A 228684-nucleotide genomic window follows, 5' to 3' on the forward strand; every position below is an offset into this window, starting at 1 on the left:
TGAACAGCGCCCTGCTGTGGCTGACCGGCAGCTTATGGGGCCGTGACTGGAGCTTTGTGAAAATAGCCGCCCCACTGCTGATTTTGTTTCTGCCGCTGAGTCTGCGTTTTTGCCGCGATCTCGACCTCCTGGCATTGGGCGATGCGCGCGCCACCACGCTCGGTGTGTCGGTGCCGCGTATTCGGCTCCAGGCTTTACTGCTGGCCGTCGCCATGACATCGACCGGCGTGGCCGTCTGCGGCCCAATTAGCTTTATTGGTCTTGTGGTACCGCATATGGTGCGCAGCATTACCGGTGGACGCCACCGCTGGCTGCTGCCCGTTTCAGCCATGACAGGTGCGTTGCTGCTGGTGGTTGCCGACCTGCTGGCGCGAATTATTCATCCTCCTCTGGAACTTCCGGCTGGCGTGCTGACCGCCATTATCGGTGCACCATGGTTTGTCTGGCTGCTTGTGAGAATGCGATAAATGACATTACGAACTGAAAATCTGACGGTCTGTTACGGTACAAACAAGGTGCTTGATGGCGTTTCACTCACCCTACCAGCGGGGAAGACAACCGCCCTGCTCGGCCCTAACGGCTGCGGGAAGTCAACGTTGTTAAACTGTTTTTCACGACTGTTAACACCGCAGTCCGGCGGCGTATTTCTCGGCGATAGTGCCATCAATACGCTCTCATCACGCCAGCTAGCCCGCAGGCTGGCGCTGCTGCCCCAGCACCATCTAACTCCCGAGGGGATCACCGTCCAGGAGCTTGTTTCGTACGGTCGCAACCCGTGGTTGTCACTCTGGGGGCGTCTCTCCGTTGAAGACAATACGCGGGTCCATGATGCTATGAGCCAGACGCAGATCCAACATCTTGCTGACCGACGGTTAACCGATCTTTCTGGCGGTCAGCGACAGCGCGCATTTCTGGCGATGGTCCTGGCGCAGGATACGCCCGTTGTACTACTCGATGAGCCAACCACCTATCTCGATATCAATCACCAGGTGGAACTGATGCGGCTGATGGGCGAACTCCGGGCTCAGGGGAAAACGGTGGTCGCCGTGCTGCACGACCTTAATCAAGCCAGCCGGTACTGCGACCATCTGGTGGTAATGGCGAACGGACATATTATGGCGCAAGGCACACCAGAAGAGGTGATGAACCCTGGATTGCTGAGAACCGTATTCAGCGTGGATACGGAGATACACCCCGAACCAGTATCTGGCAGGCCGATGTGTGTAGTGAGGTAGATGACACAGTCTGTAATGGTACCATGGCCTCAACAGGTCGCCTGTCATATCACTCACGCTGCGATGACTTCACTCTGCCCAGGTAACATTTCAACGGTTCTGAGCTGGATCATATTGCAGCGTTCTGTCATCAACCATCATGCGTTTAGGACCAGTCAAAACCATATTAATCATCGGTTCATAAACCGCAGACAACGGTGTTCAGGGATTACTCTCTGCACCATAGCAACCCGTGAAATGCAGTTTACCGAGTGATAACACGTCGCTGTATGCACAGCAACAAAGGCAGGATTAAGTAAAATGCGAAGAGGATGACGAAACGGGGGAGACACGTTAATTCATCTTTCCGCTTAATATTAACGGGCGCTGGGTTGCTTCATACCGACGTCCGCAGTGTGCCAAGAGCGGAAGAACTAAAGGTAGCATCCATTAATAACTAGGGAGAAGGTCAGCCGATTTTCAGTTTCGGCTTGTAAACTAATTCGTATTGTGAGTTCAATTGATGGTGATACCAATATTAATTGGTCTAGTTATACGAGATACATACAGTAACTTTGTGGCAAGTACAGCCTGGGAATTTGCTAATCAGTAGGGTGTAGGTCAAGACTACAGATAGTGTATTAGTACAATTTTTTGTGGGCTTCCAGAAGTTTTGATTTCAACATTGTGGAATGTTTATGAGAAATATAAGATACTAGGCAGAGGCATTTGAATGGTAACCTATATTGATAACTCAAGACCATTATTTAACTGTAACGCTGAAGAGCCTTATAAAATAAATATTACCTTAAGGAATAAATCACATAATGAAAGCAAAAAAAACAAATAAATATATTAAAAAAGATGATTACTTCCACAATGGGAAGCCAATTCATCGGAGATCCTATTGTGCCTTTTTGGATGTTCTTGGATTTTCAGCGAGAACAAGTGCCAGTTATACAAATGGCACCGAAGATATTTTACTAGCTGAATTTCACCAAATCCTCACCGAAAGTCTTTCCTTGCTTGAGGAAGATACCGAGGAGTCAATGCTTTACTTTAAATCATTTACAGACAATGTGGTTCTTGCGCATCCTGATTTTAGCAGTGAAATGGAATCAGAATTTGGACTCATTCTCTATCCGATCCGAGAATATCAGTTCAAAATGGCGCTTAAAGGGTTCTTTATTCGTGGTGGACTTGCCGTAGGACAACTGTTCATGGATAAAAATAGTGTCTATGGTGCTGCATTGCTGGAGTCATATCGCCTAGAAAGTAATGTGGCTGTTAACCCTATTGTAGTGTTGTGCGATAACACCATGAAGATGGTAGACGAACATCTCAAATACTATGCTAAAGGTGCAGCTCCACAACTGAGAGATGTGTTGAAAGGACCAGATGGTCGTTATTTTATAAATTATCTCATGGAGTGTATTATTGATGGTGAGTATGAGCAACATCTAGATACGAATTCTTTAATCCTTCACAAGCAGCAGATTGAGAAAGCATTAAAAGATTATGCTTCTATTCCAACCGTTTTTTCTAAATTTGCCTGGCTCGCCTCATATCATAATTATTTTTGTGACATGATTTCCGCACATCCAGAATATGACAATGCCATGAAGATACCTTCAAAACTTTCTAAGTTTCAATTTCAAACTATTTAATGATACCCCCGAGAAATAGTGAAAAAACATCAAGTGGTGGATTGTCGCTTGGTATGAAACTATATATGTTGATGCGGTTATATCAGCCAATTATTCAATAGAAAATTAATTTATTAGTATGGGCGTCTATCTTAAAAGCACGCCCTCAATCATAAAGAGGCATAGTAGATGGATCTACTCCGCATGGATCGACACACGGCAATGCTTGAAATATTCGTTGGAGATTGGATTGCGAACTTCCGCTCCTCGCTCAAAGCTGCCCCTCAGCTCCACGCCAGATGCGGAATAAACGCATCCGTGTAAGTGCACAATTTTCATGCGCTACTTAAGCAGCGTGCTCCCATCGACATTCAGTCAGCTTTATACGCCTGCCACTCGCGCCAGACATTCTCAGGATCAATATCGCGGTAGCCGCGCTCTCTGATTATATCCTCGGCTGCTTCGGTCGGCAGGCGGATGGCTGTAGCGCCATCGCGGATGGACTCAACCTCATCGCGGGTCAATTCCCGTCCCATGTCCTGTTCTTTATCAATCAGGACGACGATCAGCGCAGGGATAAAAACAATCTTCATACTGATAAGCCTCTGAAATATTCGCATACCACTGTATCACTGACAGTTTTGATATAGTTCAGTAATCGTTAATTTATTACCAGGACAGGAATCATTCATGACATTACAAATCCGTGAAGCCACACCTGCCGACGCGATGTTGCTTAATGCGCTGGGCTACCGCATCTACCGCGCACACTTTGAACATCTGTGGGAGTCAAAGTCTGAACTGGAAGCTTTTTTAGCAAGCGAATATTCTCTGGACGAGCTGGAACAGAGCCTGAAAGAGCAAGCGGTCTGTTGGTATGTAGCAGAGACCGATAGGCCAATTGGTTTTGCGAAAGTGACCTATGAAAGCAGAATCCCTGATACGAATATGTCAGGGATGCTGCTTAACAAACTCTATCTTGATCCTGCAGACACCCGTAAAGGTTACGGCCAGGTCATGTTTGACACCGTCAAAGAGCTAGCCCGGGCCAGGGGGAAAGACTTTGTATGGCTGGAGGTTCTTGAACAGAACGAACGCGCCTGTAATTTCTACCGCAAACAGGGCATGACCTTAATTAAAAGAGACTATTTCAAAACAGCTTCACAGCAGAGCGTCATCAGGATCATGGGGATTGCTGTCTAGCGGGTGACCGGCCGCTTCGTGCCAAAAGCGGACATTGAACAAGATTTGATGTAGGGTATTGCGCGATTCGTATAGCCGCAACGCTAATGAGAGCCAGACTTATGAACTACTTTATTCGACCAGCTACGCCTGACGATATCAATAAAATCATCGAATTCACCACTCAGGAAGCACAAGAATCTGAAGGTTCAGTGATTAACCTTGTTGCTGTGGAGCGTGGCGTTTCGTCGGCGTTTTGTGAAAACCCACGTTCAAAATATTGGGTCATGGAAGATTCTTCAGCAACAGTGATCGCCAATACCTCTGTCGTAAAAGAATGGAGTGATTTTCATGGAAATGACTACGGGTGGATCCAAAGCTTTTATATCGCCCCGGAGCATCGTGGGATGGGATTAGCTGATGAGCTCATCAAACATCTTACAAAAGAAGCTAAATCAGAAAAGGCACTGGAGCTTCGCTTATATGTCCACGGAGATAACGGGCGTGCGATTCGTGCTTATGAGCGATGTGGTTTCACCTAATCTCCGTATACCATTATGAAAGTGGGTTTATAACTTCCCCAAATACAGCGCTCCTAATGCTCCACCTGAAATCAGAACACTCCTGACAGGCCACGATTCCACCAGGTTCAGATTTCTCATTCATCTTATTTTTCATGTTGCCCTCAGATGAGGGAGATAATCGTTTTCACTTCCCGTCTGTCGCGGTAATCTCATAACGGTCGTTAATATTGCGACTGCAATGTGTGTAACCCAACTCAAATACTAATAACTAAAAAACAGTACAGACAGGATAACTATGGATTCCTCCCTCACCTCCACGGGTCCCCAACAGGACGCCTCTTCACTTAACCGCGCCCGACGCGCTGCGCTTGGTAGCTTCGCGGGTGCCGTGGTCGACTGGTATGATTTTCTGCTTTACGGCATCACTGCCGCACTGGTCTTTAACCGCGAGTTCTTCCCGCAAGTCAGCCCGGCAATGGGAACACTTGCCGCATTTGCTACCTTTGGCGTCGGATTTTTGTTCCGCCCGTTAGGCGGGGTGATCTTCGGCCACTTCGGCGATCGCCTGGGGCGTAAACGTATGCTGATGCTCACAGTCTGGATGATGGGGATCGCCACTGCACTGATAGGGATTATTCCTTCCTTTGACACCATTGGTTGGTGGGCTCCCGTTCTGCTGGTGATGCTGCGTGCTATTCAGGGATTCGCCGTTGGCGGTGAATGGGGCGGCGCGGCGTTGCTCTCCGTCGAAAGCGCGCCGAAAAATAAAAAAGCCTTCTACAGCAGCGGTGTTCAAGTCGGTTATGGCGTCGGGCTACTGCTTTCTACCGGTCTGGTCTCGCTGATTAGCTCGCAAACCACCGATGAGCAGTTCCTGAGTTGGGGCTGGCGTATTCCATTCCTGTTCAGCATCGTGCTGGTATTGGGCGCGTTGTGGATGCGTAACCGAATGGATGAATCAGCCGAATTCGAACAGCAGCAGCAGGCAGCGCAACCAGAGAAAAAGAGACTACCGGTAGTCGAGGCGTTAATCCGTCATCCAGGTGCCTTTTTGAAAATTATCGCTCTGCGCCTGTGTGAACTGCTGACGATGTATATCGTCACCGCGTTTGCCCTAAATTACTCCACGCAGAATCTGGGCTTACCTCGCGAACTGTTTCTGAATATCGGCTTATTGGTAGGTGGACTGAGCTGTCTGACCATTCCCTGCTTTGCCTGGCTCGCCGACCGCTTTGGTCGCCGGCGCGTTTACATTACCGGCGCACTGGTGGGGACGCTCAGCGCATTCCCGTTCTTTATGGCGTTAGAAGCGCAATCCATTTTCTGGATCGTGTTTTTCGCAATTATGTTAGCCAACATTGCACACGATATGGTGGTCTGCGTGCAGCAACCAATGTTTACCGGTTTGTTTGGCGCAAGCTACCGCTACAGCGGCGCTGGCGTTGGTTATCAGGTAGCAAGTGTGGTTGGCGGCGGTTTTACCCCCTTCATTGCTGCTGCGCTGGTAACATTCTCCGGCGGAGACTGGCACAGTGTGGCCATTTATCTGATGGCGGGTTGTCTTATTTCCGCCACTACAGCATTGCTGATGCGGGATAAGCAGCACGGTTAAGCCCGGGTGCGGAGGCCGTCCGGTCTTCGCACAATCTTCCTCAACGTCTGACTTTTGTTTCACATTCCTGTGACATACTATCGGGAGAGCAGTACATCTGTGGAACAAGGAGACAGACATGAACAATAAGGGCTCCAGCCTGACCCCGGCTCAGGCACTGGATAAACTGGACGCGCTGTACGAGCAGTCGGTTAAAGCACTGCGTAGCGCCATTGGTAAGTATATTGAAACAGGGACGCTCCCTGACGTAATCGCCCGCCATAACGGTCTTTTTGTTTACCCATCACTGTGTGTCACCTGGGATGGCAGCGCCACCAATCCCCCGAAAACCCGCGCCTATGGTCGTTTTACCCATGCGGGCTGCTACACCACTACGATTACCCGTCCGTCGCTTTTTCGTCCGTATCTTGAAGAACAACTCACGCTGCTGTATCAGGATTATGATGCGCATATCTCCGTTGAGCCGTCGCAGCATGAAATTCCCTATCCGTATGTCATTGACGGTTCTGAACTGACACTCGACCGCTCGATGAGCGCCGGCCTAACGCGCCATTTCCCCACTACCGAGCTATCACAGATTGGCGATGAAACAGCCGACGGTATCTATCATCCGGCGGAATTCTCCCCGTTGTCGCACTTCGACGCCCGACGAGTAGATTTTTCGCTGGCGCGACTGCGCCACTACACGGGAACACCGGTTGAACATTTTCAGCCGTTTGTGCTGTTCACCAACTACACCCGCTACGTCGATGAGTTTGTGCGTTGGGGTTGCAGCCAGATCCTCGACCCGGACAGCCCGTATATCGCGCTTTCTTGTGCGGGCGGGATCTGGATCACCGCTGAAACTGAAGCGCCTGAAGAAGCCATCTCCGATCTCGCCTGGAAGAAACACCAGATGCCCGCCTGGCATTTAATCACCGCCGACGGTCAGGGGATCACGCTGGTCAATATCGGCGTTGGCCCGTCCAACGCCAAAACCATTTGCGATCATCTGGCCGTACTGCGTCCTGACGTCTGGCTGATGATTGGGCACTGTGGCGGGCTGCGTGAAAGCCAGGCGATTGGCGACTATGTTCTGGCCCACGCTTATCTGCGTGATGACCACGTACTGGATGCCGTTCTCCCACCGGATATCCCGATTCCGAGCATCGCGGAAGTGCAGCGCGCACTGTATGACGCCACCAAAGAAGTCAGCGGTATGCCCGGCGAAGAGGTTAAACAGCGCCTGCGTACCGGTACCGTCGTCACCACTGACGATCGCAACTGGGAGCTACGCTATTCCGCTTCTGCGCTACGCTTTAACCTCAGCCGCGCGGTGGCTATCGATATGGAAAGCGCCACCATCGCCGCCCAGGGATACCGTTTCCGCGTTCCGTACGGCACGCTGCTGTGCGTTTCCGACAAGCCGCTGCACGGTGAGATCAAACTGCCTGGGCAGGCCAACCGTTTTTATGAAGGTGCCATTTCTGAGCATCTGCAAATAGGTATCCGGGCTATCGATCGTTTGCGTGCTGAAGGCGACCGACTGCACTCCCGTAAATTACGTACATTCAACGAACCGCCGTTCCGTTAAGACCTGAAGGTAACTATGCACAACTCAACTCCTCTTTCCGCCCTGCGCAACCTGCTGATAGCGCAGGGGCTGGATGGCATGATTGTTCCGCGCGCCGATGCTCATCAAAGCGAAGATTGTACGCCGCATGACAATAAACTGGCCTGGCTGACCGGTTTTAGCGGCTCTGCTGGCCTCGCGTTGGTCCTTCGGGATCGCGCGTTAATGTTTGTCGATGGACGCTATCAGGTCCAGGTACGTAATGAAGTCTCGCTGGATGATTTTGAGATTCATCATTTACACGATGAGCCGCTGGCCGACTATTTGCAGTCTCATGTTGCAGCAGGCACACGTATCGGCTTTGAACCAATGCTGATGGTCAATAGTCAGTTTGAAGCACTGTCGGCAACCCACTGCGAGCTGGTGCCTCTTGAGCAAGATCCTTTTGACCAGGTATGGCTAGACCGACCGGCAGCCCCCTGCGGCATCATTCGTGAAATGCCCATTGAAATCAGCGGGGAAAGCAGCACGCAAAAGCGTGCCCGCATCGTGGAACAACTCGCTCAACACCAGGCTGACGTGCTGGCAATTACCCTGCCGGATAACATTGCCTGGTTATTGAATGTGCGTGGTTCGGATCTGGCCATGGTGCCAGTGCCGTTTTCGTTTGCCCTGCTCCATCGCAGCGGTGAGCTGGAATGGTTTGTGGATAGCAATAAAACGCAACAGCTCCCCGCATCACTGCTGAATACGCTTACTCTGGCCCCGCAAGAGAATTTTCTGACTCGCTGCCAGCAGTTAGCTAATGGGAAGTGTTTCCTGGTCGATAAAGACTACGCCCCCGTCGCATTGCGCTTTGCCATTGAAGAACACGGCGGCAACGTTCTTTGGGCGCCCGATCCCATCACTCTGATGAAATCCCACAAAAATGACGTTGAACTGGCAGGCTATCGTGAATGCCATGAACAAGATGGCGCAGCCTGGGTAAACTTCCTTGCCTGGCTGACCCATGAAGTTCCTTTGCGCGAAGCGGCAGGCAATCCGGTCACCGAGCTGGAAGCGCAGGCCAAGCAACTGGAATTTCGCCAGCAGCAGCCGGGATTTATCGAGCAAAGTTTCAGCACGATTTCGGCATCTGCCAGCAATGCCGCAATGTGTCATTACCACTCCAGTGAAAAGACCAATACGCCAATTACCTCGCAGGCCATGTATCTGAATGATTCCGGTGGCCAGTACCACAATGGTACGACGGATACGACGCGTACCCTCGCATTTGGCCCACAGGATCCGCAACGCCGCCTGCATTACACCGCTGTGTTGAAAGGCTTTTTGTCGCTTATTTCGCTGCAGTTTCCCAGCGGGACTCAGGGCCATCAACTGGATGCTTTTAGCCGCCGGGCGTTGTGGGAGCTGGGACTGGATTTTGATCATGGCACGGGACACGGCGTGGGTCACCAGTTGCTTATTCATGAGCAGCCACATCGCATTGCCAAAAAAGTAAACCCGTGGCCACTGGTCGCAGGCAACATCATCACCATCGAGCCAGGTTATTATCTGGCTGGACAATATGGGATCCGCATTGAAAATCAAGTGGAGATTATCAACAGTCGTCCTGGTTTCTGTCGTTTCTCAACGCTGACGCTGGTACCGATTGATTTGAATCTGGTCGAACTGCATCTGCTGAGTGATGCTGAGAAACAGTGGATTGATGATTACCACCAGCAGGTCAGAGAGACGCTATCCCCGCGCGTGAACGCAGAGGCTCGTCCCTGGCTGTTCGCTGCCACCGCACCGATTCGCGTTCAGGCTAATTAATGCAATAAAAAAGGCAGCCCACAGGCTGCCTTAGTTCTCCCCAACTTCTTACTGCTTAGCTGTTACGGATGTACTCATCCATTTCAGTTTTCAGGTTATCGGACTTAGTCCCGAAGATAGCCTGAACACCGGAACCAGCTACCACAACGCCTGCCGCACCCAGTTTCTTCAGGCCAGCCTGATCCACTTTAGCAACGTCAGCCACGCTGACACGCAGACGAGTGATGCACGCATCGAGGTTAGTGATGTTTTCTTTACCGCCGAATGCCGCAACCAGAGCCGGAGCCATTTCACCGGTCGCACCTGCTTTGCTGTCTTCGGTAGCATCTTCACGACCTGGCGTTTTCAGGTCCAGCGCTTTGATCAGCACACGGAAGATGGTGTAGTAAACAATCGCATAACCGATACCGACAATCGGGAACAGCCACAGCTTGCTGCTGTTACCGGACAGAACGATAAAGTCGATCAGACCGTGGGAGAACGACGTACCGTCGCGCATACCCAGCAGGATACAGATCGGGAATGCCAGACCAGCCAGAATCGCGTGGATGATGTACAGGATCGGCGCCACGAACATGAAGGAGAACTCGATCGGCTCGGTAATACCGGTCAGGAACGAGGTCAGCGCCGCGGAGATCATGATACCGCCCACTTTCGCGCGGTTTTCTGGTTTAGCAGAGTGCCAGATAGCGATAGCAGCAGCCGGCAGACCGTACATTTTGAACAGGAAGCCACCGGACAGTTTGCCCGCAGTCGGGTCACCCGCCATATAGCGAGGAATATCACCGTGGAACACCTGGCCCGCAGCGTTGGTGTATTCACCGATCTGCATCTGGAATGGAACGTTCCAGATATGGTGCAGACCAAACGGTACCAGGCAGCGCTCAATGAAGCCATAGATACCGAACGCCACGACCGGGTTCTGGTATGCAGCCCACTGAGAGAACGTCTGAATAGCAGTACCAATCGGCGGCCAAATGAAGGACAGAACCACACCTGTGAAGATGGCAGCCAGACCAGAAATGATAGGAACGAAGCGCTTACCCGCAAAGAAGCCAAGATACTCAGGCAATTTGATACGGTAGAAACGGTTGAACATATACGCTGCAATCGCACCGGAGATAATCCCCCCGAGAACACCCGTATCAGCAAGGTGTTTAGCGGCGATCTCTTCAGCAGGTAAATGCAGAACCAGCGGCGCAACAACAGCCATGGTCTTAACCATGATGCCGTAAGCAACAACGGATGCCAGTGCAGATACACCGTCATTATTAGTGAAGCCTAACGCAACACCGATAGCAAAAATCAGCGGCATGTTCGCAAAAACAGAACCGCCTGCTTCTGCCATTACGTGCGATACAACGGCTGGCAGCCAGCTGAAGTTAGCGGAACCGACGCCCAGCAGGATACCTGCAATCGGGAGTACGGATACCGGCAGCATCAGCGATTTACCGACCTTTTGCAGGTTAGCAAATGCATTCTTAAACATAATTAGGAGTGCTCCTGAGTATTTGTGCTTATACACTTCATCCTTCAAACCGCCTCAGCGCGGGCTGCGCTCGTTCATCCCAGACACTTACTCTAGTAAGCTCCTGCAATTCACTCACTTGCCGCCTTGATGCAGCTTGATTGACTTTGTGTATTCTACGTTCTCACGCATTGGCGAGGGGGGAGAACCTCGCCGTGTACAGGGCATCTAAGTACCCTTTATTTATTACACAGAGTAAAATAATTCAGTTTGTTTTTGTTTGACGGCTATCACAGTTCAGTCGTGAATGGCCGCAAAATCCGCACATTCCGATAAAATGAGTTTCTGAATGTGTCAAACTGATTATTCACCGCCCATTTTGTGGCGGTGAACTTTACTCGCATTAGTGATTAATTACGAGCTTTAAAAAAAGTCAGTTAACGAACAGATTGCAGGCGAGAAGCGTCGATGTGAAACAGGCGGGCAAAGTTATCAGTGGTTGCCTGCGCCAGTTCTTCAACGGCAACACCTTTCACTACGGCCAAGTACTCTGCAACGTCACGAGTCATGGCGGGCTGGTTCTCTTTTCCACGATGCGGTACAGGCGCAAGGTAGGGAGAATCCGTCTCGACCAATAACCGGTCCAGAGGAACATAGCGGGCGGCATCACGGAGCTGCTCTGCATTTCGGAACGTGACGATGCCGGAAAACGAGATATAGAATCCAAGGTCCAGTAATTTGCCCGCCGTTTCTCTGTCCTCTGTAAAACAGTGTAGTACGCCGCCACAATCCGTCACTTTTTCTTCGCGCAGAATAGACAGCGTATCGGCTCGCGCATCGCGGGTATGCACGATAACCGGCTTCTGTAACTCACGGCCGATCTGAATATGGTGGATAAAAGATTCCTGCTGGCGCACCTTTGTTTCCGGCGTGTAAAAATAGTCCAGCCCGGTTTCTCCCATCGCCACAACCCCCTCTTCAGCGGCAAAACGACGCAGGTCCTCAACATCATAGGTTTCATCCTGATTTAACGGATGCACGCCGCAGGAGAAAACCACATTGTCACGCTCACCGACCAGTTCGCGCATACTGCGATATCCTGGCAGGGTGGTCGCGACGGCAAGACAGAACTTCACATCACGTGCGGCCGCTTTCGCCAGCACGTCATCCACGTCCTTATGCAGAGATTGATAATCCAGGCCATCAAGATGGCAGTGTGAGTCGACTAAAAACATAATGTCTCTCTCAAAGATGGGGAACAGGCAGTACGGTGCCTGGTTGCAGGTAATGCTCAATACGAAGAATAAGATCGGTTAACACCAGCTCACGGTTTACGCCTGTTACGTTCAGCAGTTGCTGACGACAATGACAAACGTCACCGAGTATCGCCTGTATCTGGGCAACGGATAACCGTTCTGCGATAAAAGATATCAGGTCCAGCGCATCAGGATTCGTTAAATGGGAAACCCCATACGGACGTTTCAACGCATCCGTCAACAACGTTGCCAGCCAGTGTAAACGGGCGGCAGCCTGATCGTGGTTTAACGCCGCGAGCAAGATATACCAGTCGCCTGCATTTAATGTGTTCCCCAGTGCCGCACAAAAATCTGTGCGGTGCGCCCAGCTTTCAGCCTGTAACAACGTAAGTGCCGCGCCAGGCGAACCTGCGCTCAGGCGCAACGCGCTAAGCAGCGCTTCTGACGACGCAGTCACCTCACGAGCAAGCCAGGAGATCGCATACGACTCAGCCGGTGGCGCAAGATGATGTAACCGGCAACGACTGCGTAATGTCGCCAGCAAGCGAGCTGGCTCTGTGCTGGCGAGGAAAAACCAGGTTTGTGCCGGGGGTTCTTCCAGCGTTTTCAGCAAGGCGTTGGCGGCGGCATCGGTTAACTGGGCAGCATCCGGGATCCACACGACCTTCGCACCGCCGAGACGCGAATGCTCGTACAGCTTTTCACTGACTTCGCGTACCGCATCAACCCCCAGCGTGCTTTTGCCTTTTTCCGGCAGCAACGAATAGTAGTCAGGGTGCGTCCCCGCCTGCATTAGCTGACAGCCGCGGCACTGTCCGCAGCTTTTATGCCCTTCCGGCTGCTGGCACATTAAATAGCGGCTGAGGGCGTAAATCAGCGCGTCGTCGCCCATTCCGGGTAACGCCTGAATCAGTAACGCATGGTGACCACGACCCGTCTGGTAGCTGGCTACCAGTTTTTCAAAATCCGGTCGTAACCATGGGTACCATTTCATGCGCCCTGCTCCTTCACCCATTGGGTGATGGTATGACGGATATCAGCCATCACAGCCTCCAACGGCTGCGTAGCGTCTATAGTACGAATGCTGGCGTCTTTGGCAGCCAGCTCAAGATAGCGCGCGCGAGTACGATTAAAGAAGTCGAAAGATTCCTGCTCAATACGATCCAGCTCGCCGCGGGCACGGGCACGCTTCAACCCGACTTCTGGCGTCACATCCAGATAAATCGTCAGGTCCGGGCGAAAATCACCAAGCACCGCATCGCGCAGGGTTGCCAGCATATTTTGATCGATACCGCGTCCGCCGCCCTGATACGCCTGGGTCGACAGATCGTGACGATCGCCAATTACCCACGCGCCTTTCGCCAGTGCAGGTTTAATAACGGTTTCGACCAACTGTACACGCGCCGCGTAAAACATCAGAACTTCGGCTTTGTCGGTAATGACCTCGTCACCGACCGATTTAATATCCAGCACCAGACTTCTTAGTTTCTCAGCCAGCTGCGTTCCACCAGGTTCGCGGGTGAAAACCATGTCACGAATACCGAGTTGCTCAAGTGTCTCCACCACCACGTTACGCGCGGTGGTTTTTCCGGCGCCTTCCAGGCCTTCAATGACGATATAGTTACTGCCCATTTTTTTCCTTAAGCACTTTCAGGTAATCCTGCACGGACCGGTTATGGCTGGCAAGATTGGTGTTAAACGTGTGGCCGCCTTTACCGTCAGCCACAAAATAGAGATACGGCGTTTTTGCCGGATGCGCCGCGGCCTGCAATGAAGCCTCTCCCGGCATGGCAATCGGGCCAGGCGGCAGTCCCGTAATGGTATAGGTGTTATAGGCGGTCGGGGTGTCTAAATCCACACGCGACAATTTGCCATTATACCGTGTACCCATCCCGTAAATCACGGTCGGATCGGTTTGTAAACGCATACCGATACGTAAGCGGTTAATAAAGACCGAAGCCACCTGGTCGCGCTCGCTGGCAACCGCAGTTTCTTTTTCAATAATAGAAGCCATGGTTACCAGCTGATTTTTGTCCTGATAAGGCAGGCCATTAGCGCGCCCCTCCCAGACAGTATCCACCGCTTTAACCATTTTCTGATGCGCGCGTTTTAGCAACGCTACGTCAGTAGTATTGGCGGTATACATCCAGGTATCTGGCCAGAACCAGCCTTCTACCCGTTGCGGGTTTTCCAGCTTAAGTGCCTCGGCCACGGTCTCATAGCTATCGTCGCTTAACGTATGTTTGATATACGGGGCATCACGCAGCTGTTTGAGGTAATCGCTCAGGCGCATCCCTTCAACCAGACGTAACGGGAACTGCGCCTCTTTGCCGCTTTCCAGCAGTTGCAGCATGTCCCGCACCGTCATGTCAGGCGTGAAGCGATATGTTCCGGCCTTAAAATGCGACAGCTCGGGCTCCACACGCAGCAGCCACTGGAACACGCGCGGACGATTGATAACTTTGTCTGCATACAGCTGTTCGCCGAGAGCCAGACGGCCCGTCCCCGCTTTCAGCGTAAAAATCGTTTCTTCTTTAATCAATAATTTGCTGTCCGCCAGATGGCGAACTTTCCACATTCCCACTCCAGCGGCAATGCCCAGCACAACCAGCAATAACAGGACAACAAGTAACAGTTTTTTCATGGCTAATTCGGGTGCTCACAAAGTGGGGCTAAATAATCGAATAACAAACGTGAAGACAACAACGTGTCGCCACAGGCACGCACGGGAATAATGGGCATTAACGCGTTACAGACGACGATTTCATCAGCCTGCATTATCTCCTCCAACCCGGCATACACTTCGACAATACTGAATGGCGATTGTGCCAGCATCCGGATACAGAATTGTCGCATAATACCGTTCACTCCGGCCTGGTCCAGCCGGGGCGTGTAAACCACATCGCCTTTACGCCAGAACAAATTAGCCGCACAGCATTCCGTAACCCATCCCTCGCTGTCAAGAACCAGCGCTTCATCGGCGTCCGTCTGTTCAAGATGAGAGCGAATCAACACCTGCTCCAGTCGATTCAGGTGTTTAAGCCCGGCAAGCAGTGGATTACGTCCCAGCCGCACTGGGCTTAGCGCCAGCGTAATGCCTTCTTGCCGCCAACGATCGTAATGATCGGGCCAGGCTGAAACGGAGAGGATGCGTGTGGCACTATGACAATTTTTGCCACTGTAACCCCGGCCTCCACTGCCACGGCTGATAATCACCTTCAACACACCGCGTACGTGCCCTTTCGCCAGCATTTTCATTTCATTTTGCAGCTCGGACCAATCTTCAAAAGAGATCAGCAGTTTTTGGCAAGCGTCTTGTAAACGCTCAAGATGCGCTGCAAAGAGAGGGATTTCACCGTCGATAATACAGGCAGTGGTAAAACAGCCATCACCAAACTGGGTCGCTCGATCGCTTGCGGCCAGCATATCTTGCTCGCAGCCATTAATTAAGAACATGGTGGCTCCTTATTTCTGGTCCGCTAGTTTGGCAGGATGAGTAACACAGGACAAGGGCGGAAAACCGAATAAAAAAAGGCCCGACAAGCGGACCTTTTCAATTTGCTATCGATGCTAGCGCATCACCTGACGGACTTAAATCTTTTTAAAGATCAAAGAGCCGTTGGTACCACCGAAGCCAAAGGAGTTACACAGCGCATACTCCAGACCACTAACCTGACGCGCTTCGTGAGGTACGAAGTCCAGGTCACAACCTTCATCCGGGTTATCCAGGTTGATGGTTGGCGGAATAGCCTGATCGCGCAACGCCAGGATAGAGAAAATTGACTCTACCGCGCCCGCCGCACCCAACAGGTGTCCGGTCATGGATTTAGTGGAGCTTACCATTACACGGCTTGCCGCATCGCCAAAGACAGATTTCACTGCCTGGGTTTCCGCTTTATCGCCCGCTGGGGTGGACGTACCATGTGCGTTGACATAGCCAATCTGACCCGCTTCGATAGCCGCATCGCGCAGTGCGTTGACCATTGCCAGCGCAGCGCCTGCACCGTTTTCCGGTGGCGACGTCATGTGGTAAGCATCGCTGCTCATACCGAAACCAACGACTTCAGCATAGATTTTTGCACCGCGCGCTTTCGCATGCTCGTACTCTTCCAGTACCACCATGCCAGCACCGTCGCCCAGCACAAAGCCGTCACGCTCTTTGTCCCATGGGCGGCTTGCCGCTTGCGGATTATCATTACGCGTAGACAGTGCACGTGCCGCGCCAAAGCCACCCACACCCAACGGCGTACTGGCTTTTTCAGCACCACCCGCAACCATCGCGTCTGCGTCGCCGTATGCAATGATACGTGCGGCATGACCGATGTTATGCACGCCTGAAGTACAGGCTGTCGCGATGGAGATGCTTGGCCCTTGCAGGCCGTACATGATGGTCAGGTGACCAGCCACCATGTTAACAATCGTCGACGGAACGAAGAACGGGCTGATCTTACGCGGTCCACCGTTTACCAGTGAGGTATGGTTTTCTTCGATAAGACCGAGACCGCCAATACCAGAGCCGATAGCGGCGCCAATACGATGAGCGTTCTCTTCCGTAATTTCGAGGCCAGAATCCTGCATGGCCTGAACGCCAGCGACAATTCCATATTGAATGAAGGCATCCATCTTGCGCTGTTCTTTGCGCGAGATAATGTCTTCACAGTTAAAATCCTTTACTAAGCCAGCAAATTTCGTTGCATAGGCGCTAGTATCGAAATGGTCGATCAGGCTGATGCCACTCTGACCGGCAAGGAGAGCTTTCCAGGTAGACTCTACGGTATTGCCGACAGGAGACAACATGCCCAGTCCGGTCACAACTACACGACGCTTAGACACGGTTGTCCTCCAGGGAGGGAAAATAATTCAAGTGGGATAAAAAGATAAAACTCAGGCGGTCGAATGACCGCCTGGAGATGTTCACTTACGCCTGGTGGCCGTTGATGTAATCAATGGCAGCCTGAACGGTAGTGATTTTCTCAGCTTCTTCGTCCGGAATCTCAGTATCAAACTCTTCTTCCAGAGCCATTACCAGCTCAACGGTGTCAAGAGAATCTGCGCCCAGGTCTTCAACGAAGGAAGCATTGTTGGTTACTTCTTCCTGCTTAACGCCCAGCTGTTCGCCGATAATTTTCTTAACGCGTTCTTCGATAGTGCTCATACTCTTAAATTTCCTATCAAAACTCGCTTTCGCGATGGTTTTCGTAGTGTATAAAATGTTGAAAAATTTGCAACTAAATCCCGGCAGGTCTTACCACGATTTTACGTTATTTTGAGGCCAAGACCTACAATAACGCAAATATTTTTCATCGTGGTTAAACCATGTACATCCCGCCGTTGACGTGCAAAGTCTCACCTGTGATGTAACTTGCTTCGTCAGAAGCTAAAAATGCAACCGCACTGGCGATTTCCTGAGCGCCACCGAGGCGACCCGCAGGAACCTGCGCCAGAATACCCGCACGCTGATCATCAGACAGCGCACGCGTCATGTCCGTTTCAATAAAGCCCGGAGCAACAACGTTTACAGTAATGCCACGAGACGCAACTTCGCGCGCCAGTGATTTACTGAAGCCGATCAGACCCGCTTTCGCCGCAGCGTAGTTAGCCTGACCCGCATTTCCCATGGTACCAACCACAGAACCGATAGTGATAATACGCCCATGACGCTTTTTCATCATAGCTCGCATTACCGCTTTTGACAGACGGAAAACAGATGACAGGTTGGTTTCGATGATATCGTTCCACTCGTCATCTTTCATGCGCATTAACAGGTTATCACGAGTAATCCCGGCATTATTGACCAGGATATCGACTTCACCAAATTCTGCGCGAATATTTTCCAGAACAGATTCGATAGATGCCGGATCGGTCACATTCAACATCAGACCTTTACCATTTGCACCTAAGTAATCGCTAATGGCCTGCGCGCCGCTTTCGCTGGTAGCAGTACCGATAACTTTCGCGCCACGGGCAACAAGTGTCTCAGCAATTGCGCGGCCAATGCCACGGCTTGCACCGGTAACCAGCGCGATTTTTCCTTCAAAACTCATGGTCTTCCTCTTTTATTGCTCTAGCGCCGCAGACAATGCCGCCGGCTCATTCAGTGCCGAAGCAGTCAGGGTGTCAACAATACGTTTCGTCAGGCCGGTCAGAACTTTACCCGGACCGACTTCATACAGGTGCTCTACGCCCTGGGATGCCATAAATTCAACGGTTTTAGTCCACTGAACCGGGCTATACAGCTGACGAACCAGCGCATCGCGAATTGCGTCTGCCGTGGTCTCGCACTTCACGTCGACGTTGTTCACAACCGGAACAGTCGGCGCGTTAAAGGTGATTTTCTGCAGCTCAACGGCCAGTTTCTCAGCGGCAGGCTTCATCAGCGCGCAGTGAGAAGGAACGCTGACCGGCAGCGGCAGCGCACGCTTAGCGCCCGCGGCTTTACAGGCAGCACCAGCACGTTCTACGGCTTCTTTATGCCCGGCAATAACCACCTGACCCGGTGAGTTAAAGTTTACCGGTGAAACCACCTGGCCTTCGGCAGACTCTTCGCACGCTTTAGCGATAGCGGCATCGTCCAGACCGATAATAGCAGACATGCCGCCAGTGCCTTCCGGAACCGCTTCCTGCATGTATTTGCCACGCAGTTCAACCAGACGTACGGCATCGGCAAAACTGATAACACCCGCACATACCAGCGCAGAATATTCGCCCAGGCTGTGACCCGCCATCAGCGCAGGTGTTTTACCCCCCTGCTGCTGCCATACGCGATAAAGCGCAACGGATGCGGTCAACAGCGCGGGCTGCGTCTGCCAGGTTTTATTCAGTTCTTCAGCCGGACCTTGCTGAGTCAACGCCCACAGATCATAGCCCAGTGCAGCTGATGCTTCAGCAAATGTTTCTTCAACAATTGGGTAGTTTGCTGCCATTTCAGACAACATCCCAACGGTCTGGGAACCCTGCCCCGGAAACACAAATGCAAATTGCGTCATGTTTAAATCCTTATACTAGAAACGAACCAGCGCGGAGCCCCAGGTGAATCCACCCCCGAAGGCTTCAAGCAATATCAACTGCCCAGCTTTAATACGCCCGTCGCGGACGGCTTCGTCCAGCGCGCACGGTACGGAGGCAGCAGAGGTATTACCATGTCTGTCGAGCGTCACGACAACATTATCCATCGACATACCCAGCTTTTTAGCTGTCGCGCTGATAATGCGCAGGTTAGCCTGATGCGGCACCAGCCAGTCCAGCGCAGAACGGTCAAGATTATTGGCTTCCAGCGTTTCATCAACGATGTGCGCAAGCTCGGTCACCGCGACTTTAAATACTTCGTTACCCGCCATCGTCAGGTGGATCGGGTTTTCCGGGTTCACGCGATCGGCGTTAGGCAGCGTCAACAGTTCGCCGTAGCGACCGTCAGCGTGCAGATGCGTGGAGAGAATGCCTGGCTCTTCTGATGCGCTCAGTACAACCGCACCAGCCCCATCACCGAAAATAATGATCGTTCCGCGATCGGTTGGATCGCAGGTACGGGCCAGGACATCGGAGCCAACGACCAGAGCATGCTTAACTGCGCCAGATTTAACGTACTGGTCGGCAACGCTCAGGGCGTAAGTGAAGCCAGCACAAGCGGCTGCAACGTCAAACGCTGGACAGCCTTTGATCCCCAGCATACTTTGGATCTGGCACGCCGCGCTTGGAAATGCGTGAGTGGATGATGTGGTAGCAACCACAATCAGACCAATTTGTTCTTTGTCGATGCCCGCCATTTCAATCGCACGGTTTGCGGCGGCAAAGCCCATCGTCGCAACTGTTTCATTTGGCGCTGCAATATGGCGTTCACGGATACCTGTACGAGTGACGATCCACTCATCAGACGTCTCAACCATTTTTTCCAAATCGGCGTTAGTACGCACTTGTTCAGGCAGATAGCTGCCAGTACCAATAATCTTCGTATACATGTACGCTCAGTCACTTTTTGGTTATATACCGCTACGAGCAAATCGCTGATACGTTGGCCACATTCACAAACGCACCGTTATCTGTGTGCTCGTGATTTTGCGCTTTCGCCACCGTCCAGCAGTTCGAATCCAGCTGGGTATACAGATTCCAGGCGAGCGGCAATTCGCTGAGGAACTTGTCGCTGCACCGCCTGCACTGCCTGTTCAATCGCGACTTCAAATGCTCGCTGATTGGCCGCACCATGACTCTTAATCACCGTGCCGCGCAATCCTAACAGACAGGCGCCATTATACTGGTCGGGGTTGAGGTGACTAAATCGCCTTGTCAGGCTTTTTTGTAACCAACGTTTTAATAACAGAAGCCACCACGACCGTTTTTTGCCCTCACCCTGAGATTTCAGCAGTGAAAGGAACATTCTGACAACACCTTCCATCGTCTTTAATGTGACATTACCTGTAAAACCGTCACAGACCAACACATCGGTTTTGCCAGTCAGTAACTCATTGGCTTCAAGATAGCCGATATAATTAATGGAAGGGATTGTTTTTAGCACAGCTGAAGCATCTCGAATACTGTCGAGACCTTTCGTTTCTTCTTCGCCGATGTTGAGTAACGCTACGCGAGGATTGGCAATGCCAACAACCTCTTCTGCCAGCACGGAACCCATGACGGCAAATTGCACCAACATCGTGCTATCACAATCTACGTTGGCGCCCAAATCCAGCACCACCGTTTTGCCCTTTTGCTGATGGGGTAACACCGTCACCAACGCAGGACGCTCAATCCCCTCAAGAGGTTTGAGCAATAACTTCGCAAGTCCCATGAGTGCGCCCGTATTACCGGCGCTGACACAAGCTTGTGCCTGACCTTCTTTCACGAGCTCCAGGGCAACACGCATTGAGCTTCCACGACTGGCGCGAATAGCTTGCGAGGGCCGGGCATCACTGGCAATAACTGACTGAGCAGGGATAATCTGCAGACGCGAACGTTGTTCGAAGTCAGCTTTGGCAAGTAATGGCGTGATTGTATCGGGATCCCCGACTAAAAGAAGTGTGAGTTGCGAATTAGAATTCAGTGCCTGCAATGCTGCAGGCACTGTCACGGTAGGGCCAAAATCTCCCCCCATGACATCTAACGCCAGGGTTAGACGTGTCAAGGTATCGTCGCTGCCCGGTTAGGTGTTTCCCCAGTTACCCGGGGAAAGCCTCACTAAGCTTCATCACGCGTTCACTCTTTGTCTTTCTCACCAGAAGTGGGAAAGCCATTGAGTCATGCGTGATTACTTAGCGATTACCTTACGGCCACGGTAGAAACCGTCGGCAGTGATGTGGTGACGCAGGTGTTGTTCACCAGAAGTTTTGTCTACAGACAGGCTGGTGACTGCGGTCAGAGCGTCATGAGAACGACGCATGCCACGTTTGGAACGGGTTGGTTTATTCTGTTGTACGGCCATGGACCTTACTCCTCAATTACTTACGCTTTAAGCTGGCTAATACGGCAAATGGGTTTGGTTTTTGCGCTTCATCAGGCAATTCGCCAAAGACCATGTCCGCCTCGGACACTTCACAGTGTTCAGAATCATGCACCGGAACTACCGGCAAGGAGAGGATAATCTCATCTTCAACCATTGCAAGCAGATCGATTTCACCGAATTCGTTAACCTCAATCGGCTCATACGCTTCCGGGAGTGCTTCAGCCTGCTCGTCAGAACGGACAGGACTAAAACAATATGTTGTGTGAACATGAAGTGGGAACGGTTTCCCGCAACGCTGACATTCGAGCGTAACCGATACCTTCGCATCACCGGTTATAACGGCGAGACGCTGGTTATCGATAGCGAACGACATGGAGCATTCCACATCACTGTCCACACTGACTACAGAATCGGCGACGCGCTCAACCAGATCAGAAGTATAGATACCTTCATAATCGAGGCGTTTTTGAGCCGTACGAACCGGATCAAGAGTCAGGGGTAATTTTACCTTTTGCATAGGGCGCGCATATTAACTTTGTAACGTCATATAGTCAAAGAAAAAGGCAGCCTGTGGTTGCCTTTTGCCAATAATTCGCACACATTGCGGGTCATCGACTTAAAATCACTCAAGACAAGCCACTACAGCCAGCTTGTAGGTCGAAGTCCATAGTTTAAAATGGCTCTCATCAATACGCTATATGCGAGGGAAAAAATATGCCTCAACTTATTCTTGCTTCTACCTCCCCCTGGCGTCGCGCTTTACTCGAAAAACTGGCAATCCCGTTTGAATGCGCTGCGCCAGAGGTTGATGAAACGCCGTTGCCCGGCGAAGCACCACGCCATTTAGTCTTGCGACTGGCGCAGAAAAAAGCGCAATCTATCGCCCACCGTTACCCATCGCATCTGATTATTGGCTCCGATCAAATTTGTGTTCTTGATGGTGAAATAACCGGCAAACCATTAACTGAAGAAAATGCGCGCCAACAATTACTCAAAGCCCGTGGCAATATTGTGACGTTTTACACCGGACTGGCTCTGTATAATTCTGCGACCGGACATTTACAAACCGAAGTAGAACCTTTTGACGTGCATTTCCGTCATTTAAGCGAGGCGGAAATTGATGATTATCTGCGCAAAGAGCGCCCGCTCCATTGTGCAGGTAGCTTCAAAAGTGAAGGGTTAGGTATTGCACTCTTTGAACGCCTGGAGGGTCGTGACCCAAATACCCTGATCGGTTTGCCGCTTATCGCGTTGTGTCAAATGCTGCGGCGGGAAGAGATGAACCCGTTGAATGCCTGATTGATCTGCCTGATGGCGACGCGATGCGTCTTATCAGGCCTACGATGCATCACACGATTGTAGGCCTGATAAGCAACGCGCATCAGGCTTTACTGCGTAAAACCTCGAGGCAGCGCTTCAATTGCTTATCCATCGGCGCCTCAATACGCATCACTTCACCCGTTCCCGGATGGGTAAATTTCAACGCTGCGGCGTGCAGGAAAAGTCGATTCAACCCCGTATCCGCCAGTTGCTTATCGAACTCACGGTCACCGTAGCGATCGTCAAAAGCAATTGGATGACCGGCATACTGGGTATGCACACGAATCTGGTGCGTACGTCCGGTCACCGGGCTACAGCGCACAAGCGTGGCAAACGCATAGCGCTCTTCCACTTTAAAACGTGTTTCTGACGGTTTGCCTTCCTGGTTCACCCGCACGATACGCTCGCCACTTTGCAGAATGTTCTTTAACAGCGGCGCCTGCACGGTTTTGACATGCGACTGCCATTGGCCTCGAACCAGCGCGAGATAGTCTTTCTGCATGCCTTTTTCACGCAGTTGTTCATGCAATGAACGCAAGGCTGAGCGTTTTTTGGCAACCAACAGCACGCCGGAGGTATCCCGGTCGAGGCGATGCACCAGTTCAAGGAAACGCGCTTCCGGGCGCAGTGCTCGTAATCCTTCAATGACGCCAAAGCTTAACCCGCTTCCGCCATGTACGGCCGTACCTGAAGGTTTGTTAAGCACCAGAATGTGGTCATCTTCATATAAAATGACGTCGGTCAGCGCCGCGACCTTTTGCAGGTTCGGTGAAATGGCCTCTTCTTCACGTTCAGCGACACGCACAGGTGGAATACGCACAATATCCCCGTCTTCGAGTTTGTACTCGGGTTTAATGCGTTTTTTATTCACCCGCACTTCGCCTTTACGCAAAATGCGATAAATCATACTTTTCGGCACGCCCTTAAGCTGGGTGCGCAAAAAGTTATCGATGCGTTGCCCTGCTTCGTCGGCAGTAATGGCAACTGTTTTTACGGCTGGAGTCTCTGTTTTCATGGGGGCCGATTTTAAATAGCCATCAAGATTCGCGCCACACATTTTTCTATGCTTATATTAACTGCTATACCCTATTACTTAAGTTTGACATAGCCGATTTGGTGGTTATTAAAGCAATCACTACGCGGAAGTGAAAAAACTGTGAGTAACCGGGTGATAAATGGCAAAAGTCATCTTGCTATAACAAGGTTAGCAGTGGAATAATGAGGTTGTTTCCGTGTTGAATCTTGTTAAAACAAGAACTTTTCCGGAATGACCCAATTTTGCCCGACCGATCATCAACGCAGCAATGGCGTAAGACGTATTGATCTTTCAGGCAGTTAGCGGGCTGCGGGTTGCAGTCCTTACCGGTAATATGGAAGCTTTTCTGGAGAGTAACACCCAGACTGTTCCCCTGATAATTGCGCTGTGTTTCCGTATGAAATGCAGGCAACCGACACTCTGCGCCTCTTTGAGCTGACGATAACCGTGAGGTTGGCGACGCGAATAGACACGAGGCCATCGGTTCACACCCGGAAAGGCATTACTCTGCCCGCAGCTTAGTCGTCAATGTAAGAATAATGAGTAAGTTACGATGAAAAGAATGTTAATTAACGCAACTCAGCAGGAAGAGTTGCGTGTCGCCCTTGTAGATGGGCAACGTCTGTACGATCTGGATATCGAAAGTCCTGGACACGAACAGAAAAAAGCCAACATCTATAAAGGCAAAATTACCCGTATTGAACCGAGTCTGGAAGCTGCTTTTGTTGATTACGGCGCTGAACGTCACGGTTTCCTCCCGTTAAAAGAAATTGCCCGCGAATACTTCCCCGCTAACTACAACTCCCATGGTCGTCCCAACATTAAAGACGTGTTGCGCGAAGGTCAGGAAGTCATCGTTCAGATCGATAAAGAAGAACGCGGCAATAAAGGCGCTGCGCTGACTACCTTTATCAGCCTGGCGGGTAGTTATCTGGTTCTGATGCCGAACAACCCGCGCGCGGGCGGTATCTCCCGTCGCATTGAAGGCGACGACCGTACCGAATTAAAAGAAGCGCTGGCAAGCCTGGAACTGCCTGATGGCATGGGCCTTATCGTGCGTACCGCAGGGGTCGGCAAATCCGCCGAAGCGCTGCAGTGGGACCTGAGCTTCCGCCTGAAGCACTGGGAAGCGATTCAAAAAGCCGCTGACAGCCGCCCTGCTCCGTTCCTGATCCACCAGGAAAGCAACGTCATCGTTCGCGCTTTCCGTGACTACTTACGTCAGGACATCGGCGAAATCCTTATCGATAATCCGAAAGTGATGGAGATGGCACGTCAGCACATCGCCGCATTGGGTCGTCCGGATTTCAGCAGCAAAATCAAACTGTACACCGGCGAAATCCCGCTGTTCAGCCACTATCAGATCGAGTCTCAGATTGAATCCGCGTTCCAGCGCGAAGTGCGCCTGCCGTCCGGCGGCTCAATCGTTATTGACAGCACAGAGGCCCTGACCGCTATCGATATCAACTCCGCGCGTGCAACTCGCGGCGGCGACATCGAAGAAACTGCGTTCAACACTAACCTTGAAGCAGCCGATGAAATTGCCCGTCAGCTACGTCTGCGCGACCTCGGCGGTCTGATTGTAATCGACTTCATTGATATGACGCCGGTTCGCCACCAGCGCGCGGTTGAAAACCGTCTGCGCGAGGCCGTACGCCAGGACAGAGCGCGTATTCAGATCAGCCATATTTCTCGCTTCGGTCTGCTGGAGATGTCTCGTCAGCGTCTGAGCCCGTCTCTGGGTGAATCCAGCCATCACGTGTGCCCGCGCTGTTCCGGCACCGGTACCGTACGTGATAACGAATCACTGTCGCTGTCTATTCTGCGTCTGATCGAAGAAGAAGCACTGAAAGAAAATACGCAAGAAGTTCATGCTATTGTTCCTGTGCCAATCGCCTCTTACCTGCTTAACGAAAAACGTACCGCGGTTAATGCTATCGAAACGCGTCAGAATGGCGTGCGCTGTGTGATCGTGCCAAACGATCAGATGGAAACCCCGCACTATTCTGTGCTGCGCGTACGTAAAGGGGAAGAAACACCGACCCTAAGCTACCTGCTGCCGAAACTGCATGAAGAGGCAATGGCATTGCCGACGGAAGAAGAGTACGTCGAGCGTAAACAGCCTGAGCAACCGGCGCTGGCCACCTTCGCCATGCCAGACGTTCCGCCAGCCCCTGCTCTGCAGGAACCTGCCGCGAAAGCCACCGCGCCTAAAGCTGCAGCAGCAACCGCAGCCGTTGCCGCACAACCCGGTTTGATTAGCCGTTTCTTTGGCGCACTGAAGTCCATCTTCGGTGGTAGCGAAGAAGTGAAACCGGTTGAACAACCTGCGCCGAAAGCTGAAGAGAAAACCGAACGCCAGCAGGATCGTCGTAAACCGCGTCAGAACAATCGTCGCGACCGTAACGATCGTCGTGATAACCGTGATAATCGCGGTGACCGCGACAACCGTAGCGAACGTTCAGAAAACGGCGAAAACCGTGAAGATAACCGCCGTAACCGTCGTCAGTCCCAGCAGCAAAATGCGGAAGCTCGCGATAACCGCCAGCAAGCCACTGATGTTGCAGACAAAGCGAAATCCGTTGATGAACAGCAGGTGCCGCGTCGCGAACGCAACCGCCGTCGTAACGATGACAAGCGTCAGGCTCAGCAGGAAGTTAAAGAGCTGAACCAGGCTGAACAACCTGTGCAGGATACTGAGCAGGAAGAGCGCGTACGTCAGCCTCAAACCCGCCGCAAACAGCGTCAGTTGACTCAGAAAGTTCGTTTCACAGACAGCCCGGCGGTTGAAGCCGAAGTGGCTACTGTTGCTGCAATCGCTGAAACTGCTGTTGCTCAACCAACAGAACAGCCGGTACCGGCACAGCGCACCGAACTGGCGAAAGTTGATCTGCCAGCCGTCGTTGCGACTGAGCAGGAAGACAACAGCGAAGCTCGTGACTCCAACGGTATGCCGCGTCGTTCTCGCCGCTCTCCTCGCCATCTGCGCGTCAGTGGACAGCGTCGTCGTCGTTACCGTGACGAGCGTTATCCGGTTCAGTCTCCGATGCCGTTAACGGTCGCCTGCGCATCTCCTGAATTAGCGTCCGGTAAGGTTTGGATCCGCTACCCTGTTGCACGTCCTCAGGATCAGCAGTTTGAAGAACAGCGCGAACAGGAAATGGTCCAGCAGCAAGCTGCACCTGTCGCCGTAGAGCCTCAGGTTGCTGCCGCTGCCGTTGAACACATTGTGGATACCCCTGCGCCGGTTGAAGCCGTGCAACCAGAGGTTGTCGTAGCTGAGCCTCAGGCCGCCGTTGTTGAAACCACACAGGTTGAAACCGCGCATCCGGAAGTGATTGCGACCCCTGTCGAGGAACAACCGCAAATTATCGCTGCATCTGATGCGCCCGTAGCAGAAGAAATCGCCGCTGAAGCCGAACCTGTGGCTGACGTTGTGACTGCACCGGTTGCCGAAGAGCCTGCAGAGGTGGTTATTCCCCAGCCAGAAGTGGTTGAAGAGATTGCTGAAGTTGTGGAAACAGCGCCAGTTGTTGAAGAGGTTGCAGCGCCGAAAGTCGTTGTTGCCGCGCCTGTCGTCGAAACTGAAGTCGTTAAGGCTGAAGTTGTCGCAGCAAGCGCTGATGCTGAACACCTGCACAGCCATGCAACCGCGCCAATGACCCGCGCTCCGGCACCGGAATATGTGCCAGAAGCGCCGCGTCATAGCGACTGGCAGCGTCCGGCATTCGCCTTTGAAGGCAAAGGTGCCGCAGGTGGACATAGCGCAACGCATCAAGCGACTGCGCCAGCAACACGTCCACAGCCTGTTGAGTAAGCCATAATCAATATCAAAGCCGGCCTTCGGGTCGGCTTTTTTATATCTGATCTACGCCTTTCATCCCCGTCAGCTGCGGCATAACATCCTTCATTAGGGCCAGAAACTTGCGTAAGCGGGTCGGATAGTAACGCGCCCACGGATAAACCAAATGTACAGGCAACGGCGCCGCATGCCACTCAGGTAGCAACGCAACCAGACGTCCGTCGGCAATGTCCTCAGCCACCATCCAGCTTGAAACAATAGTCACTCCCAACCCTGCCAGCGCGGCATTTCTTGCGACATAAATACTGTCTGTGCTTAATCTGGGTGAAATATTCAGCGTGACTGGCTCATTACGCAATTGGTGCAACAACGAAACGCTATGCTGATAAAACGTGTTCACTGCAATCCAGGGCAGCGCTGGTAACTGCTCAGGATGAGAAAGCTCGCCATATTGCTCCAGCAGTCCTGGACTCACCACCATACTACGGGGAACTTCAGCCAGTAAGACGGAAACCGTGGCCGGATCGACTTCCGCGCCAACCCGAATAGCGCAATCAATATTATCGCTCAGAAAATCAACGGTTTTATCGTTGAGCATCCACTCTACTGCCAACTGGGGATAGCGTGAAAGAAACTGCAAAAGCGGCTCAAGTAGTTGTTGTTGCCCGAAGGCATGCGGTGCGCGGACTCGCAACGTCCCCACCGGTTCATCTTCTGTGACATTAAGTCCATCTTCCAGCGCCAGCCAGGCATCAATAATCTTCTTAGCATGCTGATAGCCTCTTTCGCCGTCGTCGGTCAATTTCATCGCATGCGTGGTACGCATAAGCAGTTTCACACCCAGCAGCGTCTCCAGCGATTGCAGCCGTCGGCTTACGGTCGCTTGCGTCGTCCCTATCTGTTTTGCCGCTGCCGAAAGCGATCCTGCTTCTACGATACGCACAAACGTGCGCATCAGCTCCACCCTATCTATACGTTCAGTTTTTATCATTATCAGTTTCTTCATACGTCTGGCGTATAACTGTTTTACCACTGCGCTCGCTACCGCACCACCCGCAGAAGGATAAAAATAGCCGCACATCCTGTGATTGAGGAATCATTTGTGAACACACATACCGCACTTTCCCGTTGGGTCATTTTTGTTCTGGCAATGGGCGCCGGATTCAGCGTGGCCGCTATCTACTACGCCCAGCCTCTTCTGCCTTTAATGGGTCAGGATCTGGCCTTAAGTCTCACCGGTATGGGGTTGGTCCCGACGCTGACCCAGGCGGGATATGCGTTAGGTATATTGTTTTTATTGCCATTAGGCGATCGTTATGACCGCCGGACATTAATCCTGCTGAAAAGCATCTCTCTTGCCGCGCTGCTGCTGGCCTGTAGCTTTACCGGTCAGTTGCATTCGCTATTACTGGTGAGTCTGCTGATGGGAATGGCGGCAACCATGGCACAAGATATCGTTCCCGCGGCGGCTATTCTGGCGCCGGAAGGCAAACAGGGAAAAACGGTGGGCACTGTGATGACAGGCCTTCTGCTGGGGATTTTACTCTCACGTACCGTCAGTGGAGTGGTGGGCGAAGCGTTTGGCTGGCGCGAGATGTATCAACTCGCTGCCGTCAGCATTGCCATAATTACCGCGATTATGTGGAAAGTACTGCCTCGCTTTACGGTCCATTCCACGTTGAGCTATCCATCATTAATGTTCTCAATGGCGCAACTTTGGCAACGATATTCCACCTTGCGCCGCGCAGCACTGGCACAAGGCTTTCTGTCCATTGCTTTTAGCGCCTTCTGGTCTACGCTGGCGGTAATGTTATCTGAGCATTACCACATGGGTAGCGCTATAGCGGGTGCTTTTGGTATCGCGGGAGCAGCCGGAGCGCTTGCCGCACCGTTGGCGGGTCATCTTGCCGATAAAGTGGGTGCGGCAAAAGTAACGCAATTGGGTGCTTTGCTGGTAACGGCATCTTTCGCTCTGATGTTTTTGTTACCCGCCCTGCCCGTTCAGGGGCAGTGGCTGCTCATCGCCCTTTCGGCGGTAGGTTTTGATCTCGGATTGCAATCCAGCCTGGTTGCCCACCAGAATCTGGTCTATAGCCTGGAGCCTCTGGCACGAGGACGATTGAACGCTCTGCTGTTTACGATGGTGTTTATCGGTATGGCGCTGGGTTCGGTTCTCGGAAGTCAGGTCTACGCCCTGGCCAATTGGGAAGGTGTCGTTGCGTTGGCTACCTTCAGCAGTGCAATTGCATTGGTCATAAGACTGACGGGGAACCCGTCGCTTAGTAAGACGTCGGTTGCCTAAAAAAATGCCCGCTCCGGGGTGTTAAAGGAGCGGGCAGACAAACATACCCAGTTTCAAGATATGTTCAAAAAGAGTTATTACCGATTAAGCTGGAACAACGACATTCCCTGCATATCGGTAAATGCTTTATAGGATGCCTGTAGCGCAGCCTGCTGCATGACATAAGACGAGATCGCGGCGTTCCAGTCAACATCCACCAGATTACTCATCTGCTGAGTTTGGCCTAATGCACGATCGGCGCCCAGTGAATCCAGCGAGCTTAATTCACTCAGTTGCGTACCTAATTCTGCACGGACGCTCAAAACATTATTGAGTGAATTCTTTAAACCACGGTTGGTTTTATCAATGGCAGCAGCGGCGGTAGCTTTTGCAACGTCATTACCCTCAATAGGGGTTTTGAGCGCATCAATAGCGGTATCCAGCATTTTAAACAGGTTCTTTTCCTGAGTACCGCCACCAGGTTCCGGTACCGCGTTGCTTGTCAGGTTGGCGAATACTTTATCGCCAGTATGACCAATCACCATGGTTCGGGAGGCATCGACTTGTTGGGTAACGTTTGTTGTACCGCCGCTGTAAGCGCCATCTGCCTGGGCAAACGGTGCGGATTCTGTTTTATATCCACCGAAAATATAGCGACCATTACCGTCGGTACTGTTTGCCAGGTTCATCAGCTGATCGCGGATCCCCTGTAGGTCGGTGGCCAGCGATGCACGGTCGTCATCACTTAACGTTCCGTTCCCGGCATAAACGATTTTTTCCTGTGCAGCCTGAATTGCCGTCGTCACCTGGCTCAGAACATTCTCTTCCAGCGACACCTTTTGCGTCGCGAATGAGCGTGCCAGCGTATATTGGCTGTTCTGCGCCTGAGCCTGAGAAAGTACCACGGCCTGCGAGGCGGCAATCGGATCGTCTGATGGGTTGATCACGCGTTTGCCCGTTGACATCTGCTCGCCGAACTTCATCCATTCAGCCTGAGAGTTAGTGATGCCACGCATATTCTGCTGGTACATCATCTGGGTGCTGATACGCATTGTGTCCCTCTCCCTTAGCGGATATTAATCAGTGCATCAAACAACGCATTCGCGGTCTGCAGCACTTGCGCGTTAGCCAGGTAATACTGCTGAAAACGCTGTAAATTACCGTACTCTTCGTCGAGGTTAACGCCGGAAATAGACTGTTGCTGCCGGTAAAGCTGTGTCACCACGTTGTTCTGGGTGGTGGCACTGGTTTTCAGCGTAGCGGTTTTGTTCCCGACATCGCTTACCAGCGTGGCATATGCATCGTTGAAGGTCTTATTGCCGACAGTCGCTTTGGTTTGCAGATCTAACAGTTTCTGACCGTTACGGTTGTCGCTCTTGCCTTTATCGATCGTGGGGTCCGTATCATTTTTAGACACTTGAGCCATGGCGATTTTCGACTCATCGGTCACCATAACTTTCATATCAACGATAGCGTTACTCACGGGTTTTACAGTAAAACTGTCATTAGCTTTCGCGCCAGCATTAACGGTGATTTCCATCCCGTCAAAGGACATTTTTCCACCGGTAACGGTGGCTTTGAAGCTGGTATTATCCGCCAGGCGAGTAACCTGCCAGTCCTTCCCATCAAAAACGATTTTATAATCTGTCGCCTGTACAGCGGAGCTGTCAGTGATCTTAGCGCTTAACGATCCTGTACCCGTATTTTTCGCGTTGTTGAAGACTTCTGGGCTACCGATAGCAAAGAAATCCTTACCCTGATCGCCGTTGGCATCAAAACCTTCTTTATGCTGGGCGTTAAATGCGCTGGCAAATGCAAGCGCCAGTTGGCCGAGGGTATTACGCGTCTGATCCAGCTCCTGAGAACGGAAGGTGAGCAGCCCACCCAGTGAACCGGTATTCAGCAGTTTCTCCGGAATTTCAACAGCTCCGGCAACGCCATCAACGTAGGCCACGGTTGTACGATTAGGATCATCGCTGGAAGGCACTGCCGCCAGTTGACGTGCATTGCTGCCCTGCACCAGCGAATAGCCGTTGGCCATGGTCAGGTTGTAAGTGCCTCCATCCTGAATGCTGACTTCAACACCGACAATCTGATTCAATTCACTGACCAGCTGATCGCGCTGGTCAAGCAGGTCGTTAGGAGACGCACCTGCGCCGACGCCTGTCATACGAGAAATCTGGTCGTTGAGGCTGGCAATTTGTTTCGAATAGTTGTTGATCTGATCAACGCTGGCTTTAATCGCGGTATTGACCTGCTTATCCTGATCGCGCAGATACTGGTCGGTCGTTTTAAACTGATTTACCAATCCATCAGCTTTACCGATTAGCGCCTGGCGTGCCGCCGGATCTTCGGCGTTGCTGACCAGCGTTTGCAGGCTGGTAAAAAAGTCCTGCATGGAGGTCGAAATAGAACTGGTTTTGCTGGAGAGCAGATTGTCGATTTTTGACATTTGCTCATAACGTGTCGTCAGACCGCTGCTCTGGTTCTGCGCTGCTCGCAACTGGTTAGTGATAAAGGAGTCATATTCTCGTTGTACACCAGAAACATAGACACCATTGCCTACCCAGCCCCCCGCACCCAGCGTGCTGTTCGCTTGCGCCATAATTGTCGTCTGTCGGGTATATCCGGCAACGTTATAGCTGGAGATGTTGTTACTGGCAGTATTCAACGCGGCCTGCGCTGCGCTGAGTCCACTCATCGCGTTATTAATCAAGCTGGACATGGAGGTTCCTTGTAATCCTTCAATACTCGTTATTATCGGCAGCAGGTCGGTAGACTTGAGCTATTTAAAAGAGATTATCGATGTTCGTGCTGTAGGTTTTGCTCACTTTTTCACTCATCGATTTCAACTGCTGGATCATGCTGGTTAATTTTCGCGCATAGTTAGGGTCCGTGGCGTAACCCGCATTTTGCAATGCCTGCGCCCCTTGCTCGGCTGTCGCGGCAGCGCTCACTGCCGCATAGCGCGGGTTACGCGATATCAGACCGACATAATCCGACAACGCCTCAAGGTAAGAGCTATAGACGCGGAATCTGGCTTTCACCTTTTTCGCCTCACCGTTCTCATATTCAGTCGTGGTGATTTCAGTGGTTGGACCTTTCCAGCTTCCCGAAGCCTTCACGCCAAAAATGTTGAAGCTCGGTTCACCGTTCTCACGGCGAATTTGTCGCTGCCCCCATCCGGATTCCAGCGCCGCCTGTGCCAGAATCAGATGATGCGGGACCCCGCTTTGCTGGCTGGCCAGCTTAGCTGGCAGCGATAGCTGGGCGAGGAAGTCTTTACTGTCACCTGACAGCGGCTCATCATTGCTTTCTGTCGCCCGGGGGATGGCTTTGCGGACCAGTTGCGTCAGTGCCTGATTTTGATAGCTGGTCACCGTTTCCAGTGAAAACTTCATCGGCACCTGCGGCGCGTCATCCGCAGGTTGCGCTTGCCCTTCAGTCATCTGCTTGACCATCATTTCAGCCAGCCCCAGACCTTTGCCTGCGGTCATTTGCTGCGCAATTTGTTGGTCATACATACTGGTATACAAGCGCGTTGAATCGCTGCTAAACACGCCATCTTTCGGCAACGCTTCACGCATGCTTTTCAGCATCATCTGCACGAACATCCCTTCAACCTGACGGGCGACCGGACGTATATTCGCCGCCGGGTCCTGACCCGCTTTCGCTTTCAGTTCGTTCAGTGATTGCGCATCCCAGGCAGCGCTGGTCAGCAGTTTGCTGTCACCAATCATTAGATGATTTCCAGTTTGGCGCGTAAGCAACCCGCGCTCTGCATCGATTGCAGAATGGACATCAGATCCATCGGCGTTGCCCCCAGCGCATTCAGCGCACGTACCACATTGTTCAGGTTGGCGCTGGAACGCACGCTTTGCAACGAACCACCGCTCTGGCGCAGGTCAATCTGGGTTTGAGGCGTCACCACGGTTTGTCCACCGCCAAATGGTGTGTCCGGCTGGCTGACGTTCGTCTGGCGGTTTACCGTAATCGACAAGTTGCCTTGTGCCACGGCACAGCTATCCAGCGTCACTTCGCGGTTCATGACGACAGATCCGGTGCGCGAGTTGATAATCACTTTCGCATCCTGCGGCGTGACATTCACCTCAATATTCTGGATATCAGCGAGGAAACGCACCTGCGAGCTGTTACCGCTTGGCACGCGCACCTGAATGGTTCGGGCATCCAATGCTGTTGCGCTACCAAAGCCACGCGCGCGGTTGATGGTGTCGGTAATCTGCTGCGCCATCGTGAAATCTTCATTATTAAGCTGCAGATTAATGGTGTTACCACCGCCGAACTGGCTGGGTAATTCACGTTCGATAATCGCGCCATTGGTAATGCGTCCACCATTGAGCTGGTTAACCTGTACGCTACTGCCACCTGCAGCCGCGCCCGCACCGCCCACCAAAATATTCCCCTGAGCCAAGGCATACACCTGACTATCGACCCCTTTTAACGGGGTCATCAGCAGCGTACCGCCGCGCAGGCTTTTGGCATTCCCCATAGAGGAGACCACTACGTCGATGGTTTGTCCCTGACGACCGAATGCAGGAAACGACGCGGTAACCATCACCGCCGCCACGTTTTTCAGCTGCATATTGGTGCCAGTTGGCACGGTTATCCCCAACTGCGAAAGCATGTTATTGAGCGTTTGCGTCGTAAACGGCGTCTGTGTGGTCTGGTCACCCGTTCCATCCAGACCCACCACCAGCCCGTAACCTATCAACGAGTTTTCCCGCACGCCCTGCACGCTTGTCAGGTCACGAATACGGTCAGCATGCGCAAAGGTGGTTATCAGCACCAGTACCATTCCAACAAAAGATTTAAACACTGGGTACCTCGCTTACATCGGCGACAAGTTAAGGAAGAAACGCTGCAACCAGCCCATATTCTGCGCTTCATTGATGTAGCCGTTACCGACGTACTCAATACGCGCGTCCGCAACCTGGGTTGACGGTACGGAGTTGCTGCCACTGATGGTGCGCGGGTTAACAACCCCGGAGAAGCGGATGAATTCAGTGCCCTGATTTATAGCGATCTGTTTTTCACCCACGACATGTAAGTTGCCATTCACCAGTACCTGGTCGACCGTTACGGTCAGCGTACCGCTAAAGGTATTTCTGGCGTTCGCGCCGCCTTTACCGTTAAAGGAGTTACCGCCGGAGGCTTCTACGTCGGCACGTTCGTTACCGAACAATCCTTCCAAATAGCGCGGTACGGTATCAAAGCCAAAGTTTGTCTTGCCGTCGCGGCTGGCGTTCGCCGAAGAGCTTTTGCTCGCGCTGACGTTTTCTTGCAATACGATGGTCAGCGTATCGCCAATATTGCGTGGACGACGATCTTCAAAGAGTGGCTGATAACCATAGTTAATCGGTTGTGCCGACTGGAAGATTGAGCCATTCGCCACCGGCGTTGGACCTGGAACAGGCTGGGCAGACGTTGCGCCCTGCACGAGCGGCGTGGCCGGGATCCAGGCACATCCTGTTAGTGAAACCACCAGCAGGGCTAAAATTGGGTATGGGTGAAGCGCGTATTTTCGCATTGCGGTCATCTTCAAAATCAGTGTGCCGGTGAGGTTTTCACCCCACCGGACTCCACTTTAGAGTTGCGTCAGTTTTTGCAGCATCTGATCGGTGGTCGATACCGCTTTACTGTTGATTTCGTAAGCGCGCTGAACCTGGATCATGTTTACCAGCTCTTCCGCCACGTTGACGTTAGAGGTTTCAACATAGCCCTGATACAGCAGACCCGCGCCGTTCAGCCCTGGCGTGCTCTCATTCGGCGCACCGGATGACTGCGTTTCGGTGTACAGATTCTCACCAATGCTTTCCAGACCGGTATCGTTCATGAAGGTTGTCAGGTTAAGCTGCCCTACCTGAACAGGCGCCGCCTGCCCCTGTTGGGTCACGCTGACAATACCGTCGCGTCCAATGGTGATACTGAGCGAGTTAGCCGGAATGGTGATGGCTGGCTGAACCTGAAAACCACCCGCCGTCACCAACTGACCGTTCTGATCCACCTGGAAAGAACCGTCGCGGGTATAAGCGGACGTACCATCGGGCAACATGACCTGGAAAAAGCCCTGGCCTTTAATCGCCACATCTTTACTGTTGTTAGTCTGCGACAGGTTACCCTGACTGTGTAAACGCTCGGTCGCAACCGGACGTACGCCGGTACCAATCTGCAAACCAGACGGCAGTGTGGTCTGTTCAGAAGACTGTGCGCCAGGCTGACGAATCGTCTGGTACAACAGATCTTCAAATACGGCACGTTGGCGCTTAAATCCGTTGGTGCTGACGTTTGCCAGGTTGTTGGCAATCACATCCATGTTTGTTTGCTGCGCATCCAGGCCGGTTTTGGCGATCCATAATGAACTGATCATAAAATGTCCTGTATTAACTCATCGACAGCAGTTGGTTGGCGCGGCCCGCGTTATCATCCACGCTACTGATAATTTTCATCTGCATTTCAAAGCGGCGGGCGTTGGCGATCATGTCGCTCATCGCAGCAACCGGTTTAACGTTACTGCCTTCCAGCACGCCAGACATCACACGGATGCTGGGGTCAGCCTGTAACGTCGCACCACGGGTTGCCTGTGCGGCCTGGGTCAGACGGAACATACCGTCATCGCCACGTTGCACTTCAAGCCCTGTAGCCTTCACCAGCTTCAACCGCCCCACTGGCGCGACCGTATTAGCCGGATCGCCAGGGTTAAGTGCAGAAATGGTCCCGTCCGCCGCAATGGTGACTTCCGAGCCTTCTGGTACGGCGATCGGTCCGGCTTCGCCAATTACCGGGTGTCCCTGAATAGTCAGTTCACCCGTTGGGCTCACCTGAATAGCACCGTTACGGGTATATCCTTCGCTACCGTCCGCGGTCTGCACAGCCAACCAGCCATCCTGTTGCAGCGCCACATCCAGCGGGCGGGAGGTATAGTCCATCTGACCGGGCGTCATATCGGCCCCCGGCGTGGAGGCCACCACCAGCGTACGCGTCGGTAAAGACAATCCTTCTACAGGAACCGCGCGCAGTGCATTGAGCTGCGCACGAAATCCTGGCGTGGAGGCGTTTGCCAGGTTGCTGGCCGTCACCGCCTGTTGATTCAGCGTCTGACTGGCCGCGCCCATGGCGGTATAAATTGCGTGATCCATTAAGCCATCCCGTCAGGCGCTTAGCGCAGGTTGACCAGCGTATTGAGGATCTGATCCTGGGTTTTGATGGTCTGCGCGTTCGACTGATAGTTACGCTGGGCGACAATCATATTCACCAGTTCTTTACTCAAATCCACGTTTGACGCTTCCAGCGCACCGTTGGTCAGCTTGCCGAAGTTGCCTTCGCCTGCGGTACCCAGCAGCGCCACGCCGGAAGACTGAGTCGCCGCCCAAACGTTATCGCCCTGAGACGCCAGACCTTCGTTGTTGGCAAAGTTTGCCAGCACGATCTGCCCCAGAACCTGTTGCTGTTCATTGGAGTAGTTACCGACCACCGTACCGTCATTGTTAATCTGGTAGCTCACCAGATCGCCCGGCTTGTAGCCGTTCTGATTCGTGGCAACGATGTTGTTGGCACCGGTGTTCTGCTGCATGGAGTTCAGGAAGCTCAGGGAGAAGTTCGCCGGAACTGCGCCATTGATCGGACCGGTTGTAATTTTGATATCCTTTGGCCAGACGGCTGGAGCCGTCGGTGGTACTTCTGCTGCCGTGGCGCTAATACCTAAAAACAAACCATTATTATCAAAACGCATAAACCCGGCTGATTTCTCAGCATCCCCAGTAGAAGCATCTTGAGTGAAGACTTCCCAGGTGTTGCTCTGCGCGTTTTTGACATAAAAAATGTTCATGTCATGAGCGTTACCCTGGCTATCGAAAACGGTAACACTGCCTTTTTTGTTGTAGGAGTCCGCATCGCTTGGGTTAAACGGGGTCTTGGTAGGAACCTTGTCAGTGGAGTTCAGGTTGACCTGCATTGACGCAGTGGTGGTGGATTTAGCCGCCATCAGCGTATTCGGGATAGTGATCGGTGCCGGGTTCGCACCCTGCTGAACCGTCGGTGGTGTACCGGTAGCCGGATAGCCCGTCAGCTGCAGCCCCTGCATGTTAACGATATTGCGGTTTTCATCGAGCTTGAACTGACCGTTACGGCTATAGAAAACGGAACCGTTGCTGTCTACCATACGGAAAAAACCGTTCTGGCTGATAGCAACATCCAGCCCACGTCCGGTGTTTGTGGTAGTACCGTCGGTAAAGTCCTGAGTAATACCCGCAACTTTAACGCCCAAACCGACTTTCGAACCGGCAAACATATCGGCAAAAGATGCCGTGCCAGATTTAAAACCGTAGGTGGCGGAGTTGGCGATGTTGTTACCAATGACATCGAGGTTGGTCGCTGCAGCGTTCAGACCGCTGACCGCTTGAGAAAAGGCCATGACTTACTCCTGATAAGTGTGAAGGCTTAAATTATCTGCCGTACTTCGTCGAGGGTGGTGGTTCCATAAGTGCCCAGATCCAGCGTATTACCGCCGTTACTGCGAATAACGCCCTGCACCAGCGCAAACTGAAGCGGCTGTGCCACCAGTTGCGTTCCGCCATTACTGGCAGCAATTGACACGTTGTAAGAACCGCTTGGTGCATCCGTGCCATCGGTCATGGTGCCGTCCCAGGTAAAGGTATGAACGCCCGCTTTCAATCCACCAATGTCAATGGTGCGTACCACTTTGCCGTCTTTATCGGTAATGGTTGCGGTAACCTTATCTGCCGGTTGCTGCAGCTCAACGCCAAATGGTGTTGTCGTAGTTTTGGCACCTTCTTCTGTCCCTTTACCGGTCAGAATGGTCGTACCCGGGATCATGACACCGTGGCCAATCAGCGTACTGGCCTGCAGCGACTGACTGTTGTCGATCTGCCCAGAGATCGATCCCAGCGTAGTGTTCAGTTTCTCAATCCCGCTCACGGTACTGATTTGCGCCAACTGGGTAGTCAGTTCGTTGTTTTGCAACGGGTTGGTAGGGTCCTGGTTTTTCAGTTGTGCAACCAGCAGCGTAAGAAAGCTGCTTTGCAGGTCAGCGGCGTTGCTGCCCGTCAGGGAGCTGTTCCCCGTAGCGGCATTAACCCCCGTCGTGCTCGGGTCATTCATTTTTACAGCAATAGACATGTGCGCCTCCTTTACTGGCCTAGCGTCAGCGTTTTAAGCATCAAGCTTTTCACGGTGTTGAGCACTTCGACGTTTGCCTGGTAGCTACGTGAGGCAGACATGGTGTTGACCATCTCGCCAACAACGTCCACATTCGGCATTTTTACGTAGCCGTTCGCATCGGCCAGCGGGTTACCGGGTTCATAAACCAGCTTATCCGGCGCCTGACTTTCAATGACGTCAGCAACTTTTACGCCACCGGTTGCCGCACCTGGCGCAGCATCTACCTGAAAAACAACCTGCTTCGCGCGATACGGCTGACCGTCGGGTCCGCTGACGCTATCCGCATTCGCCATGTTGCTGGCCGCGACGTTCAGGCGTTTAGACTGAGCCGTCAGCGCAGAACCTGCGATATCAAAAATATTTAACAGCGCCACGAATTAGTTCCCTCCTTGCAGCACGTTCATCATGCCTTTGATTTGTCCACCCAGCGCCGTCAGCCCCATTTGATATTTGAGGCTGTTGTCTGCAAATTGCGTGCGCTCCCGGTCCATATCTACCGTGTTGCCATCAAGAGACGGCTGGTCAGGAATACGGTAGAGCAGCTCCGTAGACGGCGCAGAAACGGCCTGGGCTGGGATGTGTTGTGCAGAGGTCAGCGTCAACGAAACGCCGCCGGTTTCTTCCCGTCCTCGCACCATGACTTTTTTTAATTCACTGGCGAAATCCAGATCGCGCGCCTGGTACCCCGGCGTGTCGGCATTGGCAATGTTGGCCGCCAATATTTCCTGGCGTTGGGCGCGCAAATTCAGCGCTTCCTGTTGAAAACGTAAGGCGGCGTCGAGCTTATCGAGCATATCTCCTCCGCAAATGACAAAATTCAGCCGACAGCTTAAATCCCATTACGCGCGCGTTATCGCCGGAATAAACGCAAAATGCGTCGCTATTTGTTGCGTTGATGACTGCGTCACACAGGTAAAATCCTGCCACTACCTGAAAAAGCGCGAGGTTTTGATGCAAACGTTTAAACGTGGAATAGTCGTGGCAGCACTGCTGTTCAGCCCTATGACGCTGGCGCAAGACCTGAATTCGCAGCTAACGGCATGGTTTTCCCAGCGCCTGGCCGGATTTAGCGATGAGGTGGTGGTCACTATCCGAACGTCACCAAACTTATTGCCCAACTGCGAACAACCAGCATTAAGCGTGTCAGGTAGCGCGAAACTGTGGGGCAATGTGAATGTGCTGGCCCGCTGTGCCAACGAAAAACGTTATCTGCAGGTGAACGTGCAGGCGACGGGAAACTACGTTGTTGCCGCTGCATCCGTAGCGCGAGGTAGCACCTTGACCCCAGCCAGCGTAACGCTGAAACGTGGTCGACTGGACCAACTACCGCCGCGCGCGGTGCTGGATATGAGTCAGGTGCAGGATGCAGTGAGCCTGCGCGATCTGGTGCCGGGCCAACCGATACAGCTTTCGATGTTGCGCCAGGCATGGCGGATCAAGGCCGGTCAGCGCGTGCTGGTAATTGCTAACGGAGATGGCTTTCGGGTCAATGCCGAAGGTAAAGCGCTGAACAACGCCGCTGTCGCACAGAATGCGCGAGTGCGGATGATTTCAGGCCAGGTGGTGAGCGGCGTCGTCGATTCTGATGGGAATATTCTTATTAACCTATAATAGGTTAAAGATTTTTTAGCGTGTGCCGATAGATAAACAACCAATGATTACAGCGGGCCGCTATAGCGTAACCCCTCGATGAGGAAAAATAAAATGAGCATTGATCGTACCTCACCATTGAAGCCAGTAAGCACCGTTCAGCCGCGTGAAACCAGCGATGCGCCGGTACAAAAAGCGCTGAAAGAAAAAACCACCGCGACCACCAGCACCAGCGTCATGCTGAGCGACGCCCAGGCCAAACTGATGCAGCCCGGCAGCAATGACATCAATATGGAACGCGTGGAAGCACTGAAAACCGCAATCCGTAACGGTGAATTGAAAATGGATACCGGAAAAATTGCCGACTCGCTGATTCGCGAGGCGCAGAGCTACCTACAGAGTAAATAAAGTATGACTCGTTTGTCAGAAATACTTGACCAGATGACGACCGTCCTCAATGACCTGAAAACGGTAATGGATGCTGAACAGCAGCAGCTTTCCGCAGGGCATATCAACGGCAGCCAGCTACAGCGTATTACAGAAGAAAAAAGCTCCTTGCTGGCAACCCTTGATTATCTTGAGCAGCAGCGCCGCCTGGAGCATGACGCCACGCGCAGCGCCAATGATGAGATTGCTGAACGCTGGCAAACTATCACCAAGAAAACACAGCATTTACGCGACCTCAACCAGCACAACGGTTGGCTGCTGGAAGGGCAGATCGAGCGTAATCAACAAGCAATACAAGTGCTGAAACCGCACCAGGAACCGGCGTTGTATGGCGCAAACGGTCAAACCTCTGCTGCGCACCGCAGCGGGAAAAAATTCTCTATTTGATGTCAGCCTGATAACATTTTGCTTATCAGGCCTACGCCTTTTGTAGGCCGGATACGGCGTTATGCCGCCATCCGGCATTGATCCATTACGCCGTCCGGCGCACAAACTCTTTTACTTTAAAGCCCAGTACGGCGAGTGCTGCGAAGTAAGCGGCAATGCCTGCCACCACGACCGCCATCAGACGCAGCAGACGCCACAACATCGTTCCCTGCGACCAATCCGGCATGATGTAGAGCATCCCAACCAGCACCGCAGACATCACCAGCACGGAAATCACCAGACGCGCCAGGAACCAGCTCCAGCCCGGTTGTGGGGTAAAGATTTTCTGTTTCCGCAGTTGCCAGTAAAGCAGTGAAGCGTTCAGACATGCCGCCAGACCAATCGACAGCGACAATCCGGCATGCTTTAACGGCCCGATAAACGCAAGGTTCATCACCTGGGTCATAATCAGCGTCACAATGGCAATCTTCACTGGCGTTTTAATATCCTGGCGCGAGTAAAAGCCCGGAGCCAACACTTTCACCACGATCAAGCCAATCAAACCTACCGAGTACGCCACCAGCGCACGCTGGGTCATCGCGGCATCAAAGGCGGTAAATTTACCGTACTGGAACAGAGACACCGTCAGCGGTTTGGCCAGAATACCCAACGCTACGGCACTCGGTAATGCCAACAGGAAACACAAGCGCAGGCCCCAGTCCATCAGACGACAATATTCATCATGATTACCGCTGGAAAAGCTTTTGGACAGCGATGGCAGCAGGATAGTCCCCAGCGCCACGCCCAGAACACCGGACGGAAACTCCATCAGACGGTCGGCATAATACATCCATGAAACTGAGCCAGAGGCCAGAAACGAGGCGAAAATCGTATTGATGATCAGTGAAATCTGGCTGACAGATACCCCAAGGATCGCTGGCCCCATTTGCTTGACGACACGCATCGCCCCTGCATCACGGAAGTTCACGCGCGGCAGTACCAGCATGCCAATTTTCTTCAAGTGCGGAAGCTGATAAATCAGCTGTAGCACGCCGCCAACCGTAACGGCCCACGCCAGAGCCAGCACCGGCGGGTTAAAATAGGGCGCCGCAAATAGCGCGAAGCCGATCATGCTGATATTCAGAAAGGTCGGGGCAAACGCAGGAATGGAAAAGCGGTTCCAGGTATTAAGGATCGCACCAACCAGTGAGGCCAATGAAATCAGTAGAATATAGGGAAAAGTGATCCGCAGCAGTTGAGTGGTCAGCGCAAATTTATCCGCTGTGTCGGCAAATCCCGGCGCGGTGACTAATATCACCCATGGCGCAGCCAACATCCCGGCTACCGTCACCACGGCCAGCGCCAGCGTCAACAGTCCGGAAACGTAGGCAACAAACACGCGGGTAGCATCTTCCCCCTGCTTGCTTTTGTACTCAGCAAGAATCGGCACAAATGCCTGCGAAAATGCGCCTTCGGCAAAAATTCGGCGCAACAGGTTAGGAAGTTTGAATGCCACAAAAAAGGCATCTGTCGCCATCCCTGCACCAAAGATTCTGGCGACAATCGCATCACGCGCAAAACCCAGCACACGTGAAAACATCGTCATCGAGCTGACGGCTGCCAGCGACTTTAATAAATTCATCTATGTTGTATTCCAGACTCTGAGGCAAAACCCCGACAAACCTGCCCGTAGGTCGGATAAGGCATTCTCGCCGCCATCCGACACTTTTGCTGTGCCTGATGGCGACACCCTGGCACCTTATCAGGCCGACAAACCAGCCTATGGTTGAAAAGAGGTGTTATTTTGAGTGGGTATATAGTACCTGGATTACAATGAATTACTACCGCCAGATGTTACAGGGGGTTATTCAGCCATCGCCTCCCGCCACAGCTTTTCAACAACACGCTGGGCCAGTAGCGCCTGCTCGCCTGCCGTCTGGGGAACCGTCTGATTTTGCACGCACTCAATGAAATGACGAGCACATCCGGCAAAACCACGCTGTTCTAAGGTCGTTTGCCAGCCCGCTATCGGCTTATGAACAACACCTTGCCCACGCTCTTCCCGCCATTCCCGCATATCAGTTACGTCAATCAGGCCGCCGTCCGTCACCGCCTGCACGCTCTCGCGCTGGCTACCGGCACGGCGATGCATACTGGTCGTTATCTGCATTTGACCGACAGAAAAATGATGCTCGGCGTAGAGCATCGCACCAGATTCATTGGTCAGCAGCGTGCCGTTATTTAACTGCGCCTGCCCTCCCGCCAGCCACAAAGCGGTATCGACCACGTGCAGATAGTCGTCCAGCAGAGTGAAGCGCAGATCGTGCGGCCCAACGCTATCCGTACGGTGCTTATCCATACGTACAGACGCTGCGGTGCCCAACTGGGTTTTGAGATCCTGGTACAGCGGTGCAAATCGACGGTTAAACCCGACCATCAGCGTGAGTTTTTTCCGCGCGGCCAGCTCGACCAGTTGCTCAGCCTCGTGCAGGTTTTCCGCCAGCGGTTTATCCACACACACGTGAACTCCGGCATTCAGCAATTCACTAACTACCGCATAGTGCGTCGCGGTACTGGAATGGACGAAAACCGCGTCGCAGGTTTGCGCCAGATTCTTCAATGAATCCACGTAGGGTATTCGCCAGGTGTCACAGATACGCTGTGCTTTATCGCGTGAAGGTGAAAATGCGCCTTGCAGCGTCCAGTCCGCGGAGGTGCCTAGCACGGGTAGCCAGGCCTTTTGTGCAATACCGCCCAGGCCGACTACGCCGATACGTAATTTTTTCACGTTAGTCTCCCAGGTGCGCCAGCAAGGAATCAAGTCGCTGCTTAAGCTCTGCGACTTCCGTTTCCAGCGCTTCCACGCGCGCCTGCAGATCACCGGAGGCTACAGGGGGTTCATCTGCCGCGGCAATGGCTTCATCAACCTCACCACAAAACAGGTGCATATAGCGACTTTCACGTTTGCCCGGCTCACGCGCCAGGCGGATCACATAAGGCCCATCTTCCCGGTTCGCCAGATTTTCCAGCGTCGACTCCACTTCGGCCATATCGCTGAATTCGTACATACGGGATGCGCGGCTACGCAGTTCACCAGGCGTCTGAGCGCCCCGCAGCAGCAGCGTGGTGATTATGGCCACCTCTGCGGCACTAAGCTTCAGATTGCCAAATTCAGAGTTGCAGAAACGCTGCTCATATTTCGTGACGCGATTGCCAAAACCGCTCACCGTGCGCAGAAAATGTCGCTTAACCAGGTTATCCAACTGCTCCTGCACGTCCGATTCCGACAGGTTCATCACCGGTTCACGATTCGTTTTTTGATTGCAGGCTGTTACGACTCCATTAACGGAGAGTGGGTACTGTTCCGGCGTGGTCACTTGTTTTTCTAATAAACAGCCAATCACTCGTGCTTCGGTGGCGGTTAATTCGTATTTCATCGTCTTCTCCATTAATCATGGCTGCATCTGAAACTTAGCGGCCGGGGGTCCATTCTGATGTGGTCAACGCCGTCAGCACGTGATCGCGCCACTGCCCGTCAATCAGCAGGTAGTCTTTGGCATACCCTTCTTTTTCAAAACCCAGTCGCGCCAGCAGGTCACCGCTGCGCTTATTATGTGGCATGTAGTTAGCCATAATGCGGTGAATATGCTGCGTGCGCTGCATATAACGGATGGCCGAGGTTAAGGCTTCATACATTAGCCCCTGCCCCTGCCATTTCTGCGCAATGGAGTAGCCGAGATAACAGGCATGGAAGGATCCCCGCACCACGTTTGAGAAGTTCGCAACGCCGATAATCTCTTTTTCGTCCGGATCGAGCAGCGCAAAATAATAGGCGGTGCCCTGTTTATGAAACTCAGAGATCATGCTCAGACGCGCCTGCCAGCCGGACGGATAGCAGTGGCTTTCATCGCGAATAGGTTCCCAGGGTTTTAAGAAATGACGATTTTCTGCGTAATAATCTGCCAGACGCCAGGCATCACGCTCATGCACTAAACGCACGACCAGGCGGTCGGTGGTTAAGCGCACTTTTGGCACGTTACTGCGATAGCCAAACATTCTATACCTACTCCTTCCCGTAACGTCTTCATCAATACGCTATTCGCATTACTATACCTGTGCGAATACGCCCTGTGAAAAGAGCAAAATGCCATTTTTTGAATTATTCACACATTTTGATGAAAACTCTCTATCAAGACGGACTTTTGATAAAAAAATATTGTCCCGCGAAGGGTGGGAAAAGCGATGACGACACCGCAGAATAGGAGGTGCTTATCTTTTAAACTCTATCCAGAGTGACGAGTTTTTCCCTGGAGGGGAAATGTCGCAAGTCTCGCAGGCAAGGAACCTGGGTAAATACTTCCTTCTCATCGATAATATGCTGATCGTGCTGGGTTTCTTCGTCGTTTTCCCGCTGATCTCAATTCGTTTCGTCGACCAAATGGGCTGGGCCGCCGTGATGGTCGGTATTGCACTAGGATTACGTCAATTTATCCAGCAGGGGTTGGGTATTTTCGGCGGTGCTATTGCGGACCGTTTCGGTGCAAAACCGATGATCGTCACCGGCATGCTGATGCGCGCTGCCGGGTTCGCCACCATGGGCATTGCCCATGAGCCGTGGCTGCTGTGGTTTTCCTGCTTTCTCTCCGGACTGGGCGGTACACTATTCGACCCACCCCGCTCGGCGCTGGTGGTTAAACTGATCCGCCCGGAAAAGCGCGGGCGCTTTTTCTCTATTCTGATGATGCAGGATAGCGCCGGGGCCGTGGTTGGCGCGTTGCTTGGCAGTTGGTTATTGCAATACGATTTTCGTCTCGTCTGTGCCACCGGCGCAATTTTGTTCGTTCTGTGCGCGGCGTTTAACGCCTGGCTGCTCCCGGCATGGAAGCTGTCGACGGTGAAAATTCCAGTGCGCGAAGGGATGAGCCACGTGATGCATGACAAGCGCTTTGTCACCTATGTGCTGACGCTGGCGGGCTATTACATGCTGGCGGTACAGGTGATGCTGATGCTGCCAATCATGGTGAACGACATCGCAGGTTCACCGGCCGCTGTGAAATGGATGTATGCCATCGAGGCGTGCCTCTCATTGACGCTGCTCTACCCAATTGCCCGCTGGAGTGAAAAACGTTTTCGCCTTGAACATCGTCTGATGGCCGGTCTGCTGGTGATGTCTCTGAGCATGATGCCGATCGGTCTGGTGGGGAATTTGCAGCAGTTGTTCACCCTGATCTGTACGTTCTATATTGGCTCGATCATCGCCGAACCAGCGCGTGAAACCCTTAGCGCCTCACTGGCGAATGCACGTGCCCGAGGAAGCTATATGGGCTTCAGTCGACTGGGGCTCGCTATCGGTGGCGCAATTGGATATATCGGCGGCGGCTGGCTGTTTGACATGGGCAAGGCCCTGGCACAGCCTGAGTTGCCCTGGATGATGCTCGGTATTATCGGCCTCATCACCTTCCTGGCGCTGGGCTGGCAATTCAGTCTCAAACGCCCAACGAGAGGCATGCTGGAGCCAGACGCCTGATAGCCGAACCTGCTTCCGGGCGCTTTTCAGTTTTTTCTGCTGGCGCCCGGGGCGCTGGTACTCGATGATGCTTTGTGTCACGATTACGCCACATGCATCATGTTGAGGAACCCCATGAAAAAGTTTTTTTTTGCCGCTGCGCTGATTGTCAGCGGCCTGTTGGTTGGTTGTAATCAACTCACGCAATACACGGTTAGCGAGCAAGAAATTAATCAGGCCCTGGCAAAGCATAATAACTTTTCTAAAGATATCGGCTTGCCCGGCGTTGCTGAAGCACACATCGTACTAAATAATCTCGCCAGTCAGATTGGCCGTGAAGAACCCAATAAAGTGACCCTGACCGGTGACGCCAACCTGGACATGAATTCCCTGTTTGGCAGCCAGAAAGCGACCATGAAGCTGAAGTTAAAAGCCTTACCGGTATTTAACAAAGAGAAAGGCGCAATTTATCTGCAAGAGATGGAAGTCGTGGATGCGACCGTGACACCAGAAAAAATGCAGTCGGTACTGCAAACGCTGATGCCTTATTTAAACCAGTCGCTGCGTAACTATTTCAACCAGCAGCCAGCCTACATTCTGCAGGATGACAGTAGCCAGGGTGAAGCTCTGGCGAAAAAACTGGCGAAGGGAATTGAGGTGAAACCGGGGGAAATCATCATCCCGTTCACCGACTAATAAAACTGAGGGCGCCGATGCGCCCTTTTTTTTCGTGCAAACGAAAACGTTTCCGCTTATCCTTTGTTTCCGGCAAAAAGACTATCCTCAGCCGGAGCATATTGATGACTGCACCATCCCAGGTTTTAAAGATCCGCCGCCCAGACGACTGGCATCTTCACTTTCGCGATGGCGACATGTTAAAAACTGTCGTGCCCTACACCAGTGAAATTTATGGTCGCGCCATTGTCATGCCGAACCTGGCACCGCCCGTCACCACGGTTGACGCGGCTATTGCTTATCGCCAGCGCATTCTTGACGCGGTACCTGCCGGACACGACTTCACACCATTAATGACCTGCTACTTAACGGATACGCTGGATCCCAACGAGCTGGAACGTGGATTTAACGAAGGCGTATTCACCGCAGCAAAACTCTATCCGGCCAATGCCACCACCAACTCGACGCATGGCGTAACCTCTATTGACGCCATCATGCCGGTGCTGGAGAGGATGGAAAAATTGGGTATGCCGCTGCTGGTGCACGGCGAAGTGACGCATGCAGATATCGATATTTTCGATCGCGAAGCGCGCTTTATTGAAACGGTGATGGAACCGCTGCGCCAGCGTTTGACCTCGCTGAAAGTAGTGTTCGAGCATATCACAACCAAAGATGCTGCCGAATACGTGCGCGACGGTAACGAGCTTCTGGCAGCGACTATTACGCCACAGCACCTGATGTTTAACCGCAACCACATGCTGGTTGGCGGGATTCGTCCTCACCTGTACTGCCTGCCGATCCTCAAACGTAACGTCCACCAACAGGCGCTGCGTGAACTGGTTGCCAGCGGGTTTACGCGCGCCTTCCTCGGTACCGACTCAGCGCCGCACGCACGTCATCGCAAAGAGTCAAGCTGTGGCTGTGCTGGATGCTTTAATGCACCGACCGCACTAGGCAGCTATGCCACCGTGTTTGAAGAGATGAATGCGCGGGACCATTTCGAAGCCTTCTGCTCACTCAACGGCCCACAGTTCTATGGTTTGCCGGTAAATGAGACCTTTATTGAGCTGGAACGCATGGAGCACCTTGTTCCTGAGAGCATAGCGTTGGAAGACGATACGCTGGTGCCTTTCCTGGGTGGCGAAACGGTACGCTGGTCAGTAAAAAGCTAAAAAAAGTGTAGCCAACTGATTCGAATAACTGTATAAATAAACAGTATATTCAACAGGGGGCTACTATGCGTATTGAAGTCACTATTGCCAAAACTTCACCTTTACCTGCCGGTGCAATTGACGCACTGGCAGGTGAACTCTCCCGCCGTATTCAGCACCATTTTCCGGATAACGAAGGTAACGTTACCGTCCGTTATGCCGGCGCAAACAATCTGTCGGTTATTGGCGCGACCAAAGAGGACAAAGAACGCATCAGCGAGATCCTACAGGAAACCTGGGAAAGCGCGGATGACTGGTTCATCAACGAATAAATAACGATATGCAGTGATGTTTGTTTGCCGGGTCGCCCCGGCTTTTTTATACACGCTATCTTGTAATCAATCGCGTATTTCTTCTGACGAGCATTTAATTTAATATTAACCCACCGATTATCTTTTAACCAAAACAACAAAATAATTGTGCAACATACTAAAAAAAAATGAATAACATGTCGGTTTCTTAGTCAGATAACGCTGAAAACAAAAATTTTATGCCCTTCCCTCTTTAAATTTTCAATGAATACCCTTATTTATTGATATACTGAAGTTGCTTCAGAAAAAAACGCATTGAACCTCGAAAACCGTTGTCTAGTAACACGAATTAGGGGGCATGATGGAAAAGAATAATGAAGTCATTCAGACTCATCCGCTTGTAGGGTGGGACATCAGCACTGTTGATAGCTACGATGCGCTGATGCTGCGTTTGCACTACCAAACCCCGAACCGCCCTGACCCGGATGGGACTGAAGTTGGTCAAACGCTCTGGTTAACCACTGATGTTGCCAGGCAATTTATTTCGATATTAGAAGCAGGAATCGCCAAAATTGAATCTGGCGATTACCAGGTAAATGAGTATCAGCGACATTAAACCTGATACATCCAACCATCAAAGGCACCTTAGCGGTGCCTTTCTTATTTCCAGGTTGAATATTCCAGGTCAGTTATTTACCCTTCTACTATCGCGATTGCAGAGAGAAGCGGATGAAATACGACTTAATCATTATTGGCAGCGGTTCGGTAGGCGCCGCAGCTGGATACTATGCCACTCGTGCCGGTCTGAAGGTTCTGATGATCGATGCGCATATGCCACCACATCAACAGGGCAGCCACCACGGCGATACTCGATTAATTCGTCATGCTTATGGCGAAGGCGAAAAATACGTTCCGCTGGTGCTACGTGCGCAAACATTGTGGGATGAACTGTCCACCCATAATGAAGAACCGATTTTTGTTCGCTCCGGAGTTATCAACCTCGGTCCGGCAAAGTCAACCTTCATAGCAACTGCAGCGCAAAGCGCAAAACAGTGGCAACTTAACGTTGAACAATTAGATGCAGCGGCCATCATGGCTCGCTGGCCGGAAATTCGCGTTCCTGACAACTATATCGGTCTGTTTGAAGCGGAGTCCGGTTTTTTACGCAGTGAGTTAGCAATTAAAACCTGGATCCGTCTGGCGGAAGAAGCAGGCTGTGCGCAACTGTTTAAATGCCCGGTCAGCGCAATTCATCACGGTGATGATGGCATCACGGTAGAAACGGCTGACGGTGACTACCATGCGAAAAAAGCAGTGATCAGCGCCGGTACCTGGGTGCAGGCTTTAGTCCCTGAACTACCGATACAACCGGTGCGCAAAGTGTTCGCCTGGTATCAGGCCGATGGGCGCTACAGCGTTAAGAATAACTTCCCGGCTTTCACCGGCGAGCTGCCAAATGGCGATCAATACTACGGTTTCCCGGCTGAAAACGACGAGCTGAAAATTGGTAAGCACAATGGCGGACAGGTAATCCATTCTGCAGAAGAGCGTAAGCCATTTGCCGCTGTAGCCAGCGACGGTTCTGAAGCCTTCCCATTCCTGCGCACAATTCTGCCTGGCGTTGGCTGTTGCCTGCACGGCGCATCCTGCACTTACGATAATTCACCAGATGAAGACTTTATAATTGATACTCTGCCGGAACATGACAACACGCTGATCATTACCGGACTGAGCGGACATGGCTTTAAGTTTGCCTCTGTACTGGGAGAGATTGCGGCAGACTTCGCTCAGGACAAACCGTCTGACTTTGACCTGCCCCCCTTCAGGCTAAGCCGTTTTAAGTGATAATAAATGAATGGCCTCGTTGGTGAGGCCATTTTTAATGACAGGAATAACGTCAATGCGCCGTATCTTTCACTATCTGGTTAATAATATTCGCGAGCATCTTATGCTCTACATTATTTTATGGTCACTGCTGGCCATTATGGATGTAATATATATTATGTTTTTCTGATTCCTGCACGCTGACAATAATTGACAAAAATTGAGATTAGCTTAATTTCATTGCAATAAACTGAACAATAACAAAAACCATAACATCCCATAGACTAAGCTCCGCCACATATTTTCGCACTAATCCCTTGATGATTACCTCAACAATCAGTCAACTTTATTGAACAAAAAATAAATATCATCACTATTGTTATTTATTAGTTGCATTAATGTCTTTTACACGCCATTTTCATTCACTTCTGAAATATCAATCGGTGTGCTTATGCAATTCAATAATACTCCACAGCGCTATGGCGTAGTGTCAGCCACATTACATTGGCTGATTGCGATTGCTGTATATGGCATGTTTGCGTTGGGGTTATGGATGGTCACGCTCAGCTATTACGACGGCTGGTATCACCAGGCCCCCGAACTGCATAAAAGCATCGGCATCCTACTCATGATGGGACTGGTTATCCGCGTTGTCTGGCGGTTGTTCTCCCCTCCGCCTGCTGCGTTGGCAAGCTACTCCCGTTTGACCCGTATCGCAGCGGCACTGGGTCACCTCGCACTTTATTTGCTGCTCTTTTCGATTGTCATCAGTGGATATCTGATTTCCACCGCAGATGGCAAAGCGATAAGCGTCTTTGGCTGGTTTGACATTCCTGCCACCCTGGCCAATGCGGGTACCCAGGCCGACCTCGCCGGTAGCTTGCACCTGTGGCTTGCGTGGACCGTGGTGATTTTATCCCTACTACACGGACTGATGGCCCTGAAACATCACTTTATTGATAACGACGATACCCTCAATCGCATGTTGGGAAAATCGTCATCTGACTATGGAGCTTAAAATGAAAAAAAACCTGCTGGGACTTACACTCGCTTCTCTGTTATTCACCACCGGGTCGGCCGTGGCGGCAGATTACAAAATTGACAAGGAAGGACAGCATGCCTTTGTTAATTTCCGTATTCAGCATCTGGGTTACAGCTGGCTGTACGGCACTTTCAAAGATTTCGACGGTACGTTTACCTTTGATGAGAAAAATCCCGCAGCCGATAAGGTTAACGTAACCATCAACACCAACAGCGTTGACACTAATCACGCCGAACGCGACAAGCATCTGCGCAGTGCAGATTTCCTTAACGTGGCAAAATTCCCGCAGGCGACCTTCAGCTCCACCAGCGTGAAAAAAGAGGGGAATGACCTGGATATCACCGGTAATTTGACCCTGAACGGCGTTACCAAACCGGTTACGCTTGACGCGAAGCTCATCGGTCTGGGTGGTGATCCCTGGGGCGGTACGCGCGCTGGTTTTGAAGCACAAGGTAAGATTAAGCTTAAGGATTTCAACATCACCACCGATCTCGGCCCTGCATCGCAGGAAGTCGATTTGATCATCTCAGTGGAAGGTGTTCAGCAGAAGTAACGCATGAATTACCGGATGAGGTTCTGCCCCTCATCCGGCATCATGTTATTGCGCAGGGTCTGGAATACCCAGTTTGGTATTCAGTTGACCGCGTGATTTATTGAAGATTTTATTGCCATTTTCACGCCCCGCACGACGACGCCGTTGTTCCTCTTCCGGCAACTCACTCTCTTCGCTACACAGCTCGCTACAGCAGCCTTTATATTTCTGCGCACAAGCCGGGCACTGAATAAACAACAGATGGCAGCCATCATTTTTGCAATTAGTATGGCTATCGCACGCCGTGCCGCACTGATGGCAATGTGCGATAACATCTTCAGAGATCCTTTCGCCCATACGCTCATCAAAGACAAAGTTTTTACCGACAAAACGTACCGGAAGCCCCTGTTCACGCGCCTTGCGGGCATATTCAATAATACCGCCCTCAATGTGCCAGACTTTGCTAAATCCATTGTGTTTCATCCAGGCGCTGGCTTTCTCACAGCGGATCCCACCCGTGCAGTACATCACGATTTTTTTATCTTTATGCGCCTGCATCATTTCAACCGCTTTCGGCAACTGGTCGCGGAACGTGTCTGCCGGTATCTCCAGCGCATTCTCGAAATGACCCACCTCATATTCATAGTGGTTGCGCATATCAATGAATACCGCGTCAGGATCGTCCAACATGGCGTTCACTTCAGCCGCCTTCAGGTAGTCACCCACGTTGCTGGCGTCAAAGTCTGGATCGTCAATACCATCCGCCACGATACGTTCGCGGACTTTCATACGCAGTACCCAGAACGATTTACCGTCATCATCCAGCGCTATATTCAGACGTAAATCCTTCAATGCAGCATCAAACGCATAGAGCTGCTGGCGAAATGCCTCGACGTTGCTTTGCGGTACGCTGATTTGCGCGTTAATTCCTTCATGGGCAAGATATACTCGCCCAAAGACGTTCAATGCGGTGAACATCTGGTACAGCGCATCACGCGTGTGCTGAGGATTGGCAATGGTGAAATATTTATAGAATGAGATCGTCGTGCGCGGCTCGGTCTCGGCCAGCATTTTGGCTTTGAGGGCGTCGTTCGAAATGCGGTTGTGTAACACTGGCATGGTGTACGTATCCTGCAAATAAGGAATAAATGAAAATCGGCGGCATAATAAAGCAAACATCGCCAATTTACATCCACACATTTTACGCTACATTTCATACTTCACGATAAAATCGCAACAACAATTGCGGAATTAATCACCGTTCTCCCGTCACAAATTTTTGATACGCGCGAAAAAATGCGACAATACAGGGAATTGGTCGTTTGAAGACAGGATAGACATGACGAATTTACCCAAGTTTTCGGCTGCGTTACTGCATCCACGTTATTGGTTAACCTGGCTGGGTATTGGCATCCTTTGGTTAATCGTGCAGTTACCGTACCCCATCCTCTTTAAGTTGGGCTGTGCGTTAGGTCGACTGGCGCTACGTTTGATGAAACGTCGGGCAAAAATTGTTTCCCGAAATCTGGAACTGTGCTTCCCGCAGATGAGTGAGCAGGAACGCCAGCAGATGGTCGTCAAGAACTTCGAATCCGTAGGCATGGGCGTAATGGAAACCGGGATGGCCTGGTTTTGGTCCGATAAGCGTATTTCGCGCTGGACGGAAGTGATCGGAATGGAACATATCCGTGACGTTCAGGCGCAAAAACGCGGGATTCTGTTAGTGGGTCTGCACTTTCTGACTCTGGAACTGGGTGCGCGCCAGTTTGGCTTGCAGGAGCCGGGTATTGGTGTGTATCGCCCTAACGACAATCCGCTGCTGGACTGGCTACAAACCTGGGGCCGCATGCGCTCGAATAAATCAATGCTTGATCGTAAGGACTTGAAAGGAATGATTAAAGCGTTGAAAAAAGGCGAAGTGGTCTGGTACGCGCCGGATCATGACTACGGTCCTCGCGCCAGCGTGTTTGTACCACTTTTTGCAGTTAAACAAGCCGCAACAACCTCAGGGACCTGGATGCTTTCGCGCATGTCCAATGCCTGCCTGGTACCGTTTGTTCCCCGCCGCAAACCTGACGGTAAAGGGTATCAATTGATTATGTTGCCTCCAGAATGTTCACCACCGTTGGACGACGCAGAAACCACTGCCGCGTGGATGAACAAAATTGTTGAGCAATGCATCATGATGGCGCCAGAGCAGTATATGTGGTTGCATCGTCGCTTCAAGACGCGTCCTGAAGGCTCCCCTTCTCTGTACTGACGCAGAGTTGCAGCCCAGCGGGCTGCAACCCGCTCCCTACCCGTTTTAGGTTTAACTGCTATCCGCATTGCAGCAACTATCAACCAGGCGCATAATTAGCCTGCTTACTTATATTCAATCGATAGCGCAAACAGCGCATCACACTGCGGATCGCTATGTCACCCTCAGATGCCCCCATAAACTGGAAACGCAACCTCACCGTTGCCTGGTTAGGTTGTTTTTTAACCGGAGCAGCATTTAGCCTGGTCATGCCCTTTTTGCCTCTTTACGTCGAGAGTCTCGGCGTCACGGGTCATAGCGCCCTGAATATGTGGTCAGGCCTGGTCTTCAGCATCACCTTTCTCTTTTCAGCCATTGCCTCTCCTTTCTGGGGTGGCCTTGCCGATCGCAAAGGACGAAAAATCATGCTGCTGCGTTCCGCGTTGGGCATGGCAATTGTGATGCTGCTGATGGGACTGGCGCAAAATATCTGGCAGTTCTTAATCCTGCGCGCCTTGTTAGGGCTGCTTGGTGGATTCATCCCCAATGCGAATGCACTGATCGCCACCCAGGTTCCACGCAATAAAAGCGGCTGGGCACTGGGAACGCTTTCAACCGGTGGCGTAAGTGGCGCACTGCTCGGGCCGCTAACTGGCGGCCTCCTCGCGGATCAGTACGGATTACGCCCTGTATTTTTCATCACCGCCAGCGTGCTGCTGGTCTGCTTCATCCTGACGCTATTTTTTATCCGCGAGCGTTTCCAGCCAGTGAGCAAGAAAGAGATGCTGCACATTCGTGAAGTCGTGGCCTCTTTAAAGAACCCCAAACTGGTGCTGAGCCTGTTTATCACAACTTTGATCATTCAGGTAGCCACCGGTTCTATCGCACCAATACTGACCCTGTACGTTCGAGAGTTGGCTGGCAACGTCAGCAATATTGCATTTATCAGTGGGATGATAGCCTCTGTCCCCGGCGTTGCGGCATTAATCAGCGCCCCGAAACTTGGCAAATTAGGCGATCGAATTGGCCCGGAGAAGATCCTGATCGTCGCGCTGATCGTTTCTGTGTTACTGCTTATTCCAATGTCATTTGTACATACGCCCTGGCAGCTTGGTGTTCTGCGCTTTTTATTGGGTGCGGCCGACGGCGCTCTGCTCCCGGCGGTACAAACGCTGCTGGTTTACAACTCGACCAATCAAATAGCTGGACGTATTTTCAGTTATAACCAGTCATTTCGCGATATCGGTAACGTAACAGGACCTCTAATGGGGGCAGCGATATCCGCCAACTACGGTTTTCGTGCCGTTTTCTGTGTGACCGCGGGCGTCGTACTGTTTAACGCCCTGTACTCGTGGAATAGCCTGCGCCGTCGTCGGAGTACAGAGGTCGTGGGATGATTTGTGTATTTGTATTCGCCGGTTCGGAATAATAAACTTATCTTACACGGCGTATATTTCAACCTTAATGATAATAGTAACACACCTTATTTCTGCCAGAATTTTTGGCTTCATACAATGCGGCATCGGCGTATGAAACAACTTTATCCGCTGATTCATCATCAATTTTGCTGCAATATACACCGATACTTATCGTCATTTTTTCTTTTAACTCATATGAATTTGGTATTGTCGTACCATTCTCTACATTTCGCCTAATTCGCTCTGCAACAACAATTGCCTCATCTTTATCGTTACACTTAAGAAGGATCGCAAATTCTTCACCGCCTACTCTGGCAAAAATATCCGTATCTCTGATTGATTTATTGACAATATCGACAATGCTGATTATCACTCTGTCACCTTCCTGATGACCGTAAGTATCATTAATCCGTTTGAATTTATCAATATCCAGAACCATTACACATACTGTGCCTTTTGCTAATGATGATTTTAATGACTTATAGAATAGTTTACGATTATATATTTTAGTCATTGCGTCTTTAATAGCTGAATCCGTTTCTTTTTTTAAGATGATGAAGGTGTTGTACATCAGTATTGAGATTATACACAGGGCACTTATCACCTCAATCCCCCGGCTTACATACCAAATATACATGCTATATTCATCCAGGCTCAGAAGTAGTACATTGGTCAATATTGCTGAGCAACACAGTAGCCCTATACTTTTCCACAAGATGTTATGCGTTCTGGTTTTAATGATTAAATACAACAGGACCAGTCCCCAGGATACAATAAGCGAATAAATGTACCCAATATGCCAGTGCACGGTGACATTATCAGGCTTCAGGCTTGTGATCTCGAGTGTAAAATTAGGGTTGTAACTTGCCAGAGCGTGCGCCACCACCGCGATAACAAGCATGATTAAAAAAGACAGAACGATATAGCAAGGTTCTCTTTCTTTGGTTTCAATAACTGTCGAGGATACTTTATAAGATTTTAATGAAACAAATAGCAGAGCAATGAAACTAATCTGCCGAAAGTAATAGAATATGGCTATATCGTTAGTTCTTTTTTCGATTGAGGCATAATCATTAATCAAGTCCTGAACGATGTAGATAGTCTCGATGAAAAATATGTTATTCCCAAGAAACGCCATACCTAATATCATAAGGCAGGTGAGATCTTTTCTACAAAGATACTGGAATAACATAAACAGGAAAATTATCCCATATAAAAAGAACAACCCTACAATTATAATCAGATATACTGTTTGCGGGACACTTTGTATCGTTGATTTAAATTGTGTAAGACACACTCCACCAAGAACATAGCTAGCCAAACAGATTATATAGAAAGCCATTAACCTTCTATTATTTGAATTGCCGTTATCCATAACAACCTTAAGGGCTTTCTTAATTTTGCATTTTATATAATAAAGCATAAGATTTTGCAAACTATTATATCTGCACAGATTCAATGACACTAATTCATTTCTTATTTAATGGTTTCTTATAGATTTATAACCTTTGTCATTAATAATATTTAATTATGTATACTTTTTAAGTATCATTCACACCATTCACAGCCCCCATACACAAAAGATACTTTATCACTACCAGAGACACCACTAAGTTTAGCCACTTTCATTGATTACCCCTGCAACACTTCCGTATTGGGCATTAATTTTCTTCTTTATTTTTATTAAGTTATGAAATATTACGTCATAAGCGATCGGATTCCCCCTCTAAAATATATAAAAAATAACGTTTAACACTGAAGATTTCCTTATATATCGTCATCTTTTAATTTTTCGATTTTCATTACTACATTGAGAACCACATACATTACTATTTTTTCTTGAATTTTTTTCCTGATATTACGTCGGCTTCAGTATCTGCCAATGTAAATTTTTCATACACAACCGAAGTTACTTTCCCCAGTCTCGTAGGCATTGCAGGCAGTCATCATCTGATTGAGTGAGCCATGCAGCTAACGGGTTTGACGCTCTGCGGATCGCCGTCTATAGATTGAATCTATCCCCCTTTATTGTTCGCCTTAGGAGAAGAAATATGGCAAAGAATGACATGAATTTTTATGCCACGTTGGAAGAGGCTATTGATGCAGCTCGTGAAGTGTTTCTGGCTGATAACCCTGACCTTGAGTCAGACGACGCCAGCGTTCAACAGCTAAGCATCCAAAAATACGTGCTACAGGATGGCGACATTATGTGGCAGGCGGAATTCTTTGCTGACGAGGATGATGTAGATGGTGAATGTCTTCCAATCCTGAGCGGAGAAGCGGCCCAGAGCGTTTTTGATGGCGACTATGATGAAATTGAAATCCGCCAGGAGTGGCAGGAAGAAAATACGCTTCACGAATGGGATGAAGGTGAATTCCAGTTGGAACCTCCCCTTGATACTGAAGAGGGGCAGACCGCAGCCGATGAATGGGACGAGCGATAATTACTCGTAAGGTCCATGATGTATGTCGAGCGGCAGCAGCAACGTATCAAACACCAGCGAAAATGGCAGATCGAGGATAGTGACGTAGCGCCATGCGGAGTCCCTAACATCCCATTGCACGCCAGGATAGTATTGGTTTCCGTGTCCTTGCCCTGGGATGGTACGACTAATAATGCTGCCGCATCCGCTCAGGAAGAAGATCATTATTCCTACAGCCAATATTCGCACCTGCTACCTCACGACTCATTCTATTCAATATAAAAAAATACCGGCACCAGGCCGGTATTTTCACGTTACAGAACGCTTATTTTTTCCTGAGCGCCAGCGGGTTCAGTGTCAGTCCCTGATAGTAGTTCACCCACGAAGAATACTTATCAGGTGAATTCCAGACACGGTAATGTAAACGCGCCATGGTCACCGGATCGCTCAACAACACCAGGCGGCGATCGCGATTCAGTTTCTCCGGCGTTTCGTTCAGTGCCTGTTCCACATGACGATCGCGTGCAATCTCCAGCACGTTGCTGGCGCGGTGGCGTGCAGTCGCCATGGCCGTGGCCAGTGCGTTAAACGACGGATTAAACACCGCATGCATAAAGCCATCGTCCAGCGTACGTTTACGGTTCATCACCAGATAGGTATCGGTATCCACCAGCACCTGCGGCGGAGAATACTCTTCCGGGATCAGGAACAGCTTCCAGCGCTTGGTACGTAACCCCACCGTGGAACGGCTGGAAATCACGGAAACAAACGGTGACAGGATCAGCGAGAAGACAATCGGTGCCAGCCAGAACAGGAAACGCAGATCCAGCCAGGCCATACCCACAGCCCACACCAGCCCCAGCAGTAACTGAGAACCGTGACGCATAAACGCTTCACCCCACGGGGTCGAATCGTCATCACGCTGCGGTGAATTCCACACAACTTCCCAACCGAGGAAAGCGCTTACAACGAAGACGGTGTGGAACAGCATACGCACCGGCGCCAGCAGCACGGAGAACAGAACCTCCAGCAGCAGCGACAGCGTAACGCGGATAAACCCGCCGTACTCTTTCGTCCCTTTACACCAGATGAGCAAGATACTCAGCAGCTTCGGCAGGAACAGCAGCACCATCGTTGAAGCAAACAGCGCGATCGCCAGTTCAGGTCGCCATTGCGGCCATACCGGGAACAGCTGACGCGGTTGCAGGAAGTACTGCGGCTCCGTCAACGCATGCACCACCTGCAATGCGGTAGAGAGCGCGAGGAACATAAACCAAAGCGGCGCAGACAGATAGGACATTACACCGGTCAGGAATACCGCACGGTGAACCGGGTGCATCCCTTTCACCAGGAACAAACGGAAGTTCATCAGGTTGCCGTGGCACCAGCGGCGGTCACGCTTGAGTTCATCCAGCAGGTTCGGCGGCAGCTCTTCATAAGAGCCCGGCAGATCGTAGGCAATCCACACGCCCCAGCCAGCACGACGCATCAATGCCGCTTCCACGAAGTCATGGGAGAGGATCGATCCCGCAAACGAGCCTTCGCCCGGTAACGGCGCGAGCGCACAGTGCTCGATAAATGGCTTCACGCGGATAATTGCGTTGTGGCCCCAGTAGTGTGATTCCCCTAACTGCCAGAAGTGAAGCCCGGCGGTAAACAGCGGTCCATAAACACGGGTCGCAAACTGCTGGCAGCGCGCATACAGCGTATCCATACCGGAAGCCTTCGGTGAAGACTGGATAATCCCGGCATTCGGATTCGCTTCCATCAGACGCACCAGGCCGCTCAGACAGTCACCACTCATCACTGAGTCAGCGTCCAGCACCACCATGTAGCTGTACTGATTTCCCCAGCGGCGACAGAAGTCATCAATGTTGCCGCTTTTACGCTTCACGCGACGACGACGACGGCGGTAGAAAATCTGCCCTTCGCCCTGCACTTCGGCAATCAGCTCCATCCACGCTTTTTGTTCTGCTACGCAGATATCAGGGTTGTAGCTGTCGCTCAGGATATAAACATCGAAATGTTCGGCGTTGCCCGTTGCTTTGACCGATTCCCACGTAGCGCGCAGTCCCGCAAATACGCGATCAACGTCTTCGTTACAAATAGGCATAATCAGCGCGGTACGGTGTTCAGGATTCAGCGGTTCGTCCCCAACCGTTGAGGCCGAGATACTGTACTTATCTCGTCCAATCAACAGTTGCAAGAAGCCCATCAGCGCAGTCCAGAATCCCGCAGACACCCAACAGAAAAGCACAGCAAACAAAATAAGAATGCCGGTCTGGAGCATGTAGGGCAGCAATTGCATAAAGGAGACCCATAAATCCTGCCCCATCATGTCTACCGGATTAATAAATGCCCACCCCTGATACGGGAGGATCGTCTTCATATACCAGGTTGCTACGACCGTTTGCGCCAGCGTTAGAATCAACAGCGTATAGCGGCGGATGGTGCCTACGGTACGCCATTTTTGCTCGCTCTCCTGTTCTTCTTTCGTCAAACGCGAAAGATAACGCGGCGTCACATCGCGCCCACGCAAGCGATCCCAAAAACGACCAACCGGGTTGGTACGCCAGGGATCGGGGAACATAGAGGTACGCGTTGCTTTTGGCATCGCCTGCAGCTGATCGCGGCCCTCATCGTCCTTAACCAACTGCTCTTTAGCCAAAGAATCCGGCCATGCTTGCTCAAGGCGAGCTTTCACAGAACCCTGCGGTGAATCATCTTCGCGCGAGTAAGTACGATGCTCGGCATCCAACGCCTGATGAACGGCGCGGATGTCAGTTTTCGGCAGTGCCGCTTTCTCGATATCCGAAAGCGGCATTGCGTCAATATACTCAGTTGTCTTATTCATTGGCAGGTAACTGGTAGCTCCAGGTTTCACTCAGCGTCTGATCGGCATTGACCAAGGCAGCACGCATTTCAGTGGTTTTCTTCACGTCTTTCACTTTCACGCGCAGCATCAAACGCCAACCCTTAGATACCGGGTTATAGCGCACAGTGCTTTCAACGATTTCACCGTTGTCGCCAATACTGGTTTGTGCGGTAACCGGGGTATCCTGCGGCAGCTTTTTCATATCTGTGCCGGTAAAGTCCACCACAAACGCGATGGTACCGTCAGGCTGACGAATCAGGTTGGACTGTTTTACATCACCGGTAGAACGACGAGTCTGCTGTACCCAGGCGCTTTCCGGCGCATGAAGCTTGTCCTCATCACGCGTGAACGTCAAAGTGTACTTGAAGTTCATCTCTTTGCCCGCTTCAGGCAGTTGATCCGGCGTCCAGTACGCAACGATGTTATCGTTCGTTTCATCGTTAGTTGGGATTTCAACTAACTCAATCTTACCTTTACCCCAGTCACCTTTTGGCGTGATCCAGGCGCTTGGGCGCAGATCGTAACGATCGTCGATATCTTCAAAACGCGAGAACTGACGGCCACGCTGCAACAGTCCGAATCCTTGCGGGTTTTCCATAGCGAAGCTGCTCACCGCGAGATGTTTCGGGTTATTCAGCGGACGCCAAATCCACTCCCCATTGCCCGCGTGGATAGACAAACCGTTAGAATCATGCAGTTCCGGACGATAGTTTGTCGCCGGAGACGGCTGGTTCGGTCCAAACAGGAACATACTGGTTAACGGTGCCACACCCAGTTTGCCCACTTTGTCGCGCAGGTAAACTTTGGACTGAACATCCACGACCGTGTCACGGCCTGGAATAATGACAAAACGATACGCTCCGGTTGCACGCGGAGAATCCAACAAAGCATAAATGGTTAAACGTTTATCAGTCGGTTTCGGACGCTCGATCCAAAACTCACGGAAGCGGGGAAATTCTTCACCAGAAGGCAGAGCGGTATCAATCGCGAGGCCACGCGCTGACAGGCCGTAGACCTGACCTGCACCCAGAACGCGAAAATAGCTGGCACCGAGCATGCTGACGATTTCATCGTTTTTATCTTTGCTGTTGATCGGATACAGCACTTTGAACCCGGCGAAGCCGAGATCTTTTACCGTGTCTTTATCATGCTGAACATCGCCAAAATTAAAATAATCCGGGCTGTATTTGATTCTTTTCACCGCCGTGGCGGTAACTTCGTTGATTTTGACCGGCGTGTCGAAGTACATACCCTGGTGGTAGAACTCGAGCTTAAATGGGGTCTTGAGATTGCTCCAGTACGCTTTATCGCGATTGAACTGGATCTGTTGATAGTCCGCATATTTCATGTCGCGGAAAACGGAGGGCAAGTTACTTTTTGGCGCCTCATAGCCTTTCCCGGCTAAGGATTGAGCTTGTTTTGCAACATCATCAATACTGAACGCCCAGCTCGATGATGTATACAGCGTTAACATTACTGCTGCACCCAACCAACGCATTTTCATCATTTGTAGTTTATGTTTCATAATTAGTAAGCACTTCCCCCTTTGTGTGCTTATATTGATCCGATCCATTTTAATGGATAATCGAGTACTCCGACAACTGAATCCCTGTATTGTTCGCGCGCTGGCTCATGGTTTAAGCAGGTTCATCTGCCTGTTTTCACTTTGCGTGCTTATCCTGGAGACAGGTTGTTGGACTTCGTGTAGGGTTGCCCTCGAATGTAACCATTATTCGTCTTAGGGATAAGACGAAAAGTCTGAGAATACGTAACTGTCTATGAGCTCTGTATCACCACCACGTGAATATTTTCTTGACTCCATCCGTGCCTGGCTAATGTTGTTAGGGATCCCATTCCATATTTCATTGATCTACTCCACCCACACCTGGCACGTGAACAGCGCAGAACCGTCATGGTGGTTAACCCTTTTTAACGACTTTATCCATGCATTTCGCATGCAGGTCTTCTTTGTCATTTCAGGTTATTTTTCCTACATGCTTTTTTTGCGCTATCCGTTAAAACGCTGGTGGAAGGTGCGTGTAGAACGCGTGGGGATCCCTATGCTGACCGCGATTCCGCTGCTTACGCTGCCGCAATTTATCATGCTGCAATACGTGAAAGGGAAAGCAGACAGCTGGCATACCCTCAGCGGCTATGACAAATACAATGCGCTGGCCTGGGAGCTGATTTCCCATCTGTGGTTTTTACTGGTTCTGGTGGTGTTAACGACCCTGAGCATGTGGGTGTTTACCCAGATGAAAAACAGACTATCGCGTGGAGACGGTACCCCTGCATCGGGGGTGTCAATGACCAAATTAACGCTGATTTTTATATTGTTGGGTGTCGGCTATGCCGCCGTCAGAAGAACGATTTTCATCCTCTACCCTTCGATTCTCAGCGATGGCATGTTTAATTTTATCGTTATGCAAACGCTGTTCTATGTGCCTTTCTTTATGCTCGGTGCGCTGGCGTTTATCAATCCGAATCTGAAAGCACTGTTTACCACGCCATCGCGCGGCTGCACGCTAGGCGCCGCATTCGCATTTGTCGCATACCTGCTCAATCAACGTTACGGCAACGGCGATGCCTGGATGTATGAAACCGAATATGTCATTACCATGGTCATGGGGCTATGGATGGTGAACGTTGTCTTCTCGCTTGGCCACCGTTTACTGAATTTCCAGTCGGCTCGCGTGACCTATTTTGTCAACGCGTCGCTGTTCATCTATTTGGTGCACCACCCGCTAACGCTGTTTTTTGGCGCGTATATCACACCGCACATCAAGTCGAACCTGCTGGGTTTTCTCTGCGGTCTGCTTTTTGTGGTTGGAATTGCGGTCATACTGTACGAAATCCATTTACGGATCCCGGTGCTGAAGTTTCTCTTTTCGGGTAAACCGCCCATTAAGCAGGATAAAAACAAGGCGGTTGCCGGTTAGTTTTCTTGTATTGAATGGTTCAGAGCAGCCATTCAATGGGCAGCACAGATGCAAGCCTCACCAGAACCCGCTTCCAGAATCCTGTAGCGGGTTCTTTTTTCAGTACCTGTTCGCTGCCAGAAAGCCGATCAACCCAGTTGATTCTGCCCCAACGGTCAAGACGTAGTTGCCAGGCCATATCACGCTGACTTTGCATAAAACGTTTATGAATCAACTCAGCCAGTACGTCACTCTCAATCACAAACCCCATTTCCGTATTGAGCAGCGTTGAACGGGGATCAAAATTAAGCGAACCGATAAACACTTTACGACCGTCAATACTGAAGGTTTTCGCATGCAGGCTGGAGCCTGAATTACCGGTTAATCCCCGGTCGTGTACTGCTGAAACGCTATCGCGGGTTGGTTTGAGCTCGTATAACTCCACGCCGTAGCGCAGGAGTTTTTTTCGCCAACGCGCATAGCCCGCGTGAACAACCGCGACATCATTCGCCGCCAGAGAATTAGTTAAAATTGCGATCTTAACGCCTTTTCTCACCAGTCTCAGGAGCTGCGCCACACCGGCGCGAGTTGGTACAAAGTAGGCGGAAATAATATCAATACGCTCGGTCGGAGATCCCATCACGTCAAACAAACGCTGCGGTAATAGTGAGTGGCGCGGCGCTTTCCCCTCTCCTTTTGCAGGATCATCACTCAGCAAGCGCGTTTTCGCCCAAATTAGCGGCAGCGACCTCTGATCGAGATGGGTCATAAACTGGCTGGTTTCCAGCTTATGTAGATAGCGACGCGTGATGTCATCATTATACCAGGATTCAGGAAGTTCGATTTTTTGCGTAGAAGCTGGTTCAGCCACCTCAAGTACGTTTTGCAATGTTGAAACCGAGCGGCAGTGCCAGTAACGCTCAAAGTCGTCTGCAACATCCTTGACAACCGGTCCAATAGCCATAACGTCCAGATCGGAAAACAGTGGTTGTTCGCCTGCGCCAAAATAGGCATCGCCTATATTTCGCCCCCCCACAAGAGTTACGACGCCATCAGCGGTATAACTTTTGTTGTGCATACGTCGATTCAACCGCGCAAAATCGGTTAAATAGCCCAGGGCACGCAGGATGCGAAAGGAGAAGGGATTAAACAGGCGAACTTCAATATTAGGGTGATTGTCCAGCAAACGCAGCGTGTCATCCAGACCTGGTGTGTTGTTATCATCCAGCAACAAACGCACCCGGACGCCCCGCTTCGCTGCGGCCAGCAAAACGGAAAATAACAATAGCCCGGACATGTCGCTTTCCCAGATGTAATACTGAACATCCAGGGTACGTTCCGCCATTTCCGTCAACCGATAGCGAGCAGCAAACGCATCCAGGCTGTCATCCAACGTCAGAATGCCGCATTCTCCCGGGTGGTTTACGCATAGCGGCGTGATGGCACGCTCAAGTCGCGTCATATCAGTCCGTGCGTTCATCGCCTTGTTGGGTAAGTAATCTCTTGTATAGTCGAGCGTTTTCTTCATCAAAGCACACGAAGTATATTTGATCGGGTAGCGTACGTCGGGTGATAAATTTCAACACCGTTTTCACCGCGATCTCTGCCGCTGCAGCACGTGGATAACCATAAACTCCGGTGCTTATAGCTGGAAAAGCAATGGATTGATAACCATTGGCTAAGGCCAGTTGCAATGTATTTAGATAGGCCTCTTCAAGTCGTTCAGCCTCGTGGTGATCACCGCCTTGCCAGACAGGTCCTACGGTGTGAATAACTGCTTTTGCCGGAAGCGCTCCAGCCAACGTGATAACGGCATGCCCGGTCGGGCATTCTCCCTGTTGTTGTATAACCTGTTTGCAGGCCTCCAACAACGCAGGCCCGGCAGCACGATGAATCGCGCCATCGACTCCACCTCCTCCCAGTAACGAGGAGTTGGCCGCATTGACGATCACATCTACCGCGATCGTCGTAATGTCGCCCTGTAACACATGAACACGCGATTGCATAAGTTCCCCCTGACAAAACACTCTGCGTTAAGTGTACAGCAGGGTTTTCCTTGAAATCTCACTTTTTAGCCATAAGCGTGCATACCTACGCCAGAATGATTCATTTATATTCAATATTCAGAATAGCCATGCTTTTCTGTTCATTGAGGTAATGCATTTTCACCGTGGCAATTTGTTGCACACTCTGAGGCACTGTCGTGACCTGTTGCAGGTCGTAGAGACTATTACTCATCGTGCCATCACGCATACATGACAATTCAATCTGTTGTTGTCGAGTGTTAACGTCGCAAGGTGCTTCAACTATTGCACCACGAAAATGAATAACCCCGCCGGGTAAGATTTGCGTCGCCATTGCGGGGAGGGTGAAAAGAGAAAAAGCCCACAAACCGGTATTTAAAATACGCTTTAATAATGTACACATAAGGGTTCCTCAATGATTAATCATCCTTGAGGGATCGCAATGATCCTTCACCGCTGCGAGTTACGATCAAATAAAACGTTTGTTCGTTTCTATATTCATAGAACAGCACTGCACTCCCAGCCACACCCTTAATGCAAATCCGGCAAAAAATTATGGGTGACTGTTTGAGTCAGGCCATTGTTGCGACAGATGCAGAGACTGCCCGTCAGAAACGGTAACGATAATTTTGACCGAATCCTCCGGTGAAATATTAAAGCTCATTTTTGTTAATTCAATTGGCCGATTAGCAGGGACCGAAAGGCTTGTTTTCTGCTGTGACTGACTTTGTCCGCCCTTTCCTTTACGTACGGCAAGGACTTGCACTTCACATACGCACGGTTGAGCTAATGTCACCTGAGGAATAATGGTGTACATGTCACCTTGCTGAGTTGTATTGAATGTTATTTGATTTGCCAACGCGGCAATGAGTAATAGCGTGTGCATAATATTCTCCCGAAAAAAAACAGGGCTTTCGCCCTGTTTATTATCAGTCAGAAAACTGAATTAGTGCTGGTTAGCTGTAGCATTGTTGCCATAACCAACCTGCTGAATCAGCACATTGGAGTCAGACGCTGTCTGATTAACCACAGCACCGTTACGACCACCGAACTGAGTTACGCTGATATCAGCATTTTTTGCATTCCACTGATTGATATCAGCACTGTTCTGGAAGCCGGTCTGTTTCAGGCTAATGGTACTGTCATCAGCACCTTGGCCGACGGTCGCACCGTTACCATGTCCGTGTTGTGTGATAGTCACGTCTGATTTACGTGCATCACTTTGCAACGCATTCGCAACGTTACTAGAGCCAAATTGGTAAATACTCATTGAAGAGTCTGGGCCATAGTTGCTACCGCCACCATGATGATTACCGCCCCATTGCGGAACAACACCTGCCAGAGCACTGCCAGAAACTACGATTGCTGCGAATGCTGCCACTTTTAAAAGTTTCATGGTAAACCCCCATCGGATTGATTTAAACGTCGTTTATGGATTAGCGTTGAGTAACGCGAATTGCCATTTGCGACTGTCTCTGCACCACAACTGCTGTTTTTTGTGTACCGTACTGGGTAATATTGGCTTTATTACCAGAGCCTTTCTGGATAATCATCGCCGTATTACCGTAAGAGCTTTGTTTAATACTCGCATCATTAGAGCTACCCGTTTGATCAATATATGCAAAGTTATTTGATCCCGTCTGATCTGTTTTCGCCCGGTTACCTGAACCTTCTTGCGAAATGACCGACAATAACTTGGTGCCCTCCTGGCGAGTATTTGCACTATTAGCAGTACCAACCTGACCAATAATGGCTGCCTGATTAAATGAAGACTTACTTAATTCATTTACCGCAAAGTTATATTCTGAATTAGCTAAATCATAACTGGTTGCGGATGCAATCCCAGGCACACCCAGTATTGTAAACATCATAAATAACAACTTGTTTTTCATGTTGTCACCCTGGACCTGGTCGTACATGAAGTTAAATTAATTACCACTCAAATTGTTGTTAACATGACTTACATTTGTTAACGCCACGTTACGATGAAGAGTATGTCTGTGGAAACATTTTAAATAACTCACCCGCGAGTGGTATTTTTATATCCGGATTCACACCAAAGTACTAATTAACAGTGAATAACACCGCTTCAGGTCTGGCTTTTATTTTTATTTTGCTATCAGTAATGAATTTCTATGCAGTCACTGAGAAAGTGCATTTTGCACGATATCAGGGCCTCTCAGTACAACGTCGAGATAGACATCGGTACAAGTCGTGACAAAAGTCATTTTTTTCCATCTAAAATTGACCAACGTAAATTGAGACAAGGATTTTAGAATTCATTAGAAATCTAAAACTCAACAACCATTAATTAACTAATTTAAAATCAATGCGTTAGTATAATTTGTATGATTTTTTAAATCTATGCAGCAAAGGTAAAATGTACAACTTTCCTATCAAATCTAAACTCTAATAAAACCATAAAATCACATTTTAATATATAATTTTACAAGTTGTTACATGTTTAACACTTGCTTTAAGATTTGTAATAGCTAGATTGAAATCAGTTGAAGTCCATTTGTTTTAATATTTTCACCCCTTTGGGTCGATATTTTATATCTACACAGCAGTGCAACATCTGTCAGTACTTCTGGTGCCTCTATTTTAGTAGAGACAGCTGTCAGGTGTGCGACTAAAAAGTGGAGTTTCATCATGTTTAATGAAGTCCATAGTATTCATGGTCATACATTATTGTTGATCACAAAACCTTCTTTGCAGGCAACTGCATTATTACAGCATTTAAAACAATCACTGGCACTCACCGGAAAACTACATAATATTCAACGTTCTCTGGATGATATATCCTCCAGCTGCATTGTTTTACTGGATATGATGGAGGCAGATAAAAAACTGATCCATTACTGGCAAGATAATTTGAGTAGAAAAAACAACAATATAAAGACGTTATTGTTGAATACTCCTGATGATTACCCTTATCGGGATATCGAAAACTGGCCGCATATCAATGGTGTTTTTTACGCAACTGAAGACGAGCAGCGTGTCGTAAGCGGCTTGCAGGGTATCTTGCGCGGTGAATGTTACTTCACGCAAAAACTTGCCAGTTATCTGATCACGCACTCTGGAAATTATCGTTATAACAGCACGGAGTCGGCACTGCTGACGCACCGTGAAAAAGAGATCCTTAATAAATTGCGTATCGGCGCCTCAAATATTGAAATCGCTCGCTCACTGTTTATCAGTGAAAATACGGTAAAAACACATCTTTATAATCTTTTCAAAAAGATAGCTGTCAAAAACCGTACGCAGGCGGTCTCATGGGCCAATGATAACCTCAGGCGATAAAGCCATGAAACGGTATTTGACCTGGATTGTGGCAGCAAATTTATTCTTTGCTGCCGGGAGTCTGCACGCAGCGACAACCGTAGAGGTGGAGGTTCCCGGGCTGTTAACTGACCACACTGTCTCTTCAATCGGGCATGATTTTTATCGGGCCTTTAGTGATAAGTGGGAAAGCGAGTACACAGGAAACTTAACCATTAATGAAAGACCCAGTGCGCGTTGGGGAAGTTGGATCACCATAACGGTCAATCAGGACGTTATCTTCCAGACTTTTTTATTTCCGACGAAAAAAGACTTCGACAAAATTGTAGTCTTCGCATTGGCACAAACTGAGGAAGCATTAAATCGCCGGCAAATAGATCAAACACTATTAAGCACTAGCGATTTAGCGCGTGATGAATTCTAAAACATGATTTTGTCCGGAGGCTTTCATGCGTGTTAAACATGCAGTGGTTTTGCTCATGCTAATTTCACCATTAAGTTGGGCCGGAAACATGACGTTCCAGTTTCGCAACCCAAACTTTGGTGGCAACCCGAATAATGGTGCTTTTCTGTTGAACAGCGCCCAGGCCCAGAACTCATATAAAGATCCAAGCTATGACGATTACGGTATTGAAACCCCGTCAGCTCTGGATAACTTTACTCAGGCGATTCAGTCACAAATTCTCGGTGGCCTACTCACCAACATTAATACCGGTAAACCAGGAAGAATGGTGACCAATGATTTTATCATTGATATCGCCAACCGGGACGGACAACTGCAATTGAATGTCACCGACAGGAAATCGGGGAAAACTTCGACAATTGAAGTGTCGGGTTTACAAACACAGTCGACCGACTTCTAAGTTATAGCCACGAAAGGAAATAATCATGCAGCGTTTACTTATCATGGTGGCAGTAATTTTACTCAGCGGATGTTTAACAGCTCCGCCTCAAGAAGCCGCTAAGCCGACATTAATGCCCCGAGCCCAAAGCTATAAAGACTTGACGCATCTGCCTATGCCTACAGGTAAGATCTTTGTGTCGGTATACAACATTCAGGATGAGACTGGCCAATTTAAACCTTACCCGGCAAGTAACTTCTCAACCGCCGTCCCGCAAAGCGCCACGGCTATGCTTGTCACCGCATTGAAAGATTCTCGTTGGTTCATCCCACTGGAACGTCAGGGGTTACAGAACTTGCTTAACGAACGCAAAATCATTCGTGCAGCTCAGGAAAACGGTACGGTTGCGATTAATAACCGGATCCCGCTACAGTCCCTGACCGCGGCAAACGTCATGGTGGAAGGATCAATTATCGGTTATGAAAGCAACGTTAAATCGGGTGGTGTCGGTGCACGTTATTTTGGTATTGGCGCCGATACGCAATACCAGCTCGACCAGATAGCGGTAAACCTGCGCGTAGTTAACGTCAGCACCGGTGAGATCCTGTCGTCAGTGAATACCAGTAAAACCATTCTGTCTTATGAAGTACAGGCTGGGGTGTTCCGCTTTATTGACTACCAGCGTCTGTTGGAAGGTGAAATTGGCTACACCTCTAACGAACCGGTTATGCTTTGTCTGATGTCAGCGATTGAAACGGGCGTTATCTTCCTGATTAATGACGGCATCGATCGCGGATTGTGGGATTTGCAGGATAAGAAACAAGTTGATAATGACATCCTGGTTAAATACCGTCATATGTCGGTACCGCCAGAATCCTGATGGGTCTATACAGCATAAAAAGCGTGAGGAAAACCCTCACGCTTTTTTATTTACTGGTCAGCGTCGACGATATTCTATTTTCACGGCGAGATGCCAGCCACAGACCACTGTTTTTCATTGCATAGCCGAATACGAGGCCCAGTGCCAGTGACGGTACAACCAGTCGCCAGTCGCCCTGCCCTGCAAATGTTGCACATGCGCCAATGAACGTGCCCGGTACAAATGAAAGCAGCCATTGCTTTGCCTGGATACACATCAGAAACGCGACAATTCCTGTCATGACATAACCAATAATGTCCATATGCGGAGCAAGCGCACTACCGTTAATAATCACCAACGCCCACACCACACCGCTTAGCAGCGTACACGCCGAGATCCACAGTCCTTTTAACCCACCTTGCGGGCAGGCGAAATAAGCCGTGCAACCCAGAAAGCCAGCCCAACTGAGTAAACCAAGAGAAACGGCCACCCATCCCCAGATCCCGGAGAGAATGCCCGTTGTGATTGCAATTGAGAGAAGTATGTTCATGCCGCGCATCTTAGCAGAAAAACGGCATGGTAATGAGATCGCGCACACAATTTATGCAAGCTTATAAATTGAGTTGCACTTTTAAGTGACGTAGGTCACATTTATTCGTCTGTATCTTCCTGCAATTCGTCCCACATCGCACCAATGGCATCACGCGTCAGCGGTGCTATCGTACGCCAGAAAGGCGTGTTCGCGTGCGCTTCAACTTTACCAAGGAACGTACCGCACCAGGGCAGCAAGTAGTCTACAAACAAGGTTTCAAGCGCCTCACTTTCATCTTCCGCAGACTGGTCTTCAAGCCATGAAGCCGCCAGCAACAGCGTACCAATGTGATCTGCCGGTGTATCAGCAAGCGGCATGCCCCGGGCTGAAAGAAATGCACGAACATCGGATTCTTTCGCCCCTTCTACCCAGGCACTACGATAAGGCGGCACTGCACACTCGTCACCGACAAACAGCGCGTTGTAATCTGCAGCCAACTGGGGCATATCGCAGCTCTTCTGTAAACGGGTGAGCAGTTCGTCCTGTTCCAGCGGCCAGTTGGCGGACAGTTTACCTTCACTAATCAGGGTAAACAGGGGAACCAGTAAAGGGTCCTGCGGTTGGCGGTAAAACAGCGAGCCCAGTACACGACACAGGATAGAAAACTCGTTCATTGATATATTCCAGTTAGTAACAATTACAGTTCAGCAAATTCCGCGATCGGCTCCATGCCTCGCGATTCCAGAAACGCCAATAGACGTTTAGGTGTGACGTTTAAAATTCTGTCTTCAGGGAAATTAACATCATCCAGGATTTTACGGCATTCGCCAAATTCTCCCAGCGTGAAAGCAGTATGTGAATCCGACCCTAACGCCACCCAGCCACCAGCATCACGCACAGCCGCAGCAACCGCACGACAATTATCCTCACTGCCCTTACGCGAATGCAAAAACGAAGAATTATTGATTTCCAGTGCAACCTGGTACTTTGCCGCTGCCTGCGCAATTACTTTAATATCAACGGGATACTTTGGATTTCCCGGATGACTGATGATGTGCACATTACCGCTGGCCATCGTAGCTATCATTGCCTGGGTATTGGTGTCTTTATCGTGAGGTGCAAAAACCGGCTCATGGAAGCCCGCAATAATGAGGTCCAGGGAGGTAAACATCGGACCTGAACAGTCAATTTCACCTTCAATATTCTTAATATTGGCTTCTATTCCACGCAGGATCCCCACGCCATCCACGACACGCGGCCAAATACGCATATTGATAAAGTGCCAGTGGTGAGGTGCATCCGCCATGTCCGGTCCATGATCGGTAATGGCAAATAGCTTGATGCCTTTGCGACGAGCTTCCGCGATGTAATCACTTAAGGTGCTGTAGGCGTGGGTGCTGGCGACGGTATGCATATGCAGGTCAACGGGATACATAACTCTCTCCTGTAGTCATTTTTCGTCAAGGATAGCAGGTATCTCCGCCATTAATACCCTAAAAATTCGAGTCGCAGGCAGGTGGCAAGGGAGTGATACCCGAATCACTCCCTTAAGTATGTGATTCGGGTGAGCAACCGTAGCCAACGCACATGCATCTTGAAGTATGACGGGTATTTTAGCTGAAACCCGGCACTTGCCGGGTTACCATCAATATCCCCGAACGCGATTGACCTGACCTGTTACGACTTGCCCGCTCTCCAGGTTCATAATCGTGCGGGAGATATAGTCCACCGCTTCTGCCGGACGGGTAACTGCGGCAATATGTGGCGTCATCGCCACACGCGGATGTTTCCATAATGGGCTGTTTTCTGGCAGCGGTTCACGGCTATAAACATCCAGCATGGCCCCCTTCACCTTGCCGCTTTCCAGCGATGCCAGAAGATCGTCTTCATTAAGATGAACACCGCGTGCAAGGTTCAGCACGTAGGCGCCATCCTGCAATTGGCTAAGTAAATCAGCGTTAATAATGCCTACGGTTTCTGCCGTATTAGGCAGAAGGTTGATCAGCACGCGAGTTTGACTCAAAAATGCGCCCAGTTCCTCAGTACCGGCGAAGCTTTCCACGCCAGACCAGGATTTACGCGTACGACTCCAGCTGCGCAGTGGGAATCCCCATGCTTGCAGGCTTTCGGCTACTTTTGCGCCCAATACCCCAGCCCCCATGATCCCGACGGTAAACTCCTCGCGAGTATATTCTGACAACGGCTGCCATTTCGCCTGATTTTTCAATGCCTGATAATCATCAAAGCGACGAAACCAGTGCAGCACCTGACTGACAGCATATTCCTGCATTTGCAGGCCCATACCCGTATCTTCCAGACGGAAAAGCGGGATCGACGCATCCAACATTTCCGGATGAGCATTGAGTTTACTGAGAATAGAATCGACGCCCGCGCCCAGCGCAAATACGGCTTTTAATTTTCGTCCTGCGAGCATTTCAACCGGCGGATGCCAGACCAGCGCATAGTCAGCATGTGCATTATCACCCGCTTTCCACTCACGTACGTTCGCACCAGGTATTGCCTTTGCCAACGCATTAATCCACCAGGTCGTATCGAATGTTGGGTGATAGAAAATTATATCCATATTGTCTCCTGAACATTGTTGTGCGGAACTTTCTCGCACTTATTATCATCATTTTTCGAGGGAACATCAGAGTAGCAAATTTTAGGGTGCTGGCAAAAAAAACAATTCCCGCTTATTTATGCTCCATGTTGCTTGAAGTTTGTGTAAATGCACATTTTTTTCAAAAAGTTGATTGACGGCGGGGCGGTGTTTCCCCTACATTAGCGCCCGTTCCGGTAGCACAGGAACAACAATATGGTGAGGTGTCCGAGTGGCTGAAGGAGCACGCCTGGAAAGTGTGTATACGGCAACGTATCGGGGGTTCGAATCCCCCCCTCACCGCCATATTTTAAGAAGAGCTCGTACGAAAGTACGGGCTTTTTTTTCGCATGTTGCACATCTACGGGGGGATGAGAAGCCCCGACCGGGGTTCGACTACTGGCGCAGCCAGTTGGACAGACCGGGAGCGCAGCGAACGGGCTGCCCCGCAGGGGCGAGCAAAGCGAGTCAATCCCCCCCTCACCGCCATATTTTAAGAAGAGCTCGTACGCAAGTACGGGCTTTTTTTTCGCATGTTGCACATCTGCGGGGAGATGAGAAGCCCCGACCGGGGTTCGACTGCTGGCGCAGCCAGCTGGACAGACCGCGAACGGAGTGAGTGGGCTGCCCGAAGGGCGAGCGAAGCGAGTCAATCCCCCCCTCACCGCCATATTTTAAGAAGAGCTCGTACGAAAGTACGGGCTTTTTTTTCGCATGTTGCACATCTACGGGGGGATGAGAAGCCCCGACCGGGGTTCGACTGCTGGCGCAGCCAGCTGGACAGACCGCGAACGGAGTGAGTGGGCTGCCCGAAGGGCGAGCGAAGCGAGTCAATCCCCCCCTCACCCCCATATTTTAAGAAGAGCTCGTACGAAAGTACGGGCTTTTTTTCGCATGTTGCACATCTACGGGGGGGATGAGAAGCCCCGACCGGTCATGTACTGGCGTCAAACAACAAAGCCCGGTTTCCCGGGCCTTGAAGACGGAGTACTTATCAGTTGTAAGCGTTGAGCGTCCGCTGACAGAGCGCAGAGCGGACGCAATCGTCTTTATTGAAACGAACAATCCCAACCATCTCATCTTCTTCGAAACGGGCCAGCGCATCGCTAAGCCCTGAGCGAACGTGGGCTGGTAGATCGCACTGGGTCACATCCCCATTCACAATCACCGTCACATTCTCCCCGAGGCGGGTCAAAAACATCTTCATTTGCGCAGCAGTGACGTTCTGAGCCTCGTCAAGAATGACCACTGCATTTTCAAAGGTACGTCCACGCATATAGGCGAACGGCGCGATTTCCACCTTACCAATCTCAGGTCGCAGGCAATATTGCATGAAGGAGGCTCCCAGCCGTTTGACAAGCACGTCATACACGGGGCGAAAATAGGGAGCAAACTTCTCGGAAACATCTCCAGGTAAGAAGCCGAGGTCTTCATCAGCTTGCAGAACTGGACGGGTTACAATGATCCTGTCCACATCTTTATGGATCAGGGCCTCTGCTGCTTTTGCCGCGCTGATCCAGGTTTTACCACACCCGGCTTCACCGGTGGCGAAGATCAGCTGTTTACTCTCGATAGCATTCAGGTAGTGCGCCTGAGCTTCATTCCGCGCCGTGATTGGCGAGGCGTCGCGACTATCACGCGCCATACCAATCGTTTCTACGCCGCCCATCTGTACAAGCGAGGTGACCGATTCATCTTCACGTTGCTTATGGCTACGCGAATCCCGCCTCAGCACACGTTTTGCTTCACGACGAGCTTTGATCACTGCTTTTTGTCTTCCCATGGATAGCACCTTGAGTTGTAGGTATACATCACACGCGCCGTTGGCGGCACGATTATGCGCACGAACATCTGAGGGTTGGCTTCCTTGTAAGCCATTGCTTGCTTTCGGATAAGACGCCACGCACAGCTACGCGCACCGTACAGGGCGTCAGTTGCGAAGATAAGAAGTGAATGAGAGAGAGATTTAGCGGTGACGAGGAGGCTACCGGAAGAGAAACGTCCGCGTAAGGTACTGCTGTTACTGTGAAAAACGTGTCCAATACAGGACTTTTCCATTCGCGATCTCCATAGTGAATGACAATCACCGCCGGGAACTACCGCTATTACTTATAAGTACATCATAACCTTTCGCTAATGCAACAATATTTTTACTTGTTGTTAACTTAAATTCTATCTTATCACCAGAGACAGTCTCTTGCAGAAAGATGACAGAATTATTTCAGTCGCATACCGATCATAAAAAATAGTTTGTTCCTTCATCAAGATGTCAGGAAAAACCCCGCTGTACTGCGGGGCATAATCATCAGGCTTCAAGCAGAGACTGTCCCAGATAATTATCTGCAGTTTTAACACCCGGCAAAGCAAAGAAATATCCCCCACCAATCGGTTTGACATATTCTTCCAGCGCTTCACCGTTCAGACGTTTCTGCACTGTCAAAAAACCTTTTTCCAGATCGTGTTGATAGCAGACAAACAACAGCCCCATATCCAGTTGACCGGAATTAGTCACACCGAGCGAATAACTGTAGCCACGACGCATCATCAGGCTGGAGTCGGTCTCTTTCGTACGCGGATTTGCGAGACGGATATGGCTGTCGAGCGCAATCACCTCGCCTTCAGGATCCCTGGCATAGTCAGGCACATCATGCTCATGCTGCATACCCAGCGGTGCGCCGGTGTGTTTATCGCGACCAAAAATCGTTTGCTGCTCTTTCAGCGGCGTACGATCCCAGAACTCAACGCGAAACTGAATGAGCCTGACGGCCTGATAGCTTCCGCCTTGTGCCCAGGCAGGCTCGCCCTGCCCGTCCGTAACCCACACCACGTCTTGCATCAACTTCGCATCCGTAGCGTCCGGATTCGCGGTGCCGTCTTTAAAGCCAAGCAAATTGACCGGGGTCTCTTTGCCTTTACTGCGTGCGGCGTGGTCGGAAATAAAACCTTCACGTTTCCAGCGCACGCTAAGGAGATCGGGCGTATGTTTAATGATATCGCGCAACGCGTGGATGACGGTGTCCTGGGTGTTGGCACAAATCTGCAGCAGCACATCGCCATGGCACAGCGCCGCATCCAGCGAATCATTCGGGAAACGGGTCATTTTTTGCAGCTTTTTCGGCATCTGCGATTTCAGTCCATAGCGTTCATCAAACAGCGAGGAGCCGACTGACAACGTCATCGTCAGGTTGTCTGGCGCAATGTATGCGCCGAGGATACCTGAATCCATAGGGGGGAGACGCGGATTCGGCGTATCCGGCGCCGGTCCACCGGTGGTCAGAAACGCAAATCGGCTGGTCAGCAACCGGAATAAACGCTCAAGATCGGCCTTATCGCTGGCGAGAACATCGAACGCCACCAGCATCATTGATGCCTGCTGCGGCGTCAGGATCCCCGCCTGATGCTGACCATAAAACGGCTGCGCTTCACTACGTGCATCCGGAGACAACGTGCCCGGCGCGCTTTGTGGTTTTTGCGCGTGGGCAACCGGACACCCACCCGCCAGCGCCAGCGCCCCACCCAGGGCGCCCATCCCTTTCAGTAAACGTCGGCGTGACGGTTCGCTCACGCCGTTTTCATTATCTTGCTGCATAGTGCTTAATCCAGACCCAGAACACCGCGTAATTGCGACAAATCTTCTGCCAGCGTCGTGATTGGCCCTTTCAGTGCATTACGATCGGCGTCAGTCAGTTTGTCATAGGTTTCAAAGCCGTCTTTGGTACGGTACTTGCTCAGAATGGTATCGACCTTTTTGAAGTTCGCATCCACCTTCGCAAGCAGTTCAGCATTGGATTTTTGCAACTGAGGACGCAAGAGATCGACAATTTTCTGCGCACCATCGACGTTGGCCTGGAAATCCCACAGATCGGTATGGCTATAGCGATCTTCTTCCCCACTGATTTTGCTGGCAGCAACTTCTTCAATCAGTCCTGCTGCCCCGCCAACAACTTTAGACGGTGGGAAAGCCAGCTCGCTAATACGCGTTTGCAGGTCAAGAACATCGCTGTTTAATTGGTCGGCGTACTTATCCATACCTTTGGTGGAATTGTCACCAAACAGCGCCTTTTCCAGACGATGGAAGCCGGTAAATTTCGGATCGGCGGCTTTTTGTTCGTAATCATCTTCCCGCGCATCAATGCTGCCGTCGAGATCGGAGAACAGTTCAGCAATCGGTTCAATACGCTCGTAGTGCTGACGCGTTGGCGCATACAGGGATTTTGCTTTTTCCAGATCGCCTGCTTTAATCGCATCGGTAAAGGCTTTAGTGCCCGCAACCAACTGCGCGGTTTCGGCTGTCACATAGGTTTTGTATTCGGTAATCGCGCTGCTCAGACTCAGCAGAGCATCGCTTTGCGCGGCATCCGCCGTTGCGCTACCTTTTACGATCAGTTTGCCTTTCGGGTTAGTCAACAGACCGCAGGTCATATCATATTCGCCAGGCTGGAGGTTAGCGGTCATTTTCTGGCTAAAGCCTGGTGCAATGTTTTCGCGCTCTTCAACCACCATAACGCCTTTGAGGATCTCCCACTCCAGCGCTTTCTGGCTATGGTTCTGGATGATGAACTGCGTTTTCCCGGCATTAACCGTGATAGTCATCGGTTCACATTGTTTGTCGTTAACCGTGACTTTCACCTGCGGAATATCGGCAGCTTGTGCATTAAAAGCGGAGGCAAACAGCGCGGCGATACCTAGCTGCAGCGCACTACGGCGAAAATTAAACGTCATAACCTATCCCTATAAATAAGTATGTTGTAACTAAAAAGTATTCTGCATCGCGTTTTTATCAAGGTGCGGTACGCGATGCCGTAGTGCCTGAACGCGGCGGTAACGCAAACATAACCAACGCCGGAATCAGGTAGATAAACCAGACAGCGACTTCACTAACGCTTGGCGCTTCCTGATAGCCGAAAATGCCTTCCATCAATGTGCCAAACAGTGAATGCGTCGACAGCACACTGCTCAGGTCAAACGCCACATCCTGAAAATGATTCCACAACCCGGCTTCGTGGAAAGCGCGGATTGCCCCAGCGGCAAGACCGGCAGCCACCAGCAAAATGAACAGGCTGGTCCATTTAAAGAATGCCCCGAGGTTGAGGCGAATGCCGCCGAGGTAAATCAGGTAACCCAGTACCACCGCGGTAGCCAGTCCCAGCATCGCGCCTAACGGCGGCCAGATACCTACATCCTGCTGGAATGCTGCCAGCAGGAAGAACACCGACTCCAGCCCTTCACGGGCAACAGCAAAAAAGACCATCATCACCAGCGCCCAGCCGTGATGGTTGCCGCGTTGCAACGCGTTATCGACAGCCTGTTCAAGCTGGACTTTGACGTTGCGCGAAACTTTACGCATCCAGAACACCATCCAGGTGAGGATCACCACGGCAATGACCGCCACGATGCCTTCAAACAGCTCCTGTTCTTTTTGCGGAAATTCACCGGTGGTTTCGTTGATGAAAATCCCTAACGCCAGGCATAACGCCGCCGCCAGCAGAACACCAATCCACATCACACCAATCCATCGACCACGCTGAGTCCGTTTCAGGTAGCTGGCAATCAGGCTGACAATCAGCGCGGCCTCTAACCCTTCGCGCAACATAATTAGAAATGGAACAAACATGCGAAGAACCCTTAAACGTTATTCTCAGTCAATTGATGAAAAGAAAAGTAAATTACAGTGATAGTGATTATCATTACAGCAAAGAAAAACTCAAGCAGAATGTTTTGAGAATGATGAATGAATGTAAAAGGCTAAGCGGGTAATGGTTAAAGCAGGTTTACAACGGAAGCAATAAAAAAGCCCGCTCGCGGCGGGCTTGAAGACAGAGGCAGATTATTCTGCCTGTAAACGCGATGGCGGAGCTGAGTGATAATGCGCATCAGCCTCGGCAAAACGTTGCTGCATAGCAGTTGAAGGCGCTTTACCCAACAGGCTGAAGACCACAATACCGATGCTGCCGAAAACAAAGCCCGGGATGATTTCATACAGACCCAGCCAGGCAAACTGCTTCCAGACGATCACCGTCACCGCACCAATGATCATCCCTGCCAGCGCACCGTTGCGGGTCATACGCGACCACATTACGGAGAACAGGACTACCGGACCAAACGCAGCGCCGAAGCCCGCCCAGGCGTAGCTTACCAGACCAAGTACACGGTTCTCCGGGTTCGCCGCCAGCGCGATAGACACCAGCGCCACGACCAACACCATGATTCGGCCAATCCACACCAGCTCTTTCTGGCTGGCATTTTTACGCAGGAACGCTTTGTACAAATCTTCGGTGATTGCGCTGGAGCACACCAGCAGCTGGCAGCTCAGGGTCGACATAACCGCAGCGAGGATCGCAGACAGCAGGATACCGGCAATCCACGGGTTGAACAGGATTTGCGCCAGTTCAATAAACACGCGCTCGGCGTTCTGGTTAACGGCGCCGGCAAGCTGTGGGTTATTGTTAAAGTAAGCAATACCAAAGAAGCCCACGGCCACAGCACCTGCCAGACACAGAATCATCCAGGCCATGCTAATGCGGCGAGCATGAACGATGCTATGGTGGGAATCTGCAGCCATAAAGCGCGCCAGAATATGCGGCTGACCAAAGTAGCCCAGACCCCAGCCCATCAGGGAAATGATGGCAACAAAATTCAGCCCTTTGAACATGTCCACGTTCTCAATGCTCTTTTGTTTAATCACTTCCAGCGAATCGTCGAATCCACCCACGCCAATGACTACCATCACCGGCGTCAGGATCAGAGCAAAGATCATCAGGCTGGCCTGGACGGTATCGGTCCAGCTAACCGCCAGGAAACCACCAATAAAGGTATAAATGATCGTCGCGGCCGCGCCCGCCCACAGTGCTGTTTCGTAGCTCATGCCAAAGGTGCTTTCAAACAGACGTGCCCCTGCCACAATACCGGAAGCACAATAGATGGTGAAAAACAGCAGAATAACCAGCGCGGAGATAATACGCAGAATTCGGCTTTTATCTTCAAAGCGACCGGTAAAGTAATCCGGTAACGTCAGCGCATTGTTATTGTATTCAGTGTGTACGCGTAAACGTCCGGCCACCAGTTTCCAGTTGATCCAGGCGCCCAAAATAAGGCCGATGGCGATCCAGCTTTCTGAAATCCCCGACAGGAAAATCGCGCCAGGCAGACCCATCAGCAACCAGCCGCTCATGTCAGATGCCCCGGCGGATAACGCGGTCACGAATGGACCCAGACTGCGTCCCCCCAGAATGTAATCGTCAAAGTTTTTGGTTGAACGCCATGCAATAAACCCTATCAATATCATGCCGAAAATATAGACACAGAATGTCACTAACATCGGTGTGCTAATAGCCATCAAAACTCTCCAAAATTATGTATCAGCAATGCCGTGGCTTGCCGTTTTATTACCCTGCCGGAACGTGGCAAAGATATCTATGTTGACCAGGGCGACCGTATCCTGCCGGAAGCGATGGTTATTCACAATCGATTTAACACACCATTTACATCAAATTTGATCCAGAGTAGATAGCATTTTTCTGTAGGTTGCACTCTCTCACATTTTTTTCGGTTGCACCTTTTAAAAGTGTTAACTACCGCAGAGAAAAAGATTCTGTAATTTTTACAGCTCACATCATAAGACTCATATTTATTAACATCTCATTCATTTCCAAGCTTGCAAACCAAGTCACATTTAACACGGTTGCACAAAGTTGCAACATAGTGGATATTTCTCGGTAACTATCAGACCCGTATTTCAGTACAACAGGAGTAAACGGCATGGGAACCACCACGATGGGGGTTAAACTGGATGACGCCACTCGCGAGCGTATTAAAACAGCAGCATCACGAATCGATCGCACGCCACATTGGCTGATCAAGCAAGCCATCTTTAATTATCTCGAAAGACTGGAAAATGACGACGCGCTTCCTGAACTGCCGGCCCTGCTGGCGGGTGCCGCGAATGAGGGTGAGGAGTCAACCACGCCGCAGAATGAAGCGCATCAACCTTTCCTGGAATTTGCCGAACAAATCCTGCCGCAGTCAGTTTCCCGCGCAGCAATCACCGCCGCGTACCGCCGAGCCGAAACCGATGCTGTGCCGATGCTGATGGAGCAGGCTCGTCTGCCGCAACCCATCGCGGAGCAAGCGCACAAGCTGGCGTACGATCTGGCTGACAAACTGCGTAACCAAAAGACCGCCAGCGGCCGCGCCGGGATGGTACAGGGTTTATTGCAGGAATTCTCACTTTCTTCGCAGGAAGGGGTCGCGCTGATGTGCCTGGCCGAAGCCCTGCTGCGTATTCCAGATAAGGCAACCCGCGATGCGTTGATCCGCGACAAAATCAGCAACGGCAACTGGCAGTCACACATTGGACGCAGCCCGTCCCTGTTCGTCAACGCGGCGACCTGGGGGTTGTTGTTTACCGGTCGTCTGGTTTCTACGCATAATGAAGCCAGCCTCTCACGCTCACTCAACCGTATTATCGGCAAGAGCGGTGAACCACTGGTGCGTAAAGGCGTCGACATGGCGATGCGCCTGATGGGCGAACAGTTCGTCACCGGAGAGACTATCGCCGAAGCGCTGGCTAACGCCCGTAAACTGGAAGAAAAAGGTTTCCGCTACTCTTACGACATGCTGGGCGAAGCAGCTCTGACTGCCGCCGATGCCCAGGCTTACATGGTTTCGTACCAACAGGCAATCCACGCCATTGGTAAAGCCTCAAATGGTCGCGGCATCTATGAAGGGCCGGGCATTTCTATCAAGCTGTCGGCGCTGCATCCGCGTTATAGCCGCGCGCAGTATGACCGCGTGATGGATGAACTCTATCCGCGTCTGAAGTCGCTTACTCTGCTGGCCCGCCAGTACGACATCGGTATCAATATCGATGCTGAAGAGGCCGACCGACTGGAGATCTCCCTCGATCTGCTGGAAAAACTGTGCTTCGAACCCGAACTGGCGGGCTGGAACGGTATCGGCTTTGTTATCCAGGCCTACCAGAAGCGCTGCCCATTTGTTATCGACTATCTGATCGATCTCGCTACCCGCAGTCGCCGCCGCCTGATGATCCGTCTGGTTAAAGGCGCATACTGGGATAGCGAAATCAAACGTGCGCAAATGGACGGTCTGGAAGGCTATCCGGTTTATACCCGTAAGGTGTATACCGACGTTTCCTATCTGGCCTGTGCGAAAAAACTACTGGCCGTACCGAATCTGATCTACCCGCAGTTCGCCACCCATAACGCCCACACGCTGGCGGCGATTTATCAGTTAGCGGGGCAAAACTATTATCCAGGCCAGTACGAGTTCCAGTGCCTGCACGGTATGGGCGAACCGCTGTATGAACAGGTCACCGGCAAAGTAGCGGATGGTAAGCTGAACCGTCCATGCCGTATTTATGCGCCAGTCGGCACGCATGAAACGCTGCTTGCGTATCTGGTGCGTCGTCTGCTGGAAAACGGCGCCAACACTTCGTTCGTCAACCGCATTGCAGACACTACCCTGCCGCTGGATGAACTGGTAGCCGATCCGGTCGAAGCCGTTGAAAAACTGGCGCAGCAGGAAGGCCAGGCTGGTCTGCCACATCCGAAGATTGCCCTGCCGCGTGACCTGTACGGTAAAGGCCGCGAAAACTCAGGCGGACTGGATTTAGCGAACGAACATCGTCTGGCCTCACTGTCCTCCGCCCTGCTCAACAGCGCGCTGCAAAAATGGCACGCTAAACCGATGCTCGAACATCCGGTTGCTGACGGTGAAATGACCCCAGTCGTCAACCCGGCCGAACCGAAAGACATTGTCGGTTACGTGCGTGAAGCAACCCACAGCGAAGTGGAACAGGCACTGCAGAACGCGGTAAATAACGCGCCGATCTGGTTCGCCACACCGCCACAAGAGCGCGCCGCTATTTTGCATCGCGCCGCCGTTGTGATGGAAGGTCAGATGCAGCAGTTAATTGGCATTCTGGTGCGCGAAGCGGGCAAAACCTTCAGCAACGCCATTGCGGAAGTGCGCGAAGCGGTAGACTTCCTGCACTATTATGCCGGTCAGGTCCGCGATGACTTCGATAATGAAACCCATCGTCCGTTAGGGCCGGTGGTCTGTATCAGCCCCTGGAACTTCCCGCTGGCCATTTTCACCGGGCAGATTGCCGCTGCGCTGGCGGCGGGCAACAGCGTGTTGGCAAAACCCGCGGAACAAACTCCGCTGATTGCCGCCCAGGGTATTGCCATTTTACTCGAAGCAGGTGTGCCGCCAGGCGTGGTGCAACTGTTGCCTGGTCAAGGTGAAACGGTCGGGGCACAGCTCACTTCCGATGAGCGCGTACGCGGCGTCATGTTTACCGGCTCAACGGAAGTCGCCACGCTGTTGCAACGTAATATCGCGACCCGCCTGGATGCTCAGGGGCGTCCAATCCCGCTTATCGCCGAAACCGGCGGGATGAACGCCATGATCGTCGACTCTTCTGCGTTAACGGAACAGGTCGTGGTCGACGTTCTGGCTTCTGCCTTTGACAGCGCCGGACAGCGCTGCTCCGCGCTTCGCGTCCTGTGTCTGCAGGACGATGTCGCCGACCATACGCTGAAAATGCTGCGTGGCGCGATGGCGGAATGCCGCATGGGTAACCCGGGCCGCCTGACCACCGATATTGGACCGGTAATCGATGAAGAAGCCAAAGCCAATATTGAGCGCCATATTCAGGCCATGCGCGCCAAAGGGCGTCCGGTGTTCCAGGCCGTGCGCGAAAACAGCGACGATGCGCGTGAATGGCAAACCGGTACCTTTATCGCGCCGACGCTTATCGAGCTGGAAAGCTTCGACGAATTGCAAAAAGAGGTGTTCGGTCCGGTACTGCACGTTGTGCGTTACACCCGCAACAATCTGGGCAGTCTGATTGAGCAAATTAATGCCTCCGGCTATGGCCTGACGCTGGGCGTGCACACCCGTATCGATGAAACCATCGCCCAGGTCACGGGTTCGGCACATGTGGGGAACCTGTATGTTAACCGCAATATGGTCGGCGCCGTCGTCGGAGTGCAGCCATTCGGTGGTGAAGGCTTGTCAGGAACCGGGCCAAAAGCGGGTGGACCGCTGTATCTGTACCGCCTGCTGGCAAACCGTCCGGAAAATGCGTTAGGCATTACGCTTGCCCGTCAGGATGCCGAATACCCTGTCGATGCACAGCTTAAAACGGCGCTCGTTCAGCCGCTGCAAGCGCTTAGCGAATGGGCAACCGATCGTCCAGCACTGCGTGCGCTCTGCCAGCAGTTTGGTGAACTGGCGCAGGCCGGAACGCAACGCCTGCTGCCAGGACCCACCGGCGAGCGCAATACCTGGACGCTGTTGCCGCGCGAACGCGTGCTGTGTATCGCCGATGATGAACAGGATGCGCTGGTACAGGTTGCCGCTGTAACTTCCGTTGGTAGCTTAATCCTGTGGCCAGATGATACATTCCATCGCGACCTGGCAAAACGCCTGCCAGCAGTAGTTTCCGGGCGCATCCAGTTTGCCAAAGCGGACAACATCACTACACAGCCGTTTGATGCGGTTATATTCCACGGTGATTCCGATCAGCTTCGCGCACTGTGTGAAGCGGTGGCGGCCCGCGAAGGGGCGATTGTGTCGGTCCAGGGCTTTGCCCGCGGCGAAAGCAATATCCTGCTGGAAAGGTTGTATATTGAGCGCTCCCTGAGCGTCAATACCGCCGCAGCTGGGGGGAACGCCAGCCTGATGACAATCGGCTAAGGTTGTGGTTAATTAAGGCTCCGGTAACGGGGCCTTTTTTTATGAAGCCAGAGGGAAGCATGAAACGAATCGTACTGACATGTGCAGCGCTGCTGCTGAGCGGCCAGGCGCTGGCGGATGACTGCGCCAACGCGAACACGCAGATTGAGATGAACACCTGTGCGGCAGAGCAGTATAAAGCGGCCGACGCCAAACTTAATGAAACTTATCAGAATGCGCTGAAGCGCGCCGCCCCAACCCAGCGCGATTTACTGAAAAAAGCGCAAGTATCCTGGATAACTTTGCGCGATGCGGACTGTGCGTTAATCAGTTCTGGCACTGAAGGCGGTAGCGTTCAGGCGATGATTTCCAGCCAGTGCCTGACGGATAAGACCAACGAGCGCGAAGCGTTTCTCGCCTCACTTTTGCAGTGTGAAGAAGGCGATTTAAGCTGCCCGTTACCGCCGGCCAGTTAACGCACGCGGATCCCTTCAATAATCATCCGCTGTACGCTCTCCACCGTTTGGTTAAAAAAGGCTTCATCACGCAGCGTTGCGCCCGTCACCGCCTCTACCTGTGGGGCAAAATCGGCGTAGTGCTGAGTTGAAGCCCAAATCATAAAAATCAGATGATGCGGATCGACCGGAGCCAGTTTTCCACTTTTGATCCAACCGGCAATCAGCGCGGATTTCTCATCAATTAGCGTTTTGAGATCCCCCTCCAGTTCTGCCATCAATAAAGGAGCTCCGGCCAGCATCTCCATACAAAACAGCCGTGAGGCCTGAGGGTAATCGCGCGACACTTCCAGCTTAAGGCGAATGTATTCTTTAATGGCCACCAGCGGCGCAAAGTCTTCGCGAAAAGCTTTCAATGGAGCCAGCCAGATGTCGAGGATCTGCCGTAAAACGGCGATATAAAGCACCTCTTTTGACGGGTAGTAATAAAGTAGATTGGTTTTTGACACGCCCGCCTGCTCTGCCACCTGCTCCAGGCGCGTGCCGTGGATCCCATATTGGGAGAAGATATTTAATGCCGCGGTTAAGATGGCCTGGCGTTTTGCACTGACGGCCTGCGAGCGCTTACCTGTTTTTTTCTCTGCGCGTTGGACCATGCGCCCTCTCCTTCTTGTGAGGGCGTCAGCATACCAAATCACGCGGTGAATGGTTAAATTAAAGCGATTCCGGCGGCGCCTCTTGTCCAAGCGATTTTTTCTTTTTGAACTTCAGCTCGCTGACCAGTACGCCAACAATAATGAATGCCGCACCAAGCAATGCAAGTAGCGGTAAGCGTTCACCCGCCAGACGGCCAAAGATCCCCGCCCACACCGGTTCACCGGTATAAATAACCGTCGCGCGCGTCGGCGAAACGCTGCGCTGCGCCCAGTTCATGGTGACCTGAATAATCGCGCTAAAAATCCCCAGCCCCAGCGCCACCACCAGCAATCCGGTAGACATTGGTGGTACGGTCTCTCCGGCCGGTCCCATCGCCATAAAGGCCACTATCGAAGCGGTTGCCAGTTGCACTACCGTTACCCGACGTACATCCACTTTTCCCGCCCACGCGCTAATCAGGATAATTTCTGCCGCAATCGCCACCGCACCGGCGAGCGTGATCCACTCGCCTTCGCCTAAAGCCAGTAAATTGCCTCCCGGTCCGGCAAGAAAAATCAATCCGATAAAGGCCAGCACAATGCCGACGCACGGCATCAGACCTGGTATGCGTCCCAGACACAACCATTGTAAAAGCGGCACCAACGGTACGTACATCGCGGTAATAAACGCCGATTTACTGCTGGGAATAAACTGTAACCCCCAGGTTTGCAGACTATAGCCCAGTGCAATTGCGATACCGATTGCAACCCCTGCTTTAACTTCCAGCCACGTCAGCTTATGCAGTGTGTGTAACGACAAAAGCGCGACCGCCAGAGCGGCAGTGGCAAAACGCACACCGACAAAGAAAAAAGGGCCGCTCAGGGTAACGGCATATTGCACCGCCAAAAACGTGCCACCCCAGAACATGGTGATCACAATGAGGATCGCTTCCTGAGGTTTAACAGAGAAGGAATAACGAGAAAGTAATGACATGAGACACCCGATTAACTGAATGTCATTAGTCTGCGTTGCGTTTTGTTACAGTTCAACCTTGCAGACAAAAAAAACCGCCGGAAAGACCCGGCGGCGGTGGCTACGTAACGTCTGTCTCTGACTCTCAGTCGTCACGACATATCTGACAGATAGCCCGACAATTACGATTTGTTGTTGCCGTGACTATTTTTGCCCCCTTTTTTACCTGCCTCTGAAGCGCGTTGCGGGTCATTCTTGAAGTTGCCCCCGCTGTGCTGGCCACCTTTTCGACCTGCTTCTGATGCTCTTTCGCGGTCTTCCGCAAAGTTGCCGGAACCGCCCCGATGGTTTGCCATTACTGACCTCCGTCATTGATTAGACATCATATTGCATAGGTACTGAGGAGTGATACCTCACGCAGCGTTACGGGCGAGGCCCTGAAATAACTGCGTGGGAATAAGCATAGTGAAGTGTGGCCTGGGCAGACGCTAACTGTAATATCCTGCAACAGGATCAGGAGTGACAAAGAAATAATCACCATAAGAAATCAATAAGTCTTTCTTATGACTACCGAATTCTACCTGGTTAAATATGTATCATTTTGCTACAAAGCAGGTTGTTATAAAAATTGTTATAAATCAAAGAAGTGATTGTGAAATTTGCACTCCTGACAGTACGTCATATCTTTAAAGGTAGGTAGCGAATCGCTACGGACACGGTTAACTCGAGGAGTAGTGTAAAATGGCAAAAGTTCTGGTGCTTTATTATTCTATGTACGGACACATTGAAACTATGGCCCACGCAGTCGCAGAAGGCGCAAATAAGGTAGATGGCGCGGAAGTGATTATTAAGCGTGTACCAGAGACCATGCAGCCCGAGATTTTCCTTAAGGCTGGCGGCAAAACACAAAACGCACCAGTCGCAACCCCGCAAGAACTGGCTGATTACGACGCCATCATTTTTGGTACCCCCACGCGCTTTGGTAATATGTCCGGTCAGATGCGTACCTTCCTCGACCAGACTGGCGGGCTGTGGGCCTCTGGCGGCCTGTACGGCAAACTTGCCAGCGTATTCAGCTCAACGGGAACCGGCGGCGGTCAGGAACAAACCATTACATCAACCTGGACTACGCTTGCCCACCATGGGATGGTGATTGTACCTATCGGTTACGCGGCGCAAGAGCTGTTTGATGTCTCTCAAGTTCGCGGCGGTACCCCTTACGGTGCAACCACCATTGCCGGAGGCGACGGCTCCCGCCAGCCAAGTCAGGAAGAATTATCTATCGCCCGCTATCAGGGTGAATATGTCGCAGGTCTGGCAGTAAAACTCAACGGCTAATCTTCAACAGGAGGATTCGAATGCCAACTCAAGAAGCGAAAGCCCATCGCGTCGGCGAATGGGCAAGTCTGCGCAATACATCGCCGGAAATAGCCGAAGCCATTTTTGAAGTCGCACATTATGACGAGAAACTGGCGGAAAAAATTTGGGAAGAAGGTAGCGATGAGGTACTCATCAAAGCCTTTGAAAAAACAGACAAAGATTCGCTCTTTTGGGGTGAACAGACTATCGAACGCAAAAACGTCTAGCGCGCTGACTCCCCCGCGAACACGGGGGAGTTTTCTTTTACTTAGCCGCCTCATTCAGCACGCTATCAAACTTATCTATCGGGCAAAAACCATCTGCATCTATCGGACATCCTTTCAGCTCCAGCGTTACGCGCTGCGCCGGAGATTTCAGCGTCAGAACGTCTGCATTACGCAACTGCTGCGAGCTCTGATACACATACTCGATTTTCATCAGATCACGATTTGCATTGCTGTCATGCCAGCGCTGGAAGACAATCTTCCCGCCAATCGGCGTACGCTCGTTCTGATCGTGAAGCTGGTACGGTTTAAAATCCAGCGCGGTGAGCAGCGAAGCGATATTTGAATCATGCCCCACCAGCACGGTTATTTTCGGTGCTTTCGCGCGTTCAGTAACCAGCGCATTATCAATATATTTCACCAGTGGTTTGGCGACGTTCTGCGCCACTTCCGGGGAGGTGAACAGGCTATCCTGATAGCCGTTTTTCAGCTTCGACAGAACCTTCCACTGCTGATCCGATTTAATCTCGTCCCAGGCAACCTTGTCCATCGGGAAGCCTTCGTAAAATTGCAGCGTGAAGGCATCAACCAACGAATTTCCCACCTTCAGCGGCCCCGAAACGCCTGGCTCCTGCTGGTACTTCGCGCTAAACGTATCTTTGGCATCGGTCAGGGAACACTGCTGTTTTTCTTTGCAGGACGGAGAGTCTTTGTAGTCGGTCATTTGCTCAAGCAACTGATAGCTATCGTTGAGCTGCATTTTGCTGCGCTCTTTCTCCATGGCCTGAACGGCCTGCTGGCTGAAGGCGGCGGAATCATCGGTGATCACCGGGTTAAAGGTGGGATCCATGGTGCCCATTTTTTCCTGATGATGGACCGGAACATCGCAACCAGGGAAAGCACCGGTAACAAAGAACTGCGCCGTGGCGACCGTACGCTGCAGGCTGTTAGCATAGGTATAGACCGTGTTCGGTGCCGGGCATTCGCCCGATTTCACCATCCCCTGCTCTGCCAGCCACTCTCGCATGTAGTGGCCCATATAGATTTCCAGCACACCGCCCTTGGTAGTGAGTTGCCCACCGGGGACATCCCATTCTGGCCATTGTTTGGGGGTGGACTGTTCAAGAACGCTGCCATTATTGGCTAAAGGTGCGCGTAAGTTATGCCGACTCATCATCAATACTTGCTGAAGCTGATAGCCTTCCGGCGCGGTCTGCGCCTGCGCGGCGGTTGACAATAAGACAGCCCCTGCCACGGCTGTGGCGATTAACGATTTATTCATCCCTACGACCTCTTGTTGTTATCAATCACAACAGAGTGTGACAGAAATATGACATATTTCCGGGAACGCTTTCGCAAAACAGACCATCTAGCCTGTCGTTTTAACACCAAACTCGGTTTCGAGTTTACGAATGCCAAGAGGTGTGAAGATGACATGGCGGCTGCCCTGTTCGGTTTTTATCCATCGCTGTTCACTGAACCAGCGCAGCAGCGTTGCGCCAAGCACCCCACCAGGATGATAACGTCGTTCGCTCCAGTCCAGACAACCGCAGGTTAACTTCCGCCGGGATGAGCCCGCCGCCAGGACAATCCCCATCTGTGCCAGCTTTTCCAGGCCAAGAGGAGTCAGCGTTTCACCATCCGGCGTTAACCACTGACGGAAAACCAGCGTATCGAACAACCTCACCGCAACCTCTCCGGCGAGATGGTCGTAGCAGGTGCGGGCATGCCGCAAATCTGGCGGTGTAGTGATTCTGCGGGGCGTTGATGTCGCCCACGCAACGCCCATCAGGCGTTCCAGCAGTTCAGCGATATCGGAACCTGCAAGGCGAAAATAACGATGTCTGCCCTGCGCCAACGCGACAACAAAACGTTGTTCGCACAGACGCGCCAGATGCGCGCTGGCGGTCGACGCGGATATATCCGCCACCGCGCTGAGCTCAGTTGCAGTCCAGGCGCAGCCATCCATTAGGGCGCACAACATACGTGAGCGCGATTTATCGGCCATCACTGCCGCAGTGAGTGCCATTTTCGACTCCAGATCGCCCTCTTCTTCATGTAACATCACGGATGCCATAACGACCTCATTGGCCCTGAATCTCTGAATTAACGATGCCATGAAAGTCGCGCAAAGTCACCGCACCGGTCACACAGCACGCAGCATCATCTCTGTACCCAACCCGACCAGACAAAACAGAAAACAGCGTTTAAACACGAGCGGAGAAATAACCCTTCGCACACGGGTACCTATCCATTGGCCAATCAGCGCAGGAACAATGGCCAAAGCCGACAAACTTAACGATTGTATGGGCAGCGCGTTGTGCCACCACAGACCCAGCGCCAATGCCAGAGTCGAAAAGGTAAAAGAGATCCCGAGCGCCTGCACCAGTTCATCTTTCTCAAAGCCGAGGGACTGGATCCAGGGCACGGCGGGCATCACAAACACCCCGGTTCCGCCGGTCAATAAGCCGGTCACAAATCCAATAACGAGGGAGTACGGTTTTTCACGCTGCGGGGCCACCGCGATTTTCTTTCCCGCCAGCGTCCAGATAGCGTAGGCCACCAGCGCTACGCCGAGTGCAAACTGAGTTCGGGTGGTGTCACCACCGGTAATCCAGGCGCTGGCAAGCAGTGTCGCCACCACTACTGTCAGCAGCATTGGCCACAGTCGTTTGAGTAATTGGCGTGTATTTCCACCGCCGCCAAACTGGAACAAATTGCTTATCAGCGAAGGCAATAACAGCATGGCCGCCGCGGCAACTGGCGAAATAAGCGATCCGAGGATCCCCATTGCCACGGTGGGTAATCCCATACCCGTAACGCCTTTCACCATCCCGGCGAGGACAAATGTGGCGGCAATCATCACCACCAGGGCGGGTCCAAACGCTAAAGAACTCGTCATGTTGCACTTTCCTGGAAAAGAGAAGATGACTGATTCTGGACGTTAATCACCGTGTTTGCTTCGTCAGGCAACGAAATATGCCTTCCTGGGGAGGGCGACGCCATAAAAAATGCCGGGTTTCCCCGGCACATTTATCAGAACGTTTTCGCCCACCACAACCGAAGTTTCATGCCCCAGTAGCTGGTCCAGCCGCTGGTGGTTGATACTACCCGACCTTGTGACATCACCACCAGCGTTGGCGTGACGCTGATTGCCCAACTGCGGGAAATGGCCCCGTTCGCATCATTGATGACCGGAAAGTCCACGCCTTTACGCGACAGCCAGCGAGATACCTCAGCTTCATTTCCGGAACGTAACGCAATGGTCATCACATTTTCCCCTTCTGAACGCAGCCTGGCGACTTCCGGCGTCGTGAAGCGGCATACGCCGCACCAGCTCGCCCAGAAATAAAGCAACACCGGCTCGTCTTTGCTGAGCGCCGCCAGCGTGACGGTTTCACCATCCAGTGTTTGTAAAGGCGTGCTGTCAAAGGAGGCAGGGAGCTGCGGCGCGCGCCAGGCATCCATCAGCAGCATTGCCCCCGCCAACAGCGCCAGTAAGATCAGCCCTTCGCGCAACCAGCGGCGCAGTTTACTGAGCATTGGCCGCCGCCAGTTTTTCTTTTACCACTTCCTCAAGGGTTTCCCACGGTACCGCGCCGGGAATAAGTTCATCACCAATAATCGTTGCGGGGGTTCCCTGCACCCCCACCAGTCGCGCCAGTTGCAGGTTAGTGCTCAGCGTTTCAGCACTTTGGGCGTCCAACGTCACCGGACTGGCCCCCGCTTTTTCCTGCGCCTGTTTGATACTGACGTCGGTATGATAGCCCTTCTTCTGCATCAATTTTTCATGTAATGCCAGGGACTGTTGCGGATGCTCATGCCATGTCGTCAGCACGGTCCGCGCCGCCAGTTCCGAACTTTCACCTTTAAACGGCAGCGGTTTAATCACTACCGCCACGTCAGGGTATTTCTGCACAATTTTTTCCAGCATTGGATCCAACTGCTTGCAGTATGGGCAGTTGTAATCGGTGAAGTTTATCAGGGTCAGTTTCGCCTGCTTCGCGCCAATCCGCGGGCTGTTGGGATCGTTAAACAAGGCTTCCTGAATTAATGCTTCAATTTGCTTTTCCTGTTCCGGGGTAAACGGCGCAGGCTCTTTCGCGATACTGACGGCAGAAAACAGGGTTAACAACAGAACAATCATCATTTTCATGGGGTTACTCCTTTGGCATCATTCAACGTTTGCAGTACCGCATCGCGGGTTAACAACGTGGGTAACGCCTGGCCATCCGGCAGACCGGGGCCATAAATTTGGTTATACGGCACAGCAACCTGGCCGCGTTTTTTTAGAAATTCGGTAATAGCTTCAGAAGGGAGTGTCCAGTCGCCGCGCAGCGCCACCACATCCGGCTGTTGCAATGCGGCCTGTACGTCTTCTTTATGCAACACGTTGTATTTGTTTACCTTACAGGTGATGCACCAGTCGGCTGTGACGTCAATGAACACGCGCTTATGTTGCGCCAGCGCATCCTCAATCGCCTGCTCGCTTAGCGGTTGCCAGTTCACGCTTTCTTTAGCGCTACTTTGTCCGCTAAACCCTAAGTGTGGGAGCAGCAACGTCGCAAGCCAGATAGCCGAACCCAGCATCATCACGCCAAGCAGACGCCGCAAAATATTCATCCACCGCCCTGGCCGCGGCAAACGCAGCGCCAGACCGGGACGCAGGGCCACCAGCAGCCACGGTAAGCTCATCCCCAGCCCAAGTGCGATAAACAATCCCCACAACGTCGGCAGCGAAGCGGTCAATGCTACCGCCACCGCCGTTCCCAGAAACGGGGCACTGCACGGCGTGGCAAGCAGTGTCGCAAATGCACCTTGCCAGAAATGTCCCGACAGTCCGTTGCCGCCGTGAGTCGCCAGCGTGGTGGTCATCGCAGAAGGGAGTCGGAATTCAAACCACCCGAACAGGCTGGCGCTGAACGTCAGCATCACTAGCACCATGACGCCAATGAACCACGGATTCTGAAACTGGATCCCCCAGCCAAGGGCCTGATTGGTTAAACGCAGCACCGTCATCAATAGCGCCAGTGCCATAAACGAGACCAGTATTCCGGCTACCGATGCGAGGAACTGACGACGGATCTGGCGACGACTTTTTTCCTCGACCAGCAAAATAGAGCCCAGCTTCATGCCCAGAACCGGTAACACACAGGGCATCAGATTGAGGATCAAACCACCCAGCAGTGCCATGAGCACCACTTGCCACAGTGGGAGTGAGGCGTTCTCAACAACCGGGGCTTCGCCAATCGCAAGACGACTCTCCTGGGCAACACCGTTATCTGCCAGCACCAGCGTGACTGACTTACCACGCAGATCCGGCGCGCCTTCTCCCCAACCGTCATGTACAGGTACCGTAGCGCGTAACGTCTCCCCCTCAACATGAATTTGCGGCATGCCAAAATCCGCATCATCAACAGCATCCAGATACAGCCCTGGTTCAGTCCAGCCTCCCGCACGGCGAGCCTCGACGACTAACTCTCCCGCCCGTGCGCCAGCGCTCAGAGCATCGGTCAGGCCGCTGGCAAGTGGGATCTGTCCCATCGCCTGAGCATAGTCATGTGCAAAAGTCGGGTCCTGGGCTGTGGGCATCACGGAAAAAGGAAAATCCGTCAACAGGCAAACGTTGCTACAGGTGGATAGCGTCAAAACGCCGCTAAGCGTGGCGGGCGATCTGCCGCGCACCACCATCGGGAACGTCACCTTATCGTGATACCCTTGGGTAGTGATATTGGCGACCTCAAAACGAGCAGGGGTTGGCCAGAACCAGTCGACCGCGGGCATTTCCCCTTTCCAGGCGATAGCAGGCGCAACGCCCCCCTCGCCCGGAGAACGCCAGTAGGTTTTCCAGCCGTCCTCCAGTTTGACATCCAGCAGCAGACGGGTTTCACCGCCAGCGGACGTATCAGCGCGTAACCGCACGCTGGCGTGATCGTTATCGGGTGAACGCAGCCAGCCGGGTTCAGCCGCCCAGGATACGGGCAGCCATAGCAATAACAGACAGAGCAGTGCCTGCCTGAAAACAGTCATCATAGTTTTTCTCCGTGAATAATTATCTAACAGTCAGCAACGGCTGTTCTGTCATTCACGGAAGACGCAAAATCGGAGATGCACCCGGAGAGTGGGCGGCGAGATGGCTCGCGGTGGGAAAAAAGGTAGACGAAACGCCCGCACTGGCGCCAGCAACGACAGCAGCAGGCACAGCACCAGAATAGCACCTTCAAACAGTACTGGTGGCGCAGCCAGTAATGATTTCGCACTCAGTTCACAAGGGGTAACGGGTGAGGCCTCATCGGTCTGCACTTGTGCGCTGGCGACAACGCTTGTAACGGCGGTGTCCATCTGCAACGCGTGCAGGCCCGCCATGCGTTGTGCGGTGCAAACCATCACCACAACACATGCCAGACAGAGGAACCACCATCCCATCCGTTGACGTTTCGCCATTATACCCTCACTCATTGATGCGAGTTATCTTAACCACTCGCCAGGTTTTGGCAACCTTTACGCTGTAAAGTTATGTCCTGCCATCTGCTGGATATACCGCGATTTCAATCAGATTGAGATCGGGATCCCTGACATACACCGAGCGAATAGGTCCTGTCGCTCCGGTACGTGCAACGGGCCCTTCAATAATCTCGACCCCGTGGGTTTGAAACGTCTCCATCACCTCTTCCAGCGTACGCGTGGTGATAAAACATAAATCCAGCGCCCCCGGCGTTGGCGCGTAGGCTTTGGGTTCAAACTCTTTTCCCCGAATGTGGAGATTGATTTTCTGATTGCCAAAGACGAAGGCTTTCCGACCTTGCGCGAAGGTTTCCAGCCTCATGCCTAAAAGCTCGACATAGAAACGAACGCAAGCCTCTTCATGATTGGTGGTTAGTACCAGGTGATCCAGGTGGTCGATCATAGCGATATCCATTTGGGTTGCTCATCTCTGACACTTACCCTATTCATTCACGCGCGACAAGAAAAAGAAAATCTACGGAGTTATTTGCAGAACTTAACGCAACAACCTGTAATTCACGCTTTAAAAACGAAATGATAATTAATCATATTCCCGCCTTTATTTATTACACTATAACATTGCTAAAAACACCCCTGAAAATATCACGCAAGTTATCATTCACTATTTACGAAGAATGCCAAAAGATATTTCCATGACAGCACACAGATAATGCCCACCACGTACTGATGCGTAAATGAAAGTAAGGGTCAGCGCATTTCCAGAGAATTTCCTTATTATATTCAGACGCAATGAATAACGTATTCATTAGCAGATAATTTGTTTATTAAATGTTATTTAGAGTATATGGAAATGAAAAAATATTTATTACCCCTGATTGGGTTACTTTTTACAGTTAGCGCTCAGGCAGCATCATTTACCGACGGCAAAGAGTATATCTCACTGGAAAAACCTGTCGCTTCCGCTCCAGCCGCACTGAAGTTTTTCTCATTCTATTGCCCTTCCTGTTATCAGTACGATGAAGTTTTTGAAATCACTGATAACGTGAAAAAAGTATTGCCTGCAGATGTCAAACTCACCGAATACCACGTCGACTTTTTAGGTCCGCTGGGGCAAGACATGACCCACGCCTGGTCCGTCGCCATGCTGTTGAACGTACAAGATAAAGTTAAGCCGTTGCTTTTTGATGCCGTTCAGAAAAAACAAACCGTTAAAACAGCGGAGGATATTCGTAACGTATTTATCAGCGCGGGCGTCAGCGCCAGTGATTATGATGCGGCATGGAATAGCTTTGCCGTGAAATCACTGACCGCTAAGCAGCAAGAAATGGCGAAGGCAGTTGATTTAACCGGTGTGCCCGCCATTTTTATCAACGGAAAATATATGATCAATCCAAAAGGACTGAAGTCAGATGACCTTAATGCATTCGTGCAAAACTATGCTGATACGGTCCGCTTCCTGATAAGCAAATCCTGATGTTTAGCTAATCTCATTTTTCGCACCACACAACAGATGACGTAACCTCAACTGCGCTGTTGGTGGTGCAATGCCTGCATCGTTTATCGCAATATCCTCCCTTCCCGGTTGGCATACGCCGTTATCAGGATTACCCTAAAAGTAGCGGTGATACCTGTTGTCAGGTTTCACCTTCTGCAAGTGTTGATTTACACGAGAGAACGCTATGGAATTAAAGGATTATTACGCCATTATGGGCGTGAAACCGACAGACGATCTCAAGACAATCAAGACCGCCTATCGTCGACTCGCCCGTAAATATCATCCAGATGTCAGCAAAGAGACTGATGCGGAGGCCCGGTTTAAAGAGGTTGCAGAAGCCTGGGAAGTATTGAGTGATGAGCAGCGACGCGCCGAGTACGACCAGCTGTGGCAGCACCGCAACGACCCACAGTTCAGCCGTCAATTCCAGCAAGGAGAGAATCAAAGCTACAGCGCCGAAGATTTCGACGATATCTTCTCCTCCATTTTTGGCCAGCGTGCGCACCAGTCGCGCCAGCGCCCTGCCAGCCGCGGGCACGACATTGAAATTGAAGTTGCCGTATTCCTCGAAGAAACGCTTACTGAGCATAGCCGCACTATCAGTTACAACCTGCCAGTCTATAATGCGTTTGGCATGGTAGAACGAGAAATTCCTAAAACGCTGAATGTGAAAATTCCGGCTGGCGTCGGTAACGGTCAGCGTATCCGTCTGAAAGGCCAGGGTACCCCCGGCGAAAACGGTGGACCGAACGGTGATTTGTGGCTGGTGATTCATATTGCGCCGCATCCGCTGTTCGATATTGTTAATCAGGATCTGGAAGTTGTCGTTCCCCTCGCGCCGTGGGAAGCTGCGCTGGGTGCGAAAGTAACCGTTCCGACGCTGAAAGAGAGCATCCTGCTGACCATTCCTGCAGGCAGTCAGGCCGGCCAGCGACTCCGCATTAAGGGCAAGGGTCTGGTAAGTAAAAAACATACCGGCGATTTGTATGCGGTGATCAAGATCGTCATGCCACCGAAACCTGACGACGCCAGTGCCGCCCTGTGGCAACAACTGGCGGATGCACAAAAGACCTTTGATCCGCGCAAAGAGTGGGGGAAAGCATAATGGCTAACGTTACCGTCACTTTTACCATTACCGAATTTTGTCTGTACACCGGTGTATCAGAAGAAGAACTGCATGAGATTGTCGGCTTAGGGGTGATAGAACCCCATGAAGACGAGACGTTTGATGATCATGCGCTGACAGTAATGCGTCGCGCGGTGCGTCTGCGTCAGGAGCTGGAACTTGACTGGCCAGGGATTGCCGTTGCGCTGACGTTGCTGGAGGAGAACGCTCAGTTACGCCAGGAAAACCGCCTGCTGCGCCAGCGCCTGTCTCGCTTTATCAGCCATCCGTAGTGTGTCAGGACCAGCATAGTGCTGGTCCTTTTATTATCCGCCCCGCGCTCTTAATGACATTGCCCAGCAGATGGCATACAGTCTGAGATAAGAATTATCTTAAACAATAAGACGTTGAGTCATGCAGCTTAAACCCCTCACGAAAGGTCGTTTTCACAACATCTGGCAGCAGGATGATGCCTTGATTGAGAAGATATTTCAGGAACTGCTCTCTGAAACGCAGATTATCCAGGAAGATGAGTATCTATACCGCCAGGGACAGGTTGTCGATCGACTGATCATGGTGCAATCCGGAAGAATTTCGCTGCGTTACAGCGCGGAGAATGGCCGCCGATTCCAGTTGGGCGCCATGGAATGCGACGAGCAGCTTTTTGGTGAAATGGAGTTTTTTACCGGGTATCACTGCCAGCTAGATATCGTCGCGGAAGAACCATTGACCGTAGCGGTGTGCAGCTGTGACCGTCTGGAAGAAGCGCTGAATCAGCACCCCAGACTGGCGATATTTTTTGCCAGTGCAATGGCGATTGATTATCAGGATATGCTGGAAATCTTCCTGCACCGGATGCTCTACCCTATCGTACATAACGTGGCGTATGACCTGTATCGCCAGCATCAGAACAAGCAGCCGATGGATGGTTTCCATAAAAAATACCAGGAAGCTGAGCGATTCGGCACAACCGACCGGGTCTATCGGCGGGCGGTTAAAGCGCTGACGGATGCCGGGCTGGTAACGCGAACGAAGCAAGGACTGGAAATTAAGGATCTGGATGGGCTGCGTAAATTTCTCGGCAATGACATCATTGACTGACACACCAACTCTCGTTAACAGAATATTGGTGTGTCATTTCGGCGCAATCAGAACTTATAGGTGAGGCTGAAATAGTGACCGAGCCCGGTGGTACGCCCTGCTCCGCCGTGGTTTTCCATCAATGCCATGTTACGGAAATACTTCAGGCCATAACCGACTGCATAATGCTCTGAATGCCAGTAGATACCGTTATACCATTCAATTGCGTTATTGCTGTATAACGGTTGATTAGCAATCTTATTCGCGGCGAACTGGTAGTCAAAGTACCCCTGATAGTTCAGATAACTGCCGTTGGCAAAGGTATAGAATGGCGTCGACCAGTTAGTCGAGAACATATAGCCATCCCACTTTCCTTCGTTATCCGCACCGTAGTTTTCACGAACATAGTGCGCATAGATGTTCATTCCCACCAGACCAAACCACGGGACCTTCACATCTGTACCCAGGCCAACGTAATGTTCAAATAATTCCCGGTCGCCAATGTTATTTACCGTTGCAATATAGAATTCGTTAAACGGCCCAACGGATAAATCTTTATTAAAAATAGCGTCCAGGGAAAAACGCGGAGATATCTTGGCAAAGAAGTTATCCCCCCCATGACGATCGTCCTGCTCGCGATCCAAAATATCAAAGAAATCCACATAACCGTACAGATCGATAATGCCAGAGCGTGCACCAAACTCCAGTTCCAGATAGGTGTCATTGCGAATACCATATGGCACTTTCGCGTCCACACTTTGCATTAAGTTCATCTGCATCCAGTTAAAATCATTTTTACGGATGTTGCCATCAGTATAGTCAGCTGCGAATGCTTGCATACAGCTCATTGTCACTACTGCACCCAGGATTGTTTTTTTAATCATTAACTTATTGTTCTTCAGCATTTTTCAATTCCTTTGAGTAAGGTTGAGTATCGCCCCACCATATAAATAGTGTGGCGACTGGCTATTTAATTAAAGAGGTAAGTGTTATTAGTGCTTTTAATTACGCTTGAGTTTTAATGTCACCATCAACATGACAAAGATAATTAAATACAACACCGGTATTGCGTACATAATTTTCTGCAATCCCATTGTTTTTTCCATGAGCGCGCTAATCGCCGGACTAAACATGGCCCCGGCACTGCCGCTAATTAAAATATAAGAAACGTTCTGACTGCTCGCGCGCTTCACGAAAGAAACACCGTAGGCAATAAATGAGTTATACAGTGCAGCACAGACAAACCCGTAACTGTAGGCCAGATAATCAAGCCCGGAGATATTATCCTTCGTGACGATAATTGTGGTAATAATGCTAGCCAGCAAAATAATACTTAGCAGAAAATAATGTATCTTCACCCGAGAAACAATGACGGTTGATACTAATGCCCCGACCAGTGCAGCGCCCCAGTATTGCGTAATAATATTTCCTGCTTCTTCAAAGGGAATGCCAAATTTGTTCTTCACAAATAATGGTGCCCAGGTCAGGAAGGTGTACAGCGCCAGCATACCTAAGAACAGGCCAATGCCTCCGCTGATGATCCCTGGATTCCACTCCGATTTTACCTTGTCTGTCCGATCTGCCGTGGGAGCCGCCTCGCAGGCAGTAAAGCGGGTGAGTGCTACAACGCCCAGCGTGAGTAAGGCCACCATACCTACGCTCAGATAGCTGTAACTCCACGACATATTGTGCGTCAGGGCGAAGGTCGTGATCAGCGGAAAAACCACGCCCGCAACGTTGAAAGTGGCGTCCTGCACCACCAGCATCGTACTTTGAATACGATCCTGCCAGACCGATACCACAATCGTTCCCGCCACGCACAGACCGATCCCACCGCAAAAACCCACCAGGGTCATGGCGACCATCACAGGCCATAAACCAGGGCTTAAATGCATTGCCAGAGCGCAAAGGAACACTATCGAATAGATAATGAGCGTCATACGCTTCACACCGATTTTCTCAATCAGGAAAAAGGCGGCGATGGTGCCGGCTAATGCTCCACCATTGAGCAACGAAAATATCGAAGCAACGGTATTCACATCGGCACCGTAGCGTACTGCAATCGGTTCGATTAGCATACCGAACTGACTGGCAAACCCTGCCATAATAAAATTTGCCAGAAAACTAATCAGCGTAAGTGCTATTTTATTCTTCATATAATGCCATCTCTGATTGGTTCAATTAAAAGCCGGAACTAAGCGGTAACAGCCGTATTTAGTGCCAGCTCAATCATGTTGTTAAAGGTCAATTGTCGTTCTTCTGCGGTTGTTTCTTCACCGGTCAGGCAATGATCGGAGACAGTTAAAATAGCCAGCGCTTCAATATTAAACTGATGCGCTAAAGCGTATAAGCCTGCTACTTCCATATCTACACCCAGCACACCGAACTTTTCCAATGCCGGTATTAAATTTTCGTCAGGATCGTAATAAAGATCGCCGCTGAACACATTGCCGACTTTAATATCGATACCGGCCTTCTGTGCCAGCGTCCACGCCTGCTGCAATAATGGGAAATAGGCGGATGTTGCCATCGCATAGCCTGCGCTACGTTTTAAATTTGTGACTGAATCCGTTCCGGCGGCGACGGCCAGGATAATATCGCGCATTTTGACATGATGTTGTGTTGCCCCTAAACTGCCGACGCGAATAATTCTTTGCACACCAAAATCATGTACCAGTTCATGGGCATAAAGCGTCATTGAAGGAATGCCCATTCCATGTCCCATCACCGAAACAGGTTGCCCAAAATATAAACCGGTATAACCCAGCATATTACGTACATTGGTGACTTCGCGGTAATCCATTAGATAATTTTCGGCAATAAATTTAGCGCGGAGCGGATCGCCCGGCATAATAACGGTTGGCGCGAAATCACCTGGCCTGGCATTAATATGTGCAGTCATAACAATTCCTGAATTATGGGTATTGAAGATATGCAGGGATTGTAACCAGACGTTTGTGAGGTGATTGAGGACAAAAGTCCTGCTCAGAGGATCGGCCTCTCATTTTTGAGAGTTAGTGTTGTAGTGCCCCCGCAATACAGGCTGGGGACACGTCAGAGATTGTCAGGGCTTGTCGACCTTTCCGAACAGTAACGCGGTGTAATGGGTGTTTATTTTACCGCTGCGCTTACCGTCGGTGCCGAAATAGCGGTCATCCCGACACAAACGTTCGTTGGTGTCACAAAACAGGCCACCGCGGAATGTAAAAGCCGAGGTATCGAACTGTCCGGCAGCTGCCAGTTTTTCGCCCTGCTGCTTGCCAAGATATTTCGTGGTCAACGCCACCGACAAACCGTGTTCATCGGCACAGATGGTTTTATCGCACAATACGCCCGGCGCTGGACTGTTTAGCCCAGTCGTTGCTGCGTACGCCGACAATGACAGAATGCTTAGCGCCAGCAAGGTGCCAACTTTTATCATCATAATCTCCTTATATCAGCTGACTTGCGCCAAAAGTATAAAGCAAAAAGCGGGGGCTTTCGGCAACCTATTCTTACAGATGACGTGGCTGTGGCATTCACAGCCCCTTAATCATCTGCTTACTGCGCTGACTGGCGTCAACATGTCGATCTGGTTTTACATCAATGTTAAACTCCCTTTCTTCCTGTTAAGCGTTTTTAATCATGATAAAACTACTTTCTCGCTACATTTCCGTCGGAATCGTAAACACGGCATTGCATTGGGCCGTGTTCGGCATCATGGTGTACATCATGAAAAATGACCAAGCTGTGAGCAATGTAGTGGCATTCTTATGCGCAGTAACATTTTCATTTTTTGCTAATGCAAAATTCACCTTCAATGCAAAAGCCACCAGCAGAGGATACATACTGTTTGTTGGTTTTATGGGGTTGTTGAGTTTCATCTCCGGTCAGATTTCCGATCGCTTTAATATTTCCCCACTCATAACGCTGATTGAGTTCTCCTCAATCAGCTTAGTATGTGGGTTTGTATACTCTAAATTTGTTGTTTTTAGGGATCCGAAATGAAAATTTCTCTGATAGTGCCAGTCTTCAATGAAGAAGATACAATACCTATTTTCTACAAGACGGTGCGAGGATACGAAGAACTAAAAAAGTACGATGTTGAAATTGTGTTTATCAACGACGGTAGCAAAGATGCTACAGAATCAATTATTAATGCCCTTGCCTTATCTGATTCGCTCGTTGTTCCCGTTTCATTCACACGTAATTTTGGAAAAGAAGCCGCCATATTTGCAGGCCTGGAATGTTCCACTGGAGAAGCCGTTATCCCAATCGATGTCGACCTACAGGATCCAATTGAAACAATTCCTTTGATGATAAATAAATGGTTATCGGGTGCAGATATTGTACTGGCAAAGCGTGCGGACCGTTCTACAGATGGCAAACTTAAGCGAAAAACCGCTGAATGGTTCTATAAATTGCACAATAAAATAAGCGACCCGAAGATCGAAGAGAACGTTGGTGACTTCAGACTCATGTCCCGCGATGTCGTAGAAAATATCAAACTCATGCCGGAACGTAATCTCTTTATGAAGGGTGTTCTTAGCTGGGTGGGAGGTCGTACTGACGTAGTGGAGTACACTCGAGCAGGCCGCATAGCCGGTAAATCAAAGTTTAATGGCTGGAAATTGTGGAATCTCGCACTCGAAGGTATTACCAGTTTTTCAACGTTCCCACTCCGAATTTGGACTTACATTGGTTTTTTTGTCGCCACTTTATCCTTCTTATTCGGCGCATGGATGATTATAGACAAAATATTTTGGGGCAATCCGGTAGCGGGATATCCATCTATTATTGTTTCAATTCTTTTCCTGGGCGGTATTCAGTTAATTGGAATCGGTGTACTCGGGGAGTACATAGGTAGAATATATATTGAAACCAAACAAAGACCGCGCTACATAGTTAAAAAACAAGATGGGATTTAACATGTTTTCTAAATTCGATAAAAAATTATTTTTTATTTATTCAGGACTGGCTCTCCTATTTATTTACCCTCTAATTCAAGCTGGAATATATTATAGAGATGATTTAGACAGATCGATCACTGGAAACTACGGCTGGCGAGGTTTAGGTCGACCTTTTGCGGATGTTATAGCAAGAATTTTTTCTGCAAGTGGCCACTACAATCTAGATTTATTTCCTTATACCATGATCTCGTCCTGCATTCTCTTAGGAGCATCTTCACTTGCACTTAGTAAACATTTGATTAAATCAGATGTACCTAACGCTAAAATAGTTGCCGCACTTTTAATATTCAACCCATTTATCCTGCAAAATATCGCTTATAGATACGATAGCCTGGGAATGTCTATTTCCTTTTTCGTGGCTGTAGTGGCATATACATACCAAAATAAAAACTTGACGCTAGAGATAGCAATAAAGTTGATAGCGGGTGTATTATCCTTAACATTGTATCAACCGTGTGCAAATATTTTCATCGGTTTGCTGGCTGTTGACGTAATAATTATCGCAATAAAAAAACAGACACATATCAAAGAATCGGTAATATTTTTATTTAAAAAAACAATTTTATTTATCTCATTTTATCTTATCTACATGATTTTCTTCTCTCCAAAACACAACTCGCGCTCAGAGTTAATATCTTTGGATAAGGGAGGATTTGAGCACCTAATCGGAACATTAACCTCTTTAAAAGCAATAACCCTTTCATATTTTTACCACCCTGTTTACATTTACTTTGCTATTCCGATACTAATTAGCCTGGTGTTTATGCTCATTTCTTATCGCACAAACATAGGGAGTATAGTATCCTTTATTTTGTATAGTGGATTGTCTTTTTTAATATTCATTATATCTCTTATGGGGCCAACTATATTACTTCAGGATGCACCGGTACTCCCCCGTACCTTAGTATCATTTTCAGTCATATTGGTTATAATTGCTATACCCATTATGCATTTTGCTCCACGCTTTAAATATGCAGCATTGATACCGGTTATTGCTTCACTTGCTTTTAGTGCTCAACTAAGCAACACAATGAAATCACAACAAGAATACGAAGATTTTGTTTTTAACATGATTGCGCAAGATATTGCCAATCATAAAAACATCGTATCTATTGGTACTGTAGGTCAATTAAATATAAATGAAAGAGCAAAGCTAATAGTAGAGAGCAAACCGCTCATAGGTTACTTCGTTTTCCCAGCCACTGAATTCTTAGCGTCCTTTCAATTGATCAATAAAGGATTAACACAAACACGACATGGTTATACTGATGTGAATGAAAGCAAAAATCAATTTGCAGATATGATTAACAAAGGAATTAAACCTGTATCATCTAATGAATATTATTCATTATTCATCTCAGATAACACCGCTATCGTCTACTTAGGTAAATTTAACAATTAACGATTACAAGCCCTCACACCTAAATGTGGAGGGCTTTGTTTTTGAAGAAGTTTCTACACCAGTCATTTCAAGTGATATCAGGGATTACCATAGCTCACTCAGGCTGCGTTGGAGTATATGATAGCTGCTTACGTTATTCAGTTTACTTGCCAAATATAGAGCATGTAATGCGCTTCAGCACCACCGACATTCACGACACCCTGTTTTAAATCTTTCTCAAAAGCAAAAAGGGGTTACCTTTCGGTAACCCCTTTTCATGTTTGGCGGAAGCGTAGAGATTCGAACTCTAGAACCCTTTCGGGTCGCCGGTTTTCAAGACCGGTGCCTTCAACCGCTCGGCCACGCTTCCAATGAGGCGCACTATAAACATCCCGAACGGACCTGTAAAGCACCAATGTGTTCGTTTGCCTGAAAAATAGCCAAAATGTTGTTAATCGACTGAAATAACAACAGATTGACCATTTATTCAGCACGAATACCAGCTATAGCACTTAATGTTTTTTGATGTACATATCTTTGGTGTAGTAATTTCCCCGGTTATCCGGCGCAAATCCCCCCACCCACGGCTTCACCAGATGCGTGCGGACATAGTGGTAAACCGGAATCGCGGGCACATCCTCACCTAAAAGGTCTTCAGCCTGCTGATAGTATTTGCCGCGTTCTTCCAGTGAACTTGATTTCGCCGCATTACGCATCGCTTCATCAAAGGCGGGGTTACTGTACTTGGTGGTGTTCTCGCTATCACCGGTCCGGAAGATATTGAGGAAACTTGAGGCATCATCATAGTCGGCTATCCACGCATAGCGCACGACGTCAAAATTACCGGTGTGCATAGTGTCCAGCATGGTTTTCCATTCCTGATTTTGCAGCTTCGCCTCGACGCCAAGGTTTTTCTTCCACATCGACGATGCGGCAATCGCAATACGCTGGTGCGTTTCGAAGGTGTTGTAGAGCAGATTTAAGCTAAGCGGATGCTCAGGACCAAAACCGGCTTCAGCCAGCAGTTTTTTGGCTTCAGCAATACGTTTTTCGAGCGGCCATGACGCATACTCCGGCGCATGCAGTTTCACCCCACCTATTTCCGGCTGGCTGATAACCCACGCTGCTCGCTGCCCCTGCCCCATCACCTTTTGCGCAATGATGTCTTTATCCAACGCCATATTCAGCGCCCGGCGCACGCGCGGATCATTAAACGGCGCGCGGGTTGTATTGAACTGATAGTAATACGTTGAAAGCTGAGGCGAGACATGCAGTTCATCCCCCATTGTTTCTTTCAGTTGCGCGAACTGGTTAACCGGTACGCTATACACAATGTCGATTTCACCGGCCTTATAGCGATTTACGTCAGCCGACTCTGAGCTAATAGGCAAATAAGTAACTTTATTAATAACCGTATGCCGATCGTCCCAGTAATGTGGGTTACGCTCGGCAACGATGCGCTCATTAACCACCCACTGCGATAATTTGTACGGCCCGCTGCTGACAAAATGCTCTGGCCGGGTCCACTTATCGCCAAAACGACCTATCAACACTTTATCCAGCGGGACCAGAGATGGATGCGCCAGCATCGCCAGAAACGCCGCCGTCGGTTGCGTCAGGGTAATTTCCAGCGTGGTATCATCCAGGGCTTTGACTCCCAGCGTGGCGGGATCTTTTTTCCCCTGGGCAATATCAACCGCGTTCGCAACGTGCATGTTGCCCAGATACGAAGCATAAGGTGAAGCCGTTTGCGGCGAGACCAGACGCTGCCAGCTCCAGACGACATCCTGTGCGGTAATAGCAGATCCATCTGACCAGGTTATGCCCGGGCGTAAATGGAAGGTCCAGACAGTGTTGCCTTTATTCTCCCAGGACGCGGCTAGACGGGGTTCGATAGACCCATCCTGCTTGACAGCAACCAGACCGTCGAACATATCGCTGATTAAATTAAACTCAACGTTGCTTTCAACTTTATGCGGATCCAGAGATGCCGGCTCACTGCCGTTGTTTCTGACCAGTTCCTGTTTTTCTGCCAGTAGTGTTCCTGCGGGAACATTTGCCGCCTTCGCCGCGCCGTTTATAGACATCAAACAGACAGCCAACAGCGTAAACGTCAATATCTTCGATTTATGTTGAATCATTCCCTTTACCTTATTGCTCTGTTTTATGTAGACACCGCTGTCACTGTCAAAGAGATTCAGGAATAACGCAATATTTTTCAGTTACCTGGTAGATAGCGATCTGACATTTTTGCACATACAGTGCTAACATCTAATTCGGGAACTTTTGTTGAAATAATATGCTTAAGTCTGGCGGGCTAAAATGCGTAAAGATGGGTAAAACCGCTGTGTCATTCCCCTTGATTTCATTATCCTCCATCATTAATTACATCTGTCATAAGAGAGTGACTCATGGATCGTATTATTAGTTCTTCGCGCGAGCGTACATCGCTACTCAGCACGCATAAGGTGCTGCGCAATACCTATTTCCTGCTCAGCCTGACGCTGGCGTTTTCAGCGATCACTGCGACCGCCAGTACCGTACTGATGTTACCTTCTCCGGGACTTATCCTGACGCTGGTGGGTATGTATGGCCTGATGTTCCTGACTTACAAAACGGCAGATAAACCGGTTGGTATTTTGTCAGCGTTCGCTTTCACTGGCTTCCTGGGCTACATCTTGGGACCGATGCTGAATACATACCTGTCCGCAGGCATGGGTGATGTTATCGCCATGGCGCTGGGCGGTACGGCGCTGGTCTTCTTCAGCTGCTCGGCCTATGTGCTGACCACGCGTAAAGATATGTCCTTCCTCGGCGGTATGCTGATGGCGGGTGTTGTAGTGGTGTTGATTGGTATGGTTGCCAATATCTTCCTGCAACTGCCAGCATTACATCTGGCAATCAGCGCGGTGTTCATTCTGATTTCTTCAGGCGCAATCCTGTTTGAAACCAGCAATATCATCCGCGGCGGTGAAACCAACTATATTCGTGCCACCGTTAGCCTGTATGTTTCGCTGTACAACATCTTCGTCAGCCTGCTGAGTATTCTGGGCTTCGCCAGCCGCGATTAAGATGTCCACACGCATTATCCAGCCCCGCTTATGCGGGGCTTTCTTTTTTGGTAAACTGCCGCCAGTTTGACTAACGCAGTGACGAATTATGTTGATCTTTGAAGGTAAAGAAATCAGTACCGATAGCGAAGGCTATCTGAAAGATACCACGCTGTGGAGCGAGGCGCTGGCGGAGAGAATCGCCGAAAACGAAGGCATTACGCTCTCCGCGGAACACTGGGAAGTGGTGCGTTTTGTCCGCGAGTTTTATCTGGAGTTTAATACCTCCCCCGCTATCCGCATGCTGGTAAAAGCGATGGCCAACAAGTTTGGCGAAGAGAAAGGCAACAGCCGTTATCTCTACCGCCTGTTCCCGAAAGGTCCGGCCAAGCAGGCAACTAAAATTGCCGGCCTGCCGAAACCGGTGAAATGTATTTAATAGCGGATACTAAATCCCTTTAGCTCGTCGCCAGGACGATGTGGTTCACTAAGAACCCGGTCAACCCTGGCGCTGCTCGGCCCCCCGGCTTTCAACCACTTCATCAGTTGTTCAACCTGGTCGCTTTCACCGCAGGCGACAACCTCTACGCTGCCGTCATCCATATTCTTCGCGTAGCCGGTTAACCCCAGCCGTTGTGCTTCATGCTGGGTGGTGTAGCGAAATCCTACCCCCTGAACCCGGCCATAGACCCAGGCGATTATGCAGACTTTCGACATTGCGGTTCTCCTTATTAACGTAAATGAAGGAACAGGTACCGAGGCCTCATCGCACCTGTTTCGGCAGACATCCGTAATGCTGGCGAAATCTTGCAGTAAATCGTGAACCTGACAGATAGCCACAGCGTAACGCAATTTCGCCAATCGGCAGCGTGGTCGACTGTAGTTGAGAGAGCGCACAGGACATTCGCACCTCCTCGACTATCTGCCGGTAACTCTGCGATTCCATCTGTAATCGTCTGCGTAACGTCGAGGTACCGATAGACAGGCGACCAGCAATCTCCTGAGCTGTCCATAGCTTAGCAGGGGATAACATAATTAGTTGTCGCACCTGTTCAGTAAGATTAAACCGTCGCTCGATAAGCAGAGGCCCTGCCACGCCATCATGCAGTAGCGCCAGCAATAATCCCATCGCCTGATGCTCCTGCAATTTTGCAGGTAAGTCCTGGCGTACTGCATCCAGCAGGCTTTCCCACATAAAAGCCAGTCCGTTGCTCATTGGCGTACATAGCGACGTCAATTTTGCCGGAGGGAAATCCTCGACCCAGTTATTTTTAAACGCGGTAATGATGCTCGTCGATAGCAACAACAAATCCGAGCGAAATGCTCCCTGTTCCGGCTGATTAATAATCTCCAGAGGCGTATTCGCCGGGATGATAATCAGCTCACCCAGTCCTGCAACCAGACGATTTTCATCCTGAATAATGACCTTACTTCCCTGCGTAATATGGCAAATAGCAGCAGAAAACAGTTTAACCCGATGCAAGTGGTGCAGATGGCCGGAACGCACCTCAGCGGTGGTAAGGTTGTTATGGCGAAAATGTACATCCTGCACCAGAGTATCCTCTTTATTTTCTTGCGTAAGTGGCGGTTAATTCAGCTTTAGCAATCACGTGGCTGTTCAGCATAAAACCGACTAGGGCACCGCTGGCGTTACTGTCAATTGGCAACTCGTCTGTATTTAACGCCCACACGGTAAACTGATAGCGATGAGGTTTATCGCCCGGCGGTGGACAGGCGCCACCGAATCCAGCATAACCGAAATCATTGCGTCCCTGAACTGCTCCAGCGGGTAACTTATCCATGCTGGCCCCGCCAGGAAGAATGTGGATCTGAGCAGGAATATTTACGACGGTCCAGTGCCACCAGCCGCTTCCCGTTGGCGCATCAGGATCAAACAGCGTAATGGCAAAACTTTTGGCATCAACTGGCGGATTTTGCCAGCTCAGTTGCGGGGAGATATTGTCGCCACTGCAGCCAAATCCCTTAAACACCTGTTTTTGCGTTAACTTCAGGTTAGCGGGTATGTCGGTGCTGTTGAGGCGAAACGTCGAGGCGGCAGAGGTATTAAAACTCAACGCAACAATGGCGGCGGTAGCCAGAAAGTAGACAGCTTTCATTGCATTTCCTTTTTCTGATTAAGAAATAGCAATGTAAACGGTGGGCATAAAAGAAACTGTGCCTCTGTGATTGAGTTTTGTGCCGAAACGCTCAACGCCATACCCTGATGATTGACCTCACCATCTGTGCTACTCTACGCGCCATTTTATTTTAATGGTTTCAGGTTGGTACTTTACTCCAGCCCGCGTCACTGTTTGTGAGAGGTTGCTCCGCATGACTGAATCTACAATTCCACATTATCCTCGTTTAGTGTTAGCCAAAGGGCGCGAAAAATCATTACTGCGCCGCCATCCGTGGGTATTTTCCGGTGCTGTCGCACGTATGGAAGGTAAAGCCAACCTCGGTGAGACCATCGATATTGTTGACCATCAGGGTAAATGGTTAGCACGCGGCGCGTACTCACCCGCGTCGCAGATCCGTGCACGCGTCTGGACATTCGACAAGTCTGAGTCCATCGATATTGATTTCTTCACCCGTCGTCTACAACAAGCGCAAACATGGCGTGACTGGCTGGCGAAAAAAGACGGTCTGGACAGTTACCGTCTGATCGCCGGAGAATCCGATGGCCTGCCGGGCATCACCATTGACCGCTTCGGCAACTTCCTGGTGTTGCAGTTGCTCAGTGCGGGGGCTGAATACCAACGCGCCGCGCTGATTAGCGCTCTGCAAATTGTTTTCCCGGGCTGCGCCATTTATGACCGTAGCGATGTGGCCGTACGTAAAAAAGAAGGTATGGAGCTGACTCAAGGGCCAGTAACGGGTGAGCTTCCGCCAGCCCTGCTGCCGATTGAAGAGCACGGAATGAAGCTGCTGGTTGATATTCAGCATGGTCACAAAACCGGCTATTACCTCGATCAACGCGACAGCCGCCTGGCCACGCGTCGTTATGTGGAAAATCAGCGTGTGCTGAACTGTTTCTCTTATACCGGCGGCTTTGCGGTCTCAGCATTAATGGGCGGATGCCGTCAGGTCGTCAGCGTTGACACTTCTCAGGAAGCGCTCGATATTGCCCGCCAGAACGTGGAACTGAACAAGCTGGATCCGAGCAAAGCTGAGTTCGTGCGTGATGATGTGTTCAAACTTCTGCGTGCTTATCGCGATCGTGGTGAGAAATTCGACGTCATCGTGATGGATCCGCCGAAATTTGTCGAAAACAAAAGCCAGTTGATGGGAGCCTGCCGCGGCTATAAGGACATCAATATGCTGGCTATTCAGTTGCTCAATCCGGGCGGTGTGCTGCTGACTTTCTCCTGCTCTGGGCTAATGACCACCGATTTATTTCAGAAAATCATCGCTGATGCCGCAATAGATGCTGGTCGTGATGTACAATTTATAGAGCAGTTCCGTCAGGCCGCCGATCACCCGGTGATCGCTACCTACCCGGAAGGGCTGTATCTGAAAGGGTTTGCCTGTCGCATCATGTAACTTGAAAAGTGGAATATTACCCTTACATAAAGGGTATCTATTTCCCGGGAGGTGACTATGATTGCCAGCAAATTCGGTATCGGCCAGCAGGTCCGCCATTCCCTGTTAGGTTACCTCGGAGTGGTCGTGGATATCGACCCGGAATATTCGCTTGATCAACCGTCAGCCGATGAGTTGGCGGTTAACGACGAACTTCGCGCCGCTCCCTGGTATCACGTGGTGATGGAAGACGATAATGGTCTGCCAGTGCATACGTATCTGGCCGAAGCACAGCTGAGTAGTGAGCTACAGGAAGAACATCCGGAACAACCGTCGATGGATGAACTGGCGCGAACAATTCGAAAACAGCTTCAGGCCCCGCGCCTGCGCAATTGATGCTAACACAGGCCCGATGGCGATTCGCTAATCGGGCCTGTGCGTTTTGTTCGGCTACAGATCAGCCTTACTTCGCCAGTCCCAACCGCGGGATCTCAATCGCCGGGCAGCGATCCATCACCACCGTCATCCCTGCATCGCGAGCCAGCACGGCTGCATGCTCGTTAATCACGCCGAGCTGCATCCATAGCGTCTTCGCTCCGATGGCAATTGCCTCCTGAGCAACACCCCACGCCGCTTCAGAATTACGGAAGACATCTACCATATCCACTTTCTCTGGTACATCTGCCAGCGTCGCATAACCCTGCTGCCCCAGCAGCGTTTTTCCGGCAACCTTCGGTGAAACAGGAATAACGTGATAGCCCTGATCGAGTAAATATTTCATCACCCGATAGCTTGGACGATCGGGTTTATCGCTTGCCCCCACCAGCGCAATCGTACGGGTCGTTGTCAAAATGCCAGCAATATCGGTCTCTTTCATCGTTTTCCTCCAGGCTGTTTAGCAAAGTGTACGACAAACCTGACTTTGCAACCATTCATCCCATACTGGCGCATGAGAGCTAAACTCAAAAATATGTCTATATGTTAGTAAACATGATTATCGAAAAATTTAGATACATCTTATAGAGATATTTTCTGGACAGGAGAAACCTATGAAAGCCGGCATTGTGACAGCCTTGATTGCCCTATGTTTGCCGGCAACCGTTTTTGCTACCTCTTTACGTCTGTCCAATGATATTGACCTTCTGGTACTGGACGGAAAAAAAGTCTCCAGCTCATTACTGCGTGGTGCCGACAGTATTGAGCTGGAAAATGGTCGGCACCAGCTCGTGTTTCGCGTAGAAAAAACCATTCGCCTGTCCAGCCACGAAGAACGTCTGTATATTTCGCCTCCGTTGGTCATCAGCTTTGATACCCAACTCGTCAGTCAGGTTAATTTCCACCTCCCACGCCTGAGCAACGAGCGGGATGCAACGCATTTTGATGATGCCCCGCGCGTAGAACTGCTGGATGGGGACTCCATGCCTATACCGGTTAAGCTGGATATTCTGTCAATCACGTCCACCGCAAAAATCGTAGATTATGAAATGGAAACAGAGCGCTATAACAAAGCGGCTAAGCATGCTTCTTTACCACAATTTGCCACGATGATGGCCGATGACAGTTCGCTGCTTTCCGGAGTGTCTGAACTGGATCGCGTGCCGCCTCAGTCGCAAACACTGACCGAGCAGCGCTTAAAATATTGGTTTCAACAGGCTGACGCACAAACGCGAAGTAACTTCTTACAATGGGCGGAGAAACAACCCCCATCGTGACATTTATGTTCGTATACGCATTTTTTTTGTCTTTCTCTTGCAGCGTCAAGTGCTTCCAGTACTCTGTAACAAGGTTAACTTGGGAGCTGTACTATGGAATTAACGACTCGCACATTGCCAGCGCAGAAACATATTGCGTTGGTCGCACACGATCACTGCAAAAAGATGTTGATGAGCTGGGTTGAACGCCACCAGCCATTACTGGAAAAACACGTTCTGTATGCAACAGGAACAACAGGAAACTTAATTCAACGCGCGACAGGAATGGACGTCAACGCCATGCTGAGCGGCCCAATGGGGGGTGACCAGCAGGTGGGTGCGCTGATTTCAGAAGGGAAAATTGATGTGCTGATTTTCTTCTGGGATCCGCTCAACGCCGTTCCCCACGATCCTGATGTCAAAGCCCTGCTACGCCTGGCCACGGTCTGGAACATTCCAGTCGCCACCAACGTGTCAACGGCTGATTTTATTATCCAGTCGCCAAACTTCAACGACGCAACAGATATCCTGATCCCGGATTACGCCCGTTATCTTGCAGAACGCCTCAAATAAACGCTAAGCAGGCGGCAACTGCCGCCTGCTTTTCAGGGTTTCCGGGTCACCGGAACGTCTAATTGCTTAAGCTCATCAACAAAGCATGATGGCGCGTCTTTGCTAAACAGTAGCCATACCCGATGCCGCGCACGCGTTAGCGCCACATACAGCAACCGTCTCTCTTCTGCATCAGGAAAATCTTCAACAGCCGGGAGTAACGCCTCCTCCATAATCGACTCGCGGGCCGGAGCCGGGAAACCGTCATTCCCTTCATGAAGCCCCATAACAATGACGTAATCCGCCTGCTGCCCTTTGCTGGCATGAATAGTCATAAAATCCAACTGCAGCTTGGGCCAGCGGGTGGCCGCTTTGTCCAGGCTGGCAGGTTTGAGATGATGGTATCGCGCCAGCACCAGAATTCTCTCTTCGGCTTTTACAAAACCCGACAGCTTATCCAGCAACAGATCTAACTGGCTTTCGTCGAGCAACGTGACGGCTTTTTTATCACCGGTCGCCAGACTGTTCAGCGGTTTTGTGAGCTGGTGTGGGTTTTGTTGGATAAACTGGTTTGCGACTTCGCCAATACGGCTATTAAAACGGTAAGTCGTATCCAGATTACAGCTATCGCCCTCACCAAAATTTTGCTGGAATGCGGTTGTCAGAGAAAGCTGTGCTCCGCTGAACCGGTAAATGGCCTGCCAGTCATCTCCCACGGCAAACAGCGTGGTCTGCGAGTTTTGCTTACGCAAGGCGGCTAACAGGGCGGCGCGCTGAGGGGAAATATCCTGAAATTCATCGACCAGAATATGTTTCCACGGACTGATAAACCGCCCCTTCTCCAGAATGACAATAGCCTGATGGATCAACCCGGAGAAATCGACGGCATTCTCATCCTTCAGGGCACTCTTCCAGGCCTTGAGCAGCGGCGCCATTAGCTTTATGCGTTTACTGAACAGATCACGGATCTCCTCCGGAGCATTAGCAATCATCTCCGCCTGTGCTCCGCCATGCATACGCATCAAACTAACCCAGCGATCCAACCGGGAAGCCAGACGGCGCTGTAATTTTTCGTCATCCCAGAAGTTACCTTCGGGTACAGACCACTGCATTTCTTCTTCTAACCATTGTCGCCAACCTTTAGCCTGAGCCTTTTTCTCACTGCACTGCTGACGCCAGGTTGTTATAAAGAGTTTGTTGCGCGCGATAGCATCATTTTCAAGCTTGCTCACCGTTGGAACTTTTTTGCTACCTTGCGAAATAATGTGCAACGCGAGTGAATGGAACGTCCGTGCGGTGACCTCATCCGTATGCAGACGCTCACGGATGCGGTCATCCATCTCCTGGGCTGCTTTGCGTCCAAACGCCAGCAACAGGATTTGTTCTGGTGCAGCTTCTCCTCGTGCAAGCAACCAACCAGCCCGAGCAACCAACACAGATGTTTTACCGCTTCCAGCACCTGCAAGTACCAACAATGATTGCTCACCATTCACCACCGCGCGCGCCTGAGCAGGGTTCAACGGCGAAGATTCAATATGCTGGAAAAACTCGGCATACTCTTCCAGCATTGCATCGGTGTACGCCTGATTGTGCTGTAAGCGGCAGGCTTCAATGTCTTTCAACCATGCCTGGCATTGACGTAACGCCCCCCGGCAATTTTCAAATTCCTCCAGCCGATTAACCGGGAGCGGTAACGCGGCATAGGCACGGCGAATCTGCTGCTGCAGCCCTGACGTTTGTTCGCGCGTCAGCCATTTACTTTCACTAGTACGCGCTTCTATCGCATCCAATTGCTGCTGTAAAACCCCCGCAGCAACGTCACTCATTTCCTGGCTCCACTGTTGCCAGAGCGCATTCAAATGATGATGGAAGCGCTGGGTTTCCGCCCACTCTGTACCGTGAAGACGAACCACCTTCTCATCCGGGAGTACAAACTCCAGCTCGCCCCATACCAGGCCGCGTTTGCAATGAATAGCCAGTAACTGATTGAAGGGAATAAGATACTCGTGACGATCGCCGGAAACTTTAATCCCGGCATTGAGAATAACGGCCCGATCGTAAGGGTGTTGTGCCAGACGTTTTCCAAGAGAAGTTGCTTTCAGTTCCATAAGACTCAAGCGGATCCACACGAAGAGGTTTGCTTATCAGTGTAACCGCCAGAGAAAACGTGCTCCAGCCCAAAAAAACGTTACAATTGCCGAATTCACAGAAAACCAGAGTTAACCGAGGGTTTATGCGTACTGTTCTGAATATTTTAAATTTTGTGCTTGGGGGGTTCGCCACCACCCTGGCCTGGTTACTGGCAACGCTGGTCAGTGTCGTGCTTATTTTTACTTTACCCTTGACCCGTTCATGCTGGGAGATAACCCGACTTTCGCTGTTTCCCTATGGTAACGAAGCGATTCATGTCGATGAACTGAATCCGGCCGGTAAAAGCGTCCTGTTAAATACCGGCGGCACCGTGCTCAATATTTTCTGGCTGATTTTCTTCGGCTGGTGGTTGTGCCTGATGCACATTATCTCTGGTATTGCCCAGTGCATAACGATTATTGGTATTCCGGTTGGCATTGCGAACTTTAAAATCGCTGCCATTGCGCTCTGGCCGGTGGGTCGCCGGGTGGTTTCAGTAGAAGTTGCCCGTGCAGCGCGGGAAGCCAATGCACGTCGTCGTTTTGAATAATCAGGACCGATGGCCTTTATGTTAAGTCCTCTGCTCAAACGCTATACCTGGAACAGCACATGGCTGTACTACGTGCGGATTTTTATCGCGCTATGCGGCACAACGGCGCTACCCTGGTGGCTGGGTGACGTCAAGCTGACTATCCCACTCACGCTAGGTATGGTCGCTGCCGCACTTACCGATCTGGACGATCGTCTCGCAGGCCGATTGCGCAATTTAATCATCACACTGGTGTGCTTTTTTATTGCCTCAGCCTCCGTTGAACTGCTCTTCCCATGGCCATGGCTGTTTGCTATTGGTTTAACGCTTTCCACCAGCGGCTTTATTCTGCTGGGGGGATTAGGTCAGCGCTATGCAACTATTGCTTTTGGTGCATTGCTGATCGCCATTTACACGATGCTGGGCACCTCGCTTTACGATCAGTGGTATCAACAACCCATCCTGCTGCTCGCTGGCGCTATCTGGTATAACCTGCTGACGCTCACCGGACATCTTCTGTTCCCCATCCGCCCCTTACAGGACAATCTGGCACGCAGCTACGAACAGTTAGCGCACTACCTGGAACTGAAATCGCGTCTTTTTGACCCCGACATAGAAGATGAAAGCCAGGCACCGTTGTATGATTTAGCTCTCGCGAATGGCCAACTGATGGCAACGCTGAATCAGACTAAAGTATCGCTGCTGACCCGCCTGCGCGGTGACCGTGGACAACGGGGAACACGTCGCACGCTACATTACTATTTTGTGGCGCAGGATATTCATGAACGCGCAAGCTCTTCACACATTCAGTATCAAACGCTACGCGATCATTTCCGTCACAGCGATGTGATGTTCCGTTTCCAGCGGTTGATGTCGATGCAAGGGCAAGCCTGTTCACAATTATCTCGCTGTATTTTATTGCGCACGCCTTACCAGCACGATCCGCACTTTGAGCGCGCCTTCACCCATATAGATGCCGCACTTGAGCGCATGCGTGCCAGTGGTGAACCTGCCGACCTGCTCAATACGCTGGGTTTTTTACTGTCAAACCTACGGGCAATCGACGCGCAGCTTGCTACCATAGAGTCTGAACAGGCTCAGGTACTCTCGCGCAATGAGTCTGAAAATCAGCTTGCCGATGACAGTCCCCATGGATTCAGTGATATCTGGTTACGTCTGAGCCGTAATTTCACCCCTGAGTCTGCTCTATTTCGCCATGCCGTTCGCATGTCGTTAGTGCTCTGTGTTGGTTATGCCATTATCCAGATAACCGGCATGAATCACGGATACTGGATCTTGCTGACCAGCCTGTTTGTCTGTCAGCCAAACTACAACGCCACCCGACATCGCCTGGCGCTCAGGATTATCGGCACGTTGGTTGGGATTGCCATTGGTTTACCGATCCTGTGGTTTGTGCCCTCTCTCGAAGGGCAGCTGATACTCCTGGTGATCACTGGTGTACTGTTTTTTGCCTTTCGCAACGTCCAGTATGCACACGCCACCATGTTTATCACGCTGCTGGTGTTACTGTGCTTTAACCTGCTCGGCGAAGGTTTTGAGGTTGCGCTGCCGCGTGTCATCGATACGCTAATTGGCTGTGCTATCGCCTGGGCTGCTGTCAGTTTCATCTGGCCAGACTGGCGTTTTCGTAACCTACCACGGGTAATTGAACGGGCGACTGACGCTAACTGCCGCTACCTTGATGCAATTCTCGAACAATATCATCAGGGTCGTGATAATCGTCTGGCCTACCGTATCGCTCGCCGTGACGCGCATAACCGTGATGCTGAACTCGCCTCCGTGGTGTCAAACATGTCGAGCGAGCCTGATGTCACGGCCCAAACCCGCGAAACGGCGTTCCGTTTACTGTGTCTCAACCATACGTTTACCAGCTATATTTCTGCGCTGGGCGCACATCGCGAACAGTTGACCAATCCAGACGTTTTGGCATTGCTGGATGACGCTGTTTGCTATGTTGATGATGCCCTTCACCATCAACCCGCTGACGAGCAACGCGTATACCAGGCGTTAGAAGGGCTGAAGCAGCGAATTCAGCACCTGGAACCACGCCCGGACAGTAAAGAGCCTCTGGTCGTTCAGCAAGTTGGGTTATTGATTGCTCTGCTCCCGGAAATCCGGCGATTACAGCAGCAAATTGACGTGCTGCCGTCTAATACCCCGGTTCCGGCGTAAGAGAACTTACCCACTCAACCAGCTCCTGGCGACGCGTCGCCGGGAGCGCGGCTTCATGTATCCCCCCTACCGCGCCTTCAAGGGCATAGAGTACTTTTACCGTCAGAGCCGGATTATTTTGCCTAAGTTTCAGCCAGCACATTTGTGCTCCTAACGACCGCATAGTCCCCTCATCTTTAATTCCAGCTTCATTCAACAGAGTCTCCAGATGAAACGTCATATTCGGCAATTCCCGCAGACGATGCTGGGCAAAGCGACTCTGTTTTTCCTTAACCGCTGCATCCAATGAATATCGCGATAACGACACCAGCTGCTGCTGGTTTTGCCACAGGGCATCGTTCACCTGGTAATAATTAAGTACAAGAGGACGTCCGCGCTTAATAAATGTCAGCCAGACAGGAGAATTTTGTACACAATACTGGGCGCTCTGCTCACAGGCGCGAAGATACAGCTCACCATTGGCGACCATGGCAAAGACCGTATCGCCAACCGTCAGACTGTAGCCACCAAACAGTGAGCGATAGTGAATTGTCCCCAGAGAAGCCAGATATTCCTGCGATTTATAGATCCTTGCATAAGAAAGCTCTTTCATAAAAATCCTTTTTAAATCATAACGTAAGCAAATGATTTTTCAGTAGCGGATCCGTTAATGACGAAAATAGGCAACTTATGCGTATGGGGCAAGATGAATTTTATTTTTCCCATGACGACGACTAAAAATTGCGAACCTGTTTCCGAAAATAAGGTTGATCTTTGTTGAAGGCAGAGTTACTGTATATTCATACAGTAACTCACAGGGCTGGATTGATTATGTACACTTCAGGCTATGCAAATCGTTCTTCGTCGTTCTCTTCCACATCAAGCAACATTGCGCGCGTTTCATCAGAGAACGCAACCGCTGGGCTTATCAGTGAAGTGGTCTATCGCGAGGACCAGCCCATGATGACACAACTGCTGCTGCTTCCCCTGCTGCAACAGTTGGGGCAACAATCTCGCTGGCAGCTGTGGCTGACGCCTCAGCAAAAATTAAGCCGGGAGTGGGTGCAGTCAGCTGGACTTCCATTGACGAAAGTCATGCAAATTAGTCAGCTCTCCCCCTGCAATACGCTGGAATCGATGATTCGTGCGCTGCGCACGGGTAATTACAGCGTCGTTATTGGCTGGCTGGCGGAAGAATTAACGGAAGATGAACATGCCGAACTTGTCAAAGCGGCTGATGAAGGTAATGCGATGGGATTTATCATGCGTCCGGTTCGCGCTCAGACACTTGCGGGGAGACAGCATTCTGGGCTAAAAATTCACTCGAATTTGTATCATTGAGTAAAATTAGGATTTATCCTGGAATTTTTTTTCATCTCTCAATTTGCCTTTGAGCAGTAATGTGTTTTTCGTCTGAACGCCTGTCAGAAGCGGTTTTCAGGATATCCTCAGTACATTTATTCAGCTATAAATGTTAAATATTGTGTATACAAGCCTTTTTTTTTCATATGCCTGACGGACTTCACACTTGTAAGTTTTCAACTACGTTGTAGACTTTACATCGCCAGGGGTGCTCGGCGTAAGCCGCAGATATCGGTAGAGTAACTATTGAACTGGTCCCCGGGTGAAGGATTTAACCGTGTTATCTCTCTTCGGAGATATTCATGGCGAATTTTGGATGATAACGAGGCGCAAAAAATGAAAAAGACAGCTATCGCAATTGCAGTGGCACTGGCTGGTTTCGCTACCGTGGCGCAGGCCGCTCCGAAAGATAACACCTGGTACGCTGGTGCTAAAATGGGCTGGTCTCAGTACCATGATATTGGCAACAACCAGATCAACAACGCCGGTCCTACCCACGAAAGCCAACTGGGTGCCGGTGCGTTCGGTGGTTATCAGGTTAACCCGTACGTTGGTTTTGAAATGGGTTACGACTGGTTGGGCCGTATGCCGTACAAAGGCTACAACGACTCGACTCACAACAACGGCGCTTTCAAAGCTCAGGGCGTTCAGCTGACCGCTAAACTGGGTTACCCAATCACTGACGATCTGGACGTTTATACCCGTCTGGGTGGTATGGTTTGGCGTGCAGACGCTAAAAACAACACTAACTTCAAAGACCACGACACTGGTGTATCCCCAGTATTCGCTGGTGGCGTAGAGTATGCAATTACTCCTGAAATCGCTACCCGTCTGGAATACCAGTGGACCAACAACATCGGTGACGCGAACACCGTTGGCGGTCGTCCGGATAACGGTCTGTTGAGCGTTGGTGTTTCTTACCGTTTCGGCCAGCAGGAAGAAGCAGCTCCAGTAGTTGTTGCTCCGGCTCCGGCTCCAGAAGTACAGACCAAGCACTTCACTCTGAAGTCTGACGTTCTGTTCAACTTCAACAAAGCAACTCTGAAACCAGAAGGCCAGCAGGCTCTGGATCAGATGTACAGCCAGCTGAGCAACCTGGATCCGAAAGACGGTTCCGTAGTAGTTCTGGGCTTCACTGACCGTATCGGTTCTGACGCTTACAACCAGGGTCTGTCCGAGAAACGTGCTCAGTCCGTTGTTGATTACCTGATCTCTAAAGGTATTCCTTCTGACAAAATCTCTGCACGTGGCATGGGTGAATCCAACCCAGTTACTGGCAACACCTGTGACAACGTGAAAGCTCGCGCTGCACTGATCGACTGCCTGGCTCCGGATCGTCGTGTTGAGATCGAAGTTAAAGGCATCAAAGACGTTGTAACTCAGCCTCAGGCTTAAGTTATCGTCTTATAAAAAACCCCGCTATGCGGGGTTTTTTTTCATCTGTTTTCATCCAAAGTAAGCCACGCATTAAACCAGCCGACCGCTACTCTTTCCCCAGCAACGCCTGTAAATCCTGTTTCAATGTCGACATTTTGTTCGCGTACTTCTCTTTATGCTCTGCGTCTTCAATTAGCTGCACAATAGTTTCAGAAAGCGTTTTTCCGCGCCGCTGCGCAAGACCAGCCAGACGCTGCCAGACCATAAATTCCAGATCGATGGATTTCTTCCGGGTATGCTGATGCTCAGCATTAAAGTGCCGCTTGCGCCTGGCACGTATGGTTTGTTTCATACGATTAAGCAGCGCCGGATTCATGTGTTCTTCAATCCAGCTATTGACCCGCACCGGTTCATTTTCGAGGGTTAGCAATAAATCAACGGCTTCTTTGGCAGCGCTGGCCTCGACGTAACGGGTGATTAATTCCCCCTCACGATGCTTCTTCACCAGATACTTCCATTTCCAGCCGCTTTCAAGGTTTTCAAGTTGTTGATATTTCATTGCGATCTCAATGTTACCGTGTAACTCTTATCAGAATATCAGCTTTTTCGGCATCTGAAGAAAAGAATATCCAGCCTGTGAACTGTCGCGTGTCATCACAACCGTTTCACGGTGCTTTCCAGGTGTTTAGTGGTGAGGGTTACGGTATAATCTCGTTTTTTACAACAGACTAAAAAACATCAACTTTGACCATTACGAAACTTGCATGGCGTGATCTGGTTCCTGATACCGACAGTTATCAGGAAGTATTTGCACAGCCGCACGTCACTGACGACACCGACACCTTACTTAGTGATACTCAGCCACGTTTACAATTCGCGCTAGAGCAGCTTCTTCAGCACTGGACAACATCCTCGTTCATGTTGGTAAAAGCACCGGAAGAGCTTGAGTATCTCAACCTTATTGCAAAGGCTGCACGTCCCTTGCACACGGATGCAGGAAGCCTGACTGGCGGTCATTACGACATCTCCGGTCACACTATTCGTTATCGTACAGCTGAGAAAGCGGAAGACAATTTTGCGACGTTGACGCAGGTGGTCAGCGCTGACTGGGCCGAAGCCGAACAACTGTTTGGCTGTCTGCGTCAGTTCAATGGCGAAATTACGCTGCAGCCAGGTCTGGTACATCTGGCCAATGGGGGTGTGCTGGTTATCTCATTGCGCACGCTGTTGGCCCAACCCCTGTTGTGGATGCGCCTGAAAGCCATTGTCAGCCACGAGCGTTTTGACTGGGTAGCTTTTGATGAGTCTCGCCCGCTGCCTGTCTCCGTTCCGCCTATGCCGCTTAAACTGAAAGTGATTTTAGTGGGTGAGCGTGAATCGCTGGCGGATTTCCAGGACATGGAACCAGAGCTGGCTGAGCAGGCCATTTACAGCGAGTTTGAAGATAATCTGCAGATAGTGGATGCTGAAGCCATGACGCAGTGGTGTCAATGGGTCACGCATACTGCCATGCGCAATAATTTGCCTTACCCCGCTCCCGATGCCTGGCAGGTTCTGATCCGTGAAGCCGTTCGCTATACCGGTGAACAGGATACATTGCCGCTTAACCCGCTGTGGATCACCCGACAGTTCAAAGAGGTGGCTCCGTTATGCGAGGGCGAAACCTGTAATGCTGAACAGTTCAGCCTGATGCTCGCTCAGCGCGAATGGCGTGAGGGATTCCTGGCTGAACGCATGCAGGATGAAATTCTGCAAGAGCAGATCCTTATCGAGACAGAAGGCGAGCGTATTGGCCAGATCAACGCCTTGTCGGTGATTGAGTTTCCAGGCCACCCACGCGCATTTGGCGAGCCTTCTCGTATCAGTTGCGTCGTGCATATTGGCGACGGCGAGTTTACGGATATTGAGCGCAAAGCCGAGCTTGGCGGAAATATTCATGCCAAGGGTATGATGATTATGCAGGCGTTCCTGATGTCGGAACTCCAGTTGGAGCAACAAATCCCCTTCTCTGCCTCGCTGACCTTTGAGCAATCTTACAGTGAAGTGGACGGTGACAGCGCGTCTATGGCAGAACTGTGCGCATTGATTAGCGCCCTCGCCGACGTTCCTGTTAATCAAAGTATCGCCATTACAGGTTCTGTCGATCAGTTTGGTCGGGCACAACCTGTCGGTGGTCTGAATGAGAAAATTGAAGGTTTCTTCGCCATCTGCCAGCAGCGCGAGCTGACAGGCACACAGGGCGTCATCATTCCTTCGGCTAACGTCAGACACCTCAGCCTGCAGCCTGCGCTGCTACAGGCCATAGAAGAAGAAAAATTCACTATCTGGGCGGTGGACGACGTGACCGATGCGCTGCCACTGTTGTTAAATCTGGTGTGGGATGGCGAAGGCCAGACAACGCTGATGCAAACCATTCAGGAACGTATTGCCACGGCAACGCAACAGGAAGGTCGTCACCGTTTCCCATGGCCGCTACGTTGGCTGAACTGGATTATTCCGAACTGATCGGACTTGTTCAGCGTACACGTGTTAGCTATCCTGCGTGCTTCAATAAAATAAGGCTTACAGAGAACATGGTAGATAAACGCGAATCCTATACGAAAGAAGACCTTCTTGCCTCTGGTCGCGGTGAGCTGTTTGGCGCTAAAGGGCCACAACTGCCAGCACCAAGCATGCTGATGATGGACCGTGTCATCAAGATGACCGAAAACGGCGGCAACTTTGATAAAGGTTATGTTGAAGCTGAACTGGATATCAACCCGGACCTGTGGTTCTTCGGTTGTCACTTTATCGGCGATCCGGTGATGCCGGGCTGCCTGGGTCTCGACGCCATGTGGCAACTGGTTGGATTCTATCTCGGCTGGCTGGGCGGCGAAGGTAAAGGCCGTGCGCTGGGCGTAGGCGAAGTTAAATTCACCGGCCAGGTTCTGCCGACCGCGAAGAAAGTCACTTACCGCATTCACTTCAAACGTATCGTTAACCGCCGCCTGATCATGGGCCTGGCTGATGGTGAAGTGCTGGTTGATGGTCGTCTGATCTACACTGCAAACGATCTGAAAGTGGGTCTGTTCCAGGACACTTCCGCGTTCTAATCCAGGACTGCGTAGCAGCCAGACATAAACGTTCCTACGTCTTATCTGGCATGCAAAAAGGCGAAACCTCCGCTCTGCGGAGGTTTCTTTTATCTAAAGAGACAGAATCAGGCCATTAAAACCCTATCCCCCATGGCTTCTCGCCAGCCTCCCAGCCAGTATGACCTCTGATTCAGCGTCTGATAGGGACACATTTCTTTTGAGCGTCCGGCAATGCCGGCCTGATATCCACGTTGATGTGCCCGTTCCAGGCGATCTCGTTTTTGTCTCTTCATGCCTCGTTTCCCTCATTTTTGGGTCTGGTGGAAAAGAAAACAGTGATTACTAAGTGTGCAATCACACTAAACGAATACCCCTAAACATCAGGCTCGTCAATGCGCAAAATTCACGCCAGTGTCATATTTGTGAGCTACTCGCTAAATCATTTGTACAAAAATAGTCAGTCAGAACAGCTATCTCCACGGCTAAAAAAATAAAAAAAACCGCCCCGGGCAATGAACCAGGGGCGGCATAATTTACAATTATTTAAGCTTAAGGGATGCGTTTCAGCTCTTGAGCAATGGCCGTTGCTTCCTGACTCCAGGCGTTGGCAAGAACCTTCACCATCTCATCGTAGCCGTCTTTCGTCTGCACAACTTCGATGTGGAACGGGCGTTTGATCAATTGTCCCTGATGATTCAGCAACCATTCACCGCTCACAATAACCTTACCATCGTACCGACCGTGGAAGCCGGTTACGGTCACGTTCAGCGTATCCTGAGTGCTTCCCAGCGGCTGTGAAGCGACAACCCAGCCAGGCAACTGCATACTGAGGTTCGCAACCAGAGTATTACGCAATTGCTGATCTAATGGGCTGGCCCAGAGATTATTATTGGCTATCACATATTGCACATCGCTGGTCTGGTAAACCACCCCATTACCGGCCAGATAATCAGGTACCGCAATCTGTTCAACCCACAGCAGACGGTTTCCCTGATTGGCGGAGCTCTGCACTCCGCCTTGTGCGATAGGGAGCTGATAATAGCTTTTATTTTCTCCGCTGGAGCTGCATGACGTCAGCCAGACCGCCATCATCACCACTAGCCACTTTTTCATTGTTTCGCCCTCTTCGGCTCTGGATCTTTTTTGTCCTTCGCTTCAAATACCAGCGCATTACTCTTATCGTTCAACGTTTTCAGTACCGGTTGCAGTTCACGCAGTACCTGATCAAGACGCTGCATATCCGCCACCATCTTGTTGTAGGCCGCGGAACCAGGCTGGAAGCCCTGCATACTACGATTCAGTTCACGTAGCGTGTTCTGCATATCCGCCGGCAGATCCTGCATCGACTGGCTGGACGTGATCTTGTTCATGTTATCTAGCGTGGTTTGCAGATGTTTCATCGTGCGTTGGCTTTCCGACAGCGTATTGGTTGCCTGCTCAATCATCGGGTTCAGCGGCAGATTGTTAATCTTATCCAACGCTTCCATCAGACGCTGTTGGATCTGCGCCAGACCACCGCTCACGGTCGGAATAATTTGATAACCATTGAATTCGCGTACACCGGTAATCGGCGGCTCTTTCGGGTAGAAGTCGAGATCGACATACAGCGCGCCGGTCACCAGGTTCCCGGTTTTGAGCGATCCTCGTAATCCGCGTTTAAGCAGTTGCTCCAAATGAGCGCCAACATCGGTATCTTCTCCCAGCTGTGCCTTCAGACGTTCTGGTTCAATACGCACCAGCACCGGAATACGGTAATCATTGTTAAATACCTGACGCATATTCGGTGAGAAGAAAGGTACTTTACTCACCGTACCCAAGCGGATGCCACGGAATTCCAGCGGTGCACCAGGCTGTAGGCCACGAATCGAATCTTTAAAGAACATCAGGTAATCAATATGATCGGTATACAGGGAATCCTGAATACTTTTTTGATCGTCATAGAGGTTAAATGAGGCCTGCTGCTCAACCGGTTGACCTTGTTCCAGTCCTTCGGGCACATCAAAACTTACACCACCGCCAAACAGCGTGGAGAGCGATCCCATTTCTACGCGCATACCTGCTGAGGTAAGATCTACGGCGATCCCGCTGTCTTTCCAGAAACGTACATTGCTGGTCACCAGACGATCGTTAGGCGCATTGATGAAAAGCTGATAGCTGATCGTACGCTTTTGCGCATCAAACGTGCTGGTTTCAACCGAGCCCACACGATAGCCGCGGAAAAGCACCGGATCGCCTGGGCTCAACTGACCGGCTTTTTTACTGTCCAGAATCACACGGATCCCTTTTGCATCTGGCGGAGCCAGCGGCGGTGAATCCAGCAGTTGGTAATTTTCCAGCTTACTGCCTTTATTGCCGGGCTGCAGTTCAATATAAGCCCCGGACAATAACGTGCCGAGCCCACTGATACCTTCACGTCCAACCTGCGGCTTCACCACCCAAAAGACAGAATCTTTATGCAGCAGCTTTTCCATTCCGGAGTTAAGACGCGCTTTAATCTCCACATGGGTCAAATCATCAGTCAGGGTTGCGCTCTCGACGATACCGACATCCACGCTGCGGCTCTTAATCGTCGTTTTGCCCCCTTCAATACCTTCGGCATTGGTGGTAATCAGCGTGACCTGTGGCCCCTGATGACTGTAGTGATAAAACAGTACCCACGCGCCAATGAGTGCAGTGACGATAGGGAATATCCACACGGGCGACCAGTTTTTTACCTTTTGCACTTTGGCTTCCCCACTTTTAGATTCCATGCTGTCAGGACTCCTCATGGCCTGGTTCTGGTTCACGGTCCCACGACAGACGCGGATCAAATGTCATCGCAGAAAACATTGTCATAATGACGACTAAAGCAAACATCAAAGCACCCATTGCAGGATAAATGTTCATTAACCCTCCCATGCGTACCAGCGCAGAGAGTACCGCAATCACAAAGACGTCGATCATTGACCAGCGACCGACAAATTCCACAACTTCATAAATCAGGTGCATACGTTCGCTGTCGCGTTTGCCGTGCCCTTTGGCATCCCAACATAGCCAGGCAATGGCGATCATTTTCAACGTCGGCACCATAATACTGGCGATAAAAATAACCGCAGCCACCGGATAAGAGCCTTCGCTCCAGATTAAAACCACCCCCTCAAGTATCGTTGATGGCAGCTTTGACCCGAGCAGATCGGTAATCATAATCGGCAAAATATTGGCAGGAAGATAAAGCATGATCGACGTGAACAGTAATGCCAACGTCCATTGCAGACTGTTTTTACGCCGCACATAGCCTTTCGTCTGGCAGCGCGGACACACCCGTTCATCAGCGGGAAGAATCGCGGTGCAGCAAGAGCAGGAACGCAGTCCCTGTCGAATGCCGGGCACGCCAGGTTTTAACTCCTGCTTAATCACTGGCATTGGCGCAATATCATCCCACAGCCAGCGACGGTCAACGCACTGGAATGCGCGCAGTTGCAAAACGCAAAAGAAGCACCACGGAATAAAGCTGCTGCCCACGCCGATATCGCCGTAAGCCATAAGCTTAACGAAGCTGACCAGCACGCCGGCAAGGAAGATTTCCGCCATCCCCCAGCTTTTTAACTGGAACAGGACGCGTGCAAGACCCGCCTTAAGTCTGGCGGGCATCTGCACCCGATTCACCAGTAGCAGGATAGTCAGCAGGCAAAACGCGGGAACCAACTGCACGAATAATAAAAAGAAGGTGCCGAGACTGGCGTAGTCTTCAGAAAAGAGAACGCTGGGGATCTCCAGCAACGTCACTTCGCTGCTCACCCCTGCAACGTTCATATTCACAAAGGGGAAGAGATTTGACAGAAGCAGCATGAACAATGCTGCTAAAACATAGGCGGTAGGACGCTGCCGCGGCGCGTCCCACTCAACCGTTAACGTAGTGCCACATCGTGGACATGCCGCTTTCTGACCATGCTCAAGGCGAGGTAACGCCACCAGCATGTCACACTGCGAGCACAAAATATGCTTCGCGGCATGGTGATGTTCGCACATATGTGCTCCTTTAAATTATGCGCCGTTCTTCAAAGACTCAAGATACTCCCAGCGCTCAAAGGCTTGCTCAAGTTCTTGTTCCGCTTCGTTCAGATTAGCTAATACCTGCTGTGTTTGCTCATGTGGCTGACTGAAAAAAGCGGCGTCAGCAACCTGAGCTTGTAGTCTTTCCAGTTTAGCTTCCAGTTCTTCAAGCTGAGCGGGGAGCTGCTCCAGTTCGCGCTGCAGTTTATAGCTTAGTTTGCTCGTGACACGTTTGACAATTTCTGCTTTAGGAGCAACAGCTTCCTCTGTTTTTTTCGCGACCGGTTGTTTAAACGCCACATACTGAGATTGCTGGCTGCGCGCGTCATGATAACCACCGACATAACGACCAATTTTACCGCCGCCTTCGAAGATCCAGCATTCAGTTACAGTATTATCCACAAACTGACGGTCGTGGCTTACCAGCAGTACAGTCCCCTGATAGCTATCAATTAGTTCTTCAAGCAGTTCCAGCGTTTCGACGTCAAGATCGTTCGTTGGTTCATCGAGAATCAAAAGATTGCTGGGTTTCAGAAAAAGACGCGCCAACAGCAGGCGATTTCGTTCCCCACCAGAGAGCGCTCGCACTGGCGTCATCGCGCGTTTCGGATGGAACAGGAAGTCCTGCAGATAACCCAGCACATGGCGAGGTTTACCGTTAACCATCACCTCTTGCTTACCTTCAGCCAGGTTGTCCATCACGGTTTTATCTGGATCCAGTTCGGCGCGGTGCTGATCGAAATAGGCCACTTCCAGCTTGGTGCCGACGTGAATGCGTCCACTGTCAGCCTGAAGCTGGCCTAACATCAGCTTCAGCAGCGTTGTTTTGCCGCAGCCGTTCGGTCCGATTAGCGCAATTTTGTCGCTACGTTGTACCTGTGCGGAGAAATCTTTTACCAGCTGCTTTCCATCAACCTGGTAATCCACGTTCTCCATTTCGAAAACAATCTTGCCTGAACGGCTCGCCTCTTCGACCTGCATCTTCGCCGTGCCCATCACTTCGCGGCGTTCGCCACGCTCGCGACGCATGGCTTTCAGTGCGCGCACGCGGCCTTCATTACGGGTACGACGCGCTTTGATCCCCTGACGGATCCAGACCTCTTCCTGCGCCAGCTTGCGGTCAAACTCTGCATTTTGTAACTCTTCTACGCGCAGCGCTTCTTCTTTTTCCAGCAGATACTGATCGTAATTCCCCGGATAAGTCACCAGCTTGCCACGATCGAGGTCGACGATACGCGTCGCCATATTGCGTATAAATGAACGGTCGTGGGAAATGAAGATGATTGTCCCATTGAAAGATTTCAGGAACCCTTCCAGCCAGTCGATAGTTTCAATATCCAGGTGGTTCGTTGGCTCATCCAGCAGCAATACACGCGGATTGCTCACTAACGCGCGGCCCAGCGCCGCTTTACGCAGCCAACCGCCAGAAAGCGAAGAAAGTGCGGCGTTTGGATCCAGCCCCAACTGCTCCAGCACTTCATTAATACGGCTTTCGAGCTGCCACAGATTGTGATGATCGAGCATTTCCTGAACCCGCGCCATCTCATTCAGATTTCTGTCGCTCGGATCAGTCATCACCAGACGCGAAATATCGTGATAACGCTTCAGATACTCGGCCTGCTCTTCGATACCCTCGGCAACGAAATCATACACGCTGCCCTCAACATTACGCGGCGGATCCTGTTGCAGACGCGCCACAACCAGATCCTGCTCATAAATGATACGCCCGTCGTCAAGCCCCTGCTCACGGTTCAGGATCTTCATCAGCGTCGATTTACCTGCGCCATTACGGCCAACCAGACAGACGCGTTCGTTATCTTCGATATGCAGTTCTGCATTATCAAGAAGCGGCGCATCGCTGAACGACAGCCATGCACCATGCATACTGATCAATGACATTTATTTATCCTTTCAGGCTGTGGTAATCAGCCAGCAATTGTGGATCTGACGGTTACGGGCAAAATCCTGGGAAAGCGTTTTTTGGGTAATTTCTTGTGCTTTCAATCCCAGTTCAGCCAAACCGTCGAGATCCATACGGAACCCACGTTTGTTGTTGGAGAACATGATCGTGCCGTCTTTACGCAGCAGACGTTTCAGATCTTTCATCAGCGCCAGATGATCGCGCTGCACATCAAACGAATCTTCCATACGTTTTGAGTTAGAGAACGTCGGCGGATCGATGAAAATCAGATCAAACTGTTCATTCGCATCACGCAGCCAGCCCAGGCAATCGGCCTGAATTAAACGGTGAGCGCGACCGCTCAGGCCATTCAGGCGCAGGTTACGTTCCGCCCATTCCAGATAGGTACGCGACATATCGACCGTCGTGGTGCTACGCGCACCGCCCAATCCTGCATGTACGCTGGCGCTACCGGTGTAGGAAAACAGGTTGAGGAAGTCCTTACCTTTACTCATCTGCCCCAACATACGGCGCGCAATACGGTGATCGAGGAATAAACCCGTATCAAGGTAGTCAGTCAGGTTAACCCACAGGCGCGCGTTGTACTCGCTTACCTCAATGAATTCCCCCTTCTCATTCATCTTCTGATACTGATTCTTGCCTTTCTGACGCTCACGGGTTTTCAGCACCAGTTTGTTTGGCGCGATTTCCAATACTGACAGCGTGGCGGCAATGATGTCGAACAAGCGTTGACGTGCTTTTTGCGCATCGACCGTCTTCGGCGGTGCGTATTCCTGAACCACGACCCAATCACCGTAACGATCTACTGCAACGTTGTATTCCGGCAGGTCAGCGTCATACAGGCGATAGCATTCAATGCCTTCCTGACGCGCCCATTTTTCCAGCTTCTTAATATTCTTGCGCAGGCGGTTGGCATAATCTTCCGCTACCGTGGCAGGCTTGCTGTCCGCAGTGGTCTCTGCAACGTGATAATTCTTCTGCACACAATCCAGCGGGCCGTTTTTCGCTTTGAACTGCTTGTCGGCACGTAATTGCAGGCTGCTGAGCAGATCCGGCGAGGCGCTGAACAGCGACAAATTCCAGCCGCCAAACTGGTTTTTCATCGTACGGCCCAGCAGGCTGTGCAGGGCAATCAGCGCCGGTTCGCTATCCAGACGTTCGCCGTAAGGCGGGTTACTGATAACTGTCCCATACGGTCCTTTCGGCAGCGGATTGCTCAGTTTGGCGACATCTTTCACGTCAAACGTCATCAGATCGGCGATACCGGCGCGGCGAGCATTACTACGCGCTTTTTCAATCACGCGCGCATCGCTATCGGATCCATAAAAATGCGAGGTATAGTCAGCCAGTCCCTTACGAGCACGCACCTGCGCTTCGGCTTTAACTTCTTGCCAGACGGCTTCGTCGTGTTGCGCCCAACCGCTGAAGCCCCAGTATCCACGGTGCAGACCCGGCGCGCGATCGGTCGCCCACATTGCCGCTTCAATCAGCAGCGTGCCGGAACCACACATCGGATCGAGTAACGGGGTTCCCGGCTGCCAGCCAGAACGCATAACAATAGCGGCGGCCAGCGTCTCTTTAATCGGTGCCTGACCCGTGCGATCGCGATAACCACGCTGATGCAAACCGTCACCGCTCAGATCGAGCGCAATGCTGGCAGTATCTTTGTTCAACCAGACGTTGATGCGCAGATCCGGGGATTCACGATCCACATTCGGACGCGGCATATTTTTGCGGGTAAAGGCATCGACAATCGCATCCTTGACCTTCAGCGCGCCGTACTGGCTGTTACGAATGGTCTCGTTCAGTCCGCTAAAATGGACGGCAAACGTAGCACCAGGGTTAAATATCTCTGTCCAGTCGATTGCCTGAACGCCGAGGTACAGATCAAGATCGCTGTAGACCTTGCACTCTCCCATCGGCAGGATAATGCGCGAGGCCAGGCGGCTCCACATCAGGCTCTGGTAAACAAGCCGCGTGTCGCCCTTAAAATGGACCCCACCCTGAACGACCTGACACTCCAGCGCGCCGAGGTTTTCCAGTTCAGTTTTTAACAGCTCTTCCAGCCCGCGGGCCGTACTGGCAAACAGAGAATTCATAATGTCACTTTTACTCCAAGAAAATTGCTGCGCATTATAGCTAATATGGGCTGTATGTCATAAAGTTGAAGGCTTATTTTCATTCGAGGGGCTGTACAGTGGTCACGTTAACCCGACTTTTTATTCATCCGGTTAAATCAATGCGCGGCATTGGGCTTACGCATGCCCTGGCAGATATTAGCGGTCTCGCCTTTGATCGCATATTTATGATCACTGAACCTGACGGAACATTCATAACCGCCCGCCAGTTCCCACAAATGGTCCGTTTTACGCCTTCCCCATTCCACGATGGACTGCATCTTACAGCTCCAGATGGCAGCAGCGCGCTCGTGCGATTTGCCGACTTCGCTCCCCAGGATGCGCCAACAGAAGTATGGGGAAACCATTTTACCGCGCGTATTGCGCCAGCGGCTATCAACCAGTGGCTTAGCGGCTTTTTCTCCCGTGACGTGCAGTTACGCTGGGTCGGCCCGCAGCTGACGCGCCGTGTAAAACGCCATGTTGATGTTCCTTTATCCTTCGCTGATGGTTATCCTTATCTGCTGGCCAACGAAGCATCCCTGCGCGATGTGCAACAGCGCTGTCCGGCAAGCGTCAAAATGGAACAGTTTCGCCCCAATATAGTGGTTTCGGGAGCTGGTGCCTGGGAAGAAGATACCTGGAAAGTGATTCGCATTGGCGAGGTTATTTTTGATGTAGCAAAACCCTGTAGCCGCTGTATTTTCACGACAGTTAGCCCGGAAAAAGGCCAGAAACATCCATCCGGTGAACCGCTTGCCACATTGCAAACCTTCCGTACTGCGATAGATAACGGCGATGTCGATTTCGGTCAGAATCTTATCGCGCGTAACAGTGGCGTTATTCGCGTCGGCGATGAGGTAGAAATTTTGGCAACCGGCCCCGCCAGAGCGTACGGCGCGGCTGAATCAGACGAAACTACACCCGAACAACAACCTGATGCCACGGTGCTTATTGACTGGCAGGGACAGACCTTTCGCGGAAATAATCAACAGGTATTGCTTGAGCAGTTGGAAAACCAGGGTATCCGGGTTCCCTATTCATGCCGGGCAGGCATTTGCGGATGCTGTCGAATTCGACTGGTAGAAGGCGAAGTTAGCCCGTTGAAGAAATCAGCGATGGGGGACGACGGAACAATTCTTTGCTGCAGCTGTGTTCCCAAAACGGCAATCAGGCTGGAGAGCTAAACCGCCTGCTCAAGGCTGAAACTGTCAACAACGGCCTGCGGTTTCAGTCTGTCATTCATTATTTTAATCGCATCGCCAAGCTGCATCGTACGCCCGGCGATAACCACGCCAGGTTGCGCAAGCAGGCAAAGCGCGGCGTTTTCACCCGGCTCAACCACTAACAGGTTTACCTGTTCATCGGTATCGCTTAAATCAACACAGGCTGCGTCACCCACGACCGGCGACCAGTTAATACCATGTGCGACAAAGTGCCAGCTTTTTGGCATTTGCGGTTTGAGATAACGAATCGCCACCAGCGCATTAAGCACCAGTTCCGCTTTTTGTTCTTTGGCTAAATCCAAGTAGCGACATTTTTCTTCAAAGGAAAAATAAAGCGCGGCGTCATCAACACAAAAACCTGACGGAGAAAATGCATCAGGAGTGAGCATTTTACGAGCAAAACGCGAACGGAATAACATGCCATTGGCTAAATCGAGCATCATACGATCGTGCTCTTCATCATAATACCAGCGCCAGTTATCGTCGGGTTTAATTCGCATCAGTTTCTCTCCTTTCCTTAATCATCACCGTTACGACAGTATCCTTTTGCCGCTTCGTTTATTGCCCTAATAATAAAAGCTCAGAATGTTTAAATAAGCAACAGTAAAGGAATATAAAACAACCAGGGCTAGAAATAAAGCCCTGGTTTGTGATTAAGGTAGCATTCAGATATTGCTGACGATTTCTTTTATCAACGGCGGACCTTTAAAAATAAAGCCCGAATAAATCTGTACGAGGGTTGCACCAGCAGCTATTTTCTCACGTGCAGCAATCACCGAGTCGATACCACCAACACCAATAATCGGCAGCTGACCTTTTAATTCCTGAGACAACTGGCGAATAATTTCTGTACTTTTTAATTGCAACGGTCGACCGCTCAGACCACCCATTTGATCGCAATTTTTCATTCCCTGAACAAGAGAACGATCGAGGGTGGTGTTAGTCGCAATTACGCCATCAATATTATGACGAACTAAACTATCGGCGACCTGGATCAGTTCTTCCACAGAAAGATCCGGCGCGATCTTTACCGCCACCGGAACATATTTATGGTGGATCGCCTGCAGATCGTTTTGCTTATTTTTAATTGCCGTCAGGAGATCGTCCAGCGCCTCGCCGTATTGTAGCGTACGTAATCCCGGCGTATTCGGCGAAGAGATATTAATCGCGATATAACCAGCATAAGCATAGACTTTTTCCATACAAATCAGATAGTCATCTTTGCCGTTCTCTACTGGGGTATCTTTGTTCTTACCAATATTAATCCCCAGAATACCGTCGAAATGCGATTTTTTAACGTTCTCAACCAGGTTATCAACCCCGTGGTTATTAAACCCCATGCGGTTGATCAAACCTTCTGCATCGACCAGACGGAATAGACGCGGTTTATCGTTACCCGGCTGAGGGCGTGGCGTCACGGTACCAATCTCAATGGAACCAAATCCCATCGCGCCGAGCGCATCAATGCACTCCCCGTCTTTATCCAGTCCGGCAGCAAGCCCGAGCGGATTTTTAAACGTCAACCCCATACAGGTAACCGGTTTTGCCGGTACTTTCTGGCGTACAAGCGCTTCAAGCGGTGTGCCGGTAATGCGACGTAATTGCTGGAATGTCAATTCATGAGCGCGCTCTGGATCGAGCTGAAAAAGGGCTTTACGAACGAAGGGGTAGTACATGAACTCTCCTGGATTCCCGGTGTGCAAACCGGGGGCGTATTATGTGCGATCGCGAGCAAAAAGGGAATTGACCTGCGGCAATAAATAGCAATCGTTTTCCTCGCCTCTGCCTTTTTATTCAATTTCCAACTTTTCTATCCCGTATAAATCATTTCGATAAACAAAATCTCTCTGCCAGACTGCTCAAATTGTTATCAATGTTAACCAAAAGCAAACAATTAGTTATAAGGGGAGAATGAAATTATGCGCGTCATCACTCTGGCGGGGAGCCCTCGCTTTCCCTCTCGATCCAGTGCGTTACTGGAATATGCCCGAGAAAAACTTCACGGTCAGGATGTCGAAATCTTTCACTGGAACCTGCACAATTTTGCCCCGGAAGACCTAATCTATGCTCGTTTCGACAGTCCGGCGTTGAACACATTTATCGAACAATTGCAGGATGCAGACGGGCTGATTGTCGCAACCCCAGTCTATAAAGCCGCTTACTCTGGCGCCCTGAAAACCCTGCTCGACCTACTCCCCGAGCGGGCGCTGGAAGGGAAAGTGGTTTTGCCGTTGGCGACCGGCGGCAGCGTGGCGCATTTACTTGCCGTCGATTACGCGCTGAAACCGGTACTGAGCGCATTAAAGGCCCAGGAGATCCTGCACGGTGTGTTTGCCGATGATTCACAGGTGATTGATTATCAGCATAAACCTCAGTTTACGCCCAACCTTCAGCAGCGTCTGGACAGTGCGCTCGATACCTTCTGGCTGGCGTTGCATCGTCGCGATGTCCAACTTCCTCAACTGAACACCCTGCGAGGTGCCGCTCATGCTTGATTTTCTCAGGCGTCACACGTCATGGCTGGCACTAACCGGGTTGTTGTCGCTGTCAACGCTGGGGCATGCCGCAGAATCGGCCCCCGATGCTCTGCGTATTGGTTACCAGAAAGGAAGCGTCAGTATGGTGCTGGCCAAAAGCCATCAGCTACTCGAGAAACGCTATCCGCAGACTAAAATCTCGTGGGTCGAATTCCCGGCTGGACCGCAAATGCTGGAAGCACTCAATATCGGCAGTATCGATCTCGGCAGTACCGGTGACATTCCGCCGATTTTCGCCCAGGCAGCCGGGGCCGATCTGGTTTACGTGGGCGTCGAGCCGCCCAAACCGAAAGCCGAAGTGATTCTGGTGCCAAAAAATAGCCCGATCCAGAGCGTCGCGCAGCTTAAAGGACATAAAGTCGCCTTCCAGAAAGGCTCCAGCGCCCACAATTTACTGCTCCGGGCGCTGCAACAGGCCGGACTGAAATTTACCGATATTCAACCAACGTATCTGACTCCCGCCGATGCGCGAGCGGCCTTTCAGCAAGGAAACGTGGATGCGTGGGCTATCTGGGATCCCTATTATTCCGCCGCGTTACTGCAAGGTGATGTACGCGTACTGAAGGACGGCTCAGACCTCAAGCAAACCGGTTCGTTTTATCTCGCCGCCCGTCCTTATGCCGAGAAAAACGGCGCTTTTGTACTTGGCGTACTGGATACCTTTAGCCAGGCCGATGCGTTAACGCTCAACCAGCGCCAGCAAAGCATTACCCTGCTGGCCAAAACCATGGGGCTGCCTGAACCGGTGATTGCGTCTTATCTGGATCACCGTCCGCCAACCACCATTGTGCCAGTCAACGCCTCTGTTGCTGCCCTGCAACAACAAACCGCCGATCTGTTTTATGACAACCGTTTGGTGCCGAAAAAAATCGATATTCGCCAGCGTATCTGGCAACCCACTCAGCAGGCAGGAGAAAAATTATGAGTCTGAATATGTTCTGGTTTTTACCCACCCACGGTGACGGTCATTATCTTGGAACGGAAGAAGGTTCGCGCCCGGTCGATCACAGTTATCTGCAACAAATCGCGCAAACGGCCGATCGTCTTGGATTTACCGGCGTCCTGATCCCAACCGGTCGCTCTTGCGAAGATGCCTGGCTGGTCGCCGCTTCGATGATCCCGGTCACCCAGAGATTAAAGTTTCTGGTCGCGCTGCGCCCAAGCGTCACCTCGCCCACGGTTGCGGCACGTCAGGCTGCGACGCTCGACAGACTCTCAAATGGCCGGGCGTTATTTAACCTGGTGACCGGCAGCGATCCGCAGGAGCTGGCAGGTGACGGCGTGTTCCTCGATCACACAGAACGATATGAAGCCTCTGCTGAATTTACTCAGGTCTGGCGGCGCTTGCTGCAAGGTGAAACGGTGGATTTCAACGGCAAACATATTCATGTCCGCGGCGCGAAGCTTCTTTTCCCTCCCGTTCAACAACCCCGGCCACCACTTTATTTCGGCGGCTCGTCTGATGTCGCACAAGACCTTGCTGCCGAGCAGGTTGATCTCTATCTGACCTGGGGCGAGCCGCCGGAACAGGTGAAAGCTAAGATTGAACAGGTGCGGGCCAAAGCAGCGGCGCTCGGGCGCAAGATCCGCTTTGGTATTCGTCTGCATGTGATCGTACGGGAGACAACCCACGAGGCGTGGCAGGCAGCGGATCGTCTGATAGCCCACCTTGATGACGACACCATTGCCAAAGCCCAGGCCGCCTTCTCAAGAACGGATTCGGTTGGTCAGCAGCGAATGGCTGCACTGCACAATGGTAAACGCGACAAACTGGAAATTAGTCCGAACCTGTGGGCAGGCGTTGGACTGGTACGCGGTGGTGCGGGTACCGCGCTGGTCGGAGATGGTCCGACTGTCGCGGCGCGTATCAATGAGTATGCCGCGCTGGGAATCGACAGCTTTGTGTTGTCCGGATACCCACATCTGGAAGAGGCATACAAGGTTGGCGAGCTGCTGTTCCCGCATCTGGATGTTGCTATACCGGAAATTCCGCAGCCGCAATACCTGCAACAACAAGGTGAAGCGGTGGCAAACGAATTTATCCCGCGCAAAGTCGCGCAAAGTTAAGGAGCGGCTAATGGCAACGCCGAAAAACAGATGGTTATTACGCCTCGCGCCCTGGTTTTTACCGGTAGGTTTGGTGGCGCTCTGGCAGCTCGCATCTTCAATGGGCTGGCTGTCCACTCGCATTCTGCCCTCTCCGGAAGGTGTTATCGAAGCTTTCTGGACGCTTTCCGCCAGTGGCGAGCTTTGGCAGCATCTGGCCATCAGTTCCTGGCGCGCGCTGATCGGATTCTCCATCGGTGGATCGATTGGCCTGACACTGGGACTTATCAGCGGTCTTTCGCGTTGGGGAGAACGCCTGCTGGATACCTCGGTGCAGATGCTGCGTAACGTACCGCATCTGGCGCTGATCCCGCTGGTGATTTTGTGGTTCGGCATTGATGAATCCGCCAAGATCTTTCTCGTGGCGTTGGGCACGCTGTTCCCAATTTACATCAACACCTGGCATGGGATCCGTAGTATCGATCGTGGGCTGGTAGAAATGGCGCGCAGCTATGGATTATCCGGCCTTTCACTGTTTGTTCATGTGATCCTCCCCGGCGCCCTGCCCTCGATTATGGTCGGCGTGCGTTTTGCTCTCGGGCTGATGTGGCTGACGCTGATTGTGGCGGAAACCATTTCTGCCAATGCAGGTATTGGTTACCTGGCGATGAACGCCCGCGAATTTCTGCAAACCGATGTGGTCGTGGTGGCCATTATTCTCTACGCCCTGCTCGGCAAACTTGCCGACGTCAGCGCCCAACTGCTGGAGCGAGTCTGGCTACGCTGGCATCCGGCTTACCATGTAAAGGAGGCTACCGTATGAATACCGCTCGCCTGAACCAGGGTACACCGCTGTTGCTGAGCGCCGTGACAAAACAATACGCCGCCAATACAGTGCTCAATCAATTAGATTTGCATATTCCGGCCGGACAGTTTGTTGCCGTGGTTGGCCGCAGCGGCGGTGGTAAAAGTACATTGCTGCGTCTGCTGGCAGGGCTGGAATCGCCCACCTCAGGCGCATTACTTGCCGGAACCACCCCACTGGCGGAAATTCAGGATGATACACGTATGATGTTCCAGGATGCGCGTCTGCTGCCATGGAAGACGGTTATCGATAATGTGGGCCTGGGTCTGAAAGGTCAGTGGCGCGATGCGGCCCGAGATGCGTTGGCCGCCGTTGGGCTGGAGAGTCGTGCTCACGAATGGCCGGCTGCGCTGTCCGGTGGACAAAAACAGCGTGTAGCCCTGGCACGGGCATTAATTCATCGCCCTGGTTTGCTGCTGCTGGATGAACCCCTCGGCGCTCTGGATGCCCTAACCCGCCTTGAAATGCAGGATCTGATCGTCTCTTTATGGCAAGAGCACGGCTTTACCGTACTGCTGGTCACTCATGACGTCAGTGAAGCGGTGGCTATGGCCGATCGCGTGTTGCTGATTGAGGACGGAAAAATCGGACTGGATCTTACGGTGGATATTCAGCGCCCCCGCCGTTTGGGATCGGTACGGTTAGCCGATCTGGAAGCGGAAGTGTTGAACCGGGTTATGAAACGCGGCGAGACGGAACAACCGATCCTTCGACATGGATAACCGCTCAGAAAACCAGGCCCGGTAGCGCTTACCGGGCCTTTTGCCGGATGGCGGCGTTACCGCCTTATCCGGCCTACTAAACTACAGGTCAACGTTTCAGGCTAACGCTTTGTCAATCTTCTCGAACAGATCGCCTGAGAGATTCTCCAGACCTTTCAGCTGTTCCAGGGCCGCACGCATTTTCGCCTGACGTTTTGCATCATAACGTTTTAAGCGAATTAGCGGCTCAATCAGACGTGACGCCACCTGCGGGTTACGACTATTAAGCTCAGTCAACATGTCGACCAGGAACTGATATCCACTACCATCTTCCGCATGGAATGCCGCCGGGTTGCTACCCGCAAAGGCACCGATCAGCGAACGAATTCGGTTCGGGTTACTCATACTGAAAGAGCGATGCTTCAGCAGGCCGCGTACCGTTTCCAGCACGTTTTTCGCCGGGCTGGTGGATTGCAGGATAAACCATTTGTCCATCACCAGACCGTCATGGTGCCACTTATCGTCATACTCCTGCATTAGCGCGTCGCGACAAGGCAGCTGCGCCGCCACTGCCGCGGATAGCGCCGCCAGCGCATCGGTCATATTGTTCGCTTCACGATACTGCTTGCTTACCAGCGTGTCAGCCAGATGGGTTTCGCCAAAGGCCAGGAAACGCAGGCAGGCGTTACGCAGCGTACGCTTGCCAATATCGGCATGCTCAACGCGGTACTCATCAAGATGATTAGCGTTATAGATGGCGAGGAATTCATCTGCCAGCTCGGCCGCCAGCGTGCGGGTTAACGCTTCGCGTACTTCGGTTATCGCCACCGGATCGATGATGTCGAACAGTTCGGCTATTTCATTTACTGAAGGCAGCGTCAGGATCTCTGCCGCCAGCGCCGGATCGATTTTCTCATCCAGTAAAATTGCGCGGAATGCATCAGCCACGTGTACCGGCAGCGACAGCGGTTGTCCCTGCTGATGACGGGCAACGTTAAGCTTAATATAGGTCGCCAGCAGGCTTTGCGCCGCGTCCCAACGAGAGAAATCGTTACGCGCATGACGCATCAGGAAGGTCAGCTGCTGATCGCTCCATTTGTATTCCAGTTTTACCGGCGCGGAGAATTCGCACAGCAGCGCCGGAACCGGCTGGAAGTAGACGTTATCAAAGACAAACGTCTGCTCTGCCTGGGTGACGTTGAGTACAGAATTCACCGGGTGCCCGCCTTTTTGTAGCGGGATCACTTTCCCTTCGTTGTCATACAACTCGAGGGCGAAAGGAATATGCAGCGGCTGTTTTTCGGCCTGATCCGGCGTGGCCGGCGTGCGCTGGCTGATCGTCAGCGTGTACTGCTCAGTTGACGGATTGTAGTCATCACGCACGGTCAGAATCGGCGTACCGGACTGACTGTACCAGCGGCGGAAATGGGAGAGATCAACGTTAGAAGCATCTTCCATCGCCTGCACGAAATCATCACAAGTTGCAGCACTTCCGTCATGACGCTCAAAGTACAGTTGCATCCCTTTCTGGAAGTTAGCCTCACCGAGCAGGGTGTGGATCATACGAATGACTTCAGCGCCCTTTTCGTACACGGTCAGGGTATAGAAGTTGTTCATTTCAATGACCATATCCGGACGGATAGGATGCGCCATCGGGCTGGCATCTTCAGCAAACTGCAGACCACGCATGGTGCGCACATTGCTGATGCGGTTTACCGCGCGTGAGCCGAGATCGGAACTGAACTCTTGATCGCGGAACACAGTTAAGCCTTCTTTCAGGCTCAACTGGAACCAGTCACGGCAGGTCACACGGTTGCCGGTCCAGTTGTGAAAATACTCATGACCGATAACGCGCTCAATATCGAGGTAGTCTTTGTCGGTGGCGGTATCGGTACGTGCCAGCACATATTTGGAGTTAAAGACGTTCAGACCTTTATTCTCCATCGCGCCCATGTTGAAGAAATCCACGGCGACAATCATATAGATGTCGAGGTCATACTCGAGGCCAAAGCGCTCTTCATCCCATTTCATGGAGTTTTTCAGCGAGGTCATCGCCCACGGCGCGCGGTCAAGGTTGCCGCGATCGACGTACAGTTCCAGCGCCACCTCACGCCCGGAACGGGTGGTAAAGGTATCGCGCAGAACGTCGAAATCACCGGCTACCAACGCAAACAGATAGCACGGTTTCGGGAACGGGTCCTGCCACTGTACCCAGTGACGACCATTTTCCAGTTCGCCCTGCGCCACACGGTTACCGTTGGAGAGCAGGAACGGATATTGGGTTTTATCGGCGATAATTTTGGTGGTAAAACGCGCCAGAACATCGGGTCTGTCGAGATACCAGGTAATATGGCGGAACCCTTCTGCTTCACACTGGGTGCACAGCGCTTCGCCAGACTGGTACAGCCCTTCCAGCGCAGTATTGGCCGCCGGGCTAATTTCATTCACGATACGCAGCGTAAAACGCTCCGGCAACTGACTAATGACCAGAGTGCCCTCTTCTTCTTTATACTCTGTCCACGGCTCGTCGTTCACGTGGATCGACACCAGGGTCAGATCTTCGCCATTCAGGCGCAGGGGCACATCAGACGCGCCATGACGGACAGCCTGGCTCACTGCGGTGACCACGGTTTTTTCAGCATCCAGGTCAAAGGTCAAGTCAATATCAGTAATCTGGTAATCCGGCGCACGATAGTCGTGACGGTATTTGGCTTGTGGCTGTTGTGTCATAAAAAAACCTTTAGCATCTTTAATAGAGTCTCGGCTTCAGTCTATTCCTGTTGCGTAAATCGCGCTACGCAGAATGTTCATCTTTTCAGGCACAAACACCCTTTTTGCTACATTTTCATAATATGAACTCATAATTTTTAATATCGATAAAGATCGTCCAGGAGCGCATGAAACAAGGGATGAGCGAGATCGAGATAAAGCTTGATTAACGAACTTTAACGAACTTCATAGACCACTTTTGCCCCATCCATGCCCCACACATAATTTTAGTCAACGCCAGCCCCCATCAGCCCTGCAGGGCAAATCGATAACAAACACGCCAGCAGTATGTTCCCCAAAATTTAAAAACAAGTGGTTCATGCCTTGACAGACAAAACCGCCAAAGCAAAAATACTGTATATCCAAACAGTAATTAGTGGAGCACGTATGTTCGTAGAACTGGTTTATGACAAGCGAAATGTAGAGGGACTTGAAGGGGCCAGAGAGATCATTCTGGCTGAGCTGACGAAGCGAGTGCATCAGATCTTCCCTGATGCCGAAGTGAGGGTGAAGCCGATGCAGGCGAACGGCTTGAATAGCGATGCCAGCAAAAACGATCGGGAAAAGCTGAACCGCATGCTGGAGGATATGTTTGAAGAGGCCGATATGTGGTTGGTGAACGAATGATGAGCATGGATAACATTATCATTTCTGGTGCCCGGATTTACTTTCCTCCGGATAACCAATTACCCTCGCCATCTTCAGATATGCTTACGTTCGCCGTAGTGCGTGACGCCGATACGATTAAAGAATATCTGTTATTAATTCACCGCAATGGACGGTGGGAGCTAGCTTCATCTGCATTTTATAAAGAACCTGGGCATGCTATAGCGGCAGCAACGAAAATTGTTCGTAACGTTGTGTAATAGTTTATTGTCGTCTGGCTTTAGACTGGTACAATCCGCCGCGACTGGCAATCATTCAATACTCGCACTATCGAGTGTTAGCCAGTCGGCCGCCGCCCGTTCTTGCATACGACGACGCGGTGGCACCTTTTCAACATCTCGCAGGAAATTTTCGGTAGAGTGTTGAAACTCCTACATCGTAAATTATTGCCACACGTTGGCGCGTTTCACCTGCCGCGATCAGTCTCCCTGCCTGCGCCCACTGCTCATCCGTTAGTTTTGGTCTACGCCCACCAATGCGACCTTCCGCGCGTGCAGCTTCTAAACCTGCCCGGGTGCGTTCGACAATAAGCTCCCTTTCCATTTCGGCCAGCGCGCCCATTACATGAAAGAAGAAGCGCCCCATAGGCGTACTCGTATCGATGCTATCCGTCAGGCTCCGGAAGTTAACACCTTTCTCCCGCAGTTCCTCCACTAACCCAACAAGATGTCGCATGCTTCGCCCGAGCCGATCCAGTTTCCACACCACCAGCGTATCGCCTTCAGATAGCGTCCGGAGCACCTTTTTTAATCCTGGTCTGTCGGACACCTTACCGCTGATCTTGTCTTCGAAAATCAGTTCACATCCTGCACACTCGAGAGCATTTCGTTGTAGTGCCGTGTTCTGGTCATTTGTTGACACCCTCACGTAGCCAATAAGCATGAATTTCCTACCTCCAAAAGGCCGGAATCATGCCACCTGAGCGATAAATGATCATTATTAAAAACGTTCAATTGGGAGAAGCAGCCAAAAGGGATGTAGGGACAGGGGCTGGCCAAATTCCAGACATGAGCGCATGGAGTTTACCAAATGGAGGTGTAGGCATGCCTAACGGAATCAATTTCCGTTATGGTTATGTATCTTCTACTGGAGATAAAACGTTTTCTACACCATTTCCAAATCAGTGTTTTGGTATTGTATTTGGTCAAACTTACGTTGGAAACTTCTGGCTTTTTGGACCAATGTTTCGAGAAAACAGCCTGACAAAAAATGGTTTTGCTTTCATAGATCAGTCATGGTCTGGAAATACTGGGGATTACTTATTCAACGCCACCGAAAAAGTGTTTTATATAGCGATAGGTAACTAATAATGTCTTATGTTTATAGCGCAAAAAATAATGCTTTTTTCTATAAAACAGAACTCAATTTATATGAAAATGCGGGATGGGATTTATCAGACGTTATTGATGTATCTTATGATTTGTTTTTAGAGTTCACTCGAGATCGCAACGAAGAAGGGTTTATGCGAGTTGCTGGAGATGATGGGTTGCCTTCATGGGAAAAACTACCACCTCCAACGCATGAAGAACAGATTGCCGCCGCTGAATTGCAAAAGCAGCGATTGACTAATCAGGCCAACGAATACATGAACAGCAAGCAATGGCCTGGTAAGGCGGCGATGGGGCGGCTGAAGGATGCAGAAAAAGCTCAGTACAACATGTGGCTTGATTATCTTGACGCGCTGGAGGCGGTGGAGACCTCCAGCGCGCCAGATATCAAATGGCCTACTCCTCCGGGGGAGAAGGCCAGTTAACATTCTCTGGGTCGGCTGTCACATCAGTCGACTTAACCTCATTTTTATAGGCCAGCCACGCCGACAATTTAGCTTTGTTGGCGTCGCTGATTTCACCCAACATCAATTCTGTACGCCAGTCGAACATTACATCATCGGCGTATTTTAGTAGTCGCTGACGCTCATTCTCTGCCTGCGTAATAGCCGACTCATGCTGCGCTTCTGCATCTGTTACCCACTTCCCACCGTCCCATATATCAAACGGTGTTGATGGTGACATAGTTGTAAAATCTGGCTTAATTTCGCCGATATAATCGACGATTGCAGCACGACCATCATTCGTTGACCATACGGATTCTCCACGATGGTCTTCCTCCAGCTTCCATACCCCATCTGTAAATACGGCAACTTTGCCAGCTATCTCATCACCTGGATCAATATCGGTAGTATTACCTGGCATACTTACGCCAGTATGAATAAATTCATCCGACCAGCCCGAATACTCCATAGTTATGGCATCATAATAAAAACAGCGGATTAGACCTGCCTCAGTTGCCAGTCCACTCTCATCAAAAACAGGTTTCATTATTTTGCCCTTACCAGAAAGTTAAATGCTATGTTGCGCGGTCTGTTTTCTGACGCTGTTGGAACAACAGAGCCTGCTTCAAACTTATGGTCGATATACGTATAACCATTCGCACCACCGGAATCGTATAAACCAGTTATGACCCCTCGTGACTGAACCGAAAATGGCCCCGTGTCTCCATCTGATATACTGTCAGTTTTATAAGAACCACCTCGTAGAACGCCGGTTATATTTCTGATCGCATCCCCCTGAGCAGACAATAGTGTTCTTCCAGAATCCACACCTCTTCCATCATCCCAGATTCTTGGGAATTCTCCGCGCGCTTCTGTCAATCTCAATCCTGGAATGACTTTTGCCAGTTTAGGGTATTCAGTTGCGCTAAATGATGCACCATTCCATTTAAGAAAAACCTGCCCTGAAAACTCCGGGAATATTTCCGCGGGAGAGATTGAAGATGGCCAGAAAAATGGCATTCCAATCGGAAAAATACCACTTGAAATGCCCAAATTATCCTGCGCCCCCGAAGCGGTAGTCGAACCCGTACCGCCACAATCCACACCCAGTGGAATATTTTTTGCTGATTCATCATCGTAAACGCCCCACGCGGCATTGTTAATCCATAGATAAAGTTTACCGTTTGGCGAATTAATCCTTGTTGCGTTTGATAGCTGAACAAATCTTTCCAAACGAAGGTATGTGAGAATGTCAGCAATAGTGCTTTTCCCGATAATGTCACGACCAACAGAAGTTAAATCAGTCTGCGCTGCTGTATCCTTCCCAGTGAAATACGGGAGTTTATCTGCACCGGTTGCGAGCCCAGCCAATGCCGTCAGAGTGGCATCAAGCGCCTGGAAATCCTTCCCAAAAGCGGTCCCCATTTTGGAGACAAACCCGTTCAGGTCACCATCATCAAGCACGTCCAGCCCGCTTTTGTTAGCGGTGTACTGCGCCAGCGCTGCCGCTATAAAGCTGGCCTGTCGAATGGCTTTGTTTACCTGCGCACTGGATGCCTTTCCTGCCATAAAGCCAGAGAGTAGAGCAGGAAGCGTTTCCCAGTCAGCCTGGGCCGTCACGTTAGCATTTGCTGCTGTCGCGAACGGTTTAAAGTTGTTTATTGCCATTAGAGTATTGTCCCCCATGCTCCAACATCGAACCCGCCGATGTATTCGTTATCCATATCAAACCCAAAGAATTTAGAACCCTCGGATGGTGCTTCTACCGAAGGCGTTTCAACATCACCGGCCCATACGCCAGCAGCTTTAACGGTGAGATAGCCCTGTTTGATAGCAGCTATCAGTTCGAGTGACACATCAGAAATATCAGTCTCGGGGAATACCCAGACTGATATCGTCATGTCCTGGTTGTCGACGATCTGCATCTTCAGTCCAGAGCCTGCGGTAGCAGCGTCAAGGATGGGAGGCAGTGAATCATTGCGGCCATCCCAGTTGTTGATAGCGATTTTCGCTTTCAGAATGATGCGGTACGTCTCATCACTCAGCGTCGTATAGCCAGAATCAGGATCATATGGCCCTTGCCAGATGCCCTGGTCATATCCAAGCCCGTCAGTGTCCCAACTGAAATAAACGCCGCTAATTGGCTGGCTGACTATACGACTACGACCGATCCACAGACCGAGGATATCGAGCTGTATACCGACGGCCGTATCGATATCAAAAGCGCTCACCAGTCCCCTGGTGGCCGCAGTGATATCAATCAATGGACGTGTGCTCAGGTCTACGTGATCAAAGAACCTGGGCTTAGTGGCGTGATAGTTGGTGATTAAGTCCGTGTACTTGCTCATGACGTCACCGTTAGAACAATATTTTCAGGCTTACAGGATGCTGACTCGTTGTATGCAATGTTGATATTTGCCGCCGCTACAGTTCCGGCTGATTTGCCAATTAGCAGTTCCTGAATGTCGTAATAACGAGCACTGCCACCACTGACCACGCCCAGATTTGCCGGGGAGTAAATGCGACTCAGCAGAACTGAATCACCGATCGTCAGCCCGTTGATGTAATCCGCGACGGCCTGCTGAATCTGTACGCCAATTTGCGACGTGTAGCCCGTAAAGGCTTTCAGGGTGATATGCCCGAAAATCGGGACATCAGTCGAGCGCGAAAAACTGATCACGTGCGGATTGCCGTAAGTGTCAGGTACCGTGACAGAGGTCGTCCCATAGGTCGCCGTTCCCTGCCCCTTGTTGCCCCGGATTGTCTGAGCAATGTCCGTTACGTCGCCACCGTCAACGATGGCAGAGATAGAATGTGGCGGAAGCCCATTACTGTCGGTAGCGCCCGTGTCATTCTCGTAGAGCTTGTGACGTGTCACACCAGCAACGTTAGCGATCGCACCGTCGACACCTTCAAACGGTGTTACAGAGGGTAGCGCGACACTCTGCCCCTGCCGGATGCGCAGCTCTGCGTCGGTTTCTGCCGGCGCTCCGACGGTGGCCGCCGCTGGATTGGTCACAGATGTCCAGCCTCGGGTCGGGGTGTTGATAGTGGTGATAGTTCCGGCCAGCGCGGCAACTGCCCCGCTGTTGGAACAGGTGGCCGTTACCATCACCGTACCGTCGACACCAATCACCACCGAGGCAGGAAGACGCCAGATCACGTTATTGGTGTCTTTTACGGTACCGTTCGTGATAGTTGTCCCTGCAGTGCCGGTCAGCACCAGATCCACAGTAGAGTTCGTCGCCCCTTTACGCGCGATGCCATTAATTTTCACGTTACTGGTCAGCGCTGCGCCGTACCCGGTAGCAGGTGAAAAGCAGTTATAGACGGAAATGGCCGTGTTATTGGCATCGTGAATAGCCAGCGCCACCAGCGCCACCATCTGACCGTCTTTGCTGTCCGGCTCCAGATAAGCGTCACTGCCATAAATTTGCTGGAAATAGCTCGTCAGGGTATCGAGTATCGTCTGGTAATCAGGCGCACTGATCCCCTCAGCGGTTACCGTTGCCGATAAGCCGAGTGTGTCCAAATTGAGGGCCATTTATGCCTCGCTGGTTACTGTCGTTGTTCCGTAGAGAGTGTCGATTTCAGCGAAGAACTGGACGCGGCGCGTCGTCGTGTTCACTGTCGTATTGAAAGAGAGGATTGATTTAACGCCCCGCGTTTCGAGGATGCGCTTACGGATCGCCAGGTTGTAGGTTTCGGGTTTCTGTTTACCTAGCACAGACTGAATCCACGGCGTCCCCTCTGTGGTATCGAGAAACCATTGCCCATACCACAATTCGAATCGCGTTTTCACAGCCTGCGCCACGGCCTCAGGTGAGTTAATCAGCCAGGTATCATCGCCACTACCAAAGGTGTAATCACCATCGGCATCTTCGCGTCGGTATCGCATCAGTTCACCTCATCCGTATCATCGTTGCCGTGCTGTACACCACCGTGAGTGTGTTTATCGTCGATAGATTTACCGTTTGCTTTGACGGTACCGATAAACTCGACCGCGCCAGTAATTTTGGATGCGACGCCTGAGACAACAGAGCCCACCATGCCGCCCATCCATGACAGGAGCCCGTGAATAGTGACTTTCTCCGAGAAGTCAGCCAGCGGGGTAACCACCTCCAGACCGCCAGGCGCCACAATCTTAATTTTCTGCGTATCCGGATTAAGGTCTATGTACGTACTGCCATCAACACTTCGAAGTTGCGCCGACGTGGTGCTGACATTCTTAATTTTGTTGGGTTGAGATATTTGGCCCACTGAGCAAGTGGCATCGGACAAGTCATGTATGCGGTCATCGACAGGTTCCTGCACTCCGCCGTTTTGCCAGAAGAAATCAATACAGCGGTCCTGAAACTTAAGTTCGCACTCATCGCCGGCTTTTACTGGCAGCGTTAAAGTGACACCACCAGCTGTAGGGAAAACCACAGGAACATCCACCAGCAACGGATAAGGTCTGGTAACCCTGTTTCCGTCGTTATCAATTTCAACGTAACGGATAGCAGGCTGCACAACCGCCGTCACCGCGTCAGGGTCGAATGACTGAATAATGCCAGGCAAAGCAACTCGGATCTGGTTCTTTGTGGTTTCCCGCTCAGATTTGAATGTTTCGGCAAGATCGCCGCTGCGGGTCTGGTCAGATACTGCCATTTGATTGGCTCCAGAAAGCAAAAAACCCGCCGGGTGGCGGGTTTGATTTATGAGGAATTGCAGCTTATGCGATTAACGAATCGCCGCCGACCTTCAAAAGTTGATTAACGATTGTATCTACTTCTTCTGCGTCCTGAATCGCGCTTATCGCTGTAATTCGATTAACCTTTCGTTCAAGCTTGTAATCAGAATTAACACGTTGCGCATGCGTCATTTTCAGTTTGACACCGATTTTTTTTACTGCGTTAACATCAACGTCGTTCAGTGCTGCTGCCTCACCGCTACAAAAGACGGTATAGACTCGCATGTGAACTCCACCTTTTAATTTTTCACCATCTTCTGTAGCAGTCGGTACAAGATTATTGGTGATCCTTAAGGCGGAATGGTACATGCCATAATATGCTCGGCTAATAGCGTTTCTTGTCCACATTTCACCGTTTAGAGTCAGGGAATGCTTCGCCAGTTCAAGGAAACAAGTATGCTCAACCGACATTAAAGTTCCCCCGCCTCAAAACATCCGACACATTCAGAATCCGCAAGACCAGCCATGATAATCTCATCAGCAAGGTCATTGTTCATCTGCGATAGGAGCGCTGGATCGTCTGTTTTGACTTCAACAAACAATGTATCAAGCTCAGACATTACATAAAAAGCATGGGCGCCAGCCAAGCGAACACGATACTTATCAGATACGTTCAGCATAAGCTGCCCTATTTTTTTAAGATCCTGAGCATGCTCCTGATGGGTATGCAGGTAATCAAGTGTGTCATACCACTTTGTCATATCTTCAGGGCGAGGCACTTCCATAGCAGTCAGCATCGGCATCACCTTTTCAAGCAAATCGATATCAGCCCAATATGCAGAAATTGTAGCAACTTCAGCCAATATCGTTGGGTTAAGTGAGTTGGCCGCATTCTGAATCATCGCGTACTGACGAGCGTGCAAACCCAAGTTACGCAGCGCTATCGTATAGTTACAGAAAGAAACTGGATCGTTAGGCACAATTCTCAAACCCTGCTCACAGAGTGAACATCCCTCTTCTATTTCACCAAGAACAAGCTTAGCTAAGCCCTCAATTGATAGCCCCTGATAACGTTCAGGGATTTTCTTCGCTTCACGAATGATTCGATGGACTTCAAACTCACTCAGAAGGTTTTCACCCTTAGTTAATGAAGGAGTCAGAAGATCTAACAGTTCTCCTGATTTTGGCTGCGCTAAGCTCATGTTTTAGTTATTCCTGGCTTTTATGGGGGAGCATATCGATGGCAATTCACCATCAAAAAGTTAGAGCAGTGTAATCGCTAGTCTCAAAAAACGACAGTTTTTAGAGCACGTTTTGTTGTTTTTCAGATGAGACAGCGTTCAGGTTCTCTTCACCCAGCGACTTTTTTACACGGGAAAGAACCGATGATTTTCGGCGCGTCCATACTGTTCTGCAGCAGCTGGACGTTCAGGAAGCGCGTTTCGGTACCCGGTCGGCGAATATATTCAAAGCCGTAGTTGTTACCGTCTTTGGCAGGCATAAGCCCCATGTCTGCCTTCATACCGTTTCCATTACCGAGAGTTTTGATTTTCTGGGAGGTAACAGTCTCACCATTAATCCTGAACAATGAGTCAGGAACCAACTCCAATTTGTAACCACCACATTGCAATGTGATGCCGCCGGGATTTGCAGCAAAAGCTAACCCAGGCAGGAAACAGAGTCCGATAACAATCAACTTTTTCATTCTTATCCTTCCCGCTGTAAAGACGACGACGAACGGAGGTCCGCCGCGCCACGCGCTTCGCACATCATATCCATGTACCACGCCTGGCCCCTTGTATCGCCAGTGTACATAATCCCGCGCACAATATAAACGCCATCCGTTGCGATACTGGCAGGCTGCGCCGTGGTGCCGCTGAGCGTGATATTTCCGTCCGTGTTCTGATCGGTGATCTGCCCACCAGCCATAGCGATATCATTGTTCGACAGCGCGGTGCGGTACACGGAAGCCTGATCCAGCTGAATAAGCCCGTTAACCCGTATGTTCGGATTAATCAGCGCACGGACGTTTACACCGTTGCCGATAGTCTGCTGCGGCATGCCGATAAGCCCGGTGGCGCTGTTGAGCACAATCGCGTCGTGAACATATTCGTTATTCGCCACCATCTGGCGCTGACCGTCCACGAACTGCCATGTTGCGCCACATTGTCCGGCCACGTTATCCATAAGATGCCGTGTCATGCCGAACAGCACCCGGCCCCGGGGGAATACGGTAGCTGGCATTTCAGGCGTCAGGCCTTCGGTCGCGCCTTTTGCCTCGAAGTCTTTCATCAGCGCGCGGTTCACGTCTGCGACCGTGTAACCGGCAGCCAGCGTCTGCGATGTTATGCTGGTGGCAAAAGCCAGATCCGTATCGGCTGCCTGAATCAGTACGTAGGAATCAATAGGACTGTCTTTACCGGTGACCGAGTAGCGAATTTCACCGCTGAAAATCAGTCCGTAGTTCCGGCCATCACTCTGGCCCACGTCCGCCGCGTCGACTTCCCACACGGTACCGACGTCGCTGGCCGATACCTCCGGCGCGATACCGTCGTAACCGGCAATCAGCCGCACTTTCGAAAACTCCTGCCCGGTGATGCGGTTCACTGTATCTGCCGAGAGGTTGTAGATTTTGAACGTTCCCACGCGTGACGCGCTGCTGATGTTGAACCAGTCGATAGTAAAGGTCACTTTAAAATCGCTGAGCTCAATCCCCTGCCCGTTCTCGTCCACGAGCTGCAGCTCGAAATGTCTCATCCAGTTCTGTGACATATTTACTCCGTTGATACCAGTAAATGACTGCGGCCGCCCAGGTCGGTTTTCGTCGGATAATCCTGTGTGCTGTCATCGCAGACCACCACCAGCTTAAAGCCTAGCCCCATATAGCCGTACTGCGCCAGCAGGTCAGCACCCGTGACGAGAGGAATACCGGAGATTACCGGCTCCCCTCTGTCGTTCTTCAGGTCCATAATCCAGTACAGATCGCGCCATATGATGCTAATCCGCCAGGTGACACCGCCCAGGACGATGCTGAACTGCTGGTTGTCCGCTGTAAGTGGTATTTCCTGAATTGCCATTAGCCGAGCCCTAGTAATGCCGCACCACTTTGCAATAAAGAGGTATTTGGCGGCTTTGTGGTTTTGTTGCCGGTATTCAGCACCGCCGACGTGCTGGCCCCGTCTTTCATGTTGGTTTTATCCGCAACGGTGATTTGCTGAGTCTGCGAGATAATGACTTCCCTCAGAGTGAGGACAGCAGACAGAACATTTTCCGTCGTCTTGTCTGTCGTCACTTCCAGCGCGCGGATCAGCATGTTGCTATACAGCCGTTTGCCGGTCACCACATCGAAAGGAATACGGCTAGCCTGCAGGTCGAGTATCTCCTGATACGTCTGCTGGGGACTCAGCCCGAGCAGGCTGGTAGCCGTCAGATTACTGGCAAAATCCAGCAACGCTCCGCCACCAGCGAAACCGACCTCCATCACCACTTCAGACGGTTTTTTGTAGGCATGGTCAGCGATGGCGGCCCCGACCTCGACAGGGTGCTCTGTTATCTCCAGCGTGTCGGTATGCTTCTCAGAAACAACCACACTGGGGACAATCATCCCTATTTTCCGACTCTGCTGCTGAAAGAGCGTAGAGAGAATATCCATTAGCCCACCTTCGTTTGATTGCCGCGCATAACCTGGGCATTTGCCGACTGCTGCCGACGCTCGACCTCAGTACCAACAGAACGCGGATCACCACCACCGTAGATGTGATAAGTGTTCTTCTGGCTAACCTGAGCACCGCCAATTCCTGCGACGGCAGCCTTCCCGATTAATTCCCTCGAATAGATGTTTCGCCCATTTTCATGATGAATAATGCTGCTCATTAATGCAGACATAGTTTGTGGATCTTTCATATTCAGGGCAACGCGAGGATCTACCCCCAGCCGCTGAGAAACCGCCTGAATATAGGCAGCGGTATTGTTGTTATCTGATGCGGGAGCCCATGTAGATATAATTTTCTCCACACTGTTAATCCCTCTCCCGGCATACAGCATCAGCTGGCGCGAAAGCGCGCGCAAACCATCAAAGGCGGTTTCGAATCGGGCAAACCTGCCACCGGGGCGCTCAAGTTCAGCCCCTGCCTGACCTGCAAAATTCAGGTTTCCGGGGTTATTATTGCGCTCGCCCCGCTTTGCAGCCTGTCCTATCTGATCTGGTTCATTATCTCCAAACCAGCCGCGCACCGTTCGGCCCACGCTGCGAGGATCGAATCCCCAGTGCTCTTTAATCCAGTCGGCGGTACCGTTGGCGCTGTCGGTCACCATTGGCATTGCTGACGCCTTATCACTTCCCTGATTAAGCAACTGTTTGCCGATGCTGGCGGCATCAGCCCAGCGACCATCTTTGATGGCGTTAAGCAGGTCGGCGATCATATTCAGCATTTTGCTGAACTCGCCCATCTGGTCGATGAAGTTACTGAAATCCCACTTCAGGGACCATGATTTGGGGTCAATATTGAGCAACTTCGCCAGTGCTTTCGCCAGGTCGTTAACGGTCGCTTTCAGGTCACGAACCATCTTCAGCGCGGCGTCAACTTCAGGTTTCCATTTCCCCCAGTCAATCAGGCTCTGACCGCCTTCCTTCCAGGTCTTGTAATCCTCCCACAGGAGAGCAATACCCGCCGCCAGCGCGGTAATCAGGCCAATCGGCGACATCCAGAACGTACTGTTCAGAATACGCAGCGCTATCGTCAACGCGCCAAACAACGAGATCAGCTTACGCGTCTGCTTGTCCAACGATTGCCACCAGGTGATAAGGTCTGATGCACCTTCGATAAGTCGGAAGAACAGCCGCCCGATAATATCCCCGAGCGCCAGAATGCCTTTTATGGCTTTCGTCAGCGTTTGCTCAATACGCGGGAAGTTATCCAGTATGTGACGGCGCAGGGTATCCAGCGAACCCGCCAGACCACCAGCAAGGTTAGAGCCGATTTTGTCGCGGGCCATGCCAGCCATCGCGCCGAACTCGCGCAGGGAGGTCATGAATTTGTTGGAGCTTCTGGCCGCCTCATCAGCATTGAAACCGATAGCCTTCGCCATCGCGCTGTATTGTCCGGAGAAACCGCCCACACCACGGCGCATCGCCATGAGGGTATTTTCATCAATACCCAGCATCTGCGCATACTGGTTAGCCCGGTAATACGGCATGCTGCTGAGCTTCTGACCGACACCCGTAAAAATGGCGGCCATATCGCGCATGTTCCCGCTGGCGTCTCTCGTCTGTACGCCAAGACGGTTCAGAAAACCTTCCGCACCGGGATTGTTACGTACAAATCGGGAGAGGCTTTCCAGTGAGCCGCGTGCTGCGTCCACGCTGCCGCCCATCTGAGAAACAGCGTAACCAATCGACTGAATACCCTGAACGGTCGCACCAGTACGTTGTGACGCCCAGTAGAGGTTATCCAGACCGGAGGCAATTTTCGCCGTGTAGGCCACCACAGAAAGCGCGGCCCCCTCGACGGCCAGCCCCATTTTGATGGCATTTGCGGTCGTACCTGCAAGGACTGAATCAAATTTAGCCGCGCCTGCCTCGTCGATATCGAAGCCGAGCGATACGAGGAAATCTTTAATAGTCTCAGCGTTCATTATCCTCTCTCCATTTCTCAATACGGCGCTGGTTGTCAGCCTTAACGGCCAGATGGTCATTCATCAGCGCGATATCGCACAGATCGACTGATCCATCCTTCAGCGCGTAATAAGGGATTAACCCGGCATCAACCGGGTCAAGGAGATAGGACAACCCGTCAGGCAGACTGTTGAGGGTTAGCCCTGAGGCTGGTCCGGCGTCGCGCTGGTAGGGTTCACGGGCAAAAAATTTCCCAGCGAATCGGCGACCACCCGCGCCACCAGCTGGAGCATGGTCAACAGGTCGATATCGTCGAACATCAACTGCCCGCTGTTAAATACTGGCGTCCATCCGTCCATGTGCTTACGTGACACAACAGCAAGGCAAGGATGAATAATCGCGTTGGTGTCTTCTTCAGTCAGGGAAGACAGTTCCTCAGCGATACGCGGAAGCATGGTTTCAAACACCGGTTTCAACTGATCGAATTTTACGGTGTCGATTTTGCCGTCGGCAGGCAGCAGGGAGCGAATGCTCCCGAAATCTGACATCATGCCCGCCAGCACAGGCAGCAACTTACGGGTCACTTTCAGCTGGTCAAAAACGCTGAGTTTTGCCACGCGGTAATCGTGGCCTTTGATTGAGCATTCCATCTGTTAAAACTCTCCGAGTACCTGGTCGATTTTGCCGCAGTCAAACACCCAGGGCATCGTATTTCCGGCCTTAGCGTTGGCGTTATCCGGCTGTTTCTGGAACGCCACGCTGCGCGCCGTGATGATGTCTCCGCTCACCTTGTTTCGGATCACAATGACGTTGTTTCCCCAGGTTCCTGAGGACTGACTCTGCGCGTTGTACGCCAGCGACAGTTTTTTGTTTGTCGGCGAGGTCTTAAGAAGGTTGACGGTTACCGTGCCGCTTTTATCTGCGTGCAGGCTGTGCATCACTTCGCCGTCAGCACCGATGGTCATGGTGTTTTTGGGTCCGCCCATTGCAACGGTGATCCCCTCCTCTGAACTGGCGGAACCGTAGCCCAGATCAATCTCGCCGGTCGGGCCGGAGAGGGACGCCGTGACGTCCATAAAAGAATAAGTAGCCATTCATGTTCTCCTTAGCGAACGACGTTGATCTGCACATCAGCGAAATGAACCGCCCCCGCCAGCTTACAGGCCACCTGAATAACCGGTGCCTTACGTGCTTCACGGTCTGCCTGCGCCTGCTCGGAAATCGGCTGCGCGTAGACGTAATACCCTTTTGTCAGCGTATCGCCGGAATCCAGCTGCCCAATCGGGCCACCGTTCCATACGCCAGCAGCCACCAGCCCGTTCTTGACAGACTGATCCATTGATTTCTCAACGTTAGAAAGGAGGCGCGTAACACCCGCATCAGTCTGTGGGACTTTGGTTGCGCTGGTGTAGAGCAGGTTATACAGGTTGGTCTGAACGTAGTTCTGCAACCAGTCGAGCCCGTGGCGCTCATCGAAGAAATCACCGCTGGACATTACGCCCTGCTGCAGGATGGCCGTATCGTTCTGGTAGTACACAAATACGTTGCAGTTTTTGGCATCCAGCGCCGCCGCCTGATTGGTGGTCAGGGTTTCATAGGTGATCCCCGGCTCCTGCTTGAATTTCAGGGTAATGGTGGTGTTGCTGCCATTGAAATTCACCGTGAACGCGCGACCAAATGCAGACAGTGCGGCGTACTTGCTGCTGGTGGAATACTGCACAAACGTGCGAGCGTATTTTGCCGCCTTCAGCTTATAAGCCAGGTCGGTAGTGGAGGTCGCGTTTACCGTCTCAGGATCTGCCGTTGTAATTGCCAGAATTCGGCTGAGACTGGAGGCCTCGATCGCGGCGGCCACGCTCAGCCAGTCGGCATCGTCGATATCTTCATCGTCAGCCACGGCCAGACCGTACCAGTTCGTGTAATTCAGAACGGCGTTCACCGCCTGCAGCAACGTTTCCGCCGAACCACTTTCAGCTGATACCAGCGTTTTAGCCCAGCGACCGACATACACTTGCTGAGGTTTCGGTGATTGCGAGAAATACACCGTAGCGGCTTCATATTCCGGGCTATCAACGCCGAAATCAGTGCCGATGTCTTCCGGGGATGAGTAGAGGCGAATACGCTCAGAAACCGGGATAACCGTTGAACTCCCGAGAATGAGCAGTGAACCAAAGTTTCGACCAGTAGCCGCACGCGGCCCAATGATCACGTCGACATTAACGACGTTAGATACAGGTAATCCCTGCGGCATAATTTAGTCTCCGAAAAATGAGACGGGCGCATCTTGCAGCGTCCGGACGTTGTAGGTACGAATGTTTTTGCGGGACAACGTGATGGTGAGGTCGTAGCGCCTCACCCACTGGTTATTAATGAGCTCTGGCAGGTTGTAGATAGTCCCGGCCTCCACCAGCGAAAGTCCCGAGCGATTCAGTTCGGCGTTGTTTTGCTCGACGAATATCCCCGCGCGGAAAGTTGATGCAGTGTTGGCCCCCAGAGGGCCATAGAAGCAGCAAATCACCGTTACCTGTTCCCATGTCCATTGCTCGGACTGTTCTTCTGAAACCTGAACATCAGACTGGCTTAACGGCTGGGGAACGGTAGTGATACCGAAGGCGCACCACGTCACCCCGTTGTTTGGGATCTGCGGCTGCGGGTCAGTCCATCGGGGGAAAACCAGAGAGGCCTGCAGGCCAGAAACACCACGAATCCACCGGCTAATTTCTCGCTCCAGCGCCTCGTCATACTGTGGGCTATCCCCGACAGGCGTCAGATACCCGCGCACGGTGCTGTCGTTACTCAACTGGCGTCCCTCCGTTAAAATCCACCAACTCACAATGTGCCTGGACGAATCCGGCGCCGTAACTGGTGTACGGGTCGACGAACGTCACGCGATAGTCGCGTCCGTTATAGGTCACGATATCGGCATCAAGTCGCGGGGTGCTGTCTGTACCGGGCTGGCCCTGAGTTAACCTGAACTGCGTCACGATGAGGATCGCACCGCTGATGTTCTGGCCTGCCTCCATTCGCCTGGCTTCCAGAGAACGATCAACCGTTACCACGCCAGAGAATGGGATATCCTGAGCTGTGTTTTTCGTGAAATTGTCCTCATCCACCGTCTGAATTTGCCGGTGACACACCAGACTGGTGTCCATGAAGTCGGGATCGAGGAGAACATCGCTCACATCGAGAAGAGGCATTATTTTTTCCTCACGACGTAGTTAATTGAGCGCAACAGGTATCCGTGGGCATACAGCGGCTTTTCGCCGGGAATGCCCTCGGCCCTTCTGCGTTCGAGGGTTTTCTCAGAAAGTGGGTGCAACCGGTCACCAGCACCGATAACGGCTTTTGCAGCGTCACGAGCAATCTGTCCGGCGCTCTCCAGCTCACGCACTGCTGCTTCAGTCTGCCCCTCCAGCGCGGCGGTTGCCGCTGCTTTGAGGTGCGCAGTTGTTCGAGGTTTTGAATCCTCGATCCCCATATCCAGAAAAGGACGCGGGGGAAGCGTGACCGTTGTACCGTCGATTTCCACCGTTGCGCCCGTCGAGTGGAGGTAGCCCAGTTCCGCGTTATTAATCGGAGAGCCATCCTCACGCCCTGCCTTGTCCTCAGGTATTCCCACCAGCACATCCATTCCGGATAACTGGCGGAGGGATTCCAGAACAGCCACGGCGTTATCAGCACGAACCGTTAACCCGCTTTTCATAGCAGTTGCCTGCCACCAGCGCCGAACATCGACCACCACCAGTAGAACTCGCGCCCGTAGGCGGTGCTGTTCCAGAAACCAGCATCCGGATTGATTACCCCGGACACGTCATAACCCACTGAAACCTTATCCACGGACTTAGAGGACACGACACCTGCTGCGCCGTTGCTGTTCACACCACCAGCGGCAGCGGCGGCCAGCGTGCGGCCGCGCAGCTCCGTATAGTGAGCCGTGAATAGTTCAGCAAGGTAGACGAACTGATCGCCCTGCACGTCCTGATTCAGGAGTGAATCAGCCTGCCCCAGATAGAAATTCACTGAGGGGTCAGGGTAGCGGGTTTTATCGGCGAACTCGGGAAAGTCTGTGCGGAACTGATCGTTAGTCGGAAGCCTGCTGTTTTTTGGCATTTTTCGCGTCCCCGCCGGTGTTATCGGTTTTGTCCGTGCTGTCGGCAGGTTTACCGCCTGCTGGTGCCTGAGCGGCTGCCAGTTGCCCTTTCAGGTCTGTGTTTTCATTCCCCAGCGCGGTGATGGTTTTTTCATGTTCAGCCAGCTGCGCTTTCAGGGTATTATTTTCTTCTGCCAGGAGAACAAGGCTCGCGGAAAGGTCTTCATTGCTCTGCTCGTTCGCCAGGTCGGCTTCGTCAATCGGGCGCGCATAGGCTTTAAAGGCCCAGTGGTCCTTAACTTCTTTCGGGAAAGAGGAACTGTCGTGAATGCCCGGAGACAGCTCAAATTTAGAACCGTCGGAAAAGCTGAGAGTCGCGCCACCGGAAACAACGTATTTCATGTTTTTGCTCCATAAAAAAAGGCGGGTTTCCCCGCCTGTTTCAGGTTAAGACGCCGGAACGTCCAGGTAAGAGATCGTATTGGAATACGGGGTTTCCACCTGGCCCAGCTTGCCGTAGTAAGTAGTCAACTGCTGCAGGCCGCGATACTCCAGCGGAGTGTTCAGCAGAGGAACCATTGGGAAGCGAACATATTTTTCGTCCTGGGTGTAAGCAACGATACGATGCGCGCCACCAGCGCCACGCTTGGAGGCCCACTTCATGGAGACGATCTCCAGTGGTGTACCGTTTTCCTGGAACGCGATGGTGTTAATCTTCACGTATTCCAGCACAGAGATATTCCCTGCAGAGGAAACCTTTTTGCTCGCCAGCAGGCCGAACAGCTCCGGCGCCAGACCGATTTTCGCCGGGCAGACCGCATAACCAGAACGAACCCAGCCATCAGACAGTACCAGGTTGATATCCTGAACAATCACATCCGGATCGGTGGTTGCGGTCCACGCTGCAGCTGCAGCAACAGGAGTAACATCCGGCAGGTTCAGCAGGCCAGCAACGCCGAGCTCGTTATCACCGATATAAACCTGTTCGTCGGTGTCCATGTTCCACTTCAGTTTCATGCCTTCGTATTTCTGGACATCAACCGGACGGCCCAGTTTCTGGGCAGAAGCCAGTTCCGGCACCGTCCAGCTGATTTCCTGCCCCCACAAGGTGAGGTTGTTACGGGTAGGCTGAATATCGAGTTCGATACCAGGAATGGCAGTAGCTTTTTTGCCGATCCAGTTTTTACCGTTAGGGTTTGGACCACCAACACCCACGAAATCGGTATTAGTGAAGGATGACACTTCATCAGCGATAGAAATGTCGCTGCGCAGCGGCATGTCGCGTGACCATTTGTAGGACACTAAAGGCATGTTCAGCGTCTGATCCATGCGCTCCAGTTCGCCGACGAGAAACGCGCCGGTGGAGTCGATGGTCGCTCTGTCAATTGTAAACATTAATTATTCCCTCAGATGTTATAAGCGATTTCAATACGGCCGTCGGCTTCACCTGGCCCCATGACCTCTGCATTTGGCAGCTGAGGTGTATTTGATGCGGTAGAGTCTGGAGACAGCACAAAGGAGCCAACCGGGCTTTGAGTGGTGCCACCAGCCACGCGAACGTAAACCGGATCGCCTTTTTTCGCGGTCGCCGCGTTGCCTGCGGTAGCAGTTACGCAGATGTAACCACGTTTCAGGTTGTCACCAACCTGATTAGCCGTCACACCGATGTAAGCAAGGTCCAGAGCAGAGGTAATCGGGAACGGTCGAACCAGAATCCCTTTCACTTTGCTGATGGTGTCGCCAGATTCCAGCGGAACGAATTTATCGTTCACGTATTTACCAACCAGCCCGTAGGACGCGAACTGCTTCGTGTGGTCCAGGCTAACCGGCTCGATGGTGAGATCACGAGGACGGGTAACGCCCCCGGCAATGCCCAGGGGCATGCGCGTTAAATATGCAGTACCTGCCATGATGATTTACCTTATTTGTTTTTTGCCCAGAATTCGGCGTTGACCTTGTTCAGTTCTGCCGGGGAAAGGTGCTTAGTGCTGATTCCGCTGTCCGTGGTGCGGGTAATGTTGTTCAGCGGGGTCAGCTGATTTTTCGCCTTATGCAGCGCCACAGCGGCAGTAAACACCGCGTCGACCGTGGCCTTTGGCGCTTTGTAGAAATCATCCACGCCGAACGATTTCAGGCTGTCGCCGGTGCGCATTGCGTGATTCAGCACCTGACGTTTAAGGCTCTTATCGCTGGCAGGCTGGAAGCCAGGACAGATAATTTCCGCATCGGCGATCAGGTTTCGCTTAAAGGCTGCATCACCCGTCACTTTGCGGTTTTCTTCTTCGTCTTCGTCGGTGGTCATGTTGCCCAGGTCCGGATCGCCATCGGTGGTTTTACCCTCCAGCTTTTCCAGACGAACCAGCAACGCTTTCGCCCAGTCAGGAATTTCTTCATCACCAGTTTTCTCTTTATTCGGATCGCCTTCGTCCGTAGTGGAGCGATTCGCCTCAGGGAGCGCGGTAGACTGCGCTGGAGCATTCATGTTGATAGTTACACCGGGGATTGAAGCCATGCCATCAGACGGCATATCCGGCGCTTCATCGATGAGTTTTGCCAGTGCATCCTCATCTTTCGTCTTAATGGCCTGAGCCAGTTTTTTAAGCCATGACATTACAGGCTTCTCCTTTGTTGTTGATGGGATGGAATCCCCGATTGCACAGCGGCCACCAGCACGCCCCCGGTCAATACCGACAGCGAGGTGGTTACCTGTGATTTGGTATTGCTTGCCCTTGCCGGGTGCCAGTTGCTTGTACTGCGCGTCATAGCCGCAACTGACATCGGTCAGGCCAGAATTCACCGCGTCGATTGCTTCCTGCCGTTTAATCAGCACGTCAGCAATGAGCAGATCCGATTTATCGCCGGTGCCGCGTCGGACGTTCTGAATATGTCCGTGCGCCAGCTCAGCAAAGTTAGATGGGTTAACGAATACGATGTTGCCCAGACTATCCTCTGGATGCCCCAGCGTGACGGCCACGCCCTCAAAGCTCGCCATCGTTTCCGGGGAAAACACTTCATCTTCCGTTCGCCAGACCGTCACTGTGCCGCTGGCGTCAGGCTCGAGGTCGATTTCTTCGGGTAAGTAGACCTGCGTTCCTGTACGTGCGATCGGTACGTCTTTACACAGCAGTGAGCCATCCGCCTGCAGATAACGCGTTTCGCCCAGGCGTGTAGTGAAGAAATATTTCATGGGTTACCTGCTCGATTACGGGCAACAAAAAGGCCGCTCAGTGGCGACCTTGTGAGATGGGAAAAATGTTCAAAATAACGGGCTATTTAACATAAGGGTTCTTACCCGCACCGACGAAAATGGACTCGATTAAAATGTCCCCTTAAAGCCGTAAAAGTAGCGATTAACTGGGCTGAAAATCGGTCTTTTCGAATACAACATTTTCATAACATTTCGCGGGTATTGCAGTTCGCATGAAATGAATGCTCAAAGCCGTATTTTTCATTTTCTCGGTGCAGGAATCTGTACTTCAGGCCAGCATTTGCAGTTCGGCAAACATCCGGCGTGTCCGGTCATACCGTCCAGCGTCGGCGGGTTATCCCAGCGCACAAATTTATCTTTCATCTTGCGGTGAGAATTGCGCGTTCCGGCCCCCTCGATACGCCACCAGTAGCCCTCTGATCCAACCGAAAGGGCTCTGGCCTGTGTCAGCGCGCCGGTAGCTCGTCCAATCTCTGTACGGGCAATCAGCTGCGCCCTGCTGGCGGCCACGTCACCGGAGGCCATGATCATCTCGTAGAGCTCGTCCGGACGTTCACCAGTGATAACCGCCTGCATCGCGCGCTGTTGTATGTCCATCACGCGATCGGCTGCTTCCAGCGGCAGGGACTTCATCAGCTGAATCTGGCGGTACACGATATCCTGCGCCACCTGCCCGACGGGGGTATTACCCACCACATCGCGCAGGCCAGCGCCGATTTCCTCTGATACCGATTTCCACTGATTCCATTCCTCCTGCTCGACCTGGGCAAACATCCTTCGCCCGACCTGCTCTGCCCAGTCGCTGATTACCTCGGAATAGTCCACCAGCGTTTTCGAAATGCTGTCAGCGCTGGCCTGTGAACCATCGTAGGTACCATCGACGATCTGCCCTATCTGGTTTGCTATCGCCAACAGGCTTTTTCGATACTGGATCTCCGAACGGCGGCGGAGGGATGGTTTCAGGTTCATCCTCCTCCCACTGGGCCTTCGCATCTTCTATGTCCTCGTCAGTGATAGAACCACCGATGCCAATCACATCAGAAATGTTCCTGAGGTCGTTAAGCGCTGCTGCAGGTGGCATCCCAAGGTCACGAACGGCGGTACCGAGTGCAGTAACCACATTGTTCGCCATCGTTGCGCGGTCCACGTCTGACATCTCCCAGAGCTTGTTAAACTCAAAAGTAAAATCGTCAGGTAGTGGTTCACCGAACAGAGAACGCCAGGAGATATCGAGCAGCCAACGGATATGGCGGCGTAAGCGTCTCTCCTGCAGCGAGTTAACCCGGCTGTAGTAGTTTTCCAGATCGCCGTCGCCGGTGTTGAACCCTGCAGGGGACTGCCCGAACAGACGGACGAGAGGAATTCCCGTCGCGCCGGAAACCTGCTCAGCAAAGCGCAGAAGGACATCAGCGATACCCGCAAACGTATAGCTGTGGGTTTCGAACTTATCCTTACCATCCATGATGGTCATGCCTTCGATGGTCTGGAACTGACGTATCATGTCCAGGTGCTTCATCAGCGCCTTTTCAAGGTCGCCTCCGGTAGCAAGAATCTTGCGCAGGTCTTCAATGCTATAGGTCCGCAGGTGCGCTTTGTGGATCAGCTGTGTGGTGCCGACCGTCGCAGTATCAAACGCCTCGATACGCTCGAAAATACGCTCCACAACAGACATCCCCCAGCCGTTTTCCGTCTGGGCCTGCTGGAAAGGAAGCGTATCGCCCTCCATGCGGATAACGCGGCTATGGTGGATCTTCCAGGGGGGAATCCCCTGCTGGTTAGTGATTACCTTGTAATATTTCGGTTTCCCAAAATCGGGACCGTAATCGGTAACGAGATCGTAATAACTCGGGTTAACCATCCAGCGGTCAAGGCTCATCACGCCCTTAAACTGCCCCTCTTTGATACGATCCAGTTTTAGCGGGGAGGACATATCCTGCCCTTCAAGCAGAACCACCAGCACCGCGCCACCGTACAATCGTGACCATTTGAGGTTATCGTTAAGCCCATCCCATATAGCGAGCTCATCCCAGAAGGTTTCGAGCTTGCCCTTTTGGCCGGGTTTCAGCTTTGAGCTGATGTTAATGCCCTTGCGGGTCATATCATCGGCCATAGCATCCACACCGGACCCCACGAGGAACGATGAACGATACGCAAACTCCAGCATCACCCTGTTACGGCTGATGTACCCGGGCATGTACATTCCGCCCGTCTGTATGTTTCTGGTGTCGCTACCAAGTTTGGCCGTGAAATTGTTGTACCCGTCAGCTGTCGCAACGGGCTTTTGTGCGCCGTTCTGGCGTTTCTTACGGGACATGTCACGCTCCGGCCAGTTTGGCCCAATTATCAAGAGAGGAATCCATCGGCGCGTAGTTAATCATCACGGCGTCGGCGAGGTTCGGAGATTTTGTACCTTCCGGCTGTTTATCCACGATGATTTTACCCACGGCGTTTTTCGACCACGTAGGCTGTGAAAGCTCCATCAGCAGGCGGTCAATATTTTCTATCTCGCTGCTTATCGAAATGATTTCGTCGGGGTTGTATTCCATCCCGTTCAGCGCACGGAAGGTGTTACGAAACAGCTTGCGAAGATGCCACCAGCTCTGTGCTTTCGCGTTCGCGAAGAAGTCTTTATTCAGGCGTGCCGCTTTACCGTTATCGCCTGGAACGGCTTCATCTTCCGGATCGAATACGCTACCGCTACCACGGAATGGCGTAGCTGTGATTGTTCCCCGGCCTTCAGCCTGCCTGAGCTCGTTTATCACGCGAGCATCTCCACGCGCACCGGCGCCCAGACCGTCCTCATCGAAACGGAACTCATCCAGACCGTAATCGTCACAGTACCCAAACGATTTAACGACAGAAGCGTAGATGTCGCTGCCAATGCCAGACCATTCGTGAACGTTCTGCAGAAGGAAGCCATAGCGGCAAGAAAAGCCGTTTTTGTCTTTCCCTTCGTCTGCAATATCCATTGCGCCGAGGCGCTGGCCGCTGGGCTGAATACCCAGTTTGATATGCGCGTCGACGGCAGCCTGTACCCATTCAGAAGGAATTAGAATCCCCTCTGTGGATGCGCTGTAGTTCAGGTCCAGTTCCTGAGCAACGATAATCGGATCATCAATTTTCAGACATTCGTTGCGGTACCACTCATCATCCTTGCGCGGGTCGCTGCGCCAGTGGAACGTAAACACCGGGATATTTCCGCTGTGCCGCTTACGGGCAAACGGGTTATTCATGCCGTTGACGGATGAGAGGTCTATACGGCAGCGGGTCGTCTGAGAGAGCGCAGCATCGATGAGTAATGGCCGTTTGAGGAATGCCGACTCATCCACGAAATAAAGCGTGGTACGGTCACCACGGCCAATGTTATCGCCAGCCTCGCCCTTAATGACCGCTCCCGTTTCCGGGAACTCCACGCGCATGTAAGGCGCATGTTTTTTGTCACTCCATGAACCGCGAAACTCTACCGGCAGCAGCTCGACAAACTTACGCGCTTTCCAGAACAGTGCTTTCGGGTCGCCGGTACTGTCGACATATTCCTCTTTACGGGAACCGAACCCGATCACCATTTCTTTGTTGAACAGGCAAAGCGAACAGGCCAGACCGATAGAGGTCCAGCTCAGCCCCATTTCGCGGCTTTTTTCTGTCAGTCCATGCTCAAGACTGGCGCGCCTGTCCATGATCCAGTTAATCCATTCCTCCTGGCGGGGGAACAGCAAAAACGGGATGGTGGCAGGCAGGCCATAATCGAGGTTACGCGGGTCCGTCGTCATGCCCCAGTCGATGATGAACTGGGCTGGGTTAGTGCGATAAAACTCACGGAGTGCCGGAAGCATTTCAGGCGCTTTCCTGATCCGCTCCAGCCTCTCCATTCTCCACTCAAACACGGCGGTATAGTCCGGTTTGCGGAAGTCAAAGGGGAACGGGATCGGCACAGAAAAATTCCTCAAAAACGCCCCGATTTAACATAATGGTCGTTACCCGCACTGGCGCAACAGCACCCATCACGCAAACGGCGTGAAGCCTCTGTTTTGAACAGAAAAGTGGTCAAATTGGGATGAATAAAACGTGCATAAAACGGGTCAAAAAGTGCATAGCGTTTTTTTAGTTCGAAACGCCTGTTTTTGCATTTTTCAGCCCATGTATTTTTTGTAGATATCTGCCGCTTCCTGCGGGGTCAGGTTCGCCGCTTCGGCTTTGGCAGCCTCGTCCATATTGGTGAACGATTCGAAAATTTTCGGTGCTCCCAGCTCCATAAGCAGAGTAGGCGGAACCTTAATCCCCTCAGCCTCAAGTAGCTGCGCCGCCTCCAGCGCGGAGTATTTCCCGGCCACCTTGTGTTTCATCACCTCGCGAAGCACATCACGCTGACGTTCTTCCTCGCTATAGACGCTGGTACCAAGACCGAGCACTTTTGAAAAAACAGCAATATCGTTGTGCGTGGGCAGCACATCTTCAATCGTGGTTTTCACACCATCCGGCGATGTGGTGACAACCTTCCGTTTACGAACGTCCAGGCTCTTACCGGCGACGCGGTTTATTTTCTCTCTGAGAGCTTCGCGAGCCTCAGTGAAAGCGCGCTCAAACTCGATATTCTCTTTACGCCAGCGACGGATCGTCGTCTCGTCCACACCTAAGCGCTGAGCAACCATCCGATTGCTGATTTTGCTACGGGCTAATGCCATGTCCATAACGATACCGACGTAGGCTTTTCTGAAGCTTTTTTTAGGAGCCATACTTCCGCCTAAGTCAATGTGATTATTTTTTGTTCAAAATCCAATTTTGCCGATCCGGGTGCGGCGTATCACGCGGCAAATTCTGGCTTGCAGACCGCGTCCTCTCTGGTGCCAAGTGCGGCATATCAGAGGGGGTAAAAATGCGGCATATCCTTTTTTTCGGGAAAACTGCGATTTGATGCCCGGAGGCCGCGCAGAATGGGGAGATAGTGGATCGCCCTAATATTTCCACTATGTGGATAACTCAGTCCAAATCCATCTCCACCACTTCACCGAAAAGGTGACCGTAAACGTCCATTGTGGTTTTGATGTTCGAATGCCCAATAAGTCGGGAAACCTTCAGAATATCGACGCCTTTGTTTGCCAGGCGAGATACAGCAAAGTGGCGAAGATGATGGAATCGCTTAATGCCATAGTCGTTCAGGGTTCTGACGAGAACTCCCTGAGTGCCGTAGCTGGTAGCGAGGCATGCGCCGGTAAACTGATTGCAGATAAGAGGCTCAGAGGAACCAAGCTTATTTTTATCCAGCAACGCGAAAAGCTCACGCGGCATCCGTACCCGGCGCTCCACGCCTCTTTTCAGCCCCTCATGTATAACGCCGTCAACAACATGCCCTCGGATGTCGATCCAGTCGGCTGACACGTCGTTATAAGTAACCGCTAGAGCCTCACCGATGCGCAGGCCACAAATCCCGAGCCAGCACGCGATACGCTCACGAACTGGCGCGTTATTCAGTAGCTCCCTGACCGATGATGATGGCGGTATGGTGATGGGTCGACGCTTCCGGCGCGCGGGACGGTCAACAGGGTTAAAAGTGATGAGCCGTTTTTCCACCAGCAGGAAGAACGCCGAACGAATCCAGCGATGGCAGCCGGTGCGAACCGAATCAACGATATCGCGATGGCTGATATGGAGTATATTTTTTTCCAGTATGGGCCCGTCTACAGCGAGAAGATCGTGACGGCATTTTGTATATGACGACAGCCGTATGATATTTTTTTCCAGCTTGCCGGCCTGATACCCCAGATAAAACAGAATTAACTTTCGGAAAGTCCAGGAATGGTCTATTCCTGTCCAGCTGGCAGTTCGACAATCCAGCTCGATATTCTGTTTTTGCCAGAAAAGATGTGCGGCATCATCAATATTCTTAAAGATACGGCGGCGTCCATGACCGGATTTTTCATCCTTCCAGTGGACGTAATATTTTGATTGTCCATTGGCATCAGTGGATTCTTTTATCGAAGCCATATTGAACAATCCTCACTCAAAAAACATTATCGAAGCCCCTCATTGAAGGGCTTCTGTAATGTCAGTCCCGGACGAACGTAACCTTTGTGGTTATCATTCGCCGTACAAGGCGCGTCGCTTCGCGTTGCATTTCATCAATTACTTTTGGCGTCAGCGGCTGACGCGCATATTTGCGCTCAATCTCTGCAAAAATCCCGTTCAGCGCCTCGCCGTCTGGTGGGATAACTTCAACGTTTAATCGTGCCATCGGTTTGTCCTGCCCTGTTGTTCTCGAAAGTCCTGATATCAGCCTTATCCCTGTTGCACTGCGCCAGCGCTGACATCAACGCGACATTCAGGTTAAGACTTGCTCCCCACGTAAACGGGTCGGGTAAATCTGGCTGGGGTGTTTCAGCCGTCAGGCTGGCTGGTAACGGAACTACCGGAACCGGTACGTAGACCGTTCGCGTATTCGTGCATCCGCTTAACTGCGCCAGCAGGCACAACACGAACAGCACAATCATCATCCGCAACAGCAGCTTTGATATCGTTCTCGGCTCTCTGTGACTCCAGTGCGATCTGCTGCTTGGCATGTTGGTTTGTCTCCAGAATGATGTTCGTTATTGCTACGGTGCGCAGGACATTCGCGGTGATGGTCTCAGAGGAATCAGCACGCTGTTCTGCATCGTCAGCGCGACGCTGTTCCTCCAGAAATTTTCCATGGTAGTGATCCGCTGACCAGACAAGACCGCCTGCAATACAGGCGATAAACGTCACTATGAGCACCCAATAACTCATTTTCATACCAGCAGCGCCGCCCGCGCTTTGTTGTAGCGGATCTTGCGGTCATCAATGCCATTCAGGCCGCCGTTGATGATGCGCGTAACGCGAGTAATATCGGCACCGTAGGCCATGCACCCTTTGGATGTGTAGAACCAGGCGGCAGATCGTGCTGCCTGAAGTTCCTGTTCGAGCTGTTCAGGTGAAGTAACGAGGTCTAACTTCAGCGCTGCCCCGCAGGTGCGATAATTGTCGAGGCCAGTGATTTGAATTAACCCTCTGCCGCGATATTTCCAGCCGTCACCGGGCGCTTTGTTACCCAGGCGGTTGCTATACACCAGATTGGCGATAGCATCCTGACGGGCTACGTGTTCGGTTGTTCTGCCAAGCGCATCAGCTTGCTGCTGTGTGATCCTCTTTCCGAAGGTCGCCACCAGCGCAGATGGTGTGTAGTTTAAATTTTCAACTACAGCGCTAAAGCCACCTGACTCATGACCTACCTGAGCGATGAACATGGCCTGATCCGCAGGTGCTGTAATGCCAAATTCTTTCATCGCCGCATCTACTGGCTGAAACCAGCGCGCAGCCACCCCGGCGCTGATACCAGCCGCCATTTGAAATTGAGATTGATTCATTTATTTTCCTCAGTGCTGCCGACTCCGGCGCGTCTGGCAACGATAGCGAGCGCCATGTCACGCAGTCTGTCCGCTCCAACAAACCCAACGAGCGCACCAACGAATGCCCCTGAATTAGCAGGCAGCCCCAGGTATTCCAGCAATGCGGAAACAGCCAGCGCGAATATGCCGCAGATTAGCGCGCCAGTGGCGGTGTAGAGTTTCGGCTTCCCTGCGCGTATGTCGATAAGCGCGGAGATGCCCAGAGCGCATAACCCGGCGTAAACTGACGGCAGATATAGCGCGATCCATTTCATTGTTTGTTCAAAAATCCCGTGAGAGCTATTCATAGGTTCACCTCGCCTGTTTGCGGGTGCTGTGTGCGAAACTGGAATAAACCCAAATGCAATGGGCTAAGAGGGGACTAAACACGACGGAAAGCGTACGAAGCGACGCCTTTACGCCCTAACTGACATTCGATTGTGTTTTGCTCTGCGCAGGTGAAGCCCTGCTCTGCAAACCAGCGCCTGATACCTTCATCAGTGAAATACCAGATGTGCTCGTTCTTTCTGAAATGATGGGAGCGGAGAATGTCTCCGGCATCAGTGAAAATTGGGATCGACACGAACACGTATTCACTGGCCTGCTGTACCGCCAGCTCCGGCTCGTCGATGTGCTCCAGCACATCCCACATCGTCAGCGCTCGCCACTTATTGGCGTAGAGGTCAGCGAATGCGCCCCGCTCGTTCAGCCAGGCAATACCAGCCTGATTAACGTCATAGCCAAGCGTTCCCGGTCGAGTAGAGACGAACTGACCAGCACCGATACCAACGTCAAGAACAGGGCCGTGAAAATTGCGCTCCACCAGCTCAATACGGGATTGCGTTAAAGCTCTGCCCGTTTCGGTGTCAGCCAGTTGCTGATACTTCGCGAAATACTGCTCGTCATACGGGCGTGATGCCGGAACGGGGTAACGTCCGATCCCCAGCTCCGGTAAAAATACCAGCCCGCTTTCCAGTTCCTGATAAAACGACTTCATGGAGCCAGGCCTCGAATTTATCGGAGAAATTTGAAATCCGCTTGTCGCAGTGGTGATCCCATGCTTCACAGCGGCAGTAATTGTCGGGAATTGCCCAGCCAACACGAGAAAGGTCCATCGCCGGATCGGTTACGATTTCCGGGGCGTTGTGACCACCTCGCCCACCAGCGACAACGTACACCGGCGTTTTATAGGCAATAGCAGCAGGAAGCGCCCAGCCCACTGGCGTAACCACTACGGCGGCATGCTCAATCAGGCGCATCAGCGATTTGAAGTTGAGCTGACCGGAGTGCATGCGCAGATCCGCTTCGGGAAGTTCTCCAACGGCCCACTCCTCCCCCTCCTGCAGGTCCGCCACACTGATTACGCAAAAATGCTTTCTCAGTAACCTGGAAGCCTGCAGCAGGTAATCCGGATCAGGATTACGGGAATCACTGCGCCATTCACTGCGAACAGTTGCCGGGCGAATTACCGCGATCGGCTTTTCAGACGTAAATTCAGCGGGTCCGTAAGACGGCAAATCAAGTTCCGACGGCTCAGTGCCAAATTGCTGGCGCATCGCGTCAAAAATTGAACCGCGACGAAGATGATCCGGGCCGTAGAAAATCCGCTTTGTCTGGCGCATATCTGGCGGCAGGTGAAAAGCGGCCTGCGTCCGGAACTCGTTTTTGCGCTGCGTCCGAAGCGTTGTAAAGCTGCGTACGGGCAGAACAGGCAAATCTTCATACAGTTCAGGCCAGGCGGTCTTGATATAACTACCAGCAGGTAACTGTTTAACGAAAGCACGCTGGTAGATGTTGTCACCCATGCCCAGCATGCCATCAATGAACAGAGGAACGTTTAGCATGCTACCTCGCGTAAAGCCTCATTGAGGCTAAGACGCCGGAAGCAATTAAGCGCTGTCTGGCGGCTACTGTTGATGATATTGACCTTTCCGGTCAGTGCTCTGGCGGTATTGGCAAACTCCCCACGCCATCGGGTAACGCTCTCTGCTGTGGGGTTATCAAGACCGATATGATCGCCATGCCAGTGACTGCCCCCAGTAATGGAGCAGTCAAAACCTAAAAGAATGATGTTTTTCGCACCCTGGCTGGCCGCAAACAGAATAGAGCGCTGCCCGGAGTTGAAGGCCCACCGGGTATCTGTATCAAACAAATTTAGCCCATAGCGTTTATGAGCCCGGTAATTACAGGTCCAGCGAGAGGCTGAGGACGGCAGAACATCGATGTTTGCATCCCACCAGCGCAGATCACCCGCGTAAATGTATTCACAATCAGGCACGGATCGCCAGGTGGAGTTAACAGCAATAACCGGTAGCCCCGATCCGGAGATCAGTTCGCAATCTGATTTATCGAGAGACGGGCCGGATGCACAAATGATGAATGTATTCATTCGCGGCGACCAAATTTAGGCATAAAAAAACCCGCTCGGAGGCGGGTTTGATTTCGTGTAGGCGCAATAACCTACGATTTGAAGCATACACGACAAGTTCGGACAAAATCAAGCTTAATGTGGCTAATATGCTAAATTTTGTTCACATCATCACGAAAGCTCGTTGCGTCCTGAAACGCCGAGTCTGCTTTTTGTTCTTCTCTGTAGCAGACGTCGACAAGCCCCTCCAGAAACGGTTTCCAGTTACGGGTCCACGTTCTGACGTGCAGATCCGGGACTCGCTTCAGTATCGCTTTATAGGCTGCAGTAGACGGCACCCCAGAAAATCCGTTTCCGCTGCAGCGCTCGCAGGTTTTAAACACTGGCGCGCCGCGCTCGCTTGTGGCTTTGCGGTCGAGCACCTCACCTTTGCCGCCGCAACGGCATCGGGCCAACAACTCACCTTTACCGTTACATGCCGCGCATATACGCTTGACCAGTTCGTGCTTGATTTTCGGCGGTACGATTTCCATTCCGTCAGAGTTGAAGACTCCAGGATGTTTGATCACATCCTCATACTGAGAGGTTAATCCGCTGCCGCTGCAGCTGTGGCACGCCACGCTGGTTTCCGCTGAACGGGAGTATTCGGCAAAGGCGAATTGTGCGAGCACCAGCATACACCAGCCAAACTCGCCTACAGCTGCTTTACGTACATTCCTGGGCGCCGACTCCATCGCATGACGCGCCAGCGCCTGAACTGCGAGCTGCTCATCGCTTTTGCTGATCCCGGTCTTACCAAAGAAGGCAGCCAGACCAAACCGCGCGCGGCTGCTGGTGGTACCAATGGCCGCCATAACATCAGTGCCGGTGATGCGATCCGGAGAGGTTCCTTTCACGTCGTCGCTGATATGCATTCCCTGAGGGCTGAAGTGTTTTAGCGATGCCTCAAGCTTCATTGTTCACACTCCCCAACCAGATTAAGAATGACCGCAGCGCCGTTGTCTTCCATGTATTCGTCCTTTCCACTTGCCAGAAACCAGCTGCAAACCTCTACAGCTTCAGCACGTGTCACAGGTTTGATGGTCGCCAGCAATTTTTCCAGGTATCGCTCACGGTCGTACACAGATTCATGGTGCTCGGAATAACCAAATTCGTAACCGAGTTCCTGACCTGAAGTGTGGCGAACGCTGTAGAGCCAGTCCCAGTAAACAAACTCACGAACAACATCTGACAGTGTATGAGGCTCTGGCAGAACGTCACGATAGCCATCAACATATGCGCGACGCTGATCATCAATTTCATTCATACGACTGCCGTCAATGCTTCCATCTCTCTTTTCGTCTACTGTCCATCCCCACTGGTAATCATCAGTAAATTTTGGGGAAGACCTGATCACTCGCTCGGCCTCTACGTCCTCCATCGCTGCTTCATAGCTGCCGAACGTAGCGCGCACATCAGCAGCTTTCTTGATGTTTTCCCGTGCATTCTGAATAGCACGCACCGGGTTATCCATGCCGATGGTACCGAAAGCTACCTGGAAAGGATCGCCGCCATTCGCCAGAAGATAACGGGAATACCGTTCCTCGGCCTCTTTTGGAGAGATTTTAATTTTCTCCAGCGCGGCTTCTGCTGCGTCCAGATGTGCCGGTTCATTCAGGCGGATAACCTCCAGTACCCACAGATAGGCATCAGTCTGTTTATGCCCGGTGATTCTCCGTTGCTCAGGTAGAGGTTTGATGTTTGCCAGGGCTGAGCTGTGCGCTGCCGTCGGGATGGTGAATAGTGCTTTATGTTCGTTGTTATCTGTACGCATTACGCAGCCGCCTTTTTCTTGTGGAAAACCAGCTCACGAACCTGATCGCCGTTCATGAGCATATTGTTGAAATCATCGTGATCGGGCCAGTACACGCTCACTCGCTGTAGGTCATTCTTTGCCAGCAGATTGGCATGAGCGCATTCATAGGCCGCAGCCAACCCGGTAGCGCTGTTCTCGTCACGGTCAGCAAAAATAATGAGGTGCTTAACGCCAGCCGGAACGCGGAATTTCTTCATGAAGTTGGCCGTCATGGTTGCCCAGGTATTTACGTTATAAATCTGGTGCGCAGACAGAGCCGTTTCGATGCCTTCGGCGATACCAAGTGTGCTGGCCACCGGGAACATCCTGATCGCCACTGAACGGGCGTGATCAAGATAGTTATCTTCCTGCAGGGATTTTTGTCGCTTTGCACTGGTGCCGATATCTGCCTTTTTTGCGCCATCGAGTAATGTCTGGTGCAGATAGCACAGTTCTCCTTTATCGTCGGTGGCGAGGGAATAAAGCGACTGATACACCCTCCCTGCATGGCGCTGCTTATCGTTGAAGCGGATCGCTTCAAGCGGCAGACTGAAAATGCCGCGCGCGTTGAGATACGCAGCACCAGAAGTGCCACGCAACGGCTGCAGCTTCGCGAACTTATTCAGAACCTTTGTACGCAGGCTGGTAGCACTGCTGCTGACCGGGATTTTTACACGCTGAAAATCATTACCGATCAGGTGGTCTATTTCCCTGCAAACCTCATTAAATGGCTTCCCCTGTGTCAGTGTGACAAGCTTCATACCGTCACCGCTGCCGCAGGTACAAATCCACGTCCCCCGACCGTCGCGGTCGTCAATACGTAGCTTGCCGCGCGCTCCACATACCGGACATTCGCCTTTAAAGTGGTTTTTACCAGTGATCGGCGGAAGGCCGAAGTGCTCAAAGATGGTAGGCCAATGCCCAATTGCTGCTTCTGCCGTCTTCATGCTCGTTTTCCTAACTGCTGTTTGATATCGCTAATCACTTTCTGTGCTTGCCGAATGGAGGATGGCGCAGGTGCACCAGATGCCGCCTGCATACGTTTGGCCTTCTCCTGACCTTTCGCATAAGCGATCAATTTGTGCCGGATGAAATTCGAAACGGTCGGTGTGATCTCCATCGGGAAATCGCTCAGCCCGTTAGGCCACTCGTCAAAACGATCGCGAAAAGTGTTTGCGCACCAGCCATCACTAACGGGCTTTTTCCCCTGCGATACTCGCTGGCGCTGATAGAATTTGATCTGACTCCACCAGGCCTGTTTCTCTGCCTTCGTGGGCAGATGCTGGTCTTTACCCAGCTTTTTGAGTTTGCGGCCGGTATCAGTATCGACGTCCTCACCGCCCAGCGGCTTATGTCCGCATTTCGGGCATACGTACACACCAGCGGGTTTCATGTAGTGGCATTGAGAACATTCATGGGGGAGTTTTTCGGCCCGTTCCTCAGCTGCACGGCGCGCGCTTTCATCCATGCCGTCAGACTTACCGGGGAGATCGTCATATTCAATAGAATCCGGATAACCGAGGCGGTGCACGGTGCCACTGTGATCAAAGATGAGGCAAGATTCTTTACCCGGTGCGGTGCGCAGGCCACGCCCGAGTGCCTGCAGCCAGCGAATTTCGCTTTTTGTTGGCCTGGCGTAGATGATGCAGCGAACATCACTATCGAAGCCGGCCACCAGAACGCCCACACTAACGATGATTTTCGTTGCGCCGGTTTCAAAGCGGTGAATGATGGTCTGGCGCTCATCCACTGGAGTGTCGGCGGTCATGACCTCAGCGTTAACATCCGCTTGGTTAAACTGGATTGTCAGGAAATTGGCGTGGGCTACATTGACGCAGAAAGCGATAGTAGGCAGATCCCGCCCATTCTCCAGCCAGTTCTGTACGATATCGCCCACCAGCGTAGAGCCACACATGATTTCAGCCAACTGCGTTTCGTTGTAATCGCTGCCGTACTCAAGCGAGGACTTGGTTTTTACGCCTTTCAGATCCGGCTTTGTTGGCGCGTAAAATTCGTATTTACTCAGATCGCCACGCTGGATTAACTCGCCGATGGTGGTCGGCTTAATCAGTCGGTCATAGTATTTGCCCAAGAATGGGGAAAAAGGCGTACCCGACAGACCAATCACCTTTACGCCTTTGCCGCGCAGCCGTTCGATATCCTTCAGGATGCGTTTTTTACGCAGGTGTGCTTCGTCGATAATCAGCAGATCGATATTTTCAGGAAAAACACGACGAATAAGCGTGTCGGCGCTGGCAATCTGAATTTTACGGGCTGGATCGTAGTTCGGGTGATCCGCCCAGATATAACCGATTTCATCCCCCGGTAACCCGTACTCCACAAAGCGATTGGCCGTTTGACCAATCAGGATGGTGTACGGTGCACAAAACAGAACGCGCATACCACGGCTGACGAACCCGGCAACGATGAAAGCGGCAAGACCAGTTTTACCGCTACCAGTTGGTGAGTACACCATGAAGGTGTCGTTTTCCTTCCAGTCACGGCGCAACATGTTTAGCGCTCGTTCCTGTGCAAAATTCGGCGTGATCGTCAGCTCCATTGTGCTGCCCCCGTGCTGATGAGATAATAATTTTGTGATGTGGTTTTCATGGATTCCCCCTCACATGGCTGGTGGACTCCCCAAAGGCTGCCAGCCTCCCTTCTGATTCAGCTCCTCTGAAAAATCACTCTTCCAGGAAGAACCCTTTTCGTTTCTCAGCGCCTGAACGCCTTGTACTATCTTGCTGATACGGGCGTTTTTTTAATTGCGCCCTTAAGACAGGGATCTACTTAACCAATGGATCTCTCCTGTTGGAAAAGACCCTATTCCTCCCCCTGCACCCAATCCCCCCCTTACCCCCCTTTCCCTCTTCCCCATAAAAACGTACCACTTCACTAGTACGTATGAGGAGTTGGGTCAGTTGGTTGCCAACCTGAACAGGCACCTTTAAGCCTGCTTTTGTTCGGGTACCTTTAAACCCGAAACAATCAGGAGCGCTGTCGCGTTCCAGCCAGGGGAGGTTCGGCGGTATACCCCTGTAAAGCTCTGCCCTGATTTCTCACAAACAGGCGAAGCCTTGTGTTTGCTTCATGCCTTGCCCGGTTCTCCTTGCGGTACGAAACGGGTTCGGCCTCGAACGTCTCTTGATACACAGCTGCATAACGCTGGAGCGCTTTTTGTCGTGCAGTGGGTGTCAGGCTGAATAACTGCTGCTTAATCCACTCGGCATCCGCTTGTGAGTAGGTTTCCGGCAGTATTGAGTTATCGAAGCTGCTCTCCGGTATGTTCATCGGAAAAAACCTCATCCAGACTGGTTTCATATCCGAGCTGCTTAAAAGCGCTCACGATTCGTTTACCCACCTCAATGTCAGGGATTCGACGACCAGTTTCGTAATGGCTAACTGCCCCCTGAGAACTGGCAATCAATGCGGCCAATTCTCCCTGCGTAACCTTTGCTTTCAGCCTTAGGCTCTTGATTCCGCTCATTCGGATAGTTCCTATCTAAATAATACATAACGTACTATACACACTTCAAACAATAATACAAAATGGAACTTGTTCAAAAAATACGGATTGTAATAATCATGAACATGAAACAGAGATGGCAGGACCTGGCTAAATCCAGGATGAAAGAAGTCGGAATGACTCAAGAACAACTAGCAGAAGCTCTAGGAATAACCCAGGGTGGGCTAGGTCATTGGTTGAACGGTAGACGCGAACCCAACCTGGAGGTCATAGCAAAGATTTTTAACATACTTAAAATGCCAGGTTTCGTGGTGAATGCTGATGGAACGGTCAGTGACTCCAGAGCCGATCACAATGTGACATTCATCGGAATTAACGAGTCGAAAGGAAGCTACCCTGTAATTAGCTGGGTAAGTGCAGGGGATTGGATGGAAGCTGTAGAGCCATATCATAAGCGGGCTATAGACCGTTGGTACGATACAACTGTGGAATGTTCAGAGGATTCATTTTGGTTGGACGTGCGAGGTGATTCAATGACATCACCAGTCGGCCTAAGCATTCCGGAAGGTATGGTTATACTGGTCGATCCTCAAGTGGAGCCTATCAACGGGAAATTAGTTGTAGCAAAGCTTGATGGAGACAACGAAGCCACTTTCAAAAAACTGGTTATCGATGCTGGCCAACGATTCCTCAAGCCGTTGAACCCTCAATATCCGATCATTCCCATAAACGGTAATTGCCGTATTATCGGCGTCGTGGTCGATGCAAAAATAACCAACCTGCCATAGTGCACAAGCCGCGAAAGCGGCTTTTTTATTCCCTCCGTCACGAATCAAACAAAAAAAACCTTAACAAACATAGAGATAAAAATTAATACATCAGATTAATCCGTTTTGTATTGACGATAGTTAATACGTTATGTATTGTTTAATCATCAACAAGCAAACGGAGCAAGAAGATGAGCACTCAACAATTGGTGTCTGAAAATGGTCCCATCCACAAGCTAGCTATGGATATTGATCGCGTGGTAAACGTGCTTGAATATGCCGAATCTGATCCAGATACTGGCTATAAGCCAGCAGCCCTCATTCAAATTTGCATTAACCAATTAAAGAAAAATCTTTCAGTTATAAATCGCGAAATCGGGCATGACTGGCCGGAGAACAAACAATGATGACTGATACTGTAGTTCTCAATAAAGATGAAACAAGTTCGATGCTCATGAGTTGGGCTCACGATATAACTTGTTGTTCATCTTCATTATGGCTACTTCTTGAAAGAATGACCTCTGAGGAAGAAATAAGAGAACACGCGTTAATTACTTTGGTTGTAAAAACACTAGAAGAAGTAAACGAACAAATAAATAACTTCGAAATTAAACAACTATAAACACCAATAATTAATAAAACACCTTAAATGGTGTGACCAAACTCACCTTGAGGAAATGAAATGCAAACTTCACTTTCTTTTAATAAGCCAACTAAAACGCCTCAAATGTTATTTGGCTCTGACAATATTAATGATTTTGGAAACAGAGTTAAGAGCTGCAGGATGGAAGGTGACTCAATGCAGCCGACTATCGAACCCTGTGAGGTAGTGGCTTTTGTTGATTGTGGAGGCCGCGTTCTTACACCCGGTATATATGTTTTTACGGGCGATGTTTTCGGCCGTAGCTGCCTGTTCATTAAGCGAATAGAGCCATTGCCGAACGGCGCATTAAAGATTATTTCTGACAATCTCCATTACCAAACTTTCACGCTTAATGCTGGTGATCAAAAAGACATGCGTATCCACGGAAGGGTTGTCGATTCTTTGGCTGTGAGGCACTTCATATGACTTTCATTATAGATAAATCGGCATATAGAACAGCATGCCTTTATGCGTCCTGCGGTTACGAGGTAATCGCGCGGCTTTACCTAAAAAAAGCATATGGGAGATAGAAAATGTGGAACCCAAAGACGGCTGGGATAGATGAAATTCATTTGGAGGCAGAGAACCTCAACACCATTCTGGAAATAGTAATAAGCAATAATGAGTTAAACACAAATCAAAAAAATTCTTTGCTAGGTATGGCTCTTAATGCTTCGGCGAATTTATTGTACTGGTGTGAAGCAGAGGAAAAGCGACGTGAATAATTTAATCAATACGTATCGCCACAGAATTCTTAAATCTGCGCTATTACGCCATCAGCGAAAAACAGGAAGCACCTGCCTCATCATTAATATGCCTAAGGGTGGAATTAACACTATCGAATTAACAGAAATACTAATTGACGGCCTGTTGAGGCGATTCGAAAAAATGATCCTCAGTGAGTACGGAAATATTGAAGGTGTAAAAGCCATCCGAGGAATTTACAGCAACGCCGTAGATGTGAATGGCAGCGGTGAGTTCCTGACAGAAAGCGGAAAGGCATTAATCGACGAGCTCATTTCTGAGCTGGTTGAGTTTGCCAAGAAAAAATCAGTCACAGCGGAGACAAGCCATGAGTGATCAGACACCAATTATCACGCACGAACCAGTAAATATCGTGCTGACGATCGAGAACGGAAAGGTTATCCACGCGCGCCCAGTTCAGAACGGCGAGGTTACAGCATCGCTGGAGACTTTTTTGTGGATGGCTGAACGCGCCGGTTACTCGGTAACCCCACCAGCAGGAGGCAATGACAATGGCCCTGACAGCGATACGAATTCCTGAGTGGGTACACCTGCAGGCGGTACATGTACTCCGCCAGTTCAGAGCCAGGCGGATTCATCCATGCCGTATGCACGGCTCCGGGAACCTGAGCCTGCGGGTTAATCGCCGCTGGCGGCTGCTGTCCCGAGACGGCGGCCATAACTGGGAGGTTATGAGCCATGAACGATACAGCAAACGGAAGGACAGAAAATGAAAATCCAATACCAGGACTATGGCGCCGTAGCGAACATCGTTATCACCAGTACGGTGTTTGAGTTCCGTAAACATAACCGGGTAGTCGATGCCACGCTGATCTGCACACCAGACATCATTGCAACCCGTACTGGGATGTTCTTCATGAAGACGGCTTTATCAGGTAAATCTCGCGACATGCTGCGTGCGTACAAAACTGTTCAGCGGGAGGCGACACGATGAAATCTTTCCTCCTGTCTATGCTGTTTGGCCTGTTATTAGTGGCCGCTATTTTCGGGGCGTTGATTGAGTACAAATTTTTGACGAATTTCGGAGGTTAACAGTGGAAAAATCGCATATCAATACTGAAAACCTAAACACAATTCACGACTGTCTATCCCAGCTTGTGATCGTTGAAGAAACTCAGCTCAGCATTGAAGATCAGTTGGCTAAATCAAATAGCAGCAGTGAGTGGAGTGTTTGGCGTAAAAAAGCAGAATACGCACTAAAGATCGTAAAAGGTAAGCGTCGTATCATCACAGCTCGACTGGCAGTTCTTCGCCAACTTGAAAAAGACCGCAATATGCAACTGCACCAGCAGCACAACGATTTCCTCATTAATGAGCTTAGGACAGTAGTACCCTCTTCCACCTTTGATCGATGCGTTCGCCAGGCTAACGATAAAATGGAGAAAATCCATGCAGACCAGTGCTGATGTCGTTCTTCTGGTGCCGAATGACTGGGTTAGCGAGAGAGTTTTGATTGCAGTTACCGGACTTAAACCCGGGACCATCACCCGTGCCAGAAAAGAATCCTGGATGCTGGGTCGCGAATACCTGCACGTCTCACCAGACGGTAATCCCAAACCTTCGAGCGAATGTATGTACAACAGGAAAGCGATCGACATTTGGATCGAGGCACAGAAAAAAAATCAACCAGGTGCGCAGAAAGCATGAAAAGCAGTACACTCATCCATGCTCCTGGACGTCAGGAGGGATTAATGGCTAATGCATCATACCCGACAGGCGTCGAAAACCACGGCGGTTCACTCCGCATCTGGTTTCTGTACAAAGGCAAACGTGTCAGGGAAAACCTCGGTGTCCCTGACACAGCCAAAAATCGCAAGATAGCCGGTGAGCTTCGTTCATCGGTTTGTTTTGCAATAAGGATGGGGAATTTTAACTATGCGGAAAAATTCCCAAACTCGCCGAACCTTGCCCGGTTCGGCCAGGATAGAAAGGAAATTACTGTGCTGGAACTTACCGAAAAATGGTCTGATCTGAAACGAATGGAGATCAGCACTAACACCATGAGTCGGTATGAGTCCATCATAAAAAACATGCTTCCGCGCATTGGCGAAAACAAGTTGGTTTCTGCTGTGACCACTGAGGATTTGCTGTATGTAAGGAAGGAGTTGCTGACAGGTTTTCACGTAATGAAGAAGGACCACCGGACGCAGGTAAAAGGCCGGAAGTCCTCCACCGTGAACAATTACATGATGTTAATGGCCGAAATCTTCCAGTTTGGAGCAGATAACGGTTATGCAAAGGAAAACCCGTTTAGCGGAATTAACCGCCTCAAGAAAGCGAAGGGTGAGCCCGATCCACTCACGACAGATGAGTTCATCAGGTTTATCCAGGCATGCGGCCATCAGCAGATGCGAAATCTCTGGTCGCTTGCAGTCTATACAGGAATGAGGCATGGGGAGTTGTGCGGTTTGGCCTGGGAAGATATCGATCTGCATGCCGGGACCATTACTGTGAAGCGCAACCTTACCCAGACGGATGAGTTCACCCTGCCAAAAACAGACGCAGGCACTGACAGGGTGATTTATCTCATTCAACCAGCTATTGATGCCCTGAGGAATCAGGCCCAGCTTACGCGCCTTGGCCGGCAGTATGAGGTTGAAGTGAAATTGCGGGAATATGGCCAGTCAGTCATACATCCATGCACTTTCGTTTTCAGCCCTCAATGCGTAAAACGTGGGCCACGAAGAGGATATCACTACGCGGTTAATTCGATTAATAAAATTTGGGCTCCGATAATCAAGCGCGCCGGTATTCGTTACCGCAACGCGTACCAGTCACGGCATACCTATGCGTGCTGGTCATTGTCAGCGGGTGCGAACCCAAACTTTATAGCAACTCAAATGGGACATGCAGATGCACAGATGGTTTACAAGGTGTATGGAAAGTGGATGTCAGAGAAGAGCGCCGAACAGGTTTCTCTGCTCAACCAAGCGCTTTCACACTTTGCCCCATCACTGCCCCAAAGCATGGTTTCAGCATAGTAAAAATCTTTATATACAAATAGTTAGTAGCAATAACGCTACATTTTCATAACACGTGGCACGAATTGCCCTCGACCAGAAAGAGAGCTTATGGTGTGATCGGGGTTCAATAAATCGCTAAACAGGGTATACTCCAGCGGTTTTCTTAGTTGTTTATTGTACTAAACGCTCCCGTGAGAGGATGCTACTGCGCACCTATGACACAATTCGCTTCTCCTGTTCTGCACTCGCTGCTGGATACAGACGCTTATAAGTTGCATATGCAGCAAGCCGTTTTTCACCACTACTATGATGTACAAGTAGCGGCTGAATTTCGTTGCCGTGGCGATGACCTGCTCGGTATTTATGCCGATTCTATTCGTGAGCAGGTGAATGCTATGCAGCACCTGCGACTGCAGGAGGATGAGTACCAGTGGCTCTCCGGCCTGCCATTCTTTAAAGCTGATTACCTCACCTGGCTACGTGATTTCCGCTATAACCCGGAACAGGTTCACGTCACTAATGATAACGGCAAGCTGAACATCCGCTTAACCGGGCCGTGGCGTGAAGTGATCATGTGGGAAGTTCCGCTGTTGGCGGTTATCAGTGAACTGGTGCACCGTTACCGTTCGCCCGAATCAGGCGTCCCGCAGGCACTCGATGAGCTGGAAAGCAAACTAGTAGAATTCTCTGCTTTAACGAAAGATGTCGATATGTCCCGCTTCCATTTGATGGATTTCGGTACGCGTCGTCGTTTTTCGCGCGAAGTACAGCAGGCTATCGTTAAACGCCTGCAGCAAGAGCCCTGGTTTGTCGGCACCAGTAACTACGATCTGGCCCGCCGCCTGTCATTAACCCCAATGGGTACGCAGGCGCATGAGTGGTTCCAGGCTCATCAGCAAATCAGTCCAGAACTTGCCACCAGCCAGCGCGTAGCCCTGGCAGCCTGGTTAAATGAATACCCTGATCAACTCGGCATTGCATTGACCGATTGCATCACCATGGACGCATTTTTACGCGACTTTGGCGTTGAGTTCGCTACCCGCTACCAAGGGTTACGCCATGACTCAGGCGATCCGGTGGAATGGGGTGAAAAAGCCATCGCTCATTATGAAAAACTGGGTATTGATCCGCTGAGCAAAACGCTGGTCTTCTCAGATAATCTCGATCTGAAAAAAGCGATTGAACTCTACCGCCACTTCTCTTCCCGCGTACAGTTGAGTTTTGGTATTGGGACACGGCTAACATGCGACATTCCGCAGGTTAAGCCACTCAATATTGTGATCAAGCTGGTGGAATGTAACGGCAAACCGGTGGCGAAGTTATCTGACAGCCCGGGTAAAACCATCTGCCACGATAAAGCATTTGTTCGTGCACTGCGCAAAGCCTTCGATCTCCCGCATATCAAAAAAGCCAGTTAAGCCTTCCAGGGAGCCATTTTGGCTCCCTTTTTCGCGTTTATTTCCGAAATCTTTCACTCCAGCTACGAATTCTGCTTGTCTGATTGCAGATGCCAGGTAACATAGGTATCCCCCCATTACGGGTGGACATGTGTTTATATATCCGACTATTAACAGAGAGAATATTATGAGCGTTGTGCCTGTAGCCGACGTACTCCAGGGCCGCGTAGCCGTTGACAGCGAAGTCACCGTGCGCGGATGGGTGCGTACCCGCCGAGATTCAAAAGCTGGCATCTCCTTCCTCGCCGTTTATGACGGTTCCTGCTTTGATCCTGTACAGGCCGTCATCAATAATTCTCTGCCCAATTACAATCAGGACGTACTGCGCCTGACGACGGGTTGTTCAGTTATCGTAACGGGTAAAGTCGTTGCATCTCCTGGACAAGGACAGAGCTTTGAAATTCAGGCCACTGAGGTTGAAGTCACCGGCTGGGTTGAAGATCCTGACACTTACCCAATGGCAGCCAAGCGTCACAGCATTGAGTATCTGCGTGAAGTGGCGCACATGCGTCCGCGTACCAACATGATTGGTGCGGTAGCGCGTGTACGTCATACGCTGGCGCAAGCTCTGCATCGTTTCTTCCACGAGCAGGGTTTCTTTTGGGTATCGACTCCGTTGATCACCGCTTCCGATACGGAAGGTGCCGGTGAAATGTTCCGTGTTTCTACGCTGGATCTGGAAAACCTGCCGCGTAACGATCAGGGCAAAGTCGATTTCGACAAAGACTTCTTTGGTAAAGAAGCCTTCCTGACCGTTTCCGGTCAGCTGAACGGTGAAACCTACGCCTGCGCTCTGTCTAAAATTTATACTTTTGGCCCGACGTTCCGTGCAGAAAACTCTAACACCAGTCGTCACCTGGCAGAGTTCTGGATGCTGGAACCAGAAGTGGCTTTTGCTGACCTGAATGATGTTGCAGGCCTGGCTGAAGCGATGCTGAAGTACGCGTTTAAAGCCGTACTGGCAGAGCGTGCGGATGATATGAAATTCTTCGCTGAACGTGTCGACAAGGACGCGATTTCACGCCTGGAACGTTTCATTGACGCTGACTTCGCGCAGGTGGACTACACCGACGCGGTAAGCATTCTGGAAAAATGCGATAAACAGTTCGAAAACCCAGTTTACTGGGGTGTGGATCTGTCTTCTGAGCATGAACGTTACCTTGCTGAAGAGCACTTTAAAGCGCCGGTGGTAGTGAAAAACTACCCGAAAGATATCAAAGCGTTTTATATGCGCCTTAACGAAGACGGTAAAACCGTTGCTGCAATGGACGTACTGGCCCCGGGAATCGGTGAAATCATCGGTGGTTCTCAGCGTGAAGAGCGCCTGGACGTGCTGGATGCCCGTATGCTGGAAATGGGTCTGAACAAAGAGGATTACTGGTGGTATCGCGACCTGCGTCGCTACGGTACCGTTCCGCATTCCGGCTTCGGATTGGGCTTCGAGCGTCTGATCGCTTACGTCACCGGCGTACAGAACGTCCGTGACGTTATTCCGTTCCCGCGTACTCCACGTAACGCCACCTTCTAAACGTGCGTTATTGTTTCAAAGGCCAGCATTGCTGGCCTTTTTTATACCCTTTTCGTGTTATCTGGATACCCATCTCACGTTAAACACAACCTTTCAACCCCCTCCACCTGTTACGTAATATTTCATCGCAATACATTTGCACAAAAAATAATCATCAATTTTATTGTGGATTAGCATTTTCTGATTAAATAGTACATTTTTTAGCCTTTCGCACGGCACTCCAGACGTCCAAAAATCGTTACCTGTAAAAGCCGAACTTTCCGGTATAACGGATAAAAAATAACCTTAGCAAAATTAAACATAAGAAAATCATATAAATAGAAATAAAAACGAGAATTTTCAGCGCAGGGGTATCCGAAGTTTGACGCTGTTCACAAAGTTGCACAAAAATAACATCTTGTTACACATTTTTTCTTTTTGAAACCAAATCTTTATATTTGTAGCACTTTGACGGTAGCGAAACGGTAGTTTGAATGGAAAGATGCCTGTCAGACACATAAAGACACCAAACTCTCATCAATAGTTCCGTAAATTTTCATTGACGGAATTTATTGGCGGCAGTGGCAGGTGTCATATAAAAACCGATGAGGGTAATAAATAATGATGAAGCGCAATATTCTGGCAGTGGTTATCCCTGCTCTGCTGGTAGCCGGGGCAGCTAACGCTGCAGAAGTTTATAACAAAGATGGTAACAAGCTGGATGTATACGGTAAAACCGTAGGTCTGCACTATTTTTCTGATAACGCTGGCAACGATGGCGATCAGACTTATGCCCGTCTTGGTTTCAAAGGGGAAACTCAGATTAATTCCGATCTGTCCGGTTACGGTCAGTGGGAATACAACTTTGCCGGTAACAACTCTGAAGGCGGCAGCGACGCTCAGAACGGTAACAAAACCCGTCTGGCATTTGCCGGTCTGAAATATGCCGATCTGGGCTCTTTCGACTACGGTCGTAACTACGGTATCGTTTACGATGCCCTGGGTTACACCGATATGCTGCCAGAATTTGGTGGTGATACCGCGTACAGCGACAACTTCTTCGTTGGCCGTGTGGGTGGTGTTGCGACCTACCGTAACTCTAACTTCTTCGGTCTGGTTGACGGCCTGAACTTCGGTATCCAGTATCTGGGTAAAAACGAGCGTGATGGCAATACCGGTCGTTCTAACGGCGACGGCGTTGGCGGTTCTGTAAGCTACGAAATGGATGGCTTCGGTATCGTTGGTGCTTACGGTGCAGCTGACCGTACCAATGCGCAGGAAAACTCTTTCTACGCTAACGGCGGCAAAAAAGCTGAGCAGTGGGCAACCGGCCTGAAGTATGATGCTAACAACATCTACCTGGCAGCGAACTACGGTGAAACCCGTAACGCAACCCGCCTCTCTACTACCCAGAATGGCGTGACCACCAGCGGCTTCGCCAACAAAACGCAAGATTTCTTTGTTGTCGCTCAGTACCAGTTCGATTTCGGTCTGCGCCCGTCCATTTCCTACAACAAATCTAAAGCGAAAGACGTAGAAGGTGTAGGCAACGAAGATCTGGTGAACTACATTGAAGTGGGCGCAACCTACTACTTCAACAAAAACATGTCCACCTATGTTGACTACCAGATCAACCAGATCGATTCTGACAACAAACTGGGTGTGAACTCTGACGACACCGTAGCAGTCGGTATCGTTTACCAGTTCTAATAGCAGACCTCTTTGTTAAATGCCTAAAAAACAGGACTTCGGTCCTGTTTTTTTATCTCTGCTAGCGGATTCTTGCGTCTTAAAAAAACACCTCAGCTTTTCGTCAGTAACGGTTGGCATTTTGTAAATCTACCGTTAACCTGATAGCGGACTTCCCTTCTGTAATCACTATGGAACCTCGTCATGTTTGAGAACATTACCGCCGCTCCTGCCGACCCCATTTTGGGTCTGGCTGATTTGTTTCGTACCGATGACCGCCCTGGAAAAATAAACCTCGGGATCGGTGTATATAAAGATGAGACAGGCAAAACGCCGGTGCTGACCAGCGTTAAAAAAGCCGAGCAATATATACTGGAAAATGAAACCACCAAAAATTACCTTGGCATTGACGGTATTCCAGAGTTTGGTCGCTGCACTCAGGAATTACTGTTTGGTAAAGAGAGTTCGCTTATCAACGACAAACGCGCACGTACAGCACAGACCCCTGGCGGCACTGGTGCACTGCGTGTGGCAGCTGATTTCCTGGCAAAAAATACGTCGGCTAAACGCGTATGGGTGAGCAATCCAAGCTGGCCGAACCATAAGAGCGTCTTTAACTCTGCAGGCCTGGAAGTTTGTGAATACAACTATTACGATGCAGCAAACCACTCGTTAGATTTTGATGCGCTGCTGGCAAGCCTCAGCGAAGCGCAGGCTGGCGACGTGGTGCTATTCCACGGCTGCTGCCATAACCCTACCGGCATCGATCCTACGCTGGAACAGTGGCAAACGCTGGCTCAGATGTCTGTCGAAAAAGGTTGGTTACCGCTGTTCGACTTCGCATACCAGGGCTTTGCCCGTGGCCTGGAAGAAGATGCAGAAGGTCTGCGCGCATTCGCAGCGCTGCACAAAGAGCTGATCGTCGCTAGCTCCTACTCCAAGAACTTTGGTCTGTACAATGAGCGCGTAGGCGCCTGTACGCTGGTTGCAGCCGATGCTGAAACCGTTGACCGTGCGTTTAGCCAGATGAAATCCGCCATTCGCGCTAACTACTCCAACCCGCCAGCACACGGCGCTTCCGTCGTTGCCACTATTCTGAGCAACGACGCGCTGCGTGCTATCTGGGAACAGGAACTGACTGATATGCGCCAACGCATACAGCGCATGCGTCTACTGTTCGTGAATACGCTGCAGGAGAAAGGTGCAAACCGCGACTTCAGCTTTATCATCAAACAGAACGGCATGTTCTCATTTAGCGGCCTGACCAAAGAGCAGGTTCTGCGTCTGCGTGAAGAATTTGGCGTCTATGCCGTCGCTTCCGGACGCGTAAACGTGGCAGGAATGACGCCAGATAATATGGCGCCGCTGTGCGAAGCGATTGTCGCAGTACTGTAATCTATCGCACACAAAAAAGGCCGCAAACGCGGCCTTTTTATTTATTAAACGAATTACCAGACAGGCATTTCATCCTGCAGGAACGGGTTATGTAGCCGTTCATTACCCAGCGTAGAGAGTGGGCCGTGACCCGGAATAAACGTCACGTCATCGCCTAACGGCAATAGTTTACGTTTAATCGAATCGATCAGTTGGCTGTGATCACCGCGCGGGAAATCGCTGCGCCCTACGCCACCGTTGAAAATCACATCACCAGAAATCAGTAATTTTGATTGCTCATCAAAGAAGACCACATGTCCCGGTGTATGACCCGGACAATGCAGAACCTGTAACGTCACGTTGCCAACGCTTATCCGGTCACCTTCATTCAACCAGCGATCGGGCGTCAGCGGCTCACAATCTCCCAGGCCAAACATGCGGCTCTGAGCAGGGAGTCCCTGTAACCAGAACTCATCTTCTTTTTCCGGGCCAATAACCGGTACACCATAATGCTGTGCCAGTTCAGCCGCCGCTCCAACATGGTCAAGATGACCGTGAGTAAGCAGGATCTGCATTAGCGTCAGACCGCTGGCATCCACTTCCTGTTTGATTTTCTCGGCATCGCCGCCGGGATCGACCAGCGCGGCCAGACGAGTTTGCTCACACCAGATTAGCGAGCAGTTCTGGGCGAAGGCAGTGACCGGAATAATACGATAGTTCATACAGCTCCTGTTTCATTAAGCTTATGGATCACCAGTGCCGTGCAGGGCCGGTGTCAATATGCACAAAGTTACTGCTGGGGTAGTATCCTACACCACCTGCGCGCATAGATAACGCAGCTTTGCGAATATTACTTAATGCAATGCCTTCAATATGAAAATCCATGGCCTGACCTTTAGTGTGGTAGCTTTTCTTGGCCACACCACGGCTACGTGCACGGAGTTCATTATTGGTATCGATAGAGCGATAGCCTGAGATCAGCTGTACGGGTTTACGCGTGCCAAGCAGGCCCTGCAGACGGAAGAGTTGATCAAACAATCCCGGGTCAATGGATTTCACTTTATTGGCCCGAAAGTCACGGAAAAAGTGGTTAAGTTTTGCTAATTCGTCCTGAATATAGCCCCTGCCATCAAAAAACTCTGCTTTTATTGACTCACCGGTATGCAGGTTATTCAGAGTCAATATACGCGGACGTGGGGTAGAGAGTGTTGCAAACGCAGGCGTAGGCAAGATGGCAGCGCCGAGGGCAATACCACCAAGCGCCAGCAGTTTGCGGCGATTAGCGTCAAATTTGTCCATGGTATTAAGGTCTACAAGGTCAATGTTATCGTATGTATGCTCTAGCGCACGCGGGAAACCTTATCTGGCTAAGTAGTCCACGTCAAGGCTCCCAACCCCAGGAAATACGGGGCTCACAGCCATTTTGCCCCGTTTCCAGCATAACTTACGACAATCATTTTCCTCGAACTGCTTCATTTATCTGATTAATTGCTCGGCTTTTGACACAATTTGTGCGCTGGATCGCGCTGTCAGATCGTAATTGTAAATATCTGTACGATACTGCGTGCGCCCATCAGGGCCGACAAATGCGGTCAGATAGTAGAGGTTGACCGGAATATTCTGGCGAATATTCACATACCGCGTATCCCCTTGCTTCAGGGCATCCGAGATGCGTGAATCATTCCAACCCGCGTCCTGTAGCAGCATATTCGCCAGCTCAGATGCCTTGTTCACACGCACGCATCCGGAGCTTAACGCCCGCGTATCTTTCTGGAACAGATTGTGGTTCGGCGTATCGTGCAGATAAATAGCGTCCGAACTCGGCATATTGAATTTATAGCGTCCGAGCGAGTTACGTGCACCCGGAGCCTGCTGAAAGCGGAACGGCAGATTGGACGCAGTGATGGTCGCCCAATCAACCTGCCACGGATCTATCGTCTCTTTACTGTTCCAGCCGCGCATTACGGTATAGCCATGACGTTCAAGATATCCCGGATCATTCCATAACTTAGGCAGAATATCTTTACGTGCCAGCGTCGGCGGAACGTTCCACGGTGGGTTAACGACCACGTTATTTAGCGCACTGCTCATCATCGGCGTTTTACGATCGGGACGCCCGACAATAACGCGCGAGGCCAGCACCTGATTGCCATTCTGATAATAAACCAGCGAATAGGCAGGAATGTTCACCATGATACCGGTAGACAGCTCACTCGGCAGCAGGCGTAAGCGCTGAATATTTAACGCCAGCACGCCCGCACGCTGAGCAGGCGTCACGTTCAGCCAGTCACGTGTGGCTGGACCAATCGCGCCATCTGCGCCAAGTCCCTGCCACGTCTGAAAACGCTTTACCGCATCAACCAATTCACGATCGTAGGTGCCACGCCCTTCTTTGCCAGACGTACTGACGGCAGGCTCCAGCATCCCGGTTCGCCGCAAAATTTCACGCAGCGCGGGAATGTCATTACTCCAATCCCCCGGACGCAGCGTTACTGTACTGGTGAGCTGCGGCCAGGGACGTGTATCGCCCACCAGCTTGAGCAGTGATTCATGCATGGCTGCATACTGCGGATGTTGAGGCGCAAGGCTGGCCACAAATGAAGTCAGTTGACCGTTATCCAGTGCGACCTGCCACTGGTTGATGACGGAAATCGGCGGCGTCGTTAGCGCATAGGGCTTATCGCTGTAAAGCCAGCGATTACCTTTGACAGGGATGTTAGCGATAAAGTGCAGATACCCCATCATCGCATCAGAGAGCACGATGTCTCTCGCCTGACCGGTTACTGCCGGGTCAGTCAGAAGTGCAACCCAGGTAGTGAACTGCGGCTGAAAGCCGGCAATTGCGACCTCGGCTAACTGTTGCTGAAATGCCTTTACCGCATCACGATTTTCCCACATCAGCTTCATTTCGCGTGCGGCATACAGCAGTTCCAGCTGGCTCATGTAAACCGGCGTATAACCTGCTGGCAGTTGAGAGTGTATTTCGGCGCGGGCTTTATCGACAGACACGCCTTCTGGCAGCGGTTGAATACCCGCCATGATAGCCGTCGCAGAAGATTGAACCTGCGGCTGCGATAACGCTGTTGGCTGTTCACTGACGGTCGCAGAGCTATCGCCAGGGATCATTTCAGGCTCATCGGCCTGAGCATTGAACAGTGGAGCGAATGTTACGGCCAGGCACAAACTGATTGCCGACAGCCGACGACCACACATTTTATTAAGCAACATCCCTTGCCCCCTGTTTTCTTTATCATACTCTGAATAGCCAGGCCGTCTGTATTCCCCTTTATTCTGACGAGGGTCGGACCTGTAAAACGCCAATACAAACTGAAGTATGACGAGCAAGCCTGTGACGCGTTAGGCTCACCTTTAGTATATAAACATCAAAAACTTTTTGCCTAACCTAATGTAAAGAAGTCTAAAGAAATCACACCAGGCATGAAGTCTTTTCGGAAAAAAATAAGGCGGCCATGTAGCCGCCTTTTTACTTATTACTTAGCTTGCCTGCGAGGAGGCATCTTCAGTCCCCGGCAGTGGTTCCGGTAACTGAGGCGCAAATCCGCGCAGCCCCACCACGTGAACGTGTTCGGTGTTCTGGAAGACTTTACGCACCAGTTTGTAGGTGGTGCCTTTCTCTGGGCTGATGTTTTCCGGCGCAGCGATAATCAGCTGCATCTGCAAACGTTCACACAGCTCAAACAAGGTCGCAATAGAACGCGCATCGAGTCGTGCAGCTTCATCAAGGAACAGCAGGCGGCAAGGAGAGATATCTTTCCCGCGCAATCTGCGGCCTTCATCTTCCCAGCTTTGCACCACCATCACCAGAATAGACATCCCGGTCCCGATCGCTTCACCCGTTGACAACGCACCAGACTCAGCACGCAGCCAGCCGTCAGAGCCACGGTTAACCTCAACTTCCATTTCCAGATAGTTACGATAATCCAGCAGCTCTTCACCAATGGTTTGCGGCGTGCGTTGCCCCATGTCTATCTGCGGATTCAGACGCTGATACAGCTTCGCCAGCGCTTCTGAGAAGGTCAGGCGATTGCTGTTAAACAGATCCTGATGCTGTTCATGCTGCTCTGAAAGTACGTCCAGCAAGGTAGCATGTGTTTCACGCACATTGACGTTCAGGCGAACGCTGTTGACCTGGCCAAACGACACGCTTTGCAGCCCCTGGTTCAGCATGCGAATACGGTTCTGTTCACGCTGAATGGTCTTACGAATAATATTCGCCACGCTGCGTGAGCTGATCGCCAGCTTCTGTTCACGTGAGGTTAACTCTTCCGTCAGACGGCTCAGCTCAATCTCCATCTGTTCAATGGCTTCCACCGGATCATCGGTACGAATAATATCCTGGCGAATACGTTCACGCAGATGCTGGTAAACCGCGACGAAGAACTGAATTTTGCGCTCTGGACGTTTTGGATCTTCAGACAGACGCAACACATCGCGCAGGTGCTCGTTATCCGCAACCGCCAGACGTAGCGCACCGAGCGCCTTATCCGACATCGAACGCAGTTCGTCACCGGAAAGATAGGCCAACTCGCGGCGGTGAAGACGACGTTCCACACCGTTATCTTTCACCATCCGCATGACTGCACACCAGCCGGCTTTGGCGGTGACTACCTGCTCGCGCATTTCATGATAATCACGTTCCAGCTTGCGCAGTCTGCGGGTCAGGTTTTCCATCTCCGCTTCGCAGAAAGTCAGTGCTTTCTCAAGTTGGTTGCGGCGTGCACGGTTGTTGCTGAGCTGCGCATGCAGTTCGTCACGGCGGATACGCGCGTGCTCTTCGGCACCGCTGTCCGCACGAACGCCGATATCCTGCAGTTCACGTTGTAAATCGTTAAGCAGCTCTTTTTTGGTGTCAAAAGAGCTTTTCAGCGATGCCATGACCTGGTTGTACTGGCTTAACTGTGCGGCGTGGCTGCGCAGCGCTTCACGAGCGCGGGTACGTTCGGCTTCCGCCTGTTCCAGGCGTTCACGCAATTTTTCGTTCAGATCGCTATTGCCGCTCAGCATTTCGGCTGAGTCGGAATAACTAAAGTGCGCCCGGCGCTGTACGACTTCGGTCAGCGCAAAAGCCTGCTGACGCGCATCGCGCTGCATCTGCTGGGAGTACGCATAGTCTTCCTTCAGCTGTTCAAACTGCTCAGGGTCATTTTGCAGAACCGAAACGATAGGTTCCAGTTTCGCCAACTGATTGCCATGTTGCTGTACAAAACGCGCGGCTTCCTGAGCTTCATCCAGACGCTCGCGAATTTCGTCTACGCGATCGGCTAGCGTATCATCTGCCAGCAGATTCAAGCGCGGCAGCAGGCGGTTCAGCGCAGAGACGCCCTCTTTCGCCTGTTCAAACTGCATACGGCTTTGCTGGTTATCATTTTCATGATTGGTCAGCGCACGTTCCAGTTCAACGCGACGGCTATTCAGTTGGCGAATTTCCGCTTCTGGATCGGCCTCAAACGCCACCGACAGATGGCTGCCGATAAAGCGACTGAACGCCTGATGCAGACGTTGGGTTTTCTGGACGTCAAAGGAGAGCGTGGCGAAACGTTCAGACAGCCCTTCACGCTCGGCATGCAGGGTTTCGATACGGCTTTCACGTGCTGCACGCCCAAAAATAGGCACCGTCGGGAAGCGAGAATAACGCCACTGACGCTCGGCAGTTTTCACCACCACCGCATTTTCCAGTTCATCAACGCTGAAGACGCTGTCATCAAACGACTGCGGATCCCCTTCGATGAAATAGAGATCTTCCGGGCAATCCGTCAGCCCTTCAAGCTGTTCGGTAATCAGCGACAGATCCGGTACCACAATGGCATGACGCGAAGGACCGTATAGCGCAGAGAAGTACGGTGCATCTTCAAGGCTAACGTCATCATAAATTTCTGACAGCAGTACGCCGCCAAAGCGTTCCGCCAGCGCGTTCAGACGCTGATCTTCCGCCCCGCCCGGTTGACTTAAACGTTCAATCTCTTCATCAACTGCATTTTTACGTGCACCGACTTCATCACGCTCAACAATGGCCTCACGCTCGCGCTCCAGCAATTGTTGCAGATACTCGGTCACGTCCTGGCTGGAGGTAAACTCTTCGCCACACTGCTCGCTAAGCTGATTCAGGCTATTTTGCGCAGCCAGCCAGACAGGTGCCCGCTTCATCAAATGCTGAATACGGGATTGTAGTTGTTCCTGCTCCTGACGCAGTGTCATACGCTGTTCGCTGGCAGACGAGACGCTGTCCGACAAGGCGGCGATGCGCGCTTCCAGCTCCTGGTGCAGCGCTTCCAGCTCATCGATATCGAACTGTTTACCCTGACGCTTGCAGAATTCGGCCAGTAGACGCTCGGCATCCTGCTGTTCGCGCAGACGCTGCTCCAGTTCGCTCAGTCGCATACGCAACGGCTGAACCTGTTCCGCCAGATGGCGCTGCTCCACGCCTTCGCGCAGCAGTTCACGCGCCACGCTCCAGGCTTCACCGCGCGCCAGCGGGCCGTTGATAGCCGCCACCAGCTGATAAGCCTGTTCGAACTGGCTATGCGCGGTTTGCGCCACGCTCATTTTTTGTTCAAGCGTCAGCAGTTTTTCAGTGGCTTCCTGCTCTTTGGCCTGGAAAGTCTCCAGCCATTCGGCGGCGCTGTCGGCTGTCAGGTCCGGTAAGTGGCAGAGCTCTTTCGCCCGGTTTAGGGCCTGGATCGCCTGAGTATACTGGATGGCTCGCGTTTGCTGGACGTCCAGCGCTTGCTGGTAATCGGCAAGCTGGCTTTTCAGCTCATCCACTTCCAGCTCAGCGGCTTCTGCGCGGGCTTCGTTTTCATCCTGGCGGTCAACGGCTTCCGCGACCACCTCGTTTTGTTCTTCAAGACGGACCTGCAATTCTTCGAGATCCGCCTCGTAGCGTTCAATTTTTTCCTGCTGACGCAGCGCGGTTTGTACCAGATTCAGGTGATCGCTCGCGGCCTGGTAATCAGCTTCCAGATCGCCTTCCGCACCGTTGTGCTCACCCAGTTCACGCGCCATATCCACGTGTTTGTACTGCTCTGCCGCCAGCTGCTTGCGAGAGGTATACAGTTCACGACGATATTCCAGTGCTTTATCCAGATGGATACGACGTTCATTGGCGTGGCGCATATAATCTGCGGCCACATAGTTGGTCGCTTCACTGATTAAATGCTTAAACAGGTCGCGGTCAGACTGGGTTACGCGAATCGCTTCCAGCGTCATACGGTTTTCACGCAGCGCGGCTTCCATATCCTGGAACGCTTTACGTACACCGCTGTTTTCCGGCAGCAGGTAGTCACGCAGTGAACGGGTAATGGCGCTGGAGATCCCGCCGTACAGCGAGGCTTCAATCAGACGGTAGAATTTACTACGATCGGACGCAGAGCGCAGACGACGGGCAATGATGCCCAGATCGAACATCAATGAGTGATAATCGGTTATTGAGTTGAACTGCTTAAACTGCACGCCTTCCATCTCATCAAGCTTCTCTTTCAGCTCAGGTAGAGACAGTACGCGCGCCTGGCGTTCGTTCAGCGTTTCCGTCACCAGTTGGGTTGGCTGTACCGACATCGGCAGCCCCTGAATGGCAAACGGTTTGATATCCACTTTGCGATCGCGACCAGCAACCTGTTGCAGACGCACACCCACGACCACGCGCTGATGACGCGAATTAAGGACGTCGAGCATTGAATAACAAACCCCTGCTTTCAGCTTACCGTGCAGGCCTTTATCACGTGAACCGCTGGTTGCACCGGCTTCGGTGGTGTTACGGAAATGCAGCAGGGTTAAGTCCGGAATGAGCGCCGTAACAAATGCCGCCATGGTGGTGGATTTACCCGCACCGTTACCACCGGACAGCGTGGTGACCAGCTCATCGAGATCAAACGTACGGGCAAAAAAACCATTCCAGTTAATCAGCGTAAGTGAGCGAAATTTACCGCGTTCAATCATTATTCTTCTTCTCCACTGTCCGGCTGATTCTCTTCGGGCTCATCGTTGAGCTGCAGACGGTTCTCGACCGCCATCGCTTCACCATCACGAATTAAGCGACGCTGTGCTTCGCGCGGATCGTCACCGCTACGCACATCCGCGCCAAAGCGGAAGACAGATTCCGTAATACGGAATTTGCTGCTGTCGTGGCCCAGAAACCACACCATGCCTAAGCGGCGCAAGCGGTTGAGCGAAGAACGCACTTTTTCCTGTAGCTTCTGGCGGTCAACGTCAGAACCGGTTGAACGGTTGTTCACCAGCTTCAGTAACTTCGCTTCATCTGCCAGCGTTAGCAGCTCGTCGTACAGCTCTTGCTGGGTAAAAATCCCTTCGTTCGCCAGGCGTTCCGGGCTGAGATAGAGATAGCAAAGAATTTTACCGACCATCATGTCCAGTTCAGACAGGACCGAACGCGGAATGAGCGTCGTGGAACGCGGGCGAAGGTAGAAGAACCCTTCCGGCGCACGGATTAATTCCACGTTATATCGGCTGTAAAACTCTTCAAAATATTCCTGAAAATCCATCAGGAAGGCATGATTATCCAGTTCATCCAGGCCGATATGTCGGCCCGAACGTAAGGCGCTATCCAGCGCCGGAAATAACGGATTCGCCAGCGCCTGCGCCAGCTTTACCGGCATCACTTGTTCAATATTTGTCAATGACATGCGCCTGTACCTTGGCTCCGTAATCATTAATCGGCTGCCATTTTGCTGGCAGTCCGGTGAAGTCTGCTTGCGCTACGCCAAGGCGTACCGCCTGATCGATAACAATGCGCGCGACGTCGAAATGACGCGCACGTGGGTATTGCGCCAGATACTCGCGCACTACCAAACCGAGATCCAGTGGTGTTTGTCTGGATTTGTAGATAGCCAGCTGTTCTTCGATGATCGCCGCCAGCTGCTCACGGATCTCGTTAAATTCTTCATATTCCAGATCTTCCGGAAGTTCACCGGTGACCTCTTCGTCACGCAGCACCATCTCCTCGTCACGCATATCCAGCAGACGATCGGCGTTGGCATAGGTCAGCGCCCATGGGTCGTCAAAGTAGGTCTGCACGGACTGACGCAGACGCTGGGCGAAGACGCGGTTTTTATCCATATCGATCGCGGTACGGATAAATTTATGCACGTGACGATCGTAGCCGATCCACAAGTCAATGGACTGCTGACCCCAGCTAATAATGCGGTCGAGCTTGCTTTGTAAATCAAACACCAGCCGATCGACAAAATGCAAATCGTCATGCGTCATCGTGGCGTCCTGGATGCGTAACAGGTTAGCCTGTAGCTTATCCCCTGCCGCTTCCAGCGTATCTTGCAGCTCACGCAGCGTACCAGATGTTTCTGACAGCAGCATTTCACAGCTGGAAATCGCCGCCCGCCAGTCTTTGTTTAGCAACTGTGCGATGTCGTCTTTTACCTGCTGCTGCTGTTCATCCATGATGCGCTGGGTCAGATCGATACTGTCGAAAATCTCCGCCACCGAGTATTTCAATGGCGCATAGACGTTGCGATGCCAGTGGAACTCATCACCACCTTCCGCTGCCGCATCCGCCGCGCGCTTCAGTTCGCCTGCCACAATTGACAGCTGCATAGAAAGACGCAGCGTAGAGAATTCGCGCTGACGAATATAGTAATCTGTGATGCCAATCCCGAGCGGCGTTAAACGGTAAATGGCGTTGCCTTCAGCCTGCTCGCTGGTAAAGCGGTTCAGCAGACGTTGACGCACCATATCGTTGATCGCGTTGTTGGCGCGGACGCCGATGGTTTCGCTGGTTTGCTCAAACGCATCACTCACATGGCGGAACGCATCCACCAGTTCACCTTCACTCATCTCACCGTCAAGTCGCTCACCGTTTAGTGTGGCAACAGCCAGCAGGAACGAAAGTCTGTCTACCGGCAGAGAGATGGAGAAGTCATTTTTTCTGGCCCAGGCAACCAGTTCGGGGACTGTCTGGGAAAATTCACTCATAGGTTATCCTTGCATCTGCGGCTCGGGCCGGACGTTTAATCGCGGTGACATGAATATAGCGCCCAAGGCTGATATACGGTTCCTGGCGGCAATAACGTGTTTCTATTTCTGTTAAAGCATCAAAACAGTCATGCTGTTTTTGTTTATCACGCAGATAATCATGAAACACCCTCACGCCCGTTTTACCGGTTATCTCCCAGCCAATCTCCTCCAGCCAGCCATAGACCTGCTGAGGGTCGCGCGGAAAATCGGGAGACAACGTGCGCCGTTTCTTTTTATACATTCCCTGCTGCACATAGCCGAAATTACCGACCAACACATTACGCATCAACAGACCGTTTGCATTGTAGAACATCAGCGATAAAGCACCGCCCGGGCGTAACATCGACCACAATGTTTTTAAGACGGCTTGCGGATCGGCCACCCATTCCAGCACAGCATGAAACAATATCAGATCAACCTGAGAATCCAAATGCTGTGGGATGTCCTGAGCGGCACAATGTATAAAATGCATGTTGTCGCTCACACCTTGCTCTTCTGCCGCCCGTTGCGCTCGCGCCACCATCTCAGCAGAAAGATCGCACAAGGTGACGTGATGGCCCCGCTGCGCCATCAGAATTGCTGTCTGCCCTTCTCCGCCACCCGCATCAAGCACACGCAACGTTTGGCCCGCGTAGTCGGCAAGAAGTTTGTCCAGATCCTGCCAGAGGATCGTCTGACGAAGCTGACCTTTGGTGGTGCCGTAAATGTTACGGGAAAACTTCTCTGCAATGTCATCAAAATTGCGATCCCGCATCGGGCTCTCCACATGCTGGCTTTAGGGTGACTAAGTAAAACCGCTATTTTGTCACACCCACGCCGAGAATGAACCTTCCTGGTGTAATATCCCTGCTGATCCCCTGCTGTATGGTTAAAAAAGGAACCAAAAAGGATGCTTTTTACGCTGAAGAAAGTGATTGGCGGTATGATGCTGCCACTTCCGCTAATGCTCATTATCATGGGCATAGGCCTGGCGCTGCTCTGGTTTAGCCGCTTTCAAAAAACAGGGAAAGTGTGCATTAGCCTGAGTTGGCTGGCACTGTTACTTCTAAGCTTGCAGCCCGTCGCCGACAGTCTGCTGAAACCGATTGAGGACAGCTATCCAACCTGGCAGGATACACAAAAAGTGGAATACATTGTGGTGCTGGGCGGTGGGTATACCTGGAATCCACAGTGGGCGCCGAGTTCAAACCTGATAAGCAACAGTCTTCCGCGTCTGAATGAAGGTATTCGCCTCTGGCGTGCTAACCCGGGATCGAAGCTTATCTTTACCGGTGCTGCGGCAAAGAGCAATAACGTCAGTACTGCAGAAGCGGGCGCCCGCGTAGCGCAGTCACTGGGGGTGCCGCCCGGTGATATCATCACGCTGGATAAACCTAAAGACACCGAAGAAGAAGCCGCAGCGGTTAAGCAGGCCATCGGCAGCGCGCCGTTCCTGCTGGTGACCTCCGCATCGCACTTACCACGAGCAATGATTTTCTTCCAACAGGCCGGACTACATCCGTTGCCCGCGCCAGCCAACCAGTTAGCAATTGATTCACCGCTTAATCCGTGGGAGCGCGCGATCCCCTCTCCCGTCTGGTTGATGCATAGCGATCGTGTTGGTTACGAAACGTTGGGGCGAATCTGGCAGTGGCTAAAGGGATCGGAACATTGACAGGAATGTTGCCTGATGGCGACACTAACGCGTCTTATCAGGCCTACGTGTTCAGCGCAGAATTGTAGGCCGGATAAGGCGTTCACATGTTCATCAGGCGAGCCACGGCAGCAGTGATTTCGTGGCAAGGTCAAAGTTGGAGCGGTTAAAACGTCCGGTGTTGACCAGTTGCGCCACCTCATCCCATAACACATACAGCCAGCGCCGCCAGATGAAGGATTCCGCCACGGGCGCGCGTTGCAGGTATTGCCAAAGCAGACTTTCCGCCAGCGCATTATCCATTAAACGGAACAATTCATACTCTCTGGGTGCCCACAGCATCAATCCCGGTCCGACCATCGCCAGAAGCTGATCGCTACGGGCGTCTTTGAGCATGCTACGTAAACTAAAATTACCGTGGATCAGCACGCAGTTATCATTGAATCCTTCAAATAAAGCGGGCAAACACTCACGGGTACGAAACAGGATCCGCTTATCCTGCATCGTCAGCCCGGTATTGTTGAACTGATTTAACGTGGTCCACAACACTTCAACACGCTGACGATACCAGGATGGCCAGATATTCTCTTGCGTGTTATCCACCATTCCCACGCAGCCACGGCTATCCTGCCGATGCCATGACAGCAGACCTTCTACGATCTGATCTTTTAAATGTTCCCAGCGTTCGGGCGTTCGGGCTGGCGCTTCCACCGGCACACCGCGTAAACGCTCAAGCAATAGCACATCGGGACCGGGATGCTCTTCGTGGGTTAAGACCCCGTAAATGACGGGCATTCGCACCGTACCACTGCGCGCCAACATGGAGGTTTTCCATGCCAGCTGCTGCGCCATACCTGGCGTGGTGAAACTTCTCGCCATCAGCGGCATCGGATTTCCCTGGCTGTCGTACAGTGACCACAGGGCCGTATCCACTTTTTCATTCACGCATTCTATGCGACTGAGTTTTTCGCCCAGCAGGTGGCTGAGTTCGGCACGCAACTGTTCCATTTCAGATTGCCCTCATAAATGCTACTGCTTTCATAATGAGCGTCGTGCAGACAGATGTCACCCGGATGAGATCAATTGATGAAAAGAAAAGTGGAGGGAAAGCGCAACGATACGACACTCCTCCCAAAAATACGCCTCAATATGGGGGAGTGTCGTGAGAAAAACTAATGCATTTCGGCGCGAACGCGCTCAAGATCTTCGGCAGTGTCTACGCCGGTACCCGGGACTTCTTTTGCGACGGCAACGTGAATTTTTTCGCCGTACCACAGCACTCGCAGCTGCTCCAGCATTTCGATATGCTCAAGCGGGCTAGGCTGCCAGTTAACATAGCGGCGAATAAAACCGGCGCGATAGCCGTAAATGCCCAGATGGCGCAGGAAGGTGTCCCCCACCGTTTCCAGACTTTTGGCGAAACGATCGCGATCCCATGGGATGGTCGCGCGTGAAAAATAGAGAGCATATCCTTCAGCGTCCAACACGACTTTTACCGCATTCGGATTAAATGCCTCTTCCGCACTGTGAATCGGAGCCGCAAGAGTCGCCATACCGACCTGACGTTGCGCCAGATTCTCAGCCACCTGGCGAATAATGACCGCAGGAATCATCGGCTCATCACCCTGTACGTTCACAATAACGGTATCATCGATAAAACCACATTTCTCGACGACTTCCGCCAGGCGCTCCGTACCAGACTGGTGATCGGCGCGAGTCATGCACACTTCGCCACCCACCGCTTCTACCGCGCGAGCGACATCCTCGTGATCGGTGGCAACGATGATACGTTCAGCGCCAGATTCACGCGCACGCTCCAGTACATGCACGATCATCGGTTTACCGTTGATATCCAGCAACGGCTTACCCGGCAGACGTGTGGACGCATAACGCGCAGGAATAATGACCACAAAACTCATGATTTACTCTCATCAGCAGTCAGAACGCGGGCCTCGGTTTCCAGTAACACGGGAATGCCATCACGCAGTGGGAAAGCAAGGTTATCCAGTTTACAAATCAGTTCCTGTTTTTCCTGGTTAAACCAGAGTTTGCCATTGCATACCGGGCAGGCAATGATTTCAAGCAGACGATGATCCATAGTTCCTCCAGATGGACCGGATTGTGAATCCGTAAATATTAACATAATCGCTTAAAGGGCTGGGTCTATTTCCCAACCATGGCGTGCATCAGCAAATAAACCTTCAGGATAACGTCCCAGCGTCACGCGTGTTGCCTGTTGCCAGCGGGCAAAATCGTCAATCGCCTGAAACAATCCTTTTTGCAACGTCACTCCAGGCTTAACCCCATCCTGTAACCACAGCGAAATAACGTCCAGCACACCTGTTTTGCGGTGCATTTTGGCATCCATCCGCCCAACCAACTGTCCACGATGCAGCAACGGCAAGACAAAATAACCATACTGACGTTTCGGTGCTGGCGTGTAACACTCCAGCCGATAGCTAAAATCGAATAGCTGCTCTGCCCGTTTACGATCCCAGACCACCGGATCAAAAGGTGATAATACTGCACTGTGAGTCGCCGTTAATTTGCCCACCAGCGCCTGTTCAAGCAGCGGCTGAAGGTGGCTATGCAGCCACAAGTCTCCTAGCCCCTCAACGTCGACAGGAATAATCTGCCGCTGTTCCGCCCGTTCGTTGCACCAGTTTTTTAGCGCCGGGCGCTTCAGGCGGTAGTAGTCTGCCAGCCATTGTTCGCGGAAAATCCCCAGACTGCGGGCGCTGTTATCCAGCATGACACTTTCAGCATCTTCTTGCGAAAGTAGGTCGCGTTCATCGTCCCAGTGCGGCATGACGCGATGAGTTAAATCATACACTCGCTGGAAATTACGCCGTTCCACGACCATCACTTTCCCGGCAGTGAACAACCCTTCAAGATGACGCTTCTGCGGTTTCCATTCCCACCAGCCGCTGGTCCCTTTGCGTGGATGCTCAAAATCAGCTGAGCGTACCGGCCCGTTATGTTGGATGTGCTGGAGCAGTTGCTCAATCTCATGCGCATGTTCTTTCATCCACGCCGCTTTATATTTCCAGCCCATATTCTCCGGGGCCAGCATGCGGTGACGTATCAGCATAAAATCGCTGCGCGGCAAAAAACAGGCCTCGTGCGCCCAGTATTCCATCAGTTCGCCCTGCTGTAACGAGTCGTCCAGCCATTGGGGGGAATAATCGCCTAAACGACTAAACAGCACCAGGTAAGGACTGCGCGCCACAATATTGATGGTGTCGATTTGCAGTAACGACATGCGCGAAATGGTCGCGAGAATATCTGCCGGGGTTGCCCGGCGGCGTGTTTTTTTCAGCAGACCTTGAGCAGCAAGGTGAAGATGACGGGCATCCGTCAGAGAAAGGCGCGGCAACGACATTTATGGCCTCATAAATGATTCGCTGCCGCAGCGTGAATCAGTTAGCGAGTCAGCGAGATTAAGCTATTCAGCAATACATCAGGCCGATCACCTGACAAATGTGCATCAACAGGTAAATACCACCAGTTTTCATCGGCAAATTCCCGGCACTTAACCGCATCTTTTTCCGTCATGACCAGCGTTTGCCCGGCGTCTACAAACGCACTGACGTCACTGTAGGTCAGAGACTGATGGTCTGCCAGCGCAATGCTTTTTTGCACGCTAGCACCACATGCTTTCAGCGTGGCAAAAAAACGCGGTGGATGACCAATGCCCGCCATGGCGACAATATTGGACAATTGCGCCACATCACGGCGTTCACCTGTACGTAAATTAACGGCCAGTCCCGGTTCAAGTCGCATAGGGATTTCCCCTGGTTGCGCAACGCCACCGTTAACAATAGTCGCATCCACCGATTTAAGGCGACCTGCGCGTTCCCGCATTGGACCAGCGGGAAGCCACCAGCCGTTGCCAAACCGACGTTCGCCGTCAATGACTACGATTTCAACATCTCGCGCCAGACGATAGTGCTGTAGTCCATCGTCCGTCAAAATAATCTGCACGTCGTGTTGGGCCAAAATGGCTTTTACCGCATCCGATCTTACCGGGGATACCGCTACCGGCACGCCGGTACGTTGGGCGATCAGCACAGGTTCATCGCCCGCTTCTGCGGTAGTAGTATCAGCTGTTAGCAACAGCGGGTAAGCAGTCGCTTTCCCGCCATATCCACGCGATACCACACCCACGCGAATCCCGCGTTGTCGCAGTTGTTCAACCAACCAAATCACCACCGGCGTTTTACCGTTTCCGCCCGCGGTAAGGTTTCCGACCACCACTACCGGGACTGGCGCGCGCCATGCGTGTTTAAGCCCCAACTTGTAGCATAAGCGGATAGCACCACTCACCAGGCCATACAGCCAGGAGAGTGGAAGTAACAATCGCCACAGCGGCGATTCACCAGACCAGATACGTGCGATCATTGACCAAATTGCATTTTGTGTAATTGCGCATACACCCCGCGCTGCTCAATCAGCTCGCTATGGGTTCCGCGTTCGACAATCAGACCATCCTCCACCACGATGATTTCGTCGGCTTGTTCAATGGTTGAAAGACGGTGAGCAATGACCAGAGAAGTACGGTTTTTCTGTAGCTCATCCAGCGCAGACTGAATCGCGCGTTCAGATTCAGTATCAAGAGCCGATGTTGCTTCATCAAGGATCAGAATTGGGCTGTCACGCAACAAGGCACGGGCGATAGCGATACGCTGACGTTGTCCGCCGGAAAGCAGGACGCCGTTTTCACCAATCACCGTATCCAGGCCATTATCCATCTTGTTGATGAAATCCATGGCGTAGGCCATCTGTGCCGCTTTTTCGATCTGCTCACGGCTGTACATATCGGTACGCGCGTAGGCGATGTTGTTGGCAACCGTATCGTTAAACAAGTGCACATTCTGCGAAACCAACGCAACCTGATCGCGCAGTGATGCCAGGGTATATTCGCGCAGATCGTGTCCGTCCATCAGAATCTGCCCTTCATCAATATCGTAGAAGCGCGTAATCAGGCTGGCGATGGTGGATTTCCCTGAGCCCGAACGGCCAACCAGAGCAACGGTTTTACCCGCGGGAATATTCAGGTTGATGTTACGCAGAGCCGGTACTTCACGTCCCGGATAAGTGAACGTCACGTTGCGGAACTCGAGATCGCCGGTAGCACGCTCGATCACACGTTTACCTTCATCTTTCTCCTGTTCGCTATCCAGAATCGTAAATAAGGTCTGGCATGCCGCCATACCGCGCTGGAACTGCGCGTTGACGTTGGTCAGCGATTTCAACGGACGCATTAATGCGATCATTGAGGAGAAGACAACCGTAATTGTCCCTGCTGTCAGATTTTCCATTACGCTTGGGAAGCTAGCCGCATATAACACGAAGGCCAGTGCCAAAGACGCAATCAGCTGGATGATAGGGTCGGAGATAGAAGAAGCGGAAACCATCTTCATACCCTGCAAACGCATCTTGTTGCTGACCTTATCAAAGCGCTTGGTTTCGACTTCCTGACCACCAAAAATCAGAACTTCTTTGTGGCCTTTCAGCATCTGCTCCGCACTGGTCGTAACCTGACCCATGGTGTTTTGCATGTTTTTACTGATGCTACGAAAGCGCTTGGAAACCACACGGATTGCCACTGACACAATTGGCGCCAGTACAATCAGGATCAGTGACAGCTGCCAGCTGTAATAGAACATCATGATAAACAGGCCAATGATTGAGGCCCCTTCACGTACCACGGTGATCAGCGCACCGGAAGACGATGACGCAACCTGTTCTGAATCATAGGTAATACGCGATAACAATGTCCCTGTAGACTGTTTATCAAAAAAGGAGACGGGCATGCCCATCATATGGCCAAACAGGCGGCGGCGCATGGTCATGACCACTTTGCCTGACACCCATGAGATACAGTAGCTGGAGACATAGCTGGTTAAGCCACGAACTATCATCAGCCCAATGACCACCAGCGGCATCCACAGCAGCACCGAGCGATCAGTTTTACCAAAACCATCATCCAGTAATGGTTTAAGGAGCGATAACATGAAGGTATCGCTGGCCGCGTTAAGGACTAACGCTATACCCGCCACGATCAGACCCGATTTAAAAGGCGCTATGGTTGGCCATAGTCGGCGAAACGTCTGCCACGTAGAGAGATCTTTATCGTTATGCATTCAAAAAACCAGCATTTGTTAGAATAGCCGCATATTCTACCCGTTATCCTCCGACACGCCAAACCACTGATGATACCAACGAGGTAAAATCTGATCCCGCATGCTGCGTATGCGCCAGTTTTTTTGATAAAAATCCAGCGTAATCTGTCCCTGATGAGGGGTATCCAGCCATTGATAATTTTGTTGCCGATAACGTTGCTTCACTTTCCAGGACGGCAGACGCCAGGCGTTGTAACGGGATGCAGAGGCGAGTGCGACCTGCCCGTCAACCCGCTGAATGAGTGCCAGTGATGATGAAGTATTGCTGCCATGATGTGGAACCTGCATCACCGTCGACTGAAGGTGCTGCCAATAGTGACTTAGCATTTTTTGTTCAGCAGGAGATTCGATATCACCGGTCAGCAGAATACTCTGATATCCGTCATCGACCTTAACCACGCAGGAGTGGTTATTCCCCTGGTCTGTATTTCCACGCACAGGCCAGTGCGCACTGAAGGTTAACCCTTGCCATTGCCAATGCTCTCCGCGAAAACACGGGAGATGACCTTTCCAGCTCAGCGGACTTCTTACCCATAGCGACGGCCAGGCTTGTTGTAAGGAGTGCAACCCGCCGCGGTGATCCATGTGCTCATGGCTTAAAATAATTCCTTCCGGCTCCAGATTATGCCAACGCAACCAGGGAATAATCAGCTGTTGTGCGCTATCGCCTTCAGGCCATGCCAGACCGGTATCGTAAAGCAGCGCTTTCCCATTTCGCGCGATCACCATCGCCAGCCCCTGCCCGACATCCAGCATATGCACTTGCCACACATCAGTACGCGGTGCACGCCAAAGCGGCCCACTCAGCAAAAGGAGCACAGAGAAACAGACCACCGGTAGCGTACGCAAAATATTTAGTCGCCATGCGATAATCATCATTCCGGGTAAAAATGCGAGCCATTGCCAGCGTGCATCAATATTGATCCACCCTTCAGGCAGGCTCCTGAGCCCCCAAAATAGCAGCGCCAGAGAACGATCCGCTAGATACCACAGGCTTGATTCAACCATCACCGTCCCGGCTAAATGCACGATCATGCCTGCTAATATCAAGGGTACGGAAACAAACGTGACCAAAGGGACGGCAAACAAATTAGCCAGAAACGAGGTCAGACTAAAACCGTGAAACATTGCGATTTGTACGGGAAGAAGCATAAGCGTAATACCCAATTGCAGATGAGCCAGCGCCAGAAATTGACGTCCAGCACGCGACAGCGGCCAGTCCGGGAGCGGTACCCATTGGTACCAGAACAGCAGTGCCGCAACGGCGGATGCAGACAACCATAGGCTTTGCGAAAGAACAGCAACAGGATCCACCACCACGATGGCTGCCAGACAGCAGATCCAGACCGACCATCCACTCCACTGCCTGCCGCTAAGTCTCAGCGCCCCCCAGACTAGCAGCGCAACAACCGTTCGTAATGCCGGGGGTTGCAGCCCCGTCAGCCAGGCATAAAATGTGGTGCAGACAATCCCACCCACTAATGGCATCTGCCAGCAAATCCACCTTGTTGGCATAAAAAACTGTCCAGCACGAATCAATCCTGCGGTCAGTAATGCAGCAAACGCAATATGCAGCCCGGAGATAGCCATCAAATGAGCCGTGCCGGTATCACGCATAATCGTTTTCACCTCATGTGACACAGACAAGCGCTCCCCCATTCCCAGACCCAGTATGACCTGCTGCCAGGGATAGTCGGTGAGTGCCGTTTTCAGCGAGGAGAGATACCGCGAACGCAAACTGCATTGTGGTGTGATTACCGAAGCCTGCAAGAATCGTCCCGTCAGCGGTTGATGCTGTGCCAATGCGTAACGCTGGCTATCAAATCCGCCTTCGTTTAATTGACCATGTACAGCGCGGACTTTCAACGTCATCGCCCATGTCTGACCCGCACAAACATCACCGGGTAAATACTGCCCGTACAAGACGATTCCTTGCGCAGGAAAGATTCGTTTCCCCTGAAGGTGAGTGATCTGGCCGTAGTGTGTTGTCATATTGTCAGTTCCGGTTATCCGCACAATGGCTTGCTGGGTTTTCGCAGGCAGCGTATTACCGGCCCACATAGCCTCTTTCGCGGCCAGGATTCCCCAAAGAAAAAACAGCAGGGTTAGTCCGGCGGAACGCATATATTTGTAGGGGAGAAAACAGAGCAGACATGCCAGACAAAATACAATGCCGATACACAACATGCCTGGCAGCATAGGTAATAGCATGAGTGGGAGAATGCCGAGTAATGCGCAGGTACTCACCGTTGTTATTTTCATCAATCACCTCCCTGTTACAGGGAGTGTGCAGTACTCTTCGACGGTTGTCTGGCATCAATTTATCGTTATACGACCTGAGTTCCGCAGACATTTAGTGATGGTTGTAACGTACAAATTAACTGGGATGAGGATTCCAGGATAGGTGGACAGAAATGAAAAAAGCACCCATTTGGGTGCTTTTCTCGGCGTTAAGTCTCGCTAAAAACTTAACCGTAAATATTGGCGCGATCGCGCAGTTCTTTACCTGGTTTAAAGTGCGGAACGTATTTCCCTTCCAGATCCACTTTATCGCCGGTCTTCGGATTACGTCCGGTGCGTGGTGCGCGGTAATGCAAAGAGAAGCTGCCGAAACCGCGGATTTCAATACGCTCGCCCTGCGCAAGAGTCGAGGCCATATGTTCCAGCATCTCTTTAACTGCATCTTCAACCGCTTTCGCGGGAATATGAGGTTGCTGGGTTGCAAGTCTTTCAATCAATTCTGACTTGGTCATGATTCCTCCGGTTCCTTAAAGGCATAATTAGCTGCTGCATTGATTAAGGGCGGCCGTAGCCGCCCTTTGTCATTGATTACAGGACTAATCCTGTAATCTGTCAAGCTACTCGTCACCCTTTGTGCCGTTAACAGCACAAAGGATTTAGAGCACTCGATATTACTCGCCTTTAGCTGCTTTGAAAGCTTCAGCCATTGCGTTGTTAGAGAAGTTAGCATCTTCCTGTTTGTTAACAGTTGCGATTGCATCTTTCTCATCAGCTTCGTCTTTAGCACGAACAGACAGGCTGATTGCACGGTTCTTACGATCAACGCCGGTGAATTTAGCTTCAACGTCGTCGCCTACGCTCAGAACCAGAGTTGCATCTTCAACGCGGTCACGTGAAGCTTCAGAAGCGCGCAGGTAACCTTCAACGCCGTCAGCCAGTTCTACGGTTGCGCCTTTAGCGTCAACTGCAGTGACTTTACCGTTTACGATTGCGCCTTTCTTGTTCAGTGCAACCCAGTTGTTGAACGGATCTTCTGCGAGCTGTTTAACGCCCAGAGAGATACGCTCACGCTCTGCGTCAACCTGCAGAACAACTGCTGCGATTTCGTCGCCTTTTTTGTATTCACGAACTGCTTCTTCGCCTGCAACGTTCCAGGAGATGTCAGACAGGTGAACCAGGCCGTCGATGCCGCCGTCCAGGCCGATGAAGATACCGAAGTCAGTGATAGACTTGATTTTACCTTCAACACGGTCACCCTTGTTGTGGGTTTCCGCGAACTGCTGCCATGGGTTGTTTTTGCACTGCTTCAGACCCAGGGAGATACGACGACGTTCTTCGTCGATATCCAGAACCATAACTTCCACTACATCGCCAACGTTAACAACTTTGGACGGGTGGATGTTTTTGTTGGTCCAATCCATTTCGGAAACGTGAACCAGGCCTTCAACGCCTTCTTCGATTTCAACGAAGCAGCCGTAGTCGGTCAGGTTGGTCACGCGACCAGTCAGTTTGGTACCTTCCGGATAACGCTTAGCGATAGCTACCCATGGATCTTCGCCCAGCTGTTTCAGGCCCAGAGATACACGAGTACGCTCGCGGTCGAACTTCAGCACTTTAACAGTGATTTCGTCGCCAACGTTTACGATTTCGCTCGGATGCTTAACGCGTTTCCATGCCATGTCGGTGATGTGCAGCAGGCCGTCAACGCCACCCAGATCAACGAATGCACCGTAGTCAGTGAGGTTCTTAACGATACCTTTAACTTCCATGCCTTCCTGCAGGTTTTCCAGCAGCTGATCGCGTTCTGCGCTGTTTTCGGATTCGATAACGGCACGACGGGAAACAACAACGTTGTTACGCTTCTGATCCAGCTTGATTACTTTGAATTCAAGCTCTTTGCCTTCCAGGTGCAGCGTGTCGCGGACCGGACGAACGTCTACCAGGGAACCCGGCAGGAACGCGCGAATACCATTCAGCTCAACAGTGAAGCCACCCTTGACTTTGCCATTGATAACACCAGTAACGGTTGCAGCTTCTTCGTAAGCTTTTTCCAGCGTGATCCAAGCTTCGTGACGTTTAGCTTTTTCACGGGACAGCAGGGTTTCACCGAAGCCGTCTTCTACTGCATCCAGAGCAACGTCAACTTCGTCACCAACCTGGATTTCCAGCTCGCCCTGGGCGTTTTTGAACTGCTCTGCCGGAATGGCGGACTCAGATTTCAGACCAGCGTCAACCAGTACTACGTCTTTGTCGATAGCAACAACAACACCACGAACGATGGAACCCGGACGGGTTTCGATTTCTTTTAAGGATTCTTCAAACAGTTGAGCAAAAGATTCAGTCATGTTTAATCTTCAGGTTTCATATTTAACGTCCACCTGGCTCCATGCCGGATGGGGTTGTTTAACATACCCGCTGTCAATCCATTGCAACGGGGGTACTGCAAATTCGGTCGCACTTAAGCGAGAGCCAGTTTTTGGCGCGCGTATTGTAACGCTTTTTCAATCACTTGCTCAATGCTTAATCGGGTTGAATCCAAAACTAAAGCATCAGCAGCGGGAACCAGCGGCGCTACAGCACGATTACGATCGCGATAATCGCGTTCTTCGATCTCGGCCAAAAGGCGTTCAAAGTTAACACTAAAGCCCTTCTCCTGCAACTGTAGCATACGTCTATGCGCACGTTCTTGCGAGGAGGCGTCCAGAAAAATTTTCACCGGCGCATCCGGGAATACCACGGTGCCCATATCACGTCCATCAGCAATCAGACCTGGGGATTCGCGAAATGCGCGTTGACGACGTAATAACGCTTCACGCACGCGGGGAAACGCCGCAACCTGAGAGGCGGCATTAGCTACTTCCTGAGTGCGGATTTCACCGCTGACATCTTCACCTTCAAGAATGACTTCCAGGTTGCCGTCTGTTGAGATAAAACGCACATCCAGGTGTGAGGCAAGCGGTACCAGAGCATCTTCAGATGTGACATCAACATGGTGATGTAACGCTGCGAGCGCCAGTACGCGGTAGATCGCGCCTGAATCTAACAGATGCCACTGCAATGCTTCCGCCATTGCCTTGCACAAGGTGCCTTTACCTGCACCACTTGGGCCATCAATGGTAATAACCGGGGCAATTGCCGTCATCTTTTTCTCCTTAAACGGGCGTACATTAACGTGAACGCCGCGCATTATACGCGCCAACGCCAACGATCGTTATCTTTGTGTGAAAAATGCAGAATCATTGAAGCTGAGTGTAGAATAAATAGGCAATCGAAGATGTCAGAATGTGCCGCACCCGAAAGTGCGGCAATAAAATCAGGCAGATGTACTAATACGAGCCAACTGTTCGAAATAATCCGGGAAGGTTTTGGCGGTACATTTTGGGTCAAGAATGGTCACCGGCGTGTCAGACAGCGCCACCAGCGAGAAACACATCGCCATGCGGTGATCGTTGTAGGTCGCGATGTCCGCAAATTGCAATGTTGCAGGCGGGGTGATGCGGATAAAGTCATGCCCCTCTTCCACTTCCGCGCCCACTTTGCGTAACTCCGTCGCCATCGCGAACAGACGATCGGTCTCTTTGACGCGCCAGTTGTAGATATTACGTAATGTCGTGGTGCCTTTAGCGAACAGCGCCGCCGTTGCAATGGTCATCGCCGCATCAGGAATATGGTTCATATCCATATCCACTGCGTTCAACTCGCCGTGAGTACAGGCAATAAAATCGTCGCCCCATGTAATGGTTGCGCCCATTTTCTCCAGTACATCGGCAAAACGAATATCACCCTGCATGCTTTTGCGGCCAATCCCGGTAACTTTTACCGTACCGCCTTTAATAGCACCTGCCGCGAGGAAATAGGAAGCGGAAGAAGCATCACCTTCAACCAGGTATGCACCCGGTGACTGATACTGCTGCTGCCCTTTCACGACAAAGCGCTGGTAGTTTTGATTTTCAATTTCAACACCAAACGTTTTCATCAGGTTCAGTGTGATATCAATGTAAGGTTTGGATACCAGGTCACCTTTAATTGCGATCGTCGTATCCTGCGGCGCCAGCGGCGCAGTCATCAGCAACGCAGTGAGGAACTGGCTGGAAACGCTACCGTCTACCTCAACCTGGCCTCCGGTAAAGCCACCGCGCAGACGTAAAGGTGGATAGTTTTCCTGCTCCAGATAGTCAATTTTGGCTCCGCCCTGGCGCAGCGCATCAACCAGATGGCCAATCGGGCGCTCTTTCATGCGCGGTTCGCCCGTCAGCACGATGTCATTGCTGCCCAGACATAGCGCTGCGGCCAGCGGGCGCATTGCGGTTCCGGCGTTGCCAAGGAACAGCTCAACTGCACCTTCTGCGTGCAATGCACCACCATTGCCAACTATCTCGCAGCGGGTACGATCGGCAGAAAGGGTATAGCTAATCCCTAACGCATTCAGAGCATTGAGCATATGGCGAACATCATCGCTGTCCAGCAGATTGGTCAGGACAGTGGTGCCATTGGCTAATGCAGCCAGCAGCAAAGCGCGGTTAGAAACACTTTTGGATCCAGGCAGATTGATGGTGCCATCCACCCGCGCAATGGGTTGTAACGTCAGGGATTCCATGAAACTCGACTCTCAAAAAACAGACATAAAAACCCCACAGACGGGCTGTGGGGATGAAAAGTACAGCAGATTAGCCGCGGCGGCGTTCGAAATCGACCATGAAATCGGTCAGTGCTTTAACACCTTCAAGCGGCATGGCATTGTAGATGGACGCACGCATACCGCCGACCACCCGGTGCCCTTTCAGCGCGTGCAGGCCCGCAGCAAAAGACTCTTCAAGGAACAGTTTATCCAATGCGCTGTCAGCCAGCTGGAACGGGACGTTCATGCGTGAACGGTTGGATTTCGCCACATCGTTACGGTAGAAATCGCTGTTATCGATTACGCCGTAGAGCAATTCCGCTTTTTGCTGGTTAATTTTATCCATCGCATTAACACCGCCCTGCTTTTTCAGCCATTTAAAGACCAGGCCAGACAGATACCAGGCAAAGGTTGGCGGCGTATTGAACATGGAATCGTTGTCATTCAGCACGGTATAGTCGAGGATTGACGGGCATGAGACATGCGCTTTACCCAGTAAATCTTCACGGACGATGACAATCGTCAGACCGGCCGGGCCGATATTTTTCTGTGCCCCGGCATAAATTACGCCATAACGGCTAACGTCAAGCGGTGCGGAAAGAATGGTGGAGGACAGATCCGCCGTGACCACAACGTTGCTGGCAAAATTCGGCGTTTCATCGATCGCAATGCCATCGATGGTTTCGTTCGGGCAATAGTGCAGGTATGCCGCGTTATCAGAAAGCTGCCATTCACTCATCGGCTTAACAGCACGCAGGCCGTCCACGGTGACTTTGGCATCAATAACGTTTGGCGTGCAGTATTTTTTCGCTTCTTTAATTGCGCTGGCGGCCCAATAACCGGCATCGACGTAATCCGCGGTGGTTTTATCGCCCAGAATATTTAACGGGATACCCGCGAACTGCCCGCGACCACCGCCATGGCAGAACAACACTTTATAGTTGGAGGGGATGCTGAGAAGATCGCGAAAATCCTGCTCCGCTTCCTCTGCGACCTGGATGAATTCTTTGCCACGGTGGCTAATTTCCATCACTGACGTGCCAAGACCGTTCCAGTCACAAAGATCCTGTTGAGCCAGTTTAAGTACTTCTGCCGGTAACATTGCCGGACCTGAACTAAAATTGAAGACCTGAGCCATTTCCCCTCACCACGTTGTGTTGTTGTCCAATCAACATCCTGTCATTGACGATAATCCGGTGACAGACATTGGTATAAGTTATTCCTGTGGATATCGGTTTTATCATTCAGTGACACGCGCCGCAATGGGTAAAACTGGCAAGGGTAAAAATGTGTCATCGGTCACACAACAGAATCTATCGGATTGACGGGTAAAAACCGAGATTTTTGCTGTCAGGTAACCCGTTTTGCCCGACTGGCCTTCGACCATTCTGGATTTGCACAGCGCGGACATAATTGATGATCTCCGGCCTTCATTTGCACCACTTCGCTACAACGTATGCAGGCATAGTCCCCTGCTTCAGGTATTACTTTAAATCGTTGCGTACAACGTTTAGGCAAAATACTGAGCCCCGGCTTTACGTCTTCATCGGCAAAGAAGTAGACGCTGATTTGCCCATTCGTCTCCAGAATAGCCAGTTTCACTTGTCCCAATTGCTCCACGCCGTTCAAACGCAGTTCCATAAAGAATTCAAATTCCGTCATATTGGCGCTATTGAGCTTTGACCATGCCAGCTCGCCGTCTTCAATGATCACGACGGGTTTGCCCTCCAGAAGGTCCTCCATTTTTTCACTATGCGCCATTAGCCACATTACCAACCGATACAGCACAGCAAGAGTAATAAAGACCACCAGCACCGGCAGCATCGGAACATCGTCATAAAACGCCACGTCTCCCGCGGCGGAACCCAGCGTAAGGATGATAAGGACTTCAAAAAGCGACATCTGGCGTACGCCACGACGTCCGGTGATTTTTAAAAACAGAAAAACCAATATAAAGGTGTAAAGGCTGCGTAGCGCAACTTCCCCCAGAAAATCCATGGGCATCTTATCAAGCGCCATACGGTGTAAATCGAAAGCTTTCATTAATATGCTCTAAACGTGATTGGCTGTAAGAAAGCATAGCCAATGCTTTTATTTACGCATGGGCTCCGGCGACGATAGCGCCGTTCATTGAAAACCCGTATCATTGCGCGCTTTCCGTACGACAAAAGTGATTTTCATGACGCAAACATTTATCCCCGGCAAAGATGCCGCTCTGGAAGACTCCATCGCTCGCTTCCAGCAAAAATTGCTCGACCTCGGTTTTCAAATTGAAGAAGCTTCGTGGTTGAATCCCGTCCCTAACGTCTGGTCTGTACATATTCGCGACAAAGAATGCGCGCTGTGCTTCACCAACGGTAAAGGCGCGACAAAAAAAGCGGCGCTGGCTTCTGCGCTGGGCGAATACTTTGAGCGTCTGTCGACTAACTACTTCTTTGCAGATTTCTGGCTGGGAGAAACTATCGCCAATGGCCCCTTCGTACATTACCCGAACGAAAAATGGTTCCCGCTGACTGAAGAAGACGATGTTCCAGAAGGTTTACTGGATGCGCGTCTGCGTGCATTTTACGATCCAGATAACGAACTGACCGGCAGCATGCTTATCGATCTACAGTCTGGTAATGAAGAGCGTGGCGTCTGTGGCCTGCCGTTTACCCGCCAGTCTGATAACCAGACCGTCTACATTCCGATGAATATTATCGGCAACCTGTATGTTTCTAACGGCATGTCTGCGGGTAACACACCTAACGAAGCTCGCGTTCAGGGCCTGTCTGAAGTCTTTGAGCGCCATGTGAAGAACCGTATTATCGCCGAAAGCATCAGCCTGCCGGAAATCCCGGCCGAGGTGATGGCGCGCTATCCGGCAGTGGTGGAGTCCATCGCCACACTGGAAGCGGAAGGTTTCCCGATTTTTGCCTACGATGGCTCGCTGGGCGGCAAGTATCCGGTGATTTGCGTTGTCCTGTTCAACCCGGCCAACGGTACCTGCTTTGCCTCCTTCGGCGCACACCCGGATTTCGGCGTTGCGCTGGAGCGTACCGTGACTGAACTGCTGCAGGGCCGTGGTCTGAAGGATCTTGATGTCTTCACCCCACCGACCTTCGACGATGAGGAAGTGGCAGAACATACCAACCTTGAAACTCACTTCATCGATTCCAGCGGTCTGATCTCCTGGGATCTGTTCAAGCAGGATGCCGACTATCCGTTCGTTGATTGGAATTTCTCCGGCACCACGGAAGAAGAGTTCGCCACCCTGATGGCCATCTTCAATGCTGAAGATAAAGAAGTGTATATCGCTGACTATGAGCACCTGGGCGTTTACGCATGCCGCATTATTGTTCCGGGAATGTCTGACATCTATCCGGCAGAAGATCTGTGGTTAGCCAACAACGCTATGGGCACCCATCTGCGTGACACCATTCTCTCTCTGCCAGGCAGTGAGTGGGATAAAGAAGACTACCTCAATCTGATTGAACAGTTGGATGAAGAAGGTTTTGACGACTTCACCCGCGTGCGTGAGCTGCTCGGTCTGGCGACCGGTGCGGAAAACGGTTGGTACACCCTGCGTATTGGCGAGCTTAAAGTGATGCTGGCGCTGGCCGGTGGCGATCTGGAGCAGGCCCTGGTGTGGACCGAATGGACGATGGAATTTAACGCCTCCGTCTTTAGCGCGGAACGTGCAAACTACTATCGCTGCCTGCAAACATTGTTGCTACTGTCTCAGGAAGAAGACCGTCAGCCGCTGCAGTATCTGAACGCATTCGTCCGCATGTACGGCGCTGAGGCGGTTGAAGCGGCAAGTGCGGCACTGAGTGGTGAAGCGCCGTTTTATGGACTTCAGCCAGTAGACAGCGATCTGCACGCATTCCCGGCACATCAGTCTCTGCTGAAAGCCTATGAGAAATTGCAACGCGCGAAAGCGGCACACTGGTCAAAATAGTGACAAACAACTTGCCTCGAGTAGGCTAAATGTATTGTCTGAGCTATATTACGGGGCGCTTAAAGCGCCCCGTTTTTTATTTTGGTCAAACCAAAAAATAAATGTAAAAGCAAGGTTAAATATTAGTAGTTGATATTAAAAAAATTAGCTTATTAATGTGGTTTTTTATCTCAATTACTCCATTTTAATTAACCGTTCCATAGGAGGCTGAAAGAAAAAATTCAACTCACTTTATAATTTTTAAAATTTATTTTTATATGGATAATCAACATGTTACACCGTAATCGCATAAAAACCATGCGTCTTACGGGCCTATAAGCCAGGCGAGATATGATCTATATCAAATTCTCATCTATAATGCTTTGTTAGTATCTCGTCGCCGACTTAATAAAGAGAGAGTTAGTGTGAAAGCTGACAACCCTTTTGATCTTATTCTACCTGCTGCAATGGCCAAAGTTGCCGAAGAAGCAGGCGTCTATAAAGCAACGAAACATCCGCTTAAGACGTTCTATCTGGCAATTACTGCCGGTGTATTCATTTCAATTGCCTTTGTTTTCTATATCACCGCCACAACCGGCACTGGTACTATGCCTTTCGGCATGGCGAAATTAGTAGGTGGTATCTGCTTTTCCCTGGGGCTGATCCTTTGTGTTGTCTGCGGTGCAGACCTCTTCACTTCAACCGTACTGATCGTCGTTGCTAAAGCCAGTGGTCGTATTACCTGGGGTCAGTTAGCGAAAAACTGGCTTAACGTTTATGTCGGCAACCTGATTGGCGCCCTGATCTTTGTGTTACTCATGTGGCTTTCTGGCGAGTATATGACCGCCAACGGCGCATGGGGGCTCAACGTTCTGCAAACAGCCGACCACAAAGTGCACCATACTTTTGTTGAGGCAGTGAGCCTTGGTATCCTGGCTAACCTGATGGTGTGTCTGGCCGTATGGATGAGCTACTCAGGCCGCAGCCTGATGGACAAAGCGTTTATCATGGTATTACCGGTCGCAATGTTTGTTGCCAGCGGTTTTGAGCACAGTATCGCAAACATGTTTATGATCCCTATGGGTATTGTAATACGCGATTTCGCCACCCCGGAATTCTGGACCGCAGTTGGGTCTTCTCCGGAGAATTTTTCTCACCTGACCGTGATGAATTTCATCACCGATAACCTGATTCCGGTTACGATCGGTAACATTATCGGCGGCGGTTTGTTGGTCGGGTTGACATACTGGGTCATTTATCTGCGTGGTAACGATCATCATTAATCTGTTGATGCCCATTACACGCAGTAAATAAAAAATCCACTTAAGAAGGTAGGTGTTACATGTCCGAGCTTAATGAAAAGTTAGCCACAGCCTGGGAAGGTTTTACCAAAGGTGATTGGCAGAATGAAGTAAACGTACGTGACTTCATTCAGAAAAACTACACTCCGTATGAGGGTGACGAGTCCTTCCTGGCTGGCGCAACTGATGCGACCACTGCACTGTGGGACAGCGTTATGGAAGGCGTTAAACAGGAAAACCGCACTCACGCGCCTGTTGACTTTGACACCTCCGTTGCTTCTACCATCACTTCTCACGACGCTGGCTACATCAACAAAGCGCTCGAGAAGATTGTTGGTCTGCAGACTGAAGCTCCGCTGAAACGTGCGATCATTCCGTTTGGCGGCATCAAAATGGTTGAAGGTTCCTGCAAAGCGTACAATCGCGAACTGGACCCGATGCTGAAAAAAATCTTCACCGAATACCGCAAAACCCACAACCAGGGCGTATTCGATGTTTACACCAAAGACATTCTGAACTGCCGTAAATCCGGTGTTCTGACTGGTCTGCCAGATGCGTATGGCCGTGGCCGTATCATCGGTGACTACCGTCGCGTTGCGCTGTACGGTATCGACTACCTGATGAAAGACAAATACGCTCAGTTCGTCTCTCTGCAGTCCGATCTGGAAAACGGCGTAAACCTGGAAGCAACAATCCGTCTGCGTGAAGAAATCGCTGAACAGCACCGCGCTCTGGGTCAGATCAAAGAAATGGCTGCTAAATATGGCTGCGATATCTCTGGTCCGGCTACCAACGCTCAGGAAGCTATCCAGTGGACTTACTTCGGCTACCTGGCCGCAGTTAAATCTCAGAACGGTGCAGCAATGTCCTTCGGTCGCGTATCCACCTTCCTGGATGCTTACATCGAACGTGACCTGAAAGCAGGCAAAATCACCGAGCAAGACGCACAGGAAATGATCGACCACTTGGTCATGAAACTGCGTATGGTTCGTTTCCTGCGTACTCCTGAATATGATGAACTGTTCTCCGGTGACCCGATTTGGGCAACTGAATCAATCGGTGGTATGGGCGTTGATGGCCGTACTCTGGTTACCAAAAACAGCTTCCGCTTCCTGAACACCCTGTACACTATGGGTCCTTCTCCGGAGCCGAACATCACTGTTCTGTGGTCTGAAAAACTGCCTCTGAACTTCAAGAAATTCGCTGCTAAAGTGTCCATCGACACCTCTTCTCTGCAGTACGAGAACGATGACCTGATGCGTCCGGACTTCAACAACGACGACTACGCTATCGCTTGCTGCGTAAGCCCGATGGTTGTTGGTAAACAAATGCAGTTCTTCGGTGCGCGTGCAAACCTGGCGAAAACCATGCTGTACGCAATCAACGGTGGCGTTGATGAAAAACTGAAAATGCAGGTTGGTCCTAAATCTGAACCGATCAAAGGCGACGTTCTGAACTTCGACGAAGTTATGGACCGCATGGATCACTTCATGGATTGGCTGGCTAAACAGTACGTCACCGCGCTGAACGTTATCCACTACATGCACGACAAGTACAGCTACGAAGCCTCTCTGATGGCGCTGCACGACCGTGACGTTATCCGCACCATGGCGTGTGGTATCGCTGGTCTGTCCGTTGCTGCTGACTCCCTGTCTGCAATCAAATATGCGAAAGTTAAACCGATTCGTGACGAAGACGGTCTGGCTATCGACTTCGAAATCGAAGGCGAATACCCGCAGTTTGGTAACAACGACTCTCGCGTTGATGACATGGCGGTTGACCTGGTAGAACGTTTCATGAAGAAAATTCAGAAACTGACTACTTATCGTAACGCTATCCCGACTCAGTCTGTTCTGACCATCACCTCTAACGTGGTTTATGGTAAGAAAACTGGTAATACCCCAGATGGTCGTCGTGCTGGCGCGCCGTTCGGACCGGGTGCTAACCCAATGCACGGTCGTGACCAGAAAGGCGCTGTTGCCTCTCTGACCTCCGTTGCTAAACTGCCGTTTGCTTACGCTAAAGATGGTATTTCTTACACCTTCTCTATCGTTCCGAACGCACTGGGTAAAGACGACGAAGTTCGTAAGACCAACCTGGCTGGTCTGATGGATGGTTACTTCCACCACGAAGCGTCCATCGAAGGTGGTCAGCACCTGAACGTGAACGTCATGAACCGCGAAATGCTGCTGGATGCGATGGAACATCCGGAAAAATATCCGCAGCTGACCATCCGCGTTTCTGGCTACGCAGTACGTTTTAACTCCCTGACTAAAGAACAGCAGCAGGACGTTATTACTCGTACCTTCACTCAGACCATGTAATTGGTTTTGACTGAAATCGTACTTTAAAAAGCGTACAATAAAGGCTCCACGTAAGTGGGGCCTTTTTAATAGCCTGCTTTGTCAGCTATCTATACTTATATACTCGATGGATTTCGAGTTGCATTGAGGCGGTAACGGAGTGAATCCCCTGGAGCGTACAGAAGTACGTGACTGGGGTGAGCGAAGGAAGCTAACAAAGATGCAGCTTGAAAGACGAAAAGTATGGATAGCAGCCAAAACAGACTCGACACAGTTAATAACTGTGCACTAACACTGGCCCCGGATGGGCCACACCTGGAGAAACACCGCAATGTCAGTTATTGGTCGCATTCACTCCTTTGAATCCTGTGGCACTGTTGATGGCCCGGGCATCCGCTTTATTACCTTCTTTCAGGGCTGCCTGATGCGCTGCCTGTATTGCCATAACCGCGACACGTGGGATACACACGGCGGTAAAGAAGTCACCGTCGACGAATTAATGAAAGAGGTGGTGACCTATCGCCACTTTATGAACGCATCCGGCGGCGGCGTGACGGCGTCTGGCGGCGAAGCTATCCTGCAAGCTGAATTCGTACGTGACTGGTTCCGCGCCTGTAAAAAAGAAGGTATTCATACCTGTCTGGATACCAACGGTTTTGTTCGCCGCTACGATCCGGTGATCGATGAGCTGCTGGAAGTCACCGACCTGGTCATGCTCGATCTCAAACAGATGAACGATGAAATCCATCAGAATCTGGTCGGCGTATCTAACCATCGTACGCTGGAGTTCGCGCGTTACCTGTCAAACAAAGACATCAAAGTGTGGATCCGCTATGTTGTCGTACCTGGCTGGTCTGATGACGATGACTCCGCACACCGCCTCGGCGAATTTACCCGCGATATGGGTAACGTTGAAAAAATCGAGCTGCTGCCTTACCACGAGCTGGGCAAACACAAATGGGTAGCAATGGGCGAAGAGTACAAACTGGATGGTGTCAAACCACCGAAGAAAGAGACCATGGAGCGCGTGAAGGGCATTCTCGAGCAATATGGACATAAAGTGATGTATTGAGTTTTAGCCACCACGAAACGGCTGCCCTGAACGGCAGCCGTTTTGCTATCTAAGCGACAACCACTCGAATTAAAGGAAAGGACGCCATGCGGTTATTCATTTCTGGCATGTTGCTGTTATCTGCCCAATACGTAAATGCCGCCAGCAACTGTGATATCAACGCCATTGTGCAACATGCGTGGCCGGATGCAAAACCGACAGCGGAAGGCAAGCTACTCACAAAGCATAATCAGGTTATCGATATCACAGGTAACTCACCGCAAAGCGCAATTTGCCGTGTCTGGCCAGCCCACCCGGAACTGACCTTAGCGGCGATCCCGCTGATGGCACAACAATATAGCGATTACGATCGCATTGGCGATCTGGAGCTTCTGGTACTGGATTCCACAAGCCTCGACGTAAAACAGCGGCTACACCTGCCCGAACGTATGAATGACGACGCCATTCAAATTACCGGTCTGGCGTTGGATACTGCGCGCTGGAAAGTTACCCCAGATCAGACCGCATTTGGGTTGCGAGTCACCCGCACCGGCAGTTCCCGTGTAAATCCTTTTAGTGAAGATGCGCTATCGCTGTTTGTTATTGAAAATAATCAACTACGGGCGGTATTAAACGGAATCGTACTTGAGAATAGCACCGGTGAATGGGACGGGAACTGTGTGGGAACATTCCACGATATTAAACGCACCCTTGCCCTTGCGCCTGATTCACATAATGGATACTTCGATATTCGGGTAAACGAGAAAAACGTGGAATCAACGGCCTATACAGACGCCAACGAGCAGTGTGCATCAAAGGATAAACCGGGGAAAGCCAGTTGGGTACTGCGTTATGATGGCAAACAGTATGCCATCCCAAAAGAACTGTCCCCGTTGTTTTGAGAGGCAAAGCAGGAGATAGCATCACTATCTCCTGCTCTTCTGCCACACTTGTCTTTAGCGTCCTCTTCTCGCCAGTAGCGGGAAAATCAATCCCAGTCCAACCAGCACAAATGGCGTCACGATATTCAGCGTGAGCTGGAATGTCCACTCAGGGGTAAAGGCTTCCATTTTCGGGAAAATCCCGGTCAGACAGGCAAATGCGGTAAAGGCAAAGCACCAGATCCCCACGGTCATCGCAAGCGAGCGGTTGCGAATAAAGACATATTCCGATTTATATTTTTGCGCCAGGCGAATAACGGCAATGAACGCCACAAACACCCATAAATAACGCAATGGCATCACGACAGAGTTAAGATTCAATAGCCATTTATACAGGTTGTTCATGTCGCCAATTCCCAGTGTTGGCAACATAATCAGAATCGCCACCAGCACCAGCGTCAGAATATAACCATTTACCGGCGTACCGGAAGCGTTGGTTTTACACAGGCTCTCGGGAATATATTTACGATCAGCATCACCCAGCAGAACTTTAAGCGGTGCATCAATAGAAAATACCAATGCCGCAATCTGTCCCAGCGTATTGGCAATCGCGTAAATAACCATCAGCCAATTACCCATACCATAATACTCACCCAATTTCTGGAAGGCGTAATATTGACCATTCGTCATCAGGTCATCTGGAATATGCCGGGAGTCAAACATCATTCCCATAGCCAGCGACCCGAGAATCGCGCATACCGCTACCATAACAGCCAGAACGAGCATCCCTTTTGGAAATTCTTTGCCCGGATTACGGGTCTGATTAACATATGGCGAAATTTTCTCCGCACCGCCCACGGCAAAGACCAGCATGGAGATCGTGGTAATGTAGGTAAAATCGATGTGTGGGATAAACGATTCCCAGGTGATATTGGTTGTCGCTATTTGCACATCCGTAATTGCAGGCGCGGTTACCGCCATCACGACATACAAAATGGACATCACAAACATCGCGATGCCAGCAACTGACCCAACAATTTTCAATGACTTCATGCCACGGGACGCAACCCACATGAAAAAGACAAACAGCGCCAGCGTCAGCCCCTGCAACGCCACGACGGTGTACTCTTTAATCAACGAACCATCACCCTTCAGCGCCCATCCCAGCGCAATCGGAATAGCCTGCGGTTTTTGCGCCAGATAAGGTATATGCACAACCCAATAGGTCCAGGCAGCAAGATAGGCCAACCCTGGCCCCATGGTATGTTTAATCCAGGTACTGACTCCGCCTTTACCCTCTTTAAAGGTTGAGCCAAGCTGCCCGACGATCAACGCATAAGGAATAAAATAGAGCGCGAAAATAAATATCCAGGAGGAGACAACAACCAATCCCTGATTAGCATAGTTGTTAACGACGTTACCAAAACCCCAGACGGTAATAAATGACATCAATGCAATGTTGTACCATCGCAATTGTTTTTCCTGCACACCAGCCATACGCAATCCTTTGTGGAAGCTTTTTGATTATCAATATATGAGGCGTGGGATTATGCGCGGTAAAATGAGCGAGCGGAAACGGCAGGATGTAAAACTATAACCTTCTGCACACTTTATTTTCAGGACAGACGTGTGCGATTAAATAATGCAGGTTCCCATAAAGCATACATAAACAGTATGTATGGGAACCTGTTCATATTCTGTTAAATCAGGTCAAATGTGCGCAATAGAATTGGGCGTATGGCCAGTCTTACGCAACAGCATCAGTAAATAAATAAACGATACGCTGGCGATCATGATAAACAGCAAGCTGTCTGAATAATTCTGCATCAGCATCGCAGTAAACGAAGGTCCCAGCAGACTGCCCACGGTATAGCTCAATAGCAATGCCTGATTCATGGCGACCAGCTGATGATGTTCCACCTTTTCACAGGCCCAGGCCATCGCGACCGGATAGAGGGTAAAGCCTGCCGCACCCAACATAAACAACGCGGGCGCCATCGCCGCCTGATTCAGCATGGCGATACTCCCAACGATCACCACGAAGACCTGGACGCGTAAAACCAGCAGACGTCCCAGCTTATCCGCCAGACGGCCAATCGGCCATTGCCCCAGAATACCGGCACTTACCAGAACCGCCATCCAGAAACCAATGCTGGCGTTGCTCACCCCCTGATGGTTGAGATACAGCGGCATCAGGCCATACAAAGACCCCAGCACGATCCCGGAAATAATGCAGCCATTAACGCCCAGGCGTGCCTGACGCAACCTCAGCATGGAGACAATAGGCGTAGACTGCTGTTCATCGCCCTGCTGATTAGCAATGCGCGTAAAGAGCAGTGGCAAAACACCCGCCAGGATAGTACCCGTCACCCACGGCAGGATGTTCATCAATTCTGTTGATACTTTACTAACCAGCAGTTGGCCTAAAAACGTTCCCACATAATAGATCATCATATAGGCGGCAAGTAACCGTCCGCGATTACGGGACGTCCCGCTGCACATCAGCGCGCTTTCCACGACCACCCAGATCATGGCGCAGCCAACACCGGCGATAAAACGCCATGTCATCCAGCTCCAGAATCCCACCATAATCCCCAACCCGACACAGCCCGCGGCAAAAATAAGCGAGGCGATGTAATAGCTGCGGTTAAAACCAAGGTGTTTTATTAAATACCCTGTCAGCAACGTCCCTACCAGATTACCGGTAAAGTAAGACGAGCTCACCACGCCTACCTGCCAGGTAGGCAGATTTTCATGGGCGAGCCAAAGCGGGACGAGCGTGTTTAACACGGCGATCGCCAGGGTCAACAGAAGTAGCCCGCACAGCAATAGCATGACGGGACGGGTATAGGTGGACATGAATAAAAACCGTGAGGAAGTTCAAATTTCATGCGCATCATGCCACTGCTAAAAACATTGTCAATCGGCGGAATCAGAGGGCTGAGGCGCTTTCTGGTCGATCGATTTGCATTACTGATTCTTAATGTGAATAGATAAAAAACACAAAAACACATCTGCTTGTTTTTATTGATCTAAAACAAAAATCTCGCGTTACGTTCAGTCGAAAAATTTCATGGACTCCCCTTACTTTTATTTCTTACTAAACTGTATTCGGGATGCTGAGCTGCATTGTCTTCAAAATAGAACAGTGAGTTCTTATTTATCTATCTAATCCAAATATCGTTCTTTTCGTAGACTTAAACTCATCAAATTTCCCCCACTGATACTGAACAGGAGAAATACCATGACTAAACCTTACGTAAGACTTGATAAAGACAATGCGGCAGTACTGCTGGTCGACCATCAGGCTGGCCTGCTCTCTCTGGTTCGGGATATCGATCCCGATAAATTTAAAAACAACGTGCTTGCGCTCGGTGACTTAGCAAAATACTTCAACCTCCCAACCATTCTGACAACCAGTTTTGAGACAGGACCAAACGGACCGCTGGTACCGGAACTGAAAGCTCAATTTCCCGATGCGCCCTACATTGCTCGCCCAGGAAACATTAACGCATGGGATAACGAAGATTTCGTGAAAGCAGTAAAAGCGACCGGCAAAAAGCAGCTGATTATCGCTGGTGTCGTGACGGAGGTTTGCGTCGCTTTCCCAGCGCTCTCGGCTATTGAAGAAGGTTTTGACGTCTTTGTTGTCACCGATGCTTCAGGCACGTTTAATGAAATTACCCGCCATTCAGCATGGGATCGGATGTCTCAAGCAGGCGCTCAATTGATGACATGGTTCGGAGTAGCATGCGAACTGCACCGCGACTGGCGCAACGATATCGAAGGTCTGGCGACGTTGTTCTCTAATCACATTCCGGATTATCGCAATCTGATGACCAGCTATGACACGTTAACTAAGCAGAAGTAAAGACTGGGGCAAAACCCTGGCCTGACATGTAGCCGGATAGCGCGCAGCTTTAAGGCCTACGGATATTGTAGGTTTGATAAAGCACGAGCCGCCATCCGGCATATTATGAATTAACTCGCCACCGCCATACCGACGGT

Annotated in this window: 240 protein-coding genes, 2 tRNA genes and 2 other RNA genes (2 of these 244 only partly in view); 90 read left to right on the forward strand and 154 right to left on the reverse strand. The window is 51.1% G+C overall.

Features of this window, described 5'->3' with window-relative positions; translation table 11 throughout:
- Together fecD and fecE are read left to right on the forward strand one after the other, a co-directional pair.
- Positions 1-467, forward strand: partial view of a Fe(3+) dicitrate ABC transporter permease subunit FecD gene (gene fecD / locus SK35_RS15235; protein ID WP_048214446.1) — the 3' end only. 490 nt of this gene lie to the left of the window's left edge; 467 of the gene's 957 nt are visible here — the last part of the coding sequence; the start codon falls outside the window, past its left edge; the stop codon is at positions 465-467.
- Positions 468-1235 carry a Fe(3+) dicitrate ABC transporter ATP-binding protein FecE gene (gene fecE / locus SK35_RS15240; protein ID WP_048214447.1) on the forward strand — a complete coding sequence of 256 codons (768 nt, stop codon included), beginning with the start codon at positions 468-470 and terminating at the stop codon, positions 1233-1235. It begins immediately after the preceding gene.
- A 90-nt stretch (positions 1236-1325) separates the two neighbouring features.
- Here the strand turns inward: fecE and SK35_RS27150 are convergent, their stop codons facing one another.
- Entirely contained in the window at positions 1326-1409 is an 84-nt protein-coding gene (locus tag SK35_RS27150) for a hypothetical protein (RefSeq protein ID WP_348981088.1), read from the reverse strand.
- 632 nt (positions 1410-2041) lie between these two features.
- Here SK35_RS27150 and SK35_RS15250 point away from each other — a divergent pair.
- The gene (locus SK35_RS15250) at positions 2042-2881 is read left to right on the forward strand and encodes a hypothetical protein (protein ID WP_048214448.1); all 840 of its coding nucleotides are present in this window, start codon (positions 2042-2044) and stop codon (positions 2879-2881) included.
- Positions 2882-3231: 350 nt separating this feature from the next.
- Here SK35_RS15250 and SK35_RS15255 read toward each other — a convergent pair whose 3' ends face one another.
- Positions 3232-3453 carry a hypothetical protein gene (locus SK35_RS15255; RefSeq protein ID WP_048214449.1) on the reverse strand — a complete coding sequence of 74 codons (222 nt, stop codon included), beginning with the start codon at positions 3451-3453 and terminating at the stop codon, positions 3232-3234.
- Positions 3454-3550: 97 nt separating this feature from the next.
- Here SK35_RS15255 and SK35_RS15260 point away from each other — a divergent pair, with 97 nt between their 5' ends.
- From SK35_RS15260 to SK35_RS15280, 5 genes are all read left to right on the forward strand, one after another.
- Positions 3551-4063, forward strand: coding sequence for a GNAT family N-acetyltransferase (locus tag SK35_RS15260; RefSeq protein WP_048214450.1), 513 nt, complete (start codon positions 3551-3553; stop codon positions 4061-4063).
- 101 nt (positions 4064-4164) lie between these two features.
- Positions 4165-4584 (forward strand): GNAT family N-acetyltransferase, encoded by a 420-nt coding sequence (locus SK35_RS15265; protein ID WP_048214451.1) that lies wholly within the window; start codon positions 4165-4167, stop codon positions 4582-4584.
- A gap of 277 nt (positions 4585-4861) precedes the next feature.
- Positions 4862-6178, forward strand: coding sequence for a shikimate transporter (gene shiA, locus SK35_RS15270; protein ID WP_048214452.1), 1317 nt, complete (start codon positions 4862-4864; stop codon positions 6176-6178).
- 118 nt (positions 6179-6296) lie between these two features.
- Positions 6297-7751, forward strand: a complete 1455-nt coding sequence (locus tag SK35_RS15275) for an AMP nucleosidase (protein WP_048214453.1) — start codon at positions 6297-6299, stop codon at positions 7749-7751.
- 15 nt (positions 7752-7766) lie between these two features.
- A complete protein-coding gene (locus tag SK35_RS15280) occupies positions 7767-9545 on the forward strand; it encodes an aminopeptidase P family protein (RefSeq protein WP_048214454.1) in 1779 nt (592 codons plus the stop codon).
- Positions 9546-9600: 55 nt separating this feature from the next.
- Here SK35_RS15280 and ptsG read toward each other — a convergent pair whose 3' ends face one another.
- The 14 genes from ptsG to yceD form a co-directional block, all read right to left on the reverse strand.
- Positions 9601-11034, reverse strand: coding sequence for a PTS glucose transporter subunit IIBC (ptsG, locus tag SK35_RS15285; protein WP_003836725.1), 1434 nt, complete (start codon positions 11032-11034; stop codon positions 9601-9603).
- 416 nt (positions 11035-11450) lie between these two features.
- Positions 11451-12248, reverse strand: coding sequence for a metal-dependent hydrolase (locus tag SK35_RS15290; protein ID WP_048214455.1), 798 nt, complete (start codon positions 12246-12248; stop codon positions 11451-11453).
- Positions 12249-12258: 10 nt separating this feature from the next.
- On the reverse strand, positions 12259-13263 hold the full coding sequence (gene holB, locus SK35_RS15295) for a DNA polymerase III subunit delta' (protein ID WP_048214456.1): 1005 nt from the start codon (positions 13261-13263) through the stop codon (positions 12259-12261).
- Positions 13260-13901, reverse strand: coding sequence for a dTMP kinase (tmk, locus tag SK35_RS15300; RefSeq protein WP_048214457.1), 642 nt, complete (start codon positions 13899-13901; stop codon positions 13260-13262). Before tmk ends, holB begins: the two co-directional genes overlap by 4 nt.
- Positions 13891-14913, reverse strand: a complete 1023-nt coding sequence (gene yceG, locus SK35_RS15305) for a cell division protein YceG (protein WP_048214458.1) — start codon at positions 14911-14913, stop codon at positions 13891-13893. The genes tmk and yceG overlap by 11 nt, the downstream gene beginning before the upstream one ends.
- Positions 14914-14915: 2 nt before the next feature.
- On the reverse strand, positions 14916-15725 hold the full coding sequence (pabC, locus tag SK35_RS15310) for an aminodeoxychorismate lyase (RefSeq protein WP_048214459.1): 810 nt from the start codon (positions 15723-15725) through the stop codon (positions 14916-14918).
- 135 nt (positions 15726-15860) lie between these two features.
- Positions 15861-17102 (reverse strand): beta-ketoacyl-ACP synthase II, encoded by a 1242-nt coding sequence (fabF, locus tag SK35_RS15315; RefSeq protein ID WP_003036260.1) that lies wholly within the window; start codon positions 17100-17102, stop codon positions 15861-15863.
- A gap of 85 nt (positions 17103-17187) precedes the next feature.
- Complete coding sequence (acpP, locus tag SK35_RS15320; RefSeq protein WP_000103754.1) at positions 17188-17424, reverse strand: acyl carrier protein; 237 nt, start codon at positions 17422-17424, stop codon at positions 17188-17190.
- A 154-nt stretch (positions 17425-17578) separates the two neighbouring features.
- Positions 17579-18313 carry a 3-oxoacyl-ACP reductase FabG gene (gene fabG / locus SK35_RS15325; protein ID WP_003036255.1) on the reverse strand — a complete coding sequence of 245 codons (735 nt, stop codon included), beginning with the start codon at positions 18311-18313 and terminating at the stop codon, positions 17579-17581.
- A 12-nt stretch (positions 18314-18325) separates the two neighbouring features.
- Positions 18326-19255: an ACP S-malonyltransferase gene (fabD, locus tag SK35_RS15330; RefSeq protein WP_048214460.1), complete on the reverse strand. Its 930-nt coding sequence runs from the start codon at positions 19253-19255 to the stop codon at positions 18326-18328.
- Positions 19256-19270: 15 nt separating this feature from the next.
- Positions 19271-20224: a beta-ketoacyl-ACP synthase III gene (fabH, locus tag SK35_RS15335; protein ID WP_003832181.1), complete on the reverse strand. Its 954-nt coding sequence runs from the start codon at positions 20222-20224 to the stop codon at positions 19271-19273.
- A gap of 77 nt (positions 20225-20301) precedes the next feature.
- A complete protein-coding gene (gene plsX, locus SK35_RS15340; protein WP_071846967.1) occupies positions 20302-21381 on the reverse strand; it encodes a phosphate acyltransferase PlsX in 1080 nt (359 codons plus the stop codon).
- A gap of 123 nt (positions 21382-21504) precedes the next feature.
- Positions 21505-21678 carry a 50S ribosomal protein L32 gene (gene rpmF / locus SK35_RS15345; RefSeq protein WP_003036242.1) on the reverse strand — a complete coding sequence of 58 codons (174 nt, stop codon included), beginning with the start codon at positions 21676-21678 and terminating at the stop codon, positions 21505-21507.
- 16 nt (positions 21679-21694) lie between these two features.
- Positions 21695-22216, reverse strand: coding sequence for a 23S rRNA accumulation protein YceD (gene yceD, locus SK35_RS15350; protein ID WP_003036239.1), 522 nt, complete (start codon positions 22214-22216; stop codon positions 21695-21697).
- A 197-nt stretch (positions 22217-22413) separates the two neighbouring features.
- Between yceD and SK35_RS15355 the strand changes: the two genes are divergently transcribed.
- Positions 22414-22998 (forward strand): Maf family protein, encoded by a 585-nt coding sequence (locus SK35_RS15355; protein WP_048214461.1) that lies wholly within the window; start codon positions 22414-22416, stop codon positions 22996-22998.
- An 82-nt stretch (positions 22999-23080) separates the two neighbouring features.
- On the opposite strand, the gene rluC is transcribed toward SK35_RS15355, so the two are convergent.
- On the reverse strand, positions 23081-24034 hold the full coding sequence (gene rluC, locus SK35_RS15360; protein WP_003036228.1) for a 23S rRNA pseudouridine(955/2504/2580) synthase RluC: 954 nt from the start codon (positions 24032-24034) through the stop codon (positions 23081-23083).
- Positions 24035-24608: 574 nt separating this feature from the next.
- Between rluC and rne the strand changes: the two genes are divergently transcribed.
- Positions 24609-27872: a ribonuclease E gene (rne, locus tag SK35_RS15365; protein WP_048214462.1), complete on the forward strand. Its 3264-nt coding sequence runs from the start codon at positions 24609-24611 to the stop codon at positions 27870-27872.
- A 40-nt stretch (positions 27873-27912) separates the two neighbouring features.
- On the opposite strand, the gene SK35_RS15370 is transcribed toward rne, so the two are convergent.
- Positions 27913-28938 (reverse strand): LysR family transcriptional regulator, encoded by a 1026-nt coding sequence (locus SK35_RS15370; RefSeq protein ID WP_075551206.1) that lies wholly within the window; start codon positions 28936-28938, stop codon positions 27913-27915.
- Positions 28939-28959: 21 nt separating this feature from the next.
- On the opposite strand from SK35_RS15370, the gene SK35_RS15375 reads away from it, so the two are divergent.
- The gene (locus SK35_RS15375; protein WP_048214464.1) at positions 28960-30159 is read left to right on the forward strand and encodes an MFS transporter; all 1200 of its coding nucleotides are present in this window, start codon (positions 28960-28962) and stop codon (positions 30157-30159) included.
- 77 nt (positions 30160-30236) lie between these two features.
- Here the strand turns inward: SK35_RS15375 and flgL are convergent, their stop codons facing one another.
- The 11 genes from flgL to flgB all read right to left on the reverse strand — a co-directional run bounded on the left by flgL (position 30237) and on the right by flgB (position 40130).
- Positions 30237-31190, reverse strand: a complete 954-nt coding sequence (gene flgL, locus SK35_RS15380; protein WP_008784365.1) for a flagellar hook-associated protein FlgL — start codon at positions 31188-31190, stop codon at positions 30237-30239.
- A gap of 14 nt (positions 31191-31204) precedes the next feature.
- Positions 31205-32863, reverse strand: a complete 1659-nt coding sequence (gene flgK / locus SK35_RS15385; RefSeq protein WP_048214465.1) for a flagellar hook-associated protein FlgK — start codon at positions 32861-32863, stop codon at positions 31205-31207.
- A 64-nt stretch (positions 32864-32927) separates the two neighbouring features.
- Entirely contained in the window at positions 32928-33878 is a 951-nt protein-coding gene (gene flgJ / locus SK35_RS15390; protein WP_048214466.1) for a flagellar assembly peptidoglycan hydrolase FlgJ, read from the reverse strand.
- Positions 33878-34954: a flagellar basal body P-ring protein FlgI gene (locus SK35_RS15395; RefSeq protein ID WP_048216332.1), complete on the reverse strand. Its 1077-nt coding sequence runs from the start codon at positions 34952-34954 to the stop codon at positions 33878-33880. The genes flgJ and SK35_RS15395 overlap by 1 nt, the downstream gene beginning before the upstream one ends.
- 33 nt (positions 34955-34987) lie before the next feature.
- Complete coding sequence (locus SK35_RS15400) at positions 34988-35686, reverse strand: flagellar basal body L-ring protein FlgH (RefSeq protein WP_032934415.1); 699 nt, start codon at positions 35684-35686, stop codon at positions 34988-34990.
- 57 nt (positions 35687-35743) lie between these two features.
- On the reverse strand, positions 35744-36526 hold the full coding sequence (gene flgG / locus SK35_RS15405; protein ID WP_003036202.1) for a flagellar basal-body rod protein FlgG: 783 nt from the start codon (positions 36524-36526) through the stop codon (positions 35744-35746).
- Between the two features lie 13 nt (positions 36527-36539).
- Positions 36540-37295 (reverse strand): flagellar basal body rod protein FlgF, encoded by a 756-nt coding sequence (locus tag SK35_RS15410; RefSeq protein ID WP_003832161.1) that lies wholly within the window; start codon positions 37293-37295, stop codon positions 36540-36542.
- A gap of 20 nt (positions 37296-37315) precedes the next feature.
- Positions 37316-38569: a flagellar hook protein FlgE gene (gene flgE, locus SK35_RS15415; RefSeq protein ID WP_048214467.1), complete on the reverse strand. Its 1254-nt coding sequence runs from the start codon at positions 38567-38569 to the stop codon at positions 37316-37318.
- A gap of 26 nt (positions 38570-38595) precedes the next feature.
- Positions 38596-39294 (reverse strand): flagellar hook assembly protein FlgD, encoded by a 699-nt coding sequence (gene flgD, locus SK35_RS15420; RefSeq protein WP_003832158.1) that lies wholly within the window; start codon positions 39292-39294, stop codon positions 38596-38598.
- 11 nt (positions 39295-39305) lie between these two features.
- Complete coding sequence (gene flgC / locus SK35_RS15425) at positions 39306-39710, reverse strand: flagellar basal body rod protein FlgC (protein ID WP_003036191.1); 405 nt, start codon at positions 39708-39710, stop codon at positions 39306-39308.
- 3 nt (positions 39711-39713) lie between these two features.
- Positions 39714-40130, reverse strand: coding sequence for a flagellar basal body rod protein FlgB (flgB, locus tag SK35_RS15430; protein ID WP_048214468.1), 417 nt, complete (start codon positions 40128-40130; stop codon positions 39714-39716).
- A 157-nt stretch (positions 40131-40287) separates the two neighbouring features.
- Here flgB and flgA point away from each other — a divergent pair, with 157 nt between their 5' ends.
- The 3 genes from flgA (at position 40288) to flgN (ending at position 41760) form a co-directional block, all read left to right on the forward strand.
- Positions 40288-40947: a flagellar basal body P-ring formation chaperone FlgA gene (flgA, locus tag SK35_RS15435; RefSeq protein WP_008784358.1), complete on the forward strand. Its 660-nt coding sequence runs from the start codon at positions 40288-40290 to the stop codon at positions 40945-40947.
- Positions 40948-41040: 93 nt separating this feature from the next.
- A complete protein-coding gene (gene flgM / locus SK35_RS15440) occupies positions 41041-41334 on the forward strand; it encodes a flagellar biosynthesis anti-sigma factor FlgM (RefSeq protein WP_048214469.1) in 294 nt (97 codons plus the stop codon).
- A gap of 3 nt (positions 41335-41337) precedes the next feature.
- A complete protein-coding gene (gene flgN / locus SK35_RS15445) occupies positions 41338-41760 on the forward strand; it encodes a flagella biosynthesis chaperone FlgN (protein WP_048214470.1) in 423 nt (140 codons plus the stop codon).
- Positions 41761-41845: 85 nt separating this feature from the next.
- On the opposite strand, the gene murJ is transcribed toward flgN, so the two are convergent.
- The 4 genes from murJ to rimJ all read right to left on the reverse strand — a co-directional run bounded on the left by murJ (position 41846) and on the right by rimJ (position 45795).
- Positions 41846-43381, reverse strand: coding sequence for a murein biosynthesis integral membrane protein MurJ (murJ, locus tag SK35_RS15450; RefSeq protein WP_003832150.1), 1536 nt, complete (start codon positions 43379-43381; stop codon positions 41846-41848).
- A 222-nt stretch (positions 43382-43603) separates the two neighbouring features.
- The gene (locus tag SK35_RS15455; protein ID WP_032942955.1) at positions 43604-44527 is read right to left on the reverse strand and encodes a Gfo/Idh/MocA family protein; all 924 of its coding nucleotides are present in this window, start codon (positions 44525-44527) and stop codon (positions 43604-43606) included.
- Position 44528: 1 nt separating this feature from the next.
- Positions 44529-45176, reverse strand: coding sequence for a YceH family protein (locus SK35_RS15460; protein WP_020996497.1), 648 nt, complete (start codon positions 45174-45176; stop codon positions 44529-44531).
- 34 nt (positions 45177-45210) lie between these two features.
- On the reverse strand, positions 45211-45795 hold the full coding sequence (gene rimJ / locus SK35_RS15465; RefSeq protein ID WP_003832145.1) for a ribosomal protein S5-alanine N-acetyltransferase: 585 nt from the start codon (positions 45793-45795) through the stop codon (positions 45211-45213).
- A 262-nt stretch (positions 45796-46057) separates the two neighbouring features.
- On the opposite strand from rimJ, the gene mdtH reads away from it, so the two are divergent.
- From mdtH to SK35_RS15510, 9 genes are all read left to right on the forward strand, one after another.
- Positions 46058-47266, forward strand: a complete 1209-nt coding sequence (mdtH, locus tag SK35_RS15470) for a multidrug efflux MFS transporter MdtH (RefSeq protein WP_048214471.1) — start codon at positions 46058-46060, stop codon at positions 47264-47266.
- A 114-nt stretch (positions 47267-47380) separates the two neighbouring features.
- Entirely contained in the window at positions 47381-47941 is a 561-nt protein-coding gene (locus tag SK35_RS15475) for a lipoprotein (protein WP_020996498.1), read from the forward strand.
- 104 nt (positions 47942-48045) lie between these two features.
- Positions 48046-49092 carry a dihydroorotase gene (gene pyrC, locus SK35_RS15480; protein ID WP_048214472.1) on the forward strand — a complete coding sequence of 349 codons (1047 nt, stop codon included), beginning with the start codon at positions 48046-48048 and terminating at the stop codon, positions 49090-49092.
- Between the two features lie 65 nt (positions 49093-49157).
- Positions 49158-49403, forward strand: a complete 246-nt coding sequence (gene dinI / locus SK35_RS15485) for a DNA damage-inducible protein I (protein WP_003036157.1) — start codon at positions 49158-49160, stop codon at positions 49401-49403.
- A gap of 340 nt (positions 49404-49743) precedes the next feature.
- Positions 49744-49998, forward strand: a complete 255-nt coding sequence (gene bssS / locus SK35_RS15490) for a biofilm formation regulator BssS (protein WP_003036154.1) — start codon at positions 49744-49746, stop codon at positions 49996-49998.
- Positions 49999-50111: 113 nt separating this feature from the next.
- Complete coding sequence (gene solA / locus SK35_RS15495; protein ID WP_048214473.1) at positions 50112-51227, forward strand: N-methyl-L-tryptophan oxidase; 1116 nt, start codon at positions 50112-50114, stop codon at positions 51225-51227.
- A 55-nt stretch (positions 51228-51282) separates the two neighbouring features.
- Positions 51283-51396 carry a YceO family protein gene (locus tag SK35_RS15500; protein ID WP_003036148.1) on the forward strand — a complete coding sequence of 38 codons (114 nt, stop codon included), beginning with the start codon at positions 51283-51285 and terminating at the stop codon, positions 51394-51396.
- A gap of 261 nt (positions 51397-51657) precedes the next feature.
- A complete protein-coding gene (locus SK35_RS15505) occupies positions 51658-52224 on the forward strand; it encodes a cytochrome b (RefSeq protein ID WP_048214474.1) in 567 nt (188 codons plus the stop codon).
- Position 52225: 1 nt separating this feature from the next.
- Entirely contained in the window at positions 52226-52801 is a 576-nt protein-coding gene (locus tag SK35_RS15510; RefSeq protein ID WP_048214475.1) for a YceI family protein, read from the forward strand.
- A 45-nt stretch (positions 52802-52846) separates the two neighbouring features.
- On the opposite strand, the gene trhO is transcribed toward SK35_RS15510, so the two are convergent.
- Complete coding sequence (trhO, locus tag SK35_RS15515; protein WP_048214476.1) at positions 52847-53899, reverse strand: oxygen-dependent tRNA uridine(34) hydroxylase TrhO; 1053 nt, start codon at positions 53897-53899, stop codon at positions 52847-52849.
- A 220-nt stretch (positions 53900-54119) separates the two neighbouring features.
- On the opposite strand from trhO, the gene SK35_RS15520 reads away from it, so the two are divergent.
- The gene (locus tag SK35_RS15520; RefSeq protein WP_048214477.1) at positions 54120-55040 is read left to right on the forward strand and encodes a Kdo(2)-lipid IV(A) acyltransferase; all 921 of its coding nucleotides are present in this window, start codon (positions 54120-54122) and stop codon (positions 55038-55040) included.
- Between the two features lie 155 nt (positions 55041-55195).
- Positions 55196-56416, forward strand: a complete 1221-nt coding sequence (gene mdtG / locus SK35_RS15525; protein ID WP_048214478.1) for a multidrug efflux MFS transporter MdtG — start codon at positions 55196-55198, stop codon at positions 56414-56416.
- A gap of 64 nt (positions 56417-56480) precedes the next feature.
- Here the strand turns inward: mdtG and SK35_RS15530 are convergent, their stop codons facing one another.
- Positions 56481-57812, reverse strand: coding sequence for a sensor domain-containing diguanylate cyclase (locus tag SK35_RS15530; protein WP_048216333.1), 1332 nt, complete (start codon positions 57810-57812; stop codon positions 56481-56483).
- Between the two features lie 691 nt (positions 57813-58503).
- On the opposite strand from SK35_RS15530, the gene SK35_RS15535 reads away from it, so the two are divergent.
- On the forward strand, positions 58504-58881 hold the full coding sequence (locus SK35_RS15535) for a MysB family protein (RefSeq protein ID WP_003036128.1): 378 nt from the start codon (positions 58504-58506) through the stop codon (positions 58879-58881).
- Here the strand turns inward: SK35_RS15535 and SK35_RS15540 are convergent, their stop codons facing one another.
- The 3 genes from SK35_RS15540 to mdoG form a co-directional block, all read right to left on the reverse strand.
- Positions 58882-59085: a YceK/YidQ family lipoprotein gene (locus SK35_RS15540; protein WP_003036125.1), complete on the reverse strand. Its 204-nt coding sequence runs from the start codon at positions 59083-59085 to the stop codon at positions 58882-58884.
- Positions 59086-59185: 100 nt separating this feature from the next.
- Entirely contained in the window at positions 59186-61714 is a 2529-nt protein-coding gene (gene mdoH, locus SK35_RS15545) for a glucans biosynthesis glucosyltransferase MdoH (RefSeq protein WP_032941800.1), read from the reverse strand.
- Positions 61707-63242 (reverse strand): glucans biosynthesis protein MdoG, encoded by a 1536-nt coding sequence (gene mdoG, locus SK35_RS15550; RefSeq protein ID WP_103014639.1) that lies wholly within the window; start codon positions 63240-63242, stop codon positions 61707-61709. The genes mdoH and mdoG overlap by 8 nt, the downstream gene beginning before the upstream one ends.
- A gap of 271 nt (positions 63243-63513) precedes the next feature.
- Here mdoG and mdoC point away from each other — a divergent pair, with 271 nt between their 5' ends.
- Entirely contained in the window at positions 63514-64674 is a 1161-nt protein-coding gene (mdoC, locus tag SK35_RS15555) for a glucans biosynthesis protein MdoC (RefSeq protein ID WP_032942947.1), read from the forward strand.
- A 19-nt stretch (positions 64675-64693) separates the two neighbouring features.
- Here the strand turns inward: mdoC and SK35_RS15560 are convergent, their stop codons facing one another.
- The 6 genes from SK35_RS15560 to csgB all read right to left on the reverse strand — a co-directional run bounded on the left by SK35_RS15560 (position 64694) and on the right by csgB (position 68569).
- Complete coding sequence (locus SK35_RS15560; protein ID WP_370633537.1) at positions 64694-66184, reverse strand: phospholipase D family protein; 1491 nt, start codon at positions 66182-66184, stop codon at positions 64694-64696.
- Entirely contained in the window at positions 66117-66659 is a 543-nt protein-coding gene (gene ymdB, locus SK35_RS15565) for an O-acetyl-ADP-ribose deacetylase (RefSeq protein WP_032942945.1), read from the reverse strand. The genes SK35_RS15560 and ymdB overlap by 68 nt, the downstream gene beginning before the upstream one ends.
- A 100-nt stretch (positions 66660-66759) precedes the next feature.
- Entirely contained in the window at positions 66760-67080 is a 321-nt protein-coding gene (locus SK35_RS15570; RefSeq protein WP_048214480.1) for a type 1 fimbrial protein, read from the reverse strand.
- Between the two features lie 150 nt (positions 67081-67230).
- A complete protein-coding gene (csgC, locus tag SK35_RS15575) occupies positions 67231-67563 on the reverse strand; it encodes a curli assembly chaperone CsgC (protein ID WP_020996502.1) in 333 nt (110 codons plus the stop codon).
- Between the two features lie 60 nt (positions 67564-67623).
- Positions 67624-68073 carry a curli major subunit CsgA gene (csgA, locus tag SK35_RS15580; RefSeq protein WP_008784338.1) on the reverse strand — a complete coding sequence of 150 codons (450 nt, stop codon included), beginning with the start codon at positions 68071-68073 and terminating at the stop codon, positions 67624-67626.
- 40 nt (positions 68074-68113) lie between these two features.
- Entirely contained in the window at positions 68114-68569 is a 456-nt protein-coding gene (gene csgB, locus SK35_RS15585) for a curli minor subunit CsgB (RefSeq protein WP_032941802.1), read from the reverse strand.
- A gap of 760 nt (positions 68570-69329) precedes the next feature.
- On the opposite strand from csgB, the gene csgD reads away from it, so the two are divergent.
- From csgD to csgG, 4 genes are read left to right on the forward strand one after another with little or no spacing between them, the layout of a single operon-like run.
- Positions 69330-69980 (forward strand): biofilm master transcriptional regulator CsgD, encoded by a 651-nt coding sequence (csgD, locus tag SK35_RS15590; RefSeq protein WP_003832092.1) that lies wholly within the window; start codon positions 69330-69332, stop codon positions 69978-69980.
- 4 nt (positions 69981-69984) lie between these two features.
- Positions 69985-70383 (forward strand): curli production assembly/transport protein CsgE, encoded by a 399-nt coding sequence (csgE, locus tag SK35_RS15595; protein WP_008784336.1) that lies wholly within the window; start codon positions 69985-69987, stop codon positions 70381-70383.
- A 25-nt stretch (positions 70384-70408) separates the two neighbouring features.
- Positions 70409-70822 (forward strand): curli production assembly/transport protein CsgF, encoded by a 414-nt coding sequence (csgF, locus tag SK35_RS15600; RefSeq protein WP_003832089.1) that lies wholly within the window; start codon positions 70409-70411, stop codon positions 70820-70822.
- Between the two features lie 25 nt (positions 70823-70847).
- The gene (gene csgG / locus SK35_RS15605; RefSeq protein ID WP_008784335.1) at positions 70848-71681 is read left to right on the forward strand and encodes a curli production assembly/transport protein CsgG; all 834 of its coding nucleotides are present in this window, start codon (positions 70848-70850) and stop codon (positions 71679-71681) included.
- 46 nt (positions 71682-71727) lie between these two features.
- Here the strand turns inward: csgG and SK35_RS15610 are convergent, their stop codons facing one another.
- From SK35_RS15610 to ghrA, 4 genes are all read right to left on the reverse strand, one after another.
- Positions 71728-72210: a DUF1097 domain-containing protein gene (locus tag SK35_RS15610; RefSeq protein WP_032934412.1), complete on the reverse strand. Its 483-nt coding sequence runs from the start codon at positions 72208-72210 to the stop codon at positions 71728-71730.
- A gap of 101 nt (positions 72211-72311) precedes the next feature.
- Positions 72312-72866 (reverse strand): TorD/DmsD family molecular chaperone, encoded by a 555-nt coding sequence (locus tag SK35_RS15615; protein WP_003832084.1) that lies wholly within the window; start codon positions 72864-72866, stop codon positions 72312-72314.
- A 23-nt stretch (positions 72867-72889) separates the two neighbouring features.
- Positions 72890-73627: a phosphatase gene (locus tag SK35_RS15620; RefSeq protein ID WP_048214481.1), complete on the reverse strand. Its 738-nt coding sequence runs from the start codon at positions 73625-73627 to the stop codon at positions 72890-72892.
- Between the two features lie 210 nt (positions 73628-73837).
- The gene (gene ghrA, locus SK35_RS15625) at positions 73838-74776 is read right to left on the reverse strand and encodes a glyoxylate/hydroxypyruvate reductase GhrA (protein WP_048214482.1); all 939 of its coding nucleotides are present in this window, start codon (positions 74774-74776) and stop codon (positions 73838-73840) included.
- A gap of 236 nt (positions 74777-75012) precedes the next feature.
- Between ghrA and SK35_RS15630 the strand changes: the two genes are divergently transcribed.
- From SK35_RS15630 to SK35_RS15640, 3 genes are all read left to right on the forward strand, one after another.
- Positions 75013-75100 (forward strand) — tRNA-Ser (locus tag SK35_RS15630).
- Between the two features lie 227 nt (positions 75101-75327).
- Positions 75328-75464, forward strand: a non-coding RNA gene (locus tag SK35_RS15635) — RtT sRNA.
- A 44-nt stretch (positions 75465-75508) separates the two neighbouring features.
- A non-coding RNA gene (locus tag SK35_RS15640) (RtT sRNA) lies at positions 75509-75645 on the forward strand.
- 143 nt (positions 75646-75788) lie between these two features.
- Here SK35_RS15640 and phoH read toward each other — a convergent pair.
- From phoH to putP, 6 genes are all read right to left on the reverse strand, one after another.
- Positions 75789-76577 carry a phosphate starvation-inducible protein PhoH gene (gene phoH / locus SK35_RS15645; RefSeq protein ID WP_032942942.1) on the reverse strand — a complete coding sequence of 263 codons (789 nt, stop codon included), beginning with the start codon at positions 76575-76577 and terminating at the stop codon, positions 75789-75791.
- On the reverse strand, positions 76556-76852 hold the full coding sequence (locus SK35_RS15650; protein ID WP_172111178.1) for a hypothetical protein: 297 nt from the start codon (positions 76850-76852) through the stop codon (positions 76556-76558). The genes phoH and SK35_RS15650 overlap by 22 nt, the downstream gene beginning before the upstream one ends.
- Positions 76853-77099: 247 nt before the next feature.
- On the reverse strand, positions 77100-78383 hold the full coding sequence (efeB, locus tag SK35_RS15655) for an iron uptake transporter deferrochelatase/peroxidase subunit (RefSeq protein WP_032942941.1): 1284 nt from the start codon (positions 78381-78383) through the stop codon (positions 77100-77102).
- A gap of 5 nt (positions 78384-78388) precedes the next feature.
- Positions 78389-79516, reverse strand: a complete 1128-nt coding sequence (gene efeO, locus SK35_RS15660) for an iron uptake system protein EfeO (RefSeq protein WP_048214483.1) — start codon at positions 79514-79516, stop codon at positions 78389-78391.
- Between the two features lie 58 nt (positions 79517-79574).
- On the reverse strand, positions 79575-80408 hold the full coding sequence (gene efeU / locus SK35_RS15665; protein WP_032942940.1) for an iron uptake transporter permease EfeU: 834 nt from the start codon (positions 80406-80408) through the stop codon (positions 79575-79577).
- A gap of 213 nt (positions 80409-80621) precedes the next feature.
- A complete protein-coding gene (gene putP, locus SK35_RS15670; RefSeq protein WP_032942939.1) occupies positions 80622-82130 on the reverse strand; it encodes a sodium/proline symporter PutP in 1509 nt (502 codons plus the stop codon).
- A 422-nt stretch (positions 82131-82552) separates the two neighbouring features.
- Here putP and putA point away from each other — a divergent pair, with 422 nt between their 5' ends.
- Both putA and SK35_RS15680 read left to right on the forward strand, forming a co-directional pair.
- Positions 82553-86515, forward strand: a complete 3963-nt coding sequence (gene putA, locus SK35_RS15675; protein ID WP_048214484.1) for a trifunctional transcriptional regulator/proline dehydrogenase/L-glutamate gamma-semialdehyde dehydrogenase — start codon at positions 82553-82555, stop codon at positions 86513-86515.
- A gap of 59 nt (positions 86516-86574) precedes the next feature.
- Positions 86575-86970 (forward strand): lysozyme inhibitor LprI family protein, encoded by a 396-nt coding sequence (locus SK35_RS15680; RefSeq protein ID WP_008784323.1) that lies wholly within the window; start codon positions 86575-86577, stop codon positions 86968-86970.
- Here the strand turns inward: SK35_RS15680 and rutR are convergent.
- From rutR to SK35_RS15695, 3 genes are all read right to left on the reverse strand, one after another.
- Positions 86967-87605: an HTH-type transcriptional regulator RutR gene (rutR, locus tag SK35_RS15685; RefSeq protein ID WP_003036026.1), complete on the reverse strand. Its 639-nt coding sequence runs from the start codon at positions 87603-87605 to the stop codon at positions 86967-86969. The two genes, SK35_RS15680 and rutR, sit on opposite strands and share 4 nt — an antisense overlap.
- 58 nt (positions 87606-87663) lie before the next feature.
- Positions 87664-88578, reverse strand: a complete 915-nt coding sequence (locus SK35_RS15690; protein ID WP_008784322.1) for a DMT family transporter — start codon at positions 88576-88578, stop codon at positions 87664-87666.
- A gap of 161 nt (positions 88579-88739) precedes the next feature.
- Complete coding sequence (locus SK35_RS15695; RefSeq protein ID WP_003036022.1) at positions 88740-88913, reverse strand: general stress protein; 174 nt, start codon at positions 88911-88913, stop codon at positions 88740-88742.
- A gap of 385 nt (positions 88914-89298) precedes the next feature.
- Here SK35_RS15695 and wrbA point away from each other — a divergent pair, with 385 nt between their 5' ends.
- Positions 89299-89895 carry an NAD(P)H:quinone oxidoreductase gene (gene wrbA, locus SK35_RS15700; protein WP_003832057.1) on the forward strand — a complete coding sequence of 199 codons (597 nt, stop codon included), beginning with the start codon at positions 89299-89301 and terminating at the stop codon, positions 89893-89895.
- Between the two features lie 20 nt (positions 89896-89915).
- The gene (locus SK35_RS15705) at positions 89916-90143 is read left to right on the forward strand and encodes a YccJ family protein (protein WP_003036015.1); all 228 of its coding nucleotides are present in this window, start codon (positions 89916-89918) and stop codon (positions 90141-90143) included.
- A gap of 37 nt (positions 90144-90180) precedes the next feature.
- On the opposite strand, the gene agp is transcribed toward SK35_RS15705, so the two are convergent.
- The 8 genes from agp to SK35_RS15745 all read right to left on the reverse strand — a co-directional run bounded on the left by agp (position 90181) and on the right by SK35_RS15745 (position 97059).
- Positions 90181-91422 (reverse strand): bifunctional glucose-1-phosphatase/inositol phosphatase, encoded by a 1242-nt coding sequence (gene agp / locus SK35_RS15710; protein ID WP_048214485.1) that lies wholly within the window; start codon positions 91420-91422, stop codon positions 90181-90183.
- An 87-nt stretch (positions 91423-91509) separates the two neighbouring features.
- Positions 91510-92217 (reverse strand): ArsR/SmtB family transcription factor, encoded by a 708-nt coding sequence (locus tag SK35_RS15715; protein WP_048214486.1) that lies wholly within the window; start codon positions 92215-92217, stop codon positions 91510-91512.
- Between the two features lie 69 nt (positions 92218-92286).
- Positions 92287-93042 carry a sulfite exporter TauE/SafE family protein gene (locus SK35_RS15720; RefSeq protein ID WP_048214487.1) on the reverse strand — a complete coding sequence of 252 codons (756 nt, stop codon included), beginning with the start codon at positions 93040-93042 and terminating at the stop codon, positions 92287-92289.
- 134 nt (positions 93043-93176) lie between these two features.
- Entirely contained in the window at positions 93177-93683 is a 507-nt protein-coding gene (locus SK35_RS15725; protein ID WP_048214488.1) for a protein disulfide oxidoreductase, read from the reverse strand.
- Complete coding sequence (locus SK35_RS15730; RefSeq protein ID WP_008784317.1) at positions 93673-94296, reverse strand: DsbA family protein; 624 nt, start codon at positions 94294-94296, stop codon at positions 93673-93675. Before SK35_RS15730 ends, SK35_RS15725 begins: the two co-directional genes overlap by 11 nt.
- Entirely contained in the window at positions 94293-96173 is a 1881-nt protein-coding gene (locus tag SK35_RS15735) for a cytochrome c biogenesis protein CcdA (RefSeq protein ID WP_048214489.1), read from the reverse strand. The genes SK35_RS15730 and SK35_RS15735 overlap by 4 nt, the downstream gene beginning before the upstream one ends.
- 48 nt (positions 96174-96221) lie before the next feature.
- Positions 96222-96584 carry a hypothetical protein gene (locus tag SK35_RS15740; RefSeq protein WP_008784315.1) on the reverse strand — a complete coding sequence of 121 codons (363 nt, stop codon included), beginning with the start codon at positions 96582-96584 and terminating at the stop codon, positions 96222-96224.
- Between the two features lie 70 nt (positions 96585-96654).
- Positions 96655-97059, reverse strand: coding sequence for a VOC family protein (locus SK35_RS15745; protein ID WP_079934909.1), 405 nt, complete (start codon positions 97057-97059; stop codon positions 96655-96657).
- 396 nt (positions 97060-97455) lie between these two features.
- Here SK35_RS15745 and dsbA point away from each other — a divergent pair, with 396 nt between their 5' ends.
- The 4 genes from dsbA (at position 97456) to SK35_RS15765 (ending at position 100306) form a co-directional block, all read left to right on the forward strand.
- A complete protein-coding gene (gene dsbA, locus SK35_RS15750) occupies positions 97456-98079 on the forward strand; it encodes a thiol:disulfide interchange protein DsbA (RefSeq protein ID WP_048216334.1) in 624 nt (207 codons plus the stop codon).
- Between the two features lie 205 nt (positions 98080-98284).
- The gene (gene cbpA, locus SK35_RS15755; protein ID WP_003832035.1) at positions 98285-99205 is read left to right on the forward strand and encodes a curved DNA-binding protein; all 921 of its coding nucleotides are present in this window, start codon (positions 98285-98287) and stop codon (positions 99203-99205) included.
- Positions 99205-99498, forward strand: a complete 294-nt coding sequence (gene cbpM, locus SK35_RS15760; protein ID WP_003832033.1) for a chaperone modulator CbpM — start codon at positions 99205-99207, stop codon at positions 99496-99498. Before cbpA ends, cbpM begins: the two co-directional genes overlap by 1 nt.
- Before the next feature lie 121 nt (positions 99499-99619).
- Positions 99620-100306 (forward strand): Crp/Fnr family transcriptional regulator, encoded by a 687-nt coding sequence (locus tag SK35_RS15765; RefSeq protein ID WP_048214491.1) that lies wholly within the window; start codon positions 99620-99622, stop codon positions 100304-100306.
- Positions 100307-100353: 47 nt separating this feature from the next.
- On the opposite strand, the gene SK35_RS15770 is transcribed toward SK35_RS15765, so the two are convergent.
- The 4 genes from SK35_RS15770 to SK35_RS15785 all read right to left on the reverse strand — a co-directional run bounded on the left by SK35_RS15770 (position 100354) and on the right by SK35_RS15785 (position 103709).
- Positions 100354-101190 (reverse strand): nucleoside-specific channel-forming Tsx family protein, encoded by an 837-nt coding sequence (locus SK35_RS15770; RefSeq protein WP_032942924.1) that lies wholly within the window; start codon positions 101188-101190, stop codon positions 100354-100356.
- 96 nt (positions 101191-101286) lie between these two features.
- Entirely contained in the window at positions 101287-102441 is a 1155-nt protein-coding gene (gene tsgA, locus SK35_RS15775; RefSeq protein ID WP_048214492.1) for an MFS transporter TsgA, read from the reverse strand.
- Between the two features lie 38 nt (positions 102442-102479).
- Positions 102480-103187: a purine-nucleoside phosphorylase gene (gene deoD / locus SK35_RS15780; protein WP_048214493.1), complete on the reverse strand. Its 708-nt coding sequence runs from the start codon at positions 103185-103187 to the stop codon at positions 102480-102482.
- A gap of 162 nt (positions 103188-103349) precedes the next feature.
- Complete coding sequence (locus tag SK35_RS15785) at positions 103350-103709, reverse strand: YcgJ family protein (RefSeq protein ID WP_156174764.1); 360 nt, start codon at positions 103707-103709, stop codon at positions 103350-103352.
- A gap of 200 nt (positions 103710-103909) precedes the next feature.
- Between SK35_RS15785 and SK35_RS15790 the strand changes: the two genes are divergently transcribed.
- The 3 genes from SK35_RS15790 to SK35_RS15800 are packed head-to-tail and all read left to right on the forward strand — an operon-like array spanning position 103910 to position 106636.
- A complete protein-coding gene (locus SK35_RS15790) occupies positions 103910-104272 on the forward strand; it encodes a GtrA family protein (protein ID WP_048214495.1) in 363 nt (120 codons plus the stop codon).
- A complete protein-coding gene (locus tag SK35_RS15795; protein WP_048214496.1) occupies positions 104269-105192 on the forward strand; it encodes a glycosyltransferase family 2 protein in 924 nt (307 codons plus the stop codon). The genes SK35_RS15790 and SK35_RS15795 overlap by 4 nt, the downstream gene beginning before the upstream one ends.
- A gap of 1 nt (position 105193) precedes the next feature.
- Positions 105194-106636, forward strand: coding sequence for a glucosyltransferase domain-containing protein (locus SK35_RS15800; RefSeq protein ID WP_048214497.1), 1443 nt, complete (start codon positions 105194-105196; stop codon positions 106634-106636).
- A 261-nt stretch (positions 106637-106897) separates the two neighbouring features.
- Here the strand turns inward: SK35_RS15800 and SK35_RS15805 are convergent.
- Together SK35_RS15805 and SK35_RS15810 are read right to left on the reverse strand one after the other, a co-directional pair.
- Positions 106898-106985: transfer RNA gene (locus SK35_RS15805), tRNA-Ser, on the reverse strand.
- 142 nt (positions 106986-107127) lie between these two features.
- Positions 107128-108756: an ABC transporter substrate-binding protein gene (locus SK35_RS15810; RefSeq protein ID WP_048214498.1), complete on the reverse strand. Its 1629-nt coding sequence runs from the start codon at positions 108754-108756 to the stop codon at positions 107128-107130.
- 270 nt (positions 108757-109026) lie between these two features.
- On the opposite strand from SK35_RS15810, the gene yccA reads away from it, so the two are divergent.
- Together yccA and tusE are read left to right on the forward strand one after the other, a co-directional pair.
- Positions 109027-109686: an FtsH protease modulator YccA gene (gene yccA / locus SK35_RS15815; protein WP_008784297.1), complete on the forward strand. Its 660-nt coding sequence runs from the start codon at positions 109027-109029 to the stop codon at positions 109684-109686.
- A gap of 88 nt (positions 109687-109774) precedes the next feature.
- Complete coding sequence (tusE, locus tag SK35_RS15820; protein ID WP_008784296.1) at positions 109775-110104, forward strand: sulfurtransferase TusE; 330 nt, start codon at positions 109775-109777, stop codon at positions 110102-110104.
- Here the strand turns inward: tusE and yccX are convergent.
- From yccX to SK35_RS15835, 3 genes are read right to left on the reverse strand one after another with little or no spacing between them, the layout of a single operon-like run.
- Positions 110101-110382: an acylphosphatase gene (yccX, locus tag SK35_RS15825; RefSeq protein ID WP_048214499.1), complete on the reverse strand. Its 282-nt coding sequence runs from the start codon at positions 110380-110382 to the stop codon at positions 110101-110103. The two genes, tusE and yccX, sit on opposite strands and share 4 nt — an antisense overlap.
- Before the next feature lie 46 nt (positions 110383-110428).
- A complete protein-coding gene (locus tag SK35_RS15830) occupies positions 110429-111217 on the reverse strand; it encodes an AraC family transcriptional regulator (protein WP_048214500.1) in 789 nt (262 codons plus the stop codon).
- Positions 111218-111230: 13 nt separating this feature from the next.
- Positions 111231-111782 (reverse strand): YbhB/YbcL family Raf kinase inhibitor-like protein, encoded by a 552-nt coding sequence (locus SK35_RS15835; RefSeq protein WP_048214501.1) that lies wholly within the window; start codon positions 111780-111782, stop codon positions 111231-111233.
- A 214-nt stretch (positions 111783-111996) separates the two neighbouring features.
- Between SK35_RS15835 and rlmI the strand changes: the two genes are divergently transcribed.
- A complete protein-coding gene (rlmI, locus tag SK35_RS15840) occupies positions 111997-113208 on the forward strand; it encodes a 23S rRNA (cytosine(1962)-C(5))-methyltransferase RlmI (protein WP_048214502.1) in 1212 nt (403 codons plus the stop codon).
- 57 nt (positions 113209-113265) lie between these two features.
- Entirely contained in the window at positions 113266-113583 is a 318-nt protein-coding gene (hspQ, locus tag SK35_RS15845) for a heat shock protein HspQ (RefSeq protein ID WP_003035905.1), read from the forward strand.
- A 67-nt stretch (positions 113584-113650) separates the two neighbouring features.
- On the opposite strand, the gene SK35_RS15850 is transcribed toward hspQ, so the two are convergent.
- On the reverse strand, positions 113651-114064 hold the full coding sequence (locus SK35_RS15850) for a CoA-binding protein (RefSeq protein ID WP_048214503.1): 414 nt from the start codon (positions 114062-114064) through the stop codon (positions 113651-113653).
- A gap of 172 nt (positions 114065-114236) precedes the next feature.
- Here SK35_RS15850 and csgI point away from each other — a divergent pair, with 172 nt between their 5' ends.
- Both csgI and mgsA read left to right on the forward strand, forming a co-directional pair.
- Positions 114237-114899 carry a curli synthesis inhibitor gene (gene csgI, locus SK35_RS15855; protein ID WP_008784291.1) on the forward strand — a complete coding sequence of 221 codons (663 nt, stop codon included), beginning with the start codon at positions 114237-114239 and terminating at the stop codon, positions 114897-114899.
- A 93-nt stretch (positions 114900-114992) separates the two neighbouring features.
- Complete coding sequence (gene mgsA / locus SK35_RS15860; RefSeq protein WP_003035897.1) at positions 114993-115451, forward strand: methylglyoxal synthase; 459 nt, start codon at positions 114993-114995, stop codon at positions 115449-115451.
- A gap of 32 nt (positions 115452-115483) precedes the next feature.
- Here the strand turns inward: mgsA and helD are convergent, their stop codons facing one another.
- Positions 115484-117538: a DNA helicase IV gene (gene helD, locus SK35_RS15865; RefSeq protein ID WP_048214504.1), complete on the reverse strand. Its 2055-nt coding sequence runs from the start codon at positions 117536-117538 to the stop codon at positions 115484-115486.
- 125 nt (positions 117539-117663) lie between these two features.
- On the opposite strand from helD, the gene SK35_RS15870 reads away from it, so the two are divergent.
- Together SK35_RS15870 and yccS are read left to right on the forward strand one after the other, a co-directional pair.
- On the forward strand, positions 117664-118110 hold the full coding sequence (locus SK35_RS15870; RefSeq protein ID WP_003831998.1) for a YccF domain-containing protein: 447 nt from the start codon (positions 117664-117666) through the stop codon (positions 118108-118110).
- A gap of 18 nt (positions 118111-118128) precedes the next feature.
- Entirely contained in the window at positions 118129-120282 is a 2154-nt protein-coding gene (gene yccS / locus SK35_RS15875) for a YccS family putative transporter (protein WP_003831997.1), read from the forward strand.
- Here the strand turns inward: yccS and SK35_RS15880 are convergent.
- Positions 120260-120874, reverse strand: coding sequence for a TfoX/Sxy family DNA transformation protein (locus tag SK35_RS15880; protein WP_003831996.1), 615 nt, complete (start codon positions 120872-120874; stop codon positions 120260-120262). The two genes, yccS and SK35_RS15880, sit on opposite strands and share 23 nt — an antisense overlap.
- Positions 120875-121092: 218 nt before the next feature.
- Here SK35_RS15880 and sulA point away from each other — a divergent pair, with 218 nt between their 5' ends.
- Positions 121093-121602 carry an SOS-induced cell division inhibitor SulA gene (gene sulA, locus SK35_RS15885; RefSeq protein WP_008784287.1) on the forward strand — a complete coding sequence of 170 codons (510 nt, stop codon included), beginning with the start codon at positions 121093-121095 and terminating at the stop codon, positions 121600-121602.
- Between the two features lie 357 nt (positions 121603-121959).
- Positions 121960-123018: a porin OmpA gene (ompA, locus tag SK35_RS15890; RefSeq protein ID WP_048214505.1), complete on the forward strand. Its 1059-nt coding sequence runs from the start codon at positions 121960-121962 to the stop codon at positions 123016-123018.
- Positions 123019-123106: 88 nt separating this feature from the next.
- Here the strand turns inward: ompA and matP are convergent, their stop codons facing one another.
- Entirely contained in the window at positions 123107-123559 is a 453-nt protein-coding gene (gene matP / locus SK35_RS15895) for a macrodomain Ter protein MatP (RefSeq protein ID WP_032942905.1), read from the reverse strand.
- Between the two features lie 185 nt (positions 123560-123744).
- On the opposite strand from matP, the gene SK35_RS15900 reads away from it, so the two are divergent.
- The gene (locus tag SK35_RS15900) at positions 123745-125505 is read left to right on the forward strand and encodes an AAA family ATPase (protein ID WP_048214506.1); all 1761 of its coding nucleotides are present in this window, start codon (positions 123745-123747) and stop codon (positions 125503-125505) included.
- A gap of 68 nt (positions 125506-125573) precedes the next feature.
- Complete coding sequence (fabA, locus tag SK35_RS15905; protein ID WP_048216335.1) at positions 125574-126092, forward strand: bifunctional 3-hydroxydecanoyl-ACP dehydratase/trans-2-decenoyl-ACP isomerase; 519 nt, start codon at positions 125574-125576, stop codon at positions 126090-126092.
- Positions 126093-126199: 107 nt separating this feature from the next.
- Here the strand turns inward: fabA and rmf are convergent, their stop codons facing one another.
- The 6 genes from rmf to rlmKL form a co-directional block, all read right to left on the reverse strand.
- Positions 126200-126367, reverse strand: coding sequence for a ribosome modulation factor (gene rmf, locus SK35_RS15910; protein WP_003035871.1), 168 nt, complete (start codon positions 126365-126367; stop codon positions 126200-126202).
- Positions 126368-126623: 256 nt separating this feature from the next.
- Entirely contained in the window at positions 126624-127187 is a 564-nt protein-coding gene (gene pqiC, locus SK35_RS15915) for a membrane integrity-associated transporter subunit PqiC (RefSeq protein ID WP_048214507.1), read from the reverse strand.
- A complete protein-coding gene (gene pqiB, locus SK35_RS15920; protein ID WP_020996511.1) occupies positions 127184-128824 on the reverse strand; it encodes an intermembrane transport protein PqiB in 1641 nt (546 codons plus the stop codon). The genes pqiC and pqiB overlap by 4 nt, the downstream gene beginning before the upstream one ends.
- 4 nt (positions 128825-128828) lie before the next feature.
- Positions 128829-130082, reverse strand: coding sequence for a membrane integrity-associated transporter subunit PqiA (gene pqiA / locus SK35_RS15925; protein WP_032942902.1), 1254 nt, complete (start codon positions 130080-130082; stop codon positions 128829-128831).
- Between the two features lie 15 nt (positions 130083-130097).
- Entirely contained in the window at positions 130098-132005 is a 1908-nt protein-coding gene (locus SK35_RS15930) for an ABC transporter ATP-binding protein (RefSeq protein WP_048214508.1), read from the reverse strand.
- Positions 132006-132017: 12 nt separating this feature from the next.
- Entirely contained in the window at positions 132018-134126 is a 2109-nt protein-coding gene (gene rlmKL / locus SK35_RS15935; RefSeq protein WP_048214509.1) for a bifunctional 23S rRNA (guanine(2069)-N(7))-methyltransferase RlmK/23S rRNA (guanine(2445)-N(2))-methyltransferase RlmL, read from the reverse strand.
- A gap of 98 nt (positions 134127-134224) precedes the next feature.
- On the opposite strand from rlmKL, the gene SK35_RS15940 reads away from it, so the two are divergent.
- Entirely contained in the window at positions 134225-135331 is a 1107-nt protein-coding gene (locus SK35_RS15940; protein ID WP_048214510.1) for a YcbX family protein, read from the forward strand.
- Here SK35_RS15940 and zapC read toward each other — a convergent pair.
- Together zapC and pyrD are read right to left on the reverse strand one after the other, a co-directional pair.
- A complete protein-coding gene (gene zapC / locus SK35_RS15945) occupies positions 135328-135870 on the reverse strand; it encodes a cell division protein ZapC (RefSeq protein ID WP_003035852.1) in 543 nt (180 codons plus the stop codon). The two genes, SK35_RS15940 and zapC, sit on opposite strands and share 4 nt — an antisense overlap.
- 165 nt (positions 135871-136035) lie before the next feature.
- Entirely contained in the window at positions 136036-137046 is a 1011-nt protein-coding gene (gene pyrD, locus SK35_RS15950; RefSeq protein WP_003831973.1) for a quinone-dependent dihydroorotate dehydrogenase, read from the reverse strand.
- Positions 137047-137289: 243 nt separating this feature from the next.
- Between pyrD and ssuE the strand changes: the two genes are divergently transcribed.
- From ssuE to ssuB, 5 genes are read left to right on the forward strand one after another with little or no spacing between them, the layout of a single operon-like run.
- Complete coding sequence (gene ssuE / locus SK35_RS15955; RefSeq protein WP_032942900.1) at positions 137290-137865, forward strand: NADPH-dependent FMN reductase; 576 nt, start codon at positions 137290-137292, stop codon at positions 137863-137865.
- Complete coding sequence (locus SK35_RS15960; protein ID WP_032942899.1) at positions 137858-138832, forward strand: sulfonate ABC transporter substrate-binding protein; 975 nt, start codon at positions 137858-137860, stop codon at positions 138830-138832. Before ssuE ends, SK35_RS15960 begins: the two co-directional genes overlap by 8 nt.
- Positions 138829-139974, forward strand: coding sequence for an FMNH2-dependent alkanesulfonate monooxygenase (gene ssuD / locus SK35_RS15965; RefSeq protein ID WP_048214511.1), 1146 nt, complete (start codon positions 138829-138831; stop codon positions 139972-139974). Before SK35_RS15960 ends, ssuD begins: the two co-directional genes overlap by 4 nt.
- Before the next feature lie 10 nt (positions 139975-139984).
- The gene (gene ssuC / locus SK35_RS15970) at positions 139985-140776 is read left to right on the forward strand and encodes an aliphatic sulfonate ABC transporter permease SsuC (RefSeq protein WP_032942897.1); all 792 of its coding nucleotides are present in this window, start codon (positions 139985-139987) and stop codon (positions 140774-140776) included.
- Entirely contained in the window at positions 140773-141540 is a 768-nt protein-coding gene (gene ssuB, locus SK35_RS15975; RefSeq protein ID WP_032942896.1) for an aliphatic sulfonates ABC transporter ATP-binding protein, read from the forward strand. The genes ssuC and ssuB overlap by 4 nt, the downstream gene beginning before the upstream one ends.
- 96 nt (positions 141541-141636) lie before the next feature.
- On the opposite strand, the gene pepN is transcribed toward ssuB, so the two are convergent.
- Positions 141637-144249, reverse strand: a complete 2613-nt coding sequence (gene pepN / locus SK35_RS15980; RefSeq protein WP_048214512.1) for an aminopeptidase N — start codon at positions 144247-144249, stop codon at positions 141637-141639.
- 426 nt (positions 144250-144675) lie between these two features.
- Here pepN and SK35_RS15985 point away from each other — a divergent pair, with 426 nt between their 5' ends.
- Positions 144676-144915, forward strand: coding sequence for a DinI family protein (locus tag SK35_RS15985; protein WP_048214513.1), 240 nt, complete (start codon positions 144676-144678; stop codon positions 144913-144915).
- Between the two features lie 5 nt (positions 144916-144920).
- Positions 144921-145154: a hypothetical protein gene (locus SK35_RS15990; RefSeq protein ID WP_139395981.1), complete on the forward strand. Its 234-nt coding sequence runs from the start codon at positions 144921-144923 to the stop codon at positions 145152-145154.
- A 130-nt stretch (positions 145155-145284) separates the two neighbouring features.
- On the opposite strand, the gene SK35_RS15995 is transcribed toward SK35_RS15990, so the two are convergent.
- Positions 145285-145836, reverse strand: a complete 552-nt coding sequence (locus tag SK35_RS15995) for a recombinase family protein (protein ID WP_048214514.1) — start codon at positions 145834-145836, stop codon at positions 145285-145287.
- Positions 145837-145883: 47 nt separating this feature from the next.
- Here SK35_RS15995 and SK35_RS26895 point away from each other — a divergent pair, with 47 nt between their 5' ends.
- Positions 145884-146261: a hypothetical protein gene (locus SK35_RS26895; RefSeq protein WP_048214515.1), complete on the forward strand. Its 378-nt coding sequence runs from the start codon at positions 145884-145886 to the stop codon at positions 146259-146261.
- Positions 146261-146707, forward strand: a complete 447-nt coding sequence (locus SK35_RS16005; protein ID WP_442781151.1) for a tail fiber assembly protein — start codon at positions 146261-146263, stop codon at positions 146705-146707. The genes SK35_RS26895 and SK35_RS16005 overlap by 1 nt, the downstream gene beginning before the upstream one ends.
- On the opposite strand, the gene SK35_RS16010 is transcribed toward SK35_RS16005, so the two are convergent.
- The 32 genes from SK35_RS16010 to lysC form a co-directional block, all read right to left on the reverse strand.
- Positions 146679-147272: a tail fiber assembly protein gene (locus tag SK35_RS16010; RefSeq protein WP_048214517.1), complete on the reverse strand. Its 594-nt coding sequence runs from the start codon at positions 147270-147272 to the stop codon at positions 146679-146681. The two genes, SK35_RS16005 and SK35_RS16010, sit on opposite strands and share 29 nt — an antisense overlap.
- Positions 147272-148393, reverse strand: coding sequence for a hypothetical protein (locus SK35_RS16015; RefSeq protein WP_048214518.1), 1122 nt, complete (start codon positions 148391-148393; stop codon positions 147272-147274). Before SK35_RS16015 ends, SK35_RS16010 begins: the two co-directional genes overlap by 1 nt.
- Positions 148393-149073, reverse strand: coding sequence for a DUF2612 domain-containing protein (locus SK35_RS16020; RefSeq protein WP_048214519.1), 681 nt, complete (start codon positions 149071-149073; stop codon positions 148393-148395). Before SK35_RS16020 ends, SK35_RS16015 begins: the two co-directional genes overlap by 1 nt.
- On the reverse strand, positions 149070-150269 hold the full coding sequence (locus tag SK35_RS16025) for a baseplate J/gp47 family protein (protein WP_048214520.1): 1200 nt from the start codon (positions 150267-150269) through the stop codon (positions 149070-149072). Before SK35_RS16025 ends, SK35_RS16020 begins: the two co-directional genes overlap by 4 nt.
- Complete coding sequence (locus SK35_RS16030; protein WP_003826334.1) at positions 150270-150623, reverse strand: hypothetical protein; 354 nt, start codon at positions 150621-150623, stop codon at positions 150270-150272.
- Positions 150623-151375, reverse strand: a complete 753-nt coding sequence (locus tag SK35_RS16035; RefSeq protein ID WP_048214521.1) for a Gp138 family membrane-puncturing spike protein — start codon at positions 151373-151375, stop codon at positions 150623-150625. Before SK35_RS16035 ends, SK35_RS16030 begins: the two co-directional genes overlap by 1 nt.
- 64 nt (positions 151376-151439) lie before the next feature.
- Positions 151440-151868: a hypothetical protein gene (locus SK35_RS16040; RefSeq protein WP_048214522.1), complete on the reverse strand. Its 429-nt coding sequence runs from the start codon at positions 151866-151868 to the stop codon at positions 151440-151442.
- Entirely contained in the window at positions 151868-152599 is a 732-nt protein-coding gene (locus SK35_RS16045) for a hypothetical protein (protein WP_048214523.1), read from the reverse strand. The genes SK35_RS16040 and SK35_RS16045 overlap by 1 nt, the downstream gene beginning before the upstream one ends.
- A 149-nt stretch (positions 152600-152748) precedes the next feature.
- Positions 152749-153102 carry a hypothetical protein gene (locus tag SK35_RS16050; protein ID WP_048214524.1) on the reverse strand — a complete coding sequence of 118 codons (354 nt, stop codon included), beginning with the start codon at positions 153100-153102 and terminating at the stop codon, positions 152749-152751.
- A gap of 2 nt (positions 153103-153104) precedes the next feature.
- A complete protein-coding gene (locus SK35_RS16055) occupies positions 153105-154169 on the reverse strand; it encodes a hypothetical protein (RefSeq protein WP_048214525.1) in 1065 nt (354 codons plus the stop codon).
- 2 nt (positions 154170-154171) lie between these two features.
- Positions 154172-154474: a phage baseplate plug family protein gene (locus SK35_RS16060; RefSeq protein WP_048214526.1), complete on the reverse strand. Its 303-nt coding sequence runs from the start codon at positions 154472-154474 to the stop codon at positions 154172-154174.
- Positions 154474-155049: a phage baseplate protein gene (locus tag SK35_RS16065; protein WP_048214527.1), complete on the reverse strand. Its 576-nt coding sequence runs from the start codon at positions 155047-155049 to the stop codon at positions 154474-154476. The genes SK35_RS16060 and SK35_RS16065 overlap by 1 nt, the downstream gene beginning before the upstream one ends.
- Positions 155049-157031, reverse strand: a complete 1983-nt coding sequence (locus tag SK35_RS16070; protein ID WP_048214528.1) for a lytic transglycosylase — start codon at positions 157029-157031, stop codon at positions 155049-155051. Before SK35_RS16070 ends, SK35_RS16065 begins: the two co-directional genes overlap by 1 nt.
- Positions 157021-157185, reverse strand: coding sequence for a DUF6889 family protein (locus SK35_RS16075; RefSeq protein ID WP_023229521.1), 165 nt, complete (start codon positions 157183-157185; stop codon positions 157021-157023). The genes SK35_RS16070 and SK35_RS16075 overlap by 11 nt, the downstream gene beginning before the upstream one ends.
- 23 nt (positions 157186-157208) lie before the next feature.
- Complete coding sequence (locus tag SK35_RS16080; RefSeq protein WP_048214529.1) at positions 157209-157661, reverse strand: phage tail assembly chaperone; 453 nt, start codon at positions 157659-157661, stop codon at positions 157209-157211.
- Between the two features lie 3 nt (positions 157662-157664).
- Positions 157665-158105: a DUF3277 family protein gene (locus SK35_RS16085; protein ID WP_000257260.1), complete on the reverse strand. Its 441-nt coding sequence runs from the start codon at positions 158103-158105 to the stop codon at positions 157665-157667.
- Between the two features lie 11 nt (positions 158106-158116).
- On the reverse strand, positions 158117-159262 hold the full coding sequence (locus tag SK35_RS16090; protein ID WP_048214530.1) for a DUF3383 family protein: 1146 nt from the start codon (positions 159260-159262) through the stop codon (positions 158117-158119).
- Positions 159263-159265: 3 nt separating this feature from the next.
- Positions 159266-159811, reverse strand: a complete 546-nt coding sequence (locus SK35_RS16095) for a phage neck terminator protein (RefSeq protein WP_048214531.1) — start codon at positions 159809-159811, stop codon at positions 159266-159268.
- The gene (locus SK35_RS16100; RefSeq protein ID WP_048214532.1) at positions 159804-160208 is read right to left on the reverse strand and encodes a hypothetical protein; all 405 of its coding nucleotides are present in this window, start codon (positions 160206-160208) and stop codon (positions 159804-159806) included. The genes SK35_RS16095 and SK35_RS16100 overlap by 8 nt, the downstream gene beginning before the upstream one ends.
- On the reverse strand, positions 160208-160714 hold the full coding sequence (locus tag SK35_RS16105) for a hypothetical protein (protein ID WP_023344728.1): 507 nt from the start codon (positions 160712-160714) through the stop codon (positions 160208-160210). The genes SK35_RS16100 and SK35_RS16105 overlap by 1 nt, the downstream gene beginning before the upstream one ends.
- The gene (locus SK35_RS16110; RefSeq protein WP_048214533.1) at positions 160711-161121 is read right to left on the reverse strand and encodes a DUF4054 domain-containing protein; all 411 of its coding nucleotides are present in this window, start codon (positions 161119-161121) and stop codon (positions 160711-160713) included. Before SK35_RS16110 ends, SK35_RS16105 begins: the two co-directional genes overlap by 4 nt.
- Positions 161093-161503, reverse strand: a complete 411-nt coding sequence (locus SK35_RS16115; protein WP_048214534.1) for an STY1053 family phage-associated protein — start codon at positions 161501-161503, stop codon at positions 161093-161095. The genes SK35_RS16110 and SK35_RS16115 overlap by 29 nt, the downstream gene beginning before the upstream one ends.
- A 45-nt stretch (positions 161504-161548) precedes the next feature.
- The gene (locus SK35_RS16120) at positions 161549-162496 is read right to left on the reverse strand and encodes a DUF2184 domain-containing protein (RefSeq protein WP_016247459.1); all 948 of its coding nucleotides are present in this window, start codon (positions 162494-162496) and stop codon (positions 161549-161551) included.
- 11 nt (positions 162497-162507) lie between these two features.
- Complete coding sequence (locus SK35_RS16125; RefSeq protein WP_016247460.1) at positions 162508-163011, reverse strand: structural cement protein Gp24; 504 nt, start codon at positions 163009-163011, stop codon at positions 162508-162510.
- An 11-nt stretch (positions 163012-163022) separates the two neighbouring features.
- A complete protein-coding gene (locus tag SK35_RS16130) occupies positions 163023-164288 on the reverse strand; it encodes a DUF2213 domain-containing protein (protein ID WP_048214535.1) in 1266 nt (421 codons plus the stop codon).
- 261 nt (positions 164289-164549) lie between these two features.
- Complete coding sequence (locus tag SK35_RS16135) at positions 164550-165083, reverse strand: phage head morphogenesis protein (protein WP_048214536.1); 534 nt, start codon at positions 165081-165083, stop codon at positions 164550-164552.
- 70 nt (positions 165084-165153) lie between these two features.
- A complete protein-coding gene (locus SK35_RS16140; RefSeq protein ID WP_048214537.1) occupies positions 165154-166623 on the reverse strand; it encodes a DUF1073 domain-containing protein in 1470 nt (489 codons plus the stop codon).
- A gap of 1 nt (position 166624) precedes the next feature.
- Positions 166625-168241, reverse strand: coding sequence for a hypothetical protein (locus SK35_RS16145; RefSeq protein ID WP_048214538.1), 1617 nt, complete (start codon positions 168239-168241; stop codon positions 166625-166627).
- A 198-nt stretch (positions 168242-168439) separates the two neighbouring features.
- The gene (locus tag SK35_RS16150) at positions 168440-169042 is read right to left on the reverse strand and encodes a hypothetical protein (protein WP_048214539.1); all 603 of its coding nucleotides are present in this window, start codon (positions 169040-169042) and stop codon (positions 168440-168442) included.
- 244 nt (positions 169043-169286) lie between these two features.
- Positions 169287-170291 (reverse strand): tyrosine-type recombinase/integrase, encoded by a 1005-nt coding sequence (locus SK35_RS16155; RefSeq protein WP_048214540.1) that lies wholly within the window; start codon positions 170289-170291, stop codon positions 169287-169289.
- Positions 170292-170352: 61 nt separating this feature from the next.
- Positions 170353-170538 (reverse strand): hypothetical protein, encoded by a 186-nt coding sequence (locus tag SK35_RS16160; RefSeq protein ID WP_048214541.1) that lies wholly within the window; start codon positions 170536-170538, stop codon positions 170353-170355.
- The gene (gene lysC, locus SK35_RS26900) at positions 170519-170863 is read right to left on the reverse strand and encodes an Rz1-like lysis system protein LysC (RefSeq protein WP_422110805.1); all 345 of its coding nucleotides are present in this window, start codon (positions 170861-170863) and stop codon (positions 170519-170521) included. The genes SK35_RS16160 and lysC overlap by 20 nt, the downstream gene beginning before the upstream one ends.
- Here lysC and SK35_RS27155 point away from each other — a divergent pair.
- A complete protein-coding gene (locus tag SK35_RS27155; protein ID WP_419763458.1) occupies positions 170862-171008 on the forward strand; it encodes a hypothetical protein in 147 nt (48 codons plus the stop codon). The genes lysC and SK35_RS27155 overlap by 2 nt on opposite strands.
- Before the next feature lie 62 nt (positions 171009-171070).
- Here the strand turns inward: SK35_RS27155 and SK35_RS16170 are convergent, their stop codons facing one another.
- From SK35_RS16170 to SK35_RS16215, 11 genes are all read right to left on the reverse strand, one after another.
- A complete protein-coding gene (locus tag SK35_RS16170; protein WP_048214543.1) occupies positions 171071-171685 on the reverse strand; it encodes a glycoside hydrolase family 19 protein in 615 nt (204 codons plus the stop codon).
- The gene (locus SK35_RS16175; RefSeq protein ID WP_021241738.1) at positions 171682-172014 is read right to left on the reverse strand and encodes a phage holin, lambda family; all 333 of its coding nucleotides are present in this window, start codon (positions 172012-172014) and stop codon (positions 171682-171684) included. The genes SK35_RS16170 and SK35_RS16175 overlap by 4 nt, the downstream gene beginning before the upstream one ends.
- A gap of 74 nt (positions 172015-172088) precedes the next feature.
- Complete coding sequence (locus tag SK35_RS16180; RefSeq protein ID WP_048214544.1) at positions 172089-172703, reverse strand: methyltransferase domain-containing protein; 615 nt, start codon at positions 172701-172703, stop codon at positions 172089-172091.
- Entirely contained in the window at positions 172609-173550 is a 942-nt protein-coding gene (locus SK35_RS16185; protein WP_048214545.1) for a hypothetical protein, read from the reverse strand. Before SK35_RS16185 ends, SK35_RS16180 begins: the two co-directional genes overlap by 95 nt.
- Entirely contained in the window at positions 173544-174095 is a 552-nt protein-coding gene (locus SK35_RS16190) for a hypothetical protein (protein ID WP_048214546.1), read from the reverse strand. Before SK35_RS16190 ends, SK35_RS16185 begins: the two co-directional genes overlap by 7 nt.
- A gap of 131 nt (positions 174096-174226) precedes the next feature.
- Positions 174227-175030, reverse strand: coding sequence for an antitermination protein Q (locus SK35_RS16195; protein ID WP_048214547.1), 804 nt, complete (start codon positions 175028-175030; stop codon positions 174227-174229).
- Complete coding sequence (locus tag SK35_RS16200) at positions 175027-175887, reverse strand: hypothetical protein (RefSeq protein ID WP_048214548.1); 861 nt, start codon at positions 175885-175887, stop codon at positions 175027-175029. The genes SK35_RS16195 and SK35_RS16200 overlap by 4 nt, the downstream gene beginning before the upstream one ends.
- A complete protein-coding gene (locus SK35_RS16205; protein WP_048214549.1) occupies positions 175887-176855 on the reverse strand; it encodes a toprim domain-containing protein in 969 nt (322 codons plus the stop codon). The genes SK35_RS16200 and SK35_RS16205 overlap by 1 nt, the downstream gene beginning before the upstream one ends.
- A complete protein-coding gene (locus tag SK35_RS16210; RefSeq protein WP_048214550.1) occupies positions 176852-178468 on the reverse strand; it encodes a DEAD/DEAH box helicase in 1617 nt (538 codons plus the stop codon). The genes SK35_RS16205 and SK35_RS16210 overlap by 4 nt, the downstream gene beginning before the upstream one ends.
- A gap of 428 nt (positions 178469-178896) precedes the next feature.
- Complete coding sequence (locus tag SK35_RS26905) at positions 178897-179199, reverse strand: hypothetical protein (RefSeq protein ID WP_048214551.1); 303 nt, start codon at positions 179197-179199, stop codon at positions 178897-178899.
- Positions 179171-179395, reverse strand: coding sequence for a helix-turn-helix transcriptional regulator (locus tag SK35_RS16215; protein WP_032625779.1), 225 nt, complete (start codon positions 179393-179395; stop codon positions 179171-179173). Before SK35_RS16215 ends, SK35_RS26905 begins: the two co-directional genes overlap by 29 nt.
- Positions 179396-179493: 98 nt before the next feature.
- On the opposite strand from SK35_RS16215, the gene SK35_RS16220 reads away from it, so the two are divergent.
- The 15 genes from SK35_RS16220 (at position 179494) to aspC (ending at position 190560) form a co-directional block, all read left to right on the forward strand.
- Complete coding sequence (locus SK35_RS16220) at positions 179494-180162, forward strand: LexA family protein (RefSeq protein ID WP_048214552.1); 669 nt, start codon at positions 179494-179496, stop codon at positions 180160-180162.
- A gap of 170 nt (positions 180163-180332) precedes the next feature.
- A complete protein-coding gene (locus SK35_RS16225) occupies positions 180333-180548 on the forward strand; it encodes a hypothetical protein (RefSeq protein WP_047343663.1) in 216 nt (71 codons plus the stop codon).
- Positions 180545-180763 (forward strand): hypothetical protein, encoded by a 219-nt coding sequence (locus tag SK35_RS16230; RefSeq protein WP_048214553.1) that lies wholly within the window; start codon positions 180545-180547, stop codon positions 180761-180763. Before SK35_RS16225 ends, SK35_RS16230 begins: the two co-directional genes overlap by 4 nt.
- 60 nt (positions 180764-180823) lie before the next feature.
- Positions 180824-181210 (forward strand): S24 family peptidase, encoded by a 387-nt coding sequence (locus tag SK35_RS16235; protein ID WP_048214554.1) that lies wholly within the window; start codon positions 180824-180826, stop codon positions 181208-181210.
- A gap of 291 nt (positions 181211-181501) precedes the next feature.
- Complete coding sequence (locus SK35_RS16240; RefSeq protein ID WP_048214556.1) at positions 181502-181864, forward strand: hypothetical protein; 363 nt, start codon at positions 181502-181504, stop codon at positions 181862-181864.
- Positions 181857-182069: a hypothetical protein gene (locus tag SK35_RS16245; protein WP_048214557.1), complete on the forward strand. Its 213-nt coding sequence runs from the start codon at positions 181857-181859 to the stop codon at positions 182067-182069. Before SK35_RS16240 ends, SK35_RS16245 begins: the two co-directional genes overlap by 8 nt.
- Positions 182041-182262 (forward strand): ParE family toxin-like protein, encoded by a 222-nt coding sequence (locus tag SK35_RS26910; RefSeq protein WP_075551207.1) that lies wholly within the window; start codon positions 182041-182043, stop codon positions 182260-182262. Before SK35_RS16245 ends, SK35_RS26910 begins: the two co-directional genes overlap by 29 nt.
- Complete coding sequence (locus SK35_RS16250) at positions 182259-182483, forward strand: hypothetical protein (RefSeq protein WP_048214558.1); 225 nt, start codon at positions 182259-182261, stop codon at positions 182481-182483. Before SK35_RS26910 ends, SK35_RS16250 begins: the two co-directional genes overlap by 4 nt.
- Before the next feature lie 100 nt (positions 182484-182583).
- Positions 182584-182955: a hypothetical protein gene (locus SK35_RS16255; RefSeq protein ID WP_048214559.1), complete on the forward strand. Its 372-nt coding sequence runs from the start codon at positions 182584-182586 to the stop codon at positions 182953-182955.
- Positions 182939-183196: an excisionase family protein gene (locus SK35_RS16260; protein WP_048214560.1), complete on the forward strand. Its 258-nt coding sequence runs from the start codon at positions 182939-182941 to the stop codon at positions 183194-183196. The genes SK35_RS16255 and SK35_RS16260 overlap by 17 nt, the downstream gene beginning before the upstream one ends.
- 44 nt (positions 183197-183240) lie before the next feature.
- Entirely contained in the window at positions 183241-184530 is a 1290-nt protein-coding gene (locus tag SK35_RS16265; protein WP_048214561.1) for a tyrosine-type recombinase/integrase, read from the forward strand.
- A 197-nt stretch (positions 184531-184727) separates the two neighbouring features.
- Positions 184728-185930, forward strand: a complete 1203-nt coding sequence (gene pncB, locus SK35_RS16270; RefSeq protein ID WP_020996513.1) for a nicotinate phosphoribosyltransferase — start codon at positions 184728-184730, stop codon at positions 185928-185930.
- A 166-nt stretch (positions 185931-186096) separates the two neighbouring features.
- A complete protein-coding gene (gene asnS, locus SK35_RS16275) occupies positions 186097-187497 on the forward strand; it encodes an asparagine--tRNA ligase (protein WP_048214562.1) in 1401 nt (466 codons plus the stop codon).
- Positions 187498-188097: 600 nt separating this feature from the next.
- Positions 188098-189186 carry a porin OmpF gene (gene ompF / locus SK35_RS16280; RefSeq protein ID WP_048214563.1) on the forward strand — a complete coding sequence of 363 codons (1089 nt, stop codon included), beginning with the start codon at positions 188098-188100 and terminating at the stop codon, positions 189184-189186.
- Positions 189187-189369: 183 nt separating this feature from the next.
- Entirely contained in the window at positions 189370-190560 is a 1191-nt protein-coding gene (gene aspC / locus SK35_RS16285) for an aspartate transaminase (RefSeq protein ID WP_048214564.1), read from the forward strand.
- A 53-nt stretch (positions 190561-190613) separates the two neighbouring features.
- On the opposite strand, the gene SK35_RS16290 is transcribed toward aspC, so the two are convergent.
- The 7 genes from SK35_RS16290 to cmoM form a co-directional block, all read right to left on the reverse strand.
- Complete coding sequence (locus tag SK35_RS16290; protein WP_048214565.1) at positions 190614-191261, reverse strand: MBL fold metallo-hydrolase; 648 nt, start codon at positions 191259-191261, stop codon at positions 190614-190616.
- A gap of 28 nt (positions 191262-191289) precedes the next feature.
- On the reverse strand, positions 191290-191838 hold the full coding sequence (locus SK35_RS16295) for a YcbK family protein (protein ID WP_003831948.1): 549 nt from the start codon (positions 191836-191838) through the stop codon (positions 191290-191292).
- Positions 191839-192015: 177 nt separating this feature from the next.
- Complete coding sequence (gene ldtD / locus SK35_RS16300) at positions 192016-193767, reverse strand: L,D-transpeptidase (protein ID WP_048214566.1); 1752 nt, start codon at positions 193765-193767, stop codon at positions 192016-192018.
- 267 nt (positions 193768-194034) lie between these two features.
- Positions 194035-198495, reverse strand: coding sequence for a chromosome partition protein MukB (mukB, locus tag SK35_RS16305; RefSeq protein ID WP_048214567.1), 4461 nt, complete (start codon positions 198493-198495; stop codon positions 194035-194037).
- Positions 198495-199199, reverse strand: a complete 705-nt coding sequence (gene mukE, locus SK35_RS16310; RefSeq protein ID WP_003035809.1) for a chromosome partition protein MukE — start codon at positions 199197-199199, stop codon at positions 198495-198497. The genes mukB and mukE overlap by 1 nt, the downstream gene beginning before the upstream one ends.
- Complete coding sequence (gene mukF / locus SK35_RS16315; protein WP_003831939.1) at positions 199180-200502, reverse strand: chromosome partition protein MukF; 1323 nt, start codon at positions 200500-200502, stop codon at positions 199180-199182. Before mukF ends, mukE begins: the two co-directional genes overlap by 20 nt.
- The gene (gene cmoM, locus SK35_RS16320) at positions 200495-201298 is read right to left on the reverse strand and encodes a tRNA uridine 5-oxyacetic acid(34) methyltransferase CmoM (RefSeq protein WP_003035803.1); all 804 of its coding nucleotides are present in this window, start codon (positions 201296-201298) and stop codon (positions 200495-200497) included. The genes mukF and cmoM overlap by 8 nt, the downstream gene beginning before the upstream one ends.
- A gap of 135 nt (positions 201299-201433) precedes the next feature.
- On the opposite strand from cmoM, the gene elyC reads away from it, so the two are divergent.
- Positions 201434-202198 carry an envelope biogenesis factor ElyC gene (gene elyC / locus SK35_RS16325; protein WP_003836882.1) on the forward strand — a complete coding sequence of 255 codons (765 nt, stop codon included), beginning with the start codon at positions 201434-201436 and terminating at the stop codon, positions 202196-202198.
- Positions 202199-202291: 93 nt separating this feature from the next.
- Here the strand turns inward: elyC and SK35_RS16330 are convergent, their stop codons facing one another.
- The 13 genes from SK35_RS16330 to SK35_RS16390 all read right to left on the reverse strand — a co-directional run bounded on the left by SK35_RS16330 (position 202292) and on the right by SK35_RS16390 (position 217264).
- Complete coding sequence (locus tag SK35_RS16330) at positions 202292-203185, reverse strand: YcbJ family phosphotransferase (RefSeq protein WP_003831934.1); 894 nt, start codon at positions 203183-203185, stop codon at positions 202292-202294.
- Positions 203186-203349: 164 nt separating this feature from the next.
- Positions 203350-204096, reverse strand: coding sequence for a 3-deoxy-manno-octulosonate cytidylyltransferase (gene kdsB / locus SK35_RS16335; protein ID WP_048214568.1), 747 nt, complete (start codon positions 204094-204096; stop codon positions 203350-203352).
- Complete coding sequence (gene ycaR / locus SK35_RS16340; RefSeq protein WP_003035793.1) at positions 204093-204275, reverse strand: protein YcaR; 183 nt, start codon at positions 204273-204275, stop codon at positions 204093-204095. The genes kdsB and ycaR overlap by 4 nt, the downstream gene beginning before the upstream one ends.
- Before the next feature lie 51 nt (positions 204276-204326).
- Positions 204327-205559, reverse strand: coding sequence for a winged helix-turn-helix domain-containing protein (locus SK35_RS16345; RefSeq protein WP_048214569.1), 1233 nt, complete (start codon positions 205557-205559; stop codon positions 204327-204329).
- A gap of 41 nt (positions 205560-205600) precedes the next feature.
- Positions 205601-206578 (reverse strand): tetraacyldisaccharide 4'-kinase, encoded by a 978-nt coding sequence (lpxK, locus tag SK35_RS16350; protein ID WP_048214570.1) that lies wholly within the window; start codon positions 206576-206578, stop codon positions 205601-205603.
- Positions 206575-208323, reverse strand: coding sequence for a lipid A ABC transporter ATP-binding protein/permease MsbA (gene msbA / locus SK35_RS16355; protein WP_048214571.1), 1749 nt, complete (start codon positions 208321-208323; stop codon positions 206575-206577). The genes lpxK and msbA overlap by 4 nt, the downstream gene beginning before the upstream one ends.
- A gap of 36 nt (positions 208324-208359) precedes the next feature.
- Complete coding sequence (locus SK35_RS16360) at positions 208360-210624, reverse strand: ComEC family protein (protein WP_048214572.1); 2265 nt, start codon at positions 210622-210624, stop codon at positions 208360-208362.
- A gap of 206 nt (positions 210625-210830) precedes the next feature.
- Positions 210831-211115 (reverse strand): integration host factor subunit beta, encoded by a 285-nt coding sequence (gene ihfB, locus SK35_RS16365; RefSeq protein ID WP_003035780.1) that lies wholly within the window; start codon positions 211113-211115, stop codon positions 210831-210833.
- Between the two features lie 159 nt (positions 211116-211274).
- On the reverse strand, positions 211275-212948 hold the full coding sequence (gene rpsA, locus SK35_RS16370) for a 30S ribosomal protein S1 (RefSeq protein WP_003035776.1): 1674 nt from the start codon (positions 212946-212948) through the stop codon (positions 211275-211277).
- Positions 212949-213061: 113 nt separating this feature from the next.
- Positions 213062-213745, reverse strand: coding sequence for a (d)CMP kinase (gene cmk / locus SK35_RS16375; RefSeq protein WP_003831921.1), 684 nt, complete (start codon positions 213743-213745; stop codon positions 213062-213064).
- Positions 213746-213916: 171 nt separating this feature from the next.
- A complete protein-coding gene (aroA, locus tag SK35_RS16380; protein WP_048214573.1) occupies positions 213917-215200 on the reverse strand; it encodes a 3-phosphoshikimate 1-carboxyvinyltransferase in 1284 nt (427 codons plus the stop codon).
- Positions 215201-215270: 70 nt separating this feature from the next.
- Positions 215271-216359, reverse strand: a complete 1089-nt coding sequence (gene serC, locus SK35_RS16385) for a 3-phosphoserine/phosphohydroxythreonine transaminase (protein WP_032942886.1) — start codon at positions 216357-216359, stop codon at positions 215271-215273.
- A gap of 212 nt (positions 216360-216571) precedes the next feature.
- Positions 216572-217264: a DUF421 domain-containing protein gene (locus tag SK35_RS16390; RefSeq protein WP_048214574.1), complete on the reverse strand. Its 693-nt coding sequence runs from the start codon at positions 217262-217264 to the stop codon at positions 216572-216574.
- A 136-nt stretch (positions 217265-217400) separates the two neighbouring features.
- Between SK35_RS16390 and ycaO the strand changes: the two genes are divergently transcribed.
- The 5 genes from ycaO to SK35_RS16415 all read left to right on the forward strand — a co-directional run bounded on the left by ycaO (position 217401) and on the right by SK35_RS16415 (position 224697).
- Positions 217401-219161, forward strand: a complete 1761-nt coding sequence (gene ycaO / locus SK35_RS16395; RefSeq protein ID WP_048214575.1) for a 30S ribosomal protein S12 methylthiotransferase accessory factor YcaO — start codon at positions 217401-217403, stop codon at positions 219159-219161.
- Between the two features lie 404 nt (positions 219162-219565).
- Positions 219566-220423 (forward strand): formate transporter FocA, encoded by an 858-nt coding sequence (focA, locus tag SK35_RS16400; RefSeq protein WP_003831909.1) that lies wholly within the window; start codon positions 219566-219568, stop codon positions 220421-220423.
- Between the two features lie 59 nt (positions 220424-220482).
- Positions 220483-222765 (forward strand): formate C-acetyltransferase, encoded by a 2283-nt coding sequence (pflB, locus tag SK35_RS16405; RefSeq protein ID WP_003035753.1) that lies wholly within the window; start codon positions 220483-220485, stop codon positions 222763-222765.
- 310 nt (positions 222766-223075) lie between these two features.
- Positions 223076-223816 (forward strand): pyruvate formate lyase 1-activating protein, encoded by a 741-nt coding sequence (gene pflA, locus SK35_RS16410; RefSeq protein ID WP_003035751.1) that lies wholly within the window; start codon positions 223076-223078, stop codon positions 223814-223816.
- A gap of 86 nt (positions 223817-223902) precedes the next feature.
- Complete coding sequence (locus SK35_RS16415; RefSeq protein WP_048214576.1) at positions 223903-224697, forward strand: hypothetical protein; 795 nt, start codon at positions 223903-223905, stop codon at positions 224695-224697.
- Between the two features lie 54 nt (positions 224698-224751).
- On the opposite strand, the gene SK35_RS16420 is transcribed toward SK35_RS16415, so the two are convergent.
- A complete protein-coding gene (locus SK35_RS16420) occupies positions 224752-226173 on the reverse strand; it encodes an APC family permease (RefSeq protein WP_048214577.1) in 1422 nt (473 codons plus the stop codon).
- A gap of 213 nt (positions 226174-226386) precedes the next feature.
- Positions 226387-227535: an MFS transporter gene (locus tag SK35_RS16425; protein WP_048214578.1), complete on the reverse strand. Its 1149-nt coding sequence runs from the start codon at positions 227533-227535 to the stop codon at positions 226387-226389.
- Between the two features lie 385 nt (positions 227536-227920).
- Between SK35_RS16425 and ycaC the strand changes: the two genes are divergently transcribed.
- Positions 227921-228547, forward strand: coding sequence for an isochorismate family cysteine hydrolase YcaC (gene ycaC, locus SK35_RS16430; RefSeq protein ID WP_003035746.1), 627 nt, complete (start codon positions 227921-227923; stop codon positions 228545-228547).
- A gap of 110 nt (positions 228548-228657) precedes the next feature.
- On the opposite strand, the gene SK35_RS16435 is transcribed toward ycaC, so the two are convergent.
- A protein-coding gene (locus tag SK35_RS16435) for a dimethyl sulfoxide reductase anchor subunit family protein (protein ID WP_048214579.1) crosses the window boundary here: on the reverse strand, positions 228658-228684 show its 3' end. It continues 837 nt past the right edge of the window; only the last 27 of its 864 coding nucleotides appear in the window; the start codon falls outside the window, past its right edge — the gene reads right to left on this strand; its stop codon occupies positions 228658-228660.

This window comes from Citrobacter sp. MGH105 (genome assembly GCF_001037485.2).
Taxonomy (GTDB): domain Bacteria; phylum Pseudomonadota; class Gammaproteobacteria; order Enterobacterales; family Enterobacteriaceae; genus Citrobacter; species Citrobacter portucalensis.

Excerpts from the sequence above, each read along its gene's own strand:
- fecE (WP_048214447.1), top strand. The coding sequence starts at position 468 with ATGACATTACGAACTGAAAATCTGACGGTCTGTTACGGTACAAACAAG.
- SK35_RS27150 (WP_348981088.1), bottom strand. The coding sequence starts at position 1,409 with ATGATTAATATGGTTTTGACTGGTCCTAAACGCATGATGGTTGATGAC.
- SK35_RS15250 (WP_048214448.1), top strand. The coding sequence starts at position 2,042 with ATGAAAGCAAAAAAAACAAATAAATATATTAAAAAAGATGATTACTTC.
- SK35_RS15255 (WP_048214449.1), bottom strand. The coding sequence starts at position 3,453 with ATGAAGATTGTTTTTATCCCTGCGCTGATCGTCGTCCTGATTGATAAA.
- SK35_RS15260 (WP_048214450.1), top strand. The coding sequence starts at position 3,551 with ATGACATTACAAATCCGTGAAGCCACACCTGCCGACGCGATGTTGCTT.
- SK35_RS15265 (WP_048214451.1), top strand. The coding sequence starts at position 4,165 with ATGAACTACTTTATTCGACCAGCTACGCCTGACGATATCAATAAAATC.
- shiA (WP_048214452.1), top strand. The coding sequence starts at position 4,862 with ATGGATTCCTCCCTCACCTCCACGGGTCCCCAACAGGACGCCTCTTCA.
- SK35_RS15275 (WP_048214453.1), top strand. The coding sequence starts at position 6,297 with ATGAACAATAAGGGCTCCAGCCTGACCCCGGCTCAGGCACTGGATAAA.
- SK35_RS15280 (WP_048214454.1), top strand. The coding sequence starts at position 7,767 with ATGCACAACTCAACTCCTCTTTCCGCCCTGCGCAACCTGCTGATAGCG.
- ptsG (WP_003836725.1), bottom strand. The coding sequence starts at position 11,034 with ATGTTTAAGAATGCATTTGCTAACCTGCAAAAGGTCGGTAAATCGCTG.
- SK35_RS15290 (WP_048214455.1), bottom strand. The coding sequence starts at position 12,248 with ATGTTTTTAGTCGACTCACACTGCCATCTTGATGGCCTGGATTATCAA.
- holB (WP_048214456.1), bottom strand. The coding sequence starts at position 13,263 with ATGAAATGGTACCCATGGTTACGACCGGATTTTGAAAAACTGGTAGCC.
- tmk (WP_048214457.1), bottom strand. The coding sequence starts at position 13,901 with ATGGGCAGTAACTATATCGTCATTGAAGGCCTGGAAGGCGCCGGAAAA.
- yceG (WP_048214458.1), bottom strand. The coding sequence starts at position 14,913 with ATGAAAAAACTGTTACTTGTTGTCCTGTTATTGCTGGTTGTGCTGGGC.
- pabC (WP_048214459.1), bottom strand. The coding sequence starts at position 15,725 with ATGTTCTTAATTAATGGCTGCGAGCAAGATATGCTGGCCGCAAGCGAT.
- acpP (WP_000103754.1), bottom strand. The coding sequence starts at position 17,424 with ATGAGCACTATCGAAGAACGCGTTAAGAAAATTATCGGCGAACAGCTG.
- fabG (WP_003036255.1), bottom strand. The coding sequence starts at position 18,313 with ATGAGTTTTGAAGGAAAAATCGCGCTGGTTACCGGTGCAAGCCGTGGC.
- fabD (WP_048214460.1), bottom strand. The coding sequence starts at position 19,255 with ATGACGCAATTTGCATTTGTGTTTCCGGGGCAGGGTTCCCAGACCGTT.
- fabH (WP_003832181.1), bottom strand. The coding sequence starts at position 20,224 with ATGTATACGAAGATTATTGGTACTGGCAGCTATCTGCCTGAACAAGTG.
- rpmF (WP_003036242.1), bottom strand. The coding sequence starts at position 21,678 with ATGGCCGTACAACAGAATAAACCAACCCGTTCCAAACGTGGCATGCGT.
- yceD (WP_003036239.1), bottom strand. The coding sequence starts at position 22,216 with ATGCAAAAGGTAAAATTACCCCTGACTCTTGATCCGGTTCGTACGGCT.
- SK35_RS15355 (WP_048214461.1), top strand. The coding sequence starts at position 22,414 with ATGCCTCAACTTATTCTTGCTTCTACCTCCCCCTGGCGTCGCGCTTTA.
- rluC (WP_003036228.1), bottom strand. The coding sequence starts at position 24,034 with ATGAAAACAGAGACTCCAGCCGTAAAAACAGTTGCCATTACTGCCGAC.
- rne (WP_048214462.1), top strand. The coding sequence starts at position 24,609 with ATGAAAAGAATGTTAATTAACGCAACTCAGCAGGAAGAGTTGCGTGTC.
- SK35_RS15370 (WP_075551206.1), bottom strand. The coding sequence starts at position 28,938 with ATGTGCGGCTATTTTTATCCTTCTGCGGGTGGTGCGGTAGCGAGCGCA.
- flgL (WP_008784365.1), bottom strand. The coding sequence starts at position 31,190 with ATGCGTATCAGCACCCAGATGATGTACCAGCAGAATATGCGTGGCATC.
- flgK (WP_048214465.1), bottom strand. The coding sequence starts at position 32,863 with ATGTCCAGCTTGATTAATAACGCGATGAGTGGACTCAGCGCAGCGCAG.
- flgJ (WP_048214466.1), bottom strand. The coding sequence starts at position 33,878 with ATGATTGGTGACAGCAAACTGCTGACCAGCGCTGCCTGGGATGCGCAA.
- SK35_RS15395 (WP_048216332.1), bottom strand. The coding sequence starts at position 34,954 with ATGGTACTGGTGCTGATAACCACCTTTGCGCATGCTGACCGTATTCGT.
- SK35_RS15400 (WP_032934415.1), bottom strand. The coding sequence starts at position 35,686 with ATGCGAAAATACGCGCTTCACCCATACCCAATTTTAGCCCTGCTGGTG.
- flgG (WP_003036202.1), bottom strand. The coding sequence starts at position 36,526 with ATGATCAGTTCATTATGGATCGCCAAAACCGGCCTGGATGCGCAGCAA.
- SK35_RS15410 (WP_003832161.1), bottom strand. The coding sequence starts at position 37,295 with ATGGATCACGCAATTTATACCGCCATGGGCGCGGCCAGTCAGACGCTG.
- flgE (WP_048214467.1), bottom strand. The coding sequence starts at position 38,569 with ATGGCCTTTTCTCAAGCGGTCAGCGGTCTGAACGCTGCAGCGACCAAC.
- flgD (WP_003832158.1), bottom strand. The coding sequence starts at position 39,294 with ATGTCTATTGCTGTAAAAATGAATGACCCGAGCACGACGGGGGTTAAT.
- flgB (WP_048214468.1), bottom strand. The coding sequence starts at position 40,130 with ATGCTCGATAAGCTCGACGCCGCCTTACGTTTTCAACAGGAAGCGCTG.
- flgA (WP_008784358.1), top strand. The coding sequence starts at position 40,288 with ATGCAAACGTTTAAACGTGGAATAGTCGTGGCAGCACTGCTGTTCAGC.
- flgM (WP_048214469.1), top strand. The coding sequence starts at position 41,041 with ATGAGCATTGATCGTACCTCACCATTGAAGCCAGTAAGCACCGTTCAG.
- flgN (WP_048214470.1), top strand. The coding sequence starts at position 41,338 with ATGACTCGTTTGTCAGAAATACTTGACCAGATGACGACCGTCCTCAAT.
- murJ (WP_003832150.1), bottom strand. The coding sequence starts at position 43,381 with ATGAATTTATTAAAGTCGCTGGCAGCCGTCAGCTCGATGACGATGTTT.
- SK35_RS15460 (WP_020996497.1), bottom strand. The coding sequence starts at position 45,176 with ATGAAATACGAATTAACCGCCACCGAAGCACGAGTGATTGGCTGTTTA.
- rimJ (WP_003832145.1), bottom strand. The coding sequence starts at position 45,795 with ATGTTTGGCTATCGCAGTAACGTGCCAAAAGTGCGCTTAACCACCGAC.
- mdtH (WP_048214471.1), top strand. The coding sequence starts at position 46,058 with ATGTCGCAAGTCTCGCAGGCAAGGAACCTGGGTAAATACTTCCTTCTC.
- SK35_RS15475 (WP_020996498.1), top strand. The coding sequence starts at position 47,381 with ATGAAAAAGTTTTTTTTTGCCGCTGCGCTGATTGTCAGCGGCCTGTTG.
- pyrC (WP_048214472.1), top strand. The coding sequence starts at position 48,046 with ATGACTGCACCATCCCAGGTTTTAAAGATCCGCCGCCCAGACGACTGG.
- dinI (WP_003036157.1), top strand. The coding sequence starts at position 49,158 with ATGCGTATTGAAGTCACTATTGCCAAAACTTCACCTTTACCTGCCGGT.
- bssS (WP_003036154.1), top strand. The coding sequence starts at position 49,744 with ATGGAAAAGAATAATGAAGTCATTCAGACTCATCCGCTTGTAGGGTGG.
- solA (WP_048214473.1), top strand. The coding sequence starts at position 50,112 with ATGAAATACGACTTAATCATTATTGGCAGCGGTTCGGTAGGCGCCGCA.
- SK35_RS15500 (WP_003036148.1), top strand. The coding sequence starts at position 51,283 with ATGCGCCGTATCTTTCACTATCTGGTTAATAATATTCGCGAGCATCTT.
- SK35_RS15505 (WP_048214474.1), top strand. The coding sequence starts at position 51,658 with ATGCAATTCAATAATACTCCACAGCGCTATGGCGTAGTGTCAGCCACA.
- SK35_RS15510 (WP_048214475.1), top strand. The coding sequence starts at position 52,226 with ATGAAAAAAAACCTGCTGGGACTTACACTCGCTTCTCTGTTATTCACC.
- trhO (WP_048214476.1), bottom strand. The coding sequence starts at position 53,899 with ATGCCAGTGTTACACAACCGCATTTCGAACGACGCCCTCAAAGCCAAA.
- SK35_RS15520 (WP_048214477.1), top strand. The coding sequence starts at position 54,120 with ATGACGAATTTACCCAAGTTTTCGGCTGCGTTACTGCATCCACGTTAT.
- mdtG (WP_048214478.1), top strand. The coding sequence starts at position 55,196 with ATGTCACCCTCAGATGCCCCCATAAACTGGAAACGCAACCTCACCGTT.
- SK35_RS15530 (WP_048216333.1), bottom strand. The coding sequence starts at position 57,812 with ATGGATAACGGCAATTCAAATAATAGAAGGTTAATGGCTTTCTATATA.
- SK35_RS15535 (WP_003036128.1), top strand. The coding sequence starts at position 58,504 with ATGAATTTTTATGCCACGTTGGAAGAGGCTATTGATGCAGCTCGTGAA.
- SK35_RS15540 (WP_003036125.1), bottom strand. The coding sequence starts at position 59,085 with ATGATCTTCTTCCTGAGCGGATGCGGCAGCATTATTAGTCGTACCATC.
- mdoH (WP_032941800.1), bottom strand. The coding sequence starts at position 61,714 with ATGAATAAGACAACTGAGTATATTGACGCAATGCCGCTTTCGGATATC.
- mdoG (WP_103014639.1), bottom strand. The coding sequence starts at position 63,242 with ATGATGAAAATGCGTTGGTTGGGTGCAGCAGTAATGTTAACGCTGTAT.
- mdoC (WP_032942947.1), top strand. The coding sequence starts at position 63,514 with ATGAGCTCTGTATCACCACCACGTGAATATTTTCTTGACTCCATCCGT.
- ymdB (WP_032942945.1), bottom strand. The coding sequence starts at position 66,659 with ATGCAATCGCGTGTTCATGTGTTACAGGGCGACATTACGACGATCGCG.
- SK35_RS15570 (WP_048214480.1), bottom strand. The coding sequence starts at position 67,080 with ATGTGTACATTATTAAAGCGTATTTTAAATACCGGTTTGTGGGCTTTT.
- csgC (WP_020996502.1), bottom strand. The coding sequence starts at position 67,563 with ATGCACACGCTATTACTCATTGCCGCGTTGGCAAATCAAATAACATTC.
- csgA (WP_008784338.1), bottom strand. The coding sequence starts at position 68,073 with ATGAAACTTTTAAAAGTGGCAGCATTCGCAGCAATCGTAGTTTCTGGC.
- csgB (WP_032941802.1), bottom strand. The coding sequence starts at position 68,569 with ATGAAAAACAAGTTGTTATTTATGATGTTTACAATACTGGGTGTGCCT.
- csgD (WP_003832092.1), top strand. The coding sequence starts at position 69,330 with ATGTTTAATGAAGTCCATAGTATTCATGGTCATACATTATTGTTGATC.
- csgE (WP_008784336.1), top strand. The coding sequence starts at position 69,985 with ATGAAACGGTATTTGACCTGGATTGTGGCAGCAAATTTATTCTTTGCT.
- csgF (WP_003832089.1), top strand. The coding sequence starts at position 70,409 with ATGCGTGTTAAACATGCAGTGGTTTTGCTCATGCTAATTTCACCATTA.
- csgG (WP_008784335.1), top strand. The coding sequence starts at position 70,848 with ATGCAGCGTTTACTTATCATGGTGGCAGTAATTTTACTCAGCGGATGT.
- SK35_RS15610 (WP_032934412.1), bottom strand. The coding sequence starts at position 72,210 with ATGAACATACTTCTCTCAATTGCAATCACAACGGGCATTCTCTCCGGG.
- SK35_RS15615 (WP_003832084.1), bottom strand. The coding sequence starts at position 72,866 with ATGAACGAGTTTTCTATCCTGTGTCGTGTACTGGGCTCGCTGTTTTAC.
- SK35_RS15620 (WP_048214481.1), bottom strand. The coding sequence starts at position 73,627 with ATGTATCCCGTTGACCTGCATATGCATACCGTCGCCAGCACCCACGCC.
- ghrA (WP_048214482.1), bottom strand. The coding sequence starts at position 74,776 with ATGGATATAATTTTCTATCACCCAACATTCGATACGACCTGGTGGATT.
- phoH (WP_032942942.1), bottom strand. The coding sequence starts at position 76,577 with ATGGGAAGACAAAAAGCAGTGATCAAAGCTCGTCGTGAAGCAAAACGT.
- SK35_RS15650 (WP_172111178.1), bottom strand. The coding sequence starts at position 76,852 with ATGGAAAAGTCCTGTATTGGACACGTTTTTCACAGTAACAGCAGTACC.
- efeB (WP_032942941.1), bottom strand. The coding sequence starts at position 78,383 with ATGCAGCAAGATAATGAAAACGGCGTGAGCGAACCGTCACGCCGACGT.
- efeO (WP_048214483.1), bottom strand. The coding sequence starts at position 79,516 with ATGACGTTTAATTTTCGCCGTAGTGCGCTGCAGCTAGGTATCGCCGCG.
- efeU (WP_032942940.1), bottom strand. The coding sequence starts at position 80,408 with ATGTTTGTTCCATTTCTAATTATGTTGCGCGAAGGGTTAGAGGCCGCG.
- putP (WP_032942939.1), bottom strand. The coding sequence starts at position 82,130 with ATGGCTATTAGCACACCGATGTTAGTGACATTCTGTGTCTATATTTTC.
- putA (WP_048214484.1), top strand. The coding sequence starts at position 82,553 with ATGGGAACCACCACGATGGGGGTTAAACTGGATGACGCCACTCGCGAG.
- SK35_RS15680 (WP_008784323.1), top strand. The coding sequence starts at position 86,575 with ATGAAACGAATCGTACTGACATGTGCAGCGCTGCTGCTGAGCGGCCAG.
- rutR (WP_003036026.1), bottom strand. The coding sequence starts at position 87,605 with ATGGTCCAACGCGCAGAGAAAAAAACAGGTAAGCGCTCGCAGGCCGTC.
- SK35_RS15690 (WP_008784322.1), bottom strand. The coding sequence starts at position 88,578 with ATGTCATTACTTTCTCGTTATTCCTTCTCTGTTAAACCTCAGGAAGCG.
- SK35_RS15695 (WP_003036022.1), bottom strand. The coding sequence starts at position 88,913 with ATGGCAAACCATCGGGGCGGTTCCGGCAACTTTGCGGAAGACCGCGAA.
- wrbA (WP_003832057.1), top strand. The coding sequence starts at position 89,299 with ATGGCAAAAGTTCTGGTGCTTTATTATTCTATGTACGGACACATTGAA.
- SK35_RS15705 (WP_003036015.1), top strand. The coding sequence starts at position 89,916 with ATGCCAACTCAAGAAGCGAAAGCCCATCGCGTCGGCGAATGGGCAAGT.
- agp (WP_048214485.1), bottom strand. The coding sequence starts at position 91,422 with ATGAATAAATCGTTAATCGCCACAGCCGTGGCAGGGGCTGTCTTATTG.
- SK35_RS15715 (WP_048214486.1), bottom strand. The coding sequence starts at position 92,217 with ATGGCATCCGTGATGTTACATGAAGAAGAGGGCGATCTGGAGTCGAAA.
- SK35_RS15720 (WP_048214487.1), bottom strand. The coding sequence starts at position 93,042 with ATGACGAGTTCTTTAGCGTTTGGACCCGCCCTGGTGGTGATGATTGCC.
- SK35_RS15725 (WP_048214488.1), bottom strand. The coding sequence starts at position 93,683 with ATGCTCAGTAAACTGCGCCGCTGGTTGCGCGAAGGGCTGATCTTACTG.
- SK35_RS15730 (WP_008784317.1), bottom strand. The coding sequence starts at position 94,296 with ATGAAAATGATGATTGTTCTGTTGTTAACCCTGTTTTCTGCCGTCAGT.
- SK35_RS15735 (WP_048214489.1), bottom strand. The coding sequence starts at position 96,173 with ATGATGACTGTTTTCAGGCAGGCACTGCTCTGTCTGTTATTGCTATGG.
- SK35_RS15740 (WP_008784315.1), bottom strand. The coding sequence starts at position 96,584 with ATGGCGAAACGTCAACGGATGGGATGGTGGTTCCTCTGTCTGGCATGT.
- SK35_RS15745 (WP_079934909.1), bottom strand. The coding sequence starts at position 97,059 with ATGGATATCGCTATGATCGACCACCTGGATCACCTGGTACTAACCACC.
- dsbA (WP_048216334.1), top strand. The coding sequence starts at position 97,456 with ATGAAAAAATATTTATTACCCCTGATTGGGTTACTTTTTACAGTTAGC.
- cbpA (WP_003832035.1), top strand. The coding sequence starts at position 98,285 with ATGGAATTAAAGGATTATTACGCCATTATGGGCGTGAAACCGACAGAC.
- cbpM (WP_003832033.1), top strand. The coding sequence starts at position 99,205 with ATGGCTAACGTTACCGTCACTTTTACCATTACCGAATTTTGTCTGTAC.
- SK35_RS15765 (WP_048214491.1), top strand. The coding sequence starts at position 99,620 with ATGCAGCTTAAACCCCTCACGAAAGGTCGTTTTCACAACATCTGGCAG.
- SK35_RS15770 (WP_032942924.1), bottom strand. The coding sequence starts at position 101,190 with ATGCTGAAGAACAATAAGTTAATGATTAAAAAAACAATCCTGGGTGCA.
- tsgA (WP_048214492.1), bottom strand. The coding sequence starts at position 102,441 with ATGAAGAATAAAATAGCACTTACGCTGATTAGTTTTCTGGCAAATTTT.
- deoD (WP_048214493.1), bottom strand. The coding sequence starts at position 103,187 with ATGACTGCACATATTAATGCCAGGCCAGGTGATTTCGCGCCAACCGTT.
- SK35_RS15785 (WP_156174764.1), bottom strand. The coding sequence starts at position 103,709 with ATGATGATAAAAGTTGGCACCTTGCTGGCGCTAAGCATTCTGTCATTG.
- SK35_RS15790 (WP_048214495.1), top strand. The coding sequence starts at position 103,910 with ATGATAAAACTACTTTCTCGCTACATTTCCGTCGGAATCGTAAACACG.
- SK35_RS15795 (WP_048214496.1), top strand. The coding sequence starts at position 104,269 with ATGAAAATTTCTCTGATAGTGCCAGTCTTCAATGAAGAAGATACAATA.
- SK35_RS15800 (WP_048214497.1), top strand. The coding sequence starts at position 105,194 with ATGTTTTCTAAATTCGATAAAAAATTATTTTTTATTTATTCAGGACTG.
- SK35_RS15810 (WP_048214498.1), bottom strand. The coding sequence starts at position 108,756 with ATGATTCAACATAAATCGAAGATATTGACGTTTACGCTGTTGGCTGTC.
- yccA (WP_008784297.1), top strand. The coding sequence starts at position 109,027 with ATGGATCGTATTATTAGTTCTTCGCGCGAGCGTACATCGCTACTCAGC.
- tusE (WP_008784296.1), top strand. The coding sequence starts at position 109,775 with ATGTTGATCTTTGAAGGTAAAGAAATCAGTACCGATAGCGAAGGCTAT.
- yccX (WP_048214499.1), bottom strand. The coding sequence starts at position 110,382 with ATGTCGAAAGTCTGCATAATCGCCTGGGTCTATGGCCGGGTTCAGGGG.
- SK35_RS15835 (WP_048214501.1), bottom strand. The coding sequence starts at position 111,782 with ATGAAAGCTGTCTACTTTCTGGCTACCGCCGCCATTGTTGCGTTGAGT.
- rlmI (WP_048214502.1), top strand. The coding sequence starts at position 111,997 with ATGACTGAATCTACAATTCCACATTATCCTCGTTTAGTGTTAGCCAAA.
- hspQ (WP_003035905.1), top strand. The coding sequence starts at position 113,266 with ATGATTGCCAGCAAATTCGGTATCGGCCAGCAGGTCCGCCATTCCCTG.
- SK35_RS15850 (WP_048214503.1), bottom strand. The coding sequence starts at position 114,064 with ATGAAAGAGACCGATATTGCTGGCATTTTGACAACGACCCGTACGATT.
- csgI (WP_008784291.1), top strand. The coding sequence starts at position 114,237 with ATGAAAGCCGGCATTGTGACAGCCTTGATTGCCCTATGTTTGCCGGCA.
- mgsA (WP_003035897.1), top strand. The coding sequence starts at position 114,993 with ATGGAATTAACGACTCGCACATTGCCAGCGCAGAAACATATTGCGTTG.
- helD (WP_048214504.1), bottom strand. The coding sequence starts at position 117,538 with ATGGAACTGAAAGCAACTTCTCTTGGAAAACGTCTGGCACAACACCCT.
- SK35_RS15870 (WP_003831998.1), top strand. The coding sequence starts at position 117,664 with ATGCGTACTGTTCTGAATATTTTAAATTTTGTGCTTGGGGGGTTCGCC.
- yccS (WP_003831997.1), top strand. The coding sequence starts at position 118,129 with ATGTTAAGTCCTCTGCTCAAACGCTATACCTGGAACAGCACATGGCTG.
- SK35_RS15880 (WP_003831996.1), bottom strand. The coding sequence starts at position 120,874 with ATGAAAGAGCTTTCTTATGCAAGGATCTATAAATCGCAGGAATATCTG.
- sulA (WP_008784287.1), top strand. The coding sequence starts at position 121,093 with ATGTACACTTCAGGCTATGCAAATCGTTCTTCGTCGTTCTCTTCCACA.
- ompA (WP_048214505.1), top strand. The coding sequence starts at position 121,960 with ATGAAAAAGACAGCTATCGCAATTGCAGTGGCACTGGCTGGTTTCGCT.
- matP (WP_032942905.1), bottom strand. The coding sequence starts at position 123,559 with ATGAAATATCAACAACTTGAAAACCTTGAAAGCGGCTGGAAATGGAAG.
- fabA (WP_048216335.1), top strand. The coding sequence starts at position 125,574 with ATGGTAGATAAACGCGAATCCTATACGAAAGAAGACCTTCTTGCCTCT.
- rmf (WP_003035871.1), bottom strand. The coding sequence starts at position 126,367 with ATGAAGAGACAAAAACGAGATCGCCTGGAACGGGCACATCAACGTGGA.
- pqiC (WP_048214507.1), bottom strand. The coding sequence starts at position 127,187 with ATGAAAAAGTGGCTAGTGGTGATGATGGCGGTCTGGCTGACGTCATGC.
- pqiB (WP_020996511.1), bottom strand. The coding sequence starts at position 128,824 with ATGGAATCTAAAAGTGGGGAAGCCAAAGTGCAAAAGGTAAAAAACTGG.
- pqiA (WP_032942902.1), bottom strand. The coding sequence starts at position 130,082 with ATGTGCGAACATCACCATGCCGCGAAGCATATTTTGTGCTCGCAGTGT.
- SK35_RS15930 (WP_048214508.1), bottom strand. The coding sequence starts at position 132,005 with ATGTCATTGATCAGTATGCATGGTGCATGGCTGTCGTTCAGCGATGCG.
- rlmKL (WP_048214509.1), bottom strand. The coding sequence starts at position 134,126 with ATGAATTCTCTGTTTGCCAGTACGGCCCGCGGGCTGGAAGAGCTGTTA.
- zapC (WP_003035852.1), bottom strand. The coding sequence starts at position 135,870 with ATGCGAATTAAACCCGACGATAACTGGCGCTGGTATTATGATGAAGAG.
- pyrD (WP_003831973.1), bottom strand. The coding sequence starts at position 137,046 with ATGTACTACCCCTTCGTTCGTAAAGCCCTTTTTCAGCTCGATCCAGAG.
- ssuE (WP_032942900.1), top strand. The coding sequence starts at position 137,290 with ATGCGCGTCATCACTCTGGCGGGGAGCCCTCGCTTTCCCTCTCGATCC.
- SK35_RS15960 (WP_032942899.1), top strand. The coding sequence starts at position 137,858 with ATGCTTGATTTTCTCAGGCGTCACACGTCATGGCTGGCACTAACCGGG.
- ssuD (WP_048214511.1), top strand. The coding sequence starts at position 138,829 with ATGAGTCTGAATATGTTCTGGTTTTTACCCACCCACGGTGACGGTCAT.
- ssuC (WP_032942897.1), top strand. The coding sequence starts at position 139,985 with ATGGCAACGCCGAAAAACAGATGGTTATTACGCCTCGCGCCCTGGTTT.
- ssuB (WP_032942896.1), top strand. The coding sequence starts at position 140,773 with ATGAATACCGCTCGCCTGAACCAGGGTACACCGCTGTTGCTGAGCGCC.
- pepN (WP_048214512.1), bottom strand. The coding sequence starts at position 144,249 with ATGACACAACAGCCACAAGCCAAATACCGTCACGACTATCGTGCGCCG.
- SK35_RS15985 (WP_048214513.1), top strand. The coding sequence starts at position 144,676 with ATGTTCGTAGAACTGGTTTATGACAAGCGAAATGTAGAGGGACTTGAA.
- SK35_RS15990 (WP_139395981.1), top strand. The coding sequence starts at position 144,921 with ATGGATAACATTATCATTTCTGGTGCCCGGATTTACTTTCCTCCGGAT.
- SK35_RS15995 (WP_048214514.1), bottom strand. The coding sequence starts at position 145,836 with ATGCTTATTGGCTACGTGAGGGTGTCAACAAATGACCAGAACACGGCA.
- SK35_RS26895 (WP_048214515.1), top strand. The coding sequence starts at position 145,884 with ATGATCATTATTAAAAACGTTCAATTGGGAGAAGCAGCCAAAAGGGAT.
- SK35_RS16010 (WP_048214517.1), bottom strand. The coding sequence starts at position 147,272 with ATGAAACCTGTTTTTGATGAGAGTGGACTGGCAACTGAGGCAGGTCTA.
- SK35_RS16015 (WP_048214518.1), bottom strand. The coding sequence starts at position 148,393 with ATGGCAATAAACAACTTTAAACCGTTCGCGACAGCAGCAAATGCTAAC.
- SK35_RS16020 (WP_048214519.1), bottom strand. The coding sequence starts at position 149,073 with ATGAGCAAGTACACGGACTTAATCACCAACTATCACGCCACTAAGCCC.
- SK35_RS16025 (WP_048214520.1), bottom strand. The coding sequence starts at position 150,269 with ATGGCCCTCAATTTGGACACACTCGGCTTATCGGCAACGGTAACCGCT.
- SK35_RS16030 (WP_003826334.1), bottom strand. The coding sequence starts at position 150,623 with ATGCGATACCGACGCGAAGATGCCGATGGTGATTACACCTTTGGTAGT.
- SK35_RS16035 (WP_048214521.1), bottom strand. The coding sequence starts at position 151,375 with ATGGCAGTATCTGACCAGACCCGCAGCGGCGATCTTGCCGAAACATTC.
- SK35_RS16040 (WP_048214522.1), bottom strand. The coding sequence starts at position 151,868 with ATGTCGGTTGAGCATACTTGTTTCCTTGAACTGGCGAAGCATTCCCTG.
- SK35_RS16045 (WP_048214523.1), bottom strand. The coding sequence starts at position 152,599 with ATGAGCTTAGCGCAGCCAAAATCAGGAGAACTGTTAGATCTTCTGACT.
- SK35_RS16050 (WP_048214524.1), bottom strand. The coding sequence starts at position 153,102 with ATGAAAAAGTTGATTGTTATCGGACTCTGTTTCCTGCCTGGGTTAGCT.
- SK35_RS16055 (WP_048214525.1), bottom strand. The coding sequence starts at position 154,169 with ATGTCACAGAACTGGATGAGACATTTCGAGCTGCAGCTCGTGGACGAG.
- SK35_RS16060 (WP_048214526.1), bottom strand. The coding sequence starts at position 154,474 with ATGGCAATTCAGGAAATACCACTTACAGCGGACAACCAGCAGTTCAGC.
- SK35_RS16065 (WP_048214527.1), bottom strand. The coding sequence starts at position 155,049 with ATGGATATTCTCTCTACGCTCTTTCAGCAGCAGAGTCGGAAAATAGGG.
- SK35_RS16070 (WP_048214528.1), bottom strand. The coding sequence starts at position 157,031 with ATGAACGCTGAGACTATTAAAGATTTCCTCGTATCGCTCGGCTTCGAT.
- SK35_RS16080 (WP_048214529.1), bottom strand. The coding sequence starts at position 157,661 with ATGGAATGCTCAATCAAAGGCCACGATTACCGCGTGGCAAAACTCAGC.
- SK35_RS16085 (WP_000257260.1), bottom strand. The coding sequence starts at position 158,105 with ATGGCTACTTATTCTTTTATGGACGTCACGGCGTCCCTCTCCGGCCCG.
- SK35_RS16090 (WP_048214530.1), bottom strand. The coding sequence starts at position 159,262 with ATGCCGCAGGGATTACCTGTATCTAACGTCGTTAATGTCGACGTGATC.
- SK35_RS16100 (WP_048214532.1), bottom strand. The coding sequence starts at position 160,208 with ATGCCTCTTCTCGATGTGAGCGATGTTCTCCTCGATCCCGACTTCATG.
- SK35_RS16105 (WP_023344728.1), bottom strand. The coding sequence starts at position 160,714 with ATGAAAAGCGGGTTAACGGTTCGTGCTGATAACGCCGTGGCTGTTCTG.
- SK35_RS16110 (WP_048214533.1), bottom strand. The coding sequence starts at position 161,121 with ATGCCAAAAAACAGCAGGCTTCCGACTAACGATCAGTTCCGCACAGAC.
- SK35_RS16115 (WP_048214534.1), bottom strand. The coding sequence starts at position 161,503 with ATGAAATACGTTGTTTCCGGTGGCGCGACTCTCAGCTTTTCCGACGGT.
- SK35_RS16120 (WP_016247459.1), bottom strand. The coding sequence starts at position 162,496 with ATGTTTACAATTGACAGAGCGACCATCGACTCCACCGGCGCGTTTCTC.
- SK35_RS16125 (WP_016247460.1), bottom strand. The coding sequence starts at position 163,011 with ATGGCAGGTACTGCATATTTAACGCGCATGCCCCTGGGCATTGCCGGG.
- SK35_RS16130 (WP_048214535.1), bottom strand. The coding sequence starts at position 164,288 with ATGAAATATTTCTTCACTACACGCCTGGGCGAAACGCGTTATCTGCAG.
- SK35_RS16135 (WP_048214536.1), bottom strand. The coding sequence starts at position 165,083 with ATGTTTGCCCAGGTCGAGCAGGAGGAATGGAATCAGTGGAAATCGGTA.
- SK35_RS16140 (WP_048214537.1), bottom strand. The coding sequence starts at position 166,623 with ATGTCCCGTAAGAAACGCCAGAACGGCGCACAAAAGCCCGTTGCGACA.
- SK35_RS16150 (WP_048214539.1), bottom strand. The coding sequence starts at position 169,042 with ATGGCTCCTAAAAAAAGCTTCAGAAAAGCCTACGTCGGTATCGTTATG.
- SK35_RS16155 (WP_048214540.1), bottom strand. The coding sequence starts at position 170,291 with ATGGCTTCGATAAAAGAATCCACTGATGCCAATGGACAATCAAAATAT.
- SK35_RS16160 (WP_048214541.1), bottom strand. The coding sequence starts at position 170,538 with ATGGCACGATTAAACGTTGAAGTTATCCCACCAGACGGCGAGGCGCTG.
- SK35_RS27155 (WP_419763458.1), top strand. The coding sequence starts at position 170,862 with ATGTTGGTTTGTCTCCAGAATGATGTTCGTTATTGCTACGGTGCGCAG.
- lysC (WP_422110805.1), bottom strand. The coding sequence starts at position 170,863 with ATGCCAAGCAGCAGATCGCACTGGAGTCACAGAGAGCCGAGAACGATA.
- SK35_RS16170 (WP_048214543.1), bottom strand. The coding sequence starts at position 171,685 with ATGAATCAATCTCAATTTCAAATGGCGGCTGGTATCAGCGCCGGGGTG.
- SK35_RS16175 (WP_021241738.1), bottom strand. The coding sequence starts at position 172,014 with ATGAATAGCTCTCACGGGATTTTTGAACAAACAATGAAATGGATCGCG.
- SK35_RS16180 (WP_048214544.1), bottom strand. The coding sequence starts at position 172,703 with ATGAAGTCGTTTTATCAGGAACTGGAAAGCGGGCTGGTATTTTTACCG.
- SK35_RS16185 (WP_048214545.1), bottom strand. The coding sequence starts at position 173,550 with ATGCTAAACGTTCCTCTGTTCATTGATGGCATGCTGGGCATGGGTGAC.
- SK35_RS16190 (WP_048214546.1), bottom strand. The coding sequence starts at position 174,095 with ATGAATACATTCATCATTTGTGCATCCGGCCCGTCTCTCGATAAATCA.
- SK35_RS16195 (WP_048214547.1), bottom strand. The coding sequence starts at position 175,030 with ATGAAGCTTGAGGCATCGCTAAAACACTTCAGCCCTCAGGGAATGCAT.
- SK35_RS16200 (WP_048214548.1), bottom strand. The coding sequence starts at position 175,887 with ATGCGTACAGATAACAACGAACATAAAGCACTATTCACCATCCCGACG.
- SK35_RS16205 (WP_048214549.1), bottom strand. The coding sequence starts at position 176,855 with ATGAAGACGGCAGAAGCAGCAATTGGGCATTGGCCTACCATCTTTGAG.
- SK35_RS16210 (WP_048214550.1), bottom strand. The coding sequence starts at position 178,468 with ATGGAGCTGACGATCACGCCGAATTTTGCACAGGAACGAGCGCTAAAC.
- SK35_RS26905 (WP_048214551.1), bottom strand. The coding sequence starts at position 179,199 with ATGAACATACCGGAGAGCAGCTTCGATAACTCAATACTGCCGGAAACC.
- SK35_RS16215 (WP_032625779.1), bottom strand. The coding sequence starts at position 179,395 with ATGAGCGGAATCAAGAGCCTAAGGCTGAAAGCAAAGGTTACGCAGGGA.
- SK35_RS16220 (WP_048214552.1), top strand. The coding sequence starts at position 179,494 with ATGAACATGAAACAGAGATGGCAGGACCTGGCTAAATCCAGGATGAAA.
- SK35_RS16225 (WP_047343663.1), top strand. The coding sequence starts at position 180,333 with ATGAGCACTCAACAATTGGTGTCTGAAAATGGTCCCATCCACAAGCTA.
- SK35_RS16230 (WP_048214553.1), top strand. The coding sequence starts at position 180,545 with ATGATGACTGATACTGTAGTTCTCAATAAAGATGAAACAAGTTCGATG.
- SK35_RS16235 (WP_048214554.1), top strand. The coding sequence starts at position 180,824 with ATGCAAACTTCACTTTCTTTTAATAAGCCAACTAAAACGCCTCAAATG.
- SK35_RS16245 (WP_048214557.1), top strand. The coding sequence starts at position 181,857 with ATGAGTGATCAGACACCAATTATCACGCACGAACCAGTAAATATCGTG.
- SK35_RS26910 (WP_075551207.1), top strand. The coding sequence starts at position 182,041 with ATGGCCCTGACAGCGATACGAATTCCTGAGTGGGTACACCTGCAGGCG.
- SK35_RS16250 (WP_048214558.1), top strand. The coding sequence starts at position 182,259 with ATGAAAATCCAATACCAGGACTATGGCGCCGTAGCGAACATCGTTATC.
- SK35_RS16260 (WP_048214560.1), top strand. The coding sequence starts at position 182,939 with ATGCAGACCAGTGCTGATGTCGTTCTTCTGGTGCCGAATGACTGGGTT.
- SK35_RS16265 (WP_048214561.1), top strand. The coding sequence starts at position 183,241 with ATGGCTAATGCATCATACCCGACAGGCGTCGAAAACCACGGCGGTTCA.
- pncB (WP_020996513.1), top strand. The coding sequence starts at position 184,728 with ATGACACAATTCGCTTCTCCTGTTCTGCACTCGCTGCTGGATACAGAC.
- asnS (WP_048214562.1), top strand. The coding sequence starts at position 186,097 with ATGAGCGTTGTGCCTGTAGCCGACGTACTCCAGGGCCGCGTAGCCGTT.
- ompF (WP_048214563.1), top strand. The coding sequence starts at position 188,098 with ATGATGAAGCGCAATATTCTGGCAGTGGTTATCCCTGCTCTGCTGGTA.
- aspC (WP_048214564.1), top strand. The coding sequence starts at position 189,370 with ATGTTTGAGAACATTACCGCCGCTCCTGCCGACCCCATTTTGGGTCTG.
- SK35_RS16290 (WP_048214565.1), bottom strand. The coding sequence starts at position 191,261 with ATGAACTATCGTATTATTCCGGTCACTGCCTTCGCCCAGAACTGCTCG.
- SK35_RS16295 (WP_003831948.1), bottom strand. The coding sequence starts at position 191,838 with ATGGACAAATTTGACGCTAATCGCCGCAAACTGCTGGCGCTTGGTGGT.
- ldtD (WP_048214566.1), bottom strand. The coding sequence starts at position 193,767 with ATGTTGCTTAATAAAATGTGTGGTCGTCGGCTGTCGGCAATCAGTTTG.
- mukB (WP_048214567.1), bottom strand. The coding sequence starts at position 198,495 with ATGATTGAACGCGGTAAATTTCGCTCACTTACGCTGATTAACTGGAAT.
- mukE (WP_003035809.1), bottom strand. The coding sequence starts at position 199,199 with ATGTCATTGACAAATATTGAACAAGTGATGCCGGTAAAGCTGGCGCAG.
- mukF (WP_003831939.1), bottom strand. The coding sequence starts at position 200,502 with ATGAGTGAATTTTCCCAGACAGTCCCCGAACTGGTTGCCTGGGCCAGA.
- cmoM (WP_003035803.1), bottom strand. The coding sequence starts at position 201,298 with ATGCGGGATCGCAATTTTGATGACATTGCAGAGAAGTTTTCCCGTAAC.
- elyC (WP_003836882.1), top strand. The coding sequence starts at position 201,434 with ATGCTTTTTACGCTGAAGAAAGTGATTGGCGGTATGATGCTGCCACTT.
- SK35_RS16330 (WP_003831934.1), bottom strand. The coding sequence starts at position 203,185 with ATGGAACAGTTGCGTGCCGAACTCAGCCACCTGCTGGGCGAAAAACTC.
- kdsB (WP_048214568.1), bottom strand. The coding sequence starts at position 204,096 with ATGAGTTTTGTGGTCATTATTCCTGCGCGTTATGCGTCCACACGTCTG.
- ycaR (WP_003035793.1), bottom strand. The coding sequence starts at position 204,275 with ATGGATCATCGTCTGCTTGAAATCATTGCCTGCCCGGTATGCAATGGC.
- SK35_RS16345 (WP_048214569.1), bottom strand. The coding sequence starts at position 205,559 with ATGTCGTTGCCGCGCCTTTCTCTGACGGATGCCCGTCATCTTCACCTT.
- lpxK (WP_048214570.1), bottom strand. The coding sequence starts at position 206,578 with ATGATCGCACGTATCTGGTCTGGTGAATCGCCGCTGTGGCGATTGTTA.
- msbA (WP_048214571.1), bottom strand. The coding sequence starts at position 208,323 with ATGCATAACGATAAAGATCTCTCTACGTGGCAGACGTTTCGCCGACTA.
- SK35_RS16360 (WP_048214572.1), bottom strand. The coding sequence starts at position 210,624 with ATGAAAATAACAACGGTGAGTACCTGCGCATTACTCGGCATTCTCCCA.
- ihfB (WP_003035780.1), bottom strand. The coding sequence starts at position 211,115 with ATGACCAAGTCAGAATTGATTGAAAGACTTGCAACCCAGCAACCTCAT.
- rpsA (WP_003035776.1), bottom strand. The coding sequence starts at position 212,948 with ATGACTGAATCTTTTGCTCAACTGTTTGAAGAATCCTTAAAAGAAATC.
- cmk (WP_003831921.1), bottom strand. The coding sequence starts at position 213,745 with ATGACGGCAATTGCCCCGGTTATTACCATTGATGGCCCAAGTGGTGCA.
- aroA (WP_048214573.1), bottom strand. The coding sequence starts at position 215,200 with ATGGAATCCCTGACGTTACAACCCATTGCGCGGGTGGATGGCACCATC.
- serC (WP_032942886.1), bottom strand. The coding sequence starts at position 216,359 with ATGGCTCAGGTCTTCAATTTTAGTTCAGGTCCGGCAATGTTACCGGCA.
- SK35_RS16390 (WP_048214574.1), bottom strand. The coding sequence starts at position 217,264 with ATGAAAGCTTTCGATTTACACCGTATGGCGCTTGATAAGATGCCCATG.
- ycaO (WP_048214575.1), top strand. The coding sequence starts at position 217,401 with ATGACGCAAACATTTATCCCCGGCAAAGATGCCGCTCTGGAAGACTCC.
- pflB (WP_003035753.1), top strand. The coding sequence starts at position 220,483 with ATGTCCGAGCTTAATGAAAAGTTAGCCACAGCCTGGGAAGGTTTTACC.
- pflA (WP_003035751.1), top strand. The coding sequence starts at position 223,076 with ATGTCAGTTATTGGTCGCATTCACTCCTTTGAATCCTGTGGCACTGTT.
- SK35_RS16415 (WP_048214576.1), top strand. The coding sequence starts at position 223,903 with ATGCGGTTATTCATTTCTGGCATGTTGCTGTTATCTGCCCAATACGTA.
- SK35_RS16420 (WP_048214577.1), bottom strand. The coding sequence starts at position 226,173 with ATGGCTGGTGTGCAGGAAAAACAATTGCGATGGTACAACATTGCATTG.
- SK35_RS16425 (WP_048214578.1), bottom strand. The coding sequence starts at position 227,535 with ATGTCCACCTATACCCGTCCCGTCATGCTATTGCTGTGCGGGCTACTT.
- ycaC (WP_003035746.1), top strand. The coding sequence starts at position 227,921 with ATGACTAAACCTTACGTAAGACTTGATAAAGACAATGCGGCAGTACTG.